Below are 226,389 nucleotides of genomic sequence, written 5' to 3'. Positions count from 1 at the left end.
ACGGCCGAGAGACCCCGCCGGTTCAGCCAGCCGTCGAGACGGTCCAGGCGGCTGCCGGCCCGCGCCTTGAGCGCGCCGCGGCCGGCCCAGCGACCCGCGTAGTAGGTCGCCGTGGCGGCGATGATGGCCGCGGCGAGCGCCGCGATCGCGCCGGTGGCGGCGCCCAGGAGCACGCCGCAGAGCAGGGTGATCGCGGTGCGGGGGACGAGCACCGACAGCAGCAGCCCGCCGACCACCGCGACGGCCGCCGGAGCGCCCGGGCCGAGGTTGTCGACGCTGTCGCCGATCTCCCGCAGCGGAAGCATGGTGGCGGCGACGGCGAGGACGCCGACCACGGCGGCCAGCGTGCCGAACCGGGCGAGACGGCGCTTCCAGGCGATCGGTGCGGTCTGCGTAACGGCCTGAGGGTCCGCGGAGGGGGTTGCGCCCCGCGGGGCGATCAGGATGTCGGTCATGCAGGCATACCGCCCCAACTGTCGTCGGTTCAGGTCCAGGTCGTGCCGGTCACACAGCGCCGGCGGCGGCCAGTCGCTCGCTTCGCAGCCGGTCGGGCCAGCTGTCATCCAGGGGCGCAAGCCTATCCGCGCCGGTGGACCATCTCAGTAGCAGATCGGCTATCGCTGGGTTGCGAGCGAGCGCCGGGCCGTGCGAGTAGGTGCCGAGGATCTTGCCGGCCCACGCGCCCTCGGTCTGGCCGTCGTTGCCGATGCCGGCCGTGACCCTGGCGAGCGGTGCCGCGTGCGCGCCGAGATGCGTCCGCCCACCGTGGTTCTCGAATCCGGTGAGCGGCGGCAGGCCGAGCCGGGGGTCGATGTCGCCGCGCAGTTCACCCACCGCCCGGGTCTCGCCCCGGTCCGAGGTGATGTCGAGCAGGCCCAACCCGGCGACTTTCGCTCCCTTGGCGAAGAACGAGTGACCGAACAACTGGTAACCCGCGCAGATCGCCAGCACCGCCGCGCCCTGGTTGACGGCGCGGTGCAGGCCGCCGTCGGTGAGCAGCCGCTGCGACGCGAGGGACTGCGGGCCGTCCTCGCCGCCGCCGATCAGGTAGATGTCCGCTGTGGTCGGCATCTGCTGGTCGGAGCGGACCTCGTACGTCTCCACCGGGATGCCGCGGGCGGCCGCCCGGTGCGCCAGGATGAGCAGGTTGCCACGGTCACCGTAGGTGGACAGCAGATCGGGGTAGATCCACACGATCCGCAGGGCCTCAGTTGACACGGTCCAACTCCGCTCGGATGTCCTGGAACGCCGTGTAGTTGGCGATCACTTCGAGGCGGCCGGGCGGCACGGCGCGCAGCGCCTCGTCGAAACTGAGTACGTGCCGGAACGGCACCCGGTTCACCTCGAGGCGTACGGCCAAGTCATACGCACGGTCACCGGTGATGAGGATGGGACGGGTGCGCAGCGGCGCGAAATCGACGTCCCAGAGCCACGAGGTGTCCAGTCCGTCAGGGTCCCGCGCGTTGATGGACAGCAGCGTAGGGGCCTGATCGGCCATGTCGAACGCCTCCAGCCAACTGGCCGGGTTCTTGGCGAGAAGCAGCCGGATGTTGCGGCCGTCGCGGTCCACCTGGGCGTAACGCCCTGCGATGGATGTCACCTGGGAGAGGCGCGGAAGTGCCTCGATCGGGCGAACCCCGAACTCGGCGGCGACGGCGAGCGCGGTCGCCGCGTTGCCGATGTTGACCCGGCCGGGCAGCTGGAGCTTCACCAGGTGCCAGTCGCCGCGCGGATCGATCACGCCCTCGTCCTCGACCGTCCAGTGCGGCCGGGGGCGGCGCAGCGGGCAGCCGGTGCACCACCAGTCGCCGTTGGCCCGCTCGATCGCGTGCCCGCTCTCCGGGCAGACGAACGAGTCGTCCAGCCAGCGCTGGCCGGCGCTGAACCAGGTGACCTGCTGAGCGGCGCTCGCGGCCCAGACCACCATCGGGTCGTCGGCGTTGGCGACCACCCGGATGTCGGGGTGGCCGGCGAGCGCGACCTTCCACAGCTGCGCCATCATCGCCACCTCCTTCGCCCGGTCGAGCTGGTCGCGGGAGAGGTTGAGCAGCGCCACCACGCGCGGGTTGGTGGAGTCGATCACCTGGGCCAGGTAGTGCTCGTCCACCTCCAGGACCGCGAACGGGGTGTGACCCTCTTTCGCCAGGGCCGAGGTGTGCCCGGTCGGCATGTTCGCACCGAAGGAGTTGGTCGCGACCCGTCCGAGGTAGCCGACCGCGGCCGCGGTGAGCCGGGTGGTGGTGGTCTTGCCGTTGGTGCCGGAGACCAGCGCCACGGCCCGGCCGGACGAGAGGTGCGCCAGCAGGTCAGGGTCGATCTTGAGGCCGATCCAGCCGCCGATCACCGAGCCGTCGCCGCGCCCGGCGGCCCTGGAGAGCGCTGCCGCGGTCTTGGACACCGAGGTCGCGACCTTGGCGATGAGTGGCATCTTCCCGTCCGTCACGCCAGCGAGGGTACCGGACGCAAAGGTTACGTCGCGTTGCCAGACCATCAAGATCACGTGCGTAGCGTGTTTTCCCCGCTCCGGCCACTTCGGACGCGACGGCGAGTTATTTATGTGTTCTGGTTCACCCGTAACCTTGGACGTTGCGTAGTTGCTCGGTAGCGCCTGGTCACGGCATTTGTCTCGTGGAGGTAACAAACTGGACAGCGCCCAGCGTGCCAACTACTTAGCGTGATCCCGAGCACGCTGACGATCTAGGCCGCGTTCAGGTACCAAGGTTGAGCCGGCGGCAATCCGCTCGCCGGTCGCACCGGACCGGTTCACGCCGAGCCCTGCCCCGTTCCGGACGGTGCGACCACACAGTGTTTCGCAAGAAAGACAAGGCATTCGGGGGCGGGGACGGGGGACCCATTCGCGGTCCGTCCCGCGCCACGGCATCTCGCGTGGCGCACCAGGGGTGACCTTGGGGTGAAGCCGCTCCGGCGGCCGGGCAACCTTCCCGCCCGAACCCGACAGCTAACCTCGCAGGCGTGCCGGAGGGATCTCTCTACCGTGGGCGAACACAGTTCGCGCCGGGGCCGCCGCAGCATGTCTGTCGGCACCGGCACTGTCGCACTCTCCCTGGGCCTCTGCCTCTGCGCCGGACAGCTGATGACGGCCACGGCCGCCGCAGCCGCCGGCACCACCCCGGTCGCCGCTGTCACCACTGAAGCCGCTGCCGTGAAGGTCACGCCCAAGCTGTCCAATACGGTCAGCACCCGGAGCCTGAAGTGGGGCTCCACCCTCAAGGTCACCGCGAAGGTCATCGACCCGCGGACCGGCCAGATCGCCAAGGGCACGGTCCGCCTCCAGGGCTGGAGCAACGGCGCCTGGCGGACCTGGGACACCGACACCGTCCGGAACGCGAACGGTACGGTCACCCTGACCGCCAAGCCGCTGGTCAACACGTGGACCCGGACCGTCTTCACCGGCTCCGGCTTCAACCAGGTGATCACCAGCAAGACCAAGGTGAACGTCAAGGCCAGCGGCGCGAAGATCCTCGCCGAGGCCAAGAAGCACAAGGGCGCGCTGTACAAGTACGGTGCGGCGGGCCCCAAGCGCTTCGACTGCTCCGGCTTCACCAAGTACGTCTACAAGAAGGCGGCGGGCAAGTCCCTGCCGCACAAGGCGAACTCGCAGCAGAGCAAGGGCAAGGCGGTCGCCAAGAGCAACAAGAAGGTCGGCGACCTGATCGTCTTCCGCAACGGGTCCTACGGCTACCACGCCGGCATCTACGCGGGCAACGGCTACATCTACGACTCGCCGCACAGCGGTGCCCGGGTCGGCAAGCACAAGATCTGGAGCAAGAACTACGTGGTCCGCCGCCTCGTCGCGTAGTGGACCGCAGTAAGTAAGGTGCGCGGTGTGGTGGCATCGCAACAGCCTTAATAAGTAAGGCATACGCCTGTGGGGTGTGATTCCGGTTCGGGTCACGCCCCACAGGCGTTTTTCACGTCCGGCACGCGGTGGGTCACCCTCTAATTCTTTCTACGCTACGTGCACGACGGCCGGCAGAAGCGACTACGCGTACCGCCCCCACACCGCGAGCCCATCACCGGTCCCGCCCCCTGCCGCGCCCGCCGGGCAGACCCGCCGGCTCACCCTCACCCCGCGATGTGTGGACTTCGCCCCCGCTCCGCACCCGAACTCCACACGCGTTCCTTGCGTGTGAACTTCCTCCCCGCTCCGCACCCGAACTCCACACGCGATCCTGGTTGGACTGTCTACTGCCGCGGGTGGCGTGTGCCACTTTGGCCGGCCGCCTTCTCTCCCGGACCCTGATTTCTCTCCCGGACCCCTGATTTCCTCCCCGGCGGGCAGCCGCTTTCGTCCACCGGAGGGCACCACTTTCCTCCACCGGGGTGCTCCACTTTCCTCCACGGCGGGGGGTCGGAGGGGGGTCGGGGGCGTGGGAGGGTCGGAAATGGGGGAGTTTTCCCACCTGGTGTGCCCGATGTCGGAAACCGGACCAGGTCGATCATGGTCTGCGGCTCCATTCCGCTCCACCGCCTGTGAACTGGGGTTTCGTCCGCGAAAACGGCTCGCGAGCCGACGCTTTCGGGTTGCAGGTGGAGGGAAGTGGAGTAAAGTGGTGCGCAGTGGCAGGACCGAGGAACTCAACCGAAGCCTGCCGGCCCGAGTTGACAGGCGGACCGACTTCCCCGCGAAGGAGCCGGTGCCGCGGCAAGGGGGGTTGGGCCGATGTTCCTCGGCACACACACCCCGCGCCTGGACGAAAAGGGCCGGCTGATCCTTCCGGCGAAGTTCCGTGATGAGCTGGCGGGAGGTGTCGTGATCACCAAAGGGCAGGAGCGCTGTCTCTACGTGTTCCCGATGCCGGAGTTCCAGCGCATCGCCGGTCAGTTGCGTGAGGCGCCGGTGACCAACAAGGCCGCTCGGGCTTACAGCCGGGTGTTCTTCGCCAGCGCGCACGACGAGGTGCCCGACAAGCAGGGACGCGTGACCATCCCGGCGCACCTCAGAGACTATGCGAGCCTCGGCCGCGACCTGGTCGTGATCGGAGCGAGCACCCGGGTCGAGATCTGGGACAAGCAATCCTGGGACGACTACCTCTCGGCGAGCGAGGAAGACTTCGCCGACATCGAGGAGGGGGTGCTGCCCGGCGGACTGTAGGGCGTGGCACCTCGGTGGGCCGCCGCAGCGGCCCGGACGCCACTGCCGCCGTACTGCGAGATCTCCAGCCGCTCCCGCTCCTGGCGCCTCTTCCCCGGCGCCAGGCGCGTGTCCGGGGCCGGTTCAGCCCGGCGCGGGACATGAGCGGATGGGGATCTGGCGGTACGGATGGGCGGCCGGGCCGGAACGGCAAGTGAACAACCGGGTGATACGCGAGCGGGTAGTGCTATGGGGGTCGACATGGGGGAGCCGCGGGGCGTACACGTTCCGGTGCTGCTCGAGCGTTGCCTCGAGCTGCTCGGTCCCGCCCTCGACCTGCCGGGCGCCGTTCACGTCGACTTCACGCTGGGACTGGGCGGGCACGCCGAGGCGGTGCTCGAGCGGCACCCTGACGTGATCCTGATCGGACTCGACCGCGACACCGAGGCTCTGGAGCACGCTTCGCGCCGGCTGGCCCGGTTCGAGGGCCGGACGCATCTGGTGCACGCGGTCTACCACGAACTGCCGCGGGTGCTCGGCGAACTCGGCATCCCGGTGATCCACAGCGGACTGTTCGACCTCGGGGTCTCGTCGTTGCAGTTGGACGAGGCGGATCGTGGGTTCGCGTACGCGCAGGACGCACCACTGGACATGCGGATGGACCAGTCCCGCGGTGTGACCGCCGAGGAGATCGTCAACACGTACGAGCCGGGGGAGCTGGTGCGGATCCTCCGGCAGTACGGCGAGGAGAAGTTCGCGCCCCGGATCGTGTCGTCGATCGTGCGGGAGCGGGCCAAGGGCCGGATCACGTCGACGGCCCGTCTCGCCGAACTGGTGAAGGACGCCATACCAGCCGCCGCGCGCCGAACGGGTGGAAATCCCGCAAAAAGAACCTTTCAGGCACTACGCATTGAGGTGAACGGCGAGCTCGAGGTCCTCGAGCAAGCGGTTCCGCATGCTTTGGACGCGTTGGCGCCCAAGGGGCGTCTTGTGGTGATGAGTTATCAATCACTGGAGGACAGGATCGTCAAGCGCGAGCTCGCCGCGAGGTCGCGCAGCACCGGGCCGATCGACCTGCCGGTCGAGCTTCCCGGTACCGGTCCGACGCTGCGGTTGCTGACCAGGGGGTCCGAGCCACCCAGCGAGGCGGAGGTGGCGGAGAACCCGAGGGCGGCCTCGGTGAAGCTCCGCGCCGTGGAGCGGATCGACGAAGAGCAGGGACGGCAGTACAACCGGGCACCCGGGACCGGCCGCGAGCGGCCCCGGATGGCCGGAGCCACCCGCGGTGGGAAACCGGGGCAGCCCGGGGAGACAACGCGCGGGGGACGAGGGCGGTTACGCCCGGGGGCGAAAGAGGAGGGGGAGGGACGAGCATGAGCGAGCGTTACGACGCGCCGCGGTCGGGGGGCCGTGCGGCGCAGTCGCGTCGGGTGCACGACGACAGCCGCGATGCGCGAGACCGGGGAACTGGCGCCCGGGGGGCGCGCCAGTCGCCCGGCACCGACACGCGCCGTTCCGGGATCCGGAGCGACCGGGCCGACCGCCCGGCCACCGAAGCGGCCACGCGGGGCGACCGCGCCGACCGGGCGGCCACGCGGGGCGACCGGCTGGACGCGGCGGCGACGCGGGGCGACCGGCTGGACGCGGCGGCGACGCGGGGGGAGCGCGCCGACCGGGCGGCCACGCGGGGTGACCGCGCCGAGCGGGCGGCCACGCGGGGCGACCGGCTGGACGCTGCGGCTGCGCGGAAGTCGGCGCGGGACGAGCGGCTGGGCGCTGCGGCGGCGCGGGGCGATCGCGCCGAGCGGGCGGCCGCGCGAGACGACCGGCTGGACGCGGCGGCTGCGCGGAAGTCGGCGCGGGGGGAGCGGGCTGAGCGGGCTGCTGGGCGGAACGTGGCGCGGGAAGAGCGGGTTCGTGGTGGTAAGGGTGGTCGGGTCGAGGGGACGGCGGCGCTGGCGCTGCGGGTCACCGACCTGGAGGTGACGGCGGCGGCGCCGGAGCCGGCCGGCCGGCCCAAGCTCTGGGTGGCGCCGCCGGCGCCGATCCGGGCGCCGCGGGTGACGTTCGCCGTGGCGGTGCTCGCTGTGGTGCTGGTCGGTGTGCTCGGCATTCTGTACATCAACACCAAGACCATGGAGCAGTCGTTCCGGCTGACCGCGCTGCGCAAGGAGCAGGCCGCTCTCGACAAGCAGCAGGCGAGCCTGGAGCAGCAGCTCATCCAGGCGTCCAACCCGGGCAACCTGCACGCCGCCGCGCGCCGGCTGGGTCTGGTCGTGGCCGAGTCGCCGGCGATGATCCGGTTGCCGGACGGCAAGATCATCCGGACGCCCACGCCGGGGCGGGGGCGGCTCTCGCCGACCGCGCAGGACTGGCTGGGTAACGGCAACGGTACGGCGCCGTCGGCCGGTGCCGCTTCCGCGGGCACCGGGCAGTAGGCCGGCATGGCGCCGCGAGCCGAGGACGATCCGCGCCGGGGTGTGCAGCCCCGGCGCGGTTCGTCGCGTGACGTGCCGAACCCGGACGAGGACGACCGCGAGGACGGCGCCGGGCGGCGGGGCCGGAACAGCATCGGGGAGGCGCGCGCCTACACCCCGCGCGGCCGGACCGTCGCCGAGCGGGGGCGCCTGCCGCGTTCCGGGCGCACCACCGACCCGTTCCGGCCCGCGCTGCAGGTGCTCGACGGCGGCGAGGGCGGCCAGCGCACCCGTGGCCGCGGCACCCGCGGCGCGGAGACGCCCGCACCCCGCGAGCAGGCCAAAGAGGGCCGCGAGCAGGCGAAGGAACGCCGCGAGCAGGCCAAAGAGGGCCGTGAGCAGACCAAGGAACGGCGCGAGCAGACCAAGGAACGCCGCGAGCAGCCGAAAGAGCGGGAAAAGCCGCGCCAGCGGGCGACGGCAGACCGGGCGAGCGGCCGGGACAGGACCCAGGAGAGGGCCCGGAACACCGACGATCGCCGACGCGCGGGCTCCTCCCGTACCGAAAAGGAAAAACGACGAAGCGCGCCGCGCCGTCCCATGCCGGCGGAACCGCCCAAGCTCGCGAACAGCACCCGTCGCCTGCGCCTGGGCACCGTGCTGGCGCTCTCCCTGTTCGTCACCATCGGCGTGCGTCTCGCGGTGCTGCAGGTGGCCACGTCGGACGCCGAGGTGGCGAGCCTGGTGAGCCTGCGGGAGAAGCGGCTGAGCACGGTGAAGCTGCCGGCGCCGCGGGGCAGCATCCTGGACCGCGACGGCAACGTGCTCGCGCACAGCGTCCCGGCGAGGTACGTCTATGCCGACCCGGAGAACGCCGACCTGCAGAAGAACATCCCGGGCATCGCCAAGACGCTCGCGCCGATGCTCGCCGTCTCGCAATCCGAGCTGATCGAGAACCTGCAGCGCAAGCAGGTGATGGGCCGGTGGACGCAGTTCCGCTACCTGGCGCGCGGTGTGGACGTGCGGACCGCCGACCGGATCGACGCGATGAAGGGCCTGCCCGGCATCTACACCGAGAGCGACGAGCGGCGGGACGTGCCCGGCAAGGACCTGGCGTCGAACCTGATCGGGTTCACCGGCGACGACCACCACGGCCTCGAGGGGCTGGAGGCGCGCTACGACGACCTGCTGCACGGCACCGACGGCAAGCGGGTCTTCGAGATCGGCAAGGGCAACCTGAACGCGCCGATCCCCGGCGGGTACGAGCAGGAGACGCCCGCCAAACCGGGCAGCTCGCTGCAGCTGACCATCGACCGGGAGCTGCAGTTCAAGGTGCAGCAGGTGCTGCACGCCGAGGCGAAGCAGCGCAACGCCACGGTCGCCGGCGCGGTGGTGCTGGACGCGCGGACCGGCGAGGTGCTGGCGCAGGCGAGCTACCCGGCGTACAGCGCCGCCGAACCGCAGAAGGTCGAGCCGGAGGATCGGGCCGACGTGCCGTCCAGCGTGGTCACCGACCCCGGGTCGACGCACAAGGCGTTCATCTTCGGCGCGGCGCTGCAGGAGGGCCTGATCACTCCGGAGTCGACGCTCAAGATCGGCCCGGCGATCGAGCGGGGCGGTGAGGTCTTCCGGGACACCCATCCGCAGGATCCGGGCACCGAGATGACCATGCCGGGGCTGCTGGCGTACTCCTCCAACGTCGGCACGATCCTCATCGGGGAGATGCTCGGCAAGGAGAAGATCTACGAGTACCAGCAGAAGTTCGGGCTGGGCCGGGCCACCGGCGAGGGTGTGCCCGGCGAGGCCGAGGGCATGCTGCTCAAGCCGGAGGACTGGAGCGGCTCGGCGCCCGGATCGGTGCCGGTCGGGCACAGCGTCTCGGCCACGCTGGTCCAGATGGCGGCCGGGTACGGCGCGATCGCCAACGACGGCACCTGGATCCAGCCGCACCTGGTCAAGGCGACCGTCTCCGCCGACGACAAGGTCACGCCCGCCGCCGCACCGGAGAAGCGCAAGGTGCTCGATCCGGGTGTGGCCACCGAACTGAGGACGATGATGGAGGCTGTGGTCGACGTCAAGGGCGGTACGGGCAAGGCCGCCGCGGTGGGCGGTTACCGGGTGGCCGGCAAGACCGGGACCGGCAAGATGCTCATCGACGGGCAGTACACCAGCCACAACGCCAGCTCGTTCGTCGGTATGGCGCCGGCCGAGAACCCGCGGTTCGTCATCGCGATCTCGATGGACGTCTCCAGCGGCGGTGGCGGCGACGTGGCCGCGCCCGCGTTCAGCCAGATGATGTCCTACGCTCTGCTCCACTACCGTGTGCCACCGTCCGGTACGAAGCCGCCCACCTTCAAGATCCATCCATGAGTCGGAGCCGCATGGCGTTGACAGGAACCTGTGTGCCACGGGGTAGGGTCTGACGCCGTGTCCGGCATTCCCCGACCCGAGACCGTCACGCCGTACCGATTGCGACAGCTCGCCGAGCTGCTGCTGGCGGCGCTGACCGGTGGTGACGCTGAGGTCACCGGGGTCACTCACAGTAGTGGTGCGGTTCGTCCCGGCGATCTGTACGCCGCGCTGCCCGGCGCCAACCGGCACGGCGCGGAGTTCGTCGCCGACGCCGCCCGGTCCGGTGCGGTGGCCGTGCTGACCAACCCGGCCGGGCGCGACGCCGCGCTCGCCGCCGGGCTGCCGGTGCTGGTCGCCGACGACCCGCGGGCGGTGCTCGGCGCCGCCTCGGCCGCGATCTACGGTGAGCCGTCGCGGCGGCTCACGATGATCGGCGTGACCGGGACGGCCGGCAAGACGTCGACGTCGTACCTGGTGGAGGCCGGTCTGCGGGCCGCCGGCCGGGTTACCGGGCTGGTCGGCACGGTGGAGACCAGGATCGGCGAGCTGGTCGTGAAGAGCGTGCGGACCACCCCGGAGGCCACCGACCTGCAGGCGATCCTCGCGGCGGGCGTGGAGCGCGGGGTGCAGGCCGTGGTCATGGAGGTCTCCAGCCACGCGCTCGTGATGGGCCGGGCCGACGGGATCCGGTTCGCGGCCGCCGGGTACACGAACTTCGGCCAGGACCATCTGGACTTCCACCCGACGTCTGAGGATTACTTCGAGGCCAAGGCTCGGTTGTTCGACGGCCGGTCGGCGGTTGAGATCCTCAATTACGACGATCACTCCGTGATGCGCCTTTATCGTGATAAATCGGTCACGTTCTCGGCCGCCGGCGACCGGAGAGCCACCTGGTGGGCGAGCGACGTCACGCCGCACGCCTTCGGGCAGCGGTTCACCGCGCACGGGCCGGACGGGATCACCGTCGAGACCGGCGTGGCGCTGCCGGGACTCCACAACGTCTCCAACGCGCTCCTGGCGCTGGCCCTGCTGGTCGCGGCCGGCATCGACCCGGCGACCGCGGGCGAGGGCATCGCGGCCTGCCGCGGCGTGCCCGGCCGGCTCGAACAGGTCGAGGCGGCGAGCGAGGTGCTCGGCGTCGTCGACTACGCCCACAAGCCGAACGCGATCGTGGCCGCTCTCGCCGCGCTCCGCGAGCTGGCCACGGCCCGTGGCGGGCGGCTGATCTGCGTGATCGGCGCCGGCGGCGACCGGGACAGGGGCAAGCGGCCGCTGATGGGCGAGGCCGCCGCGAAGGGCGCCGACCTGGTGATCGTCACCGACGACAACCCGCGCACTGAGGACCCGGCCGCGATCCGGGCTGCGGTCCGTCAGGGCGCGGGGGACGCCTTCGAGGTGGCCGGCCGGCGTGCGGCGATCGACGAGGCGGTGCGGCTGGCGGCGGCCGGTGACGTGATCGCGGTGCTCGGCAAGGGCAACGAACAGGGTCAGGAGGTCGGCGGCGAGGTGCTGCCGTTCGACGACCGCATCGAACTCGCCGCCGCCCTGGAGGGCCGACCATGATCCGCATGACCCTGGCCGAGATCGCCGAGATCACCGGCGGGCGCCTCGTGAACGCCGGGCCGGAGGTGGCGGTGACGGGAGGCGTCGAGTACGACTCCCGCAAGGTCACACCGGGCGGGCTGTTCGTCGCGTTCGCCGGCGAGAAGGTGGACGGCCACGACTTCGCCGCGCCGGTCGTCGAGGCGGGCGCGGCGGGCGTGCTCGGCACCCGGGACACCGGCGTGCCGGGAGTGGTCGTCGAGGACCCCCTCGCGGCTCTGGCGGCGCTGGCCCGGGTGGTGGTCACGCGCCTGGACAAGCTGACCGTCGTCGGGCTGACCGGCTCGTCGGGCAAGACCACGACCAAGGACTACATCGGGCAGCTCCTGTCGCGGCTGGGTCCTACCGTGGCGCCGGTGGGGTCGCTCAACAACGAGCTCGGGTTTCCGTACACCGTTCTGCAGGCGACGACCGAGACCCGTTTCCTGGTGCTGGAGATGGGTGCGCGAGGCGTCGGCCACATCCGCTATCTGACCGATATTGCCCAGCCGCGGATCGGCGTGGTGCTGAACGTCGGCTCCGCGCACATCGGAGAGTTCGGATCTGTCGAGGGCACCGCGCTGGCGAAGGGCGAGCTGGTCGAGGCCGTCCCGGACGACGGTGTCGCGATCCTGAACGCCGACGATCCGTTGGTGGCCGCGATGGCGTCCCGGACCCGTGCCCGAATTGTCCGAACCGGGGAGTCGCCCGCCGACGTCCACGCGGCCGACGTGACGCTCAACGCGGCGGGCCAGCCAGGCTACCGCCTGGAAATTAACGGAAAAATCGGAAATGTCCGGCTTGGGGTTGTCGGGCGCCACCAGGTCGCCAACACACTGGCGGCCGCAGCGGTGGCAACGGCCGCCGGGATGGACTTCGACGAACTGACCACCGCGCTCGGCGAGGTCAGCATCGCCTCCGGCCGCCGGATGGACGTCTTCGACCGCCCCGACGGCGTGACCGTCATCGACGACTCCTACAACGCCAACCCCTCCTCCACCGCGGCCGCGCTGCGCGCGCTGGCCGCCATGGGTGAGGGCCGGCGCACCACCGCCGTGCTCGGCTACATGGCCGAACTCGGCGAGCACGAAGTCTCCGGCCACGAGGAGGTGGGGCGGCTCGCCGCCGAACTCGGCGTTGACCGGCTGATCGCGGTGGCCGGCAACGCCCGGCCGATCCTGGACGGTGCCGCCGGCTTCACGGGGTGGCCGGGCACCGCACACTTCGCCGCCGACCAGGCGGCCGCGATCGAAATCTTGCAGAACGACCTGCACGCCGACGACGTCGTGCTGGTCAAGGGTTCCCGGTACCGCACATGGGACGTCGCCGACTGGCTGCGGCGTTCCGAGGAGGTTTAGCCCGTGAGGGCAGTCATCGTCGCGGCCGCGGTCGCCTTTCTCATCTCGCTGTTCGGCACCCCGCTCGCCATCAGGGTCTTCTCTGCCCTGAAGGCCGGACAGCCCATCCGATCCATCGGCCCGGCGACACACATGGGCAAGAAGGGCACCCCGACGATGGGCGGGGTGGCGTTCATCATCGCCACGGTCTTCGCGTACGTGGCCGGGCATCTCGCCCTGACCACGCTGCCCGACCGGCAGATCGCCCAGGAGAAGCCGACCATGACCGCGCTGGTCCTGCTCGGCGTGTTCGTGTTCTGCGGCGCGGTCGGCTTCCTGGACGACTTCCTGAAGGTCCGCAAGCGCAACTCGGACGGCCTCAGCGCCAAGGGCAAGCTGCTCGGCCAGCTGATCATCGGCACCGGCTTCGGCATCGCCGCGCTCTACTTCCCGAGCACCAACGGCCAGACCGTGGCCAGCGAGAACATCTCGTTCATCCGGGACGTGAGCTGGCTCAACGTCGGCAAGGTCGGCTCGGTCATGGTCTTCGTCTTCGTGATCATGGCGATGTCCAACGGCGTCAACCTGACCGACGGCCTCGACGGCCTCGCCACCGGCGCGTCGATCCTCGTGCTCGGTGCCTACTCGCTGATCGGCTTCTGGCAGTACCGCCACTGGTGCGGCGACGACGGCTACCGGGGCGCGGCGGGCTCGCTCACCGCACAACACTGCTATCAGGTCCGAGATCCGCTCGAGATCGCGATGATCGCGGCGGCGGCGGCGGCGGCCTGCGTCGGCTTCCTCTGGTGGAACACCAACCCGGCCCGCATCTTCATGGGCGACACCGGCGCACTCGCCCTCGGCGGCCTCATCGGCGGCCTCGCGGTGGCCACCCGCACCACGCTGCTCTCGGTCATCATCGGCGGCCTGTTCGTCATCATCACGATGTCCGTGGTCATCCAGATCATCTCGTTCAAGACGACCGGCAAACGTGTCTTCCGCATGTCACCGTTGCAGCACCACTTCGAGTTGGCCGGCTGGAGCGAGGTCAACATCGTGGTCCGCTTCTGGATCATCGCCGGCATCTGCGCCGCCATCGGCCTGGGCCTCTTCTACAGCGACCATTTGGCAGTAATGGGATAAAGGGCAAATTCATACGGTACGGGACTCGTGCTCTGCCGCTCCGAGACCCGCGACGAGGCGCCGGACGATGCCGTCCGGCGCCTTTCGCTACCTGTGCAACTCGATGGTCCGGCCGCCGGGCGCGGAACCGGTGAGGGGCCGCCTGGGCGCGTGAGGCGCCGGGCGGTCCGGAGGGGGCGCTGGGGTCGCGGGTCTCGGAGCGGTAGAGCACGAGTCCCGTACCTCTGAAGGAAGAGTGAGAAAGCCGCGGAGATCTCCCGCGACACGCCCAGCTCTTGAAGGGGTCGGATGTGGACGGCGGACGATGATGGGGGTATGGCGGACGACCGTACTGTGGACCGCCCGTCGCTGAGCCGGCAGATGCTGCCCGCGGTGCACGGGCTGCTGGCGCGACCCCTGTCGTCCTACTACCTGCTGATCGCCAGTTCGGGGCTGTTGCTGCTGATCGGGCTGACGATGGTGTTCTCGGCGACCAGTGTGGAGGCGTTCGCCGCACACGGTGACGCGTTCTCGGCGACGAGCAGTCAGGTGTTCTACGCGCTGCTCGGCCTGGTGGCCTTCTGGGTCTGCCAGCGGTTGCCGGCGATGACGTTGCGGGCGCTCGGCAAGTACGTCCTGGGCGCCGCGTTCGTGCTGCTCACGGTGCTGGCGCTGATCAATGCGCTGAAGTCGGTCGGGGTGCTGGAGCCGGCGGCGAACGGGTCGATCCATGTCGGGCCGGTGATCGCGTACCTGAACTGGCTGACCATCGGGCCGCTCACCATGCAGCCGGGTGAGCTGGCGAAGCTGGGCATGGTCCTGTGGGGCGCCGACGTGATCGCGCGCAAGGGGCCGGACCTGCGGTACTGGCGTGAGCTGGCGATGCCGTTGTTCCCGGTGATCGGGCTGCTGTTCGTGCTGGTCGGCTACAACGACCTGGGCACCATGCTGGTGCTGCTGGCGCTGATCGTCGGGCTGCTGTGGGCGGCGGGCGTGCGGCTGCGGGTGTTCACCGCGCTGGGTGTGCTGGGGCTGGCCGGTGTGGGCCTGCTGATCGCGGCGGCGTCGCGCGGTGCCGGATCCGGTGCGACGGGCGAGCCGAACTACCGCCTCGAACGGCTGACCAGCTTCCTCACCCCGCTCGACCAGTGCGACCCGGCGAAGGAGTGCTACCAGGCGATCCAGGGCCGGTCGGCGATCTTCGAGGGCGGCTGGTTCGGCGTCGGGCTGGGGGAGAGCGCGCTCAAGTGGGGCTGGGTGCCGGAGGCGGAGAACGACTTCATCTTCGCGATCGTGGCCGAGGAACTGGGTGTGGTCGGGTGCGTCGTGGTGCTGGCGCTGCTGAGCGTGCTGGCGTACACCGGGTTCCGGATCGCCCGCCGGGTCAGCGACCCGTTCCGCCGGCTGGCCGCCTGCGCGATCACCACCTGGCTGGTCGCCCAGGCCGTGATCAACATGGGTGGCGTGGTCGGGCTGCTGCCGATCACCGGCCTCCCGCTGCCGTTCATCTCCGCAGGTGGCACCGCGCTCGTCGTGACGCTCGCGGCAATCGGCATGCTGGCCTCGTTCGCCCGCGCGGAACCTCAGGCGGCGCGAGCCCTGAACGCCCGTCCGACGCCTCGATGGGTGCGACTAGTCTGGGCCCCGCTGCCGCCGCTTCCCCCCTCACGGCGGCCGACGGCGAAGGCTCCTGCGGACAGCGGGGCTGGAAGGAGACGGTGATGGTTGAGCTGCGGTCGATCGTGCTGGCCGGAGGAGGCACCGGCGGTCACATCTATCCGCTGCTCGCCTTCGCCGACGCCCTGCGGCGTCACTTCCCGCAGATCCGGATCACCACGCTGGGTAGCCCCAAGGGCATGGAGAACCAGCTCATCCCGGCGGCCGGTTACGACCTGCGGGTGATTCCGGCGTTCCAGCTGCCCCGCTCGCTCAACCTGGACCTGCTGCGCACCCCCGACCGGATGTACCGGTCGGCCCACGCCGCCGGCGAGGTCATCGACGAGGTGCAGGCCGAGGTCGTGGTCGGCTTCGGTGGGTACGTGTCGGTGCCGGCCTACCTGGCGGCCTGGCGCCGCGAGATGCCGATCGTGATCCACGAGGTGAACGTGCCGCCCGGCGTCGCGAACCGGATGGGCATGAAGTTCACCAAGCGCGTCGCCGTCGGCTTCCCCCACCAGCTCACCGAGGCCGAGTCGCTGCGCAACGCGCGCCTGGTCGGCGTGCCGCTGCGGACCGGCATCACCCACATGGACCGGCCGGCGCTGCGCCCGCAGGCGCTCTACCACTTCGGGCTGCGCCCGGACCTGCCGGTGCTGTTCGTCTCCGGCGGCTCCTCCGGCGCCCGCACGATCAACCTGGCGGTGGCCGCCGCGGCCAAGCGGCTGGCGCACGCCGGCATCCAGGTCCTGCACGTCCAGGGCGGGCGCAACGACCCGTTCGAGGTGCCGAACGACCTGCCGGTTCCCTATGTCGTGGTGCCCTACCTGTCGGACATGCAGCTCGGTTACGCTGCCGCCGACCTGATGCTCTGCCGGGGCGGTGCGATCACCGTCGCCGAGACCACCGCGCTGGGCATGCCGGCCGTGTACGTGCCGTACCCGTTCAGCAACCAGGAGCAGCGCCGCAACGCGCTGCCGGTGGTCGAGGCGGGTGGCGGCCTGCTGGTCGACAACAGCGAGCTCACCCCGGACTGGATCGAACGCAACATCATCCCGCTGGCGCGGGACCGGCAGCGGCTCGCCGCGATGGGCGCGTCGGCCGCCCAGTACGGTCGGCGCGACGGTGACGAGGCGCTGCTGCGGTTCGTTCTGGAGGCGGTGCGCTGATGGCTTTCCTCTTCGGTGTGGAGGCAGTGCTTTGAAGGCTTTCTTCGAGGGAGTGGATCTGTGAACACGGCGGAGCTGACGCCGGCCGGTGAGATGACCGCCGAGGACCTGGGCAGCGTGCACCTGATCGGGATCGGCGGCGTCGGCATGGCCGGCCTGGCCCGGCTCCTGCTCACCCGTGGCGTGCCGGTCTCCGGCAGCGAGCTGCGCGAGTGGCCCGCCCTGACGGCGCTGCGCGCGCTCGGCGGCACCGTGCACATGTCCCACGTGGCCTCCAACCTGGACGGCGTCGACACGGTGGTGTATTCGACCGCGATCCCGCAGGACCACATCGAGATGGTCGAGGCACGGCGTCGCGGGCTGCGGGTGCTGCACCGGTCGGAGGCTCTCGCGGCGGCCATGACGAACCGCCGTGGCATCGCGATCGCCGGCACGCACGGCAAGACCACCACGACGTCGATCATGACGGTGATCCTGCAGCACGCCGGTGAGGATCCGTCCTTCGTGATCGGCGGTGAGATCTCCGCGGCCGGGTCGGCCGGGCACCACGGCACCGGTCCGTACTTCGTGGTGGAGGCCGACGAGAGCGACAAGTCGTTCCTGATCTACCGGCCGCACGTCGCGATCATCACGAACATCGAGGGCGACCACCTCAACAACTGGGGTGACCTGGCGAGCCTGAAGGCGGGCTTCCAGGAGTTCGGGTCGCTGGCCGACGGGTTCGTGGTGACCTGCGCGGACGGGCCGGGGACCGAGGAGTTGATCGCCGGGCTGCGCGCGGACGGCAAGACCGTTTACACGTACGGGGTGTCGGCCGGCGCGGACCTGCGGCTCAGCGAGATCGTCACCACCGTCAGCGGCGTGCGTTACCAGGCCGAGTTGGACGGCAGCCCTCTCGGCGAGTTCAAACTCGCGCTGCCCGGACTGCACATGGGGCTGAACAGCGCGGCAGCCGTACTGACGGCGCTGAAGCTCGGCCTGCCGCTGGAAAAGGTGGTCGAGGCCCTGCAGTCGTTCCCGGGTGTGCGGCGCCGGTTCGAGCGCAAGGGCATCGCGGCCGGCGTGCGGGTCTACGACGAGTACGCGTACCACCCGACCTCCGTCAAGGCGGCGCTGCGGACCCTGCGCGACGTGGCGGGGGACGGGCGGCTGCTGGTGGTGTTCCAGCCGTACCGGGTGTATCGCACACGTGACCTGGAGGCCGAGCTGGCCGACGGCCTGGGCGTCGCCGACGAGGTCATCTGCATGGAGGTCTTCGGTCCGGGCGAGACGCGCGGCCCGGGCGAGGGCGGCCGGTCGCTGACCGCGGCCATCGACCTGCCCGCCGAGCACAAGGTCTTCGTGCCGGACTGGGAGGACGTGCCGGCCGAGGTGCTGCGGCGCAGCCGGCCCGGCGACGTGGTGGTGACGATGGGCGCGCCGCCGATCTCGCTGATGGGTGACGAGCTGCTCGCGGCGCTCGCGGAGGCGGACCAGCAGCCGGACCTGGCGAGGTAACACCGTGGCGGGCGGGGGCACGCGCAACTGGCGGCTGGTGCGGGCGGACACGGACGCCGTACCGCCGTCGGCGCGGCGGTTCATGGCCCGCGCCCGGCAGCGCCGGATGCAGGCGGCCCGGCCGTGGCTGATCACCGCCGCCGTGCTGGTCGTGGCCGGCGGTCTGGTCTGGCTCGTCTACGGCACCTCGGTGCTGGGTGTGCGCCAGGTCGAGGTGGTCGGCACCGAGGTGCTCAGCGCGGACCAGGTGCGCCAGGCCGCCGCGGTGCCGGATCTGCTCCCGCTGGCCCGGGTCGACAAGGATGAGGTCGGCGCCCGGGTACGCGGTCTGGCGCCGGTGGACCGTGTGGTGATCAGCCGCAGCTGGCCGTCGACCCTGGTCATCGAGGTGGTGGAGCGGACCCCGGTGGCGGCGGTGCCGGCGCGCGACCAGTTCCTGCTGATCGACGACGAGGGCATGCCGTACCGGGTGGTGGCCGAGCAGCCGCGCGGCCTGCCGCTGGCCCGGCTCGCCACCCCGGCGCCGGGCGACTCGAACACCGGCTCCGCGCTGACCGTGCTCTCCTCGCTCAGCGACGAACTGCGCGAGCAGCTGGTCGCGGTGTCGGTGCCCTCGCCGGTGGAGATCCGCCTGGAGCTCCGCAAGGGCCGCGTCGTCATCTGGGGCGACGACACCAAGAGCGACGAGAAGAGCAAGGTGGCGACGGCCCTGCTGGCGCAGAAGGGCGACGAGATCAACGTCAGCGCCCCATCGGTGGTGACCATTCGGTAGGAGCGCAACCAACCGGACAATGCGGCGCAAACGGAATATTACGTCCAAGGTTACGGGTGAGTCGGATACTCACCACGTAAGCGCGCGCGACACGCCGCTCGAGGTCTTTGGCTGCGGGCGCATGTCCGCATACGTTGCGTCGAGAGGTTGGAGTGGTTGACATAACTCTAAACCTCTAGTAGAGGGTGAGGGTTTCCTCGCCCTCCCTTGTACGGCAGCGGACGTCGAGAGTGCGGATCCTAGGAACCGCAGGGGCCGTCGACGTCCGCCAACCCCGGAAGGGAAGGCTGAGCCCGATGACACCTCCGCACAACTATCTTGCGGTCATCAAGGTCGTCGGCATCGGCGGCGGCGGCGTGAACGCTGTCAACCGCATGATCGAGGTTGGGCTCAAGGGCGTCGAGTTCATTGCGATCAACACCGATGCCCAGGCGCTTCTGATGAGCGACGCCGACGTCAAGCTGGACGTCGGCCGTGAACTGACCCGTGGACTGGGTGCCGGCGCCCAGCCCGAGGTGGGCAAGAACGCCGCCGAGGACCACCGCGACGAGATCGAGGAGGTGCTCAAGGGCGCCGACATGGTCTTCGTGACGTGTGGCGAGGGCGGCGGCACCGGCACCGGCGGCGCCCCCGTGGTGGCCAACATCGCCCGCAAGCTCGGCGCGCTCACCATCGGGGTGGTGACCCGGCCGTTCTCGTTCGAGGGCAAGCGGCGCCAGGTGCAGGCCGAGGCCGGCATCGACGAGCTGCGCAACCAGTGCGACACGCTGATCGTCATCCCGAACGACCGGCTGCTGGCGCTCGGTGACCGCGGCATCAGCATGATGGACGCGTTCCGCCAGGCCGACCAGGTCCTGCTCTCCGGTGTTCAGGGCATCACCGACCTGATCACCACGCCGGGTCTGATCAACCTGGACTTCGCCGACGTGAAGAGCGTCATGAGCAACGCCGGCAGCGCCCTCATGGGCATCGGCAGCGCCCGCGGCGACAACCGCGCGGTCGAGGCCGCCGAGCGGGCCATCTCCAGCCCGCTGCTGGAGCAGAGCATGGACGGCGCCCGCGGCGTGCTGCTCTCCATCGCCGGCGGCTCGGACCTCGGCCTGTTCGAGATCAACGACGCGGCTCAGCTGGTGACCGATGCGGCCCACCCGGACGCGAACATCATCTTCGGTGCCGTGATCGACGACGCGCTCGGCGACGAGGTGCGCGTCACCGTGATCGCGGCGGGCTTCGACGGGGGCACCCCGTCGTACAAGCCGGCCGAGCCGTCCCGCAAGGTGCCGCAGCCGTCCGCCCCGCCGGCCGTGACCCCGCCTGCGCCGGTCACCCCGCCGCCGGCGGCCACGCCGACGCCGCGCAGCCGGATGCTCTTCGACGACGTGGACGTGCCGGACTTCCTGAAGAACGGCTCCTGACGAGGTTTCGATCTTGACCGACCCCGGACGGCGCGCTGAGCTCGCCGCCTCTCTCGCCACGGTGCGGGAGCGCATCGACCGTGCCTGCGCGGCGGCCGGCCGCCCGGCCGAGGCGGTCACCCTGACCGCGGTGACGAAGACCTACCCGGCGAGCGACGTCCTGTTGCTCGCCGGGCTCGGCGTCACCGACGTGGCGGAGAACAAGGACCAGGAAGCCTCGGCCAAGGCCGCCGAGGTACGCGCCACCGGCACGCGCCTGCGCTGGCACTTCGTCGGGCAGCTCCAGCGGAACAAGGTCAGGTCGGTGGTCACGTACGCCGACGTCGTCGAGTCCGTCGACTCCGAGCGGCTCGCCCTCGCGCTGGCCCGCGCCGCCGCCGAGCGCCCGGTCCCGCTGGAGATCCTGATCCAGGTGAGCATCGACGGCGATCCCGCCCGCGGCGGCGTGATTGAGAATGATCTTTGGCGGGTATCCGACGCAGTGGCCTCTTCGGACGGTCTGCGTCTCGGCGGCGTGATGGCGGTCGCGCCGCTGGGCTGGGATCCCGATCGCGCGTTCGCGCAGCTCGCGGCCCTGGCAGAGCGGATGAGCGCTCGTCATCCCGGCGCCACGACCGTTTCCGCGGGCATGAGCGGGGACCTCGAGGCGGCCGTCCGGCACGGGGCGACACACGTACGGATCGGTACATCTTTACTCGGGATGCGAAACTCGCTGCGGTAGCCTTGCGGCGGGCAGCAAACTACACAGGTGTTGTTTTACGCGACACGTCTCCCGCGGAGGCGCCGGCGCGTTCGACGACGCGGCGTCGCAGCGAGTCGTGGGTCCGATGCGGACCTGTTCCCCGGCTCGCTGAAGGGGGGACGCGGCACGCCGGAGGGGGCGCGGGCCGCAGCAGCGGATGGAGAGGTGGGGGCATGGACTCATCCCAGGGAGGGGCGGCATGAGCGGCGCGTTGCGTAAGGCGGGCGTCTGGCTCGGCCTCGTCGAGGAGGACGACGACCGCGGGTACGAGGACCGTGGCTACCGGGAGAGCTCCTACCGCAGTCGTGAGCGGGACCGTGATCGTGACCGGGACCGTGATCGCGACCGCTACTCCAGCAGCCGGTACGCGGACGACTTCGGCGACGAGGACGACGTCGAGGAGGAGCGCTCCGTTCCCCGCGCCCGTCCCGAGCGTTCCGAGCGCCGTCTGGGCGAGCGGGTCTCCGCCGCGCGGGACGACCTGGACCGGGAGGAGAGCGAGCGCCTCGATCGGGCGAGCGTGCGCTCCATCACCCGGCCCTCCGTCGCCCCCGAGCAGTCCGGTGCGCTGACGTACTCCACCAGGGAGAACCTGGCGCTGAAGCCGCAGCCCGCGGTGCACCAGCCGCCGGTTCACCAGCGCCCGGTCGAGGAGGAGCAGCGCTACCAGATCACCACGCTGCACCCGACGACCTACCGCGAGGCACGCACGATCGGCGAGCACTTCCGCGACGGCGTCCCCGTGATCATCAATCTCACCGAGATGGATGAGTCGGACGCACGCCGTCTGGTCGACTTCGCTGCCGGGCTGGCGTTTGGCCTGAGGGGTACGATCGAGCGCGTGACCAACCGGGTTTTCCTGCTCTCACCGGCGAATGTCCAGGTCACCGCGGAGGACAAGGCCAAGATCGCTGAGGGTGGCTTCTTCACTCAGAGTTGAACCCGAACGAGGGATCCGCCGAACGTGCTGTCGATCGTGTTCCAGATTCTCTTCATCTTGCTGTACGTCTTCTTCATCGTGCTGCTGGCTCGATTCGTGCTGGGTGCGGTGCTCCAGTACGGACGGCGATGGCAGCCGAGCCGGGGTGCGTCCGCCGGACTCGAATCGGTGTGGAGCGTCACGGATCCACCCCTCAAGGCGTTGAGGCGTGTGATCCCACCGCTGCGCATTGGTAACGTGAGTTTGGACCTGGCTTCCATCGTGCTGCTGGTTATCCTGTTCGTGCTCATGAACTTCGTGCTAGCTCCGCTGATTCACACCTACAGCTAGACAGCAGCCCCGCCCCAACCGCGGCCGCGACTGACCCGAGGAGTTTCGATGCCGCTGACCCCGGCTGACGTGCACAACGTCGCCTTCAAGAAGCCCCCGATCGGCAAGCGGGGGTATGACGAGGAGGAGGTCGACGCCTTCCTTGACGAGGTGGAGCGCGAGCTCGCCCGTCTGATCGAGGAGAACAACGAGCTGCGTGCCCAGGTGGAGCGCGGCGGTCGGGGTGGCGCACCAGCCGGCCCGAGTGCCGACCCCCGCATGACCGCGGAGCTCAACGACCTCAAGGCCCAGCTCGACCGGGTGCAGCGGGACAAGACTGCGGCCGAGCAGGCCGCTCGGCAGATGCAGGCCGAGCTGGAGCAGGTCCGGACCCAGGGCCCCGGCCCCGGCGCCGGCCCCACCGGTGCGGACGGCGAGCAGCAGGCCCTGCGGGTGCTGATGATGGCCCAGCGCACCGCCGACGACCACGTGTCGGACGCGCGGCGCGAGGCCGACAAGCTCCTGGCCGACGCCCGCTCCAAGGCCGAGGAGGTCACCCGCGAGGCCCGGGCCAAGGCCGACGCCCTCGAGCGCGACGCGCGTCAGCGGCACCAGGAAGCCATGGGCGGCCTGGACGCCAAGCGGACGGCGCTGCAGAAGCACATCGAGGAGCTGAAGCAGTTCGAGCGGGAGTACCGCACGCGGCTCAAGGCGTACCTGGAGAGCCAGCTGCGCGACCTCGACGGCCGGGGCCAGGGCCTCGAGGCCGAGATGGCGCGCGCCGACGCCGCACGCTCGGTGGGCGGTTCCGGCGGTCTCGCCGCGGCCGGTCTCGCCGGGTCGTACGGCGGCAGCCGTACCAACTCCATCGAATCGGGTCGCTGACTTCCAGCCCCGCGCCGCGACGAGGGATGAGCCATGATCGTTGCTAGTCTCCTGCTCATCCCCGTCGCGGTGCTGTTTCTCGCGCTCGGCCTGATCAACGGTTCGAGCAGCCTTCTCATAGCCTCGATCGTGGTCAGCCTGCTGGCCGCGGTGGCCCTGGTGATCGGCGCCCGGCAGGCCGCGGCCGCCCGCCGCCTCACCCCGGCCGAGGATCCCGTCACTCCCGAGCGGGCCTTCCCCGCCGAAGATTCTGCCCCGGCGGCGGCACCGTTCGCAGGCGATTCCCGCAGCTACGACGACGAGCCCGTCCTCGCCGATCAGGCGGGCGCGGCGACGGTCGAGCAACCCGCGGCCGTCGATCCGGACGTGGACGAGGCCCGCGCGGCCGGAGCCCGGGACGCGACCGCCCGTCTGGGTGACGACAGCCCGCCCGTTGCGCCTGCTGCCGCAGAGTCTGTTCAAACTGACTTCCCGCCGCAAACCGGGACTGCGCCTGACTACGAACAGGTGCCCGACTACGAACAGGCGTCGTCCACGATCGACGCGGCCCGCAGCGGCGACGACGATCAGCGCTGGCGCCGCCCGGCGGAGAGCGACCCCACGGCGGAGAGCGCCCCCACGGCGGAGAGCGCCGCGATGGCGGAGAGCGCGGCGAGGGCGGAGCGCGCGGACAGCGCGGCGAGGGCGGAGCGCGCGGACAGCGCGGCGAGGGCGGAGCGTGCCGCGATGGCCGAGAGTGCCGCGATGGCCGAGGCTGCCGACGAGTTCGACGATCCGGACGACGACGATCCGGACGACGAGCCGCTGCCGCAGTCGGTGCGGCCCGCCGACGCCGTGCTGATCGCCCGGCTGGACCTCGAGGTGCTCGTGGTCGACGGCCGGCCCCGCTACCACATGGCGGACTGCCCGCACCTGGTCGGCAGGCTGACCGAGCCGCTTCCGGCGAACGAGGCGGTCGAGCTCGGGTTCAGCCCGTGCGGCCTGTGCCGCCCGGTGGACCGGCTGGTCGCCACGGTCGCGCACCGCTGACCCTTGTCGCCGGCCCCGTCGAACCCCGCCGCCGTGGAGTCGGTGGTGGTGCGGGTGCGCCCCGGCGCGGGCCGGACACGCGTCGGTGGCCGTTACGAGGGGCCGCACGGCCCCGCTCTGATCATCGCGGTGGGCGCCCCGGCCGTCGACGGCAAGGCCACCGAGGCGGCCCGCCGGGCGCTGGCGGAGGCGCTCGGTGTCCGGCCCGCCGAGGTGGCGTTGCGGATCGGGGCGACCAGCCGGGACAAGGTCTTCACGGTGTCCGGGCCGGCGTCGCGATGGAAGCAGCGCTATGTGTCGCTGCGTGACGACTCCCTCACCTGAGGTGCATCATCGGTTATCCGATTAGTCGGAATTGAAGGTCACCACGGGTTGTCGGTGCACTTCACGTTCCGTATCCTTGCCACCCTCTGGAGTGCGCGGCGGATTTTCAGCCGCGCCATTTGTGCAGGTGGGGGAAGATCTACGGCGGCGACCGACCCACCGGCTGGCAGGCGGCGCGCGAGCCGCCGGCAGACACGGGGATTTGACAGAGGGAGAGAGGCGGCAGCGACCCCGCCGTCTCGAAACCCTAGACGCTGATCGCCGCGCGACGGCGCGGCCGAGGGAGCGACGATGGCCAAGGCAACCGACATCCGGACCGGTTCGACACCGGCGGCCGCGAAGCGTGGCCGCAGCGAGGCGGAGACCGAGGAGATCCGGCAGGCTCTGGTCGCGCGGCTCGACGAGCTTCAGGCCGAGTACGATCAGGCGCTCAGTGAGATCACCGCGTTGCAGCGCGAGCGGTTCGCCGACTCGGCCGGGGACGACCAGGCCGACACCGGCACCAAGACGTTCGAGCGGGAACAGGAGATCACGCTGGCCAACAACCTGCTCGAGCGGATCACTCAGGTGGAACGCGCGATCGGTCGGCTCGGTGCGGGCAACTACGGTTGGTGTGAGCGGTGCGGCAACCAGATCCCGGTCGAGCGACTGGCTGCGTTCCCGTCCGCCACGCTCTGTGTCTCTTGTAAGCAGTTGGAGGAACGACGCTGAACGCCGACAAGCGGTTCGCGCCCCGCGCCGTTGCAGTGCTGGCCGTCACCGCGGCACTCGCCGTGGCACTGGACCAGTGGACCAAGCACCTCTCCACCGAGAATCTGGAGGTCGGCGAGCCGGTCCGGATCCTCGGTGGCCTGATCCACCTCTCGCTGATGCGTAACAGCGGAGCGGCGTTCAGCCTCGGTGAGGGTTACACCTGGGTGTTCCCGCTGATCACCCTGGTGGTGGTCGGCTGGATCACCTGGATGGCGACCCGGCTGCGCTCGCTGCCGTGGGCGCTCGCGCTCGGCCTCGTGCTGGGCGGTGCGCTGGGCAACCTGGGCGACCGGCTGTTCCGGGCACCCGGATTCCTGCACGGCCACGTGGTCGACATGATCAGCGTCTTCGGGCCGTACGGTGAGTATTTCGCGATCTTCAACATCGCGGACAGCTGCCTGAGCGTCGGTGTGGTGCTCGCCGTGCTGCTCGAACTCACCGGCCGCCAGCGCGACGGTAGCCGCCTGCCGTCCAAGAAGGCCGCACCGCAGCCCGCGGCGGAGAACTCGGGGGAGACCGCATGAGCGGCCAGCGCTCCCTTCCCGTGCCGGACGGTCTCGACGGGATGCGGCTGGACCAGGCGGTGTCCCGGCTGTTCGGGCTGTCCCGGACCGCGGCGGCGACCCTCGTCGAGGCCGGGGACGCGCTCGTCGACGGCGTGCCCCGTCCGAAATCGGACAAGGTCACGGCCGGCTCGTGGCTGGAGGTCACCCTCCCGGCGCCGGTGTCCGCGCCCGCTCTCGTCGCGGAGCCGGTGCACGGCCTCGGCATCGTCTACAGCGACGACGACATCGTCGTGGTGGACAAGCCGGTCGGTGTCGCCGCGCACCCCAGCCCCGGCTGGACCGGACCGACCGTGGTCGCCGGGCTGGCCGCGATGGGGCAGAACGTGGCCACCAGCGGTGCCGCCGAGCGGCAGGGCGTCGTGCACCGCCTCGACGTGGGCACCACCGGTCTCATGGTGGTCGCCAAGAGCGAGATGGCGTACAGCGCTTTGAAGCGGGCGTTCAAGGAGCGCGAGGTGGAGAAGCGGTACCACGCCGTGGTCCAGGGGCATCTGGATCCGCTGCGCGGCACCATCGACGCGCCGATCGACCGGCACCCGACGGCCGACTACAGGTTCGCGGTGATGTCCGGCGGCAAGCCCAGCGTCACCCACTACGACACGATCGAGGCGTTCCGGTCGGCGAGCCTGGTCGACGTGCGGCTGGAGACCGGGCGCACGCACCAGATCCGGGTGCACTTCTCGGCGATGCGGCACCCCTGCGCCGGCGACCTGACGTATGGTGCCGATCCCACCCTGGCCGCCCGGCTCAAGCTCTCCCGCCAGTGGTTGCACGCGCGGGAACTGGCATTTCTTCACCCCCGGACGCACGATGAGGTCCGGTTCGTCAGCGACTACCCTGACGACCTGAAGTTCGCGCTCGACGTCCTGGAGGACGCCGGCTGATCGTCGTGTGAGCAGGTCGCCATTGTTGTCCGCCGCGGAAGGGCGCAGTTCGCTCCGGTTGCAGATCATGACCGGAGTGGCGCTGGCGGCCACCCTCGTGCTGGTGATCGCGGTGTTCTGGGTGGATCGCGACCTGCCCTCCGGCGAGGCGCCCGGTGACGTGGTCCGCGTCGGCGTGGTCGAGGGCCAGTCGGTCGCCGGCTACCTGGCGAACTCGCGGCACGAGATGGCGCTGCTCACCGACCCCACCGCGCCGTCGGCGGGGGAGACCTGGGCACTGGTCAGCCTCGAGTCGTACGCGGCACCGGCCCGCCTGGCCGCGCTGCTGGCCGGCGCGGCGGTGGCCCAGGTGTACGCGCGGGTGCCGCTGCCCGAGACGCGCACCCAGGTGTCCAAGATCCCGGTCTGGTCGATGCCGGACGACGTGACCGCGGGGATGCTCGACGCCGCCCTCGTGCGCGACCAGGAGCAGGCGGACTACCTGCGGCTGAGCCGGGCATTGAAGGGTTCCGGGCGGACCGAGGAGAGGCTGCGGGCGACGTACGAGGCGGCGGCCCGCGTCGCGGCGCGGGAGGCGGCGGCGTACCGGGCCGGGTGCGTGTGCACGTTCGCGGCGGTGGTCCGGGGCGGGCCCGAGGCGCTCGACCAGCTGGCGCACCGGGGCGGGGTGCGGTCCGTGGACCCGGCGCCGGAGGTGCGGCAGCTGGACCGCACGGAGTTCCGCCCGCCGCTTCCGGAGGAGGAGGGGACGGTCGAGGCCGACCCCTCGGGGTCACCCGTGCCGTCGCCAGGATCGCCGGTTGCGACCGGGACGCCGCCACCTATACCGTCGTCGATCGGGACCCATGTGACATCCACCTCACCCGAGAATTCGGGCGGGGAGTCACTCCCGGCCGTATTGCCTTCCGAGGAACCAGTTGCCGTACCCTCTGCTCCGGACGCGAGTCCTGCTCGGGAAGGGTTCGGCGCCTCCTCGGGAGCATCCAGCGGAGCATCCGGCCGTTAGGTTTTCCGTCTGCGAAACGTTCGGGTGGATGCACGTGCACGACCAGCGTGCCGCTATGTGATCAAGAACGACCGGAGGATGGGCACTCGGCCGGTGGCCCGAATAGGGTTCTCGTCCGTAGCCTGTCAGGGACGTACATCGGGTAGGCGCAGAGAGGACGAGCCGTGGACGGGACCGAGACCGGCTGGGGCCGGCCTGCGGAACCAGCCCCGCGCTGGCGGGCGCTGCTCGACCGTGCCCGGCATGGTAACCGCAGCGAGGAGCCGGAGGAGACCCCTCCGCAGCAGCAACAGCAGCAGCCGCATCAGCAACCGAGCCGTGGATCGGCCTCGGTGGAGCGCCGCCCGTTCAACCCGCTCGACCCGCGTTCGGCTCAGCAGGCCGCCGCCGAGCGCCGTGCGACCGAGCCCCGCGCCGCGGAGCCGCCGGCCGATCAGCGGGCGATGCCGCAGCGGCCGATCAACCCGCTGGACCCGCGCTGGCAGTCGCGCCGGGAGACCGATCAGGGCAACAGCTTCTTCGAGCCCGCGCCGCGGACCGCTCAGGCACCGCCGCCCGCCCCTGCCGCGCCGCCGGCCCAGCCGCCCGCCCGAGACTACGGAGCCGGGACCGGCTACGCCGCACCGGCGAGGGACTATCCCCCGAACGGGTACGCACCGGGCAGCAACGGCTACCCGCCGCAGCCGACCAACGGCTACGCGGCGGGCACCACCGCCTACCCGCCCGCGCCCGCCGCGCCGGCGTACCCTCCGGCGCCCGCCGCTCCGGTCGCGCCCCGCACGCCGGCGGCCCCCGCGTCGCCGGCCGCCCCGGCCTACCCGCCGGCCGCCGCACCTCGGACACCGGCCGCGCAGCCCTCGCCCTCGACCACGGGCGCCCGGATCGAGTGGCGGCAGACCCGCAGCGACGACGGCATGGACCGCGCCGTCGCGGTGATGCGGCGCAAGCTCGGCAAGCCGCGGGTGCTGGCGTTCGCCAACCCCAAGGGCGGCGTGCACAAGACCACCGCCACGGTGCTCGCCGCGGCCACCATCGGCAGCGTTCGCGGCCGTGGCGTGCTCGCCTGGGACGACAACGAGCTGCGCGGCACGCTCGGCCTGCGGGCCGGGAGCGCGAGGCACGCGCGGACCATAAAGCATCTGCTGGCCGACCTCATGCGCATCGAGAACCTGCACGGCGACGCGCTGCTGCAGGAGCTCGACGCCTACCTGCGCCACGCCTCCGACGGGTCGTACGACGTGCTCGCCGGCGAGGAGAACCCGCGGTTCGCCCAGCGGCTCGACCAGGGCACGGTGCGCCGGGTGATGGACCTGCTGCGGCGTACGCACGACGTGATCTGCGTCGACACCGGCAACAACGTGGAGAGCGTGAACTGGCAGACGGTCATGCGGATGGCCGACCAGCTCGTGATCACCACGGTGCCGCGGGAGGACGCCGCCTTCACCGCCGACTGGATGCTCGACGTCCTGGAGGAGAGCGGGATGGGCGACATGGTGTCCAACGCCGTGACGCTGATCTCCTGCCCGTCGCCCGGTCACCTGCCGCTGCTCGAGGACTTCAAGAAGCACTTCGCCACGCGGACCAGGGCGGTCGCCGTCGTGCCCTACGACCCGGCGCTCGAGGTCGGATCCTCGATCGAATACGCGGATCTGCAGAACGAGACACGCCAGGCGTGGCTGCGCGCGGCCTCGGTGATGCTGGAGCCCTTCGCGGAGTAGGTTCTCTCGTACGTCAACGTGAAGAGGGGGTTCCGGGTGTCTGACTCGTTCGTGCACCTACACGTGCACACCGAGTATTCGATGCTCGACGGGGCGGCCCGGATCAAGGAACTTCTCGGCGAGGCGAAGCGGCTGGGCATGCCGGCCGCCGCCATCACCGACCACGGCAACATGCACGGGGCGTACGACTTCTACACCCAGGCCAAGGCCGCGGACGTGATCCCGGTGATCGGCGTCGAGGCCTACCTGGCGCCCGACTCGCGCCTGACCAAGAGCCGCGTCAAGTGGGGACGGCCGGAGCAGAAGGGCGACGACGTCTCCGGCAACGGCGCGTACACCCACATGACCATGTGGGCGCGCAACGCGGTCGGCCTGAAGAACCTGTTCCGGCTCAACTCGCGGGCCTCGATCGAGGGCCAGCTCGGTAAGTACCCGAGGATGGACTTCGACATCATCGCGGAGCACGCCGAGGGCATCATGGGCACCACCGGCTGCCCGTCCGGCGCCGTGCAGACCCGACTGCGGCTGGGCCAGTTCGACGAGGCGCTCAAGTCGGCGGCGATGTACCAGGAGGCGCTCGGGAAGGACAACTACTTCCTCGAGATCATGGACCACGGCCTCTCCATCGAGAAGCGGGTCCGCGACGGCCTTCTGGAGATCGGCCAGAAGCTCGGCATCCGGCCGCTGGTCACCAACGACTCCCACTACGTGCACGAGGCCCAGTCCGAGGCGCACGACGTGCTGCTGTGCGTGCAGACCGGCAGCAACGTCGCCGACCCGAACAGGTTCCGCTTCGACGGCTCCGGCTACTTCGTGAAGTCGGCCGACCAGATGCGCGCGGTGGACTCCTCCGAGGCGTGGCAGGAGGGCTGCCGCAACACCCTGCTGGTGGCCGAGAAGGTGGACACCGAGGGGATGTTCACCTTCAAGAACCTGATGCCGCGGTTCCCGATCCCGGACGGCTACTCCGAAGAGGAGTACTTCCGGCACGTGGCGTTCGAGGGCCTGCGCAAGCGGTTCCCGGACGGCATCCCGGACACCCACGTCAAGCAGGCGGAGTACGAACTCGGCGTCATCATCCAGATGGGCTTCCCGGCGTACTTCCTGGTGGTCGCCGACTTCATCCAGTGGGCGAAGAACAACGGCATCGCGGTCGGTCCCGGCCGTGGCTCGGCCGCCGGCTCGCTCGTGGCGTACGCCATGGGCATCACCGACCTGGACCCGCTGCCGCACGGTCTGATCTTCGAGCGGTTCCTCAACCCCGAGCGTGTCTCGATGCCCGATGTCGACATCGACTTCGACGAGCGCCGGCGCGGCGAGGTCATCCGGTACGTGACCGAGAAGTGGGGCGACGACAAGGTCGCCCAGATCGCGACGTTCGGCACGATCAAGGCGAAGGCCGCGATCAAGGACTCGGCGCGGGTGCTCGGCTATCCGTTCGCGGTCGGCGACCGGATCACCAAGGCCATGCCGCCGGACGTCATGGGCAAGGGCATCACGCTCGGTGGCATCTTCAACAAGGACGACAAGCGGTACAACGAGGCCGGTGAGATCCGCGGCCTCTACGAGACCGACCCGGACGTCAAGAAGGTCATCGACACCGCGCGCGGCATCGAGGGGCTGATCCGGCAGACCGGTGTGCACGCCGCCGGCGTCATCATGTCCGCCGAGCCGATCATCGATCACATCCCGCTGATGCGCCGGGCCAGCGACGGCGTGATCATCACGCAGTTCGACTACCCGACCTGCGAGACGCTCGGCCTGCTGAAGATGGACTTCCTGGGCCTGCGGAACCTGACCATCCTCGACGACGCCGTGAAGAACATCGAGCTCAACCACGGCACGGGCCTGGATCTTCTGGGGCTGCCGCTGGACGACCAGGCGGCGTACGACCTGCTGGCCCGCGGTGACACGCTGGGCGTGTTCCAGCTCGACGGCGGGCCGATGCGCTCGCTGCTGCGGCTCATGAAGCCGGACAACTTCGAGGACATCTCCGCCGTCCTGGCGCTGTACCGGCCGGGCCCGATGGGCGTCGACTCGCACACGAACTACGCGCTCCGCAAGAACAACCTCCAGGAGATCACGCCGATCCACCCGGAGCTGGAGGAGCCGCTGCGGGAGATCCTGGAGCCCACCTACGGCCTGATCGTCTATCAGGAGCAGGTGCAGCGCGCCGCGCAGATCCTCGCCGGTTACAGCCTCGGCCAGGCCGACCTGCTGCGCCGCGCGATGGGTAAGAAGAAGAAGGAGATCCTCGACAAGGAGTTCGTGCCGTTCCGGGACGGCTGCCGGGAGCGGGGCTACTCGGACGAGTCGATCCAGGCGGTGTGGGACGTCCTGGTGCCGTTCGCCGGGTACGCGTTCAACAAGGCGCACTCCGCGGCGTACGGGCTCGTGTCGTACTGGACGGCGTACCTGAAGGCGCACTACCCGGCCGAGTACATGGCCGGTCTGCTCACCAGCGTCGGCGACGACAAGGACAAGATGGCGGTGTACCTGGCGGAGTGCCGCCGCATGGGCATCCAGGTACTGCCGCCGGACGTGAACCAGTCGTCCGGGCCGTTCACCCCGGTCGGCAAGGACATCCGGTTCGGCCTTGGCGCGGTCCGCAACGTCGGCGGCAACGTGGTCGAGGCGATCGCCCGGTGCCGCAAGGAAAAGGGCGACTACCACGACTTCTACGACTTCCTGTCCAAGGTCGACGCGGTCGCGTGCAACAAGAGGACGATCGAATCGCTGATCAAGGCGGGCGCGTTCGACTCGATGGGGCACAGCCGCAAGGGGCTGCTCGCCGTGCACGCCGAGGCGATCGACGCGTACGCGGACGTCAAGCGCAACGAGGCGGCCGGCCAGTTCGACCTGTTCGGCGCGTTCGGTGACACCCCGGGCGGGTCGTCGGCCACGGTCGCGATGCCGGTCATCGGCGACACCGAGTGGGACAAGCGCGACAAGCTGGCCTTCGAGCGGGAGATGCTCGGCCTCTACGTCTCCGACCATCCGCTGGCCGGCCTGGAGATGATGCTGCAGAACGCGGCGGACACCAGCATCGCCGCGCTGGGCGAGGAGGGCTCGGTCCCGGACGGCCAGGTCGTCACGCTCGCCGGCATCCTCACCGGTGTCCAGCGGCGGATCACCAAGCAGGGCCGCGCGTGGGCGTCGGCCACCCTGGAGGACCTCGCCGGCGGCGTCGAGGCGCTGTTCTTCCCCAACACGTATGAACTGGTCGGGCAGTACATCGCCGAGGACGCGATCGTGGTGGTCAAGGGCCGGATCGACCGGCGCGACGACCAGGCCCGGATCATGGCGATGGACATGTCCATCCCGGACATCACGCACAACCCGGACAGCAAGCCGGTCACCCTGACCATGCCGATCACCCGGTGCACGCCGCCGCTGGTCGACGAGCTCAAGGAGATCCTGGTGAGCCATCCGGGCGACACGGAGGTGCACGTACACCTGCAGAACGGCAGCCGGACGACGGTGATGCGCCTCGGTGGCGTACGTGTCGCGCCGACGCCGGCCCTGCGCGCGGACCTCAAGATGATCCTCGGCCCCTCGGCCGTGGCCTGAGCACCGCGGCTGATCTGGCAGGATCGTAAGGTGCACCCCAGTCACGAGCCGGCCGAGCCGACCTACCTCCCCGAGCCGCCGCCCTTTCCCGCGGAGCCGGTGCGGCGCCGGGCGCCGTGGTGGCGGCTCCAGCAGGACGGCAGCCGCCGGCCGTGGCGGCGCACCCTCGCGGTCTTCTTCGGCGCCATCGTGGTGATCAGCGCCCTGGGCGCGCCGTTCGGGCTGCTCTGGGCGTGGCTCGCCCCGGACGTTCCGGTGATCAACGTGGGTGACGGCGGTGTCGTCGTCAACGACCCGTCACCGGAGCAGTACGTGGCGGCCGACGGCTGGTACACGATGCTCGGCTTCGGCTTCGGCGTGCTCGTGGCGATCGTCGCCTGGCTGGTGCTGCGCCGCGACCGCGGACCGTGGCTGGTGGTGGCCGTGGTGGTCGGCACCTCGCTCGCCGCGCAGCGGGTGGCGCCGTTCCTCGGCGAGCTGATCGGCCGGGACGCGTACGACCGATGGCGGGAGACCGCCACGCAGGGCGCGACGTACCTGGCGCCCCCCGAGGTGCACGCGTTCGGGCCCACGCTGGTGCCGGCGTTCGCCGCGGCGATCGTGCTGACGCTGCTCGCGGGCTGGTCGAACGACCCGGACCTGGACCAGCCGGGCGCGCAGCCCGGTTACGGCCCCAACCACCCGGAGTTCTCGCCCTACCCGGTGTACGACCCGGCCGCGTACCAGCCGGACCACAACTCGCCTAGTTCGGGCTCGCCGGACGGGCCAGATCCGACAGCGGCACCGGGACCGCCCGCACCCGGGCGAGCAGCCCCGCCTCCCGGTTGAGCAGACGCAGCTCGGCCCGCAGCCGGGACGCGGTGTCCGGCATGGCGAGCAGCAGCTGACGCTCCTCGACGGTCAGCTGCGCGGTCGCGGCGACCAGATGCGACAGCACGGTCGGGTCGTCGGGCACCTGGTCGAGCATCTCGCTGTTGGGCCGCAGCAACTCCAGGTACTGCCGGAAGGCGGCCAGCACGCGCGGCGCCAGCATCTGGGCGCCGGCGCCGGCCTCGTCCTCCTCGGGCAGCCAGCGCACCCGCGCGGTCAGGTACGGCTCGGTGCCCTGGTCGATGCTGAGCACGCTGAACCGCCGCCGCCCGACCGTCATGATGTCGAACCGGCCGTCCGGCAGCTCGGTGACGTGCCGCAGCTCGGCGGTGCAGCCCACCTCGTAAAGATCGGCGGCGCTCACCGGCGGCACCTCGGCGGCCGGGCCCTCGCCCGGCTCCGGCGCCACCTCGCTGCCGTGCCGCAGGGTGACCACGCCGAACTCATGCGGTGTCTCCGAGGACTGTGCCACCAGCTCACGCACGAGGGTGCGATAGCGCTCCTCGAAGATGTGCAGGGGCAGAACCAGACCGGGGAAGAGCACCGTGCTCAGCGGGAAGACCGGCAGCCGATCGCTCACGCGTTCAGCCTAGTCATCGCCTGACCTTGGTCAACCCGGCGCGGCGGCCCGGACACGCCCGGTATCCGTTCGTCCCAACGCCTGGGCCCGGGAGTCGCGGTCGAAAACCCGGTTCACCTGCCCCCTAGACTGGGCGTGTGCTGAATCGGATCGACCTGCGCGGCTCCCGCCGGGACCCGCGCGGCCTGCTGCCCCGTGCCCAGCTCGACGTCTCCGTGGCGGTCGAGCGGATCCGCCCGGTCGTCGAGGCGGTGCATCAGCACGGGTTCAGCGCGATCCGGGAGGCGACCGAGCGGTTCGACGGCGTCCGGCTGGAGCGCCTGCGGGTGCCGGCCGAGGCGATCGCGGCCGCGGCCGAGACGCTCGACCCGGCCGTGCGCGAGGCGCTGCTCGAGGTGATCAAGCGGGCCCGCAAGGTGCACGCCGACCAGCGGCGCACCGACGTCACGACCCAGGTGGTCGACGGCGGCACGGTCACCGAGCGCTGGGTCCCGGTGCGCCGGGTCGGCCTCTACGTCCCCGGCGGCCTCGCGGTCTACCCGTCCACCGTGGTCATGAACGTGGTGCCCGCCCAGGAGGCCGGCGTCGAGGGCCTGGTCGTGGCGTCGCCGCCGCAGGCCTCCAACAACGGCCTGCCCGACTCCCGGGTGCTGGCCGCGTGCGCGCTGCTCGGTGTGGACGAGGTCTACGCGGTCGGCGGCGCGCAGGCGATCGCCATGCTGGGGTATGGGTCGGACGGCGCCGACGAGGACGACCGCTGTGAACCCGTTGACGTCATCACCGGCCCGGGCAACATCTGGGTGACCGCGGCCAAGCGCCTCCTGCGGGGCACGGTCGGCATCGACGCCGAGGCCGGGCCCACCGAGATCGCGATCCTGGCCGACGACACCGCCGACCCTCGGCACGTCGCGGCCGACCTGATCAGCCAGGCCGAGCACGACCCCCTCGCCGCGAGCGTGCTGGTCACCGACTCGACGGCGCTCGCCGACGCGGTGGAGATCGAGCTGGACAAGCAGGTCGCCACCACGAAGCACGAGGAGCGGGTGCGCACCGCGCTGACCGGCGAGCAGTCCGGCGTCGTGCTGGTCGACGACCTGGAGCAGGGGCTCGCGGTCGTGGACGCGTACGCTGCGGAGCACCTGGAGATCCAGACGCGCGACGCGCGGCAGTGGGCCCTGCGGGTCCGCAACGCCGGCGCGATCTTCGTGGGTGCCTGGGCGCCGGTCTCGCTCGGCGACTACGCGGCCGGGTCCAACCACGTGCTGCCGACCGGTGGCTGCGCGCGGCACTCCTCCGGCCTGTCGGTGCAGTCGTTCCTGCGGGGCATCCACGTCGTGGAGTACACCGAGGAGGCCCTGCGCGACGTCGCCGGCCACGTGGTGGCACTTGCCAACGCGGAGGACCTGCCGGCGCACGGTGACGCCGTCAAGGTTCGCCTTCAGTCCGATTTGGGGTGGCGGGCGGGGCGGTTGGACGGGAGGTTCGAGGCGTGACGACGATCGACGATCTGCCGATCCGGGACGACCTGCGCGGGCAGAAGCCCTACGGCGCGCCGCAGCTCGACGTCGCCGTCCGGCTGAACACCAACGAGCACGCGTTCGCGGTGCCCGACGTCGTGGTCGAGGCCATGACCAAGATGCTGCAGGACGAGCTCGCCGACCTGAACCGCTACCCCGACCGGGACGCGGTGGCGCTGCGCACCGACCTGGCGTCCTATCTCGGTCACGGGCTGACCCACGAGAGCGTGTGGGCGGCCAACGGGTCCAACGAGGTGCAGCAGCAGTTGCTGCAGGCGTTCGGCGGGCCGGGGCGGACGGCACTGGGCTTCGGCCCGTCCTACTCGATGCACCCGCTGCTGGCGGCCGGCACCGGCACCCGGTGGATCGGCTCGCTGCGCGACCCCGACTTCGGGCTTCGTCCTGAGGCGGCGATTGCGGAGATCGAGAAGCACGACCCGGACATGGTGTTCCTCTGCTCGCCGAACAACCCGACCGGCACCGCGCTCGACCCGTCGGTGATCGACGCGGTGCTGGGCGCGGCGCGTGGCATGGTGCTCGTCGACGAGGCCTATTTCGAGTACGCCCGGACCGGCACCCGCAGCGCCATCGAGCTCCTGCCCGGCCACCCGCGCCTCGTGGTGACCCGCACGATGAGCAAGGCGTTCGGTTTCGCCGGCGGACGCCTGGGCTACTTCGCCGCCGACCCGGCCGTGGTGGACGCGGTCCAGCTGGTCCGCCTGCCCTACCACCTGAGCGCGCTGACCCAGGCCGCCGCGCGGGCGGCGGTCTCGCAGAGCGGGGCGCTGCTGGCCACCGTCGAGCAGATCAAGGTGCAGCGGGACCGGATCGTCGAGACGCTGCGGGGGCGCGGCATCCAGGTCGCCGACAGCGACGCGAACTTCGTGCTCTTCGCCGCCTCGGACGATCAGAAGGCCGTCTGGCAGGCGTTCCTCGACCGGGGCGTGCTGATCCGCGACGTGGGCCTGGCCGGCTGGCTGAGGGTGACCGCCGGCACCGAGTCCGAGACCACCGCATTCCTTTCCGCCGCCGAGGAGATCCTGTGAGCAGGACCGCGCGCATCGAGCGCGTCACCAACGAGACCAAGGTGCTGATCGAGATCGACCTCGACGGCACCGGCAAGGGCGACCTGAGCACGGGCGTGGGCTTCTACGACCACATGCTCAACCAGCTCGCCAAGCACGGCGGTTTCGACCTGACCGTGCGGACCGAGGGCGACCTGGAGATCGACTCGCACCACACCATGGAGGACACCGCGATCGCGCTCGGCGAGGCCTTCGCGAGGGCGCTCGGCGACAAGCGGGGCATCCGGAGGTACGGGTCGGCCACGATCCCGATGGACGAGGTGCTCGTCCGCGCGGCCGTCGACCTGTCCGGACGTCCGTACGTGGTGCACGACGAGCCGTTGCTCACGCCGTACATCGGGCCCGTCTACGCCACCAGCATGACCCGGCACATCTTCGAGGCGTTCGGCCACGCGGCGAGGGTGACCCTGCACGTGGACGTCCTGCGCGCGTGCCGCCCGGGTGGGCACCCGGACGCGCACCACGTGGTGGAGGCCCAGTTCAAGGCGTTCTCCCGGGCGCTGCGCGAGGCCGTCGAGGTCGATCCGCGAAACGCCGGGGCGCTGCCCTCCACCAAGGGGGTGCTGTGATCTCGATGGTGCTGTTCGCGCTCGCCGGGATCCTCGTCGGCGGCGTGATCCAGCTGGTCAAGGCGAACGCCACCCGGTTCAGCATCGGTCTCACGGCGGTGCTCGCGCTGCTGGCCACCGCGGGCGGTTTCGCCTGGTGGCCGTCGGGGGAGGCGTGATGAGCGCGCCAAGTGTGGTCATCCTCGACTACGGCTCGGGCAACCTGCGCTCGGCGGAACGGGCCGTGGCCCGCACCGGCGTGGACGTGACGGTCACCAGCGACCTGGAGGCGGCCGCCGCCGCTGACGGTCTCGTGGTGCCGGGCGTCGGTGCCTACGCGGCGTGCATGGCCGGGATCGAGGCACTGGGCGCCGGGCCGGTGATCGCGGAACGGGTGGCGGCCGGAAAACCGGTACTCGGTATCTGCGTCGGCATGCAGGTGCTCTTCGACTCCGGTGTGGAGCACGGCGTGGAGACCAAGGGGCTGGGGCTGCTGCCCGGTTCGGTCACCAGGCTCACCGCCGAGCGGATCCCGCACATGGGCTGGAACACGGTGTCCGTGCCCGCGGGGTCGAGGCTGCTGGCCGGGCTCGGCGAGGAGACCAGGTTCTACTTCGTCCACTCGTACGCTGCCCAAGATTTTGATCTGCTGGCGAAAGCCGGCGCCGAAGTGACCAGCGCGAGCCACGACCTGCCCTTCGCCGCCGTCGTCGAACTCGGCGCTCTCAGCGCTGCCCAGTTCCACCCGGAGAAGTCGGCGGACGCCGGATTCGCGCTGCTCAGCAACTGGGTCGCGACGCTGGGATGAGCAAGGAACGTGCGCGGCGGCGAGCCGAACGACTCGCCGTCCTGGAGCGGGAGAAGGCGGTGCGTGCCCGGAAGGTGGCCCGCCGCGAGCGCTTCCGTGCGCTGAAACGCTCGATGAAGATCAAGCCCCGGTTCGGCAAGAACGGCCGTCTGTACCACCGCAGCCGCAGGCAGCGCATCGGCATCGTGGTCGTCTCGCTGCTCGCCGCCGTCGCGGTCTGGGTGCTCGTCCCGGACCCGGCGCTGCGGATCATCCTCACCGCAATGCTCGTCCTCGCCGTGCCGGCCCTCGTCGTCGTGGTGCTCGGCCGCCGCTCGTAGTCCTATGGGAGAGACATGACCCTCCAACTGCTGCCCGCCGTCGACGTCGCCGACGGCCAGGCCGTCCGCCTGGTGCAGGGCGCCGCCGGCTCGGAGACCGCCTACGGCGACCCGCTCGAGGCCGCACTGGCGTGGCAGAACGACGGCGCCGAGTGGATCCACCTGGTCGACCTGGACGCGGCGTTCGGGCGGGGCTCCAACGCCGAGCTGCTCGCCGGCGTGGTCCAGCGCCTCGACGTGAAGGTGGAGCTCTCCGGCGGCATCCGGGACGACGAGTCGCTCACCCGTGCCCTGGCGACCGGTGCGCAGCGGGTCAACATCGGCACGGCCGCGCTGGAGGACCCGGAGTGGTGCGACCGGATCTGCGGCGAGTACGGCGACCGCGTGGCGATCGGGCTGGACGTGCGGGGGCGTACCCTCTCCGCGCGCGGCTGGACCCGCGACGGCGGTGACCTGTACGAGGTGCTGGCCCGGCTCGACAAGGCGGGCGCGTCCCGCTATGTCGTCACCGACATCACCAAGGACGGCACCATGCGCGGGCCGAACCTGGACCTGCTCCGCGAGGTCGGCGCGGTGACCGACAAGCCGCTCATCGCCAGTGGTGGCGTCTCCACGCTGGACGACCTGCGTGCCCTGGCCACCCTGGAGTCGATCGGGGTGGAGGGTGTGATCGCGGGTAAGGCGCTCTATGCGGGCGCGTTCACCGTGCGTGAGGCTTTGGACGTGCTCGCCTCGGCCTGAGCCCAGGCTTCTCTGATCGCCTCCTCGGCGGCCCTCCTCGCAGGGCGGGCCGCCGAGGAATCGCGCCAGGCGATGGTGATCTTTCTGGTCGGTATCGGATTTATTTGAATTATGCGGACGTTTTCCGGCAGGGCCGGCCGGGCCAGCCGGGGGATGAGGCCGACGCCCAGCCCGGCCGCGATCAGCGTCAGCTGCGTCTCGAACTCGCCGACCTGGAACTCCGGCACGACACCGGGCAGTTTGCGGATCAGGTACTCATAGCAGACGTCGCCGGCCCGGACCGCGATCCACCGCTCGTCCCGTACGTCCTCCAGCGTGGCCGTGCCGGTCAGCCGGTGATCGCCCGGCACGATCAGGTCGGCGTGGTCTGTGCCGATCTGGACCTTGGAGACGCAGTCCGGGTAGCGCAGGCCCACCTCGGGCCAGTCGTCGAGGACGGCCAGGTCCACATGACCTCGCCGGAGGAGTTCGACGCCCTCGTGCGGGTTGACCTCGATCAGCCCGATGGTGAGCTGGGGGTGCTCGGCGGCGAGTTTCCGCAGCGCGTGCGGCATCAGAGCCCGGCACGCCGTCGCGAACGAGGCCACGGTGAGCCGCCCGGTGACCGTGTCGCGGTGTGCGGCCAGTGCCGCTTCCGCCTCGTCGACGCTGGTCAGCACCCGCTCGGCGTGGTCGGCGAGAACCCGCCCGGCCTCGGTCAGCCGCAACCGGCGGCCGTCCTTCTCGACCAGCGTCGAGCCGGTCTCGCGCTCCAGTTTCGAGATCTGCTGGGAGACGGCCGACGGCGTACAGTGCAGGGCCTGGCCGGCCGCCAGCACGGTCCCGTAACTCGCCACCGCGTGCAGGGCCCGCAGCCGCCCCAGGTCAATCATGTAGCGATGCTACATCCTGGGTGAAGGTTATTTTGCTGGTGCTTAACGGTCTTGTTGGCGAGGCTCGACGTCATGAGACCGCGTGACCTCGCCCTTGCCGTCGCCGTGGCGGCCGTCTGGGGCGTCAACTTCGTCGCCATCGACGCCGGGCTGGACCACTTCCCGCCGCTGCTCTTCTCCGCCCTGCGCTTCGGCCTGGCCGCCTTCCCGGCTGTGCTGCTCGTCGGCCGCCCGCAGGTGCCGTGGAAGTGGGTCGTGATCGTCGCGCTGGTCCTCGGTGTCATCAAGTTCTCGCTGCTGTTCGGCGGCATGGCGGCGGGGATGCCGGCCGGGCTCAGCTCGCTCGTCCTGCAGAGCCAGGCGATCTTCACGATGGTCTTCGCCACCCTCTTCCTCCGCGAACGGCCCCGCCCGCTGCAGATCGCCGGACTCGCCGTCGCCACCGCCGGCGTGCTCGTCGTGGCCACCCGGACGGGCGCGAACCTGCCGGCCTTCCTGCTGGTCGTCGGCGCGGCCGCGGCCTGGGGCGTGTCCAACGTGGCGACCCGCAAGGCCTCCCCGCCGGACACGCTGCGGTTCATGGTCTGGGTCAGCGCGCTCGCCACCGGGCCCCTCGTCGTGCTGACGCTGCTGGTCGACGGCCCGGCTGCGGACCTGGCCGCGCTGCGGGCGATCGACACCGAGGCGGTCGTGGCGCTGCTCTACATCGCGCTGATCTCCACGCTGGCGGGCTTCGCCGGATGGGGCTTTCTCATGCAGAGGTACGGCGCGGCGACCGTCGCGCCGTTCAGCATGCTCGTCCCATTCTTCGGCATGGCGTCGGCGGCTCTCGTCCTGGGCGAGCCGATCTTCGCGCAGGACGTCATCGGTGGCGTGCTGGTCGTCGGCGGCGTGCTTTTGGGACTGGTCAGGTCCCGGAAGGCCGTCCCCGAGCCGCTCGTTAGGGTTGGCGTATGACGGTCGCGGTACGTGTGATCCCCTGCCTGGACGTGGACGCCGGACGGGTGGTGAAGGGCGTCAACTTCGTCGACCTGCGGGACGCGGGCGACCCGGTCGAGCTGGCCTCGGCCTACGACGCGGCGGGCGCGGACGAGCTGACGTTCCTCGACGTGACGGCGTCGTCGGACGATCGCGGGACGATGCTGGATGTCGTGCGGCGTACCGCGGAGACGGTCTTCATCCCGCTCACCGTCGGCGGTGGTGTGCGCTCGGTGGAGAACGTGGACGTGCTGTTGCGGGCCGGCGCGGACAAGGTCGGCGTGAACACGGCGGCGATCGCCCGTCCCTCGTTGATCCAGGAGATCGCCGAGCGGTTCGGCAATCAGGTTCTGGTGCTCTCGCTGGACGTGCGCCGGTCCTCCGATCAGCCGAGCGGCTGGGAGGTGACCACCCACGGCGGGCGGCGCAGCGCCGGGCTGGACGCGATCGAGTGGGCCGAGCGGGTGGCCACCCTGGGCGCCGGTGAGATCCTGCTCAACTCGATGGACGCGGACGGCACCAAGGCCGGCTTCGACCTGGAGCTGATCCGGGCGGTCCGGGCCGTCGTCGACATCCCGGTGATCGCCAGCGGTGGGGCGGGCGCGGTGTCGCACTTCCCGCCGGCGGTCGCGGCGGGGGCGGACGCGGTCCTCGCGGCGAGCGTGTTCCACTTCGGAGATCTGACCATCGGCGAGGTCAAGAACTCTTTGAAGGCGGCGGGCAATCCCGTTCGCTAGCGGCCGCCCGGCTTTTTCCGCGGCGCCGGCTGCCCTTCGGCGGCCGTCGGCTGTTGGCTTTTTTCCGCGGCGCCGGCTGACTTTCAGCGGCCGTCGGCCAGCCGCAGGCTGTACTCCCTGACGGCTGCCGCGTAGGTCTGCTCGTCCAGGGACCAGTCCGCGTAACCCGGCTCGGCGGCCCGGTTCAGCTGCGACTGCAAGGTCATCACCGCGGAGGAGAGCCCGCTGAACGGCCGGGTCCGCCACAGCTGCTCACCGGCCGGGGCGACCTCGATCAGGTCGTCCTCCACGGTGATCAGACCGGCGCCGGCGAGACGGCGGACCGCCTCCTCCAGCTCGTCGCGGCTGGGCACGCTGTGGTGCAGGAAATCGGCCGCGGCCAGCAGGTCGGCGAGGGTCGCACCGGTCACCGGCAGGGCGGCGTGCAGGGCGCGGTCACGCTCGAGCCGCTCGGCGATGACCGCGGACACGAAGATCCAAGCGTCGTTCCAGTGCCAGTCGCCGACCCCCATGCCGCAATGATGCCGTGCGGTGGCCGTACCCGGAAGCGAATGTGTCCGGATGATCACTGCCTCGTTCGGACCGGTTCGGGTTTCTGCTCCTTCACGGTCAGCGGGGGAAGGAACAGATGCACCAGAGGACCGATCGCGAGCGCGTAGGCGATGGTTCCGACGCCCACCGTGCCGCCCAGGAGGAAGCCCGCACCCAGCACGAACAGCTCGATGCCGGTGCGGATCACGCGGATCGACAGCCGGGGAAGGCGGCCGTGCAGGCCGGTCATCAGGCCGTCCCGCGGGCCCGGGCCCATCCGGCTGCCGATGTAGAGCCCGGTCGCGAAACCGTTGAGCAGGATGCCGCCGACCAGCAGCCCGACCCGGGCCGGGATCGACTCACCGGCCGGGAGCGCCCACAGCGCCGCGTCCGCCGAGAAGCCGACCACCACCAGATTGGCCACCGTGCCGAACCCGGGACGCTGGCGCAGCGGGATCCACAGCAGCAGCACCGGGACACCGGTCAGCAGCACCACCCAGCCGAAGCTGATCCCGCTCACCTCGGAAACACCCTGGTGGAAGACGTCCCACGGGTTGAGGCCGAGTCCGGACTCCACCATGAGCGCCATGCTGACGCCGTAGAGGATGAGACCGGCGAAGAGTTGGGGCACGCGGCGGTACAGGCTCATGCTGCCACTCTTGATGCCAATTCCGCGATGATAAAGTGCCAATCCTGGGGAGGTGGCTATGACGACGTCGGTGCGCGGGGACCAATTGGCACGCCTGCTGGGGCGGTGGCACGCATTGCCGGGGCGGCGGCGCAGTCCGGACTACGCGGCCCTGGCGGCCGCGGTCCGGGGCCTGCTGGCGGACGGTCGCCTGGCATTGGGGGTACGCCTGCCGGCCGAACGTGAGCTCGCGGAGGCACTCGCCGTGAGCCGCACGACGGTGTCCGCGGCCTATCGTGCGCTGCGCGAGACCGGCCACCTGACCAGTCGCCGGGGAGCCGGCAGCTGGACCACCCTCCCGCACGGCCACCGCGTCGCCACATCCGGCCTGTGGACCCCCGACGACGACCTCGACATGATCGACATGGGAGTGGCGGCGTCGGCCGCACCCGTTGAGCTCGTGCCCGCCGCCCGCGCGGCCGCCGACGACCTGCCCCGCTATCTGGGCAGTGCCGGATACCACCCGACCGGCCTGCCGGAGCTGCGTGCCGCGGTCGCTGACGGGTACACATCTCGTGGCGTGCCGACCTCGGCCGAGCAGGTCCTCATCACCAGCGGCACCCAGCAGGCGCTCGATCTGGTGCTGCGGCTCTCGGTGCCGGCCGGTGCGCCGGTCCTGGTGGAGACGCCGACCTATCCCAACGCGCTGGCCGCACTCTCCGCGCGGCGGGCACGGATCAGCACGCACGGCCTGGACACCGCGACCGGCTGGGACGGCGAGATGCTGCTGGGCGCGTTGCGGCAGACAAGACCCCGTTTGACGTACGTGATCCCGGAGTTCCACAACCCGACCGGACACCTCATGCCGGCTGCCCTGCGCGAACGTCTCGTGGCGGCGGCACACTCCGCGGGCACCGAGCTCGTCGTCGACGAGTCCTTCGTCGACCTGCCCCTCGACGACCCGCAGATGCCGCCGCCGGTCGCCGTCTTCGACCGCCACTCCCGCGTCACGTCGATCGGCGGGATGAGCAAGGCGTACTGGGGCGGCCTGCGCATCGGCTGGGTCCGCGCGTCGGCGCCACTCGTGCAGCGGCTCGCGGCGATCCGGGTCGGTGTGGACATGGCCAGCCCGGTCCTGGAACAACTCGTCGCGGTCCACCTGCTGCGACTCGCCCCGGAGATCGTGGCGGCCCGGCGAGCCCAGCTGCGCTTCCGGCGTGACGCTCTGGTCGGCGCGCTGCGCGAGATGCTGCCGGAGTGGCGCTTCTTCGTACCCGGCGGCGGCGTGACCCTCTGGGCGGAGCTGGACGGGCCGATCTCGAGCGCGCTGTCGCGGGCGGCCGAGGACGTGGGCGTGCGCCTGGCGCCGGGCCCGCGCTTCGGCCTGGACGGCACCCTCGAGCGCTTCCTGCGCCTTCCCTTCACCCTGGCCGCCGACGACCTGACCGAGGCCGTCCGCCGCCTCGCCTCAGTACGCCACGACCTCGACCACACCCCCCGCCCGACGTGGCGCTCCCCCGCCGTCATCGCCTGACCCCACCCTCCCCTCCCCCTCCCGCCGGCCGTGCGCCAGACCCCTCCACGCGGTCGTGGAGGGCGCTGGCGCACGGCTCGCGCGGGGGAGCCGTGCGTGAGGGCCCTTCCGCGCAGCCTTGGAGGGCGCCGGCGCACGGCTGGCGCGAGGGAGCCGTGCGTGAGAGCCCTTCCGCGCAGCCTGGAGGGCGCTGGCGCACGGCTCGCGTGGGGGAGCCGTGCGTGAGGGCCCTTCCGTGCAGCCTTGGAGGGGGCTGGCGCACGGCTCGCGTGCGCCGGCGGGAGAGAGGTCAGATCTGGGCGAGGGAGCCTGCGTACATCTCGTCGATCTGGGTGGCGAAGTTGGACTCCACGCTGCGGCGCTTGATCTTCATGGAGGGGGTTACCTCGCCGTGTTCGATGCTGAGGTCGCGGGGGAGGATGGCGAATTTCTTGACCGTCTCCCAGCGGTTCAGTTTGGCGTTGAGTTCGGCGATGAAGCCCTCGACCAGGGCGTGTGTCTCGGGGGCGGCGACGATCTCGTCGTAGGTCTTGCCGGCCAGGGGGCCGGTGGCGGCCCACGTGGTGATGGCGTCCTCGTCCAGGGCGATCAGCATGGTGACGAAGTTGCGGTTCTGGCCGACGACGACTGCCTGTGAGGTGTAGGGGCAGACGGCCTTGAAGGCGCCCTCGATCGCCGACGGGGCGATGAACTTGCCGCCGGACGTCTTGACCAGGTCCTTCTTGCGGTCGGTGATTTTCAGGTAGCCGTCGGAGTCGAGTTCGCCGATGTCGCCGGTGCGCAGGAAGCCGTCCTCCGTGAGGGCCTCCGCCGTCGCCTCGGGCAGGTTGTGGTAGCCGCGCATGACCGGTGCACCGCGCAGCAGCACCTCGCCGTCGGAGTCGATGCGGACCTCGAGGTCGCCGACCGCCTGGCCGACCGTGCCGATCCGGAGCTTGCCGCGCCGGTTCACGAAGTTCGCCGCGCAGGCCTCGGTCATGCCGTAGCCCTCGAGGATCGGCAGGTTGGCCGCCGCGAAGAACTCGGAGATGTCCCGGCTGAGTGCCGCCGAGCCGCTGACCAGCACGCGCAGGTTGCCGCCGAGGCGGGCCTGCAGCTTGCTGAAGACGAGCTTCTCGGCCAGCGAGTACTGAACGCCGAGGGCGGCGGGGATGGGCTTGCCGGCCTGCTGGAGAGCGACGCGCTTCTTTCCGGTGGCGACCGCCCAGGCGAAGATCTTGGGCTTGAGGCCGCCGCCGGAGGTGCCGCTGGTGACGGTCTTGTTGTAGACCTTCTCGAAGATGCGGGGCGGGGCGCACATCAGCGTCGGCTTGATCACCGAGAGCAGGTCGATGAGGCGGTCCACCCGGCCGTCGACGTAGGTCGGAACGCCGACGTGCAGGATGCCGCAGAGCAGCGTCTTGCCGAACGCGTGCGACATCGGCAGCCACAGGTAGTGCAGGTCGTCGGGGGAGAAGAGGCCGAGCTGCTCCTGCGCCACGCCCTCCCAGGTCCAGCCCTTGTGCAGCAGCTCGACGCCCTTGGGGCGGCCGGTCGTGCCGGACGTGTAGATCAGGGTGGCCAGGTTCTCCGGGCCGAGCTTGCCGACGACGTCGTCGATCAGGCCGGGGCTGCGGGTGAGCGCCTCGTTGCCGAGCTGCTCCAGGTCGGCCAGCGTGATCTGCGGCGGGGTGGCGCCGGCGTCGGCGGGGCCGTCGATCAGCACCACCTTGGTCACCGAGGTCTCCGCGCCGGCGATCTTCAGCGCCTGCTTCGCGTTCTCCGCGATGAGGACCTTGGAGCCGGAGTCGGACACGATGAACGTGGTGTCCTCGGGCTCGGTCGTCGGGTAGACCGTGGTGGCCGCGGCCCCGGCGACGTTGATGCCGAGGTCGGCCAGGATCCACTCGAGCCGCGTGTTGGACAGGATCGCGACCCGGTCCTCGATGCCGACGCCGAGTTCGTGCAGGCCGGCGCCGATCGCCCGGACCCGCTCACCCACCTGGCGCCAGGTGAGCCATTCGGGGCCGGTGTCGGAGGCGTTGGGTGCGGCCAGCGCCCGTGCGTCCGGTGTCTTCGCCACGCGCTGGAAGAGCATGTCCGGAATCGACCGGTAGGGAACCTCGAGAGCCATATCGGGCGCCGCCTTAAACCGAAACGGGGAGTAAGTAACGTCAGTGTTACCGGAGGGTAATGGTCGTCCGGCACCAGGGCTAGAGTGCGGATCAATTGAACCCGGCAACCCGGCGCCCTCAATCCTAGTCAGCGGCGGTGCCGGGACCAGACAGCCGCCCGGCTGAGAACAGGCTGAGAATCAACGGCGTGGATCTGGTCATCGAGATCGAGCCCGGCGGTGGCGAGAAGACCGCTGCCGTCTACCGGGCTCTGCGCGCGGCCATCGTGGACGGGCGGGTGCCGGCTGGGTACCGGCTGCCGGCGACGCGGGTGCTCGCCGCCGACCTGGGCGTCTCGCGGGGCAGCGTGGCCGGGGCGTACGAACGCCTGGTGGCGGAGGGTTACCTGACGGCTCGGGTCGGCGCCGGCACGTTCGTGGCGGAGGCCGCCCCGGCCCGGCGGCGGGCGGCGGGACCGGCACCCGATCCACTGCGCCCTCGGCCGGGCTGGTCGCTGACCCCGCTGCCGACCAGCGGCGAGGGCCCGGCGCCGCGCTACGACTTCCGGACCGGTATCCCGGATGCCCGGCTCTTTCCTTTCGACACATGGCGGCGGCTGGTCGGTGCGGAGCTGCGCCTGCGGGCGAACAACCCCGGGACGTACGCGGAACCGTCCGGCCATCCCGCGCTGCGTGCCGCCGTGGCGCGCTATCTCGGGTACGCCCGGTCGGTCCGCGCCACCGCCGGGGATGTCGTCGTCACCAACGGCACCCAGCACGCGCTCGACCTGATCGGGCGGGTCCTGCTGCGCCCCGGCGACGTGGTGGCGGTGGAGGAGCCCGGCTATCCGCCCGCCCGCCGCCTGTTCACCTCGCTCGGCGCCCGCGTGGTCGGCGTGCCGGTCGACGAACAGGGACTGGTGGTGTCCGCGCTCCCGGCGCACTGCCGTCTGGTCTACGTGACGCCGTCGCACCAGTTCCCGCTGGGCCGGGTGATGAGCCTGGCCCGCCGGCAGGAACTGCTCGGCTGGGCCCGGAAGCGGCAGGCGGCGATCGTCGAGGACGACTACGACAGCGAGTTCCGGTTCTCGGCCCGGCCTCTGGAGCCGCTCTGCACGCTGGACCGCAGCGGGCGGGTGCTCTATGTGGGCACGTTCTCCAAGAGCATGCTGCCGTCGTTGCGTACCGGGTTCGTGCTCGTCCCGCCGGGTCTGCGGCCCGCGATCGTGGCGGCGAGGCAGGCCGGCGACGGGTACGGCCAGGTGGCGGTGCAGGCGGCGCTGGCCCGCTTCATCGACGACGGCCAGCTGGCGAGGCACGTCCGCAAAGCAGGTCGTTCCTACCTCGACCGGCATATCCGAATTGTTCGTGAAATAGGCCGAATATCGGCTCTCGACGTCATCCCGTCGGCTGCCGGACTGCACGTCACGGCACTACTGGAGCGCGGCGATCCAGCCCGGATCGTCATGCTGGCACGACGATCCGGGCTGGAGATCGAGAACCTCGCGGACTACGCGGCGGAGGGCCCGCCGTCACGCCCTGGCCTGGTGTTCGGGTACGGGGCGGTCGACCCGGACCTGATCGAGGAGGGGCTTGCGCGACTGCCGGCGCTGATAGAGGACAGCCAGCGCCGCGATGGTCAGGCTCAGCAGCGCCGGCCAGCCGTTGAGCCAGAGCAGCGCGACCACCGCCACGAACGCGAACCCGGCGATCACCCGTGACCAGCCGGCCGGCAGCAGGCGCAGGGCCGCCGCCGTGCCGAGCACGTACACCAGGGTGAAGCAGCCGGTCACCAGCAGCGTCGCGGTGTGCAGACCGAGCGGGAGCAGGGCGCAGACGACGCTGGCCGTGAAGATGAACGTCAGCGACCGGCGCTGCGTGCCGAAGACCCTGGCCGGCAGCGCGCCCTCGGCGGCCAGGGCGGCACCGAGGCGGCTCGCCCCGGCGTAGTACGCGTTGACCGCACCCAGCGTCAGGATCACCGCGACGACGGCGGTGAGCAGGCGGACCGGGCCGCCGACGCCGATGGCCAGCAGGTCGGAGAGCGGCGCCCGGCTGCCGGCCAGGGCGGGACCCAGCGCCAGCACGCTGACCGCGGCGACGGCCAGGTAGAGGACGCCCACCACGGCGACCGCGATCAGGGTGGCGCGGGGTACGTCCCGGCGCGGATGGCGGTACTCGGCCGACAGTGAGGAGAGCGCCTCCCAGCCGGCGAAGCCCCAGACCAGCAGTGCCGCGGCGGCGCCGATGCCGGACCAGCCGTGCGGGGCGAACGGAGTGAGGTGGTCCCAGCGGGCGTGCGGCAGGGCGGCCACGACGGTCACCACGAGCAGGACGGCGAGGGTGGCGGTGAGGACCAGCTGCACCCGGCCGGAGATGCGCAGGCCGAACCAGTTCATCGCGTACGCCGTACCGATCAGGGCGAGGAACGTGACGAACTCGGTGACCTTGCCGCCGCCGAAGACGTCGGCCACGTAGCCGCCGGTGAAGGCGGCCGCGACCGGCGCGCCGAGCGGCACCGCGAAGTAGAAGCACCAGCCGACCGCGGTGGCGGCGTGCGGGCCGAACGCCATCCGGGCGTACGTGGAGACGCCGCCGGCGTCCGGGTAACGGGCGCCGAGGGCGGCGAAGGTCCAGGCCAGAGGCGCGGAGAGCACGATGAGGGCGAGCCAGGCGACCAGGGCGGCCGGCCCGGCCGCCTCGGCGGCGAGCGCGGGCAGGGAGATCAGCCCGGTGCCCAGGACGGCGCCGACGGAGAGGGCGGCACCCTGGGCGACGGAAAGGCCGGAGCGAGCGTTCATACGGTCGAACCTACGGCCGTATTGGCGTCTCGTTCGAGCCAATTACCGCCCGTTCGGATGGGCCAATCTCAGACCCCGAGCCGGGCCTTGCGGAGGCGCTCGGCGAGCGCGGGGTCGCCGTCCACGGTGACCCGCGCGGCGCGCTGACGGCCGGAGAAGAACATCGCGAGCTCGCCCGCGTCCCCGGAGATCCGCACCTGCGGCTCCGCGCCGGTGCGCAGCGGCTCGAACCCGGTCGCGGTGATCTCCGCGGAGATCTTGAGGCGGCGCAGCGCGGCCCGCGACGTGAGCTTGACGGCCCGCCAGAGGGCCACCTGCTCCGGAAGGTCCAGGGTGCGCGGCTCCCAGCCGGTGCCGGCTCGGCGTACGTCCTCGTGGTGGATGAAGAACTCCATGGTGTTCGCCAGCGGGTCGACGAGCGGGTTGCTGACCGGGCTCCAGACCGGCGGCTTGCGCAGCTGGTCGATCAGCTCCGCGTAGTCCAGCGCGGCTCGGGACAGGCGGATCTTCTCCCCGTACTCCCGGAGCGGGGGGATGACGAGCCCGGCGGCGGAGTCCGGCCGCCGCTCCCGGACCACGATGTGCGCGGCGAGATCGCGCGTGGTCCACCCGGTGCAGAGCGTCGGCGCGTCCGGACCCGTGCTGAGCAGCAGGTCGGCCAGTTGCTCCCGCTCCCGGCGGGCGTAATTCGTCATCCGTCGATCCTAACTGTGTAATCGTGGCCACAATGTAAACGGCCGTCGTTCCCGGCAGTATGGACCGGTAAGGCCGGTAGCCCCGGCGAACACTTACCAGTCGGGTAGGAAATTGAGCGGCAGGGCCAGCAATGACGTGCTGGGACGGGGTCTGCGGGTGCTCGGCCACGCGATCCGGACGGAGCCACGGCTCTTCGTCGTCAGCGCGATCGGCAGCAGTTTCTTCGGACTATTGATCATCGCGAACTCGTACGTCGTCGGTTATGTGATCGGGCACGTCGTGGTGCCGGCGTTCGCGGCAGGCCGGGTGGGCAGCGGTCAGCTCGCGCTGGTCGTCGCCGTGCTGCTGGGCATCTCCGGCCTGCGTGTCGTCAGCATCTTCGCCCGGCGCCTCGGCGCCGGCTTCATGCAGTTCCGGCTGCAGGCGCGCTACCGGCGTGCGGTGACCCGGCGCTATCTCGCGCTGCCGCCCTCCTGGCACCAGCGCAACGCCACCGGCACCCTGCTCTCCAACGCCAGCTCGGACGTCGAGGCCGCGTGGGCGCCGATCGCGCCGATGCCGTTCGCGGTCGGCACCATCGTCATGATCTTCGGTGCGGTGGTCGCGCTGTTCCTCACCGACTGGGTGCTCGCGCTGGTCGGCGTCGCACTCTTCCCGTCGCTGTTCGCGCTGAACCTGGCCTACTCGCGCCGGATGTCGCCGCGGCAGATCCACGCGCAGCGGATGCGGGCCAAGGTCAGCGCGGTCGCGCACGAGAGCTTCGACGGCGCCCTGGTGGTCAAGACGATGGGCCGCGAGGCGGACGAGTCGCGCCGGTTCGGCGTGTTCGTCACCGAGCTGCGTGACGCGCTGGTCGCGGTGGGCCGCCTGCGCGGTCTCTTCGACCCGCTGATGGACTCCCTGCCCAGCATCGGCACCCTCGCCGTGCTGCTGCTGGGCACCCTCCGCCTGCAGCAGGGCGCGGTCAGCGTGGCCGAGGTGGTGAGCGTCGCCTTCCTCTTCACGGTGCTGGCCTTCCCGGTGCGCGCGATCGGGTGGGTGGTCGGCGAGCTGCCGCGCAGCGTCGCCGGATGGGAGAGGGTCCAGGCGGTGCTTTCGGCCGAGGGCGATATGGGGTACGGGCAAAGCGCTCTGCCCGGCGAAGGTCCCGCCGAACTGCGCTTCGACGAGGTGAGTTACCGCTACGCCGGCGGTCCGCCCGTCCTCACCGACGTCAGCTTCACGGTCCCCGCCGGCCAGACCGTCGCCCTGGTCGGCGCGACAGGCTCCGGCAAGTCTACGATCGCCTCCCTCGCCGTCCGCCTGGTCGACCCGGAGTCCGGCAGCGTCGCCCTAGACGGCGTGAAGCTGCCCGACCTCGGCGGTGCCGCGCTGGCAAACGCCACCGCGCTCGTGCCGCAGGTGCCGTTCGTCTTCGACGACACCGTCCGCGGCAACATCGCCCTCGACCGTGCCGAGATCGGCGACGACCGTGTCCGGGCGGCACTGCGGCTGGCGCAGGCCGACCGTTTCGTCGACGGCCTGCCCGAGCAGCTCGGCACCGCCGTCGGCGAGCGCGGCACCTCGCTCTCCGGCGGTCAGCGGCAGAGGCTCACGCTGGCCCGCGCGCTCGCCGGCCGGCCCCGCCTGCTGGTGCTCGACGACGCCACCAGCGCGGTCGACCCCCGTGTCGAGGCCGCCATCCTGTCCGCCCTGCGTGAGGCCGGCTCCTCGATCCTGGTCGTCGCGTACCGGCGCGCCACGATCGCGCTCGCCGACGTCGTCGTCTACCTGCACCAGGGCCGGGTCGTGGCGACCGGGACGCACTCGTCGCTGTTGGCGTCGCAGCCCGGATACGCCGATCTGGTCACCGCCTACGAGAAAGCGGAGCAGGCGAAATGAGCGAAGGCGCCGTCGCCACCATCCGGCGGGGTCTGGCCCTCTCCCCGGAGCTGCGGACCGGCCTGGCCGGGACGATCGGGCTCGCCGTGCTGCAGATGGCCGGCCGGGTCGCCGTGCCGATCGCCATCCAGCAGGGCATCGACCACGGCATCCGCGGTCCCGGCGGCCCGGACCCGCAGATCGTGGTCGTCATCGTGGCGCTCACCCTGGTCGCCCTGGCGATCTCGACGCTCTGCGGTTACCTGATGACCCGCCGGCTGTTCACGGTCAGCGAGACCGCGCTCGGCGGCCTGCGGTCCCGGACGTTCCGCCACATCCACGACCTGTCGATGCTGCACCAGCAGTCCGAGCGGCGCGGCTCGATGGTGTCGCGGGTGACCGGTGACGTCGACCAGATCTCGCAGTTCCTGCAGACCGGCGGCGTGCAGCTGCTGCTCGCCAGCGGCCAGTTGATCGTCTCGACCGTGGTGATGTTCGTCTACTCGTGGCAGCTCACGATCGTGGTGCTGCTCGCGTTCGGCCCGGCGGTCGCGGTGATCCGGCTGTTCCAGAAGCGCCTGGCCGCGGTCTACCGGGCGGTCCGCGAGCGTACCGGCGTGATGCTCGGGGCGATCGCCGAGAGCGTCGTCGGCGCCACCGTGATCCGCTCGTACGGGGTGGCCGCCCGCACCGAGGCCCGCCTCGACACCGCGGTCGACGACCTGCGTGTCGCGCAGCAGCGGGCCCTGCGGACGAGCGTGACCAGCTTCTCCAGCGGTGAGATCGGCGCCGGACTGGCCCTGGCCGGCGTGGTGGTGCTCGGCACGATGCTCGGCGTCGACGGCGAGATCACCGTGGGCCGGCTGACCGCGTTCCTGTTCCTGGTGACGCTCTTCATCCAGCCGGTGCAGATCGCGACCGACATGCTCAACGAGGCGCAGAACGCGGTGGCCGGCTGGCGCCGCATCCTCGACGTGCTCGACGTCGACCCGGACGTGGCCGACCCCGACGACCGGGGCGTGGAGCTGCCGCCGGGACCGCTGTCGGTGCGCTTCCGTGACGTCTCGTTCCGCTACCCGGGCGGCCCCCTTGTTCTCTCCGACGTGGACCTGGAGATCCCGGCTCGCACCAAGGTCGCTGTGGTGGGCGAGACCGGCAGTGGCAAGACCACGTTCGCGAAGCTGCTGACCCGGCTGATGGACCCGGCCTCCGGCGCGGTCCTGCTCAGTGGTGTCCCGCTGACCGGCGTGCGGTTCTCGTCGCTGCGCTCGCGGGTGGTGATGGTGCCGCAGGACGGTTTCCTGTTCGACGCGACCGTCGCCGAGAACATCCGCTTCGCCGAACCGGCCCTGTCCGACTCCCAGCTGGCCGCGGCGTTCGCGGAACTGGGGCTCGCGGACTGGGTGGACGGCCTGCCCGAGGGCGTGAACACCCCGGTGGGGGAGCGCGGCGAGGCGCTCAGTGTGGGCGAGCGGCAGCTGGTCGCGCTGGTGCGGGCCTATGTCGCCGACCCGGATCTGCTGGTCCTGGACGAGGCGACCAGTGCTGTCGACCCGGCCACCGAGGTGCGGCTGCAGCACGCCCTCGACCTCGTGACCCGGGGGCGGACCACGGTGGCCATCGCGCACCGGCTGTCCACGGCGCAGGCCGCGGACGAGGTGATCGTGGTGGATGCGGGCCGCGTCGTGCAACGCGGCCCGCACGCCCGCCTCGTCGCCGAGGAGGGTTCGATCTACGCCAAGCTCTACGCCAGCTGGTTGGAACAGACACGCTGACCGGGTCGTATTCGACCCGGTGAGATGAGCGCGTCGCTCGCAGCGGCCGCAGTCCCTGCCGACCGCTGCGAGAGGCCCGCCATTTCAGCGATTCATGAGCTGGTTGTCTATCGGGCGTAGTACTCGACGACCAGCTGCTCGTCGCAGAGCACCGGGACCTCGGTGCGCTGCGGCGCCCGGATGACCGTGGTGCGCAGCTCCTCGAGGACCGTCGACAGGTACGGCGCGGTCGGGCCGTCGATGTGCGCCCCGGTCGCCGCGATCTGGAACGGCGGCTTCTGCCGGCTGGTCTCCTTGACCTCGATGACCTGGCCGGGCTTGAGCTTGTAGCCGGGGCGGTCCACCTTCTTGCCGTCCACGGTGAAGTGACCGTGCACGACGAGCTGGCGGGCCTGGTAGATGGTCCGGGTGAAGCCGGCCCGGAACACCGTCGCGTCGAGGCGGCGCTCCAGCAGCGTGACCATGGTCTCGCCGGTCTTGCCCTCGGCCTTGTGCGCCGCGTCGTACGCCGCGCGCATCTGGACCTCGCTGATGTTGTACTGGTGGCGCAGCCGCTGCTTCTCCAGCAGCCGGACCTGGTAGTCCGAGCTCTTGCGGCGTCCCCGGCCGTGCACGCCGGGCGGGAACGGGCGCCGCTCGAAGTACTTGACGCACTTACGCGTCAGAGGGATTCCGAGGGCCCGCGACAGCTTCGCCTTGGGTCGAGAGTTGTTCAACTGGGATCTCCTGTTACGGTTAGCCTTGCCTTACTTAGGTAAGCCTAACCGGTGCCCGGAGGTGCTCGTCATGCAACCCAGTCCCGCCGAGATCGCGCGAACGCTTGCCGCCGGTCACCTGCCCGCCGTCGCGCACATCGCGTGCCGCCCCGGGCCCACGCCGGTCCGGCACGTGACCGACTCGCAGGGACGTGTGCTGCTGCTCGCGCCGGCCGACGGAACTCTCGCGGCCGCGCTCCGCCCGCAGGACGGAAACGACGACACCGCCCTGGTCCTGGACATTCGCGACGTGCCCCCGATGGCGACCTCGCCGTCGCTCGGGCGGGTCTGGGTGTCCGGCTGGGCGAGCGTGCTGACCGGCGACGACGCCCGCGCGGCCGCGCTTGACTACGCCGACACCGACGCCTGCGGCGACCTGCTCGACATCGGCGAGAGCCAGGCGCTGTACCGGATGGACGTCGCCGAGGTGCGGTACGAGCGTAACGAGAATCTCATCGAGATCGATCCCGACGACTACGCCGAGGCAACTCCGGACCCGTTGCGTGCCGTCGAGTTCGATCTGATCGCCGACCTGGCCGACCACCACATGGCCGAGATGGGCGCGTACGTGCAGCGGCAGCTCGGCCCGGCCGCGCGTCCCGGCGACGAGCCGAAGGTGGTCCGCCTCGACCGGTACGGATTCCTGGTCCGGATGGGCGGCCGCAGCGCACGGCTCGCCTTCCCTCGCCCGGTCACCGACCGGCACGACCTGGCGCACCTGCTCCACCCGATCCTGTGCCGGCGGTGCACGGCCTGACCTCTGGTCACAAAGACGGGCGGGATCCCAGCGGCCACCTTCTGCCGCCGTCAGGCCGCGGGATCCCGTCTTTGTGCTCTGCCGGCCGGTGCCGCGGCCGGCAGAGCACAACCACACCACACCTGGTGCGTGGCCGCACCTTTTGTCAGAGAGACAGAATCCGGTCCAGGTACTCGCGGTAGCCGCGCATCGCCATCCGCATGCTCTCGGTGTCCGGGGTGTCCGTGCCCCGCAGCGGGTCCAGCTCGTCCCGCTCCGCCAGCAGCACCTCGGTCAGCTCGTTCACCGCGTCGGTGAGCAGGTCGTGCGCCCGGGTCAGGGCGGTCACCGGGTCGTCGACGAACTCCGCCTTCACCTCGTGCCACGCCGCCCGGAAGTGCCGGGCCGCGTCCTCGTCCCAGATCGTGCGGGTGATCTGCGGCTCGCCGGTGCCCAGATCGGCGACCGGCTCGTCCTCCTCGCGGGACGCGCGGCGGCCGCCGCGGCGCACCGGCTCGAGGTCCTCCAGGCTGGCCGAGCGGCGCGGCGCCGGCTTGGCCTCCGGCTCCTGGTGCGCGCGGCGACCGGCACCGCCGACCGCGAGACCGGTGACACCGGCCTCGATGGTGGCCGGGTACGCCTGGAACTCGGGCGGCGGCGGGGTCACCAGACCGGGATGCGGCGACACCGGCGTCACCGAGGCGACGCCGAGCGCCTCACCGGAGCGGCCCAGGCTGTAGCCGGTCGGGCTGAACCCGAACCCGCCGTCCGCGGACTGCGGCAGGCCCGCGTATCCGCCGTTGTCCGGCGTCTCGGCGGCCTGCTGCGTCTCGGGGGCCCGCACAGCCGAGTCCGGCGGTGTCCGCGTGGCCGGGATCTGCACCGACGGCAGCTGCGCCGGCGAGACCGGAGTGTTCGCGGCCGGGTCGACCGGTGCCGCGGCCTGCGCCGGCTGGCCGGAGACCGGCGTGAGCGTGCCCGCCGCGTGGTCCGGGGTGAAGTCCGGTACCCCGTACGAACCCGGCGCGTAGCCCGGCGACACCGGGACGCCGGAGACCGGGCCCTCCGGTGTCGTCGGAACCATGCTGGTGGGCACCTGAGCCCAGCCGGCGGCCGGGCGAGGGATGTCCGCCGGCGAACCGGCCGGCGACTCCTCGCCCGCGTCGCCGTGCAGGCCGGGCGGGGGCGGGACAGGCTTGCCGTCCACGCCCGGCGCCTCGCCGTTCGGTGTGTAGCCGGGCGCCCCTGCCCGTCCGTTCATGTCCTCACGTCCGTTCTCGTCGCTAGGGCCCGCCGTCGCGGCGGCGTCCTGGTCGTCGGCCTCCGGCGGAGTCTCCTCCGCAGGATCCTCCGCCGGTGTCGCACCGGCCGACTGCTCGTCGGCCGGGTGGTCGGCGACCGGGGAGTCGCCTTGTTCGGCAGCCTCGGCCACCTCGGCTTTCGCCGCCTCGGTCTCGGTCTCCGCCGCCGGGGAATCCGGTTGACCCGGAGTCTCCTCGTCGCCGGAGCGCCCACTGTCCTCGGACTCGGTGCCGTTACGGCCGCCGAACAGGAACCGCCCGGTTCCGCTCAGCCGCCCACCGAGGCCGAAGCCACCGAAGGACCCGTCACGGTTCTCCGGCTCCAGGGACTTTACGTCCTGAGCGGGACCTGCCTCCTCGTCCGGAGGGACTGAGTGATCAGTATCGCCGTGCCGTGATCGGGCCGGGGGGCCGGAGGACGGACGGCCTCCGGCCGGGCCTCGTGGGGGTCCCGGGGTTGCCCGCCCGGCCGCCCGGTTCAGGCCGAACGGATCAGCCGCGGGCTTGTCGGGTGGGATCGGCACAGCGGGCCGCACCCCGTACGCCCCGGTCAGCAGGTCGGACGGGCTGCCCAGGGCGATGATCTCGGGCTCGCCGGCCGCCGCCTCCGTCTCCGGGCGCACCTGCCAGAACCGGGCGAGGCCGGGCGAGGGCCGGGTGTTGTCGGGGCTGGACGTCGGCTCCATCTCGGTTTTCACCACTCCCGTCGCGAGTCGCGCCCGCCGGGGCTTGCCGGTACCAGCGCAGACGCACCGAGCGGCGGGCGCTGAGGCAGTCAGCCACGAACGCGCTCCGGCGACCGTACCGCTCCTCCAGTGCCCGGCACATCCCCGGTTACCGGATCGTGGGGCTTGCGGGGAGAATCCTGTTCGTGCCTGAAATGAAGACCTCCCTCGACCCCGCGGTCGCCCAGCGGCTCAAGCGCACCTCCGACGGCCTCGTGGCGGCGATCGTGCAGGAGCACGGCACCGGCGACGTCCTGATGCTGGCCTGGATGGACGACGAGGCGCTGTACCGCACGCTCACCACCGGCCGGGCCACCTACTGGTCCCGCAGCCGTTCGGAGTACTGGGTCAAGGGCGCGACCTCGGGCCACGTCCAGCATGTCAAGAGCGTCTCGCTGGACTGCGACGGCGACGCCCTGCTGGTCACCGTCGAGCAGGTGGGCGCGGCCTGCCACACCGGTACGCACACCTGTTTCACCGACTCGTTGGAGGTGCGATGACCAGCGGCGCGACATTCCCGGACGAGGCGGAGTTCGTCGGAGTCAAACGGCGCGTGATCCCCGTGACGCGCAAGCTCCTGGCGGACGGTGAGACGCCGGTCGGCGTCTACACGAAGCTGGCCGGCGGCCCGGGCACCTTCCTGCTGGAGTCCGCCGAGCAGGGCCTGGCCTGGTCGCGCTACTCGTTCATCGGGGTGCGCAGCGTCGCCACACTGGTCGAGCGCGACGGCGAGGCCACCTGGCTGGGCACGCCGCCGGACGGGGTGCCGACCGGTGGCGACCCGGTGGTCGCACTGCGCGAGACGGTGGCCGCGCTGACCGGCGGGGTCGAGCCCGAGGACGGGCTGCCCCCGCTCACCGGCGGCATGGTCGGCTATCTCGGGTACGACCTGGTGCGCCGTTTCGAGCGGCTGCCCGCCACGGCGGTCGACGACGTGCCGCTGCCCGAACTGGGCATGATGCTCGCGACCGACCTCGTGGTGCTCGACCATCACGAGGGCTCGGCGCTGCTGGTGGCCAACGCGGTGCTCGGCGAGGACGCCGACGACGCTGCGCGGCGCGCTGCGTACCATCAAGCGGTTGGCCGCCTCGACGCGATGACCACCGCCCTGTCCCGGCCCACCCCGCCAATGGTCTCCACGGTGGACCGCCGCCCGGCAGGCGAGCCGGTCAGCCGCACCGCGCCGGGCGAATATCAGAAGGCTGTCGAGTCGGCCAAGGAGGCGATCCGGGCCGGCGAGTGCTTCCAGATCGTCGTGGCGCAGCGCTTCGAGCGGCCCACCGATGCCAACGCGCTCGATGTGTACCGGGTGCTGCGGGCCACGAACCCGTCGCCGTACATGTACCTGCTGCGTTTCGACGACTTCGACATCGTCGGCTCCTCGCCCGAGGCACACCTGAAGGTCAGCAACAACCGGACCGCGCTGCTGCACCCGATCGCCGGCACGCGCTGGCGGGGCGCCACACCCGAGCAGGACGCCGCGCTCGCCGCCGAACTGCTCGCCGACCCGAAGGAGCGCTCCGAGCACGTCATGCTGGTCGACCTGGGCCGCAACGACCTCGGCCGGGTCTGCGAGCCGGGCACGGTCGAGGTGCCGGAATTCGCCAGGATCGAGCGGTACAGCCACGTCATGCACATCGTGTCGACGGTGGTCGGGCGCCTGCGCGAGGACCGCTCGGCGTTCGACGCGCTCGCCGCGACCTTCCCGGCCGGCACCCTCTCCGGAGCCCCCAAGGTCCGGGCCATGGAGATCATCGAGGAACTGGAACCGACGCGGCGCGGCCTCTACGGCGGCACGGTCGGCTACTTCGGCTTCACCGGCGACATGGACATGGCGATCGCCATCCGTACGGCGCTGATCAAGGACGGGGTGGCCTACGTGGGCGCCGGCGCGGGCATTGTGGCGGATTCCGACCCGGCGGCCGAGGAACAGGAGACCCGTAACAAGGCCGCCGCCGTCCTGGCCGCGATCGCCTCGGCCGAGACGCTGCGCGCGGCCCGATGAGGCGCTCGCAACTGTCCGCGGTCCTCGCCTGCCTTTTCGGCGCCGGAATCACCCTGTTCGCGCTTTTCCGGGTCTGGTCGGTGCGGGTGGAGGAGCGGCCCGGCCTGCCTGATTTGCGTACTTCGCAGACGGGCGCCGATGTTCAGCCCTGGTTGATCGGGGTGGCGGTGGTGGCGTTGGCGGGGACGGGGGCGCTGCTGGCTACCCGGGGTGTGGTTCGGCGGGGGCTGGGTGTGGTGCTGGTGGTGGCGGGGGTCGGGGTTGTGGTGGGCGCGGTGGTGGCGCGGGTGGGGTTGGACGTGGGGGATGCGGGGGTTGGTGGGTCGGTTTGGCCGATTGTTGTTGTGCTGGGTGGCGCGGGGGTTGTGGTGGGTGGGGTGCTTGCCGCGCGGTATGGGCATTTGTGGGCGGCTATGTCGTCGCGGTATGAGCGGAGTGTCGATTCCTCCGCGTCCGGTGCGCCGCCTTCGCCTGCGCCGGGGCGGGGTGCGGCGAGTGGTGGTCGTGAGCCCGGTGTCGACTCGCGGGCGTTCTGGGAGGCTCTGGATCGTGGTGAGGATCCGACTGCTCGCTGAACGCCTCGTCACCCGTGCGGGGTAGCCGAAATGGATATCCGTTAGGGATTTCGGCATTTGTCCGTGTTGGTGGGGTCGCCTTCTTGAGCGCCTTTGTCGTTAGTTCCGGGCCGTTCGGTGGCGCTTGACTGTGAAAGAGGCGGCGGTCAGCGGGGCAGCGCGGCCAGCGACCGCCCACGGTTCGCCCGGCGACCTTCGGGGTGTGTCGCGGCCAGAGCGGCCACCGCCCGGCTCGTGTCCAGCCGCGCCTGTGCCCGAGCCCGGTCCGCCAGGATCGCATCCCAGGCGTTGTCCCGGGCAGTACGAACGTTGTCCTCGCCCACCACCGCCCGCTGTACTCCGGTGGCGACGTCGGCGGCGAGGGAGACGAGAGTCCGCGAGAGGGTGGCGAACCCCATCGGCTGGGTATCAGTGGCAGTGGCCATCGTTCGACTCCGCAATCAATCGTCCGGCTGGCGGCGTTTCGGGGCGCCGGGACAAGTCTGCCCGAGTCACATGGTGGTGGAGTCCTATTTCCGCACGGTGACATGCACGTCAAACTGAAGTGGTATCGGCCGAACGGGCGAAGTGCCGCAGCGTAGAGCCGGTGCGGGAGATCCAGACGTGTGAGCGAACGAACAGCCGCAACGGGCAGCCTGGCATTATGCCCCAGCCCATTCCGTGAGGCGCGCCATACCCCCGGGAGGCCGTCACCCGCCGTGACCTCCTAGCATCGGGCCGGAGACACCCGGAGAGGGGAGTCATTACGTGACATCCGATCAGGCGGAAGTGGGCAGTGGCGGACCCGCGGCTCCGCAGAACGTTCTCGAAGAGATCCTCGCCGGGGTGCGTGAGGACGTAGCGGCACGTCAGGCGCGTACGCCGCTGGAAAAGGTGCGTGAGCTCGCGGCGGCGGCCCCGCCCGCGATCGACGCGTACGCGGCGTTGCGCAAGCCCGGTGTCGCGGTGATCGCCGAGGTGAAGCGGGCATCGCCGTCGAAGGGCGCGCTCGCCGACATTCCGGACCCGGCGGAGCTGGCGGGTGAGTATGCGGCGGGCGGCGCCCGGTGCATCAGTGTGCTCACCGAGGGACGCTGGTTCGGCGGCTCGCTGGAGGATCTGACCGCGGTTCGCAACGCCGTGAAGATCCCGGTGCTGCGCAAGGACTTCGTGGTCTCCAGCTATCAGGTGCACGAGGCCCGCGCGCACGGTGCCGACCTGGTGCTGCTGATCGTCGCGGCGCTGGAGCAGAACGCGCTTGTCGGCCTCCTGGAGCGGATCGAGTCGCTGGGCATGACCGCCCTCGTCGAAGTGCACAACGAGGAGGAGGCGGACCGGGCACTGGAGGCCAACGCGAAGGTGATCGGGGTCAACGCCCGGGACCTGCGTACGCTCCAGGTGGACCGGTCGGTCTTCGAGCGCATCGCGCCGGGCCTGCCGAACAACGTCGTGAAGATCGCGGAGTCGGGCGTGCGTGGCCCGCACGACCTGATCCGGTACGCGTCGGCCGGCGCCGACGCCGTGCTGGTCGGCGAGGGCCTGGTGACGCAGAAGTCGCCGCGTGACGCGGTGGCCGAGCTGGTCAACGCCGGTAACCACCCGGCGACGCCGAGGCCGGTCCGATGACCGCTCCGGCGCTGCCCGACCTCGCCGGTCACTTCGGCCGGTACGGCGGGCGGTTCGTCCCGGAGGCCCTCATCAAGGCGCTGGACGAACTGGAGGCGGCGTACCGGTCGGCGAAGCGGGATCCGGAGTTCCAGGCGCGGTTCCAGGATCTGCTGCTGAACTACGCGGGTGTGCCCTCGCTGCTGTACCGGGCGACCCGGCTCTCCGAGGCGCTCGGCGCGGAGATCCTGCTCAAGCGGGAGGACCTGAACCACACGGGTGCGCACAAGGTGCGCAACGTGCTGGGTCAGGCGCTGCTCGCCAAGCGGATGGGCAAGCCGCGGGTGATCGCCGAGACCGGGGCGGGACAGCACGGTGTCGCCAGCGCCACGGCGGCGGCCCTGCTCGACCTCGAGTGCACCGTCTACATGGGCGAGATGGACACCGAGCGGCAGGCGCTGAACGTGGCCCGGATGCGGATGCTCGGCGCCACCGTGGTCCCGGTGACCAACGGTTCGCGGACGCTGAAGGACGCGCTGAACGAGGCGCTGCGCGACTGGGTGACCACGGTCGAGACCACCCACTACCTGCTCGGTACGGCGGCCGGGCCGCACCCGTTCCCGGAGCTGGTCCGTGACTTCGTCGGCGGTATCGGTGTCGAGGCGCGGGCACAGTGCCTGGAGATGATCGGCCGCCTGCCGGACGCGGTCGCCGCGTGCGTCGGTGGCGGGTCGAACGCGATCGGCATCTTCCACGCGTTCGTGCCGGACGAGGGTGTCCGTCTCTACGGCTTCGAGGCCGGCGGTGACGGGGTGGAGACCGGGCGGCACGCGGCGTCGATCACCGGCGGTTCGGTGGGTGTGCTGCACGGCAACCGCACCTATCTGCTGCAGGACGAGGACGGGCAGACCATCGAGTCGCACTCGATCTCGGCGGGGCTGGACTACCCGGGTGTCGGTCCGGAGCACGCGTGGCTCAACGACACCGGGCGGGCCAGCTACGAGCCGGTGACCGACGCGGAGGCGATGGCGGCGTTCCAGCTGCTGTGCCGTACCGAGGGGATCATCCCGGCGATCGAGAGCTCGCACGCGCTCGCGGGCGTCGCCAAGATCGCTCCGCGCCTGCGCGCCGAGCTCGGGCGTACGCCGACGATCGTGGTGAACCTGTCCGGGCGCGGTGACAAGGACGTGCACACGGCCGGCGCGTACTTCGGCATCCTCGACCAGGTCGAGAAGGTCGTACCCGGGGAGAACACGTGAGCATCGCGGCGACGTTCGCCAAGGCGAGGTCCGAGAACCGGTCGGTGCTGGTGGGCTGCATGCCGGCCGGGTTCCCGACGGTGGACGACAGCATCGAGCAGATGATCGCGATGCACCGGTCCGGCTGCGATGTGATCGAGGTCGAGCTGCCGTACTCGGACCCGGTCATGGACGGCCCGGTGATCCAGAAGGCGAGCGACATCGCGCTGGCCAACGGGGTGCGCACCCGCGACACCCTGAAGATCATCGACGCGGTCTCGTCGGCGGGCGCCACGGTCGTGCTGATGACCTACTGGAACCCGATCGAGAAGTACGGTGTCGACGCGTTCGCCCGTGATCTCGCCGCGGCCGGCGCCACGGGTCTTATCACGCCGGACCTGATCCCGGACGAGGCGGCCGAGTGGATCGCCGCCTCCGACAATCACAAGATCGACCGTACGTTCCTGGTCGCGCCGTCGTCGACCGACGAGCGGATCGCGATGACCCTGGCCAACTGCCGCGGCTTCGTCTACGCGACCGCGCTGATGGGCGTCACCGGCGCCCGTACCTCGGTCTCCTCGCAGGCCCCCGAGCTGGTGTCCCGGATCCGGGCGATCGACCCGGAGATGCCGGTCGGTGTCGGCCTGGGGGTCGGCAACGGCAAGCAGGCCGCCGAGGTGGGCGCGTTCGCCGACGGCGTCATCGTCGGCAGCGCGCTGATCCGCTGCGTCCTGGACGCCCCGGACCGGGCGACCGGCCTGGACCGCCTGCGCGCGCTGAGCGCCGAGCTGGCCGACGGAGTCCGGACAAGATAACGAAAAGAAGGTGGCCCGGGCGGCGAAATTGAGACCCGCCCGGCCATCACAGGGAGGGCTCGCGGCGGTAGCGTGTGCACCCGTGAACATCGCCGCCATCCCCAGTCCCACCACGTCGGTGTGGCACCTCGGACCGCTGCCGATCCGCGCGTACGCGCTCTGCATCATCCTCGGCATGGTCGCCGCCACGCTCATCATGGAGCACCGGCTGCGCCGCCGCGGTGTGGCGCCGTGGACCTCGCTGGACATCGTGGTGTGGGCGGTGCCGTTCGGCATCATCGGCGCGCGGATCTACCACCTGATCACCTCGCCGCAGGACTACTTCGGCGCCGACGGTGACCCGATCCGTGCCTTCTACATCTGGGAGGGCGGCCTCGGCATCTGGGGCGCGGTGGGCGGTGGCGCGGTCGGCGCCTGGATCGCCGCTCGGCAGATCGGCCTGCCGCTGACCGTGATCGCCGACGCGCTCGCGCCCGGTCTGCCGGTCGCGCAGGCCATCGGCCGGTTCGGCAACTGGTTCAACAACGAGCTGTACGGCAAGGTCACCACGCTGCCGTGGGGTCTCGAGGTGCACGAGATGGACTCGGCGAACCCCGGGCACGCCACGGTGATCGACGGCGAGCCGGTGACCAAGCCCGAGCTCTACCACCCCACTTTCGCGTACGAGGCGATCTGGAACCTCGGCGTCGCCGGGCTGGTCTGGCTGCTGGACCGCAAGTTCAAGTTCGGCAAGGGCCGGGCCTTCGCGCTCTACGTGATGGCGTACACGGCGGGTCGCGCCTGGATCGAGATGCTCCGCGTCGACGAGGCGAACACCTTCTTCGGCGTACGTGTCAACGTCTTCGTCTCGTTCGTCATCTTCGCCGCCGCCACCGTCTACTTCGTGGTCAAGCGCGGCCCCCGGGAGTACGTGGTCCCGATCGACGCGCCCACCACCGCGCCGGAGCCGGCCGCCGAGAGCGACATCTCCTCGGTCGACGTCGCCGCCGACGAGGACACCGCCCGCAAGCCTCCGGTGGCGTACCAGGTGGTCAGCCTCGAACGGTTCCGGGAGTACCAGAAGACCGGCGTGCTGCCACCCGCCGACGCCGAGCCGGAGGCGGACGCGGACGCGGTACCGGCTTCGGTGGGCGGCTCCGAGGACAGCGACGAGGCCGGGACGACCCGGCCCGCGGACGACAACTGATTCGCGGGCGCCGGCATGCGTACGGCGGTGGTGGTGGGCGCGGGAATGGCCGGGCTGGCCGCCGCGGGCGCCCTGTCGCGGACCGGATGGCGCGTCACCCTGCTGGAACGCGGCGAGCGGATCGCCGCGCCGCCCACCGCGGTGGTGCTCTGGCCCAACGGCCTGCGCGCCCTCGCCGCGCTCGACCCGGACGGCGGCTGGTCAGCGATCGCGTCGCCGCTGCCTGACGGCGGCGTCCGCCGTCCCGACGGCCAGTGGCTGGTCACGCCGCGGTCCCGGACCGGGGCCGGCCCGGCGCCGGCCGCCGCGCACCTGGAGGACATCTACGACGCGCTGGTCGCCGGGCTGGGCGACCAGGTGGAGATCCGCACCGGCTTCGAGGCCACCACCGTGCGCGTCAGCCGCCGGCTGCGCCCGGCGGTCACCGACGGGCGGACCACGATCGAGGCGGACCTGCTGGTCGGCGCGGACGGCATCGACAGCCGGGTCCGCGCCGCGCTGGCGCCCGAGTCGGTCGCGCTCGGCTCCGGGTTCGCGGCCTGGCAGGCTGTGATCCCCGGCTTCCGGGTGCCGCGGCTCGACGACGACCACTGCGCGGGCGGCGAGATCCTCGGCGCGGGGTACCGGTTCGTCGCCATCCCGCTCGGCGAGCGCGCCGCGGGCAAGGGTGGCGTCTACTGGGTGGCCACCGCGGCCGGTGCCACCCGCCCCGAGCCGCCCGCCACCCAGCTGGCCCTGCTGCGCCGCTGGTTCGCCGGGTGGCCGGCGCCGGTCGGCGAGCTGCTCGCCGCCACCCGCCCGGAGGAGCTGGTCCCGCAGGGCGTGCGTGAGTTGCGGCCGCTTCCGCGCGCGTACGGCTTCGGTTCGGGCCCGGGAGGTGTGGTCCTGCTCGGCGACGCCGCCCACGCGATGCCGCACCACCTCGGCCAGGGCGCGTGCCTGGCGTTCGAGGACGCGGCCACGCTGCGCTCGCTGATGGCCGACGCGAAGCCCGGCCAGGACCTGTGTGCCGCGGTCGAGGCGTACAGCAGGCTGCGCCGCCCGCGCACCACCACCGTCGTCCGGCAGAACCGGCGGATGTCCGCGGTGGTCCAGGCTCGCGGCCGCCTCGCGCTGCGCGCCCGCGACGCCGCCCTCAACCACATGCGCCCGCGTCTGCTGGGCCGCACCCTCGATCCGGTCGCCGACTGGACGCCGCCGGACTGAAAGCGGGATTTCACCCGAACGGCACCTCATTGGTAAGGGCCTAGAGGATTATCGGCGCTTACCGCGTACCAAATCTTGGGAACTGTGAGCGAATCGCTCAGGCCGCGGCAGAGGCATGGTTTTCAGAGGGGGACCGCGGCGGGTTCGCCGATGCACGCGGTGCCGACCCGGCGGAAGCCGATCTTGGTGTAGAGCCGCGCCACGTCGTCGTCGCCGGCGGAGAGGAACACCAGGTTCACCCCGCTGTTGAGCAGGCGGCCGGCCAGCGTCGCGGTGAGCTGGGAGGCGTAACCGCGGCCGCGCGCCGACGGCAGCGTGGCGACACCCACCACCTCGGCGACGTCGTCAACACGCTGGCTGGTCGCGGTGGCCAGGATGCCGTCCTCGTTCGACTCGACCACCGCGGTCAGGTAGTCACCGCTGTCGAACATGGCGCCGGCCTGCCGCACGGCCTCGTCGCTCAGCGGCGCCGCGGCGTCCCGCTCGGCCGGCCCGGCGCCGTCGATGACCAGGGTTTTCTCGGCCGTCTCGAGCGCCGAGCGGTAGGCCGGGGCGCCGAAGCCGAGGCGGGCCACGGCCCGGGACGCGCGCAGCTCCTCGGCGAAGGAGGGTGACGCGGGATCCACGTAGCGGATGGAGGCGTCACGGACCGGAAGATCGGGTACGAGAGCCGCGGGATCCAGGGTCAGCAGGGGAGCGAGGAGCGCGTCCAGCCCGGCCGAACGCGCGACGGCGAGCATGTCCGGAGTCGTCTCGTGCACCCACTCGAACGTCTCCGGGACGCCGAGCTCGACCTGGCGCTGACGGGCCGCGGTGATGTCCGCCGCGGAAGGGGTGTGCGAACCTCGCCGCGGGCGGGCATAGTAGGGCCAGCCCTCCCCGTCGCGGATGAAGAGCGTCAGCGAGCCGATCTCCTCTATCCGCGACCACGGGCGAGGCAAAGCGTCGTAGAACCGTTCGAGTCGGTCGAAGAGGCCGGAATCCACTGGCGCCATCGCGCGAGACTACCGGTCCACGCACCGGCTGTGCTATTCAGTTCGTCCGCAGTGCGTGCGAGGTGTGACCAATCCGCATCTGGCGGAGATCAGCGCCTCTTAACGTAGACTCAAGAGACTTTGCAGGGCCGACGTCGTCCCGACCTCGAAACGAAACACCAGTGACGACAGGAGGCCCGGTGGCATATCCGCACCCCCAGGGGCTTTACGACCCGGCACAAGAACGCGATGCCTGCGGTGTGGCCTTCGTAGCCGACATTCACGGCCGTCGTTCTCATGACGTGGTCGCCAAGGGCCTGTCGGCGCTGATTCGCCTGGACCACCGCGGCGCCCGCGGCGCCGAGCAGAACACCGGTGACGGTGCCGGGATCATGATTCAGATTCCGGACGAGTTCTACCGCGCGGTGGCGGGCTTCCCGCTGCCGGCCGCCGGGAGCTACGCCGCCGGTCTGGTCTTCCTGCCCACGGACCCCGACGACGCGGCCCGGGCGATCAAGGTCTTCGAGAAGTACGTGCTCGTCGAGGGCGGCGAGGTGCTGGGCTGGCGCGACGTCCCGGTGGACCCGGACGACCTGGGCGCCACCGCCGAGGACGCCCGGCCCGCCATCCGGCAGGTCTTCCTGGCCGCGCACCGGCTCGTCGACTCGCCCGCCGGCCCGGCCGGTCAGCGGCTGTCCGGCATCGAGCTGGACCGGGTGGCGTTCTGCATCCGCAAGCAGGCCGAGCGGGAGACCTCGCAGCGTGGTGTCGCCGCCTACTTCCCGTCGCTGTCCGCGCGCACGATCACGTACAAGGGGATGCTCACCCCGGAGCAGCTGCCGGCGTTCTTCCCGGACCTGACCGACGAACGGGTCGAGAGCGCGATCGCCCTGGTGCACTCCCGGTTCTCGACGAACACGTTCCCGTCGTGGCCGCTCGCGCACCCGTACCGGTTGATCGCGCACAACGGTGAGATCAACACGATCCGCGGCAACAAGAACTGGATGGCCGCGCGCGAGGCGCTGCTGGCCTCCCCGAGCCTGCCCGGCAACATCAAGCGGCTCTTCCCGATCAACTCGCCGGAGGCGTCCGACTCGGCCAGCTTCGACGAGGTCCTCGAGCTGCTGCACCTGGCCGGGCGCAGCCTGCCGCACGCGGTGCTCATGATGATCCCGGAGGCTTGGGAGAACGACCCGGGGATGGAGCCCAAGCGGCGCGCCTTCTACCGGTTCCACGCGAGCCTGATGGAACCGTGGGACGGCCCGGCCGCCGTGGCGTTCACCGACGGCACGGTCATCGGCGCGGTGCTGGACCGCAACGGCCTGCGCCCCGGCCGCTGGTGGCACACCGCCGACGGCCTCGTGGTGCTCGGCTCCGAGGCCGGCGTCATCGACGTCGAGCCGGCGGACGTGGTGGCCAAGGGCCGTCTGCAGCCGGGCAAGATGTTCCTGGTCGACACGGCCGCCGGCCGCATCGTGCACGACGACGAGATCAAGGCTCAGCTCGCCGACGCCGAGCCGTACGCGGACTGGCTGCACGCCGGGATCATCGAGCTGGCCGATCTGCCGCCGCGTGAGCACGTCATCTACACCCACGACTCGGTGACCCGCCGCCAGCAGGTCTTCGGCTACACCGAGGAGGAGCTGAAGATCCTGGTGGCGCCGATGGCGCGCACCGGCGCCGAGCCGCTCGGCTCGATGGGCACCGACACCCCGATCTCGCCGCTCTCCACCCGTCCGCGGCTGCTGTTCGACTACTTCCACCAGCTGTTCGCGCAGGTGACCAACCCGCCGCTGGACGCGATCCGCGAGGAGCTGGTCACCAGCCTGGCGGCGACCATCGGGCCGGAGGGCAACCTCCTGAAGCCGGGTCCGGCGAGCTGCCGGCAGATCGCCATGCCGTACCCGATCATCGACAACGACGAGCTGGCCAAGATCCTCTCGATCGACGAGGACGGCGACCTGCCCGGGTTCAAGGCGGTCCGGGTCTCCGGCCTCTACCCGCTGCGGGACGGCGCGGCCGGCATCAAGGCCCGGCTCACCCAGATCTGCCGGCACGTCTCCGAGGCGATCGAGGACGGCGTCCGGATCCTGGTGCTCTCCGACCGCGACTCCAACGCGGACCTCGGGCCGATCCCGTCGCTGCTGCTCACCGCGGCCGTGCACCAGCACCTGGTGCGCGAGCAGACGCGTACTCAGGTGGCCCTCGTCGTCGAGTCCGGTGACTGCCGCGAGGTGCACCACGCGGCCACGCTGATCGGGTTCGGTGCGGCCGCGGTCAACCCGTACCTGGCTTTCGAGAGCGTCGACGACCTGATCGCCACGGGCGCGCTGAGCGGCATCGACCCGCGCAAGGCGGTGCGCAACTACGTGAAGGCGCTCGGCAAGGGCGTTCTGAAGATCATGTCCAAGATGGGCATCTCGACGGTCTCGTCGTACTGCGGCGCGCAGGTGTTCGAGGCCGTCGGCCTGGAGAACAAGCTGCTCCAGCGGTACTTCGCGGGTACCTCCGGCCGGATCGGCGGCATCGGCCTCGACGGCATCCACGCCGAGGTCAAGGCGCGGCACGAGAAGGCGTACCCGGCGAACCGGGCCGAGCGGGCGCACCGGCGGCTCGAGGTCGGCGGGGAGTACCAGTGGCGCCGTGAGGGCGAGGTGCACCTCTTCAACCCGGAGACCGTGTTCCTGCTGCAGCACGCGACGCGGTCCAAGCAGTACGACGTTTTCCGCAAATACACGGAAAAAGTGAACGCGCTGGCGGCGGAGGCCGGGCATCTGCGGGGCCTCTTCAGGTTCGCGGCGAACCGGACGCCGATTCCGATCGAGGACGTCGAGCCGGCGGAAGCGATCGTCAAGCGGTTCTCCACCGGCGCGATGAGCTACGGCTCGATCTCCGCCGAGTCGCACGAGACCCTCGCCATCGCGATGAACCGGCTGGGCGCCAAGTCCAACACCGGTGAGGGCGGCGAGGACGTCGAGCGCCTCTACGACCCGCAGCGCCGTTCCGCTATCAAGCAGATCGCGTCCGGCCGCTTCGGCGTGACCAGTGAATACCTGGTGAACGCGGACGACCTGCAGATCAAGATGGCGCAGGGCGCGAAGCCCGGCGAGGGTGGCCAGCTGCCCGGCAACAAGGTGTGGCCGTGGATCGCCAAGACCCGGCACGCCACTCCGGGCGTCGGGCTCATCTCGCCGCCGCCGCACCACGACATCTACTCCATCGAGGACCTCGCGCAGCTCGTGCACGACCTCAAGATGGTGAACCCGGCGTCGCGGGTGCACGTCAAGCTGGTCTCCGAGATCGGCGTCGGCACGGTGGCGGCCGGTGTGGCCAAGCTGAAGGCCGACGTCATCCTGATCTCCGGCCACGACGGCGGCACCGGCGCGTCCCCGCTGAACTCGCTCAAGCACGCCGGCACCCCGTGGGAGCTGGGCCTGGCCGAGGCGCAGCAGACGCTGCTGCTCAACAAGCTGCGGGACCGGGTCACCGTGCAGGTCGACGGCCAGCTCAAGACCGGCCGGGACGTGGTGATCGCGGCCCTGCTCGGCGCCGAGGAGTTCGGCTTCGCGACCGCGCCGCTGATCGTCTCCGGCTGCATCATGATGCGGGTCTGCCACCTGGACACCTGCCCGGTCGGCATCGCCACGCAGAACCCGGTGCTGCGCGAGCGCTTCACCGGCAAGCCGGAGTTCGTGGAGAACTTCTTCCTGTTCCTGGCCGAGGAGGTCCGCGAGATCCTCGCCGAGCTCGGCTTCCGCAGCATCGACGAGGCGATCGGCCAGGCCGACGTGCTCAACGTGACCGCGGCGGTCGACCACTGGAAGGCGAAGGGCCTCGACCTGGCGCCGGTGCTCTACGTGCCGGAGCTGCCCGAGGGCGCGGCCCGCCGCGGCGTCGTCGCCCAGGACCACGGTCTCGACCTGGCCCTGGACAACGAGCTGATCGCGCTGGCCCAGCCGGCCCTGGCCGAGGGCACCCCGGTCCGGGCCGAGCTGCCCACCCGCAACAACCAGCGCAGCGTCGGCGCGATGCTGGGCGGCGAGGTCAGCCGTCGCTACGGCGGCAACGGCCTGCCCGACGACACCATCGCGTTCACCCTGCGGGGCACCGGCGGCCAGTCGTTCGGCGCGTTCCTGCCGCGCGGCGTCACCCTGCGGCTGATCGGCGACACCAACGACTACGTCGCGAAGGGCCTCTCCGGCGGGCGGGTGATCGTGCGCCCCGCCGAGGACGCGCCGTTCGTCGCCGAGGAGAACATCATCGCCGGCAACACCATCCTGTACGGCGCCACCGGCGGCGAGCTGTTCCTGCGCGGCCGGGTCGGCGAGCGGTTCGCGGTGCGCAACTCCGGTGGCACCGCGGTCGTCGAGGGTGTCGGTGACCACGGCTGCGAGTACATGACCGGCGGCATCGTGGTGGTGCTCGGCCCGACCGGGCGCAACTTCGCGGCGGGCATGAGCGGCGGCAAGGCGTTCCTGCTCGACCTCGACCAGTCGCTGGTCAACCCGGAGCTGGTCGACCTGGCCCCGCTGACCGACGAGGAGCGTGACCAGCTGCGCTCGCTGGTGGAGAAGCACCACGGCGAGACCGACTCGGCGGTCGCCCGCAAGCTGCTCAAGGACTGGACCAACGCGGTGGAGCGGTTCACCGCCGTGGTGCCGCGCGACTACAAGCGCGTGATGGAACTGATCAGGACCGCCGAAGCCGCCGGTCGCAATGTTGACGAGGCGGTCATGGGGGTTACCAGTGCCTGATCCGAACGGTTTCCTCCGTTACGAGCGGCAGCTGCCGAAGCGCCGCCCGGTGCCGGTCCGCATCCTGGACTGGAAAGAGGTCTACCCGCCGGCCGGCGAGGAGCTGATCCGGGACCAGGCGACCCGCTGCATGGACTGCGGCATCCCGTTCTGTCACGACGGCTGCCCGCTGGGCAACCGCATCCCGGACTGGAACGACCTGGTGCGTACCGGGGCGTGGGAGGCGGCGGCCGAGTCGCTGCACGCCACCAACAACTTCCCGGAGTTCACCGGGCGGCTCTGCCCGGCGCCGTGCGAGGCGGCCTGCGTGCTGGGCATCGGCGACGACCCGGTGACCATCAAGCAGGTCGAGGTGGAGATCGCCAACCACGCGTTCGACCTGGGCTTCGTGAGCCCGCAGCCGGCGCCGGTGGCGACCGGCAAGTCGGTCGCGGTGGTCGGTTCCGGCCCGGCGGGCCTGGCGGCCGCGCAGCAGCTGGCGCGAGCCGGGCACGCGGTCACGGTCTACGAGCGCGACGACCGCATCGGAGGCCTTCTCCGGTACGGCATCCCCGACTTCAAGATCGAGAAGGACGTGATCGACGCCCGCCTCGCCCAGATGTCGGCCGAGGGTGTCGTGTTCCAGACCGGTGTCGAGGTCGGCGTCGACATCACCGCCGACGACCTGCGCGAACGGTACGACGCGGTGCTCCTGGCCGCGGGCGCGCTGGCCGGCCGGGACACTCCTGACACGCCGGGCCGCGAGCTCAACGGCGTACACCTGGCGATGGAGCACCTGGTCCCCGCCAACCGGATCGTCGCCGGCCTGCAGGACACCACGCCGATCGACGCCGCGGGCAAGCACGTCATCATCATCGGCGGTGGCGACACCGGCGCCGACTGCCTCGGCGTCGCGCACCGGCAGGGCGCCGCCTCGGTCACCCAGCTCGACCAGTACCCGTTGCCGCCGGAGATCCGGGCCGGTGTGCAGGACCCGTGGCCCACCTGGCCGCTGATCCTGCGCAACTACGCGGCGCACGAGGAGGGCGGCGAGCGCGTCTTCGGCGTGGCCGTCAGTGAGTTCGTCGGCGACGCCGACGGCAACCTCACCGCGATCCGCGTCGCCGACGTCCAGGTGCAACGGATCGACGGGGTGCGCACGGTCACCGTCGCGCCGGGCTCGGAGCGCGAGTTGCGCGCCGACCTGGTCCTTCTCGCCATCGGATTCGAGGGTACGGAGGACCAGCCGCTGCTCGCGCAGTTCGGCATCACCCGTAACCGCCGGGGCGTGCTCGACGCGGACGCCACGTGGCAGACCGGGGCCGAGGGCGTGTTCGTCGCCGGTGACATGCACAAGGGCGCCTCGCTGGTCGTGTGGGCGATCGCCGAGGGCCGGGCCGCAGCGGCGTCCATCCACCGGTACCTGGGCGCCGCCGGGGACCTGCCCGCGCCGGTGCGCTCGGACCAGCAGCCGCTGTCGGTCTGACGTCCACAGTTGGGAGGGCCCGCTGCCGGCGGGCCCTTTTTGCTGTTCAGAGCGTGCTTACGCCGTACCCGGCGAATGTGCCGACGATCGCCGGAAGGCGACCGATAAGCTGGACCCGCGGTCGCCGAAGCCCGCGGACGACGCAGCGAACCCCGTGGCGACGCGGGACGACCTCGCCGTCGACACCCGCAGTTCATGCCGAAGACGGGGGTCGGCCGCCGGGCTGACCCAGGAGAAGGACTAGCCTGATGGCCGTGACACGCCGCGTAAAGATCGTCTGCACCATGGGCCCCGCGACCAAATCCCCCGAGCGGATGCTCGGTCTGGTCGAGGCTGGGATGAACGTGGCCCGCATGAACTTCAGCCACGACACCCGCGAGAACCACCGGGAGATGTACGAGCTGGTTCGCGCCGCCGCCGAGCAGGCCGATCGCCCGGTCGCCATCCTCGCCGACCTGCAGGGACCGAAGATCCGGCTCGGCAAGTTCGCCGACGGCCCGCACCGCTGGGAGACCGGCGACCGTGTCGTCATCACCAGCGACGACATCCTGGGCACCAGGGAGCGGGTCTCCTGCACCTATACGAAGCTGCCGCAGGAGGTCAAGGTCGGTGACCGCCTCCTGATCGACGACGGCAAGGTCGCGGTCGAGGTCACCGGTGTCGAGGACAACGACATCCAGTGCCTGGTCACCGAGGGCGGCCCGGTCAGCAACAACAAGGGCGTCTCGCTGCCGAACGTCGCGGTGAGCGTCCCGGCGCTGAGCGACAAGGACGAGGAGGACCTGCGCTTCGCCCTGGGCCTCGGCGTCGACCTGATCGCGCTCTCGTTCGTCCGCGCGCCCGAGGACATCAACCTGGTCCACAAGATCATGGACGAGGAGGGCCGCCGGGTCCCGGTCATCGCGAAGGTGGAGAAGCCGGAGGCCGTCGAGCACCTCGAGGCCATCGTGCTCGCCTTCGACGGTGTCATGGTCGCCCGTGGTGACCTCGGCGTCGAGCTGCCGCTGGACCAGGTCCCGCTCGTGCAGAAGCGCGCCGTGCAGCTGTGCCGGGAGAACGCGAAGCCGGTCATCGTCGCCACCCAGATGCTCGACTCCATGATCGAGAATTCGCGGCCGACCCGCGCCGAGGCCTCCGACGTGGCGAACGCGGTGCTCGACGGCACCGACGCGGTCATGCTCTCCGGCGAGACCAGCGTCGGTAAGTACCCGGTGCTCACGGTCAGCACGATGGCGAAGATCGTCAGCACCACCGAGTCCGGCGGGATGGGCGTGCCGCGCCTGCAGCACGACCCGCGTACGCACGGTGGCGCCCTGACCGTCGCCGCCTCGCAGATCGCCCGCAACATCGGCGCCAAGGCCCTGGTCGCGTTCTCGCAGACCGGCGACACCGTGCGCCGCCTCGCCCGGCTCCACTGCGACCTGCCGCTCTACGCGTTCACCCCGGTCGCCGAGGTCCGCAACACCCTGGCCCTGAGCTGGGGCGTGGAGACGTTCCTGACCGACTTCGTCGAGCACACCGACGACATGTTCCGCCAGGTCGACGCGAAGATGCTGGGCCTCGGCCTGGCCAAGCCCGGCGACTACGTGGTCGTCGTGGCCGGCTCCCCGCCGAACGCGCCCGGTTCCACCAACACCCTGCGCGTGCACCAGCTGGGCTCACTGGTCGACCCGGCGACGGTGTGACCTTGCCGCTGCAGGGGCAGGCCGCCGTCGATCAGCTCCTGGAACTGCTCGATCTGGAGCGGATCGACGCGGCCACCTTCCGGGGCGAGAGCCCGCAGACCGGCGCCCAGCGCGTCTTCGGCGGCCAGGTCGCCGGGCAGGCGCTGGTCGCCGCGGGCCGCACCGTCGATCCGGACCGGCACGTCCACTCGCTGCACGGATACTTCGTGCGGCCGGGTGACCCGACCACGCCGATCACGTTCCAGGTCGAGCACATCCGCGACGGCCGCTCCTTCTCGGTGCGCCGGTCGACGGCCACCCAGCACGGCAAGACCATCTTCTTCATGTCGGCGTCGTTCCAGGTGCCGGAGGAGGGTCTGGACCACCACACCCCGGCGCCGGAGGGTGTTCCGCCGCCCGAGGAGGTGCCCACGATGCTGGACTGGGTGGAGCGGTACCCGGACCGGATGGCGCTGTTCAAGGCGGCACCGCGGGCTGTGGACGTGCGCTACGTGGGCGTACCCGGATGGGTGCCGCCGGGCGACCGCGAGATCGAGCCGCAGCAGCGCGTCTGGATGCGCTTCGACGGCAAGCTGCCGGACGATCCGCTGCTGCACGCGTGCGCGCTGACGTACGCCTCCGACCTGTCGCTGCTGGACGCCGTGCTGTCGACGCACGGCGAGGTGTGGGGACCGGGCGGCGTGATCGGTGCCAGCCTCGACCACGCGCTCTGGCTGCACCGGCCGTTCCGGGCCGACGAGTGGTTCCTCTACGACAGCGTCAGCCCGTCCGCCAGCGGCGCCCGTGGCCTGGCCAACGGGCGGATGTTCACGCGGGACGGCCGGCACATCGCGAGCGCCGTGCAGGAGGGCCTGCTCCGCCGCATCGGCGGTTAGGGCTTAGTTCCCGCCGGGGTGGATCCCGGTCCGGCGACTGACCGTTTTGCGGATCCACCTCCGGCGGGCGGGGACAGGTCTTCGCCTCATCGGCCTCCGCCCGGCCGCTCCACCTCGCCGCTGGCCCGCACCGCGGGCAGGCCCTCGACGCCCTCGGGCGTGTCCGGCGCCGCCGGGAGGTCCTTCGGCACGGTGTCGGCCTTGCGCTGCCCGGTGACACCGGCCTGCGCCAGCATCGTGTCCAGCTCCGCGGTGGTACGCACCACACGGTCGTGAAAGGTCTCCCCGGTCCCGGTCTCGCCGGGCGCGGTGACCGTGGAGGCCGACGTCTGTGTCCGGGCCCGGTGACGTGCCCGCGAGCGTCCCTCGAAGTCGGTCAGGCCCGCCGAGTAGCCCGCCACGCCCGCCGCCCGTTCCGGCGGCAGCTCGAGCACGTCCTTGCGAGGGCCGGCGACCTCCCGCAACCTGAACGCGGTCACCAGGTCCGCGACCGCGCGCAGCACCCCGAGCCCGCCCAGCGTGACGACTGCCAGCTCCGCGGTACGCGAGAACGGGCTGGCCGAGAAGAACCCGAGGGCCGTCTCCAGCACGCCGACGGTCACGATCAGGCTCCACACCCGGTCCGAGCCGCGCGTCATGATCCCGACCGCCACGTCGACCGCGCCGCGCACCATCAGGTACCAGCCGATCAGCGAGGCCGGCGTGGTGAAGGTGGAGTCGGGTGCGGTCATCATCACCGCGGCGGTCGCGGCGAACAGCCCGGTCAGGCACGCGTTCAGCCACCACGTGCGGGTGCCGGCCAGCGTGCGGATCAATTCGCACACGGCGCCGAACAGGATGACCGGCCCGGCCACCGCGGCGATGTCGGTGGGCTCCAGCCGCAGCACCGCCCAGGAGATCGCCAGCCACGCCGTTCCCGCGAACATCAGGAATCCCCACATGCTCCCGCGCGCGACGGTCAAGGGCGAAGAACCGGACCACAACATGAGGCCTCCCGCTGAAGCTGTCCCTGCCATGACAGCATCCGGTGCGGGTCCCGGCCCGGGGTTCGGGCAGATTGCCCCGGGCTTCATAAAGGCGTCATGGCGTTCTTAACGCGTCCGCCATCGCAGTGAAATAAAACGCGCGTGAATGCGTGTTTCAGCAATTGTTGCTGAATTGTTCCCGGTGCGGATCGTGCGCGCATAGATGCACGTCAACCGTTAATTGATTGTGCCCCCGGTGGGATTCGAACCCACACTGTATGGTGTTTGAGACCATCTTCTCTGCCGGTTGGAATACAGGGGCCAGCCTGCTCATCTTGGCATGCCCGTCGCGGGCATATCCAACCGGGCATGAGTTGGTCACGCCAGGATGAGTCCCGGACAGCCTACCCACTAGGCTGAGGGCGGCGGTACCCACATCCGGGGTGTCGCGACTTCGACGTTCTGGGGGTAGGGGTTTCCGTGGCCGACACGCAGGCTGGTGCCGAGCGCAAGCGGGTGCTCATCGCCGAGGACGAGGCCCTGATCCGGCTGGACCTCGCCGAGATGCTCGTCGAGGAGGGCTACGACGTCGTCGGCGAGGCCGGCGACGGCGAGACGGCCGTGCGGCTGGCCGAGGACCTCAAGCCGGATCTGGTGATCCTGGACATCAAGATGCCGATCATGGACGGCCTCGCCGCCGCCGAGCGCATCGCGGGCGGCCGGATCGCGCCGGTCGTCATCCTGACCGCGTTCAGCCAGCGTGATCTCGTGGAGCGGGCCCGCGCCGCCGGCGCGATGGCGTACCTGGTGAAGCCGTTCCAGAAGTCGGACCTGGTGCCGGCCATCGAGATCGCGCTCTCGCGCTACTCGGAGATCGCCGCGCTGGAGTCCGAGGTGGCCGGCCTGACCGACCGCCTGGAGACCCGCAAGTCGGTGGAGCGGGCGAAGGGCGAGCTCATGACGAAGTACGCGATGACCGAGCCGCAGGCGTTCAAGTGGATCCAGCGGACCGCGATGGACCACCGGATGACGATGCGTGAGGTAGCAGATCGCATCCTCGCGGAGGGTCAGGAATCCGGCTCTCCCCAGGCTTAAGTTGACCTTGACAGACGATTGCCCGTAACACTCTCCTCGTGCGCCCGGTCACGGCACGTAACGGTTCGGTCAAAGCCCGTTTGAACGCTACCTAGCTGTGACTCTCCTGGGATAGCGTCCGGCCCCATGACGGGCTGATGGCGCACGACCCGGCACGCAAGTGCCAATCGGCGACCGGTGGCCCGGTGGGTTCGGTATGGAGGAGGGTTCCAACCTTGAGGCAGGTTCTCGCGCGAGCGATCGGCGGAGTGGCCATCATCGGGCTGCTCGCCGGTTCGGCAGCTTGTAACAAGGATACGAGCAGCGATACGGCGACGGGTTCGAACTGCGGCTACAAGCTTGCGTTCTTCGGCGCGCTCACCGGTTCGGCCGCCAACCTGGGTGTCAACATCGAGCAGGGCTTCGAGCTCGCCATCACCCAGTACAACGAGAAGAAGGGGTCGACCTGCATCGAGGTCGCCAAATTCGACTCGCAGGGTGCAGCTGAGGTCGCCCCGGGTGTTGCTCGTAGCCTGGTCGCAGACAAGAAGATCATCGGTATCGTCGGCCCGCCGTTCTCCGGCGAGTCCGAGGCCGCTGACCCGATCTTCGAGGAGGCCGGTATCCCGACGATCACCCCGTCGGCGACCCGAGTGTCCCTCTCGTCGAAGGGCTGGAAGGTGTTCCACCGCGCCGTCGCGAACGACGACGCGCAGGGCCCGGCCGGTGCGGCGTACATCAAGGACGTTCTGAAGGCCGAGAAGGTCTTCGTGGCCGACGACCAGTCCGCGTACGGCGCGGGTCTGGCCGATGTGGTCAAGTCCAAGCTCGGCGCGCTGGTGGTGCAGAGCGACAAGACCGAGGGTGACGGCAAGCAGGCCGACTTCTCGGCGCTGGTGCAGAAGGTCGTCTCCAGCCAGGCGACTGCCCTGTTCTACGGCGGTTACTACACCAACGCCGGTCTGATCCGTAAGCAGCTGACCGCCGCGGGCTGGAAGGGCACGCTGGTCGGTGGCGACGGCATGAAGGACCCGGGTCTGTCCAAGGCGGCCGGTAACGCCGCTGCGGAGGGCACCGTGGTGACCTGCCCGTGCTCGCCCGCCGCTGAGGCCGGCGACGAGTTCAACAACGCGTTCAAGACCAAGTGGGGCGTCCCGGCGGGTACCTACTCCGACGTGGCGTACGACGCGGCGAACATCTTCCTGCAGGGCATCGACGCGGGCAACACGACGCCGCAGAAGCTCAACGAGTACCTGTCGACCGTGAACTACAAGGGCATTGCGAACACCTACAAGTTCACCGCCACCGGTGAGCTGGACCCGACGCTGATCAAGGTGTGGGCGTTCAAGTTCGACTCGGCTGGTGTGGACCAGGCGGACCAGGAGATCAAGGTTTCCTGACCTTTCGGCGGTAACTCTTGGTAGGGCCGGTGTGGCCGGATGATCTCCGGCCACACCGACCTCGTCGTTTTGGAGCCCTTTAGTGGATTTCGCTGGTCTGATCGAAAACTTCGGGCCGCTCACCATCACCGGTCTGGCGCAGGGCGCGATCATCGCCCTGTTCGCCTTGGGCTACACCCTGGTCTACGGTGTGCTGCGGCTCATCAACTTCGCCCACTCGGAAGTGTTCCTCGTGGGTACCTACGCGTGTCTGATCGTGTGGGGTTTCTTCGGACTGGACCAGAACTCGGCGGCGCCCGAGCTCGGTCCCATGATTGGTTTCCTGCTTCTCGGCCTGGTGGCGTCGATCATCGTGTCCGGCCTCGCCGCGCTGCTGGTCGAGCTGGTCGCCTACCGCCCGCTGCGTAAGCGCAACGCGCCGCCGCTGGCGTTCCTGATCACCGCGATCGGTGCCTCACTGGCCATCTCCGAGCTGGTCGGCGTGCTGACCCGCCGCAACCCGACCGGTGTGCCGCCGATCATCCAGCAGAAGGATCTGCTGGTCATCGGCAACACGCACATCACCAACCTGCAGGTTCTGATCATCGCCCTGGCGCTGGTCATGATGTACGTGCTCGACCGCTTCATCAACAGCTCACGGCTCGGCCGGGGCATCCGGGCGGTCGCACAGAACCCGGACAGCGCCGCCCTGATGGGCGTGAACAAGTCCCGGGTCATCGCCCTGGTCTTCCTCCTCGGTGGTCTGATGGCCGGTATCGCCGCGGTGATGTACGACCTGAAGATCGGCATCATCAAGTACGACGCCGGGTTCATCCTGGGTATCGAGGCGTTCACCGCAGCGGTGCTCGGCGGCATCGGCAACCTGCGCGGCGCCCTGCTGGGCGGTCTGCTGCTAGGCGTCCTGCAGAACTACGCGGCCGGCTTGTTCGGCACGGAGTGGCTGCACGCCGCCGCCTTCGTGGCGCTGGTCGTGATCCTGCTGTTCCGGCCGACCGGTCTGCTGGGTGAGTCTCTCGGAAAGGCACGGGCATGAGCGAGGCGACCACCACCAAGCGCAGTTCCGCCGCGGTACGCGGCTGGTTCGGCAGGCAATCCCTCGCCGTCCGAACCGTCGTCGTCGCCCTCGTGGCGATCGGCGCCTATCTGCTGCCGTACGTGGGGTCGATCCCGGTGATCGGCCCGCAGATCGAGACACAGGGCATCGACTGGCCCAGCTCGCTGTTCAACATGTCCTACTACGTTCTGCTGGCTCTCGGCCTGAACGTGGTGGTCGGCTTCGCCGGCCTGCTGGACCTGGGATACGTCGGCTTCTTCGCCGTCGGCGCGTACGCGACGGCGCTGCTGACCTCGCCGGACAGCATCCTGCACACCGAGTGGGCGTGGCTGGCCGCGGTGCCGATCGCGCTCGCCGTCACCATGGTGGCCGGTGTGATCCTGGGCTGGCCGACACTGCGGTTGCGCGGTGACTATCTGGCGATCGTGACGCTCGGCTTCGCCGAGATCATCCGCATCGTGGCCACCAGCACCGACACCCTGCGCGGCGACCGGGGCTTCTCCAGCCTGCCGCACCCGCCCGGCACCCTCCCGGACGGCAGCAAGATCTTCGGGGTCTCGGACGCGACGCCGTACTACTGGCTCGGCCTCTCGGTGATCATCCTGGTCATCATCGGCTGCCGGAACCTGGACCGCAGCCGGGTCGGCCGCTCCTGGCTGGCGATCCGTGAGGACGAGGAAGCCGCCGAGATCATGGGCGTGCGGACCATCAAGTACAAGCTGTGGGCGTTCGCCATCGGCGCGTTCATCGGCGGTCTCGGTGGTGTCCTCTTCGCCGGCAACCAGGGCTTCATCAACTCGCAGACGTTCATCCTCCAGTTCTCGATCCTGGTCCTGGCGGGCGTGGTCATGGGTGGCTCCGGCAACATCGCCGGTGCGATCCTGGGTGGTGCGCTGATCTCGTACATCCCGGACCGCCTGCGCGGCATCCAGGACCCGTTCTTCGACTACGACCTGTTCGAGTACCGGTTCGTGATCTTCGGTGTCGTGATCATCTTGATCATGGTGCTGCGGCCGCAGGGTCTCATCCCGAGCCGCCGCCGTGCGATGGAGCTCAAGGACCGTGAGAAGGAGGTGGCTCCCCAGTGAGTGAGCCGCACATCGAGACTCCTGAAGAGCTCGACAGGGCGAACGCCCGTCCGGTGGACGAGGCCGCCCCGACCGGTCCCGCGGAGAAGTCGTCGGCGCCGGCCGCACCGGCCGAGCGTGACGGCGACGTGCTGCTGGAGCTGGACAACGTCACGCTGCGCTTCGGCGGCGTCGTGGCGCTCAACGGGATCAGCTTCTCGCTGCGCAAGGGTGAGATCTTCGGTCTGATCGGCCCCAACGGCGCCGGCAAGACCACCTGCTTCAACGCGATGACCGGCGTCTACCGGCCGACGAGCGGCGGGATCCGCTTCAACGGCGAGTCCCTGGTCGGCAAGAAGAAGCACGAGATCACCCGGGGCGGCATCGCCCGGACCTTCCAGAACGTGCGTCTCTTCCCGGAGATGACCGCGCTGGAGAACGTGATGGTCGGCGCGGACGCCCACCACAAGACCAGCGTGATCAGCGCCCTGTTCCGCCTGCCGCGCTTCTGGCGGGAGGAGCGGTCCGGCCGCGAGCGCTCGCTGGAACTGCTGCGCTTCGTCGGCATCGAGCACCGGGCCGGCGAGGTCAGCCGGAACCTCTCCTACGGTGAGCAGCGCCGTCTGGAGATCGCCCGGGCGCTCGCCACCAACCCGACCCTGCTCTGCCTGGACGAGCCGGCCGCCGGCTTCAACCCGGCGGAGAAGGTGGACCTCCTCAACCTGATCCGCAAGATCCGCGACACCGGCGTGACGGTCCTGCTGATCGAGCACGACATGCGCCTGGTGATGGGGGTGACCGACCGGATCGTGGTGCTGGAGTTCGGCAAGAAGATCGCGGAGGGCACGCCCGCCGAGGTGCGCGACAACCCGGCGGTCATCGCCGCTTACCTGGGGGTGCCCACCGATGCTGCTTGAGTTGCGCGACATCACCCTGCTGTACGGGCGTATCCAGGCGCTGCACGGCATCAGCCTGAACGTGGCACAGGGTGAGATCGTGGCGCTGATCGGGGCCAACGGTGCCGGCAAGTCGACCACGATGCGGGCGATCTCGGGTCTGCGCCCGATCTCGGTCGGCTCGATCCACTTCGACGGCGAGGACATCACCAAGATGCGCGCCGACCTGCGGGTGGTGCGCGGGGTCTCCCAGTCGCCCGAGGGCCGGGGCATCTTCCCGGGCATGACGGTCCGGGAGAACCTCGAGATGGGCGCCTACACGCGGCGCGTCCGCTCCGAGATCAACGAGGATCTGGAGCGGGCGTACACGCTGTTCCCGCGCCTCAAGGAGCGGGACAAGCAGTTCGGAGGCACGCTGTCCGGTGGCGAGCAGCAGATGCTCGCCGTCGGCCGCGCGCTGATGAGCCGGCCGAAGCTGCTGCTTCTCGACGAGCCGTCGATGGGCCTCGCGCCGATGCTGATCCAGCAGATCTTCGACATCATCGTCGAGATCAACCAGCAGGGCACCACGGTGCTGCTGGTGGAGCAGAACGCCCAGCAGGCACTTTCGCGGGCACATCGCGCGTACGTTCTGGAGACCGGCCGGATCGTCAAGGAAGGCTCCGGCCAGGACCTGTTGCACGACCCCGCGGTGAAGGACGCCTACCTCGGCGTCGCCTAACGTCGCTTACCCCTAGGAGTACCCCATGTTCCGCACCACCCCCGGCCGGCGGGCGATCCTCGGCCTGGCCGCGGCGGCGGCGATGACCCTGTCGCTGACCGCCTGTGGCGAGGAGACCAATTCCGGCTCCACCGCCCCGGCGCCCACGACCTCCGCCGACACGTCGCTCGCCGACAAGGTCCCGGCCGACATCAAGGCCAAGGGCACCCTGGTCATCGGCACCGACTCGACGTACGCGCCGAACGAGTTCCTCGACGCCGACGGCAAGACCGTCATCGGCTTCGACGTCGACCTGTTCAACGTGGTCGCCGCGAAGCTCGGCCTGAAGGCGGAGTTCCAGACCGCCACCTTCGACAGCATCATCCCCGGCGTGGGCAGCAAGAAGTTCGACGTCGGCGTCTCCTCGTTCACCATCAACGAGGAGCGGATGAAGGAGGTCAACATGATCTCCTACTTCTCGGCGGGCACCCAGTGGGCGGCCAAGGCCGGCACCACGATCAGCCCGGACGACGCCTGCGGCAAGAAGATCGCGGTGCAGACCGCGACGGTGCAGGTCGACGACCTGACCGCCAAGTCCAAGGCGTGCACCGACGCCGGCAAGGCGAAGATCACGATCGACCAGTACCAGGCCCAGTCGGACGCCACCAACGCGGTGGTGACCGGCAAGGACGAGGCGATGCTGGCCGACTCGCCGATCGTGGCGTACGCGGTGAAGCAGACCAACGGCCAGCTGGCCCTGGTCGGCGACATCTACGACTCCGCGCCGTACGGCTACGTCGTCGGCAAGGACCAGACCGAGTTCGCCACGGTGCTCTCCGAGGCGGTCAACGCGGTCATCGCCGACGGCAGCTACAAGACGGCCCTCGAGAAGTGGGGCGTCGAGGCCGGCGCGGTCACCACCTCCGCGGTGAACCCGAAGGCCTGAGCCGTCCGGCATGACGGATCAGAACACGACCGAACGGGCACGGCCTGAGCCGATCAAGGCCGTGCCCGTACGGCACCCCGGACGATGGGTCGCCATCGTCGTGCTCGCGGTGCTCACCGCGATGTTCCTGCACATGCTGCTCACCAACGACGGCTTCCGCTGGTCGTTCATCTTCGTCTCGTACGAAGAGGGCAAGCGCGGCGTGATGTTCACCGAGCCGGTTCTCGAGGGCCTGCGCGGCACGCTGCTGCTGACGGTCTTCTCGATGCTCATCGGTGTCGTGCTCGGCGTCATCGTGGCGATCATGCGGCTGTCGCCGAACAAGGTCCTGTCCTCGGTGGCCTGGCTATACACCTGGTTCTTCCGGGCCGCGCCCCGGCTGGTGCTCGCCGTGGTGTTCGGCAACCTGAACATCCTGTGGAGCCGGATCGGGTTCGGCCTGCCGTTCGACAAGCAGATCGGCGACCTGTTCGGCATCGACAACTTCAACGGCCAGATCTGGAGCATCGAGTCCAAGGACCTGCTGGCCGGTTTCGTCGCCGCGATGCTCGCGCTCGGGCTCTCCGAGGCCGCGTACATGGCGGAGATCGTCCGGGCCGGCATCCAGTCGATCGACGAGGGCCAGGCCGAGGCCGCGGTGGCGCTGGGCATGTCCCGCGGGCAGGTGCTGCGCCGGGTCGTGCTGCCACAGGCCATGCGTGTCATCGTGCCGCCGACCGGCAACGAGGTCATCGCGATGCTCAAGGACACGTCGGTGGTCGCTTTCGTGCCCGTGACGGCGGAGCTCTTCTTCCAGTTGCGTGCCGTGTCCGCGCGTACCTTTGTGGTTCTTCCGGCCTTGATCGCCGCTCTGATCTGGTATCTCATCCTGTGCAGCCTGCTGATGATCGGCCAGTATTTCCTGGAGCGGCACTTCAGCAAGGGATACGGCGCGGCGGGCCGGGCCCGCCTGCGCCTCCAGACCATCCAGGCCGAGCAGGGCAGCGTCGGCGCGTCCGGTCCGGGAGGGGCGACATGACGGAAAACCCCGAGATGGTACGGGCGGACAACGTCCACAAGTCCTTCGGCTCGCTCGAGGTGCTCAAGGGCGTCGACCTGACCGTGCAGCGTGGTGAGGTGTCGTGCGTGCTGGGGCCGTCGGGTTCCGGCAAGTCGACGTTCCTGCGCTGCATCAACCACCTCGAGAAGCTCAACGCCGGCCGGATCCTGGTCGACGGTGACCTGGTCGGGTACCGCGAGCGCGGCGGCAAGCTGCACGAGATGGGCGAGCGGGACATCGCCCGTCAGCGGCAGGCGATCGGCATGGTCTTCCAGCGCTTCAACCTGTTCCCGCACATGACCGTCCTGCAGAACGTCATGGAAGCGCCCTGCAAGGTCAAGCGGGAGAGCAGGGCGGAGGTCCGGGACCGGGCCGCCGCGCTGCTGGACCGGGTCGGACTCGGCTCCAAGATCGAGAACTACCCGGGCCAGCTCTCCGGCGGGCAGCAGCAGCGCGTCGCGATCGCCCGTGCGCTGGCGATGCGGCCGAAGCTGATGCTCTTCGACGAGCCGACCAGCGCGCTCGACCCGGAGCTCGTCGGTGAGGTCCTCGACGTCATGAAGGACCTGGCCCGCGAGGGCATGACCATGATCGTGGTGACGCACGAGATCGGGTTCGCCCGGGAGGTCGCCGACAACGTGGTGTTCATGGACGGCGGCGTCGTGGTCGAGCAGGGCCCGCCCTCCGAGATCATCGCGAATCCGCAGCAGGAACGTACCAAGGCATTCCTGAGCAAAGTGCTGTAAGGCAGGCGGGGCGGTCGGCAAAGTTGTCGTAGGCCAGGACTAGAGTTCCCTGACGTGAGCGACGACGCCCAGACCCCCCGCCTGCTCCTGCTCGACGGCCACTCGCTGGCCTACCGGGCCTACTTCGCGCTGCCGGTGGAGAACTTCAGCACCGCCACCGGCCAGCCGACGAACGCCGTGTTCGGCTTCACGTCGATGCTCATCAACATGCTGCGCGACGAGAAGCCGACGCACATCGTGGTCGCCTTCGACGTCTCCCGGCGGTCCTTCCGCACCGAGAAATATGCGGACTACAAGGCCGGCCGGTCCGAGACACCGCAGCCGTTCCAGGGTCAGGTCAGCCTGATCAAGGAGGTGCTGGAGGCGCTGCGCATCCCCGTCGTGGAGAAGCAGAACTACGAGGCCGACGACGTCATCGCCACCCTCGCCACGCAGGCGCGCGAGGCCGGCATGGAGGTCGTCATCTCCAGCGGCGACCGCGACGCGTTCCAGCTCGCCACCGAGAACGTCACGATCCTCTACCCGGTGCGGGGCGTCTCCGAGGTCTGGCGGATGACACCCGAGGCCATCGAGACGAAGTATTTCGTGCCGCCGTCGCGCTACCGGGACAAGGCCGCCCTCGTCGGTGAGACCAGCGACAACCTCGGTGGCGTGCCCGGCGTCGGCGACAAGACCGCCGCCAAGTGGATCAACGAGTTCGGCGGGCTGGACGGCATCATCGCCAACGTCGACAAGATCAAGGGCAAGGCGGGCGACAACCTGCGGGCCCACCTCGCCGACGTGATGCGCAACTACGACCTCAACGCGCTCATCCGCGACCTGGAGCTGCCGGTCACCCCGGCCGACGTGCGGTGGCCGGGGTGGGACCGCGAGGCCGTGCACCGGGTCTTCGACGCGCTGGAGTTCCGGGTCCTGCGCGAAAGGCTGTATTCGTACCTGGAAGCGGTCGAACCCGAGGCTGAGGCCGGCTTCGACATCGAGGGCCGCATCCTGCGCTCCGGCGAGGTCGCCGGCTGGCTGCGCGAGCACGCCGGCCGCGCCCCGGTCGGCGTCGCGGTCACCGGCACCTTCGGCCGAGGCACCGGCAACCTGACCGGCGTGGCCGTGGCCACCGGCGACGGGCCGGCCGCCTGGTTCGACCCGAGCACCCTCGACGAGAACGACGAGCGGGCCGTCTCCGCCTGGCTGGCCGAGCCCACCCGGCCCAAGGTGATCCACGACGTCAAGCCCGCGATGCTGGCCTTCCAGTCGCACGGCTGGCAGCTGACCGGCGTGACCGTCGACTCCGCGCTCGCGGCCTATCTGGCCAAGCCCGACCAGCGAGCCTACGACCTCAACGACCTGGCCCTGCGCTACCTCAAGCGCGAGCTGCGGGTCGAGGAGCCGGACAACGGACAGCTCACCCTCGACGGCTTCGGGCTCGGCGAGGAGGGCGCCGCCGAGCAGAACGTGATGCTCCGCGCCCGCGCCACCCTGGACCTGGCCGACGTGCTCACCGCCGAGCTGTCCCGCGACGGCGGCGAGTCGCAGCGCCTGCTCGCCGAAGTGGAGCAGCCGCTCGCGGTCGTCCTCGGCGAGATGGAGCGGCGCGGCATCGCCGCCGACACGGAATACCTCTCCGAGCTGGAGGCGCACTTCGCCGCCGAGGTCAAGGCGGCACAGCAGGCGGCTCACGAGGTCGTCGGCCGGGAGTTCAACCTCGGCTCACCCAAGCAGCTCCAGGAGATCCTCTTCGTCGAGCGCGGCCTGCCCAAGACCAAGAAGATCAAGTCCGGCTACACGACCGACGCCGACGCCCTGCAGAACCTGTTCGCCCAGACCGGCGACCCGGTCCTGGAGCACCTGCTGCGCCACCGTGACGTGGCCAAGCTCAAGTCGACCGTCGACGGCCTGCTCAAGTCGGTCTCCGACGACGGCCGCATCCACACCACGTTCAACCAGACCGTCGCCGCCACCGGCCGGCTCTCCTCCACCGATCCGAACCTGCAGAACATCCCGATCCGCACCGAGGAGGGCCGTCGCATCCGCCGCGCCTTCGTGGTCGGGCCCGGGTTCGACAAGCTGATGACCGCCGACTACAGCCAGATCGAGATGCGCATCATGGCGCACCTCTCCGGCGACGACGCGCTGATCGCCGCCTTCAACTCCGGCGCCGACTTCCACGCCGCCACCGCCTCCTCGGTCTTCCACGTCGGCCTCGACGAGGTCACCCCCGACCAGCGCCGCAAAATCAAGGCGATGAACTACGGCCTCGCCTACGGCCTGAGCGCCTTCGGCCTCTCCAACCAGCTCACCATCTCCACCGAGGAGGCCCGAGGCCTCATGGAGGAGTATTTCGAGCGGTTCGGCGGCGTCCGCGACTACCTGCAGTCCGTGGTCACACAGGCCACCAAGGACGGCTACACCGCCACCATCCTGGGCCGCCGCCGCTACCTGCCCGACCTGACCAGCGACAACCGCCAGCGCCAGGAGATGGCCAAGCGGATGGCTCTCAACGCCCCCATCCAGGGCTCCGCCGCCGACATCATCAAAATCGCCATGCTCCACGTCGACGAGGCCCTGACCGACTCGGGCCTGAACTCCCGCATGCTCCTCCAGGTCCACGACGAACTGGTCTTCGAAGTGGCCCCGGGCGAACACGAAGCCCTCGAACAACTGGTCCGCCGGGAGATGGGCGAGGCTTATCCGCTGTCGGTCCCGCTCGAGGTCTCCGTCGGCACCGGCCAGGACTGGAACGGCGCCGACCACTAACCCACCGTCGGTCACCCACTTGCCGCCGGTCACCCATTTGCCGCCGCCGCTCACCCGCCGTCGTCGGGTTGCCGGCGGGCGGTGGGCTGTCGCTGCGCACCCATTGTCGTCCGGCTGCTGGCTGCCGCCGGCTGTTCGTGGGCGCGCTGCCGCCTGCCGTTCGTGGGCGCGCTGCCCGCGGCTGCCTGCCCGGTGCGGGCGCTCGCCGCGGCCGTTGAGGCGGATCTTGGGCGTTGGTGCCGGTGGGAGGTGGCGTGGGTGCCCAGGGTCGCGGGGCGGGGCGGGATCTTGGGCGTCTGTGCGTGTGGGAGGTGGGCTGGGCGCTCGAAATCGGGCTGGAGGGCTCGAGGGCTGACGGGTGGGAGGTTTGGGGGGAAGGGCGGAGTGCACGAACGGGTGGCCGGTGAAGCATCGTTTGTGGCTATCTGTCACCCTGGTGCGATGGCGAGCCGATCGACATCGATGGAGGCCTTTGCGCCGGCGATTCCGGGAGAACCGGGGGTGCGGGAGGCCCCGGAGCATGGCGGCATCGCGCTCTCCGTCGCACCGCTGGAGAGTGGGCGGGCCGGGGAACTGGCCCCGGTGTTCAAGGCGCTGGGTGACCCGGTCCGGCTGCGGCTGCTCTCGATGATCGCGTCGGCGGCGGACGGTGAGATCTGTGTCTGTGACCTGAGCGGGGCGTTTCCGCTGACCGGGCCGACGATCTCGCACCATCTGCGGATCCTGCGCGAGGCGGGGCTGGTCGACTGCGACCGCCGTGGCACCTGGGTCTACTACCGGCCGGTGCCGGACACCTTCCTCCTGCTGGCCGGGCTTCTCACGGTCACTTCTTGAGCGGGTCGTGACCCCAGTTCATCAGGGAGTACCGCCAGCGGGTGTCGCTGACGTCACCGTCCGGGCGCTGGGCCGCGTGCCGGTGGACGTAGCCGACCACCTTGCGCATGTGCTCCTCGTCGGCCGAGGTGAGGTCGCCCTTCTTCTTGTCGAGGATGCCGACGATCTTCCGGCCGGAGTCGTGCCCGACCGACTCGGCGCCGGGCGACGACTTCTGGCCGGCGTCCTTGGACTCCGGGGTGTCGAGCCACTTGCGCAGCTCGGCGGGGGTCATGTTGACCGCGTCGCGGAAGTCGGCGTACACGTCAGCCATCGAGGGCCTCCGGCTTGTGCACCGCCTCGCGGCCGGTCTTGTCGCTCTTGACCCGGTACTGCGGTTCGTCGGGTGAGGCCGCGACGGTCCGGCCGGCGGCGGAGGTCCGTTTGGTGATCTTCTGTTCGACGGTTCCGTGGACGTCCGTCCCGTGACTGCGCCAGGCGACCTTGTCGCCCTTCTTCAAGTTGCCCATATCGGGCGAATACCCGGGTCGGCCGACAGAAAACCGGTCGTCAGGAAACCAGGTCGCACACGAAGATCGCGGTGCCGGGGAACAGCCTGCCCCGCAGCGGACTCCACTGCCCCCACTCCTGGTCGTGATCGGCGGGCCACTCCGGTTCGACCAGATCACGCAGCACGAATCCGGCCGCGACGATCTCGCGTACCCGGTCGCCGATCGTCCGGTGCTGCTCCAGGTAGGTGACCGTGCCGTCGTCGTCGCGCTCGACGTAGGGGGACCTGTTGAAGTACGAGTTCCGGGCGACGAGGCCGCTCTCGTCCGGCTCGTCCCAGAATATCCAGCGCATCGGGTGGGTCACCGAGAACACCCAGGAGCCGCCGGGGCGCAGCACGCGGGCCACCTCGCGCATCGCGGCTCCCGAGTCCGCCACGAAGGGGATCGCGCCGAAGGCCGTGCAGACGATGTCGAACGTGTCCGCTCCGAACGGCAGGGCCATCGCGTCGGCTTGGACGAGCGGTACCCGTACCCCTGTGCGCTTTTCTGCCTCCCGCGCATGCCGCAGCATGCCCGCGGAGAGATCCATGGCAACCGGCTGGGCGCCCTCTCCGCGGAGCCACCGGCTGGCTGACGCGGCGCCGGCACCAAGTTCCAAGATCTTTTTATTCCGTACGTGGCCGAGCAGGCGCACGTCCGCCTCACGCACACGTTCGGGGCACCAGACGAAGTCCACGTCACCCAGGAAGGCGCCGTGTTCGTCCTGGTAGTCGTCGGCGTCGAGATCCCACCAGGCGCGGTTGCCGCGGCGTGCCTCGTCGTCGGAGACCGTAGGGATCTCTGTCACCCGGCTACGGTACGACAGGCGTGTCGCGCGTCCTGATTCGGTTCATATCGGGCATGCTGACGGGTTCCGGCCGAACAATGTGCCTCGGTACTCAGGAGGGCTTGCAACCTGTGGTAATGCGCACGGTAAGCTAGTCGATGCGCTCGCGGATCGTGTGCCTCGGCAGGGAGCAGGCTCCGTGGTCGTCGGTCTCGGCATGATCGACTGCGTTAGATCAGACTGCTCTCGGGTTGGTCGTCTCGTTCGTTCGTGCCGCTACCGGTGGCAGTTCCGTCGAGCGCGAGAGACACCACGAAACCATCCGTTCGGAGCAACTGTCCACATGACGAGCAGCATCGAGGCCACCTCGAGCGCCAACAAGGTCACCGTCGACGATCTCGGCTCGGAGGAAGCATTCCTCGCGGCCATCGACGAGACCATCAAGTACTTCAACGACGGCGACATTGTCGAAGGCACCGTCGTCAAGGTCGATCGGGACGAGGTCCTGCTCGACATCGGCTACAAGACCGAGGGCGTCATCCCCTCGCGCGAGTTGTCGATCAAGCATGACGTGGACCCCGCGGAAGTGGTGTCGGTCGGTGACCACATCGAAGCCCTTGTCCTCACCAAGGAGGACAAGGAAGGCCGTCTGATCCTCTCGAAGAAGCGCGCTCAGTACGAGCGGGCCTGGGGCACCATCGAGAAGATCAAGGAGGACGACGGCGTCGTCCGCGGCTCGGTCATCGAGGTCGTCAAGGGTGGTCTCATCCTCGACATCGGCCTCCGTGGCTTCCTGCCGGCCTCCCTGGTCGAGATGCGTCGTGTCCGCGACCTCCAGCCGTACGTCGGCCGGGAGCTCGAAGCCAAGATCATCGAGCTGGACAAGAACCGCAACAACGTGGTCCTGTCCCGCCGTGCCTGGCTCGAGCAGACGCAGTCCGAGGTTCGCACCGAGTTCCTCAACAAGCTCCAGAAGGGCCAGGTCCGCAAGGGCGTCGTGTCCTCGATCGTCAACTTCGGTGCCTTCGTGGACCTGGGTGGCGTGGACGGTCTGGTGCACGTCTCGGAGCTCTCCTGGAAGCACATCGACCACCCGTCCGAGGTTGTCGAGGTCGGCCAGGAGGTCGAGGTCGAGGTTCTCGACGTCGACCTGGACCGCGAGCGCGTCTCCCTGTCGCTGAAGGCGACGCAGGAGGACCCGTGGCGTCAGTTCGCCCGGACCCACGCGATCAACCAGATCGTCCCGGGTAAGGTCACCAAGCTCGTCCCGTTCGGCGCGTTCGTCCGCGTCGACGACGGCATCGAGGGCCTGGTGCACATCTCCGAGCTGGCCGAGCGTCACGTCGAGCTGCCCGAGCAGGTCGTGCAGGTCGGTTCCGACGTCCTGGTCAAGGTCATCGACATCGACCTGGAGCGTCGCCGGATCTCCCTGTCGCTCAAGCAGGCCAACGAGGGCTTCGTCGAGGGCGAGGAGCACTTCGACCCGACCCTCTACGGCATGGCTGCGACCTACGACGCCGAGGGCAACTACATCTACCCGGAGGGCTTCGACCCCGAGACGGGCGAGTGGCTCGAGGGCTTCGAGAAGCAGCGCGAGACCTGGGAGAAGCAGTACGCGGACGCCCGCGAGCGCTGGGAGGCCCACACCAAGCAGGTGCAGGCGTCCCGCGACGCCGACGCCGAGGCCGCGCTCAACCCGGCTCCGGCCGGTGGCGTGACCACCTCGTCGTCGACGTCCACGACGAGCTCGTCGGCCCCGGCGCGTGCCGCCGAGGAGCCCGCGGGCACGCTGGCCACCGACGAGGCCCTCGCCGCTCTGCGCGAGAAGCTCGCCGGCGGCAAGAGCTGACCTGACGACAGTCAGCGCGTAGTACCCAGAAAGGCCGTCCCGACTCCGGTCGGGGCGGCCTTTCGCCGTCTCCGGCAGACCGGCCTCCCGGAGCCGCCGCCGGCCCGGCGTGCCGCGATACTGATCGCATGTTGAGGGTGGGGCTGACCGGCGGCATCGGCGCCGGTAAGAGCGCGGTCGCCCGGCGGCTCGCCGAGCGTGGCGCGGTGATCATCGACGCCGACGTGCTGTCCCGGGAGGTCGTCGAGCCGGGCACCGACGGGCTCGCCGAGATCGTCGCGCTGTTCGGGCCGGGGGTGCTGACCTCCGACGGCCGTCTCGACCGTCCGGCGCTGGGTGCGAAGGTCTTCGGCGACGAGGCGGCGCGGCGGAACCTGGAACGGATCATCCACCCACGGGTACGCGCGCGGACCGTCGAGCTGACCTCCGCCGCTGCGCCGTCCGCGATCGTGGTGAACGACGTCCCGCTCCTGGTCGAGGCGGGGCTCGCTCCCTCGTACCATTTGGTGATCGTGGTCCAGACGGACCGTGACGTGCGTCTCGAACGTCTCACCCGCCTGCGTGGCATGACCGTCGCGGAGGCCGCGGCCCGGATCGACGCGCAGACCGACGACGAGAGCCGGCGGGCCGCAGCCGATGTGGTCCTGGTGAACGACTCCGACCTGGACCGTCTGCACCGGCTGGTGGACGAACTGTGGCGGGACCGGCTGGTCGAGTTCGAGCGCAACCTGCGCCTGCGCCGCTCGGCGCCGAAGGGACCGGACCTGCCGATCGTGCCGTCCGACCCGCAGTGGCCGCGGGTGGCGGCCCGGCTGAGCGCGCGGATCCGGCACGGGCTCGGCGCGGGTGTCGACGTGCGCCACGTCGGGCCGACCGCGGTGCCCGGGCTGCCGGCGGAGGACGTCATCGATCTGATGCTCGGTGTGCGGACGCTCGACGAGGCGGACGCGTTCGCCGGGCGGCTGGGGGAGATCGGCTATCCGAGTCGCCCGGGGGAGTGGGCGGACAACGCGCACGGCGTGCCGGGCGGTACCTGGCCGAAGCGGATGCACGGTTGCGCCGATCCGGGTTACCGGGTGAATGTGCACGTCCGGGTGACGGGCTCGCCGGGGTGGCGGTTCGCGCTGCTGATGCGTGATCACCTGCGGGCGGTCCCGTCGCCTGCCGGTTCGCCGTTCTCCGATCAGGTTCGGGCGGCGGATGAGTGGGCGTTGTGCACCGGCTGGCAGCCGTCCGACAAAGAATAGGTGGCCCTCGCGGCGGCCGGTCAGCCCTATTGGGCGACCCACAGTGGGTGCGCGCGCCGGGGCGTCCGGGGCGCATCGACCACAGTGCGGCACCTGGGATCGTCTGGTGACCTCGGGTGGTGCCTGGCGGCCGCCGCGAGCGGCCTACCCGACCAGGGTAGGTGTCCTGGCAAGGCCAGGACAACGTCGCGAATGTGCACCCTCCGCACCGCGCCCGGGAAAACTTGTCATACCCCCGACGTACGGTGGTGGGCATGGCGCTCGACATCCCACGACTCGACGGCCGGTTCGAGGTCGTCAGCGACTACCAGCCCGCCGGTGACCAGCCCGCCGCGATCGACGAGCTCGAGCGGCGGGTGCGGCGGGGCGACCTGCACACCGTCCTGCTCGGCGCCACCGGCACGGGCAAGAGTGCCACCACCGCGTGGCTCATCGAGCGGCTGCAGCGGCCGGCGCTCGTGCTCGCGCCCAACAAGACGCTCTGCGCCCAGCTGGCGAAAGAGTTCCGTGAGCTGCTCCCGCACAACGCGGTGGAGTATTTCGTCAGCTACTACGACTACTACCAGCCCGAGGCCTACATCGCCCAGACCGACACCTACATCGAGAAGGACTCGTCGGTCAACGAGGAGGTCGAGCGGCTGCGGCACTCGGCGACGATGTCGCTGCTGACCCGCCGCGACACGATCGTGGTCGCCACGGTCAGCGCCATCTACGGCCTCGGCACCCCCCAGGAGTATGTGGAGCGTGCCGTCCGGGTGAAGGTCGGCGGCGAGATCGACCGCGACAAGCTGCTGCGCCGGCTGGTCGACATTCAGTACACGCGGAATGACATGGCCTTCCAGCGCGGCACCTTCCGGGTCCGCGGCGACACCCTCGAGATCATCCCGGCCTATGAGGAGCTGGCCGTCCGGGTCGAGCTGTTCGGTGACGAGGTGGAGAAGCTCTACTACCTGCACCCGCTCACCGGCGAGGTGATCCGCGAGGTCGATGAGCTGATCATCTTCCCGGCGTCGCACTATGTGGCCGGCCCGGAGCGGATGGAGCGGGCGATCCGTGACATCGAGGCGGAGCTGGCGGAGCGGCTTGCCGAGTTGGAGCGGCAGGGCAAGCTGTTGGAGGCGCAACGACTCCGGATGCGCACGACCTATGACATCGAGATGATGCGCCAGGTCGGCTTCTGCAACGGCATCGAGAACTATTCGATGCACATGGACGGCCGGACCTTCGGCGAGCCGTCGTACACACTTCTCGACTACTTCCCCGACGACTTCGTCACCGTCATCGACGAGTCGCACGTGACGATCCCGCAGATCGGCGGGATGTATGAGGGGGACGCCTCCCGCAAGCGCATCCTCATCGAGCACGGGTTCCGGCTGCCCAGCGCGGCCGACAACCGGCCGCTGCGCTTCGACGAGTTCCTGGAGCGGGTCGGCCAGATGGTCTTCCTCTCCGCCACACCCGGCCCGTGGGAGATGCAGCACGCCCAGGGGGAGTATGTGGAGCAGGTCATCCGGCCCACCGGGCTGATCGACCCGCACGTCGTGGTCAAGCCGACCAAGGGCCAGATCGACGACCTGATGCACGAGATCAAGCTGCGGACCGAGCGTGACGAGCGCGTCCTGGTCACCACGCTCACCAAGAAGATGGCCGAGGACCTCACCGACTACCTGTTGGAGAACGGGATTCGCGTCCGCTACCTGCACTCCGAGGTGGACACCCTCCGCCGGGTCGAGTTGCTCAAGGAGCTGCGCAAGGGCGACTACGACGTGCTGGTCGGCATCAACCTGCTCCGTGAGGGCCTCGACCTGCCCGAGGTGTCACTGGTCGCCATCCTGGACGCCGACAAGGAGGGCTTCCTGCGCAGCGGCCGGTCGCTGATCCAGACCATCGGCCGAGCCGCCCGAAACGTCTCCGGCGAAGTCCATATGTACGCGGACAAGATCACACCCTCGATGCGCGACGCGATCGACGAGACCGAACGCCGCCGCGCCAAGCAGATCGCCCACAACGAGGCGAACGGCATCCAGCCCCAGGCCCTCCGCAAGAAGATCCACGACATCCTCGACGACATCTACCGCGAGGCCGAGGACACCGACGACGCCGTCGCGGGCCCGATGGTCGGCGGCGCCGGCCGTCAGATGTCGCGCGGCAAGGCCCCCGTCCCCGAGACCCGCTCCAAGTCCAAGGCCTCCGGCGGCACGGCCCGAGCCGGCATGGCCCGCGCCGAACTCGCCCAGCTCATCCAGGACCTCAACGACCAGATGCTGGGCGCCGCCCGCGAACTGCAGTTCGAGCTGGCAGCCCGCATCCGCGACGAGATCAAGGAGCTGAAGAAGGAGCTGCGGGGGATGGACATGGCGGGGGTCAAGTAGTCGAGCCGGTTCCCCGCCGTCAGCCGCCGAAGAAGTCGCCGGCGAGCACCTCGGCGTAGAACTCGGCCAACGGAGGCTGGGCCAGCGCGGTGGCGATCAGGGCGCGCCACTGGGCGAAGCGTTCGGTGCGGCGGAAGTGGTGTTCGTGGGCTTCGAGGCTGTCCCACTCGGCGAGGAGGACGAAGCGGTCGGACGAGGCGACGCTCCGCTGGAGGCGGACCGAGCGGCAGCCTGGGGCGCCGGCCATCATCGGTCGTGCTACCTGGAAGGCGGCGAGGAAGTCGTCGGCCCGGCCGGGTAGTACGTCGATGAGCGTCACTTCGAGAACCATGCCCGCAAGCGTCCCATACGCACCAGATGGACAGCTTGCTAGGAGGTCATAGCGACCAGCGTCGATGGGATGGGGACTGGGAAGACGGGGAATCTGGAGCTTGGGCGGGGTTAAGCTAAGGCGCGACGTGCGCTGGGAGGTCAGCAAACAGCTCAAGATCGACGGGGTTACGCGGCGGCGACCGGGGAGTTGCGTCGCGATAACGACCGGGATGAGTGGTTTGACCGCGAGGCCCGCCACTTCCAAGGCTCCCGGTTCGCCGTTCGGGGCCGCGATGCGTCACAATGGCTCCCGTGGGAGGGGAGTATTCCCCCGCTCCGGTCTCGTCAACACGGAACGCCTTGCCGGCGGGCCCGGGGCCGGCGGTCGCGGATCGTTTTCGATCTCGCGGCGGAAGAGACCTCCGACAGTCGCACGTCGCTGTTCTCACTCGCCATGAGTGGGCGCAGCGACGACCCGTGTCTGCCGGAGGTCCTCGTTGAACGTTTCCGCCTGGGTCTGGGGCGCCACCCTGGTAGCCCTTATCGCCGTGCTCGCCGTCGATCTCCTGATCATCGGGCGCCGGCCGCACGAGCCCAGCATGAAGGAAGCGGGCGGATGGGTGACGTTCTACGTCACGCTCGCCCTGATCTTCGGTGTGGGTGTCTGGATAGCCTGGGGCGGCCAGGCCGCCGGCGAGTTCTACACAGGCTGGCTCACTGAGTATTCGTTGAGCGTCGACAACCTGTTCGTCTTCGTGATCATCATGGCCCGGTTCGCGGTGCCACGTCATCTCCAGCAGAAGGTGCTGCTGATCGGCATCGTGCTCGCGCTCGTCATGCGCGGAGCGTTCATCGCCGCCGGTGCCGCGCTGATCTCGCAGTTCTCCTGGGTGTTCTACATCTTCGGCGCGTTCCTGGTGTACACGGCGATCACGCTGGTCAAGGACGGCGAGAACGACGAGGACGACTTCAAGGAGAACATCCTCATCCGCTGGGCCAAGCGGGCGCTGCCGCTGTCGAGCTCGTTCGGCGACGGCCGGTTCAGCGTGGTCACCGAGACCGGCAAGCGGCTCTTCACCCCGATGCTGATCGTCATGATCGCCATCGGCACGACCGACCTGATCTTCGCGCTCGACTCGATCCCGGCCATCTTCGGCATCACCAAGGAGCCGTACCTGGTCTTCACCGCGAACGTCTTCGCGCTGATGGGCCTGCGCCAGCTCTACTTCCTGCTCGGTGGCCTTCTCGAGCGGCTGGTCTACCTCAACATCGGCCTGGCCGTGGTGCTCGCCTTCATCGGTGTGAAGCTGTTCCTCGAGGCCCTGCACACCAACAGCCTGTCGTTCATCAACGGCGGCCACGGCTTCCACTGGGCCCCCGAGATCCCGATCTGGCTCTCCCTGCTGGTCATCCTCGGCACCCTCGCGATAGCGACGGTCGCCAGCCTGATCAAAAGCTCGCGGGACAAGAAACGAGAGCTGATCACCGCCGACAAGTAAGCGCCTCCGACCTCCGCACGCAGCCGTCCCTCCCACCCCCAACCCGTGTGTGGAGTTGGGGTGCGCAGCGGGGCCGAACTCCACACGCAACGTCGGTGCCAAGTCGACGAGAAACCCGGGTGACGTCGGTCGCCCGGGTTTCGTCGTTTCCGGCCGGCGGGCGGTGGGCGGTGGATGACGGCGGCGGGTGGTGGCAGCGGGTGCCGCGCGCGGTGGCGGCGGGTGCGGGTGGCGGCGGGTGCGGGTGGCCGCAGCGGCGGCGGGCGGGCGGCGGGTGGTGGCGGGTGCGGGTGGCAGCGGCGGCGGGTGGCCGCAGCGGCGGCGGGCGGGCGGCGGGTGGTGGCGGCGGCGGGTGGCAGCGGCGGCGGGTGGCAGCGGCGGCGGGTGGCGGCAGCGGCGGGTGGCGGCAGTGGGTGGCCGCAGCGGCTGCGGCGGGTGGTGGTGGCGTGGCGGCAGTGGGTGGTGGCGGCGGGGCGCCGGCAGGGGGATCGGGGAGGGTGGTGAGGCCGGGACGGCAGGTCAGCCCGGCGGGCGCGGCACACGCTTGCGTTGCAGGGGGTCGCGGGTTAAGCACGGGACCAGCCGCCGTCCCGTAGAAAAGCATGATTTTGATCTGGAAAAGAGTGAGGCCCGCCTGGAGTGGGCGGGCCTCGAAGCGCGAGAAAAGCTACTGCTGGTGCTTGCGGCGGGCTGCGGCCCGGCCACGGACGGTCTGGTCGAGTTCGACCTTGCGGATGCGGACGGCGCTCGGGGTGACCTCGACGCACTCGTCCTCGCGGCAGAATTCGAGGGCCTGCTCGAGGGAGAGTTTGCGCGGCGGGATCAGCTTCTCGGTCTCGTCGGCGGTCGACGAGCGCATGTTGGTGAGCTTCTTCTCCTTGGTGATGTTGACGTCCATGTCGTCCTGGCGGGAGTTCTCGCCGACGATCATGCCCTCGTAGACCTCGGTGGTGGGCTCGACGAAGAGCTGGCCGCGCTCCTGGAGGTTGGTCATCGCGAAGGCCGTCACCACGCCGGAGCGGTCGGCGACGAGGGAGCCGTTCTGGCGGGTGCGCAGCTCGCCCACCCACGGCTCGTAGGCCTCGAAGAGGTGGTGCATGATACCGGTGCCGCGGGTCTCGGTGAGGAACTCGGTGCGGAAGCCGATCAGGCCGCGCGCCGGGACCAGCCACTCCATGCGCAGCCAGCCGGTGCCGTGGTTGGTGAGCTGCTCCATGCGGCCCTTGCGGGTGGCGAGCAGTGAGGTGATCGCGCCCATGTACTCGTCGGGGGCGTCGATGGTGAGGCGCTCGACCGGCTCGTGGACCTTGCCGTCGACGACGCGGGTGACCACCTGCGGCTTGCCGACGGTCAGTTCGTAGGACTCGCGGCGCATCTGCTCGACCAGGATCGCGAGGGCCAGCTCGCCGCGGCCCTGCACCTCCCAGGCGTCCGGGCGCTCGGTCGGCAGGACGCGGAGCGAGACGTTGCCGACCAGCTCCTTGTCGAGGCGGTCCTTGACCATGCGGGCGGTGACCTTGGCGCCCTTGACCTTGCCGACCATCGGTGACGTGTTGGTGCCGATGACCATCGAGATGGCCGGCTCGTCCACCTTGATCAGGGGGAGCGGGCGGGCGTCCTCGGCGTCGGCCAGCGTCTCGCCGATCATGATGTCCGGGATGCCGGCGACGGCCATGATGTCGCCGGGCCCGGCGCTCTCGGCGGGCTTGCGCTCCAGGCCCTCGGTGAGCAGCAGCTCGGAGATGCGGACGTTGGCGACGGTGCCGTCGGTCTTGCACCAGGCGACGGTCTGGCCCTTGCGGATCGTGCCCTCGTGGACGCGGCAGAGCGCGAGACGGCCGAGGAACGGCGAGGCGTCGAGGTTGACCACGTGCGCCTGCAGCGGGGAGCCCTCGGTGTAGGTGGGTGCCGGGATGGTCTCCAGGATCGTGGTGAACAGCGGCTCGAGGTCGGCGCTGTCGGTGGGGACCGCGCCGTCGGCCGGCTGGTTCAGCGTGGCGATGCCGTCGCGGGCGCACGCGTAGATGATCGGGAATTCGATCTGGGAATCGTCCGCATCAAGATCAAAGAAGAGAGCGTACGTGTCATCGACGACCTCCTTGATCCGCGCGTCCGGCCGGTCCACCTTGTTGATCACCAGGATAATCGGCAGGCGGGCCTGCAGTGCCTTGCGGAGCACGAAGCGGGTCTGCGGCAGCGGGCCCTCGGACGCGTCCACCAGCAGCACGACACCGTCGACCATGGTGAGGCCGCGCTCGACCTCACCGCCGAAGTCGGCGTGACCCGGCGTGTCGATGATGTTGATCGTGACCGGCTCGCCCTCGGCGGGCTGGTAGCTGATGGCGGTGTTCTTGGCGAGAATGGTGATGCCCTTTTCCCGCTCCAGGTCCATGGAGTCCATCACGCGATCGGCCATCTCGCCGCGCGCGTGAGACTGTCCGCCCTGCCGGAGCATGGCGTCGACCAGGGTGGTTTTGCCATGGTCGACGTGAGCGATGATGGCGACGTTGCGGAGGTCGGTGCGGGTCTGCATACACCCATTGTCGCCGGTTGTCGTTGCCGTCCGGGGCGCGGGGTCAAGACCGGAATCTTGGGACCTTTTGGGGTTTTTGCGGGTCAGCGAAGATCCACTAGCTGCTGTTAGCGTGCGTCATCGATGTTTTACGGGGGAGGTTTGCATCGATGGGTAAGCGGATCTTTGCGGCGGTTGTCGCGCTGGTCATAGCCGGTGGGTGTGGTCTGGGCGGTAAGGATCCGGCGCCGGTCGCGGCGCCGCTGCCGTCGTCGCCGTCACCCTCGCCGTCGGAGACGCCTTCCGAGGAGCCGATCGAGGAGCCGACCGCCGAGCCGACGCCGTCGAAGACGAAAACTGTGACGAAGAAGGCCAGTCCGACGCCGACCGAGGACCCGAACAACTTCGTCGAGCCGCCCTGCTCCGAGCACAAGGGCACCGAGGTCTCGAAGAAGAAGGTGAAGGCGGCGCTCAAGGACGCGGCGGGCCGGATCTACTGGACCAACGAGGCGCCGACGCTGAAGCTGAACTATCCGCTCGTCAAGGCGATCTCCTGGCACGAGAGCGGCTGGACCAGCAACATCTACAACTGCGACGGTGGCGCTGGTCTCATGCAGGTCATGCCGGGCACCGTGGACATGATCAACCAGCGGTTCGGTTTGACGTACGATGCCACGAAATATCAGGACAATGCCCGGGTTGGGGCTAACTACCTGGCCTGGTTGACCCGGTACATGTCGCAGAAGGCGTATGCGGAGAAGACCTACGACCTGAGCACTGCCAAGTGCAAGACGCACTCGTCGTGGTGCCTGCTGAACCTGGTCATCTCGGCGTACCAGGCCGGCCCGGACGCCGTGCTCGCCAACGCGGACAGCAAGACGCTGCCGAACCCGGAGTACGTGGACTCGGTCCGCGCGCTGATGAAGTCCTGCTACTGCGACCGGTACTGAACGGGCCGGTCTCCGAGCCCCCGGCCCTGCGAGCTACACTGGCATTTGAACCCGAGACCCCCACGTGGAGCCGTTTTGACCCGCTGGTCACGGCGATAGTAAGGTCTCGGGGTTGTCGTGTGTCGTTGATGCTGGCGAGCTGCGTGTTCGGCCCGTGCAGCTCACCCTAAGGAGCCCTACTCAATGCCGCCCAAGAAAAAGACTCATGAGGTAACCCTCGCGCTTGAGGCGGGTAACGCCGCGATGGTCGACCTCGGTAAGATGCTCGGCCCGACCGGTGCGAACATGCGCGCCGTCAAGGTGGAGTACGACGAGGCCACCTCGAAGAACCGTGGCGAGATCATTCCGGTCATCGTCTCGGTCTACGAGGACCGCAGCCACACGCTGGTCTACAAGACGCCGCCGACGAGCTTCCTCATCAAGAAGAGCCTCGGCATCCCGTCCGGCGCTGCCAACCCGCTCACCACGACCGTCGGCACGCTGAGCGCCGCGCAGGTCAAGGAGATCGCGGAGCGCAAGCTGCCCGACCTCAACGCGAACGACCTCGACGCCGCCATCCAGATCGTCAAGGGCACTGCCCGGTCGATGGGTGTCAAGGTCGCCTGAGTTCCCAGCGCGACGACGGCCCCGGGTTACTGCCCGGGGCCGTTTCGTTTGGGTGCGACGTCCTGGTCTCATCCTGGGCCGTTTCGCTTGGGTGCGACCACCTCGTCGATGAGGCCGTATTCGAGGGCCTCGGCGGCGGTCAGCGTCCGCCCGGTGGACAGGTCGTCCTCCACCCGGCTGCGGGGCTTGCCGGTGACCTCGGCGAGCCGGAGCACCGCCTCCTCGAGCTCACGCAGGTGCTGCCCGGCAGCCGCGGCCACCTCGTCGGCCGTGCCGGTCACCCCGGCCGCCCGAGGCTCGGCCAGCTTGAACCGGGCATGCCGATATGCCGCCCGCCGATCCGCCGCGGCCAGGACCGGCAGCACCGCACCGCCCGCCTCCGACGTCACCACCGCGTGCACCGGAGCGGTCAGCGAATCGATCACGTCGATGATCGACAGGGCCGCGCTCAGGTCGCCGCCGGGGCTCGCCACGTGCAGGTGGACCGCGTCGGGCCCGGCCGAGTCGAGTGTGAGCAGTGCCGCCGCGATCCCGGTCGCCGTCTCACCGGTGAGCTGGCCGCGGAGCATCACGATCCGCTGGTCGAAGAGCCGCTCCTCGAGCCAGCCCGGCAGACCGGCCGGTAGCGGCGGCGGCCCCCAGTCGGGCTGCTGGTGCGGCGGCGGGAATCCCCAGCGGGACGGATCGTGTCGTTGCTGCACGCGTTCCAGCCTAACTTCGAAACGCGCCGATAACGCGGAGCCGCTAGGGTCCGGCCATGCGAGGGCCCCGGCGCCGGTCCGCCCTGCTGGCGCGGCTGGCGGAGCGGCCGCCCGGCTGCCCGCAGAGCGTGATCCTCGACGAGCTGCGCGGGATCATCCTGCAGGGCGAGGTGCCGCCCGGCTCGGCGATACCGGTCGATGCCGTGGCGACGGCGTTCGGTGTGAGCCGGATCCCGGTCCGTGAGGCGCTGATGACGCTGATCGGCGAGGGCCTGGTGGACCACCGTCCGAACGGGGGCTATCGGGTGGCGATGCTGACCGCCCGCGAGTTCGGCGAGATCTACCTGGTCCGGGAGGCGCTGGAGTCCGCGGCGCTGCGTGCGGCGGTGGCCGGTGCGACCGAGGAGGACGACCAGCAGGCACGGTCCGCGCTGCGTGCTCTGGACGCGGCGATCGAGGCGGAGGACGGCGGGCTCGCGTACCACCGGGAGAGCCGGCGGTTCCACCTGTCCCTGATCGAACCGTGCCGGATGGGCCGGTTGCTGCACATGCTGGGCGCGGCCTGGAACCTGACCGAGCCGCTGCGCCCGATGTCGCATCTGAACGGCGCGGACCGGGAGCTGCTGCATTCCGACCACGCCGGGATGCTGGCGGCGTTCCTGCGGCGGGACGCGGACGGGCTGTCCCTGGTGTGCGCCGGCCACCACTCCCGGCTGCAGGACTTCATCTCGTCATTGCCGCAGGACCGGGGGCTATTCGCGAACGAGTGACCGGATGTGCTCGACGATCGCGCGCCGCCCGGCCCGTGCCTCGGGCACCGGGAGCAGCGGATAGTCGTGCAGCGCGCCGGGTACCTCGACATAGGTCATCCCCGGGATCTTCTCGCGCAGCGTCCGGCAGTCAGCCATCGTGATGTCCCGGGTGCCGACCAGCACCTGCATCGGTGGCAGCCCGCTCAGGTTCCCGTAGATCGGGCTGAGCCTCGGATCGTCGAGCGCCAGCCCGCCGGTCCACGCGTCGGCGATGGGACGCAGACCGGGACGCGCCAGCCACGGGTCGTGCGGCTCGATCGCGTCGATGCCCGGATTGGACATCGTGAGGTCAAGCCACGGCGCGATCAGCGTCATGCCCACGACGTTCTCGGAGGCCTGCGCCGCCAGCAGTGCCAGCCCACCGCCCGCCGAGTCACCGGCCAGGTAGACCGGGCGGCCCAGGTCACGGATGGCCTTCGTGACGAACTCCAGCGCCTCGAGACCGTGGTGCCGGGGCGCCAGCCCGTAGATCGGCACGTGCACGTCACAGCCGGTGTGCCCGGCGATGTGCCCGATCAGCGACCAGTGCTGCCGGACGATCTCGCTGGTGTACGCACCTCCGTGCAGATAGACCACCACGGGACGGTCCGCGCCGGCGCCGGACCGGACCCGGTAGACGTCGAAGCCCCACACGTTCTCGCGGGTCACCTCGAACCGCTTCGTCAGGAACGACGGCGGAGCGGCGGAGCCCTTGGGCCGGGCGAGAGTGCGGTGCCCGGCCGCCTCGGTCACGAACCTGCGCCGGTACACCAGGCGGGTGAACCCCGCGACCACACTCATCTGCCAGCTCGCCATGGCTGCAAGATATACAGTTCCGCTCATCCGGGTGAAACAGCGGATTCCTAGCGTGACGCCATGGCCACCATCCCCGGCAAGCATCACGAGGACCTGGTCGAAGCCGCCGGCATGCCGGTCGGTAGCGGCGTCAGCAAGTCCGGATACGATCCCCGGCTCACCAACGAGGACCTCGCACCGCTGAAGAAGCAGCAGTGGGGCTCCTACAACATCTTCGCGTTCTGGATGTCCGACGTGCACAGCGTCGGCGGATACGTCACCGCGGGCAGCCTCTTCGCGCTGGGCCTGTCCAGCTGGCAGGTGCTGATCTCACTGGTCGTGGGCATCACGATCGTCTACTTCTTCTGCAACCTGGTGGCCAAGCCGTCGCAGGTGACCGGCGTGCCGTACCCGGTGATCAACCGGGTGGCCTTCGGTGTGCTGGGCGCGAACGTGCCGGCGATCATCCGCGGGTCGATCGCGGTGGCGTGGTACGGCATCCAGACCTACCTGGCGTCGGCCGCGCTCGACGTCGTGGTCCTCAAGCTGTGGCCGTCCCTGATGCCCTACGCGGACGTCAACCAGTACGGTTTCCTGGGACTGCCACTCCTGGGATGGTGTACCTACGCCCTGCTCTGGGTCCTGCAGGCCGCCGTCTTCTGGACCGGCATGGAAACAATCCGCAAATTCATCGATTTTTGCGGCCCTGCCGTATATGTCGTGATGTTCCTTCTCGCCGGGTATCTCATCGCCGAGGCCGGCTGGAGTGCCATCGACCTCAACCTGGGCGAGGTCGAGTACCACGGCCTGGACGCGATCCCGGTCATGCTCGGCGCGATCGCCCTGGTCGTATCGTATTTTTCAGGACCAATGCTGAATTTTGGAGACTTCTCCCGTTACGGGAAGTCGTTCAAGGCCGTCAAGCTGGGTAACTTCCTCGGCCTCCCGGTCAACTTCCTGATGTTCAGCATCCTGACCGTCGTCACCGCCAGCCTCACCGTCCCCGTCTTCGGCGAGCTGATCACCGACCCCGTCGCGACCGTCGCCCGCATCGACAGCACGTTCGCGATCGTCCTGGGCGCCCTGACGTTCACGATCGCCACGATCGGCATCAACATCGTCGCCAACTTCATCTCACCGGCGTTCGACTTCTCCAACGTCAGCCCGCAGCGGATCTCCTGGCGCGCCGGCGGCATGATCGCCGCGGTCGGCTCGGTGCTGCTCACACCGTGGAACCTCTACAACAACCCGGACGTCATCCACTACACGCTGGAGACCCTCGGCGCCTTCATCGGGCCCCTGTTCGGCGTGCTGATCGCCGACTACTACCTGGTCCGCCGCCAGCAGGTCGACGTCGACGCGATGTTCACGATGTCGCCGACCGGCCGCTACTGGTACCGCAAGGGCTACAACCCGCCCGCCGTCATCGCCACCGCCGCCGGCGCGATCATCGCGGTGATCCCGGTGCTGTGGACCGGCGGGCCCGGCATGCACGAGATCGCCAAGTACAGCTGGTTCATCGGCTGCGCCCTCGGCTTCGGGGTCTACCTGAGCCTGGTGAAACGACGCTGATGCGCATCAAGGTCGTCAACCCCAACACCACGGCGTCGATGACCGCGCTGATCGAGGAGAGCGCCCGGGCCGTCGCAGGCCCGGGCGTCGTCGTCGAGGCGGTCACCCCGGCCATGGGCCCGGTCTCCATCGAGAGTCACTACGACGAGGCTCTCGCGGTCCCGGGCCTGCTCGCGGAGATCGCTCGCGGCGACGCCGACGGTTACGTCATCGCCTGCTTCGGCGATCCGGGCCTGGATGCGGCACGCGAGATCGCCGCCGGCCCGGTGGTGGGCATCGCCGAGGCCGCGATGCATGCGGCAACGTTTGTCGGTCGCGGTTTCAGCGTGGTCACAACCCTTGGGCGTACGCGAGGACGCGCTCTCGACCTCGCCCACCGCTACGCACCCGCCGGAGCCTGCCGGGGAGTGCACGCCTGCGAGATCCCGGTCCTCGCGCTGGAGGACGACCCCACGGTGCTGCCCCGGGTCGTCCGGCTCGCCCGTCAGGCCCTCGACGACGACGGCTCCGACGTGATCGTCCTCGGCTGCGCGGGGATGGCCGGCCTCTGCGCCGACGTCTCCCGCGAGCTCGGTGTCCCGGTGATCGACGGGGTCACCGCCGCCACGGCGCTCGTGCAGTCCCTCGTCACACTGGGTTTGCGCACGTCGAGGCGGGATGAGTACGCTGCCCCGCCGGTCAAACGGTTCTCCGGAATTCTTTCCGGCTTCATGCAACCCCGGTGAGGGTGGGAGTCGTCAGGGAGGCGTGAGAGCGAAGGAGGGGCTCGTGTGAAGAACGAGCGTGATGAGCAATTCCACCACTTCGTGGCGACCCGGCGAGCCGGGCTGGTGCGTACGGCGACTCTGCTCACGGCGGGCGACGCCCACCTCGCGGAGGATCTGGTCCAGTCGACCCTGACCAAGCTGTACGTCGCCTGGCCGGCGTTCCGGCGGGCCGACAACCCGGACGGATACCTTCGCCGGGTACTGGTCAACGCGCTGACGGACGAGCGGCGGCGGTGGTGGCGGCGCCGGGAACGGCCGATGGCCGAGGTTCCGGATCACGCCGCGACGGAGATCGTGGGTACTGAGGTGGCGGACGGGCTGCGCGCGGCCCTGAGTCAGCTCCCACCACGGATGCGTGCCGCCCTGGTGTTCCGGTACTTCTACGACCTCGACGTCGCCGACACCGCCGACGCCCTCGGCTGTTCCGAGGGAACGGTGAAGAGCCAGACCGCGCGGGCCCTGGAGCGGCTGCGCACGGTCATCGGCCTGAACCCTTCCGTCGCACTGCGCTGACCTGGAGAAAGACGATGAACAACCTGTACGACGGGCTGGAGCGGATCGCCGGCCCGGCCACCGAACCAACTCCCCAGCAGATCGAGGCCGACCTGGCCCGGGGCCGCGGTGCCCTGCGCCGCCGCCGGGTCTTCCAGTCCGCCGCCGGCTCGGCGTTCGCGGTCGCCGCGGTCGCCGCGGCCTTCGCGTTCGCCACCAGCGGCGGCGCCGTCCCGGCACCCGGTGCCACCCAGCCGCAGGCGGTCGCCCCGGCCACCACGACCGCCGACGCGGCGGGCGGCCCGTCGATCGAGCTGGTCTCCTACAAGGGTGAGCAGCCGAAGGGCTTCATCCTCGACAAGGTCCCGGACGGCTGGGAGGTGCAGGGCGTCGACGCGGGCGTGCTGACCCTCGCGCCGATCGGCATCGCCGACCAGGAGATGCACTCCTTCGCGGGCAAGGTCGCCGTGATGCTCCAGTCGGTCGACGAGCACGGCGCCCCGAACGGCAAGAAGGTGAAGGTCGGCGAGTACACCGGCTACCTCGGCAAGTACGAGGACCAGACCACCGGCTTCAACCTGCTCGTCGACCGCGGCTCCGAGCCGCGCCTGCAGGTCCAGGTCTGGGACGACCTCGGCTGGACCGGCGACCAGGTCGTCGAGTTCGCCGCCGGCATCACCGTGACGAAGGACGCCCAGCCCGGCCACGGCTGAGCCACCCGCCCTTCGAAGGAGTGGGAGACCGGAGCGATCGCAGCGCCCCGGTCTCCCCGCCCATGTCTACCAGCCCGGCGCTTCTGCCCCGCCCCGCAAGCCGCGTCCTCCGCCGCGACGGCTGGCGGCGCCCCTCGTTGATGGGTGTACTATCTAGTCTGTCTAGATGGGGGGTGCTTCATGATCTGGCAGGTGCAGGAGGCGAAGCAGCGTTTCAGTGAGGTGCTGCGGGCCGCTGAGACCGGTGAGCCGCAAATCGTCACCAAGCACGGTGAGGAGGTGGCGGTTCTCATCGACATCGATTCCTACCGGCGGTTCCACGGGCAGCAGGTCGGGCTGATGGAATACCTGCGGGCAGATCCCGTCGACGACCTGGACCTCGACTCGGTGATCGAGCGATCGCGGGAGCAGCCCCGTGACATCGACCTGGTCGGCTGATCGTGGCCTTCCTGCTCGACACGAACGTCGTCTCGGAACTTCGTAAGAGTGCTCCCCACCCGCGGGTCGCCGAGTGGCATGCCGTGCACTCTGATGCCATCGCCTACCTCAGCGCGCTGGTGGTCGGGGAGATCAGGCGTGGCATTGACCGGCTCCGGCCTCGCGATCCGAAACAGGCTGAGGTCCTGGAGCGGTGGCTGACCGGGCTGACAAGGGCGTATTCGGAACGGCTCCTGCCCGTGACGGCCCGGGTCGCCGAGGAATGGGGGCGGATGAGCGCCACCGGGACGCCGCCGCCCGTCATCGACGGCCTGATGGCGGCGACGGCGCGCGTCCACGGCCTCACCCTCGTCACCCGCAACACCGCGGACGTCGCCCGCACCGGCGTCCCGGCCGTCAATCCGTTCGACTGACCGGCGGCCGCCGGCCGGGCGACCACTCCAGCGGCGGCGGCCGGCGGGGCGGCCACTCCAGCGGCGGCGGCCGGCGGGGCGGCCACTCCAGCGGCACCGGCTGGCTGAGCGGCACCGGCTGGCTGAGTGGCGCAGGCCGACTGAGCGACGGCCGGTGTGGTGACCGCCCCGCGCCGGCTGGCTGAGCGGCGCCGGCTGGCTGAGCGGCACCGGCCGACTGAGTGACGGCCGGTGTGGTGACCGCCCCGCGGTGGCTGGCTGAGTGGCGCCGGCTGGCTGGCTGAGGGGCGGCCGGTGCGGTGACCGCCCCGTGGCGCGTCAGGCGCGCTGTGGTCTGGAGTGGCAGGTGGTCGCGGGTCTGGAAGAGGCAGGACGCGTAGCGCGTACCCTAGAAGTGGCTTTTGCCCAACCTCTCGCGTCTCCGTCCGCTTTCCAGGGCGACCTCGCGATGGAGCTTGCGCCAGCTGGCCAGGCGGCGTGGTGGCAGGGTGCCGTCGGACAAGGCTGCCTGGACGGCGCAATCGGGTTCGGACTCGTGGGCGCAGTCGTCGAAGCGGCAACTGGCGGCCAGGGCGGTGACGTCGGCGAAGGCTCGGTCGAGGCCGGCGGCGGTGTCGAGGAGGCCGACGCCGCGGATGCCGGGGGTGTCGAGGACGGCGCCGCCGCCGGGGATCGTGATGAGGTTGCGGTACGCGGTGGTGTGGCGGCCCTTGCCGTCGGCGTCGCGGATGGCCTGGACCGGCATGACGGTGGCGCCGGCCAGGGCGTTGGCCAGGGTGGATTTGCCGGCGCCGGAGCGGCCCAGCAGGGCGCAGGTGCGTCCGTGGGTGACGTAACGGCGTAGCTCGTCGACGCCGGTGCCCTCGCGGACGCTGACCGGCAGGACCGGGACGCCGGGTGCGATGCGGGACAGCTGGCGGGCTATCGCGCCGGGGTCGCTCGTGGTGTCGGACTTGGTGAGGACGAGGACCGGGTCGGCGCCGGACTCGAAGGCGAGGGCGAGGAGGCGTTCGACGCGGGCGTCGTCGGGTTCGGGATGGATGGGCTCGACGACGGCGACGGTGTCCATGTTGGCGGCGAGGACCTGGCCGGTGGAGTCCTTGTCGGCGGTGCGGCGGATCAGCTCGGTCCGCCGTGGCAGCACCACCTCGAGTGTGGTCCGCCGGTCCGGCCAGCGGCGCAGCACCACCCAGTCGCCGGCGCAGGGTAGTAGTGCCGGGTCCTTGGCGGCGTCGAGGAACGCGCTGCCGCCCAGGCCGGCCCTGGTCACGCCGTCGGCGGTGAGGACCGTGCTGATGCCGCGGTCGGCGCGCAGGACCCGCCCGGGTGCCGCGTCGGAGCGGTCGAAGGGACGGTACGAGGATGCGAAGGTCTCGTCCCAGCCCAGCTGGGACAGGTCGTACGACATGGGAACCCTTTACGAGTCGAGGAGGACAGCGGCAAACCCGGTTACCGGGTGACGGCCCCCTGGTGAAGGGACGCGGACATCTCGAACAGCACGTTCCTCACCTCCCCCCCGCGGGTTCGATCGATCGCGTCTGGCAACGACGGTACGTTCACCCTCACCGGGGCGAAAGTGATTTCCGCTAGGGTCGGTGCTGTGACGATCGACCCGCTTGTTCTCATGACGGACGTCGAGGCCGCGACCGAGGCGCTGCTGCGGACGGCGGAGGGTCTGGACGACGGCGCGGTGGCCGAGCCGTCCGCGCTGCCCGGCTGGACGGTCGGGCACGTGCTGACCCACGTCGCACGCAACGCCGACGGCATGACCAACCTGCTGACCTGGGCGCGCACCGGGGTGGAGACCCCGATGTATCCGAGCCCCGAGGCCCGCACCGCCGGCATCGAGGCCGGCGCCGCCCGCCCCCTCGCCGAGCAGGTCGCCGACATCCGCGACGCGCACGAGCGCTTCGCCGACGCGGCCGCCGCGATGCCCGCCTCGGCCTGGGCGGTTCAGCTGCCACCGATCGGCCAGTCCGCGGCCGGGGTGCCGTGGGCCCGGCTGCGCGAGGTGGAGGTGCACCACGTCGACCTCGCCCGCGGTTACACCCCCGCGGACTGGCCGGACGCGTTCGCCCTCCGCCTGCTCCGCGAGATCGTCACGGGCGCTCGTGACGACGCCCCGGCCATGGTGCTGCGTCCGTTCGGCCTCGAACATCCCCTGGTCATCGGCTCCGACGACGGCCCGGTGATCGGCGGACCGACCAAGTCGATCGCCGCCTGGCTGGCCGGCCGCGGCGACGGCGCCGACCTGACCGTCTCGCCGGACGGCGAGCTGCCGACTCCCGCGAGGTGGAAATGAGCGAGTACACCGGCGACGTGACCCGCGGCGGCCCACCCGCGGTCCGCGATCTGGGCGGCGGGCTGACACTGCGCAAGGTCTCCGTAGGCCCGATGGACAACAACGCATATTTCCTGACATCTGGGGATCAGGAGTTGCTGATCGACGCGGCCAACGACGCCGCGACACTGCTTGACCTGGCCGGGTCGCTGCGGACTGTGGTCACCACCCACCGTCACCAGGACCACTGGGTCGCGCTGAGTGAGGTGGTTGCCAAGACGGGGGCGCGGTCCCTCGCCCATGAGGATGACGCTCCGGAGATCCCGGTTGCTACGGAGACCCTCCGTGACGGCGATGTGGTCACGGTGGGTGAGCACAGTCTTGAGGTCATCCATGTGGTGGGGCATACGCCGGGGTCGATCGTGCTGGCCTATCAGGAGGCCGGGGGCCGGGCGCATCTGTTCACCGGTGACAGCCTGTTCCCGGGCGGGGTGGGCAACACGCGCGGTGTCCGGAAGAACTTCGAGTCGCTGATCAACGATGTCGAGCGGAAGCTGTTCGATCGCTTCGGGGACGACACGTGGTTCTATCCGGGGCACGGCCGGGATTCGACTCTCGGGGCTGAGCGGGGGTCCATCCCGGAATGGCGGGCGCGAGGTTGGTGAGTTTTTCCGGGGGTACGCGGAGCGTGCTCGGGGCCTACACATAACCCGCGACCACGTGCGTGACCAGGCCGCAGGGCGGCTTGCGCGCCACCGGGTGGCCAGAACCGGTCGTGTCTACCGGTCACCGCCAGGGTTCCTGAGGTACCTCTCGAAGGTCGACGCGTTCTGCCAGTTCTCACGGTTCGCCACCCGGTCGCCACCGGCGGGCCGGCGGGGTTGGCGCCCTCGTAGGCGTGCACGGCGCTGTACTGACGCGGTGGGCGTGCGCCGGCCAAGGTCCGCGGCCGGGGCACACCGAGGCCGGGAGTGAAGTGCACTCCGTCGGTGCGAAGCTCCACCTCCAGCCGGTCGATGACCTGGGCCGGAGCGGCCGCGACGCGCACCATTGCTCATCCCTGAGTCCTCGCGGCTCATGGCCGACCGTATCCGGAGACGGATGGTAGTAGGAACGGCACCGGCGGAGCTGCCGGTGGCTGACGGAACCGGCGGTTTGAGGCGGCCGACATCCGGGGTGACCGGGGGGTGCCTGAGGCGGCCTTGACGGGGTGTGGTGGGGGGCTCTGGCACAATTCAGCCGGTGCGTGCTGCGGAAGAAGTGGTCGAGGTGCCCGTGGCTGTCGCGGAAGGTGTGACCGAGGCGCCGGTGCGCGGGTGGCGGCGCAGGATCGATCTCTGGGTTCTGCTGGGATATCTGGCGCTTGCCGTGCTGGTGCTGATCCAGCTCTGGATCGATCCCAACGGGCGGGTGCTGGCCAGCAACGACGATGACCACGGGGTCTTCCTGTTCGTGCTGGCGCACGCCGAGCGGGTGGTGTTCGACGGGGCCGCGCCGTTCTTCACGGATCGGCTGAACGCGCCGGTCGGCGTGAACATGATGGCGAACACGTCGATTCTGGCTCTCAGCCTGCCGCTCGCTCCGGTGACGCATTTTCTCGGCGGTGGGGTCTCGGTGGCGATCCTGCTCACCGGTGGGCTGGCCGGCACCGCCTTCGCCTGGTACTGGGTGCTCTCGCGGCATCTGGTGAGCTCGCGGCTCGCGGCCTGGATCGGCGGCGCCTGGTGCGGGTTCGCGCCGACGATGGTGTCGCACGCGAACGGGCATGTGAACTTCGTCAACCAGTACGTGGTGCCGTTCATCGTCTGGCAGGTGCTGCGGCTGCGTGAGCCGGGGCGGGTGGTGCGCGGCGGGGTGATCCTCGGGCTGCTGATCGTGCTGCAGTGCTTCATCAACGAGGAGACGCTGCTGTTCACGGCGCTCACGCTGGGCGTGTTCGCGGTGGCCTACGCGGCGATGCGCCCGCGCGAGGTTCTTTCGTACGGTAAACGCTTCGCCGCCGGGCTCGGTGTCGCGGCGCTGACCGCGGGTGCGCTGCTGGCGTACCCGCTGTGGTACCAGTTCTTCGCACCCGGCAACTACCACGGGCAGCCGTTCGCGCCGACCGAGTACGTGACCGACGTGGCCTCGCTCGCCGGGTTCGCGCGGCAGTCGCTGGCCGGGAACGCCGCGCTGACCCGGCAGATGAGCGTCAGCGCGACCGAGGACAACACGTTCTTCGGGCCGGTCGGGCTCGTGATGATCGTGGTCGCGGTGGTGATGCTGTGGCGGGTCGCGGCGGCGCGGGCGGCGGCGATCGCCGGACTCGTGCTGCTGCTGATGTCGATGGGCCCGCAGCTGCGCGTGTTCGGGTACGACACCGTTGTTCCGCTGCCGTTCGGCCTGATCAGCCACGTGCCGATCATCGACCTGGTGAGTGTGACGCGGTTCGCGATGGTGCCGGCCACGATCGTGGGTGTGCTGCTGGCGCTGGCCGCCGACCGGATCCCCGCGTACCCGGAGAGGCGCCGGCGGTGGTTCTGGATCGGGATGGTGTGCGCGCTCGTGCCGCTGATCCCGAAGCCGCTGCCGGTGGTCGAGGGCGACCCGATGCCGCCGTTCATCACCGAGGGCACCTACCGGGAGTACGTGGCGGGCGACCGGACCCTGGTCACGGTTCCGCTGCCGGAGGTGACGACCGGGCGTACCGGTATGCGCTGGGCGACGCTGAACAACTTCGACTACGCGACGCCGCGCGGCTATTTCATGGGTCCCGCCGACGCGCCGCGCGACCACACCGGATCCTGGCACGCCCCGGCCACGTTCACCTCCGACCTGCTGTGGCGGGTACGCGAGTACGGCGTCAAGCCCGTACTGACCGCCGCCGATCGTGCACAGATCATCGACGACCTGGTGTACTGGAGGGCGGGTGTGGTGGTGCTCGTGCCGGGCGGCCGCAACCCCGAGGTGCAGCGGGCCACCCTGGTCGAAGTGCTGGGTGAGCCGCGACTCGTCGGCGGCGTCGAGATCTGGGACATGCGGAGCTTGCCGGTCCCCCCGAAGGGGTAGTCCGTTCTGCGGGAATGTCCGGCATGTGAGAGGCGCTGCACCTAGGCCGACAGAAATTGTCGTACCCCGTGGCTAGAGTGTCCGCGGCTCTGCTCTACTCAAACACTTGTACGGAGAGGCTGATTGTGGCCGACCGACTGACCATCCGTGGCGCCCGCGAGCACAACCTGCGCGACGTCAATCTCGACCTGCCCCGAGACGCCATGATCGTCTTCACCGGGCTCTCCGGTTCGGGCAAGTCCAGCCTCGCCTTCGACACGATCTTCGCCGAGGGGCAACGGCGCTACGTCGAGTCGCTCTCGGCGTACGCGAGGCAGTTCCTCGGCCAGATGGACAAACCCGACGTCGACTTCATCGAGGGCCTGTCCCCGGCGGTGTCGATCGACCAGAAGTCGACGAACCGCAACCCGCGCTCGACCGTCGGCACCATCACCGAGGTCTACGACTACCTGCGGCTGCTGTTCGCCCGCGCCGGGATCCCGCACTGCCCGGTCTGCGGCGAGCGGATCAGCAGGCAGACACCGCAGCAGATCGTCGACCGCGTGCTCGCGATGCCCGAGGGCACCCGGTTCATGGTGCTCGCCCCGGTCGTCCGAGGCCGCAAGGGTGAATACGTGGACCTGTTCGCCGAGCTCCAGGCCAAGGGTTACGCCCGCGCCCGGGTCGACGGCACGGTGCACCCGCTGACCGAGCCGCCGAAGCTGAAGAAGCAGGAGAAGCACACCATCGAGGTGGTGGTCGACCGGCTCAGCGTGAAGGCGAGCAGCAAGCAGCGGCTCACCGACTCGGTGGAGGCCGCGCTCGGCCTGGCCGGCGGCATCGTGCTGCTCGAGTTCGTCGACCTGGCCGAGGACGACCCGGAGCGCGAGCGCCGCTTCTCCGAGCACCTGGCCTGCCCGAACGACCACCCGCTCGGCATCGAGGACCTCGAACCACGGGTGTTCTCCTTCAACGCGCCGTACGGCGCCTGTCCCGAGTGCAGCGGCCTCGGGACCAAGAAGGAGGTCGACCCCGAGCTGCTCGTCCCGGACGAGGAGGCCACACTCCGCGACGGCGCGATCCAGCCGTGGGCCGGCGGCACCACCCAGGAATACTTCCTGCGGCTCCTGGAGGCGCTCGCCTCGGCCGAGGGCTTCTCCCTGGACGCGCCCTGGCGCGCGCTGCCCAGCCGGGCGCAGAAGACGATTCTGTACGGCGCCGAGGACCAGGTCCACGTGCGCTACCGGAACAAATACGGGCGTGAGCGCTCCTACTACACCGGCTTCGAGGGCGTGGTGCAGTGGATCGAGCGGCGGCACACCGACACCGAGAGCGACTGGTCGCGCGAGAAGTACGAGGGGTACATGCGCGACGTCCCCTGCTCGGTCTGCGGCGGCGCCCGGCTCAAGCCGGAGGTGCTCGCGGTCACCCTGGCGGGCAAGAGCATCGCCGAGGTCTGCAACCTCTCCGTCGGCGAGTGCGCCGAACTGCTGGGCGCCCTGCAGCTGGACGACCGGCAGGCGATGATCGCCGAGCGGGTGCTCAAGGAGATCAACGCCCGGCTCCGGTTCCTGGTCGACGTCGGGCTGGACTACCTGTCGCTGGACCGGGGTGCCGGCACCCTCTCCGGCGGTGAGGCGCAGCGCATCCGGCTCGCCACCCAGATCGGGTCCGGCCTGGTGGGCGTGCTCTACGTGCTGGACGAGCCGTCCATCGGCCTGCACCAGCGCGACAACCACCGGCTCATCGAGACCCTGGTCCGGCTGCGGAACCTCGGTAACACGCTGATCGTGGTGGAGCACGACGAGGACACCATTCGTACGGCGGACTGGATCGTGGACATCGGCCCCGGCGCCGGTGAGCACGGCGGCCACATCGTGCACAGTGGGACCGTCGAGGGCCTGCTGGCGAACGAGAAGTCGCCCACCGGGGCATACCTGTCCGGGCGCAAGTCGATCCCGGTGCCGGCCACCCGGCGCCCGCAGGTCTCCGGCCGCGAGGTGGTGGTGCAGGGCGCCCGCGAGCACAACCTGCGCAACCTCACCGTGCCGTTCCCGCTCGGCCAGTTCATCGCGGTGACCGGCGTCTCCGGCTCCGGCAAGTCGACGCTGGTCAACGACATCCTGCACACCGTCCTGGCGAACCAGATCAACCGCGCCCGGATGGTGCCCGGCCGGCACACCCGGATCACCGGCATCGAGCACATCGACAAGGTCGTCGGGGTGGACCAGTCGCCGATCGGGCGGACACCGCGGTCGAACCCGGCCACGTACACCGGTGTCTTCGACCACGTCCGCAAGCTGTTCGCGGAGACCGCCGAGGCGAAGGTGCGCGGCTACGGACCGGGGCGGTTCTCCTTCAACGTCAAGGGCGGCCGCTGCGAGAACTGCTCGGGTGACGGCACGATCAAGATCGAGATGAACTTCCTGCCGGACGTCTACGTCCCGTGCGAGGTGTGCAAGGGCGCCCGGTACAACCGGGAGACCCTGGAGGTGCACTACAAGGGGAAGACCATCTCCGAGGTGCTGAACATGCCGATCGAGGAGGCCGCCGAGTTCTTCTCGGCGCTGCCGGCCATCCACCGGCACCTGCGCACCCTGGTCGACGTCGGCCTGGGGTACGTGCGGCTCGGCCAGCCGGCCACCACACTCTCCGGCGGTGAGGCACAGCGTGTGAAGCTCGCCTCCGAGCTGCAGAAGCGTTCCACCGGCCGGACCGTCTACGTGCTCGACGAGCCCACCACGGGCCTGCACTTCGAGGACATCCGCAAGCTGCTGCTGGTGCTCAACGGGCTGGTCGACAAGGGCAACACGGTGATCACCATCGAGCACAACCTGGACGTCATCAAGACCGCCGACTGGCTGATCGACATGGGCCCGGAGGGCGGCCACAAGGGCGGCCTGGTCCTGGCGACCGGCACACCGGAGGAGCTCGCCGAGGTGAGCGAGAGCCACACCGGGCAGTTCCTGCGGCACGTGCTGGGCCGTGAGGGCGAGCCGAAGGGCGCACCGGCGGCGACCGCGCGGGCGGCCAAGGCGAACGGGGCCAACGGCAGCGGCACCCGGGCGCGCACCACCCGGTCCCGTGCCAAGGCGACTGCCTGATTAGTTGAATCAGCAAGTTCTCAGGTAACTCAAAGCTACGATGCCCGGTCGAGGCCCTAGTCTCGACCGGGCATCGTCTATTCGGCCCCGCCAGGTCGAAGTGGCGGGGCGAAGGCACATCAATCGGGAGAAGCCGTCACCCGTGGTGGCGGAGAATCTCGACGTGGACGGTGAACTGATCGTGGTGGACGCCCCGTACTTAGAGGCGACTCCGCGTGACATTCGAGCGGAAACCAGGCACTGGAGGGGCGACAAATGACTGACGTGCAGACGAGGACCGACAATCAGCCGGAGCGCACTGACGCCACCTCGACACGGCGCGTCGTCCTGCTGAGCGCGGGCGCGCTCGGTGCCGGCGCGGTCCTGACCGCCTGCGGCACCGACACCAGCGGTACCAATCCGAACGGGTCGGACTTCAACAACGACCCGGCACCGGCCGGCAGCACCGGGGCTCAGGCGGACTCGGCCGGCGGCAACGCCGGGAAGGTGCTCGTGGCGGCCTCCGAGGTGACCGTCGGCGGCGGCGTGATCAAGGACGACCTGGTCATCACGCAGCCCGAGGAGGGGACCTTCAAGGCGTTCAGCAAGGTCTGCACGCACCAGGGCTGCGACGTCACCGAGATCACCGACGGCTCGATCCTGTGCAAGTGCCACAACAGCGCCTTCTCCATCAAGGACGGAGCGCCGACGGCCGGCCCGGCGGCCAAGCCGCTCGCCGAGACGCCGGTGAAGCTCGACGGAGACAACGTCGTGGCGGCCTGATCCGGCGGCATTGCGTGAGGCCGAAGGTCCGGGCCGTGGCGGCGGCACCGGACCTCCGGTCGGGCAATTCTGTCAGTCCCACGCACTAGTGTTGGAGTTGTGCCAGACCCGTCCACCTATCGTCCTGCTCCCGGTACGATCCCGGACGCCCCAGGTGTCTACCGATTCCGTGATCCGGCCGGCCGCGTCATCTACGTCGGCAAGGCGAAAAGCCTGCGTAACCGCCTGAACTCCTACTTCGCCGACGTGTGGTCGCTGCACGCGCGGACCCAGCAGATGGTCACCACCGCGGGCAGTGTGGACTGGGTCACGGTCGGGACCGAGGTGGAGGCGCTCCAGCTCGAGTTCTCCTGGATCAAGGAGTTCGACCCCCGCTTCAACGTGAAGTATCGGGACGACAAGTCGTACCCCTTTCTCGCCGTCACGCTGAACGAGGAGTTCCCCCGCCTGCAGGTGATGCGCGGCGCCAAGCGCAAGGGCGTCCGCTACTTCGGTCCCTACTCGCACGCCTGGGCCATCCGCGAGACCCTCGACCTGCTGCTGCGCGTCTTCCCGGCGCGGACCTGCTCGTCCGGCGTCTTCAAGCGGCACGGTCAGATCGGCCGGCCCTGCCTCCTCGGCTACATCGGCAAGTGCTCGGCGCCCTGCGTCGGCCAGGTCAGCGCGGACGAGCACCGCGCGATCGTCGACGACTTCTGCGACTTCATGGCCGGGCGCACCGACTCGTTCGTCAAGCGGCTCGAGCGCGAGATGATGCAGGCCTCCGAGGAACTGGAGTTCGAGCGCGCGGCCCGGCTGCGCGACGACATCGCGGCGCTGCGGCGGGCCATGGAGAAGCAGACCGTGGTGCTGGGCGACGGCACCGACGCCGACGTGGTGGCCTTCGCCGACGACCCCCTCGAGGCGGCCGTCCAGGTCTTCCACGTCCGCGACGGCCGGGTCCGCGGCCAGCGCGGCTGGGTGGTGGAGAAGGTCGAGGACCTCAGCACCGGCGACCTGGTGCACCACTTCTGCAGCCAGATGTACGGGGGTTCCGAAGGTGAGGGCGATGTCCCGCGCGAGCTGCTCGTGCCGGCCCTGCCGGACGACTCCGACGCGCTCGCCGACTGGCTCAGCCAGCACCGCGGCAGCCGGGTCAGCCTGCGTGTCCCGCAGCGCGGCGACAAGAAGTCGCTGATGGAGACGGTGGCGCGCAACGCGGCCGAGTCGCTGCAGCGGCACAAGCTGCGCCGCGCCGGCGACCTGACCACCCGCAACAAGGCTCTCGAGGAGATCGCCGAGGCCCTCGGCATGGACACCGTGCCGCTGCGCATCGAGTGTTTCGACGTGTCCCAGATCCAGGGCACCGACGTGGTGGCCTCGATGGTCGTGTTCGAGGACGGCCTGGCCCGCAAGAGTGAATATCGGCGGTTCGCCGTCCGCGGCAACCCCGACGGCAGCGGCACCGACGACCTCTCCGCGATGAGCGAGGTGCTGCGGCGGCGGTTCGCCCGGTTCAAGGCGCAGCCGGGAGCCGAGGGGCCGCGGGACCAGCCGGAGTCCGACGTCGCCGACGACGCCGCGGACGCCGCTCTGCACGGCTATCAGGCCACCAACGAGCTGCCGGGCATCGATCCCCTGACCGGCAAGGCGCGGCGTTTCGCGTACCCTCCCCAGCTTGTTGTTGTTGATGGCGGCCAACCGCAGGTGAACGCGGTCGCGGCGGTGCTCTCCGACCTCGGCATCACCGACGTGGCGCTGTGCGGGCTTGCCAAGCGACTGGAGGAGGTCTGGCAGCCCGGCGAGGACTTCCCGGTCATCCTGCCGCGCACCTCGGAGGCGCTCTACCTGCTGCAGCGCGTCCGCGACGAGGCGCACCGGTTCGCCATCACGTTCCACCGGCAGCGCCGGTCGAAGCGGATGACCGAGTCGGCGCTGGACTCCGTCGCCGGCCTCGGTGAGGTGCGCCGCAAGGCGCTGCTGCGGCACTTCGGGTCGCTCAAGCGGCTCGCCGCCGCCACTCCGGAGGAGATCGTGGAGGTGCCCGGGATCGGCCGCCGCACCGCCGAGTTGGTGCTGGCCGCGCTGAACCCGCCGGCGTCCGGCGACTGAGACGGGTGGCGGACATCCTGTCCGGCGGTCGAGGGGGGTTCTGACGGCCTAGGATGTTGTGTCCGCCCGCGCGAGGCGGGCGAACTCTCGCAGGAGGCGTGGTGACGGAAGCGATGCCGGACTTCGGGCCCGACGAGGTCGTGGAACCCGATGAGGCCGGTACCGATCTGGTGGTGGTGACCGGGCTCTCCGGCGGCGGGCGCAGCACGGTGGCCCGCGCCCTGGAGAACGTCGGTTTCTATGTCGTCGACAACCTGCCGCAGGCGCTCATGCTGGAGATGGCCGAGCTGGCATTCGCGGCCGGCGGTGCGGCCCGGCGGACCGCGATGGTTCTTGACGTACGCAGCCGCGCGTTCTCCACCGACCTGGCCGGCGCGGTCCGCGCGCTCAAGGAGCGCGGGTTCTCGCCGCGTGTGGTCTTCGTGGACGCCGACGACGAGGTGCTGATCCGGCGCTTCGAGTCGGTCCGGCGCTCGCACCCGCTGCAGGGCGACGGGCGGCTGGCCGACGGCATCGCGGCCGAGCGGAAGCTTCTGGCCGAGGCCCGCGAACAGTCCGATGTGATCATCGACACCAGCCACCTCAACGTGAATCAGCTGCGGCGCCGCGTCGAGGAGCTGTTCGGCGGCGAGGACTCCCGCCGGCTGCGGATCACCGTGCTCTCCTTCGGATTCAAGTACGGCCTGCCCCCGGACGCCGACTACGTGCTGGACGCCCGCTTCCTGCCGAACCCGTTCTGGGTGCCGGAGCTGCGCGAGCACACCGGCCTGGAGGAGGGCGTGAGCAGCTATGTGCTCGGGCAGGAGGGTGCGACCGACTTCGTCGCGACGTACGCGGGGCTGATCGCGGCGACCGCGCCCGGCTTCGAGCGTGAGGGCAAGCGCTACCTGACCGTCGCCATCGGCTGCACCGGCGGCAAACACCGCAGCGTCGCCATAGCCGAGGAACTGACCTCGCGGCTGTCCGGGATGCGCCTGTCCGCGCACTCCTCGCACCGCGATCTGGGGCGCGAGTGACGGCGCGGCCACCGATCCGGGTCGTCGCCTTCGGCGGCGGTCACGGGCTGAGCGCCTCGTTACGGGCGTTACGGCAGTCCGCCCGCGACCTCGACCTGGAGATCACCGCGATCGTCACGGTCGGCGACGACGGCGGCTCCAGCGGCCGGCTGCGCGTGGAGCGGGACGCCCTGTTGCCACCGGGAGATCTGCGGCAGGCGCTGGCGGCGCTCGCGGCGGACCACCCGACGACCCGGCTCACCGCGGACCTGATGCAGCACCGCTTCGCCGCGATGCCGGAGCCGGACGTCATCCGGTTGCCGGTCCAGCACATCGCGCCGGCTGCCCCGCATGTGGACCGGGTCGTGACTCGGGGGCCGCGGGTGGAACGGCGGGCCGACCGGAGCCGGGACAGCCTGGCCGGGCACGCGGTGGGGAATCTGCTGCTGCTCGGGCTGATCGAGATGCTGGGCGACCCGGTACGGGCCCTCGACCACGCGGCCGAGATGCTGGGCGCCCAGGGCCGAGTGCTCCCGATGGCGCTGCATGCCGTCGGGATAGAGGCCGACGTGGTGGCGGCGGACGGCACGGCCTCGACGATTCGCGGGCAGCACTCGGTGGCCGTGGCCGACGGCCGGGTGGCGGCAGTCCGGCTGGTCCCGGGAGACCCGCCGGCCTGCCCGGAGGCGATCCAGGCGGTCCACGCGGCCGACTGGCTGATCTTCGGTCCCGGCAGCTGGTACACGAGCGTGCTTCCCCACCTGCTGGTTCCGGAACTGGCCGCGGCGATCGTGGCGAGCCCGGCGCGCCGGCTGGTGACGCTCAACCTGAGCGCGGACAAGGAGACGACCGGTCTCTCCGCCGCCGATCACCTGGCCGCGCTCCGGCGATACCTTCCCTCCCTGCGGGTGGACGCGGTCCTGGCCGACGCCAAATGGGCAGGGGAGCCCGAACCGGTGCGGATGGCCGCTCAGGACCTGGGTGCCGAGCTCGTGTTGGCACCCGTGGCCGTTGCGGACGGCAGCCCACGGCATGATCCTCAGTCATTGGGTGTTGCACTGGTGCCAGTATTGGGCGCCGCTCGTTAATTACTGGCGTAGTAGTGCGGCACACACTGTTCAAGATCCGGCGCATGAGGTGACGTAATGGCGATGACGGCAGCAGTCAAGGACGAGCTGAGCCGGGTCGACGTACCCAAGCCCTGCTGTCGCCGGGCCGAGATGGCCGCGCTGCTGCGATTCGCCGGCGGCCTGCACATCGTCTCCGGCCGGGTGGTCGTCGAGGCTGAGCTGGACACCGGCGCGGTGGCCCGCCGCCTGCGCCGCGAGATCGCCGATGTGTACGGCTACCCCAGCGAGGTGCACGTCCTCGCCTCCGGCGGCCTGCGCAAGGGCAGCCACTACATCGTCCGGATCGTGAAGGACGGCGAGGTTCTGGCCCGCCAGACCGGCCTCCTGGACGTCCGCGGCCGCCCGGTCCGCGGCCTCCCGCAGCACGTGGTCAACGGCAACGTCTGCTGCTCGGTGGCCGCCTGGCGCGGTGCGTTCATGGCACACGGCTCGCTGACCGAACCGGGGCGTTCCAGCGCCCTGGAGATCACCTGCCCCGGCCCCGAGGCGGCCCTGGCACTGCGTGGCGCCGCCCGCCGGATCGGGATCACCGCCAAGGAGCGCGAGGTCCGCGGCGTCGACCGCGTCGTGATCAAGGACGGTGACGCGATCGCCGCGCTGCTGACCCGCATCGGCGCGCACTCCAGCGTGCTGGCCTGGGAGGAGCGCCGGGTCCGCCGCGAGGTCCGCGCCACCGCCAACCGCCTGGCCAACTTCGACGACGCGAACCTGCGCCGCTCCGCCCGTGCCGCGGTCGCCGCCGCCGCCCGCGTCACCCGCGCGCTGGAGATCCTCGCCGACGACGCGCCGAACCACCTGACCTCGGCCGGCCAACTGCGGCTGGAGCACCGCCAGGCCTCGCTGGAGGAGCTGGGCGCGCTGGCCGACCCGCCCCTGACGAAGGACGCCATCGCCGGCCGGATCCGCCGCCTGCTGGCGCTCGCCGACAAGCGTGCCCGCGACCTCGGTATTCCGGACACTGAGGCGGCCGTCACACCGGAGATGATGGCCTGCTGAACGGGGACCTTCGGCCCTGATCAAGCGCCGGTTGATCGACGATGCTTGACATGGTCACGCCGCCGTTGCGGTGATCCGCTTTAGGTAACGTTCAGGTCGCGCCCCGCCGCTCCGGGGGTGGGTGGACTCGGATAGGGTCACCAGTGACGGCGACGGTGCCGGCAGTTCGGCCGAACCCCCGCTGTGACGCCGCCAGCCATTTGCTGCGGCGCTTCGGCTCCCTCGGGCGCGGCGGCCGGGCGCCCTTGTGCCTGCCCACCATCTGGCCGGCATGCAGACCCCTCCGCCGGTCGCAGAATCCGGCGGACCGAAACGAGGAGACCACCTGTGACCATCCGGGTTGGCATCAACGGCTTCGGCCGTATCGGTCGTAACTTCTTCCGGGCGGTTCTCGCCTCCGGCGCCGACATCGAGATCGTCGGCGTGAACGACCTGACCGACAACGCCACGCTGGCTCACCTGCTGAAGTACGACAGCATCCTGGGCCGCCTGGGCCACGAGGTGAAGGCGACCGCCGACGAGATCACCGTCGGTGGCAAGACGTTCAAGGCGTTCGCCGAGCGCGACCCGAACAACCTGCCCTGGGGCGACCTGGGCGCGGACGTCGTCATCGAGTCGACCGGCTTCTTCACCGACGCCACCAAGGCCAAGGCCCACATCGACAAGGGTGCCAAGAAGGTCATCATCTCGGCTCCGGCCAAGAACGAGGACATCACGATCGTGATGGGCGTCAACGACAACCTCTACGACGCTGCGCAGCACACGATCATCTCGAACGCGTCCTGCACCACGAACTGCCTCGCCCCGATGGCGAAGGTCCTGAACGACACGATCGGGATCGAGAAGGGTCTGATGACCACGATCCACGCGTACACCCAGGACCAGAACCTGCAGGACGGCCCGCACAAGGACCTGCGCCGTGCCCGCGCCGCCGCGCTGAACATCGTGCCGACCTCGACCGGTGCCGCGAAGGCCGTCAGCCTGGTGCTGCCGGAGCTCAAGGGCAAGCTGGACGGCTTCGCGCTGCGGGTGCCGATCCCCACCGGCTCGGCCACCGACCTCACCTTCACCGCCGCTCGCGACACCACGGTCGAGGAGGTCAACGCCGCGATCAAGGCCGCCGCCGAGGGCCCGCTGAAGGGCATCCTCGTCTACACCGAGGACGACATCGTGTCGGCCGACATCGTGACCGACCCGGGCTCCTGCATCTTCGACGCCGGCCTCACCAAGGTCATCGGTGGCAACCAGGTCAAGGTCGTCGGGTGGTACGACAACGAGTGGGGCTACTCGAACCGCCTCGTCGACCTGGTCAAGCTGGTCGGGGCCTGATCAACCTTGAAGACTCTCGACGACTTGCTCGGCGAGGGTGTCTCGGGTCGGCGTGTCTTCGTGCGCGCCGACCTGAACGTCCCGTTCGACAAGACCAACCCGGGCGTGATCAGCGATGACGGCCGCGCCCGCGCGGTGCTGCCGACGCTGATCGCGCTGCGTGACGCGGGCGCCCGCGTGATCGTGGCGTCCCACCTGGGCCGCCCGAAGGGCGCGCCGGACCCCAAGTTCACCCTCGCCCCCGTGGCCACCCGTCTGGGCGAACTGCTCGGGTCGTCGGTGGTCTTCGCCTCCGACACCGTCGGCGCGGACGCGCAGGCCAAGGTGGCGGCTCTGCAGGACGGCCAGGTGCTGCTCCTGGAGAACCTGCGGTTCAACGAGGGCGAGACCTCGAAGGACGACGCGGTTCGGGGCGCCTTCGCCGACGAGCTGGCGAAGTTCGCCGACTTCTACGTCGATGACGCTTTCGGCGCGGTGCACCGCAAGCACGCTTCGGTGTACGACGTGCCGGCCCGTCTCCCGCACTACGCCGGCGGTCTCGTTCTGCGCGAGGTCGACGTGCTCAAGCGCGTCTCGGAGACGCCGGAGCAGCCCTATGTGGTCGTGCTCGGCGGTTCCAAGGTCTCCGACAAACTGGCCGTGATCCAGGCGCTGCTGCCCAAGGTGGACAAGCTCCTGGTCGGTGGCGGCATGTGCTTCACCTTCCTCAAGGCCCAGGGTCACGAGGTGGGTAAGTCGCTGCTCGAGGCCGAGATGATCGACACGTGTCGTGACCTGCTCGCGCAGGCTGATGGCCGGATCGTCCTCCCCGTCGACGTCGTCGCGGCGACCGAGTTCTCCGCCGACGCGGACCACGCCGTGGTGGATATTTCCGACATTCCCGGCGACCGGCTTGGACTGGACATCGGCCCGCAGTCGGTGGCGATCTTCGCTGACGCGATCGCGAGCGCGAAGACCGTGTTCTGGAACGGCCCGATGGGCGTCTTCGAACTGGCGCCGTTCGCCGCGGGCACCCGCGGTGTCGCCGAGGCGATCACCAAGATCGACGGCTTCTCGGTCGTCGGCGGCGGTGACTCCGCGGCGGCCGTGCGCACGCTCGGCCTGGACGAGTCCGCGTTCGGCCACATCTCCACCGGCGGGGGCGCGTCCCTGGAGTACCTCGAAGGCAAGACGCTGCCGGGCGTCGCCGCACTGGAGAAGTGATGGGTGACGTGACCCGTAAGCCGATCATCGCCGGCAACTGGAAGATGAACCTCAACCATTTCGAGGCCATCCTCCTGGTCCGCAAGCTGGCCGCCAGCCTGAACGCCGAGCAGCTCGACGCCGTCGAGACCGTGGTGCTGCCGCCCTTCACCGACCTGCGCAGCGTGCAGGCCGCGATCGAGGACGACAAGCTCAAGATCGGTTTCGGCGCGCAGGACGTGTCGCAGCACGCGTCGGGCGCGTACACCGGTGAGATCGCCGGCTCGATGCTCGCGAAGCTCGGTTGCACCTACGTGGTGGTCGGGCACTCCGAGCGCCGTGAGTACCACAACGAGGACGACGCGCTCGTCAACGCGAAGAACAAGGCGGCGTTCGCGGCCGGGCTCACCCCGATCTTCTGCGTCGGCGAGGGCCTGGACATCCGCGAGGCCGGCAACCAGGTCGAGCACGTGCTCGCCCAGGTCGACGCGGGGCTCGAGGGGCTCAAGGAAGACCAGGTCAAGCAGGTCGTCATCGCGTACGAGCCGGTGTGGGCGATCGGCACCGGCAAGACCGCGACGCCGGAGGACGCCCAGGAGGTCTGCGGCGCTATCCGGGCCCGGCTGGTCGAGAAGTTCGGCGCCGAGGTGGCCGAGGCGGTTCGCATCCAGTACGGCGGTTCGGTCAAGGCGGGCAACATCGCCCAGATCATGGCACAGGCCGACGTGGACGGTGCCCTGGTCGGCGGCGCCAGCCTGGACGCCGAGGGATTCGCCGCGATCGTCCGTTTCCCCGAGCACGTAGCTCGTTGATTTACACCGTGTGCCCGGTCGCTCGCTGCGGCCGGGCACCGGCTATTGTGGGACGGCTGCCTGTCCCCTGAGAGGAATGAACCCGACCATGCCGATCGAGTTCGCTTACACGTTGATCGTGTTGCTGATCATCACCAGCATCCTGCTGACGCTGCTGATCCTGCTGCACCGGGGTAAGGGCGGCGGCATGTCGAGCATGTTCGGCGGCGGCGTGACCTCCAGCCTGGCCGGTTCCTCGGTGGCGGAGAAGAACCTGGATCGTTACACCGTGCTGGTGGGCATCATCTGGTTCGCCTGCATTGTCGGGCTTGGCTTCTGGCTTAAAACCACGCTCGCCTGAACGCGCTCCGTAGTCGTACAATCTCCCGCGCGGCCGGTTTTCTCCGGCCGCGCGGTTTTTGTTCTCGCCGTCCGATTTCGGCGATCTTTGCAGGCCCCTCTCGACAGGAGTGACGTCCGTGTCCAGTGGCAGCGCCATTCGCGGCAGCCGTGTCGGCTCAAGCCCGATGCGCCCCGACGAGCGCAGCGAACCCGCACCTCGCCGCCAGGTCAGCTACTTCTGCGCCGCCGGCCATGACAGCCGGATCTGGTTCGCCGCAGAGGTGGCGGCCCCGGAGACCTGGGACTGCCCCCGGTGCGGGCAGCCGGCCGGCCTCGACCGGTCCAACCCCCCGGGCCGGTCACGCACCGAGCCCTACAAGTCTCACCTGGCGTATGTGAAGGAGCGCCGCTCCGAGGAGGATGCCGAGGCTATTTTGGCTGAGGCGCTCGCGAAGGTTCGTCAGCGGCGGGGTCGGGCGGAGTGAGGTAGGGCGAGTCGTTCTGCCGCTCCCGGGTTGGCCGGGGGTGGTAGAACGAACGTTCTCTCTCGCGGCGGTGGGCAGGCCAGGAGAACGAACGTTCTCTCTGGCGGTTGCTGGGCGAGGCAGAACGAACGTTCTCTCTGGAGGGCTGCCGGGCGAGGCAGAACGAACGTTCTCCCTCAAGCGGAGTGGGGCCGCCCTGAAGTGGCGGGGTGAGCCTAGAGCGGACCGGTATCCCGGCCCAGGTAGAGAGCGCCGGCATCCGGAACCGAGATGTCCCAGAAACCGAGCCGCCGATAGAAGGCGTAAGCGCCGGAATTCTCGGGTGCCATACCCAGGTGTACCCGGGAGACGCCTACGGCCCGCAGGCCCTCCAGGAACGCCGCCATGAGCCCCTTGCCGAGCCCGCGCCCCTGCCACTCCGGCAGCAGGTCGATGTGCAGGTGCGCCGGGTAGTCCACGAGCTCCGGCAGCAGCATCCGCTCCGGGTGATGGTGCAGGTCCAGCATGACCTCGTCGCGCGGGTCGCCCGGGGGATAGCGGCTCTCGGTTGCCGGTAGCCACTCCGAGCGGTACCACTTCACGAACGCGGCGGTGTCGGCGGTGCCGAGGATGTAGCCGACCGCGTTGCCGTCGCCGTCGTCGACCACGTGGGCGTGGGAGGGTTCGGCGGTTACGTACGGAACCGCCCATATGTCGCCGAGCATCCGGTCTGAGCTGTGATTGCCGCGGGCGTCGCCGCCGGAGGCTCCGGTGCGTACGCAGATGTCGTAGACGGCATCGAGGTCGGACGGGCGATAGTGGCGGATGATCGGCTGCACGGCCGCCAGTCTAGGTGTGTGGCGCGTGTCACTCCGGAAGCGCCAACCTCAGCGGCGGTCGTGCGTCTTGTCCTTCGGAAGAGCAATTGGCTGACGAAGGAGAGTCCGATGCGCGTTTCGACCCGAGGCCTGGCGGCGGCCGCCGGAGTGGTGGCGGTCCTCGCCGTGGGCGGCATGTCGGCGGCGGCATTCGCCGGCGACACCACCCCGGCGCCGGTCCCGCCGTCCCCGACGGTGTCTCCGACTCCGTCGAAGCCGGCGCCGGTCCCATCGTCCCCGACCGTGTCCCCGACCATGCCGAAGCCGGAGCCCACCCCGCCGTCCCCGACCGTGTCCCCGACCATGCCGAAGCCGGAGCCCACCCCGCCGTCCCCGACGGTGTCTCCGACCATGTCGAAGCCGGCACCGGTTCCGCCTTCCCCGACGGTGTCCCCGACCATGCCGAAGCCGGCTTCCCGCTGACCCGGCCGGTACCCTTCATCCTCCGCCCGACCCCCGCGAGGCCCCGCCTGTGATCCCAGCCTTGCCGTTCCCGCCGCTGCTCGCCTGGTTGCGCCGTGTCCTGACCGACGCCCCGGAACCCACCCGGGCCGCCGCCGGGCCGTCCGGGCCGCCCGCGATCAACGAGCTGTACCACGCCAGGCGCCTCAGCCTGGTCCGGCTCGCGGTGCTGATGGTCGACGACCTGCCCACGGCGGAGGACATCGTGCAGGACGTGTTCACGGCGCTCTACCGCAAGCATGGCGCGGATCTGCGGGCGGTCGCGGACCCGCACGCCTATCTGGTGGCCGGCGTGACGAACGCGGCGCGGTCGGCCCTGCGCCGCCGCCGCACCGCGCGGGCCTATGTCGCGCCGGCCGTCGGCGCCGCGCCGGCCGCCGAGGACGAGGCGCTGCTCGGCGAGGGGGATCGGGAGGTGCTGCGGGCGATGCGGGGGCTGACGCACCGGCAGCGCCAGGTGCTGGTGCTGCGGTACTGGTCGGAGCTCTCCGAGCAGGAGATCGCCGAGGTGATGCGGGTGTCCCGCGGCACGGTGAAGTCCACGGCGCACCGGGCGCTGTCCGTCTTGCGAGGGATCCTGGGGGAGCGATGACCGATGTGGAACAGCGAGTGCGAGGCGCCCTCGAAGCGCGGGCCGGCCAGATCACCGTGGAGCGGCTCCGCTTCGCCGAGCCGCCCACCATCGTGGTCACTCGCCGCCGATCGCGTCGCTGGTGGTGGCTGACGGTCCCCGCAGCGGCGGCCGTGGCGGCGGCGTTTGCCCTGTTCCCTGGCCCAGCAGAACCGGATCCCGTCCCGATTCTGCCGGCCGGCCCGCCGGCCGGCGCGCCGTCGTCCGACCCGTCTCTGATTCGCCCCACGGTCCCGCCCGCATTCCCGCCCACGCCCTCGTCCCCGACCGTGTCGCCGCATTCAGGGATCGAGCCGCCGGCCTCGTCACCGGCGCCGGTGGACGTCACCCCGGTGGGGTGACCCCGGGCCTCCGGGAAACTTGCGCGGCTGCCGCGCGGTCCAGGAGAAAGAGCGTTTTGCGTACGCCGTGAGCACGCGAAGCCGGCAGATCGGCACCGCTGAGCACGGCTCCGATCGGCTGTGCCTTGTCCGGGCCGGCCGCGATGAGCCACACCTCCTCGGCGCTCTGGATCGTCGGTACCGTGAGCGTGACGCGGGTGGGCGGGGGCTTAGGACTGTTGTGGACGGCCGCCGCCGTGCCCGTCTCCTGCAGGCCGGGGTGTCCCGGGAAGAGTGACGCCACGTGCCCGTCCTCGCCGACGCCCAGCATCAGCACATCGAAGCGGGGGAGCGGCGTCAGGGCGGAGGCGTAGCGTTCGGCCGCCGCCGAGGCGTCGTCGCCGTCCGGGCCGTCCGACGCCGGCATGGCGTGCACGCGGGCCGGGTCCAGGGGCAGCTTGTCCAGGAGTGCCTCGCGTGCCTGGGTCTCGTTGCGGTCCGGGTCGCCGGCGGGCAGGAAGCGCTCGTCGCCCCACCACAGGTCCACCCGGGACCAGTCGATCGCCGCCGAGGCGGGCAGTTCGCGGACCGCCCGCAGCACCTTCGCCGCGACCCGGCCGCCGGTCAGCACCACGCTCGCCGTGCCGTGCACCGCCTGGGCGTCGAGGATCCGGACGGCGAGCCGGGCCGCCACCGTGGACGCCAGGATGTCGGCGTCCTCCACAACCACGACCACGGTCTCAGTCAAAGCAGTCTCCTTCAAATGACGAGCCGCCCGCCGCAACGCGATGCGGCGGGCGGTCCTGAAGAAACAGGGTCAGGCGGGTGCGCTGGCACGGGCGGCCAGTGCCGGGTCCTTCCAGATGTGCACCCGCATCGGCGGCCGCTGGTCCAGGCCGTCCAGCCCGGCCATGGCGCCGAGCGCCTCCGCGTAGATCTGGTCGGCGTCGAGCCTGCGCAGCTCCTCGGCGAGTTCGTCGCCGACGGGCCGCTTCGGCAGCGGCATGTAGCGGTCCTCCTGGCCGGTACGGCTGAACAGCGCCGTGCCCTCCTCGCGGGTGACCCGGACGCAGTCCCCGTTCTCGCACTGCAGCTCGACCGAGTGCAGGCGCGGCGCCCGGTCGGTGTGCTCCAGCACCGGCTCGATGCCGAGGCGGGACTTGAGCCAGCCGAGCATCAGCCACGCGGTGGGGTCCTGGTGCGGTGCCACGATCTTCGCGCCGACGACCCGGGCCTCGGTGGTGTCGAACGCGCCGGCCACCAGGGTGCGCCAGAGCGTGATCCGGGTCCAGGTGAGGTCGGTGTCGCCGGGTGCGTAGTCGACCGCGCGCTGCCTGAGCGCGGCCACCGGGTCCGGCGACTGTGCGCAGTCGGTGATCCGCCGGTCCGCCACGACGCCCAGGAAGTCGTTGGCGATCATGTTGGGCGGTTCCTCGTGCCACCAGCTGACGACCGGGACGTCCGGTGCCAGCAGCGGCATGACGACCGACTCGGCGTGCAGGGCGAGTCGCCCGTACATCCGCATGACGACCGCCTCGGCGGGACCGAGACGCCCGCCCACGACGATCTCGGCGTCCAGTCGGCTGCGGCCGTCCAGATCGGAGCGGACCACGATGAGCAGCCGGCACGGGTGCGCGGCCGCGGCGATGGTGGCCGCCGCCTCGGCCTCGCGGACCTTCTTCTCCTCGACCACCGAGATGACGGTGAGCGCCAGGCCGGAGGCCACGCCGCCGGCGCTGCGCCGCTCAGCCGCCAGTGCCTTCACCACCTCGTTGCCGGTGGTGTCCCAAAGCCCGATCATGCTCGCCTCCACGAACGACCCTCGCGGGCCAGCAACTCGTCCGCCGCGCGCGGGCCCCACTCGCCGGCCCGGTACGGCTCCGGTTTGGTGCCCGCCCAGGCGGCCTCCAGGGGATCGATGACCCGCCAGGACTGCTCGACCTCGGCCGCGTCCGGGAACAGCGTCCGGTCACCGATGAGCACGTCCAGGACGAGCCTTTCGTACGCCTCCGGGCTCGACTCGGTGAAAGCCTCGCCGTACTGGAAGTCCATCGCGATGTCCCGGACCTCCATGGAGGTTCCCGGCACCTTCGACCCGAACTTGAGCACCACGCCCTCGTCCGGCTGGACGCGTACGACCAGCTGGTTGTGACCCAGCATCTCCACGTCGGCGGGGTCGAACGGCAGGTGCGGCGCCTGCTTGAAGAGGATCGCGATCTCGGTGACCCGCCGCGGCATCCGCTTGCCGACACGCACGAAGAACGGCACACCGGCCCACCGGCGGTTCTGGATGCCGAGCCGGACGGCCGCGTACGTCTCCGTGGTGGAGTCCGCGGGGATGTTCTTCTCCTCCAGGTAACCGGCGGCGCGTTCTCCGGCCACCCAGCCCGGAAGGTACTGACCGCGGACGGAACCCGTGGCGATGTCGGCGGGGAGGCTGATGGCCTTGAGGACCTTGAGCTTCTCCGCGCGTACCTCTTGGGGGTCGAAGCTTGTCGGCTCTTCCATGCCGACCAGCGCGAGCAGCTGCAGTAGATGGTTCTGCAGCACGTCGCGCGCGGCGCCGGAGGCGTCGTAGAACGCCGCCCGGGTGCCGATGCCGACGTCCTCGGCCATGGTGATCTGGACACTGTCCACGTACTTCGAGTTCCACACCGGCTCGAAGAGGCTGTTGGCGAAGCGCAGGGCCAGGATGTTCTGGACCGTCTCCTTGCCCAGGTAGTGGTCGATCCGGAAGACGTCCTGCGGGATGAAGACGTCGTCGACCAGCTGGTTGAGCTGGACCGCGCTCTGGTAGTCGTGGCCGAACGGTTTCTCCACCACGACCCGGCGCCAGCCACCGGACTTGGACGGATCCGCCATGCCGGTGCGGTTGAGCTGGTTGAGCACCAGCGGGAAGGCCGCGGGCGGGATGGAGAAGTAGAAGGCGGCGTTGCCGGTGATGCCGTTGCGCTCCTTCAGCTCGTCGAGGGTGCTCGCGAGCTGGTCGAACGCGGCGTCGTCGTCGAACGAGCCGGGAATGAAGTGGAACTGGCTGTTCAGCCGCTGCCAGACGTCCTCGCGCCACGGTGTGCGGGCGCCCTTCTTGGCGGCGGCATACGCGAGTGATTCGAACGAGCCGTCGCCCCAGTCCGGGCGGGCGAAGCCGAGAACCACGAAGCCGGGCGGCAACAGGCCACGGTTGGCCAGGTCGTACACGGCTGGGATGAGCTTCTTTCGGGAGAGGTCACCGGTGACCCCGAAGATGACCAGAGCGCAGGGCTCCGGGATCCGCGGAAGCCGACGGTCCTGTGCGGTACGCAGCGGATTACCCACGATGCCATCCTGCCAGTTTTTCGACGGAGGGAACGGCTCGTCGCGGTACTGCCCGCGACGAGCCGCCGATCGTTCCGGTCAGGCAGCGCCGCCGGGGTGCCCGGAGCCCTTCTCGGCCGCCTTGAGCGACTTGCCGACGCCCTCCAGCAGCTCCTTCCAGCTGGCCTCGAACTTGTCGACGCCCTCGTCCTCGAGGACCTTCACGACGTCGTCGAAGTCGATGCCGACCGCGGCCAGGTCGGCGAAGACCTTGGTGGCGTGGTCGTAGTTGCTGGTGATGCTGTCCTTCTTGGTGGTGCCGTGGTCCTCGAACGCGAAGATCACCGACTCCGGCATGGTGTTCACCGTGCCGGGCGCGATCAGCTCCTCGACGTAGATCGTGTCGGGGAACGCCGGGTTCTTGGTGGACGTGGAGGCCCAGAGCGGCCGCTGCGGGTGCGCGCCGGCCGCCTTCAGGGTGTTCCAGCGGTCGGTCGAGAAGACCTCCTCGTACGCCTTGTACGCCAGGCGGGCGTTGGCGATGGCCGCCGTGCCCTTGAGCGCCTTGGCCTCCTCGGAGCCGATCTTGTCGAGCCGCTTGTCCACCTCGGTGTCCACGCGCGAGACGAAGAAGGACGCCACCGAGCCGATCTTGGTCAGGTCGTGGCCGTTCGCCTTCGCCTGCTCCAGGCCGGACAGGAACGCGTCCATGACCGCCCGGTAGCGCTCCAGCGAGAAGATCAGCGTGACGTTGACGCTGATACCCGCCGCGAGGGTGGCGGTGATCGCGGGCAGGCCCGCGAGGGTCGCCGGGATCTTGATGAACAGGTTCGGGCGGTCCACCAGCCACCAGAGGGTCTTCGCCTCGGCGACGGTGGACTCGGTCTCGTGCGCCTTGCGCGGGTCGACCTCGATCGACACGCGGCCGTCGACGCCGGCGGACCGGTCGTACTCGGGGCGCTCGACGTCGCACGCCCAGCGGACGTCCTTGGCGGTCATCAGGCGGACGGCCTCCTCGACCGTCACCTTCTGCGCCGCCAGGTCGCGGAGCTGTTCGTCGTACGCGTCCGCGTCGGAGAGCGCCTTCTGGAAGATGCTCGGGTTCGTGGTCACGCCGACCACGTGCTGATCGGTGCGCAGCTTGTCCAGCGAGCCGCTGGTCAGACGCACCCGGGAGAGGTCGTCGAGCCACACCGCGACGCCCGCGGCGGACAGCTCAGCCAGCCTGTCGGTCATTTCCCTCAACTCCTGAAGTTTGTCGCAGGGTTTAGAAGTCAGTTACCCGTCTTGTGGCCGGTGATCTCGCCGACCTTGGCGAGGGAGGCGTTGGCCTTCGCGACGACGTTGTCAGCGGTGAAGCCGAACTGCTCGAAGAGGATCTTGGCGGGAGCGCTGGCGCCGTAGTGCTCGATGCTGACCGCCTCGCCGGCGTCGCCCAGGATGCGGTCCCAGCTCATCCGAATGCCGGCCTCGACGGTGACCCGGGCCTTGACGCCGCGCGGGAGCACCTCCTGCTGGTACGCGAGGTCCTGCTGGAAGAACCACTCCTGGCACGGCATCGAGACGACCCGCGTCGGCGTGCCCTGGGCCTCCAGGCGCTCCTGGGCGGTCAGCGCGTGCTGCACCTCGGAGCCGCTGGCGATCAGGATCACCTTGGGGCTGCCACCGGACGCCTCGGAGAGGATGTAGCCGCCCTTGAGGGTGCCCTCGGCGGACGCGTACTTCGAGCGGTCGATCGTGGGCAGGTTCTGCCGGGACAGCGCGAGCGCGGTCGGCCGGTCGGTGTGCTCCAGGGCGCCGCGCCAGGCCCACGCGGTCTCGTTGGCGTCGGCGGGGCGGACCACGTCGAGGCCGACGATGGCGCGCAGCGCGGTCAGCGTCTCGATCGGCTGGTGCGTCGGGCCGTCCTCGCCGAGACCGATCGAGTCGTGCGTCCAGACGTAGATGACCGGCAGCTTCATCAGCGCGGAGAGCCGGACGGCGCCGCGCATGTAGTCGCTGAAGACCAGGAAGGTGCCGCCGTACGGGCGGGTGCCGCCGTGCACCGCGATGCCGTTGAGGATCGAGCCCATGCCGTGCTCGCGGATGCCGAAGTGCAGCGTCCGGCCGTACTCGTGGCCGGGGAACTCCTTCGTCGCGTACTCCGCGGGGATGAAGGAGGGCTCGCCCTTCATGGTGGTGTTGTTGCTCTCCGCCAGGTCGGCGGAGCCGCCCCACAGCTCGGGCAGGACCGGGGCGAGCGCCTCCAGGATCTTGCCGGACGCGGCGCGGGTGGCCAGGCCCTTCTCGTCCGCCGGGAAGTCCGGCAGCGCCTTGTGCCAGCCCTCGGGCAGCGTCTTGGCGGCCAGCCGGTCGTGCAGCGCCTTGGCCTCGGCGTTACCGGCGGCCCAGGCGTCGAACGCCTTCTGCCACTCGGCGCGGGCCTCGCGGCCGCGGTCGACGACCTGGTGGGCGAACTTGACGACCTCGTCGTCGATGGCGAACGGCTCGGCCTCGAAGCCGAGCAGCTCCTTGGTGGCGGCCACCTCGGCGGCGCCCAGCGCGGAGCCGTGGATCTTGCCGGTGTTCTGCTTGTTCGGCGCAGGCCAGCCGATGATCGTCTTGAGGACGATGAAGGAGGGCTTGTCGGTCACCGCCTTCGCGGCCTGGATCGCGTTCCACAGCGCCTCGACGTCCTCGGTGTACGGGTCCGAGGCGCGCCAGTCGACGGTCTGCACGTGCCAGCCGTACGCCTCGTAGCGCGCGCCGACGTCCTCGGACTTGGCGATCCGGGTGTCGTCCTCGATGGAGATCTGGTTGTCGTCGTAGATCACCACGAGGTTGCCGAGCTTCTGCACCGACGCGATCGCGCTCGACTCGTGGCTGACGCCCTCCTCGATGTCGCCGTCCGAGGCGATCGAGTAGACGTAGTGGTCGAACGGGGACTGTCCCGCGGGGGCCTCCGGGTCGTACAGCCCGCGCTCGCGGCGGGCGGACATCGCCATGCCGACCGCGTTGCCGATGCCCTGCCCGAGCGGGCCGGTGGTGATCTCGACGCCGGGCGTGTGCCCGAACTCCGGGTGCCCGGGAGTCAGCGAGTCCCACTGGCGCAGCGACTTCAGGTCATCCAGCGACAGGCTGTAACCGCTGAGGAACAACTGAATGTAGAGGGTCAGGCTGGAGTGCCCGCAGCTGAGCACGAACCGGTCGCGTCCCGCCCAGTGCGGATCCGTCGGGTCGTGCCGCATGACGCGGTTGAAAAGCAGGTAGGCCGCCGGCGCGAGGCTCATGGCGGTGCCGGGGTGACCGTTGCCGGCCTTCTCCACGGCGTCCATGGCCAATACCCGGACGGTGTCCACGGCCTTGCGGTCGGAGTCGGACCAGTTGAGAGCGGGATCTGTGGCAGCCACGTCGGTTGTGCTCCTCGGGCAAAATTATGGAACCCTTTTCGGCTTGACCCTATCCAGTCGGGCTAAACACGTGCGCAGTGAACGCCCTAGGCACATACGCTGTGAGCGGACACGGCGGTTCAAGACCTGTGACCGTCTGCACCTGGACCGGGTGCGCCGAGCAGCGGAGACGGCTGCGCGTAGGCTGTCCGGGCGGGCCGCCGGGTCGTCACTCGGCAACGGCCGCGAAACAGAGCCGATGCCGGAAGGTGGCTGTCCGTGAGCATGATCACCGAGCGTCCTGTCCGCGGACGGACGCCCGGCGAGGTGGAGCGCGCCGCCGGCGCGCCACCCGTCGAGGCCCGCCGTGACCGGATGACGGTTCTCCGGGCCTACCTGGCCTTGACCAAGCCGCAGATCGTCGAGCTGTTGCTGGTCACGACCGTGCCCACGATGATGCTGGCGGCCGGTGGCTGGCCGGACCCGCTGACCTTCGCGATCGTCCTGATCGGCGGCGGGATGGCGGGCGGCGCGGCGAGCGCGCTCAACTGCTACATCGACCGCGACATCGACGAGCTGATGCGCCGGACGAAGCGCCGTCCACTCCCGGCACACCAGATCTCGCCGCGATCCGTGCTGATCTTCGGGCTCGTGCTGGCCGTGGTGTCGGTCGTCCTGATGGGCGCGTTCACCAACTGGCTGGCCACCGCGCTCACCGCGGCGTCGATCTTCTACTACGACGTCGTCTACACGCTCTGGTTGAAGCGCCGGACCCCGGCCAACACGTTCTGGGGTGGAGTGTGCGGCGCGGCACCGGTGCTGATCGGCTGGGCCGCGGTCACCGGCGACATCTCGGCGATGGCATGGGCGCTTTTCGCGGTTGTCTTCTTTTGGCAGATGCCGCACTTCTACGCGCTCGCGGTGAAGTACAAGGACGACTACGCACGGGCGGGCGTTCCGATGCTGCCCGTGGTCCGCTCGATGAAGCGGGTCAATCTCGAGATCCTTGTCTACACAGTCCTCACTGTGGTCACTTCGCTCGTGGTCTGGCCGCTCGGCCACGGCATCGGTCCTATCTACGGCGTCACCGCGATCGTGATGGGCGCCGTCTTCCTCGCCGAGGCGATCCGCCTGGTCTACCGGACCGCCGCGGGCAACCCGGTCAAGCCGATGCGGCTGTTCCACCTCTCCATCACGTACCTGACGGTGGTCTTCATGGCCGTGGCCGTCGACGCGCTCATCGGAGGGTGAGTATGCGTCGCACAGGATGCCCGGATTGCGACTAGTGTTAGTCACTGTCCGTCACTCGATAGCTTGATTGTCGTCGCTGGAACAAATCGGGCCTAATTGGCGCATAGCAATGCCCTGTGATCTCAAACCCGCTGGTAATGACAGTCACAAAACACCGGTGGAGTGCCACGGAAACACAGGATGACCTTTTAGGCTGCGCTCCATGGCAGAAGGTTCCGTTACGACGCTGACACGCGACATCCAGTCTTTCGCCGCCGAGCACGGCGGCGCCAAGGCCGTTGTGGAGTATGTCGGCAAGCGCGGCGCCCGCATCGTCCTCGTCGGTGAGGACGGTGAGTGGTCCGACCAGTTCGCCCAGGACACCGGTGTCGCCCGCGAGGCTTGCGAGCACGCCGGAGTGGCTGTGGAGAACGAGTGGGAGCGCGAGCTCCTGGAGCAGATGCGCCCCAGCAACGACCTGTGGCGCTCGATGGCTCGCCGGAGCATGGCCCGCTAGTGAGTACCGACGCCCGGGTAGCGCTCGTCACCTGCGCTATCTTCCCCGACCTCTGGGACGACGATCACCCCCTGCGCGACGCTTTGCGCGAGCGCGGGGTGATCGTCGAGGCGGTCCGCTGGGACGACACCGAGGCGGACTGGTCCCGTTACGACCTCACCGTGATCCGCTCGCCGTGGGACTACGTGGCACGGCGCGACGAGTTCGTCGCGTGGGCGAGCGGTGTGCCCCGGCTGGCCAACCCGGCCGACATCATCGCCTGGAACACCGACAAGACGTACCTGCGGGACCTCGCGGCGGCCGGCGTGCCGATCATCCCGACCGAGTTCGTCGCTCCCGGCGGCACGTGGACCCCGCCGGGCGAGGGTGAGTGGGTGGTCAAGCCCGCCGTCAGCGCAGGCGCCCACGACACCGTGCGCTATGAGCTTCCCGCTCAGCTGTCCCTCGCCGAGGCGCACGTCGAGCGGATCACCGGTGCCGGTGTCACCGCGATGGTCCAGCCCTTCCTCGCCGCCGTCGACAGCGCCGGCGAGACCGCCGTCCTGTGCACTCCGGACGCGAACGGCGAACTGACCTTCAGCCACGCCATCCGCAAGGGCCCGATCCTGCGGCCCGCAGGGCAGGGCGCGATCGACCTCGGCGACGAGGAGATCACGCCGCGCACGCCGTCCGCCGCGGAGCTGCGGCTGGCCGAGCAGGTTCTGGCAGCGGTGCCCGGTGGTGCGAAGCGGCTGCTCTACGCCCGCGTCGACATGATTCCCGGCCCGGACGGCGAACCCCGGCTGATCGAGCTGGAGCTCACCGAGCCGTCGCTCTTCCTGCTCACCGCGCCCGCCTCGGCCCCCCGCCTGGCCGACGCGATCATCTCCCGGCTCTGACCCCACGGCCACCCGCCTTGCCCCGGCGGCCGCGCTGCGGCCTCGCGTTGCAGCCGGCCGCGGGTCTGGAGCAGGCAGAGCGGGATTGCGCGTACATCCGCAAAGAAGGTCTTGGGCCGCTCAGGCCGCGGCGACCGCTTCCTTCCTCGCGGGAAGATCCGTGGGGGAGAGGGCCGGGCGCTCGCGGAGTGACCAGAGGACGGCGAGGGTGGCGACCCAGACCAGGCCGGAGCCGAGCATGTGCACGGCGACGAGGACGACCGGCAGATGCGTGAAGTACTGCACGAAGCCGACCAGGCCCTGGGCCAGCTCGATCCCGATCAGCACGAGAGCCGCTTTGACCGCCGCGGGTGGCGCCTGCACGGCCTTGAGCGCCAGCCACAGTGCCACCGAGAGGCCGATAAGCAGGAAGACCAGGTCGGCGTGCACCTGGGAGACGGTCGCCGGGTCCAGGCCGTTGCGCTTGGCGCCCTGGTCGCCGGAGTGCGGGCCGCTGCCGGTGACCACGACGCCGGCCGCGATGACCGCGAAGCTCACCAGCGCGGTGAGCCGGGCGAGCGTGCGCAGCGGTGCCGGCACCAGCGAGACCGGCTCGCCGTCGCCCTCGTCGATCCGGCGCCAGAACGCCCAGCAGCCGGCGATCAGCGCGACCGACAGGATGAAGTGCAGGCCGACCACCCACGGGTTGAGGTTGGTCAGCACGGTGATGCCGCCGACCACGCCCTGACCGGGGATGCCGAGCGCGACCAGCACCGAGAGGCGGGTCAGCGAGCGGCGCCGGTGGTTCAGCGCGCCGAGGAAGCAGGCGACGGCCAGGCCGACCAGGACCCAGGTGAGCATGCGGTTGCCGAACTCGATGACGCCGTGCACGCCCATCTCGCGCGTGGTGACGTAGGAGTCGTCGGTGCAGCGGGGCCAGGTGGGGCAGCCGAGGCCGGAGTTGGTGAGGCGCACGGCGGCGCCGGTGACGATCAGCGCGACGTTGGCGACCAGCGAGGCCAGGGCGAGCGGGCGCAGCAGGGCGCCGAGGCGTGCGGCAAGGCGGGTGGAGGCGAGCCAGGACGTCAAAGCGGACACGCGGGCATCGTACGCTCGTACCAGATCATGATTTTTCGCAGCTCCGGTCACCGGTGGGACGGATCACCAGCGTTCGGTTTGCAGCCCCGCGAGGAAATACGTAACGTTGCCGTAGTGAAATACGAGGTGCTGCTCCGGACCGGTGCGATGGCGTCCGCCACCGCCACGGACGGCCGCACCCGTGACCGGGTCGCCCAGCTGCTCCTGGAGCGTGGCACGGCCACCGCGGCGGAGCTCGGAGCCGAGCTGGGCCTGAGCCCGGCCGCCATCCGCAAGCACCTCGACGCGATGCAGGCCGAGCAGATGGTGGAGACCCGCGAGGTCCGCGTCTCCGGTCCGCGTGGCCGGGGACGTCCCGCCAAACACTTCATGCTGACCGCGGCGGCCCGCGAGGGCTTCCCGCACCACTACGACGGCATCGCCACCGCCGCGCTGCGCTGGATCGCCGAGCACCACGGGCCGGAAGCGGTCAGTGCGTTCGCCGCCTCTCAGGTCGCCGGCCTCCAGGAGCGTCTCGCGGCCGCACTGCGGTCGGCCGGCGAGGAGCCGATGGCACGGGCGGAGGCGCTCGCTGAGGCGCTCACCGCCGAGGGCTACGCTGCCAGCGCGACCACGATCGCGTCCGGCGGGCAGCTGTGCCAGCATCACTGCCCGGTGGCCCACGTGGCTGCCGAGTTTCCTCAGCTGTGCGACGCCGAGACCGAAGTCATCTCCCGGCTCATCGGCACCCACGTGCAGCGACTTGCCACCATCGCGCACGGCGACGGGGTGTGCACCACGCACATTCCCGCAACCACGGTTAGGACAGATACACATGACTGACCAGATCGTCACTCAGGAAGAGCACCTCGCGGCTCTTGGTCGGTATGAATACGGCTGGGCCGACACCGACCACGCGGGTGCGACGGCGCAGCGTGGCCTGTCCGAGGCCGTGGTGCGCAACATCTCGGCGCTGAAGAACGAACCGCAGTGGATGCTGGACCTGCGGCTCAAGGGCCTGCGCCTGTTCGACCGCAAGCCCATGCCGAACTGGGGCGCCGACCTCACCGGCATCGACTTCCAGAACATCAAGTACTTCGTGCGCTCCACCGAGAAGCAGGCCGCCACATGGGACGACCTGCCCGAGGACATCAAGGCGACGTACGACAAGCTCGGCATCCCCGAGGCGGAGAAGCAGCGCCTCGTCGCCGGCGTCGCCGCGCAGTACGAGTCGGAGGTCGTCTACCACGCGATCCGTGAGGACCTCGAGGCGCAGGGCGTGCTCTTCCTCGACACCGACACCGCGCTGAAGGAGCACGAGGACCTCTTCAAGGAGTACTTCGGCACCGTCATCCCGGTCGGCGACAACAAGTTCGCCGCGCTGAACACCAGCGTGTGGTCCGGCGGCTCGTTCATCTACGTGCCGAAGGGCGTGCACGTGGACATCCCGCTGCAGGCCTACTTCCGGATCAACACGGAGAACATGGGCCAGTTCGAGCGGACGCTGATCATCGCGGACGAGGACAGCTACGTGCACTACGTCGAGGGCTGCACCGCGCCGATCTACTCGTCCGACTCGCTGCACTCCGCGGTCGTCGAGATCGTCGTGAAGAAGAACGCGCGGGTGCGCTACACGACCATCCAGAACTGGTCGAACAACGTGTACAACCTGGTCACCAAGCGCGCCACCTGCGAGCAGGGCGCGACCATGGAGTGGGTCGACGGCAACATCGGCTCCAAGGTGACGATGAAGTACCCGGCGGTCTACATGACCGGCCCGCACGCCAAGGGCGAGGTGCTCTCGATCGCCATGGCCGGCGAGGGCCAGCACCAGGACTCCGGCGCCAAGATGGTGCACGCCGCGCCGCACACCTCCTCGACGATCATCTCCAAGTCGATCGCCCGGGGCGGTGGCCGCACGAGCTACCGCGGTCTGGTGCAGGTCCTCGAGGGCTCGTCGAACTCGAAGAGCACGGTCAAGTGCGACGCGCTGCTGGTCGACACGATCTCCCGGTCGGACACGTACCCGTACGTCGACATCCGCGAGGACGACGTGAACATGGGCCACGAGGCGACCGTGTCCAAGGTCAGCGAGGACCAGCTCTTCTACCTGATGAGCCGGGGCCTCACCGAGGACGAGGCGATGGCGATGATCGTGCGCGGCTTCATCGAGCCGATCGCCAAGGAGCTCCCGATGGAGTACGCGCTGGAGCTGAACCGCCTGATCGAGCTGCAGATGGAGGGTGCGGTCGGCTGACCGGCTGCTCCCAAACGGATCGGATTAAAAGGACGAGATGACTACCGAGGCCATCGCCCCGCCGAGCACCAAGTCGCAGGTGCTGCGCTCCTTCGACGTCGCCGACTTCCCGGCCCTCAACGGCCGGGAGGAGGAGTGGCGCTTCACCCCGCTCAAGCGGCTGGGTGACCTGGTCAAGGCCACGTCGCTGACCGGCGCCGCGCCGTCCGTGGAGTACGGGGACCTGCCCGCCGGCGTCACGGTGTCGTCCGCCGACGCCGTCGAGGACGTGCTGACCCCGTTCGACCGGATCAGCGCTCTCGCGTACGGCTCGGCGGCAGCGATCACCGTGATCGAGGTGGCGCCCGAGGCCGTGCCGGCCGAGGCTGCTGTCATCCGGCTGGCCGGCAAGGGTGGCGACGCCGCGGCGGCGCGCACCTATGTGAAGGTGGGCAACTTCGCCAAGGCGACGATCGTCCTGGAGCAGACCGGCTCGGTCACGCTGGCCGACAACATCGAGGTCGTCCTCGGCGACAGCGCCCAGCTGACGTTCGTGACGCTCGCCGAGTGGGACCGCGACGCCGTCCAGGCGCAGCACGTGAGGTTCCGGGTCGGCAGGGACGCCCGGGTCCAGCACGTGCAGGTCACCCTCGGCGGCGACCTGGTCCGCCAGTTCACGAGTGTGGAATACGCGGGCCGCGGCGGCGACGCCGAGCTGTGGGGGCTGTACTTCGCCGACTCCGGCCAGCACCAGGAGCACCGTCAGCTGGTCGACCACGCGGTGCCGGACTGCCGCAGCTACGTCGGCTACCGCGGCGCCCTCCAGGGCTCGTCGGCACAGACCGTCTGGGTCGGCGACGTGCTGATCCGGGCCGCCGCCACCGGCACCGACACCTACGAGATCAACCGGAACCTGCTCCTGACCGACGGGGCCGTCGCCCACTCGGTGCCGAACCTGGAGATCGAGACCGGGGAGATCGTCGGCGCCGGGCACGCGAGCGCGACCGGTCGCTTCGACGACGAGCAGCTGTTCTACCTGATGGCGCGCGGCATCCCCGAGGGTGAGGCGCGCAAGCTGGTGGTCCGCGGCTTCTTCGCTGAGCTGATCAACAAGATCCCGGTCGAGGAGCTGCGTGAGCGGCTCGGCGACGTGATCGAGGCTCGCCTGGCCTCGTCCGGATCATGACGTTTGAGTACGTCGGACCGGTCTCCGACATCGCGAAGGGCACCGCGCTCCAGGTGGAGGTCGACGGTGTCGAGGTCGCGGTCGTGCACGCCGACGACGACAACTTCTACGCCGTCCGCGACGAGTGCAGCCACGCCTCGGTGGCCCTCTCCGAGGGTGAGGTCGACGGCTGCACCCTGGAGTGCTGGCTGCACGGATCGCGCTTCGACCTGCGTACCGGTGAGCCTTCCGGACCGCCCGCCATCGAGCCGGTGGCGATCTTTCCCGTCGAGATCCGCGACGGCGACATCTACGTTTCGACGACACCGAGTAATGGAGTAGAGCCGTGAGCACCCTGGAGATCCGCGACCTGCAGGTTTCGGTGAAGCTGCCGGACGGCGAGCTGAAGCCGATCCTGGCCGGCGTCGACCTCACCGTGAAGTCGGGCGAGACCCACGCCATCATGGGCCCGAACGGCTCCGGCAAGTCGACCCTGGCGTACTCGATCGCCGGGCACCCGAAGTACGAGATCACCGGCGGCACGGTGACCCTGGACGGCGCCGACGTGCTCGAGCTGACCGTCGACGAGCGCGCCCGGGCCGGCCTCTTCCTGGCCATGCAGTACCCGGTCGAGGTTCCCGGTGTGTCGGTGGCGAACTTCCTGCGTACCGCGAAGACCGCGCTCGACGGCGAGGCGCCGAAGCTGCGCACCTGGGCCGGCGAGCTGCGCGGCGCCATGGAGAAGCTGCAGATGGACCCGTCCTTCGCGCAGCGCAACGTGAACGAGGGCTTCTCCGGCGGTGAGAAGAAGCGTCACGAGATCATGCAGCTCGAGCTGCTCAAGCCGAAGATGGCGATCCTCGACGAGACCGACTCCGGCCTCGACATCGACGCCCTGCGGGTGGTCAGCGAGGGTGTGAACCGGGTCCGCGAGACCGGCGAGACCGGCTTCCTGCTGATCACCCACTACACGCGGATCCTGCGCTACATCAAGCCGGACTTCGTGCACGTCTTCGTCGGCGGCCGGATCGTGCAGGAGGGCGGCCCGGAGCTGGCCGAGCAACTCGAGGCCGAGGGTTACGAGAAGTTCCTCACCCGCGCCTGATCGCTGGGAGTCAAGACAATGAGCTTCGACGTCGAGCGGATCCGTAAAGACTTCCCGATCTTCGATCGGGAGGTCAACGGGCACCCGCTTGTCTACCTGGACAGCGCGAACACCTCGCAGAAGCCGGTTCAGGTGCTCGACGTCATGCGCGCGCACCAGGAGCGGTACAACGGCAACGTGTCCCGCTCCGTGCACACGCTCGGCACCGAGTCCACCGAGGCGTACGAGGGTGCCCGCGCGCGCATCGCGGCCTTCATCGGCGCGGCGAGCCCGGACGAGGTGGTGTTCACGAAGAACTCCACCGAGGCGATCAACCTGGTCGCCCACTCGCTCGGGCAGCACCTGCGGCTCGGGCCGGGCGACGAGATCGTCATCTCCGAGATGGAGCACCACTCGAACCTCGTTCCGTGGCAGCTCCTGTGCGAACGGACCGGCGCGACCCTGCGCTGGTTCGGGATCACGGACGAGGGGCGGCTGGACGAGTCCGGCCTGGACGAGCTGATCAACGAGCGGACGAAGATCGTCTCGCTGGTGCACATGTCCAACGTTCTCGGCACGATCAACGACTTCTCGGCGATCTCCGCACGAGTGAGGCAGGTCGGCGCCCTGCTGATGCTGGACTGCTCGCAGTCCGTGCCGCACCTGCCGATGGACGTGCGCACCCTGGGCGCCGACCTGATCGCCTTCACCGGGCACAAGATGCTCGGCCCGACCGGCATCGGCGTGCTCTGGGGCCGGTTCGACCTGCTCTCGCAGATGCCGCCGTTCCTGGCCGGCGGCTCGATGATCGAGACGGTCACCATGACCGGCACGACGTACGCGCCGCCGCCGGCCCGGTTCGAGGCCGGCACCCCGCCGATCACCGAGGCGATCGGCCTCGGCGCGGCCGTGGACTACCTGACCGGGCTGGGCATGGAGGCGATCCACCAGCACGAGCAGGACATCACCCGGTACGCACTGGACGCCCTCGCGGCGGTCCCCGGTGTGCGGATCTTCGGGCCGGCGACGGTCGAGGGCCGCGGTGGGACGGTGTCGTTCGGCGTCGACGGGGTACATCCGCACGACGTGGGACAGATCCTGGACGCGCTCGGGGTGGAGGTGCGGGTCGGCCACCACTGCGCGCGGCCGGTCTGCTCGCGCTTCAGCGTGCCGGCGATGACCAGGGCGTCGTTCTACCTCTACACGACCACCGCCGAGATCGACGCGCTGGCGCGCGGTCTCGACCAGGTGCGGAAGGTGTTCGGCTGATGATGCTCGACGGCCTGTACCAGGAGATCATCCTCGACCACTACAAGCATCCCCACGGCCGGGGGCTGCGGGACACGTTCGACGGCGAGGCGCATCACGTCAACCCGACGTGCGGGGACGAGGTCACCGTCCGGGTCTCCCGCGACCTGTCGGAGATCTCCTACGACGGTCTCGGGTGCTCGATCAGCCAGGCCTCGGCGTCGGTGCTGCACGAACTGCTGCAGGGTAAGGACGTGGCGAGCGCCGGCGAGATCCACCACGCGTTCGTGGAGCTGATGCAGAGCCGCGGCCAGATCGAGCCGGACGAGGAGGTGCTCGGCGACGGGGTCGCGTTCGCCGGCGTCGCCAAGTTCCCGGCCCGGGTGAAGTGCGCGCTGCTGCCGTGGATGGCGTTCAAGGACGCGGCCGCGCGTGCCGGACTAGACGTGGGCACCAGCCCGGAGGTGAAGGCATGACCGAGAAGACCGAGTCTGTGCAGACAGTGGCTACCGCTCCCGGCGAGCCGGTCCCGGCCGCGGCCGAGGACGTGCCGGACTGGCTGGCGGCCGAGCGTGCCGCTGCCGCCGAGGCCGGCGATCCGGTCGAGGCGCCGGAGGTGAGCGTGACCGGCACGGCTGCCCCCGAGGAGGCCGCCGCGAAGCCGGTGATCAAGAAGGCGTCGGTCGATGACGTCGAAGAGGCGATGAAGGACGTCGTCGACCCCGAGCTCGGCATCAACGTGGTCGACCTCGGCCTGGTCTACGGCACGCACGTGGACGACGACAACGTGGTCACCCTCGACATGACGCTGACGTCGGCGGCCTGCCCGCTGACCGACGTGATCGAGGACCAGACCCGGCAGGCGCTGACCACCGGCCCGGGTGGCGGGCTGGTGCAGGACTTCCGGATCAACTGGGTCTGGCTGCCGCCGTGGGGTCCGGACAAGATCACCGACGACGGCCGCGAGCAGCTGCGGGCGCTGGGCTTCAACGTCTGAGATGTACGCCGGGAGGGCGGTGCGCGATGAGCGTGCCGCCCTTCGTCGTGTCCCGGTGGTAGAAACCGGGGGTGACTTCGACGCCGTCCTTCCCCGAGTTGCTGTCCCTGATCGAGACGCGTTCCGAGGCGCTGCGCGAGGCGGCCGGCCGGGAAGCGGCAGACCTCCGGGCGGGCGTTCCCGGCTGTCCCGGCTGGTCGTTGCGTGATCTGGTCAGGCACCTCGGAGGCGTGCACCGGTTCTGGGCCGCCGCCGTCACCGCCGCCGACGACTCGGCCCCGCCGGCCGGTGTCGATCGCGAGCTGCGGGGCGACCTGCTGGAGTGGTCCGCCGAGTCCACCGCCCTGCTCCTCGCCGCGCTGGGCGCGGCCGGCCCCGACTCGCCCTGCTGGACCTGGTGGGAGAGCTCCGGTGCCCCGATGACAGCCGGTGCCGTGGCCCGCCATCAGGTGCAGGAGGCGGCCGTGCACGCCTTCGACGCGCAGGAGAGCGCCGGCAAGCCGGAGCCGATCCCCGCCGCGATCGCGGTCGACGGGGTGGGCGAGTTCCTGACCGTCGGCCTCGGTGTGCGGGGCGCGTGGCCGCATCGTCCGGCCCGGGTCGCCTTCCAGGCCATCGAGGGCCCGTCCTGGACCCTGGATCTCTCGCCGGCCGGTGCGCACGCCGACCCCGCGCCCAGCGGCGACCCGGTGACGCGCATCCAGGGCACCGCCAGTGATCTGGTCCTGGTGCTCTACCGGCGGATCGCCCTGGCCGACGTCCGCGTCGACGGCGACCGCGTCGTCGCCGAGCAACTGCGGGAGTGGAGCGTCGCCGACTGAGATGGTGCGTTCACCATTCCGAAAACTGATGTCACGTGATTGACATTTATCTGTTCAGGTGACCTATCGCACAGGGGCGCGATGACGCTGGTCAGCACACGTGCCAATCAACTGAACCGGTTCAGGGCTTGACTCCCAACGCATCGACCGGCCACTGTGGATGCAATTCCTTTCCACGTGCCGAGGACGTTTCCGCCTGAGTTGAAAGGCGGGGACACGGGAGGACCCGGGCATGAGTTCAAGCGTTGTCACCCCACCGGTGACCGGCCTGCCGGACTACGCCGGCGACGGTATCTACCTGCATGTTCGTGGCGAACGATTCATCGACTGCGCGTCCGGGACGTTCAACGTCTCGCTCGGCTACTCCGCGCCGGAGGTCATCGAGGCGCTGCACCACCAACTCGACCGGATCGCTCATCTCTCCTCCGAATTCACGCGCGAGAAATCCGCGGAGATATTCGCGTTGATGCGCGATGAACTGCCGCCGCACATCGGTTCCTTCTGGTTCCGCGACGTCACCGGCTCCGGCGCCAACGAGGCGGCGATCAGAATCGCGCAGAAGGCGACCGGCCGCTCCGACGTCTTCTCGCTGTTCCTGTCGCATCACGGACAGACCGTGGCCACCACCGGCGTCTCCGGAAACGCTTTCCGGCAGCGGAGCTTCGCGCTGCCGTTCGCCCATTCCGTCAAGATCCCCGGGCCGGACTGCGCCAACTGCTTCTACGGCCAGGTCCCGGGCAGCTGCGACATGCTCTGCGCCCGCCGCCTGGAGGACTTCGTCGAGTACGCGTCCAGCGGCCGCGTTGCCGCCCTGGTCGTCGAACCGGTGATGGGCAACGGCGGCAACATCGTGCCGCCCCGCGACTACTACCGCGTGCTGCGCGAGACCTGCGACCGGCTCGGCATCCTGATCATCGCGGACGAGGTGCAGACCGGCTTCGGGCGTACCGGTTCGTTCTTCGCCTCCACCGGGTACGCCGCGGAGCTGCGGCCGGACATCATCACGTTCGCCAAGGGCGCGGGCGGCGTCGGCATCCCGGTCGCCGGCGTGCTGATGCGGCCGGAACTCGACGTCCTGGAGCAGTGGGAGCACTCGAGCACCTCCGGCGCCAACCCCCTCGCGCTGGTCGCGCTCGAGGAGACCGTCCGATACCTGCGCAACCACCGCGTCCTCGACAACGTGGCCGTGACCGGCGAGCGCCTGCACCGGGGGCTGCTCGGGCTGTCCCGCTCGTTCGGCGCCATGTCCGGTGTCCGCGGCGTCGGCCTCATGCAGGCGTTCGACCTGCCCACCGCCGTCGACGTCGAGCAGTTCATCGCGCTGGGCCGAGGCAACGGCCTGATCCTGCGCGGCAGCCGGTACGGCTTCGGCCGCACCGTCAAGGTCCGCCCTCCACTGATCATCACGGCCGCTCAGGTGGACGACCTGCTGGCCCGCCTGCGCACGACGTTGGAGTCCCACGAGAAGGAGGTACGGCAGTGAAGGCCCTCAAATTCGACGGCGCCTGGGACGTCGCGCTGCGTGAGGTCCCCGACCTGCACGCCACCGGCGACGACGACGTCGTGGTCGACATCAGGTACTGCGGGATCTGCGGCACCGACCTCGGCATCGTCTCCGGCTCCTACCCGGTGGCGGTTCCCGGGGTGACCCTCGGCCACGAGGCCAGCGGTGTCGTCGCCGAGATCGGCCCGGCGGTGACGAGCATCGCGGTGGGGGACCGGGTGGTGATCAACCCGACGCCGTACTGCGGGCGGTGCCGGATGTGCCAGACACAGCGGATCAACCACTGCGTGAACAAGCACGGCACCGAGAGCGGCGTCAGCTACGACGGTGCGTACGCCGGCCGGTACCGCACCACGTCGGCGTTCGTGCACCGGGTGCCGGACAACGTCTCGCTGCGAGCGGCTGCCCTGACCGAGCCGCTGAGCTGCGTGGTCGCCGGTGCCCGCAAGTTGCAGCCGCCGTCGTTGAGCGCGTACACGTACGTCTTCGGCGCCGGTCCGCTCGGCCTGCTCTACACGTGGGTGCTCTCGCTCAAGGGCCTCACCCCGGTGGTCGTCGAGCACGCGCCGGAGCGCCTCGAGTTCGCCCGGGACCGGCTGCCCGACGGCACCGCGGCCTACGCCTCGCTCGAGGAGGCCCGCACCAAGTACTTCGACGATCCGCAGGCGCCGCTCGACATCGTCGTGGACACCACGTCGAACCTGCTCGAGGAGCTGTTCCCGCAGATGGCGTGCGGCGGGACGTACATGTCGATCGGGCTCAAGGAGAAGTGGGCGTCGATCGACACGATGCTGCTGGCCGACCGCAGCCTGTCGGTGATCGGCTCGATCGACTCCCTGCACGGCTCGTTCGTGGAGGCGTTCCACCTGATCACCAGTGGCCGGCTCCCGGCCGAGCGGCTGATCAGCGAGGTGGTGCCGCTGGCGGAGTACCGGCGGGGGTTCGCGGCGCTGGGCTGCGACATCGACGGGCGGCGTTTCGGGCCGGCGGAGCAGGCCAGCTGCAAGGTGCTGATCGCGCCGGGTGACGTCGATGAGTGACCTGAAGATCAGCGTGGTGGTTCCGTACCGGGACCGGGCCGACAACCTGCGCCTCGCCCTCGCCGCGCTGGCCGACCAGACGATGCGGGCCGACGAGTTCGAGGTCGTCGTCGGCGTTGTCGATGATGATCAGGTCGACAGCGTCGATTTCGCTGACGTCTGCCGGGAGTTCGCCGGGCGCCTCGACATCGTCTCGGTCCGGTCGTCACGGCCGTGGCAGGTCGGCTACGCCCGCAACCTCGCGCTGCGGCAGGCGTCCGGCGAGATCGTCGTGCTGATGGACGTGGACATGGCGCTGCCGCCGGGTTGCCTGGCCGGTCTCTACGACCGCCACTTCGCCTACGGCCAGCGGATCTGCGTGGTCGGCCAGATGATCGACTACGACAACAACACCGGTGACGTGGCGTCGGTGGAGGTCCAGCCGTACGAGCACTACCGCAAGGTGCTGGCCGACCTGGAGGTCACCGGCACCGGCGACCAGGATCCGCGGATGTCGGCCGAGCACGTGATCCCGTGGTCGTTCGCGTGGACCGCGCTGATCGCGCTGCCCCGGGCGGTGCTGACCGAGCACGATCTCTGGTTCGACCCGGGGTTCCACGGATACGGGGTGGAGGACCTGGAGTGGGCGTACCGGGTGGGACGCACCGGCACGCCGATCGTGATGGGGCGCGACTTCTTCGGCGTGCACCTGCCGCACGTGCGCGACGTCGCGGCGAACCGGCTCAGCGAAGGACCGAACTATCGGTATTTCCTGCGCAAATGGCCCGGCATGGACGTGGAGCTGGCCTGCGCGTTCGGTGACTTCGAGGCCAACGAGCGGTATCCGGAGCTGCGCCGAGCCGTGGAGGCGGCCGCCGCGGGGCACGGGGGGCGGCTTTTCGTCGTACATCTTCGGTTCGAGGACCGCGGTGAGCTGGAGGTCGGGGTCCTCGGCGGGACCGTCGCGGCGCGGCCCGCAACCGCGACGAACATGGAGATTCTGCCGCTTGTCGGGCTCGCGCTGCCGTTCCGTGACGGGAGCATCGACCGGTGCCGCGTGCACGGGGCGATCACCGAGCTGCCGGCGGTGTACCGCGAACGGGTCCTCGCCGAGGTGCGCCGCGTCAGCGTGGAGGCCTGACGTGGACGATCTGCTGGGTGTGGCGGTCCGTGCCGCGCTGGCGGGCGGTGACGTCATCCGCGCGGCCGGTGCCGTCCGGCAGGTTCGGCACAAGTCCAGCGACACCGACCTGGTGACCGAGATTGATCTCGCGGCCGAGGCCGCGATCATCGAGGTGGTCGCGGCGGAGAGACCCGCCGACGGCCTGGTGGGTGAGGAGGGCGCGTCGCGGGCTGGGTGCACCGGCTTGCGCTGGGTGGTGGATCCGGTCGACGGAACAACCAATCTTGTGTACGGGACACCGCACGTCACCGTCAGCGTCGCCGCGGAGAAGGCGGCGCCCGACGGGTCGTGGCATGCCGTCGCCGGTGTGGTGCACGACCCGGAACGCTCGGAGACGTTCACGGCTGTGCTCGGCGGCGGGGCGTTCCTCAACGGCGGCCCGCTTCGCGTGAACGATCCGGTGCCTCTGTCGCGGGCCCTGGTCGCGACCGGTTTTGCCTATTCCTCGCAAGCCCGGTCCCGGCAGGCCGGTGTGCTCGGCGACCTGCTCGGCCGGGTCCGGGACGTCCGCAGTCACGGCAGCGCCGCCCTGGAGCTCTGCTGGCTCGCGGCCGGCCGCTGCGACGCCTACTTCGAGGACGAGCTGGCGCCGTGGGACTGGGCCGCCGGCGCGCTGATCGCCGCCGAGGCCGGCGCGGTCGTCTCCACCCTGGGAACCGGGGTCCTCGCCGCCGGTCCGGGTCTTCATCCCGCTCTGTCCATGTCGCTGGGGGTGGAAAATGCTGTCGCGTGACCTGCGCGGGCTGTTCGCCGTGTTCATGACCCTCGTGCCGATCTTCGTCGTCTGGCGGACCGCGGTGGTCAACTGGGCTGTCTGGTACGGCCCGGTCGCCTGGGCCGCCGAGATGTTCGCCGTCGTCACCACCACGATGTTCGTGCTCTCCCTGCGCCGCACCCTGCGGCCGGCGCCCCGGACCGCCTCCGCCCCGAAGACCGTCGACATCCTGATCCCGACCGTCAACGAGCCGCCGCCAGTCCTCGAACCGACCGTCCTGGGAGCGCTGCGGATCCGTGGCGCCCGCGACGTGATCGTTCTCGACGACGGCGACCGCGCCGAGGTCCGCGAGATGGCCGCCCGCCTCGGCGCCCGGTACCTGTCGCGGACCACGAACGCCGGTGCCAAGGCCGGCAACCTCAACCACGGTCTGCGGGCCACCGACGCCGAGTTCGTCGTCACCCTCGACGCCGACCACATCCCGCTGCCGTCCTTCATCGAGCAGACCCTCGGCTGGTTCGACGACCCGGACGTGGCCGTCGTCCAGTCACCGCAGACGTTCTACAACACCGAGTCGTTCACCTTCCGCGGCGACTGGCACGAGCAGGAGATGTTCTACGGCGGCGTGCAGCCGACCAAGAACGCCACCAACAGCGCGATCTTCACCGGTACGTCGGCGATGCTGCGGCGTACCGCGCTCGACTCGGCCGGCGGGTTCGCCGAGGACACGTCCACCGAGGACATCCACACCTCGCTGCGGCTGCACGCCCGAGGCTGGAAGTCGGTCTACCTCTCGGCGCCGCTCGCGTACGGGCTGGAGGTGGACAACCTGCGGCAGTACTACGGCACCCGGCGCCGCTGGGCGATCGGCAGCCTGCACCTGCTGCTGCGCCACCGCGACTCGCCGCTGCGGGCCCGCGGACTGACCTGGCACCAGCGGCTCAACTACCTCAGCGCCATGGTCGCGCACTTCCAGGGCCTCAACCGGCTGCTCTACCTGCTGATCCCGGTCGCCGCCCTGACCACCGGCGTGGCACCGGTGACCGGCCCGTACGCCGTCTACGGCTTCGCCTTCCTGGGCTTCACCGTCTTCAGCATCTGGACCGTCGTACGCTTCGGCCGCGGCCACTACCACCTGCTGCACAGCGAGGCGTTCGCCGTCGCCGACACGCTGCCGATGCTCGCCGCCCTGCCCGCCGCGCTCTTCGGCGAACGGCAGTTCGGGGTCACCGAGAAACGGGCCACGCGCGTCGCCGACCGGGGCCTGAAGTGGGCGTACCGCCTGTTCGCCCTGATCGACGTGTCCGCGCTGGGCTTCGCGGTGTTCCGGCTCGTGCGGGGTGAGCACGTGGTCATCGCGGCCTGGTCCGCTGCCTTCCTGGCGCTGAGTACGGCCTATGTACTGATCTTTCTGGTAGGCATGGAGCGGTATGAGCGGCGGGTCGTGACGCCCTGGTACGTGGGGCTCGACCCGGAACAGCTGTACCGCCGGATCGTCGCCGACCGAGAACGGGTACGCGTATGACCACCACCATCGGCGCCGTCGCGCTGCCGCAACTGCCCCCGGAGCGTCTTCGCGACGTGGCCCTCGCCGCCGACGAGGCGGGCCTCGACGAGCTGTGGCTCTGGGAGGACTGCTTCCTGGCCGGCGGGATCGCCACCGCGGCCGCAGTGCTCGCGTGGACCACCCGGCTGAAGGTCGGAGTCGGTCTGCTGCCGGTGCCGCTGCGCAACGTCGCGCTGACCGCGATGGAGGTGGCGGCGCTGCACCGGCTCTTCCCCGGCCGGGTCACGATCGGCGTCGGTCACGGCGTCCAGGACTGGATGGGCCAGGTGGGTGCCCGGGTGGAGTCGCCGATGACCCTGCTCCGCGAGTACGTGACCGCGCTGCGCTCACTGCTCGACGGCTCGAAGGTGACCGTATCCGGGCGTTACGTGCACCTCGACGGCGTGGCGCTGGACTGGCCGCCCTCCTCGCCCGTGCCGCTCCTGATCGGCGCCGAAGGCCCGCGCACGCTGCGCCTGGCCGGCGAGATCGGCGACGGCGTGATCCTCACCGGCGGCACCACCCCGGAGAAGGTGCGCGCCGCCCGGGAGGTGATCGGATCCGGCCGGCTGGTGGTCTACGTGCACGCGCCGACCGATCCGGACGCGGCCGAGCGCGAGCGCCTCCGCTGGGGATATCCGTCCATCGAGGACCGGATGATCGTCGGGGACTTCGCCCTGGCGGATCGCTGGGCGGACGCCGGCGCGGACACCGTGGTCCTGCAGCCCACCCCGGACGACCCCGACCCGGAGGGCTTCGTTCGGCTAGTCTCCGGCCATGGTGGACGGTGACTGGCAATGGGTGCGGCCGTCGTTGTCGCTGGGCTTCTGCCTGACTGTGGCGCGCGACCGCCGCGTACCGGAGGTCGCCGACATCCTGGAGATCGACCCCGATGACCGCCCGGTGCTGCCGTGGCCGGAGGCGGTCGAGGAGTTCGGGTTCGACGAGCCGGTCGCCCGCATCGGCGTCGCCGGGGCGTGGTCTTTCGTGTGGCAGGAGCCAGGTGCCGAGGCCGGCGCCCGGGACGTGCTGACGCGGCTCGCCGAGGACGGCGGGGAGGCGCTGACGGTGTGGCGCACCGCCAACGCGCTCTCCGTGTTCGGCCAGGCCCGCGACGGCGAGCTGCTCGTCGAGTTCGAGCTGCTCCGCCCGGAGGAGCGCACCGGCGCCGACCCCGACCTGCTGGTGCCGCTGATGCGCCAGGTCGGCCTGGATCGGGCCGGTGCGCCGGACCCGGTGCCGGCCGCGCTGCGGATGCTGACCGAGCTGACCGGTGTTCTCCTCGACCGGCAGACCGTCGACGCCCCGCTGCTGACCGGCGTGGTCCGGGTCTGATCGGCTAGTACGTGGTCGCCACCCAGTACTCCTCGTAATCGAGGAGCCGCTCCCGCTGCACGAACCGGCCCAGCTCGCCGCCGACGTCGACGTTGCTCGGCCGGGACACGTGCGCGCGGACGCACCGCTCGGAGCCGGTCACGGGCTTGAGGTACTGGATGTACCACTGGCCGGTGACGTCGTCGATGTACGGCAGGATCTCGGCACAGTCGGACCCGCTCAGCCCGAGCATCGCGCCGCTCTCGTACGAACCGGCGAAGGCGAACTCGTCGCAGGAGTCGTCCGGCACCTGCGGCAGGCGGGTGAACGTGCCGTCGCAGATGATGCCGCGGTTGCGCTCCTGCAGCGAGGTGTCGGCCAGCCGCCGCAGCGGTGCCCCGACACCCTCCCAGCCCCAGCCGTCGGCCAGGTACTGCTGTGCCCAGGAGATCATCACGGCGCCCGCACCCTGGCTGCCCCAGGACAGCAGCAGCGACGGGGTGTAGAGCGGGACGACGCAGCCGGGGTTGCTGCCGACGAGGTTGTCGCAGCGGATCGAGAGCACGTCGGGCAGCGTCCAGCTGGTCGTCGGCACGAGCGGGACCGCGCCGGGCGCCAGCATGGTCAGCGTGTACGTCGGCGTGATCGACACCTGGCCGGACGGGTTGCCCGCGTACTCCAGGGTGCCCTCCTCGGTCTCGAAGAGCGTCAGGTTCTCCATGCCCCACGCGTTCGACTTGGTCGCCGTGCAGCCGTTGTTGCACGCCGCTTCGAGGGAGACGTTGAGTGTGGAGACCTGGCCGAAGCGCGCCAGCATCACGATGGCCGCGTACTCGCTCCAGCTCGCGCTGGTGTCACGCAGCTCGGCCGCCTGGGAGACCTCCAGCAGCGCGGATCCGATGATCGCGCCGGTCTGCAGGTTGATCAGGAAGAACTCGACCGGGATCGCGTCCAGGCAGATCGACGACCGGGTGTACCAGTACTGATTGTCGCCGAGCTCGCTGCACCAGACCGGGCCGTCGGCCGTGGCGGCGCGCGCCCTCGGGTTCGCGGCCCGGGCGGCGGCGACCCGCTCCGGCGCCGGTGTCGCGGTGCAGGTGGCCCTGGTCTGCCCGGCGCGCAGCAGTGCGGGCCGGCGTGACCGCAGAGTGTCGCAGGTGTCGGTGAACGGCTTCGCCGCCGCGGCGCGCGGCTTCTCCTCGGTGCTTCGCGGCGCCACCGGCACCACGCTGGTCTCCGGTGCGGCGGCAGCCGCGCCGGTGACGGTGAGTGTGCCCGCGAGCAGGACCGCTGTGGCGAGCGCGTGCAGAATTCTCCTCTGGCGTGTCATCCCCGTCCTTCCACGCGCACGGGGACAGACAGACACGTCGCCACGTCGTCTCAGCCCCCGTGCATCAATCGACGTTCAACGATGGAATGGGCCGGACGCTATCAGGGGCGGCGCTGAGGATCGAGGTCGAAATCGGTCAATCTGATGTAAGGAAGCCGATAAGGAGCGGATTGAGCAGGTCCGGGCGCTCCAGGTTGGGCAGGTGGCCGGCCCAGTCCAGCTCGGTGTGCCGGGCACGGGGGAGCAGGGTGGCCAGGTGGGCGGCGATGTCCCGGAAGTCCGGCAGGTCGTGTGCGCCGGAGAAGAGCAGGGTGGGCGCGGTGATCCGGGCGTAGTCGGGCTCCGCACGGATCGGCCCGGTGTCCGCGGGTGCGGCCAGTTGCACCTCGAAGGCGTGGTGCTGCATCTCGCGTACCTTTGCCCGGGTTGCCTGGTCCGCTTCCGGCCCGACCCACAGATCGACGTTGAGATCGGTGGCGCCGGCGACGTCACCGGCCTCCAGGAGAGCGTCCTCCCGGTCGCCGAACTCGCGCAGCGCGTCGCTCGGCTCGTGCCCGGCCATCGCGGTGCAGAGCAGGGCGAGGGCGGTGACGCGCTCCGGCCGGCGGGTGGCGAGTTCCAGGGCGACCTTGCCGCCGCCCGAGGCGCCGACCACGGCTGCACCGTTCTCCGGGAGCAGGTCGGCGACCAGTGCGGCCTCGTCGTAGGGCTCCGGGGGAACGGCGGATTCGCCGTACCCGGGGAGGTCACAACGGATCACCCGGAACCCGGCGGCGGCCAGGACGGGAACCTGCGGATCCCACATCCGGCGGTCGCAGACGGTCGAGTGCAGCAGGAGAACGGCCGGCCCGTCGCCGGTCACGTCATGGGCGAGAGTCATCGCGGCCGAGGTTAACAGCCGGATGTGCCAATCCATGGGCGTATATCGCCGGGACCTGGATGAATGGTCGGCATGGCTGACGAGATCGCGATACCGCTGCTGCCCTGTTCCTCCATCGACGAGATGGCCGACTTCTACTCCGCGCTCGGATTCCGGACCACGTATCGGCAGTTGCGGCCGAACCCGTACGTCGCGATGCAGCGGGAGGATCTGCAACTGCACTTCTTCGGGATGCCGGGGTTCGTCCCCGCCGACTCGTACGGCACCTGCGCGGTGCTCGTGCCCGACATCCAGGCGCTGCATCAACAGTTCGCGGCGGGGCTGCGGGCCCGTTTCGGGAAGGTGCCGCTGTCCGGGATCCCGCGGATGACCCGTCCGCGCCCGCGCAAGAACAACGGCGGGGTGACCGGCTTCAGCGTGGTCGACCCGGGCGGCAACTGGATCCGGATCAGCGCGCTCGCCCCGTCGACGTCCGCCGGTGCCGAGAGCCGGCTGGCGGTCAGTCTGGAGAACGCCGTCGTGATGGCCGACTCCCACGGTGATCATCGGCAGGCGGCGCGGATCCTGGACACCGCGCTGCGTAAGGCGCCTTCCGACGACCCGGCTCTCGTGGAGGCCTTGCTCTACCGGGCCGAGCTAGCTGCAACCTTGGATGAAACGGATAAATCTCTGGATATCGTGAAAAAGTTGTCCGAAATGGAGCTCACCGCGGAACAGCGGACGCAGATCGCCGAGCTGACGGCCGACTTGTCCTGACGACCCTCGGCGGTTCCCGGTCGTCCAGCGCGTCCCAGGCCGGGAAGAAGAACGGTGTCACGGTCACCGCCAGGTAGCCGATCGCTGCCAGCAGCGCCGCCGTCTGCAGCCCCACCAGGTCGGTCGCCCACCCGCCGATCACGCCTCCGAACGGGATGCCCGCCCAGGAGACCGCGATCAGCACGCTCATCACGCGGCCGTGCATGTGCACCGGGATCCGGCGATAGACCGAGGCGAGCAGGATCGGGTTGACCGTCGACATGAGAGCGCCGGCAAGTGCCGCGGTGACCAACACGATCCACACGCGATCCGTGAGGGCGAGAGCAAGGACCTGGGCGGGGCCGCCGAGGAAGAAGCAGACGCTGAACGTACGCCGTCGCGGCAGCCGTGGCGCCAGGATCGTGTACAGGATGTTCCCGGCCACCGCACCCAGCCCGAAGGCGGTGCCGACCACACCGAGGGCCGCCGGGCCGTGTGGCCCCTCGCGGACCCAGACCGGCACGAAGACTGTCGCGAACGCCTGGTCGAACATGTTCGTCATGAACAGCATCGACATGATGCCGAGGATGAGCCTGTCCTGGCGTACGTATCGAAATCCGTTCCGGAGCGCCGCCGCGTAACCCGGCTCCTCGTCCTCCCTGGCCGCGGCGTCGGCGTGGCCGACGTGGACCAGGGCGCCCAGCAGCAGCGCGCAGACGCCGAAGGACGCCGCGTCGAAGAGCAGCACCACGGCCGGGTCGAACGCCGCGATCAGCACACCGGCCAGCGGCAGTCCGATCAGCGTCGCCGCGCGCGACATGCCGTCGTAGAGCGTGGTGCCGCGCTCGGTGGACAGGCCGGCGGCCGCGATGGTCCGGGGGAGCAGGGCCCGTTTCGCCGCGTCGCCGAACCCGCGCAGCGCGCCGGTCAGCGCGATCAGGACCAGCAGGACGCCGAGCGACACGTTCTCGCGGTGGGCGAGCAGTGGGATGCCGGCCACCGCGACCACGCTCGCCGCGTCGGCCGCCACCGCGGTGGGCCGGGGGCCGACCCGGTCCACGATCGGGCCTCCGATCAGGCCGGCCAGGACATAGGGCAGCATCTCGGCGAAACCCGCCAGCCCGGCCAGCAGCGCCGAGTCGGTCGTGGTGAGCACCAGCCAGGGCAGCGCGACGAAGGTGATGCGGCTGCCCAGCATCGAGATGGCCTCTGCCGCCAAAAGTGCGGCCAACTGACGGTTCGCCGGGAGCCGTTGATAGGACATCGTCGATACCTTATACGGGCGGTAGGTGATCGATTACGTTGTAGCGATCCAGCGTCAGCCGCCCCACCCCGCCGACGAATCGCGTGATTGATGCATTTCGGACACTGCCCGACTCGGCCTCGACGGCCATGACCTGCTCCCAGTCGAGCTCCTCGATCACCGCGCGCATCATCAGCACCACGGCGTCGTGCGCCACGACGATCACCCGTTGTCCGGGATGTCTTTCGTGCAGGTCGTCCAGAAAAGCTTTCAGGCGTACGCCTACGTCAGCGAACGACTCCCCGCCCGGTGGCGCGTAGTGGTACTCGCCGGCCGCCTCGCGCCGCGCCGCCTCGTCCGGGAACCGCGCCCGCACCGCCGCGCGGGTCATCATCTCCAGATCGCCCAGCAGCCGGTCCACCAGCCGGTCGTCGGTCGCCGGTCCGGGCAGGTCCGCCTCGGCCGCCCCCGCCGCGATCCGCCACGTCTCGCGCGCCCGCAGGTACGGCGACGTGATCACCACCTGTGGCAGGCGGTCCTCCGGCAGCCCGTCCAGCCAGGCACCCACGGCCGCGGCCTGTTCCTCTCCGGTCTCGGTCAGCGGCACCTCGGCGTCCCGCCCGCTGACCTCCACCTCCAGGAGATCCTCCGCGTCGGCCGCCGGAAAAGCGACGTTCGCCAGGCTCTGCCCGTGCCGGACCAGAATCAGTTCAGCGACCATGATCGGACCTTATCGACACGGACCGTGTCTGGTCACCCTCCGAGATCGGAAAGGAGCATCATGTGACCGGTCCCAGGCTGATCCTGGTCAACGGCCCGCCCGCCACCGGGAAGTCGACTCTTGCTCACCGGTACGCCGCAGAACGTCCACTCACTCTCAACCTGGACATCGACCGGGTGCGTGACCTGATCGGCGGGTGGGCGGCGCAGCCCGGTCCGGCCGGTCTTCTGGCGCGGGAGATCGCCCTGTCCGCGGCCCGTGTCCATCTCCTCGCGGGCCACGACGTGATCGTTCCCCAGTTGCTGGCGCGTCCACGGTTCCTGTTGGAGGCGGAGTCGCTGGCGTCCTCCTTGAACGTCCCGTTCCACGAGGTCGCCCTGCTCGACACGAAGGAGAATTGCCTGCGACGCTTCGCCACCCGCGCCGCCACCCGCGCCGCCACCCGTGCCGGCACCCGTGCCGGCACCCCCATTTCCGATATTTCAGAGATTGAGGCGCTTTATGATGGTTTTCTGGCGTTGATCGCCACTCGGCCGCGGACAAGGCGCGTTGCCAGCAGGGAGGGCGACGTCGAGGGGACGTATCGCGCGCTGCTCGAATCCCTCGCCTGAAAATTCAGTGGCCGCGCGACCAGCCGTGGCCTGATGATGGGCGGCGTGACCAACTCGAAGCCGCACCCCGCTGTCTCTGTCGCCGTGGCCGAACGGGCCCCGCGACAGCAGAAGCCGGTGCTCAGCGAAACGGCGGTCACCAAGCAGCTGTCATGAGCGGGGCCTTCCTGGCCGGCGTGGTCGCCGGCTACGGCATCGCTGTGCCCGTGGGCGCCATCGCGGTCCTGATCGCGGGCCTGAGCGCCCGGACGTCCCTGCGGGTCGGCGCCGCCGCCGGCCTGGGCGCCGCCACCGCTGACGGCATCTACGCCCTGGTGGCTGTCGCGGGCGGCGCCGCCGTCGCGGGCTTCATCGCCCCGGTCGCCACTCCGCTGCGCTGGGCCGGCGCCGCCGTCCTCCTGGCACTCGCCGCCTGGACCGCCTGGGGCGCCCTCCGCAGCCCCGGCGTCACCGAACGCGCCGAGCGCCCGACGACGGCCTTGCGCGCCTACGCCGGGATCCTGGGACTGACCCTCCTCAACCCGGCAACCGTCATCTACTTCGCCGCCTTGGTCCTGGGAGCGGGCGGCGCGGGCGGCGGCGCGTGGTTCGTCATCGGCGCCTTCCTGGCCTCCGCAAGCTGGCAACTCCTGATAGCAGGCGGCGGAACCCTGATAGGCCGCCTCCTGACGGGTCCCCGAGGCCGCCTGACAACCGCTCTCGTCTCCAGCCTGGTGATAGCCGTCCTGGCCGTCCGCCTCCTCATGCCCTCCTGACCTCGGTCAGAGGTGCTTGGCGGCCTCGCGGATCGAGAGTGGCGACAGCGCCTTGCCGGGGCCGCTCAGGAAGCCGCGGACCGCCTCCGGGTCCGTGCGTGCGTAGTGCCGGAGCGCCCAACCGATCGCCTTGCGGACGAAGAAGTCGCGGTGTCCGGCCTGCGCCACGCAATAGCCGAACAACCGCTCCTCGTCAGTGGCCGCGCCGTAGTGCAACTGGTGCAGGATCGCCGTCCGGACGAGCCACATGTTCGGATCGGAGGACCAGGCGTCCATCGTGGCCACCAACGACGGATGGCGGCGGACCAGGCCGCCGGTGACCCGGGTGGCGAGGGGATCGACGGAGTCCCACCACGATTTCGTGGTGATGAGAAAGGTGAGCGTCGGAAGGAAGGACGGGTCGGGGACGGTGACGTGGCGCACCAGGTAGTCGCAGGCGAAGTGCTGGAACTCCCGCTCGTCACGGGCCCAGCACGCCACCGCCACGTCGTGGAGGTCGGACTGCGACGGTGTGGGCAGACCTGCCAGCGCGCCCCGGGCCAGTGCTCGCCGCCGAGGTGCGTCGATGCCGAGGAACGGGAACTGGTCGCGCATGTAAGCGGCGGCGCCCACCGCCCGCACGGGATCGGCCGCCGACGAGAACGCGGCACCGAGACGCGGCATCAGAACTCCGGCAAGCGCACCCATGCCGGTGATCCTGCCACCGTAGTCTGACAAGAATGGGCGAACGAGCGGCGGCCGGCGGCGGGAAGTGGGTGGACGTCGCGCCCGAGCGGCTGCCGCGGTGGCTGGAGAATTTTGGCGCGCGCCATTCGGCGTACCGTGAAGAGGGTTTGACCCTGATCGCAACCGACGGTGTGTCGGCGACGCTGCATGCGCCCCCCGGAGCCGGCCCGGTCGCGACGGTGGCGGAACTGATCAGTGAAGCCCAGGCACCCCGCAGGCTGGGTTTGCTGCTCGCACGCAAAGGCGCGGTCGCCGTCGGCATCGCGGACGGACCGGAACTGATCACGTCCAAGGTGGACACACACTATGTGCAGGGTCGGACAGCGGCGGGCGGTTGGTCGCAGCAGCGTTTCGCGCGGCGCCGGGACAATCAGGCCAAAGCGGCTGCTGCCGACGGCGCCGGCATCGTGGGGCGCATTCTTCTTCCGGAGGTACGGACAATCGCGGCACTCGTGGCCGGCGGGGACCGCTCAGCCGTCGACTCGATCCTGGCCGCGCCCCAGCTGGCCCCGGTAGCCGCCCTGCGCGCGAGCCGGCTGCTGGACGTGCCCGAGCCGCGGCATGCGGTGCTGGTCTCCGCAGTGGCCGCGGCCCGTGCCGTCACAATTTTGATCAGATAGCGCCCGCCTTGAACGTGTCGCACTGCTTCGGGTCGCCGGAGTCGTAACCGACCTTGAACCACTGCTGGCGCTGCGCCGACGTGCCGTGTGTGAACTGCTCCGGGTTGATCTCGCCGCCGCCGCGCTTCTGCAACGCGTCGTCACCGATCTTGCCGGCGGTGTCGATGCCCTGCTGGATGTCCTGCTCGGTGAGGCTCTTGAAGATCTTGTCGCCGTCCTTGTCCTCGGTGTTGGCCGCCGCGTTGGCCCAGGCGCCGGCGTAGCAGTCGGCCTGCAGTTCGAGCTTGACCGACTCCTCGTTGGCGTTGTCCGGGTCGCGCTGCTGGCGGCGCCGCATCTCCGCCTCGGTGCCGAGGACGTCCTGGACGTGGTGGCCGTACTCGTGGGCCAGCACGTAGGGCTGCGCGAACTCGCCCGGCGCGCCGAGCTCCTTCGACAGCACCTGGTAGAAGGTGAGGTCGATGTACACCTTGTCGTCCGCGGGGCAGTAGAACGGGCCGACGCCGGAGTCCGCCGAGCCGCAGGCCGTGTTCACCGCCTGGGAGAAGATGTGCGTGCGGGCCGGCACGTACTGCTCGCCGAACGACGCCGGCAGCTGGTCCGTCCAGTAATCCTGGATCGACGTCACATAGAGCGCGTTGCGGCACTCCAGCAACTGCAGTTTCTGCTCCTCGCTGCAGTTCAGCTGGGTGCCGGTCGACTCGCCGCCGCCACCGCCCAGCGTGTTGATCCCGAAGTATCCGCCGACCAGGGCGATGACCAGCGTCACCACGATCCCGGCGAGCCCGCCGCCACCGATGGGCAGCCCACCCAGGCCGCCGCCACCGCCGGACCGGCGCCCGTCCTCGATCTGACTGGTGTCGATGTCGGCGCGTTCGTTGAGTTCCATAGTCGTCCCACCTTCACCACGGTTGACCCGCGAGTACCCGATGATCTTGTGAATTAATCGGGTGGGAGGTGCTGACGGCCGCCCGGTACTATGGCGTCGTGCTGCTCTGCGAAGGCTGACCTGCCCAGCGCCGACCATCGTCTCCATTCGGATGGCCGGCGCTTTATTGCGCCCAGAGCCTGCTACCTCGCAGTCAGCCCGACATCCCGAGAGCGAGAGCCAAATCATGATCACCGCCACCGGACTGGAACTCCGCGCCGGCGCCCGCATCCTGCTGTCCCCGACCACGCTGCGGGTGCAGCCGGGCGACCGCATCGGACTGGTCGGCCGCAACGGCGCCGGCAAGACCACCACGCTCAAGGTGCTGGCCGGCGAGGGGATTCCGTACGCGGGACAGGTCGAGCGCACGAGCGAGGTCGGCTACCTGCCGCAGGACCCGCGGACCGGCGACCTGAACGTGACCGGCCGCGACCGTGTCCTGTCCGCCCGCGGCCTGGACAGCATCCTCGCCGAGATGCAGAAGCTCGAGGTCCAGCTGGAGGAGAGCGGCGACGAGAAGCTGGTCCGCCGCTACGGCCAGCTCGAGGACCAATTCTCCGCCCTGGGTGGGTACGGCGCCGAGGCCGAGGCCGCCCGGATCTGCGCGAACCTGGGACTGCCCGACCGCGCCCTGGCCCAGACCATCGGCACTCTCTCCGGCGGTCAGCGCCGCCGGATCGAGCTGGCCCGCATCCTGTTCGCGAACTCGGGACAGAACGGCAAGGGCATCCTGCTGCTCGACGAGCCCACCAACCACCTGGACCAGGACTCGATCGCCTGGCTGCGGGGGTACATGGCGCAGCACAAGGGCGGCCTCATCGTGATCAGCCACGACGTCGAGCTGTTGGACGCCGCCGTCAACAAGGTGTGGTACCTGGACGCCAACCGGTCCGTCGTCGACATGTACAACATGGGCTGGAAGACGTATCTGGAGGCGCGCGAGACCGACGAGCGCCGCCGCCGCCGTGAGCGGGCCAACGCGGAGAAGAAGGCCGGCGCTCTGATGGCGCAGGCCGACAAGATGCGTGCCAAGGCCACCAAGACGGTCGCCGCGCAGAACATGGCTCGCCGCGCCGAGAAGCTGCTGGGCGGCCTGGAGGAGACGCGCGTCTCGGACAAGGTCGCCAAGGTGCGGTTCCCGAGTCCGGCCCCGTGCGGCAAGACGCCGCTCACCGCGTCCGGCCTGTCGAAGTCGTACGGTTCGCTGGAGATCTTCACGGACGTCGACGTGGCGGTGGACCGCGGTTCCCGGGTGGCCATCCTCGGTCTCAACGGCGCCGGAAAGACCACCCTGCTGCGGATCCTCGGCGGCATGCTGGAGCCGGACACCGGTGAGGTGCGTCCCGGTCACGGGCTGCGGCTGGGCTACTACGCGCAGGAGCACGAGACCCTGGACGTCGACCGGACGATCCTGGAGCACATGCGCAGCGCCGCTTCGGAGCAGACCGATACCGAATTGCGCAAGATTCTCGGTGCGTTCCTCTTCTCCGGCGACGACGTGGACAAGCCGGCGGGGGTGCTCTCCGGCGGGGAGAAGACCCGTCTCGCGCTGGCCACGCTGGTCTGTTCGGGCGCCAACGTGCTGCTGCTGGACGAGCCGACCAACAACCTGGACCCGATCAGCCGCGAGCAGGTGCTCGATGCGATCGCCAACTACCCGGGCGCGATCGTGCTGGTCACGCACGACGCCGGGTGTGTGCAGGCGCTCAAGCCGGACCGCGCGATCCTGCTGCCGGACGGCGACGAGGATGCGTGGAGCGACGACCTCCTGGAGCTCGTCGAGCTGGCGTGAGCGCTGCCGGGCCGGAAGGTCAAGGGCATCGTTGGTTGTCAACTGGTGCCCACACAGACAGTGCGATATTCAGGCGTTTGCGGGCAGGTCGGGCGCGCCGAGTCGGGTGCCCGACCGAAATTTTCGTCACCCCACGGAGCGATCACACCACTCTCCGGAGCGGTCATGCCCCCCACCTGCGGGTTGCCTCGATCGAGTGTTTCCGCAGGTGATCGATGGTCTTGGCGGAGCGGCGCCGGTCACGCCGCCGCCCAGGAAATGCACTGACGCGCACTGTCAGCAAAGTGTCTGACATTGATGCCCGTGGTAACCGTCAAGTTCCTGACAGTAATAAATGGGCACGTTCACGCACGCCGGATACCTGGCGCATGATCGTTGGAGACGGTGTAATAGGTGGGACCGTATCTGACCGCACTGTCTGCGACGTGAGGATTCAAGATGGCAGCCACTGGCACAGCTACCAGTACTGAGAAGGGTCGTCGAATCGTCGGTAGCGAGCGGCAGTCGCTCGCCAAGGACCTGGTGAAGCGTTACACCTCCGGCGAGAGCATCCGCGCGCTGGCCGCTTCCACCGGAAGGTCCTACGGATTCGTGCACCGCGTGCTCACCGAATCGGGTGTGCAGTTGCGCCAGCGTGGTGGCGCTCGCCGCCGCAAGAAGGCGTGACGTCCGGCAACGCCGGGCCCGATGCATCCGACGAGGTAGGCGTTCGTTACGAACAGGACGGGCCGGTCGCGACGGTGACGTTGTGCCGGCCCGACGTTCTCAATGCTCAGACTCCGGCGATGTGGACGGAGCTCGGCAACATTTCGCGGAAATTGGCGGGCGACGTCCGCGTCGTCATTGTCCGCGGTGAGGGACGCGCGTTTTCCGCAGGCCTGGATCTGTCGGCCGCACGGGGCGACGGCGATTCTTCGCTTGCCCGGTTGGCACAGTTGTCCGCGTCCGAGTGCGCGGATCAGATTGCTGTCTTCCAGACCGCGTTCACCTGGTTGCGGAGTCCGTCCATTGTGACAATCGCCGCCGTACAAGGACATGCGATCGGTGCCGGCTTCCAGTTGGCACTGAACTGCGACATGCGTGTTCTGGCCGATGACGCGCGATTCTCGATGGCCGAGGTGACACTCGGCCTGGTGCCCGATCTGGGCGGAACGAAGCGGCTCACGGAGCTGGTCGGACCGTCCCGGGCATTGGAGATCTGCGTCACCGGACGGCGCATCTCGGCGGACGAGGCGGACCGGGCCGGACTGGCCACCGCGGTCGTGCCCCGGGCCGAGCTGGATTCGGCAGTCGCCGATCTGGCAGCGGCGGTGCTGGCGGCCGACGCCGGCGCGGTCGCCGAGATCAAGGGACTGATCAGCGGCGCGACCCAGAGGTCGTACGCGGAACAGGACCGTGCGGAGCGAGAGGCCCAGACCCGGCGGCTCAGTGAGCTGCTCGGATCAGGGGAGTAACCAGGAATAGCGTTCATACCTCCCGGGTTGTCGTACCCACGCGGCAGACTCTGTGCTGTCCGTCGGACCGATGCCCCGGGAGGTGACGCATGTCCATGCCCAGCTGGACGATGCTGCGCTCGATCCAGAATTCGGATCAGGTGCGTGCCCACCAGGTGCGGCGCGGCACCGCCCGCCGGATCGTGCGGTTCGCCGAGCCCTATCGGCGCGACATCACGGTCTTCCTGCTGACCGTCGTCATCGCGGCCGGCATCGGGGTGGCCACGCCGCTGCTGGCCGGCCACGTCATCAACGCGATCACCGGCGGCGGCCCGGAGGCGGCCGGCACGGTGGTGCGCCTGGCCCTCATGATCGCCGGCCTCGCGGTCGCCGACGCCCTGCTGTCTCTGGCACAGAGGTGGTATTCGGCTCGCATCGGCGAGGGCATCATCCTCCACCTGCGCACCCGGGTCTACGACCACGTGCAGCGCATGCCGCTCCAGTTCTTCACGCGGACGCAGACCGGCGCCCTGGTCAGCCGGCTCAACAACGACGTCGTCGGCGCACAGCGCGCGTTCACGTCGACCCTGTCCGGTGTGCTCAGCAACGTCATCCAGCTGGTGCTCACCGCCGTGGTGATGTTCAGCCTCTCCTGGCCGATCACCGTGCTGTCGCTGCTGCTCCTGCCGGTCTTCATCCTTCCCGCGCGCCGGGTCGGCAAGCGGCTCGCCGAGATCACCCGCGAGTCCTACAACCTCGACGCGAAGATGAACGCGACGATGACCGAGCGCTTCAACGTCTCCGGCGCGCTGCTGGTCAAGCTCTTCGGCCGCCCGGACGTCGAGGCCGGCCGCTTCGGCGAGCGCGCCGCCCGGGTCCGCGACATCGGCGTCGAGCAGGCGATGTATTCGCGGACGTTCTTCGTCGCGATGCTGCTGGTCGCTTCGCTCGCGCAGGCCCTGACGTATGGTCTGGGCGGCTGGCTGGCGGTCCGCGGCGACGTCTCGGCCGGCACCGTCGTCACCCTGGCACTGCTGCTCACCCGCCTCTACGGTCCGCTCACCGCGCTGAGCAACGTCCGGGTCGACGTGATGAGCGCGCTGGTCTCCTTCGACCGCGTCTTCGAGGTGCTCGACCTCAAGCCGGGCATCGCGGAGAAGGCCGACGCCGTGACGATTCCCGCCGGATCGGGCCGGATCGAGTTCCGCGACGTGCACTTCCGCTACCCGAGCGCCGCCGAGGTCTCCCTCGCCACCCTGGAGGACGTCGCCGCCCTGGACCGCACCGAGAGCCCGCCGGTGCTGCGCGGCCTCGACTTCACCGTCGAGCCTGGACAGATGGTGGCGCTGGTCGGCCCGTCCGGCGCCGGCAAGTCGACCACGTCGATGCTGGTCTCCCGGGTCTATGACGTGTCCGGCGGCGCGGTGCTGATCGGCGGCGTCGACGTGCGCGACGCGACGCTGGACTCGCTGCGCGACGCGGTCGGCGTGGTCACCCAGGACTCGCACCTGTTCCACGAGACCATCGCCGAGAACCTGCGTTACGCACAGCCCGGCGCGACCGACGAGCAGATGTGGGCGGCTCTGGAGGCCGCCCAGGTGGACGGGCTGATCCGGGCACTGCCCGAGGGCCTGGACACCGTCGTGGGCGAGCGTGGCTACCGCTTCTCAGGCGGCGAGAAGCAGCGCATCGCGATCGCCCGGCTGCTGCTCAAACAGCCCTCGATCGTGATCCTCGACGAGGCCACCGCCCACCTGGACAGCGAGTCCGAGGCGTCGGTGCAGCGCGCCCTCGCCGAGGCGCTGCGCGGCCGGACCGCCCTGGTGATCGCGCACCGCCTCTCCACGATCCGTGAGGCCGACCAGATCCTGGTGCTCGACCAGGGCCGCATCGTCGAGCGCGGCCGGCACGAGGACCTGATCACGGCCGGTGGTCTCTACGCCGAGCTGTACAGGACACAGTTCGCCGTGGGCCCGAGCCCGTCCGGCGTTCCCGGCGACGACGTGGAGATCGTGACCGTCCCCGCCGGTACGGTCGAGCCGTGACGGAGTTCGCGGTCCTCCTCGTGGTGCTCGCCGCGATGGGCTTCGCCCTGATGCGGTTCGCGGCGTGGGCCCGCCGCAGGGGCATCGGCGGCGGCATGATGGGCGCGATCGACGAGGCCTGGCACCCGTCGGCCGACCGCATGCGCCGGGAGACCGCCATCCACGAGCAGCGAGTGCTGCCACCGCGCCCGGGAGACGACCGCTTCGAGCGGGACTGACCGGCCGCCTGCCCCCGCGGCCTTCCGCCTGCTGCTGCCTTCCGCTGCCCGCCCCGCCGCCCGCTGCCTTCCGCTGCCCGCCCGCCGCCTTCCGCCTTCCGCCTTCCGCCGCGTGCCGCTGCCCGCCTGCCGCTGGGCGTCGGGCGGGCCTCGTCTCGCGCTCGCGGGATCACGCGGCCGAAGGGCAGGCTCTAGGCTCAGGCGGATGGAGATGGTTGCGCGCAACCCGGTCGACGGCGTCTATGCGGCCACCGATGACTACGTCCACGCCATGGAGGTCCGCGGGGCCGAGCGGATGCTGTACATATCCGGCACGATGGGCCTCGACCCGGCAGGTAAGGCTGGCGCGGGACTGACCGAGCAACTGGAGCTCGTCTGGGACAACATCCGGGCGATCCTCGCCTCGGCCGGCATGAGCGTCGACAACATCGTCCGGCAGACGAGCTACCTGCGGGACGTGGCGTTCGCGGAGGAGAACGCGGAGGCCCGGGTGCGTGCGCTGGGCGGCCGCCTCATCCCGACGACCGCGATAGTCGTCCAGACCCTCTCCGACGACTGGCTTATCGAACTTGAGGTGATCGCCGCCGCCTGACTCGGGTCAGGATCGCACCGGGACGAGGTCGGCGACGTCTGCGTGGAGCTTGGCCCTACGTATGAGGAGCCGCACCAGGCTGCCCTCAGTGATCGGTGCGGTGCCGGCGAACTACCTCTCGGCGGCCTCATGATGGACGTGTTCCTCGACGACGAGGGCGATCAGGACGTTGGCGTCCAGCAGGTTCGTCACCGCTCGTCGTCCAGTGCCCGGACGTCGTCGGTGGTTATCGTGTTGCCGAGCCGGACCAGGGGCAGACCGGTGACCTCACTGCGGGAGACACCGGCGGCGGAACCCTGCCCGAGTCCGCGCCGCATGAGGTCCGCGACGGTCTCGCTGAGACTGCGTGACGTGTCCCGTGCGATCGACATCGCCTGACGGTGCAGGTCGTCGGGGAGATCGATGGTGGTGAGCATCTCCTCATGTCAATCTGCGCATCATGATGCATGCATGTCCGCGGCCTGGCGGAGTCGGGCGAACTCGGCGGCCAGGTCGGGCAGTTGGAAGTGGGCGTTCAGGCCGCTCGGGTTCGGCAGGACCCAGACCCGGGCGCCGGCGAGCGTCTCCTGCTGCGGGCCGATGCGGGCCTTTCGCCGGCCGAACGCGGTGCGGTAGGCGGTCACACCCAGGACGGCGAGGAAGACGGGTGCGGTTTCGCGTACCAAATCTTCTAGAAGCTTGCCGCCCGCGATGAGTTCCTCTGCCGACAGCTCGTCGGCGCGGGCTGTGGCCCGCGCGACGACGTTGGTGATTCCCAGGCCCAGGCCCGGCAGCAGATGCTGCTCCGAAGGATGCAGCAGTCGCTCGGTGAAACCGGCGGCGTGCAGCGCCGGCCAGAAACGGTTGCCGGGCCGGGCGAAGTGATGGCCGGTGGCCGCCGAGTAAAGGCTCGGGTTGATCCCGGAGAAGAGCACCCGCAGATCGGGGCCGACCAGGTCGGGAATGGTCCGCCCGGCCGCGGCGGCGACCTGCTCCGCGTTCGGGCGGCTCACAGCGTTCGCAGCGAGCCGCCGTCCACCGACACCGCGGCGCCGGTCACGTAGCTCGCCGCCGGTGACAGCAGGAACGCCGCGACCCGCCCGTACTCCGAAGGTTCGCCGATGCGACGCAGCGGGATGCCCGCCGCCGCCTCGGCCATCGCCGCGGCCGGGTCCTCCGAGGCGGCGAACAGCTCCCGGTTCCGGCCGGTCATGAACCGGCCCGGCAGGATGCTCAGCACCCGGACGCCGCGCGGGCCGAACTCGTCCGCCATGTCCTTGGCCACCATCGCCAGGCCCGGCCGGAACCCGTTCGACAGGCCGAGCCCGGACAGCGGTGTCTTCACCGAGGTGGACAGCACCAGCCCGACCGCGCCACCCTCGGGCAGCGCCGAGGCGAACGTGCGCGCCGCACGGACCGAGCCCAGAAAGACAGTGTCGAAGGCCGCCCGCCACTGGTCGTCGGTCATGCTCGCGGCCGTGCCCGGCGTCGGGCCGCCCACCGAGACGAGCGCGCCGTCGAGACGGCCGAACCGCTCGATCGCCGCGTCGACCAGCTCGCGGGGCGTCGCCGGGTCGCTGAGGTCGGCGGCCACGCCCACCGCGTGGCTCGCGCCCAGCTCGGCGACGGCCTCGTCGACGCTGTCGGCCGACCGGGACGAGATGACCACCCGGGCGCCGTCGCCGACGAGGGCCCGCGCGGTGGCGAAGCCGAGCCCGCGGGAGGCCCCGGTGAGGATGTAGACGCGATCAGCCAGCCCGAGATCCATGCACCGATCCTGCCATCTCCGGCCGCAGCGCCTCCGCGGTGGCGGGGTCCGCCGGCAGGAACGCTTCGACGGCGAGTTCGGAGAGGGTGACGTCGCGGGGCGTACCGAGCACCGACGTCATGCTGAAGAAGCTCAGGCCGTCGAAGCGCAGCGGCACGACCAGTCCGTCCGGCTCGTCACGGGTCGAGCCGCCGGGATAGTCCGCGAGCTCCTGCCGCAGCTCCCGCAACACCGGATCGCCGGTCGCCGCCGTCTGCCGGTCGAGGCGGTGCAGCACATGGGTACGCCACTGCGCCAGATTCTCGATCCGCGGCGCCATGCCGTCCGGGTGCAGTGCGAGCCGCAGCACGTTCACCGGCGGTTCCAGCAGCTCCGGCGCGCAGCCCGCGGTGAACCGCGCCACGCCGTTGTTGGCGTCGACCATGGTCCAATGCCGGTCGACCAGAACGGCCGGGCAGGGCTCGTGCCCGGCGAGCACGGTGCGTAGCGCTCGGAGAATAGTGTCCAGCGATCGATCATCCGACTTTTCAGGATAAAAGGGTGCGAAACCACCGGCTAGAAGCAGCTCGTTGCGCGCCCGCAGCGGCACGTTCAGCTCCTCCGCCAGCCGCAGGATCATCTCGCTGGTCGGCCGCGAACGCCCGGTCTCCACGAACGACAGATGGCGTGCCGAGACACCGGCCCGAGCCGACAGGTCGAGCTGACTGATCCGCCGGTCGTCCCGCCAATGCCGCAGCAGCCGCCCCACCTCACTCATCGGAGCTCCTAGTCCATCGTGTACCCACCGTTGACGGTGATTCGCTCGCCGGTGACGAAACGGGCACCGTCCGAGGCGAGGAACGCGACCACGTCCGCGATCTCGTCCGGCGTACCCATCCTCCCGAGCGGCACGTCCCGCCGGTAGGCCTCCACGTGCTCGGCCGCGACCGACGCGTGCCGCTCCACCGGGATCCACCCCGGTGCCACCAGGTTCACCGTCACCCCGAGCGGCCCCAGCTCCCGCGCCCACGTCCGGGTCAGCGACATCTGCGCCGCCTTCGCCGCCGCGTAGGCCGACATCCCCGGCGCCGCCCGCTCCGGCATCTCCGACCCGATCTGCACGATGCGCCCACCGCCCAGCCTGCGCATCCCCGGCAGCGCGGCGCGCATCAGCAGCGACGGGCTCTTCACGAAGAAGAGCAGCTGATCGAGATGATCCTGCCAGGAGACGTCGAGGGCGGGCTTCGACGGCTGCGGCCCGGTCGCGTTCGGCACCAGCACGGCGACCGGCCCGAGCCGCGCTTCGACCTGCTCGATCAGCGCGTCGACGGCGGCCTCGTCGGTGATGTCCGCGCGGAAGGCCTCGGCGGTGCCCCCGTTGGTGACGATCCCGTCGACGACGCGCTGGGCGTCGCCGGGATCGGGCAGGTAGTTGACCGCCACGGGCCAGCCGTCGGCCGCCAGCCGCCGGGCGATCGACGCGCCCAGCCCGCGGGAGGCGCCCGTCACGAGTGCGGAACCCGTTTTTCGCATGCTTGTGCCTTACCTCACGCTTTGCGCGCTTCGCAACCCCATGCAGATGTACGGGAGGAGCTCAGCGGCGCACGGCCTCTTCGACCACGTCGAGGACACGCGCGAGTTCGCCGGCGGGACGGCCGGTGGCCAGGTGGAGGACGAGGCCGTCATAGGCGAGCTCGAGGAACTGGGTGAGCACGTCGACCGGGACGTCCTGCCGGAGGACGCCGGCGTCGCGCTGGCGTTGCAGGCGTTCGTGGGTGGCGTCGGCGATCGCGGCGGAGCGCTGTGCCCAGCGTTTGGCGAACGCCGGGTCGGTGCGCAGGCGGTGGGAGACCTCGAGCTGGGTCCCGAGCCAGCCGGCCGTGTCGCCCTCGCTGTTGCCGGCCCGCGCCAGCAGGTCGCGCATCACCTGGACGAGGCCGTTGCGGGTGACCGTCTCGGCCATCGCCGCGGCGTCGTCCTCGGCCACGGCCAGGAACAGTGATTCCTTGTCACGAAAATGATGGAAAATCGCTCCACGGGACATGCCGGTGGCCTCCTCGAGCCGGCGGACCGTGGCGCCCTCGTATCCGAAGCGCGCGAAGCAGGCACGGGCCGCGGTGAGGATCTCGTGGCGGCGCGCGTCTAGCTGGTCCTGACTAACCCGGGGCACGCGCTGATCGTGTCACGGTGCCCCGCGTGCTTGCAATCCGTACGTACGGCTTTTTAACCTGCGTCATCCCACGATCGGATGATGCGAAATCCGTCGTCGTGTCCCCGTTTTGTTAACACTCCTGGACTGTTCGCTTCCGTCGCTGCTCACGTAAAGTGCCCGGGTGCCTCTAGTCTTCCTCGCGCTGGACGACACCCTGCTCGATCGCAGTGGTGCGTTCCGCCTGTGGGCGAAAGGCTTCCTGGACGAGATCGCCGCTCCGCACGAGGATCTCGACTGGCTGGTCTCGGTGGACGCCGACGGCCTGACGTCGCGGTGGGACCTCGCCGACCTGATCCGCGAGCGCTACCAGCTGCGGGTCTCGTCGATCGACATGGTCGAGGAGCTCAAGGAGGGGCCACTCGCGTTCGAGCGGCTGGACCCGATGGTGAGCTGCGCGCTGGAGATCGCCGGGGACGCCGGGCTCATTCCGGTCGTCGTCACCAACGGTCCCGCCGAGCAGCAGGAGACGCGCATTCGGCGTACCGGCCTGGACCGCTATGTCGCCGACTGGGTGATCTCGGAGGAGTGCGGCGTGAGCAAGCCCAACCCGCGGATCTTCGCGCTCGCCGCGCAGCGGGTCCGGATGCGCCTGAGCGGCGCGTGGGTGATGGGCGACAGCCCGGAGGCCGACATCGGCGGCGCGGCCGCGATGGGCCTGCCCAGTGTCTGGGTGCATCGCGGGCGGGAGTGGGTGGACAACCGGTTCGCCCCGACGCGCGTGGTGGGCAACGTGATCCAGGGGATCTCGGCCATCATGGCGACCCGTTGAATTAAATAGGTTGCGGGGCCCTGGAGCGTCCTGCAAAGTTGGCCCGCAAGCGCTGATCCGACGAGAGAGAAGGGGGTGGACCTCATGGCTGTCTTTGTGATGCCTGCTGTCCGGCTTCCCTTTCTGACTTCTTTCTCTGAGGAGATCCTCCAGTGCGCGAGCACGATTCTTACAGCTCCACCATGCGCCGTGGGCGCCGCAAGTTCGACGACGACGAGCCTGGCGATTTTGGTAAGCACGGTCTGAAGCGCGGCCGGCTCGAGCCGGCCCTCCACGAGGACCCCGATCTGCCCGAGGAGGGCGATCGCTGGTCCACGTGGGACGGCGCTCTCCACGGTCCCGAGCCTCGCCCCGACTGGGTGCGCACCGAACACGCTGCCGTCGACACCGAGCTCGGCATGCTGAAAACCGGCAAGGAAGCGGATGTCTTCCTGGTGCGCCGGGCCATTCCGGGCACCGACAGGGTCAGCATGCTGGCCGCGAAACGCTACCGGGACGGCGAGCACCGGCTGTTCCACCGCGACGCGGGATACCTGGAGGGCCGTCGCGTCCGCCGGTCCCGCGAGATGCGGGCCATGACCAACCGGACCGCGTTCGGCAAGGAGCTCATCGCCGGTCAGTGGGCCGCCGCCGAGTTCGACGCGCTCGGCCGGTTGTGGGAGATCGGTCAGGAGAGCGGGCTGGTCTGCGTGCCGTACCCGGTGCAGCTCATCGGCACCGAGATGATGATGGAGTTCGTCGGTGACTGGGACACCGGCGAGGCGGCGCCACGACTGGCCCAGGTGCGTGCCGACGCGGACCTGATCGCCGACCTGTGGCGGCAGATGACCGACGCGCTGTCGGTGCTGGCGCGGGCGCAGGTGGCGCACGGGGACCTCTCGCCGTACAACACGCTGGTCCACGACGGCCGGCTGGTCCTCATCGACCTCCCGCAGATCGTCGACGTGATCGCCAACCCGCGCGGCGGCGAGTTCATCGCACGGGACGTCCACAACGTGGCGAACTGGTTCCGGGCCCGGGGACTGGACGTCGACGCGGACGGCCTGGTGGAGCGCCTGTACTACGAGGCGGGTCTGCGCTGACGGCCCGGTGGAGTGGCCGGGCTGTGGGTCGGCCGGCGCTGACGGCTCGGCCACGGCCCGGTCCGCGGCCGCCGCGTCCACGGCGGCCGCGACCGGGACGACCGCTCATTGGAGGTAGTTCTCAACCTCGCTGACGCCGTGGGCCTGCTCCGCGTCGGGGTCGTGCCCGGCCGAGCGGGCCGCGCGGCGCCGGCGCAGCAGGTCCCAGCACTGGTCCAGCGACTCCTCCAGCTCCTTGAGCCGGGCGTGCTCCTCGTCGGACGAGATCCTGCCCTGGCTCAGCTGCTGGCGAAGCTCGTGCTCTTCCTCGACCAGGCCGTTGATCCGGCCCAGCACACTCTTGTCATCCATGCCCGAAGCCTACGGCGCGGTCCCTCCACAACGACACGTGGCACGATCATGACGTGACGCTTGAAGCCCAGCGCGAGCACATCCTCTCCGGCCGGATGTACAACGACCTCACCACCGAGCTCGTCGAGGCGCGGGAACGGACCGTGCTGCTGACGAACGAGTACAACGCCAGTTTCGGCCGGCCGCAGCAGGAGCGGGAGGCGATCCTGCGGCGCCTGCTGCGCGCGGTGGGCAGGGACTGCCACTTCGAGCCGACGTTCCGGTGCGAGTTCGGCTTCCACATCAGCGTCGGCGACCACTTTTACGCCAACTTCGACTGCGTTCTGCTCGACGGCGGCGGGATCACGATCGGCGACAACGTGCTGTTCGGGCCGCGGGTGGGAATCTACACCTCGAACCACGCCATCGACGCCGCCGAACGCGTGGCCGGCGGGTGCTACGCGAAGCCGGTCACCATCGGCAACCGGGTCTGGGTCGGCGGCGGCGTGACCATCAACCAGGGTGTCACCATCGGCGACGACACCGTGATCGGCTCCGGCAGCGTCGTGACCCGCTCCATCCCGGCGGGTGTCGTCGCCGCCGGCGTCCCGGCCCGGGTCATCCGCGAGATCACCGACGCCGACAAGACCGGCTGGCGGCCCGCGTGATCCCCGACGCCGACGGGCCGGCTGGAGGCCCGCATGATCCCCGACGCCGACGAGACCTGCTGGCGGCCCGCATGATCCCCTACGCCGACGAGACTGGCTGGCGGCCTGCGTGATCCCCGAGACCGACAAGAGGCCGTGATGCGCGTCGACCTGGTCACCGTGATCGTCGCCGAATACGACCCGGCGATCGCGTTCTTCACCGAGGTGCTCGGCTTCGAGCTGACCGAGGACTCCCCGTCGCTGACCAACGACGGCCGCCCCAAGCGCTGGGTCGTGGTTCGCCCACCAGGCGGCGGAACCGGCCTGCTGCTCGCCCGCGCCGACGGTCCCCGCCAGGAGTCCGCGGTCGGCGACCAGATGGCGGGCCGGGTCGGCTTCTTCCTCCAGGTCGACGACTTCGCCGCCACCTTCGAGCGGATGCGCGCCCACGGTGTCCGCTTCACCCGTGAACCGCGGACGGAGTCCTACGGCCAGGTGGCGGTCTTCCTCGACATCGCCGGCAACAAGTGGGATCTTCTGGGCCCCGCTGTCTGACACCATGGGATCGTGGCGAGTCGCGGTCCGTATTCGGGTGCGACTCGCCACGATCTCAGCGCGGATCAGTGGCAGTACTTGCTGCGGTCGACGTAGATGAGCGGCGCGGAATAATAGGGCGGGTGGGGCGTCCGGACGTATCGGAAACGGACGCAGGCATTGGTGTTCGCGGCATGGACGAATTGGTCGACAGCGAATCCACCGTAAATGATCCCGACGGCGCCGCAGACGCCGGCGACGACACCGCCGATGCCGGTGGCGGCGCACGCGGCCCCGGCTGCGACGCCGATGGCGCCGGAGGATGCGTTCTGATAACGCTGGAGGCGGCCGGCGATGCTCTTGGTGGCTGAGCGGCTTACATAGGCGGAGCAGGTCACCCATCCACAGTTGACGGTGACCGGCGAGGCCCGGCGGGCGAGTTGGACGGAGGCGGCGCGGCGTTCTGGGGTGGACTGGTGTGCGGGAGCGCCGAGGGCGGCGCCGGCCGGGGCGAAGGTGGTCGCGGCGACGGCGATGGCGGCCGCGATGGAGACTCGGCGTGCTGCTGTTCTGGTCAATTCGACTCCCCGTCGACTGTGCCGAAGAATAAATGGCGGCCGCCGCGGTCAAATATCGTCGCCTGAAGAGATCGTTGAAAGTCCCTGAAGTGATGACCGCAATTCGGGGTTCGATTTCGCGGAATGGTGGGGTGGGGGACGGGTGCTTGGCCGGCGTGACCGACTGTTCGGACAGGACGGATATGGCGGACAGGTCGGTAGCAAGGGGACGAGGGTGTGGTTTTAGAGCGCAACCACTCACGCACGTCGCCGGGTGGTGGTGAGCGCTCTGGACGCGTCAGCGGCCAGCTCGCCGCCGCGCGGCCCTCGGCGTGAGCGACGTCCGGTACCCCCCACCCCGCTACGACAGCAAGCTCTTGACCTTGACCTTGAAAGGGCGACGCGCCGCCCGGCGTGACCGGAAAACCCGGCGTGACCGGAAAACCCGGCGTGAGCGGAAAACCCGGCGTGAGCGGAAAGGGCGACGCCCCGCCTTCCGAGAGAGGAAGACGGGGCGTCGGAGAACGCAGCAGGAAGATCAGGCGATCATCTTGCGCAGGACGTATTGGAGGATGCCGCCGTTGCGGTAGTAGTCCGCCTCGCCGGGAGTGTCGATGCGGACGACGGCGTCGAACTCGATGCCGGTGTCCGTGGTGACCTTGACGGTGCGCGGGGTGGTGCCGTCGTTGAGCTCGGTGACGCCGGCGATCGAGAAGGTCTCGGTGCCGGTGAGGCCCAGCGACTCGGCGTTCTCGCCCTGGGGGAACTGGAGGGGGAGCACGCCCATGCCGATCAGGTTGGAGCGGTGGATGCGCTCGTAGCTCTCGGCGATGACGGCGCGGACACCGAGGAGCATGGTGCCCTTGGCAGCCCAGTCGCGGGAGGAGCCGGAGCCGTACTCCTTGCCGGCGAGGATGACCAGCGGGACGCCGGCCTCCTGGTACGCGACGGAGGCGTCGTAGATCGTGGTCTGGTCGCCGGTCAGGTGGTTGACGGTGAAGCCGCCCTCGACGCCCGGCACCAGCTGGTTGCGGAGCCGGATGTTGGCGAACGTGCCCCGGATCATGACCTCGTGGTTGCCGCGGCGCGAGCCGTAGCTGTTGAACTCGGCGCGTGGGACGCCGTGCTCCGCGAGGTACTTGCCGGCGGGGGAGTCGGCCTTGATCGAGCTGGCCGGGGAGATGTGGTCGGTGGTGACCGAGTCGCCCAGCTTGGCCAGCACGCGAGCGTCCGAGATGTCCTGGACGGGGGCCGGTGAGGCGGCCATGCCCTCGAAGTACGGGGGCTTCCGGACGTAGGTGGAGTCGTCGGCCCAGGCGAACGTGTCACCGGTCGGGGTGGGCAGCGACTGCCACTGCTCGTCGCCGGCGAAGACGTCGGAGTAGGCGGTGCTGAAGCCCTCGGCGCCGATCGCCTGCGCGATGACCTCGTCGACCTCCTGCGGGGACGGCCAGATCTCGTTGAGGAAGACCGGCTTGCCGTCCGAGCCGGTGCCGAGCGGCTCGGTGGTGATGTCGATGTCCATCGAGCCGGCCAGAGCGTACGCGACGACCAGCGGCGGCGACGCCAGGTAGTTCATCTTGACGTCCGGGTTGATCCGGCCCTCGAAGTTCCGGTTGCCGCTCAGGACGCTGACCGCGGTCAGGTCGTTCTCGTTGATGGCGGCCGAGATCTCCTCGGGCAGCGGGCCGGAGTTGCCGATGCAGGTGGTGCAGCCGTAACCGACCAGGTTGAACCCGATCTTGTCCAGGTACGGCGTGAGGCCGGACCGGTCGTAGTAGTCGGAGACCACCTTGGAGCCGGGGGCGAGGGTGGTCTTGACCCACGGCTTGCGGGTCAGCCCACGCTCGACGGCCTTCTTGGCGAGCAGCGCCGCACCGATCATGACCTGCGGGTTCGAGGTGTTGGTGCAGGAGGTGATGGCGGCGATGACGACGGCGCCGTGGTCGAGCTCGTATTCGTTGCCGTCGTCGCCCTTGACGAGGGTCGGTTTGCTGGTGCGGCCCTGGCTGTTGGCAGCGGCTGAGAAAATGTGCGGTTTGTCCGCTTCGTCGTCCACGCCGTTGGCCGGGGAGTCGGAGGCCGGGAAGGACTCTTCGCTTGCCTCGTCCGCGTGCCCGTGCGGTGCCGCGTAGTTCGGCAGTGCGTCGCGGAATGCGGCCTTCGCCTCGCTCAGCAGAACGCGGTCCTGCGGGCGCTTCGGGCCGGCCAGCGACGGAACGATCGTCGACAGGTCCAGCTCGAGCTTCTCGGAGTAGTCCGGCTCGGCGGTCGGGTCGAGCCACAGACCCTGGCGCTTGGCGTAGGCCTCGACCAGGGCGACCTGCTCTTCAGAGCGGCCGGTCAGCTTGAGGTACTCGATCGTCTGCTCGTCGATCGGGAAGATCGCGACGGTCGAGCCGTACTCCGGCGACATGTTGCCGATGGTGGCCCGGTTCGCCAGCGGCACGGCGCTCACGCCGGGGCCGTAGAACTCGACGAACTTGCTGACCACACCGTGCTTGCGCAGCATCTCGGTGATGGTGAGCACCAGGTCGGTGGCGGTGGTGCCGGCCGGCGCCTCGCCGAACAGCTTGAAGCCGACGACCCGCGGGATCAGCATGCTGACCGGCTGGCCCAGCATGGCGGCCTCGGCCTCGATGCCGCCCACGCCCCAGCCCAGCACGCCCAGGCCGTTGACCATCGTGGTGTGCGAGTCGGTGCCGACCACGGTGTCCGGGTAGGCCTGGCCGTTGCGCTCCATGATCGTCCGAGCCAGGTACTCGATGTTCACCTGGTGCACGATGCCGGTGCCGGGCGGGACGACCTTGAACTCGTTGAACGCGGTCTGTCCCCAGCGCAGGAACTGGTAGCGCTCGCGGTTGCGCTGGTACTCCAGCTCGACGTTGCGCTGGAAGGCGTCCTCGCGGCCGAACAGGTCGGCGATGACCGAGTGGTCGATGACCAGCTCGGCCGGCGCGAGGGGGTTCACCTTGGTGGGGTCGCCGCCCAGGTCCTTGACGGCCTCACGCATGGTGGCCAGGTCGACCACGCAGGGGACGCCGGTGAAGTCCTGCATGAGCACCCGTGCCGGGGTGAACTGGATCTCCACGCTGGGGTCGGCGTTCTGGTCCCAGCTGCCGAGCGCGTTGATGTGGTCGGCGGTGATGTTCGCGCCGTCCTCGGTCCGGAGAAGGTTCTCCAGGAGGATCTTCAAGGAGTAGGGCAGTCGATCGTGCCCCTTCACCTTGTCGATCGTGAAAATCTCGTAGCTCGCGTCTCCGACGCGCAGCTCGCTCTTCGCACCAAAGGTGTCGAGGCTGGCCACCGTCTTCTCCTTCACACCCAGCGACTGGAAGTCAAGTCTTTCGCACCGAAAGGGCGACCTTCGGGTTAGGTATGCCTAACTCTCGGTTCACGTCTTCCGGTAAACCGTACGTCCGTCTTGCTAGACATCGCAAGGCGGGGTCCACCCGCCGATCCTCTCAAGCCCCGGGCGCCGGGAAAGTCGATGTTTGCCGTCGTCAATGGACGGGAATGCGGTCCCGCATGACGGCCCCGGCGGAACTGGACCAGCTCACCGACTTCTTCGGTCGATACGGCACGGCCCTGACCACCGGCGACGTGGCGGGGATCGCACGTTGCCACACGCTGCCCGGGTTGGTGGTCTCCGACTCGTACAGCTTCACGTTCAGCTCGCCGGCGGCGGTGGCGCTCTCCTTCCTGGGTGCGGCACCCGCGTACCGGGAGCAGCGCGTCATCGCGGCGCACGCCAAACTGCTCGACGTGTTCCGGCTGTCCGCGGCGCTCGCACTCGTCTCGGTCGAGTGGGAGTACCTGGACAGTGCGGGGGAGCATGTGCCGGGGGAGAGGTACCGCTATCTCATCCGGATCGACGCGGACGGGCCGCTGATCACGACGGTGATCGCGACGAAGTGATCGTCAGCTCGTTCGCCGGGGTGAAGTGCGGTCGGATCTCCGGGGTGGACGGGAGGACCCAGGCGATCCGCTTGTCGATGATGTCGTCGGCGGTCCTGCCGAGTCGGATCTCGTCCTCGGCGGGTGCCGGTCTCACCCAGAGCGTCCAGTCGCCCGCTTCGAGTCCATTTACCTCGACTTTTCCGTCTTTTATATCAAATGTACGGGTAGAGTCGGCTCCTCTTGCGACGAGCACGGGATCCTCCACCTTGGCGCCGATCAGTCGCACGGCCAGTCGCACGCCGTCCTCGTCGACCGCGATCTCGTCCAGCTCAGCCCGGCACGGCGCGTCGACGACCCGGACCGCCAGCCCGCCGTCACCGAGCTGATAGGGGAGTTCCGTCCTGCCCGATTCGTCCCATTCGAGCAGTGCTCGGGTGTCGCGGCAGCCCGACGAAACGGATAAATCCTCATTTTTGAGTGCCCAGGATCCTGGGGTCAGCGCCTCCCCTGCCGGAACAGACACCGACGGTGACCCGATCCGCTCCCACCGCATGGTCGTGGCATACGCCGTCAACTTCAGCCGCCCGTCACGACCCACCTCGCAGTCGGCGGTCGGCAGCGACAGCGCCCCCGCCGGCCCCAGCGCCCCCACCGGCGCCCGCTTGAAGTGCCACCCCCACTTGCGCGCCTTGAGCTGGTCGAACAACTCCTCGTACCGCTCCGCGATCGGCCCCGGGTCGTACCGCGCCGAGTTCTCCAGGGCCCGCGCCGCCATCTCCCGCCGCCCCGCGTCGTCGTTGATCACGCGAAGGAGGGCGGCGCCCAGCGCGTCCGGGTCACCGACCGGCGTCAGCACTCCGTCGACCCCGTCGGCGAGGATCTCGCCCGGCCCGTGCGGCGCGTCCGTGCTGACCACCGGAACCCCGTTGCGCATCGCCTCGACGAGCGTCATCCCGAACGGCTCCTGATCCGCCGAGACGCACGCGATCGAGCCCTTGGCCCACTCCGTCTCGATCGGCGAATACGCGCCCATGAGGCGTACGTGGTTGTGCAGCCCGAGCTCCAGCACCAGGTCCCGCAGCTTGTCACGCTCCGGCCCGGCGCCGTAGAGCCGCAGCTCCCAGTCCGGCCGCTCGGCGACCACCTTGGCGAACGCGCGGACCATCACGTCGTACCGCTTGCTGCCGACCAGCCGTCCGGCCGCCACCACGATCTTGGACCGGCCGTGCGAGGCCGGTACCCGCGGAGCGGGAATGCCGTTCGGGATGTGTAGCAGCTTCGTGCGGCCCAGCCGGAGGTGCTGCCGGTAGTCCTCGGCGTCCCGGGAGCTCACCGTGACGAACGCGTCCAGCCGCCGGATGTGCTGCGGCATGGCGCGCAGCAGCTTCTTCTTGTGCCGGCCCCGGGTCAGGTGCTCCTGACCGATCCGGACCATGTGGCGCGGCGCGAACTGAGCGGCGTACGCGATCAGGCCGGGCCGGGTCGCGATCACCACGTCGGCGTCGCTGGCGCGCAGGTACGCCCGATATCGATCCTCGACGAACTGGTCGTAGTCACCCGCCCGGTAGTCGGCACGCGGATAGACCCGTGGTTCCACGCCGCGGCCGGGCGCGTCCTTCACGTAGTCCGGGTGCGCCGCCCTCGTCTCGGTCAGCGACATCAGCCGGATCCGCCGGTCGGCCTTCAGCTGCGGCGCGTCCCGGCCGCGGAGCGTGCTCAGCACCTCCACGTCGTGGCCACGCTCGGCGAGCGCGCCACCGAGGTTGAACGTCGTCTGGATGGTGCCGCCGACGCCGAAGGCGTTGTTGATCAAGAAAAGAATCTTCACAGTCAGACCACCGAAGGGCTACCGCACGGACATCAAGCCGTCACGCTAGACCTTGCGCACAAACCATTCGCATTTCGGGACGCGTGTTCCCGGCACGCGCTGAAATAGTCGTAGCCCGGTGCGAGGATGACCCGGTGACGACGATCGAGATCACTGCGGCAGCTCCGCCGCGTCACCGGCCCCGTCCGCAATGGCTCATCGTGCACTACCACCGGCCCGACGGCGACTACACGGACTGGGCACTGCACGCCTGGGGTGACGTCGCGCCCGGCGCCGAGACGGTCTATCCGGACGGGGTTCCGTTCGCAGGCGAGGACGAGTTCGGGCGCTTCGCCTGGATCAAGCTCGCTCCCGAGGCGCGTGAGGTCGGTTTCCTGGTCGTGCACCGCTTCGGCGCCAAGGACGTGGAGATCGATCGCTGGGCCGACGTGGAGAAGGGCGGTGAGATCTGGCTGCGTGCCAACGACCGTCGGGTGCGGTCCGAGCCACCGGCGCCGCCTCAGCCCGCCGACCCCGGCTTCGCCGTGATCCATTACCGCCGGCCGGACGGGGACTACAGCGGGTGGGGCCTGCACTGCTGGGAGGGGGTCGATGTCAGAGACAAAACCCGATGGGGTACGCCGAAAGCACCCACTCGCTTCGACGAGTACGGCGCGGTTTTCGAGGTTCCGGTCCGCCCGGACGCCGTCGGCCTGCGTTTCGTGGTGCACCGCGGCGACGAGAAGGACCTGCCCGACGACCAGCGCCTCGACCTGACCGTCGCCCGTGAGCTCTGGATGCTGGCCGGTCACGCCGCACCGGTCCGGCCCGCGATCGACACCCTCGGCCCGGAGCTGGATCCCGCCAGGGCCTACGCGGTCTATCTGGATCGCGGCACGGTCGCCCTGCCCGAGTGGTTCGCCGCCCGCGCGGTGACGTTCACGATGCTCGCCTCCGCCGCCAGCGACCTGCGCCGGGAGGGCACCGAGCTGACCGGCGAGGACGAGGAGCTGGCCCTGGTGCCCCGCCCCGGCGGCCTGTTCCAGGCGCAGAGCCGCAAGTTCCCGCACCTGCGAGCATACCGGGCGTTCGCCGTCCGGGAGATGAGCGACAAGGTCCTCGGTGACCTGCTGCGCGGTCAGCTGCTGGTGGCCGGCCGGGACGCCGACGGTCAGCTGGTCGCGCTCACCGCGGTGCAGCCGGCCGGCGTGCTCGACGACCTCTACGCGGACGCCGCCGAGGCCGAGCTCGGCCCGGTGATCACCGACGAGGAGCTCCCGCGCCTGTCGGTCTGGGCGCCGACCGCCCGCGACGTGCGGCTGGAGCTGTTCCGCGAGCCCGGCGAGGACCCGCGGGTGCTGCCGATGGACCGGGACGCGGTGAGCGGCGTCTGGTCGATCACCGGCAAGCGCAAGTGGCTGGGTCGCTACTACCGCTATCGGGTGGAGGTCTGGCACCCGGCCGCGCAGCGGGTGGTGACCACCAGCGTCACCGACCCGTATTCGGTGTCGCTGGCCTCCGGCTCCACACACAGCCAGCTGGTCGACCTCGACGACCCGGCGCTCGCCCCGCACGGCTGGGACAGCCTGGTCAAACCGCCCGCGCCGGCACCGGCCCGGATGCAGATCGCCGAGGTGTCGGTCCGCGACTTCTCGATCTTCGACGCGTCGGTGCCGGCCCGCGACCGCGGCTCCTACCTGGCGTTCACCCACCCCGGTTCGGCCGGCATGCGCCACCTGCGCTCGCTCGCCGAGGCCGGGCTCACCCACCTGCACCTGCTGCCGCTGAACGACTTCGGTTCGGTGCCCGACCGCCGGGCCGACCAGGCGACGCCCGCCTGCGATCTGGCCTCGTTCCCGCCGGACTCGCCCGAGCAGCAGCGCGCGGTGATGGCCGTCGCCGACGAGGACGGCTTCAACTGGGGTTACGACCCGTGGCACTGGACCACGCCGGAGGGCAGCTACGCCACCGACCCGGACGGCAGCGCCCGGATCCGACAGGTGCGCTCGATGGTGGCCGCCCTCAACCGGGCCGGTCTGCGAGTGGTGCTGGACGTGGTCTACAACCACACGATGCGCGACGGCCTCGACCGGTTCAGCGTCCTCGACCGGGTCGTCCCCGGCTACTATCACCGGCTGCTCGCCGACGGCAGCACGGCCGAGTCCACCTGCTGCCCGAACACCGCGCCCGAGCACATGATGATGAGCAAACTGATCATCGACTCGCTGGTCACCTGGGCGACGGCGTACCGGGTGGACGGCTTCCGGTTCGACCTCATGGGCCACCACCCGAGGGCCAATATCCTGGAGGCGCGGATCGCCCTGGACCGGCTCGGCGACTCCGGGCGCGACATCTGCCTCTACGGCGAGGGGTGGAATTTCGGCGAGGTGGCGTACGACGCCAGGTTCGCCCAAGCCACCCAGATCAACATGGCGGGCACCGGGATCGGGACGTTCAACGACCGGCTGCGCGACGCCGTCCGGGGCGGCGGCTCGGACCCGCGCGCGCAGGGTTTCGCCACCGGGCTGGGCTCCCGGGTCCCGCTCTGGACCCACGACCAGATCAAGGTGGGCCTGGCCGGCGGCCTCGCAGGCTACCGGTTCGTCACGCACACCGGCGCCGAGCACAGCGGCGGCCAGCTGGACTACAACGGCTCCCCGAGCGGCTACGCACAGGCACCCGGCGAGGCGGTCAACTACATCGACGCCCACGACAACGAGATTCTGTACGACGCGATGGCCTTCAAACTCCCGGTCGCCACCCCACCGCTGGACCGCGCCCGCATGCAGGTCCTGGCGTTGTCCCTGGTCGTGCTGAGCCAGGGCGCAGGCTTCGTCGCACTCGGCAGCGAGCGACTCCGGTCGAAATCGCTGGACCGCAACTCGTTCAACTCCGGCGACTGGTTCAACCAGATCCGCTGGGACCCCGCCCACGGCAACGGTTTCGGCCTCGGCCTGCCACCCTTCGACGACAACCGCGACAATTGGGACATAGCGCGGCCGCTGCTGGCCGAGCCCTCCCTGGTACCACCACCGGACGCGATCACACTGACCGCCGAACGCTACCGAGAGCTCCTCCGTGTCCGCTCCTCGTCCCCGGTCTTCGGCCTGCCCACCGCCGAGGAGGTGCAGCGCCGCGTGTCGTTCCCCCTGGGCGGCCCCGGCGAGACCCCCGGCGTGATCGTGATGTGCCTGGACGCCACCGGCCTGGACCCTCGGTGGCGCCGCCTCGCCGTCGTCTTCAACGCCACCGAGGAACCGACCGACCAGCGCCTGCCGGGCCATGGCGGCACCGAGTGGCACCTACACCCCGCCCTGCTGAAATCCGCCGACCCGGAGTTGCGCACGGCCACCGCCACCCCCACCGCCGACGCGGTCACGCTGTCGGTGCCGGCCCGCTCGGTGGCCGTCTTCGTGAGCTGAACTCTCCGTCCCGCGCCCGCCGACCCGCGCCCGCCGGCCCGCGCCCGGTTGCCGGGGCGTCTCGGATTACGGCTGGTAGGCGGAGACGGTCCAGCACTCGGCTTCGGCGGCCGTGTCGGAGACGTTGACGGTCACCTTGACCGGGTGGCCGTCGGTGGCGTCGAACTCGGTCGTCACCTCGGCGCCGTCCTCGGTGGCGGTCTGCGCCATGGTGACCAGCTCGGCGAGGGTCGGCACCTCGATCTCCTCGCCCGGGTCGCCGGTGATCGGGCCGAGGTCCACCTCCGCCGAGGCCGACGGCGCGGCCGCCGGTGCGCCGATCCGCTCGGCCGAGGTCACCACGCCGCCCTGCACGGTCGCCTTGTAGTGACCGAGCGGCGCGGACGCGTCACAACCCCGGACGAGCTCGTAGCTGTAGGACGCCGGCTCGGTCCAGGCCGGCGCCGAGCCGCCCGTCACGGCCGGGGCGGACGCCGCCGGTTCGGAGAACGTCGGTTTGGCCTCGTCGCCGGACGACGAACATCCACCGACCAACCCGACCAGGACCAACGCGCACAGGGCACGCTCGAACCGCACCACGACCTCCGCCTCTCGGCCACCGCAGTTCGGGGCCACGCGGCGAAATCTAGCGCAGCCCCGCGAACCCACCGTGGCCGGGCGCGCAGCCGTCAGCCCAGCCGTCAGCCCAGTCGGCGGCACCCCCGGCGCTCGGCTGTCAGCCGGGCAGGCGGGGGCCGGCCTCGCGCTGGGAGGCCAGCCACTTCTCGACCTCGGTGGAGGAGCGGGGGAGGCCCGCCGACAGGTTGCGGCAGCCGTCCGCGGTGACCAGGACGTCGTCCTCGATGCGGACGCCGACGCCGCGCAGTTCGGCGGGCACCAGGTCGTCCTCGGCCTGGAAGTACAGGCCCGGCTCGACCGTCAGGACGTAGCCCTCCTGCAGCTTGCCGTCACGGTAGGACTCGCTACGGGCGTTCGCGCAGTCGTGCACGTCGATGCCGAGCATGTGGCCGAAGCCGTGCAGTGTCCAGCGGCGGTAGACGGTCGACTTCTCGCCCATCGCCTCGTCCACGCTGACCGGCAGCAGGCCCAGGTCGTGCAGGCCCTCGGCGAGCACGCGCATGCAGGTGAGATGCACGTCACGGAACGCGACACCCGGTTTGATGGCGTCCATGCCCGCCTGCTGTGACGCGTACACGATGTCGTAGACCTGGCGCTGCAGCGGGCTGAAGGTGCCGGAGACCGGGACCGTGCGCGTCACGTCGGCGGTGTAGAGGTTGTGGCCCTCGACACCCATGTCCATCAGCAGCAGCTCGCCGGGCGTGGTGACGCCGGTGTTGCGCACCCAGTGCAGGATCGTCGCGTGCGGCCCGGAGCCGACGATCGAGCTGTACCCGACGTCGTTGCCGTCGTGCCGCGCGCGCAGCCCGAAGACGCCCTCCAGGAGCCGCTCCTTGACGCTGCGGTCGGCCGGCAGCACGCGGGCCACGTCCTCGAAGCCGAACACCGTGGCGTCGATCGCGGCCTGCAGCTGGGCGATCTCCCACTCGTCCTTGACCAGCTTCAGCTCGGAGATCACCCGGGCCAGCTCGCGGTCGCGGGGCTTCTCCCGGTCCGGCTCGTAGGCGAGGACGGCCCGGTCCACGTTCGCGTCGAGGCCGCGCAGCACACGGGTGCGGCCGGGTGCCGAGTGGGCCAGCGTCGGGCCCAGCTCGCCCAGGGCGGCGGTGTCGACGCCGAGCTCCTCCGACTTCTCGGCGAGCGTGTGCGTGCGGCCCACCCACAGCTCGCCGTTGCGGTCGCGGAAGAACCGGTCGGTGTCCTTCGAGTTGCGCTGCCGGGTGAAGAGCACGGCGTCGTGACCCGAGCCGCTCGGCCGCAGGACCAGGACGCTGTCCGGGTCGCGGTCGCCGGTCAGGTAGAAGAAGTCGGATCCGGGGCGGAACGGGTAGTCGGTGTCGTTCGCGCGTACCTTCTCGTTGCCGCTCGGGATGATCAGCGTCTCGCCGGGGAAAGCCTCGGAGAGTGCCGCCCGGCGCTTCGCGTAGTTCGGCACCTCGGGCAATGGGGAGACCGAGAGCGGGTCCTCCCGCCAGCCGCTGCGCATGAACTGCAGGAACGCCTCCGGGAAGTCGGGGTCGTGCGACTCCGTCCTGGGCGCGGACTGCCCGCCGCCGCTCTGCTCGGCCATGTGAGATGCCTCCGTTCTCCGGTCGTCCCGACGTTACAGCCTTCGCTCCGGGAAGAGCAGAGCCGGTGGCGTGCGCTGCCTCTCCTCAGCCGGGGTCGCGGACCGCGGTGCGGGTCATGCAGGCGAGGCGCGCACCGGCCGTGCCGGCCTCGCCGGGTGCGGTGTGCGTGTGCTCGGCGTGAAGGACCATCGACCAGGCGGGACGTGCGTCGCTGAAACGCCATTCTTGGGTACGGTCGGCGCGCCCGATCCCCTGCGCGTCGGCGGTGAAGTCGAGCCAGACCTCGTTGTCCGGGTTCGCGTACCGGGGGTCGACCGACGCGTGCTCCGCGTCCGCGGCGGGGTCGATCCGGTGCTGGTAGTGCGGCCCCGCGTCGGCCGGGTCGTCGGTGCAGGCCCTCGTGTGGAGGTGGGCGCCGTACGCCCGTCCCGGCACCAGCCCCGTCACCTTGAGCAGCACCCGCGACCCCTCGCGCGTCTCACCGACCGCCAGCCGGACCTTCGCGCCGACCGGAACCGTCTTCGGGTCGTACGTGACCGACGGCGTGGCCTCGGCCCAGTCCCGGAACGTCCCCTGCGTCACGTGTGCCGGGATCCAGTCGGGCGCCGGCGCGGCAACGGCCGGTGAACCGATGCCCAGGGCCAGCGGCGCGGCGAGCAGCAACAGTCGAGATCTCATCCCGCGATTTTGGCAAAACACCACATACCGCGCGGGCGAACGCGCACTCTGGCACAGCAGTGCCATCGGATGGGCCCCTCCACCGGCGCGGTCGGGGATGGGAGAGTGGGGCATGGGCTACGCGATGGTGATGGGTGAGGCGCTGATCGACCTGCTCGAGGCCGACCTGGACGGCGAGCAGATCTACCGGCAGGCGATCGGCGGGGCACCGCTCAACGTCGCCGTCGGGGTGGCCCGGCTGGGCGGTTCGGTCCGTTATGCGGGCGCGCTCAGCGGCGACGTGCTCGGCGAGCGGATCGCGGCCTTCCTGGACGACGCCGGAGTCGACCGGTCCGGCGTGCGCCGCGTCGGGGTGCCCACCACTCTCGCGGTCACGACGTTCGAGGGTGCCGAGCCGACCTTCACGTTCTACGGTGAGCCGCCGTCGTACGCCCTGCTCGGCCCCGACGACCTGGACACCGCGGCGGTGGCGTCGGCGAGTGTGCTCTACACCGGCTCGATCTGCCTGCTGCGCGAGCCGTTCCGCGCCGCGGCCCGCGCCGCTTGGGCCACCGCCGGGCCGATCCGGGTCTTCGACCCCAACGTACGTCCCACTCTGCTGCCCGGCGCCGCCGACGTGGACGCCCTCCGCGACCTGGTCGAGGAGTTCTTCGCCACCGCCGACCTGGTCAAATTGAGCGCCGCCGACGCCGAGGTGCTGTACGGCGAACCCGACCCGGCCCGCGCCGCTGACCGGATCCGCGCTCTGGGTGCCGGAGCCGTCGTGGTGACCTGCGGTTCCCGGGGCGCACACGTGGCCGCCGCCGACGGCGCCGCGATGCTGCCCGCACCCTCGGTCGCCGCGATCGACGCGACCGGCGCCGGCGACTCGGTGATGGGCGCGCTGGTCAGCCGCCTGCTGGCCGAGGGCCGCCCGGACGGCCTGTCCGACTGGCAGCGCCACGTCCGCTTCGCCCTCGCGGTGGCCGGCCTGGTCTGCGAACGCAAGGGCGGCGCCACCGCCATGCCCACTCCCCCGGAGCTGACCACCCGCTGGGGCGCCCTCGTCTAACCCACCCGCTCCCACACCCCAATCGCCAACCGCTCAGTGTGTGGAGTTGCGCCCACCCACACACCCGAACTCCACACACCGATCGGCAACCGCTCAGTGTGTGGAGTTGCGCCCACCCACACACCCGAACTCCACACACCAATCGGCAACCGCTCGGTGTGTGGAGTTGCGCCCACCCGCGCGCCCGAACTCCACACGCCGATTGGCAACCGCTCGGTGTGTGGAGTTGCGCCCACCCGCGCGCCCGAACTCCACACGCTGATTGGCAACGGCTTGGTGTGTGGAGTTGTGCCCGCCTGCGCACCCGAACTCCACACGCGGGGGTTAGTCGCCGAGGGCTCGGGCTATGAAGCGCTGGCGGTCGAGGATGATCCGTTCGATGCGGACCTCGGCGACGAGCTGGTCGCCGTCGTGGATCTCGACCTCGAAGAGGAGCTTGCGGCCATCCACCTTGGTCAGGGTGGCCTGGGCGACGACGCGGCGGCCGAGCGGGGTGGGTGCCCTGTGCTCGACCTCGGCGCGGCTGCTGACGGTCGTGACGCCGCCCGGGATCTGGCGGGCGGTGGCGGCGACGGTGGCGGCCTCGGCCAGCGCGAGCACTCGGGGCGTGCCGAGCACCGGCACGTCGCCGGAGCCGAGGGACTGGGCGGTGTCGGCGTCGGTGACCGTCAACTCGACCCGGGCGTTGAGACCGGGTGCGAACTCCGGAAGCTCCATCGTCAAAGCTTAAGGCTGCGAAGGCCGCTGCCAGAACGTCTCGTCCACGGGCGTGACCGGCGCACCCGTCGGGGGAGCGGCCGGCGGAGCGGGAGGAGCCGGCGGAAGGGCAGCGGCCGGCTGAGCGGAAACAGAGGGCGGTGCGGAGACAGAGGGCGGTGCGGAAACAAAGGGCGGAGTGGGAACAGCGGGTGGGATCGAGTCGCGGGCCTGGCGGGCTCGGGTCGCCAGTTCGTCCGCGAGTGCCCACGCCTCCGCGAGATCACGGTCGCGGGCCATCCCGGCGCGGCCGCCGGCCGTGTCCGCGACGACCGTGGCTAGGCCGAGCATCCGCTGCAGCGGGCCCTGGACGACGCGCACGCTCTGGATTCTCGCGTACGGCACGAGGGTCATCTCCCTGGTGACCCGGCCGGCGCGGGTGACGAACACCGATGGTGCCAGCCCCGCGCCGTAGAAGCGCAGGGCGACCGGGTGCAGCCAGCGTGCCCGCAGCGGCGGCGGGGACGTCGCGAGGGCGGTCAGGTCCACGCCGGGCAGGGCGGCGGCGACCAGGGTGCGCGCCGCGGCGATGTCGCCGACCGGCATGAGGCGGTCGGAGCTCTTGTCGTCCCCGCCGGCCTCCGGCAGTGAGTAGCCCGCGATGTCGAGTCGCAGGTTCAGCCAGCGGGCCGGGCGCCAGAGCAGCGGCCAGTTGACCCGGACCGTCTGGACCCGGTGCGGCGGCACCACCTGGCTGCGGGTCTCCAGCAGGCCGTAGTGCAGGACGAGCCGGGTCTCCCGGTCGCGCCCGAGGCGGAAGTCCCAGTCGCGCAGCACCCGGCGGATCGGCTGGAGCAGCACACCGGCCATCGCGGTCACGGTGCTGGCGATGCCGATGAAGGTCCACGAGCCCTCCATCACGAACTGGGTGGCCACCCAGGCGATGCCGATCGGCAGGAAGAAGGCCTGCGGGGTGAGCAGTTGGCTGACCAGCAGGTCCTGGTTGCGGACCTGGAAGAGCGGGGTGTCGGGGGCCACCGGGACGGCGGACGGGAGATCCGGGGCGGCGGCATGGCCGGACAGGGCCAGGAGCCGCTCGCGGAGGATCGTCGCGTTCTGCACGGTGAGGTACGCCAGGGGCGCCTCGGTCTTGCCGCCGCCGACCACCTCGAGCCGGAGTTCGGCGAGGCCGGTCAGCTGGGCGAGCAGGGGACGGCGCAGCTCGACGGCCTGGAGGCGGTCGAGCGGGATGGCCCGGTTGCGCCGCCAGATGAGGCCCTCGGCGATCCGGAGCTCCCGGCCGACCACGTGGTAGCCGGTGCTCCACCAGCCGACCACCGAGAAGATGACCACGCCGATCGCGAGGACCGCCACGACCGCGGCGAAGTGCGCGGCGCCGAGCTGGTTGAACGTCTGCCAGGACAGGGCCGCGACGATCACCACGATGCTCTTGGCGCCGTTGAGCAGCGGGCTGAGCGGATGGAGGCGCTGCCGGGTCTCCAGGTCGGGCCCGGCCTGCGGGAATCCGGCGGTGCTCACAGGCCCTCGGCCCGGTCCTCGCCGAGCGCGGTCAGCCGGTCCCGCAGCCTCGACGCCTCCTCCGGCGGCAGGCCCGGGATCCGCGCGTCACTGGCCGCGGCGGCGGTGTGCAGCTGGACCGTGGCGAGGCCGAACGCGCGCTCCAGCGGACCGGCGGTGACGTCCACGTACTGCATCCGCGCGTACGGGACGATCGACAGGTGGCGGACCAGCAGGCCGTGGCGCACCAGGAGGTCCTTGTCGCGTTCCGCGTACCCCCAGGCTCGCACTGCCCGCGCCGCGACAAGCGCGCGCCAGGCGCCCAGCAGGACCACCGCGGTGATCCCGATCGGCCAGAGGATCTGGCCGCCGAGAGCCCAGCCGACGCTCAGGCCGGCGATCAGGACGGCCAGCCAGACGGCCAGGTTGATCAGTTCGATGACGATCAGTTTGCTGGAGACCGGGCGCCAGGCGACCGTGTCCGGCCAGGGTTCGAGGGCATCGACGACGGTGCGGGGCGGCTCGCTCACACTTGAAGCCTAGGAGATGACCGCATCCGATGCCGGTTCGAAGGGTGTGACTTCGCGCAGGAACCGGCGCGCGGAGAGGAAGTCGCCGAGAGTGGACCGGTGTTCCTCGCAGGCCAGCCAGGTTTTGCGGTAGTCAGGCGTGTGCAGTTTCGGATTGTTCCACCGGAGCTGCCACACCGCGTCGGCTCGACACCCTTTGGCGGAGCACTGCGGTTGTAGGACGTCCATGACTTAAGAATATGAGCGCCGGGCGGCCACGGGGGAAGCCGCCCGGCGACGAGGCAAATGCTACACGCATCACGCCGCGGCGTATTCACCCGGTGACCGTGCCCGATCCGGCGGATCGCGCAGAAAGATCAACACGACCGGCCTATGGTGCCGCGGGGGCTGCGGTGAGCGAGCAACGACAAGCATGATGACGGTCAGGTGACGCGAGTGGCCGCAAGCTCTTAGGAACCTCTCAGCCGTATCAGGTTGGGTGTCGTGTAAGTCTTGAGCGTCGGCATATCAGGATCCGTTTGTGGAGGACCGGTGGCGCAGCCCAGCACGCCCGAGAGCGAGACCAGTCCCGATGCCGGTGCGCCGGTGACACCCGCGCACGACGCGTCGCAGCTGGAGCGCGCCATGTTCGAGGTGAAGCGGGTCATCGTCGGGCAGGACCGGATGGTCGAGCGGATGTTCGTGGCGCTGCTCGCGCGGGGCCACTGCCTGCTCGAGGGTGTTCCAGGTGTGGCCAAGACGCTCGCCGTGGAGACCCTGGCCAAGGTGGTCGGCGGCACGTTCTCCCGGGTGCAGTTCACCCCGGACCTGGTGCCCGCCGACATCGTCGGCACCCGGATCTACCGGCAGTCCAGCGAGCAGTTCGACGTCGAGCTGGGCCCGGTGTTCGTGAACTTCCTGCTGGCCGACGAGATCAACCGAGCGCCGGCGAAGGTGCAGTCCGCGCTGCTCGAGGTGATGGCCGAGCACCAGGTGTCGATCGGCGGCAAGAGCTACGAGGTGCCCGACCCGTTCCTGGTGATGGCCACGCAGAACCCGATCGAGCAGGAGGGCGTCTACCCGCTGCCCGAGGCGCAGCGCGACCGCTTCCTCATGAAGATCCTGGTGGGCTACCCGACCGACAGCGAGGAACGGGAGATCGTCTACCGGATGGGCGTGAGCGCGCCGGAGCCGAAACAGGTGTTCAGCCCGGCCGACCTGCTCGCCCTGCAGCGCCGCGCGGACCAGGTCTTCGTGCACAACGCGCTGGTCGACTACACGGTCCGGCTGGTGCTGGCCACCCGCGCCCCGGCACAGCACGGGCTGTCCGACGTCGCGCAGCTGATTCAGTACGGTGCGAGCCCTCGCGCCTCACTCGGCATCGTCCGGGCCACCCGCGCGCTCGCACTGCTCCGCGGGCGGGACTACGCGCTGCCGCAGGACCTCACCGACGTCGCGCCGGACATCCTGCGGCACCGGCTGGTCCTCAGCTACGACGCGCTCGCCGACGACATCCCGGCCGACCACGTGGTCGCCCGGATCATGCAGGCCGTGCCGATGCCGTCGGTCGCCGCGCGCCAGGGCGCCTCGCCGAACGGCGTGCACAACGGCGTGCAGCCCACCAGCGGGGTGCCGGCCTATCCGCAGGGCGGCGCATGGCCCGGCCAGCAGTGAGCACCCCGGCCGCGCCGCTGACCTCCGAGGAGAACGCCCGGGCGGAGGCGGTCCTCGGCCGGCTGCAGCTGCTGGTCACCCGCAAACTGGACGGTCTGCTGCAGGGCGACTACGCGGGCCTGCTGCCCGGCCCCGGCACCGAGGCCGGCGAGTCCCGGGAGTACCGGCCGGGCGACGACGTGCGCCGGATGGACTGGCCGGTGACCGCGCGGACCACGCTGCCGCACGTCCGGCAGACGGTCGCCGACCGGGAGCTGGAGACGTGGCTGGCCGTGGACCTGTCGGCGAGTCTGGACTTCGGCACGGCACGCTGGCTGAAACGGGACCTGGTCATCGCGGCCGCGACGGCGATCGCTCATCTGACCGTCCGGGGTGGGAACCGCATCGGGGCCGTCGTCGGGACCGGCTCCGGCGTACCCGGCAGAGATCTGACCGGAAGCTGGTGGCGCCGCAAGGCGGCGACGGTGCCCGACCCGCACGCCGCGTCCCCGGTGGTTCGCCTGCCCGCGCGTCCCGGCCGCAAGGAGGCGCAGGGGCTGCTGCGCGCGATCGCCCGGACCCGGATCCGTCCCGGGCGCACCGACCTGGGCGCGCTGATCGACATGCTGAACCGGCCGCCGCGACGTCGTGGCGTGGCCGTGGTGATCTCCGACTTCCTGGCGCCGGTGGAGAGCTGGGCGCGCCCGGTGCGCAAGCTGGGCGTGCGCCACGACGTGCTCGCCATCGAGGTGGTGGACCCCCGTGAGCTGGAGCTCCCGGACGTCGGCGTGCTGACCCTGGCCGACCCGGAGTCCGGCTTCCTGCACGAGGTGCAGACGTCCGATCCGAAACTTCGCCAGAGGTACGCGGAGGCAGCCGGCGAGCAGCGCGCCGCCATCGCCCGGACACTGCGCGCCGCCGGTGCCGCCCACCTGCGCCTGCGCACCGACACCGACTGGCTGCTCGACATGGTCCGCTTCGTGGCCGCCCAGCGCCACGCCCGAACGCGAGGGACCACCCGATGATCCGATTCCTGGAACCCTGGTGGCTGCTGACACTGCTGCCGGTCCTCGCCATGGCCGGCGCGTACGTCTGGCGGCAGTTCCGCAAACGTCAGTACGCGATGCGCTTCACCAACGTCGACCTGCTGCGCACGCTCGCGCCGAAGGGCCTGGGCTGGCGCCGGCACGTCTCGGCCGCCGCGTTCCTGCTGATGCTCGGCGCGCTCGCCGCCGCGACCGCCCGCCCGTCGGTCGACACCGAGCAGCCCCTGGAACGCGCCACCGTGATGCTCGCCATCGACGTGTCGCTGTCAATGCAGGCCGACGACGTGGCGCCGAGCCGGATCGAGGCGGCGCAGGAGGCGGCGAAGGCGTTCGTCAGCGAGCTGCCGCCGACGTACAACCTCGGGCTGGTGTCGTTCGCGAAGGCGGCCAACGTGCTGGTGTCGCCGACCAAGGACCGCTCAGCGGTGATCTCGGCGATCGACGGGCTGACGCTTGCGGAGGCGACCGCGACCGGTGAGGCGGTTCTCACCTCGCTGGACGCCATCCGGTCGGTGCCGTCCGACGGCGCGGACGGCGCACCGCCCGCGCGGATCGTGCTGCTCTCCGACGGCTATCGGACGTCCGGCCGCTCGATCGAGGACGCGGCCGCCGCGGCGTCGGCGGCCAACGTGCCGGTGTCGACGATCGCCTTCGGCACCGACACCGGTGTGGTGGACATCCGAGGGTCGGTGCAGCGGGTGCCGGTGGACCGGCGGTCGCTGCAGGACCTGGCGGACCAGACGAAGGGCTTCTTCTACGAGGCGGCCTCGGTCAGCGAGCTCAAGAAGGTGTACGAGGACATGGGCAGCTCGATCGGCCATCGGACCGAGCCGCGCGAGGTGACCCAGTGGTACGCCGCCGCGGGCCTGCTGCTGGGCCTGCTCGGCGCGACGATGAGCCTGCTGTGGACCTCGAGACTCCCGTAACCGGTCAGGGGGTGTTGTGGGCGAGCACGAACAGCACGACCACCCACGCCGAGAGCAGGGTGAAACCGAGAGGTGCGACCAACTTCTTCATGGTGAAACCGACTTCCGCTGGTGACTGAACGGGGTCAGGGTCACGTCGCGGCCAGGAGACCTGCGCACGGCAGAGCCGTTCGGAGCGGTGCGTGCGCAGGGAGAAAGGCGTCAGCGATGCTGACGAATGTCCCGGCCACGACTAGGAGGATCGCTATCTCGCACAGCGATCACCTCCAGAGCTAGTCGGGCCTGAGAACCGTGTGGCAGCGTACTCCTTAAGTGCCACTTAAGAAAACCGGGTCACTCTCCCGCGGCGACGAGCCCGGTTTCGTACGAGAAGACGACCGCCTGCGCCCGGTCCCGCAGCCCGAGCTTCGCCAGGATCCGCCCGACGTGCGTCTTCACGGTCTGCTCGGCCACCACCAGGTCGTCGGCGATCTCGGCGTTCGAGCGCCCGCGGGCGATCAGCCGCAGCACGTCGGTCTCCCGCGGCGTGAGCGCGTTGAGCTCCACCGGGCGGGGCCGGTCGCGGTGCGGCCGGGCGGCGAACTCGGCGATCAGCCGGCGGGTCACCGACGGCGCGAGCAGGGCCTCGCCGGACGCCACCACCCGGACCGCGCTGACCAGGTCGGCGGCCGGCGCGTCCTTGAGCAGGAACCCGCTGGCACCGGCGCGCAGCGCCTCGTAGACGTAGTCGTCGAGATCGAACGTCGTGAGAATGAGCACTTTCGGTCCGCCGCCGGAGCTCATGATGCGGCGCGTCGCCTCCAGGCCGTCCATGACCGGCATCCGGACGTCCATCAGCACGATGTCCGGCCGCAGTTCGCGCGCGGCCGTGACCGCCTGCGCGCCGTCCGCCGCGTCGCCGACGACCAGCAGGTCCGGCTGGGCGCCGAGGAGCGCGCCGAAACCCTGCCGAACCATCGCCTGGTCGTCCGCGATCAGCACCTTGATCATTCTGCCTCCGGTTGCCGGGGGATCCGTGCGGTGACCTGGTAGCCGCCGTCCCCGTCCGGGCCCGCGGTCAGCTCGCCACCGAGCAGTGTGACGCGCTCGCGCATGCCCACCAGCCCATGTCCGAATCGGTCACTGCGGATCGGCGTGGTGAGCTGGTTGTGGATGCTCAGCTCCAGGTGGGTGGTCTCGGCGCGAGCCAGCAGCAGCACCGGGCCGCCGGGCGCGTGACGCGCCGCGTTCGCCAGGGCTTCCTGCACTATCCGGTACGCCGTGAGCCCGGCCGTCTCGGAAAGGCCGGCCACCTCGACCAGGTCCGCGGTGACCGGCAACCCGGCCCGTCGAGCCGTCGTCACCAGGTCGCCGATCTCCTCGTACCCCGGCTGTGGCTCCTTCTCGGCCGGTGCCGCCTCCGCCCGCAGCACGCCGAGCAGCCGGCGCATGTCGGTGAGCGCCTCCCGCGCCGCCGAGGCGATCGACGTCAGCTCCTCCTTGGCCGCGTCGGGGAGCCCGTCCACCCGGTACGGCGCGGTCTCCGCCTGCACCGCGATCATCGACATGTGGTGTGCGACCACGTCGTGCATCTCCCGGGCGATCCGGGTCCGCTCCTCCAGAACCGCCCGTTTGGCCCGTTCCAGTTCGTTGAGCTCGGACTGCTCGGCGAGCAGCTCCCGGGTGCGGCGGCGCCGGGACACGATGTCGCCGAGCGCGGAGACCGCGACGATCAGCAGCGCGGCGCCGAACGCGTTCGCGTCCGGTGCGAGCAGGAACACCGGGACCAGGCTCAGGCCGGCGGCCCAGACGGTGACCAGGGACTCGTTCGTCGCCGCGAGCCGGCCCTGCACCAGGAGGAACCCGATGATCTGCACCGCGTTCCACGGCCACGACTCGCCGGTGGGCGCGTCGACGGCGCCGAGGAACATCATCACGAACGCGATCCGCCAGGCCAGCACCGGCCACCGGGGTGTGAGCGCGACCGGCAGCACCGAGCCGATCGCCACGACCAGAACGAACCAGTCCGGAAGGGTCCGCTTGCCGCCCACCTCCTCGTACGCCACGACGGCCAGGGAGACCAGCAGGAACAGACCCACGGGGGTGAGATAGACGAAGAACCGCCGCCGGGCCGGTGGCCTCGGCGTTTCCCTTTTGAACGTTAGGTAAGTCAGCGGCCCCATCACTCCGCCGAGGGACCCGGGGCCGATAGTCTCCATTCCCAGCAGGTTACGGCGCGTGGAGAGAGCTGTCGTGACTCTGTGGTGCCACCCGGCACCCCCTACCTGGGTATGACGCGAGGAGGAGTGCGCTGTGGCTCGCACCGTGCTGGTGACCGGAGGAAACCGCGGGATCGGCCTGGCCATCGCGCAGGCGTTCGTGAAGCAGGGCGACCGGGTCGCGGTCACGCACCGGGGCTCGGGCGCGCCCGACGGGCTGTTCGGCGTCCAGTGCGACATCACCGACTCGTCGGCCGTCGACGCCGCGTTCACGTTCGTCGAGAACGAGCTGGGCCCGGTCGAGGTGCTGGTCGCAAACGCCGGCATCACCGACGACACGCTGCTCATGCGGATGTCCGAGGAGCAGTTCACCAACGTCCTGGACACCAACCTGACCGGCGCGTTCCGCGTCGCCAAGCGGGCCAGCGCCAAGATGCTCCGCGCCCGCTGGGGCCGCATGATCTTCATCTCGTCGGTTGTCGGGCTGTACGGCGGACCCGGCCAGGTGAACTACGCGGCGAGCAAGGCGGGCCTCGTCGGCGTGGCTCGTAGCATCACCCGTGAGCTGGGCACCCGCAACATCACCGCGAACGTGGTGGCGCCCGGATTCATCGACACCGAGATGACCGCCGTCTTGCCCGAGTCGCGCAAGGCCGAGATCATCAAGGCCGTCCCGGCCGGTCGGTTCGCCACGACCGATGAGGTCGCCGCGGCGGTGACCTTCCTGGCGAGCGACAGTGCGGCGTACATCTCGGGCGCCGTGCTTCCGGTCGACGGGGGCCTCGGCATGGGTCATTGACATTCCCGAGCACATTTTTTCAGGAGAGAGTTTTGTCTGGACTGCTGGCCGGTAAACGGCTGCTCGTCACCGGGGTGATCACCGACGCCTCGATCGCCTTCTCGGTGGCGAAACTGGCGCAGGAGAACGGCGCCACGGTGGTGCTCACCGGCTTCGGCCGGCTTTCGCTCGTGGAGCGGATCGCCAAGCGGCTGCCCGAGCCCGCACCCGTCATCGAACTCGACGTCACCAACTCCGAGCACCTGGACAACCTGGCGGATCGCGTACGCGAGCACGTCGACGGACTGGACGGCGTGGTCCACTCCATCGGCTTCGCACCGCAGAACGCCCTCGGCGGCGCGTTCCTGGAGACGACCTGGGACGAGGTGGCCCAGGCGCTGCAGGTGTCGACGTACTCGTACAAGTCCCTGGCGACCGCCTGCCTGCCACTGATGCGCGCCGGTGGGTCGATCGTCGGCCTGACGTTCGACGCGACCAAGGCGTACCCGCTCTACGACTGGATGGGCGTGGCCAAGGCCGGTCTCGAGTCCGCCTCCCGGTACCTGGCGCTGCACCTGGGCAAGCAGGGCATCCGCAGCAACATGGTGTCGGCGGGCCCGCTGCGCACGATGGCGGCCAAGTCGATCCCCGGCTTCAGCGACTTCGAGGACGCCTGGACCCAGCGGGCGCCGCTCGGCTGGAACCTGACCGACCCGGAGCCGACCGCCCGCGCGGTCTGCGCCCTGCTCTCCGACTGGTTCCCGGCCACCACGGGTGAGATGGTGCACGTTGACGGGGGCTACCACGCCATCGCCGCGTAGGGCGGTGGCAGGATTGGCGGGTGGTTTACGACGCCTTCGTCCTGCTCTCTTTCGGCGGGCCCGAGAAGCCCGATGACGTGATGCCGTTCCTGCGCAACGTGGTGCGCGGGCGCGGTGTCCCGGACGAGCGCCTCGCCGAGGTGTACGAGCACTACATGCACTTCGGCGGGGTGTCACCGATCAACCAGCAGAACCGCGACCTGCTGGACGCGCTGCGCGCCGAGTTCGCTCAGCACGACATTGACCTGCCCCTCTACTGGGGCAACCGCAACTGGCATCCGATGCTGGCCGACACCGTGGCGCGGATGCGTGACGACGGGGTGGAACGCGCTCTGGGTTTCGCCACCAGCGCCTACGGCGGGTATTCGTCCTGCAAGCAGTACTGGGAGGACATCGCCGCGGCCCGCGCACACGTCGGGCCGGGAGCGCCGAGGATCGACAAGCTGCGCCAGTTCCACGACCACCCGGGCTTTGTGGAACCGCACGCTGACGCCGTACGCGATGCTTTGAAAAAGCTGGACCCGGCCCGCCGGATCTCCACGCGCCTGGTCTTCACCGCCCACAGCATCCCGGTCAGCATGGCCCGCACCGCCGGGCCCACCGGTGGCCGCTACAACTCCCAGCTGGAGGAGACCGCCCGGCTGGTGCACGCCGCCGCGGCCGCCGACCTCGGCTACGACCTGGTCTGGCAGAGCCGCTCCGGCCCGCCGCAGATCCCGTGGCTGGAGCCGGACATCAACGACCACCTGGCCGCCCTCGCCGAGAAGGGCGTCACCGACGTCGTGGTCAGCCCGATCGGCTTCGTCTCCGACCACCTCGAGGTGATCTGGGACCTGGACAACGAGGCGGCCGAGACCGCGGCCGAGCTCGGGCTCGGATACCAGCGCGCCGCCAGCCCCGGAGTTCACCCGAAGTTCGTGTCGATGGTGCGCGAACTCGTGCAGGAACGTACCGATGATCGGAATCGGGCTTCGCTCGGTACAGTGCCGACCTGGGACGTCTGCCCCGCGGACTGCTGCCCCCCACCCGCGCGACGAGGAGCACCCACATGAAGGAGCGCAAGGCGATCGAGAGCTGGCTCACCGACATGGACGGCGTGCTCGTCCACGAGGGCGAGCCGGTGCCGGGCGCACCCGAGTTCGTGAACCGGATGAAGGAGTCCGGCAAGCCGTTCCTGATCCTCACCAACAACTCCATCTACACGCCGCGCGACCTGCAGGCCCGCCTCTACCGGATGGGCTTCGACGTGGACGAGCAGTCGATCTGGACGGCCGCGCTGGCGACCGCGCAGTTCCTCGCCGACCAGCGTCCCGGCGGCACCGCGTACGTGATCGGCGAGGCGGGCCTGACCACCGCGATGCACGCGGCCGGCTACATCCTGACCGAGTTCGACCCGGACTACGTGGTGCTCGGCGAGACCCGCACCTACAGCTTCGAGGCGATCACCAAGGCGATCCGGCTGATCAGCGGCGGCGCCCGGTTCATCTGCACCAACCCGGACGCCACCGGACCGTCCAACGAGGGCCTGCTCCCGGCCGCCGGCTCGGTCGCCGCGATGATCTCCAAGGCGACCGGCGTGAAGCCGTACTTCGTGGGCAAGCCGAACCCGATGATGATGCGGTCGGCGCTCAACGCGATCGGCGCGCACAGCGAGACCACCGCGATGATCGGTGACCGGATGGACACCGACGTGCTGTGCGGCCTCGAGGCGGGACTGGAGACGATCCTGGTGCTCACCGGGATCAGCAGCCGGATGGAGAGCGAGACCTACCCGTACCGCCCGTCGCGCATCATCAACTCGGTGGCCGACCTCATCGACGAGATCTGAGGAACCGGAGCGCCGGCCCGCCGAGACCGGGCAGGCGCAGCTGCTGCACGCCGGTGACCGCGCTCAACGGCACCGGCGTGGCGTCCGCGACCTCGTTGGCGTCACCCTTGGTGATCAGCATCCCGCGCTCGTCGAACCCGACGACCCGGTGCAGAATCGCGCGACCGGGCTGCCCCGGCGCGCGGAAACGGACCACCTGCCCGGCCCTCACCTCGCCGGTCACCGGCGAGGTGATCACGACGTCGCCGGCCTCCACGGCCGGGCTCATCGAGCCGCTGACCACCACCGAGGACGACCAGCCCGCGCCGCACAGCAGCAGGTAGGTGGCGAGGGCGAACGCGACGAGGCGCTTCACGCCCTCCCGTTCGGCCGCCACCGGACATGTCTGAGCCACGCCGGTGCGGTAGCGTCCGGGCCGTGCCGTCGTGGGAAGAGTCTTACCTGGGGCAGTTGCGGGCGCTCACCGGGGCCGAGCCGGTCCTGATGACGATCGGGGCGAGGGCGGTGATCCGCGACGACGGCGGCCGGGTCCTGCTCATCCGCCGCAACGACAACGGGCGGTGGGCGCTGCCGGCCGGGACCATGGAACTCGGGCAGACGCTGCGCGACTGCGCCATCCGCGAGGTGTACGAGGAGACCGGGCTGTCCGCGACGGCCGTCACGCCGTTCGCGCTCTACTCGGGCGAGCAGCTCCACACGAATGTGTTCGGGGCTACGTACCAGCATGTGTCCCTCGCGGTCCGGGTCGACTCCTGGACCGGCGACCTGCTCCGGGAGACCGACGAGACGCTGGACGCCGCGTTCTACCCACCCGGCGAGTTCCCCGAGGACCTGTCCGGCGCGGTCCGGCCGACCCTGGCCGACCTGGCCCGGTTCGAGTCCGGCGACCCGTTCACGCTCGCATGAGCACGGTCGTCGCCGCGGCCTGGGTCTGCGTCCGTGACCGGCGTGTCCTGGTGGTCCGCGCCACCGGCTCGGACGCCTTCTATCTGCCGGGCGGCAAACCCGAGGCGGGCGAGACCCACGCCGAGGCGGCCGCCCGGGAGGTACGCGAGGAGGTCGGCATCCCGGTCGACCCCGCCGCCCTGCGCCTGTTCACCACGATCGAGGCCCCCGCCCACAACCGCCCACCCGGCACCCGCGTCCGCCTGGTCTGCTTCATCGGCCCTGGCAGCGGCGACCCGGCCCCCGCCAACGAGATCGCCGAACTCGCCTGGTTCTCCTCGGCCGAACGCGACCGCTGCGCCCCGGCCATCCAGCACCTCCTCGACGAACTCGTCGAGGCCGCCCTCATCGATTAGCGTAGATCAGATCCAGCCCGACCAGCCGGATCGCCGGATCCTTCGCGGCCACCTCGCCGAGTTCCGCGGTGAACCCCACGCCGCTGAACAGCAACAGCCGGCACTCGGGCCCGGCCCGCAGCAGGCCCCTGATGTGACGCAGCCGCTCCAGGTGCCCGAGCCCGACCGTGTCGTTCCACTTCGCCTCCCCGATGCCGAGAAGCACCTCGCGGCCGTCCGGGTCGCGACCGAAGACGGCGACGTCGACCTCGTGGTTGGTCTTCGCGGCGGGATCGGCCACAGTCCCCGAGGCCACCCGTTGCGGGAACCCGTCGAAGATGTCCGGGTCGGCCTCGAAGCACGCCCATTCCCTGCAGATCGACTCGAAGTGCGGCCCGACCACCTTGCTGAGAAACGTGGCCCGGACCTGCTGCCACAACTGCTCGGCGCGGCCATACTGCTCCAGGCGGCCCCACTGCGGGCGCATTACCGCGTGGTAGAAGGTGATCAATGGTTCGGCGATCCGGTAGCCGCTGCGGTTGGCGCGGAACGCGTCTTCCTCGCGGTGGATGAGACCGGCGTCCTCCAGAACCCGGATGGCGTGGTTCAGGTCGGAGGCCTGGCGGCCCAGATAGTTGGCGATGCCGCCCCGTCGGCTGTTCCCCTCGGCGATGGCGGCGAGCACCGAGTGATACAGCGCCGGGTCGCGCAGGTCGGGTTCCTCGACCAGGAGGTACCGCGCCTCCCGAAACAGCGGGCGCGAGGGGTTGAGGGCGGTCCGGATCACCCAGGAGTCGAAGTCGTCCGGCCCGGACGGCACGTCTCCCTGGACGAACTCGTTGCGGTAGGCCGGTGTGCCACCCACGACCGCGTTGACCAGCACCGCGGTTCGAGGATCCTCGATGCCCCAGAACCGGGCCGCGTTCAGATAGTCGAGGGTTCGCACGACCATGTCCAGACTGGCGCGGCCGCGCAACGGTGCACTTCCTGAGAGGAGTCCGCCCATGAAGGACATCGCGGAGCCGCACAGCAACAGGCGAACCTGAGTGTTGCCGCGCTGGGCTGCCGGATCGAGGGCACGCTGGATGAGAGACGGAAGAGACCGGTCGGTCCGGGCCAGGAACGGGAACTCGTCGATCACGACGGGGATCGGGCGGTCCGGCGCCAGTGCCATGGTCTCCGTGATCGCCTCGTCCCAGTGGTTGAACGTCAGCGGGGTGCGTAGTCCCAGGAACTGGCCCATCGCGGTGCCGTACAGACGCAGCGCGTCCGCCTTCGACGACTCCGTCGCGGTGAACATGAAGCCTCCCGCCGCCCGGACGAGGGCGTCGAGGAGGAATGTCTTGCCCTGACGCCGCCGGCCGGAGACCACACCGAGCGTGGCGAGGGGCGTTGGAAGGGTGGCATACCTGACGAGCTCGGCCCACTCGAAGTCCCGATCGAAGATCTTCGAAGGCTTGTCCATGGGCCGCTCCATGTGTAACTACAGTTACTATAACTACAGTTACTATAACTACGGTTACACGGCGAACGCCTCGGTGAACCAGCGCGTGGCGATGGCCGTGTGGATGCTGAAGCCGAGCTCCGTGGGGCCGTAGAGCAGCTCGCGCCCCTGCGCCTCCTCGTTCGGTGGCAGCGGTGGCAGCGCGGCCGCGCTCGGCAGAGGGGGCAGCAAGCCGAAGACGAGCAGGGTTCCGTCCGGGGCGCTGACCGTGTCGTAGTGGCGCACGGTCGACGGGTCCGCGACCACGCCGGTCTCCTCGAAGAGTTCGCGGACCGCGGCGGCCTGCCAGGTCTCGCCCACGTCGATGAAGCCGCCGGGGAGGGCGAGCCGCCCTCGGGCCGGTGGGATGCCGCGGCGGACCGCCAGCAGGCCGGAGCCGACGGGCTGGACTGCCACGGCGACCGGGCTCGGGTTGAGGTAGCTGGTCTCGCCGCAGGCGGCGCAGAGACTTGGCCAGGGCTGACCGGTGGTGAAGCGGGCACCGCAGTACGTGCAGTGCGCGTGGCGGTCCTGCATCATGCGTGCAGCGGCGCGTTGCAGGCTGCGACCAGGGCCTGCCGGCAGGCGGCGGTGAGCGGGCGCAGCGCCTCGTCGCGGGCCTGTGCCTCGTAACCGTTCACGGCACCGCCCGGCGCGTTGGTCCCGGCGAGTGCCAGCACCTGGTCCAGGACGCTGGCCCGGGCGAACAGCCGCCGCGAGCGCGGGTCGAAGCCGGGTGGCAGGGTGGCCGTGCTCTCCGGGCGGCGCAGCGCCTGCAGGGCGCCGGCCAGCTCGGGTTTCCACTGGGCGACGTCCAGTTTGGTGAGCTGCGTGGTGGCCTCGGTGAGCGCGGCGGTCAGCTCGGCCTCGGCCTCGGCGGCGCCCATCTGGAACACCGGCCGGTGCTCGGGCGCGGGCCGGACCCGCCACAGCACGGTCTCGAACTCCACCCCGGACCCGGACGTGTGCCGGCGGACCTCGGGGACGACGCCGAACTCGGCCGTCATCACCGCCTCGCCGGCCAGCAGGGCCGCGCTGGTCAGCTCGCCCGGTCCGGGCAGGCCGCGTGGGTCGCCGGGGACCGGCAGGACGAGCCGGATCTCGTCGGGGTGCAGCTTCGCGAAGATCGGCAGGCCCTGGCCGAGCGGGACGTCGGTCCAGGTGCCGGGTGCGTCCGCGACGAGGTGCTCCTCGTCGGCGGCGATCTCGTCGGCCAGCTCGTCGAACGGGACCAGCCCGGCGCGCCAGGCGCGCACCCAGGCCACGAACCGGGTGGACCGGCGGGCGGTCCGGGTGGCCGCCTCAGCTGCGGGTGACATGCGAGCAAGGGTACGTGCCGGTACGGAAGCTTGTCTCGGCTCGGAGCGTCACCGGGGGTGTGTCAGTGATCGCGGGTTACCGTGCGGGACATGTATGGGGAGGATGTGCTCGCGGGTGACCGGCGCCGCCGCAAGGTGATACCGGAGGTGGACGCTGAGCCGGATCTGGTGGTCGAGGATGCCGACTCGGGCTTCTGCGGCGCGGTGGTCGGCTTCGAACTGGGTGCGGTCGTGCTCGAGGACCGGCACGGCAAGCGGCGCAACTTCCCGCTCGCGCCGGCGGCCTTCCTGCTCGACGGCCGCCCGGTGACGTTGCGCCGGCCCGCTCCGGGCCGGGCGCCGGCGCAGCGGCGGGTCACCGCGTCCGGGTCGATCGCGGTGGACGGTGTGAAGGCGCAGGTCGCGAAGGCGAGCCGGATCTGGGTGGAGGGCATCCACGACGCCGCGCTGGTCGAGCGGATCTGGGGCGACGACCTGCGGATCGAGGGCGTCGTGGTGGAGCCGCTCGACGGCATCGACGATCTGGCCGCGGCGGTGGCGGAGTTCCGGCCGGGTCCGCGGCGGCGGCTCGGCGTGCTCGTGGACCATCTCGTGCCGGGCTCCAAGGAGAGCCGGATCGTCGCCGCCGTGACCGATTCGAACGTGTTGATCACCGGTCACCCTTACGTGGACATCTGGCAGGCGGTGAAGCCCGAACGGGTGGGCCTGCGCGCGTGGCCGGTCATTCCGCCGGGCCGTCCCTGGAAGGAGGGCGTCTGCCAGGCGGTCGGCGTCCGCGAGCCGGCCGACATGTGGCGCCGGATCCTCGCGTCGGTGCGCACCTACAGGGACGTCGAGACCCCGCTGATCAACTCGATGGAGCGACTGATCGATTTTGTGACCGTTCTCGAGGATTGAGCGCGCGGCCTATGCGCCGGGCGGCCTCGGCGAGGCGGTCCGGCGCGTGCGCCGCATATCCCAGGACCAGGCCGTTAGGTCCAGGTCGCTGCCGATGCCAGCTGAGCGGATGCGACTGTACGCCGAAAGCACTCACTTTCTCCGCGAGGAGCACGTCCTCGCCCTCGCCCGGCAGCAGGACGAGCAGGTGCAGCCCGGCCGCCACCCCCGTGACCCGGGCCTGCGGAAGGTGCTCGCGGAGCCCGGCGAGCAGCGCGTCCCGCCGTCGTCGCTGCCGCGCCCGCACGACCCGCAGGTGCCGCTCGTAGTCCCCGGACGCGATCAGCTCGGCCAGCACCAGCTGTGGCAGCGCCGGGTTGCCCAGGTCGCTGGCGTGTTTGGCGGCGAGCAGCGCGGCCTGCATCCGGCGCGGCGCGATCAGCCAGCCCACCCGCATGCCGGGGGCGAGCGACTTGGAGACGCTGCCCAGGTACGCCACCCGGTCCGGCGCCGAGCCCTGCAGCGCGGCCACCGGCGCCCGGTCGTACCGGTGCTCGGCGTCGTAGTCGTCCTCGACGACCAGCCGTCCCGGTGCCGCCGCCCAGGTCAGCAGCGCGCGGCGGCGTTCCGGGCTGAGCACGACACCGGTCGGGAACTGGTGCGCCGGTGTCAGCAGGGCGGTGTCCACGCCGGTCGCGGCGAGTTCGTCGATCCGCATCCCGTCGTCGTCCACGGGCACGCCGACCGGCCGCAGCCCCCAGTAGGACATCTGGTCCCAGGCCCCGCGTGACCCCGGATCCTCGACGCCGACGTCGTTTTTGCCCAGCACGTGCGCGAGCAGGGCGAGCCCCTGGGCGACGCCGCCGCAGATCACCACGTCGTCCGCCTCGGCACGGATCCCGCGGGTGCGCGCCAGCCAGCCCACCAGTTCGGCGCGCAGCCGCGGGGTGCCGCCCGGGTCGCCGTACCCGAGGTCGGCGCCGGTCACCCGGTCCAGCACCGCCCGTTCGGCCCGCAACCAGGCGGTACGCGGGAACGCCGACAGGTCCGGCACACCCGGTGACAGGTCCAGGTCGATACCGTCCGAGACGGACAGCGGCAGCCGGAGCTCGGCGAGCGTCCGCCGCCGGTCGCCGGCCGCCCGGTGCCCGAGAGCCGTCCCGTGCCCGGTGACCACGGTGCCCGAGCCGGTCCGCGCGCCGGTCAGGCCCTCGTCGGCGAGCCGCTGGTAGGCCTGCACCACCACGCCGCGGGAGACGCCGAGTTCGCCGGCGAGCAGCCGGGTGGCCGGGAGCCGGTCGCCCTCGGCCAGCCGCCCGGTGACGATCGCGTCGCGCAGCCCGTCGGCCAGCCACTCGGTCAGCCCCTTGGCCGGTGCCGCCTCGGGGCGCAGCTGCAGAAAGTCCGATCCGGAAATTGGTCCACTCCATCGCGGCTTGATTGGTCCTCGAAACGGACCATACTCCGGGTGAGCATCGAAGGCGTGAAAGCCTTACCGATCGCCGCCGGCGCCCTGGGCATGGTCTTCGTCGGAGGCAGCGCTGCCGTCTCCGGCTACCTCGCCGACGCGCCCTACCTGACCGTCCAGAGTCTCCGGTACGCCGTGGCCTGCCTGCTGCTGCTCGCGTACGCCCGCTTCCGGCGGGCCCCGCTGCGCCGGCCGCGCGGCACCGAGTGGCTCTGGCTGCTCGGCGTCACCACCACCGGCCTGCTCTTCTTCAACGTCGCCCTGGTGCACGGCGCGGCACACGCCGAGCCGGCCGTCCTCGGTGTCGCCGTCGCCTGCGTGCCGATCCTGCTCGCGGTCGGCGGCCCGCTCCTGGAGGGACGCGGCCCGGCACCCCGGGTGCTGGCCGCCGCGGTCGTGGTCACCGCCGGCGCGGCCCTCGTGCAGGGCCTCGGCCGCACCGACGCGACCGGGCTGTTCTGGGCCGCCGTGACGTTCGCCTGCGAGGCCGCGTTCACCCTGCTCGCCATCCCGGTGCTCGGCCGGCACGGCCCGCTCGGCGTCTCGGTGCACACCACCGCGATGGCCACCGTCCTCTTCGGCGCGGCCGGCCTGGTCGCCGAGGGCCCGGCCGCGGTCACCCGCCTGCACACCGACGACGTGCTGGCCGGCGTCTACCTCGCGGTGCTGCTCACCGCCGTCGCGTTCCTCCTGTGGTACACGGCCGTAGCCCGCCTCGGCGCCGGCCGCGCGGGCCTCCTGACCGGCGTAGCCCCGATAGCCGCCGCCCTGATGGGCATGGCGCTGGGTGGCCCGTCCCCCCGTCCCCTCGTCTGGCTTGGCATCGCCACCGTCGCCGCCGGCCTCGCCCTGGGCCTCTCCGGCAGCCGCCGGCCCCGCGCGCCTGAGGTCCGGCCGGCACGCTTGCCACGCGCGGCCGTGCCCCTGACCCGGCACATGTCGCCGTAGGTCGCCGGGCGGCCCGTCGCGGCAGGTGGTCGCGCTGACTCATGAGAGCTGGTTGGTCGACACGTATCGTAAAGGTTTTGAATCAGGCCAAATGCTCTGGATTGCGGCGATAAACGAAGGTGGCGATGTCGAGGTGATCGACGGTGCCCTCCGGAGACCGCGCGATGATCAGTACCTCGCCCTCGTTGTCGCCGTCCACCCCTCGCCAGCGGTCCGGGGCCTCGCGGACGAAGCGTGTGTGGTGGTGGCGGCCGGTCATGACCAGGGTCTCGGCGTCGGTGGTGATCTCGTATTCGCCACCCATCCACCACCAGCGCCCGCAGATCTCGGCGGCCTCGCCCTGCGGGGGCGTGGGCGGGCGCCAGGCCGGGACCGTCTCCGGCTCGCCGTCCAGGGCCGTGGTCAGTGCTCGCAGGCTGATCTCCTTGATGCCGGCGCCGGCCAGGCCGTAGGTGTTGCCGAAGACGATCACACCGAGGCGGCTGCGGCGGTGAACGGCGAGGTGGGCGACGTAGCCGGGCATCGAGCCGCCGTGGCCGGCGTAGACGCGTTCGCCGACGCGGTACAGCTGGGGGCCGAGGCCGTGGCCGGCGGTCCAGGACTCCAGATCCTTGAGCACGACGGGGGCGCACATCTCGTCGACGGTCTCCCGGGCGAGGACGGCCGGTGCCGGGTCGGCGAGGAAGCCGGCCCACTTGGCCATGTCGGTGACCGTGGACCACAGCTGGCCGGCCGGTGCCATCGCGCCGGTGTCCGGGCGGGGCTCCTCGTGCAGGGCGCCGCCCAGGTCGTGGACGACGTAGCCGCGGGCGAACGGTTCGACCGGCGCGTAGGTCGTGCGTTTCATGCCCAGCGGGTCGAGCACGCGCTTGCCGACCAGCTCGGCCCAGCTCTGCCCGGTGACCCGGGAGACCACCGCGCCGAGCAGCCCGTAGGCCAGGTTCGAGTAGCGGTAGCGCCGGTACGGAGCGCCGTGCGCCTTCTCGTAGGTCAGCGACGCCAGCAGCTGGTCCACGTCGCCGCCCGGGTTGCGCTCCCACCACGGCCCGTCCGGCTCGCGCTGCAGGCCGGAGACGTGCCCGAGCAGCTGGCGCAGTGTCACACCGCCGATCGGTGTGCCGGGCAGATGCCGGTAGAGCAGGTCGTCGAGGGCGAAGAACCCCTCGTCGCGCAGCTGCATCACCAGCGTCGCGGTGATCGTCTTGGTGATCGAGCCGAGCCGGTACTGCGTCTTCGGGTCCGGCCGGGGCTGATCCCCGGCACCGGCGAAGTGCAGCACCGCCCGGTCGCGGACGACCGCCAGCGCGAGCGACGGCACCCGGCCGGCGGATTGTGCCCGGGCGACGATCTCATCGATCCGGCGGCCGGTCTCCGGAAGCAGCGACACTCTTGGTCCCTCTCGTCATGCGAACTTCTGTGTCTAACTGTTCGATGCCTCAACCGTCGCTGAACGTGCGCGGACGTGCCACGATCGTGGATGTGGAAGCCGCAGCCGTTCTCTGGATCGTCCTCGCCATCGCGCTCGCGATCGGCGAGGCTTTCACCGCGACCATTCTGGTCATCTTCTTCGCCGCCGGCGCCGGGGCCGCCGCGATCGCCGCGGCCTTCGGTGCCCCGCTGCTGGTGCAGGTGCTCGTCTTCGCCATCGTCTCCGGCGTCTCGGTGGCGGCGGTTCGGCCGATCGTGGTGAAACACGCCCGGTCCGCTCTCGAGTCCGGGGACACCCCGTTCGGCATCGAGGCGATGGAGGGGTCGCACGGTACGGTCGTCGACCAGGTCGACGCACACAGCGGCATGATCAAAATTGACGGGGAACTGTGGCAGGCCCGTTCGTTCGACGGGAATGAGACTTTTTCACCCGGTGACCACGTTCGTGTCGTCAAGGTTCGTGGCGCCACCGTTCTGGTGTGGCACGACGACGTCCCGGATATCTAGAACACACACTGGAGAGGCGTCATGGAAGTCATCATCGCTGTCCTCGTCATAGTCATCGCCGTCTTCGCGGTGACCACACTGGTCCGATCCGTCCGCATCGTCCCGCAGCAGCGGATGGACGTCGTCGAGCGCCTCGGCAAGTACAAGCGCACCCTCTCGCCGGGTCTGAACCTGCTGGTGCCGTTCATCGACGCGGTGCGTACCAAGGTGGACATGCGCGAACAGGTCGTCTCCTTCCCGCCGCAGCCGGTCATCACCTCGGACAACCTGGTCGTCTCGATCGACACGGTGCTCTACTTCAAGGTCGTCGATCCGGTGCGGGCCACCTACGAGATCAACAACTTCCTGCAGGCGATCGAGCAGCTCACCGTCACCACCCTGCGGAACGTGATCGGTTCACTCGACCTGGAGCGCGCGCTGACCAGCCGCGAGGAGATCAACCGGCATCTCTCCGGTGTGCTCGACGAGACCACCGGCCGCTGGGGCATCAAGGTGACCCGGGTGGAGATCAAGGCGATCGAGCCGCCGCCGAGCATCCGCGACTCGATGGAGAAGCAGATGCGCGCCGAGCGGGACCGCCGTGCCGCGATCCTCAACGCCGAGGGTCACAAGCAGGCGCAGATCCTCACGGCCGAGGGTGAGAAGCAGGCCGCGGTGCTGCGCGCCGACGGTGACCGGCAGGCCCGCATCCTGCAGGCCGAGGGTCAGGCCAAGGCGATCCGCACGGTCTTCGACGCGATCCACACGGCCAACCCGTCGCAGAAGGTCCTGGCGTACCAGTACCTGCAGGCATTGCCGCAGATCGCCAACGGCTCGGCGAACAAGGTGTGGATCGTGCCGACCGAGCTGACCAAGGCTCTCGAAGGTCTCGGAGGCGCGCTGGGCGGCCTGGCGAACATGGCCGGCGACGCGCCGTCCGAGGCGGTCGACTCGGGGGCGGTGGAGCGCGAGGCCGCGGCGGCCGCGGAGGCTGCGGCGGCGGAGGCCCGGCGGGTGGATGCGGAGGTACGCGCAGCCGAAGCCGACGTGTCGGGCAAACCGGATGCCGCACCCGCTCTGCCCGCGTCCGGCCGCGCCTCGATCCCGCCGGCGGCCGCTCTGGGCAGCGCCGATTACCACGGTGTGAATCAGGCCGAGAAGAGCTGACTTTCCGAATAGGGCCGGTCCCGTGGCGGGGCCGGCCCTAGGATTCGCGCCGACTTTTCCGGGTTTGCCGGGGATGGGCGGCCGATGTTTGACATGCTTCGCAGCAGGATTCCCGACCGGTGCCCCCGGCCGCTCGGCTTGTTGCCCCTGTGAGCGAGGCGGAGCCATGAGCATCAGCCAGCGTCAGACGGCGAGTGGTCGTCCGTTGCGGGTCGCCCCCGCATGGGTCGGCGCACCGACCCCGAATGCCGACGGCACTCTTCTTCCGGTCCGGGACGCCGTCTGGATCTGGTCGGTCCGAAGATATGCGCGCCTGGCACTCTGGGGCCTGCCGCCGGCCGCCGTGCTGTACGGCTGGCTCACCCTCGGCGTCGACAGCCCGCCCGGCCCGCTGGCCGTCGGCCTGCTCGCCGGCTGGCTCGCCACCATCTCGCTGATCGCCCTGGCCGGCCTGCTCGCCGGCTCCCGCACCCGCCGCAGCGCCCTGGCCGGCCTGCTGGTCACCCTGGCCGGCGCGACGATGCTGCTGCCGCTCGCGGCCCTGCCCGAGGACGCCGTGGTGGAGAACGCCCCGCTGGTCGCCGGGCACATCCCCGGCCTGCTCACCACCGCGGAGGCCGTCGCCGGCACCGGGGTGATGCTGCTGGGCTGGGCGCTGTTCCGCTCCAAACTCGTGAACCCGGCCGACGGCGTGCTCCTGATGCTCGGCGCGGCCGCCCTGGGCTTCGGCACCCACGCGGCCCAGCCGATCCCCACGGTCGGCGCCCTCCTGCTGCTGGCGGCCGGCATGGGGCTGGCCTGGACGGGCGGGCGGTTGCTCCCGAGTTCCTAGGGTAAGAGCGCCCTCATGGCCCGGGTGATCGCTGACATCTCCATGTCCCTGGACTGCTACGTGACCGGCCCGTCCCCCTTTGCGGGTCTCGGTGAGGCCCTGCGGGCCTGGGCCCTGCACCCGGACACGGTCGACGCCGCCGCCCTTGACGACGCGGTGGCGAACACCGGCGCGGTCGGCTATGGCCCGGTTCTCGTTGTCACCCGCAAGCCGCCGTCGTCGGTCCGGCTGGAGTCCAGGTTCTCGTTCGTGGTGGACGGGCTGGAGAGCGCGGTGCGTCAAGGGCTGGCGCTGGGGGGAGCGGGATGTGGTCGTGATGGGCGGCGCGTCGACGATTCAGGGCGCGCTGACGGGTGATCTGGTGGACGAGTTGCGGATCCATCTGGCGCCGGTGGTGCTGGGTGGAGGGACGGCTCTGTTCGCGCGGGGGTTCGCGCTCTCGATGCGGCAGATGCATGTGCGGGTGTCGGGGCAGGCGACACACCTGACCTATCAGCTCCGCTGACGGGTGTCGCGGGTCAGTTCGTAGAACGTGATGGCGGCGGCGGTGGCGACGTTGAGCGAGTCGACGTCGTTGTGCATCGGGATGACAACGCGGGCGTCGCTCAGCGCCATCGCCTCGGCCGTCAGTCCCGGTCCTTCGGCGCCCAGCAGCAGGGCCGGCCGCTTGCGCTGGTCGGGGGTCAGGTCGAGGAGTGCGACCGCGTCCGGGGCCGGGGTCATCGCGAGCAGGGTGAAGCCGGACTCGCGGATGGTGGTGAGCGGCGCCGGCCAGGAATCGACCTTGGTGTAGGGGATCGCGAACACCTCGCCCATGCTGACCCGGACGGCCCGGCGGTAGAGCGGGTCGGCGCACGTGGGGGAGAGGACGACGGCGTCGATGCCGAGGGCGGCCGCGCTGCGGAAGAGGGCGCCCAGGTTGGTGTGGGTGTTCAGGCCCTCCAGGACGGCCAGGGTGCGGGCGCCGGCGAGCAGGTCGTCCAGGGTGGGCAGCGGGCGGCGGTGGAACGAGGCCAGGATGCCGCGGTGCACATGGAAGCCGGTGATCGACTCCAGGACGGGCTGGGTGGCGGCGTAGAGGGGCGCGTCGTCGGGGAGGCCGGTCAGCTGGTCGGCGCGTTTCTCGTCGACGAGGGCGGAGCGCATCCGGTAGCCGGCGCGCAGGGCCCGGCCGATGACCAGCTCGCCCTCGGCGATGAACAGGCCGTTGGGTGGCTCCCAGCGGGTGCGGAGCTCGACGTCGGTGAGGGCCCGGTAGTCGCCGATGCGGGGGTCGTCGGGGTCGGTGATGCTGACGGCTGGCACGTCCAGCATTGTGCCGACCGGCCCGGCGGCCCGGCGCACCGGCCGGGCCGCGCCACGACCCGGCGGCGCCGCGCACCCGGGCCGGGTGCGCGGCGCCGGGGCGTCAGTAGGCGAGGCCGACGGTGTTGTGCGCGCTGGCCGGGGCGTACCACCGGCCGCCGTCGAAGGTGGCGTCGTAACCACTGAGAACCAGCTTGATGGCCGAGATACCGGACGGGAGCGGGCCGACGCGGCACTCGGCGTAGCCGTTGGTGTCGGTGGTGGCCTCGCAGAGCAGGTACTGCTCGCCGCTGACGACGAACCGGATCGGCAGCCCGGGTGCGGGCCGGCCGTTCACCTGGGTGAACTTGGCCTTGAAGCCGGAGATCTGACGGCCGAGCAGGTCGACCTTGGCGTAGAAGGCGACGGCGTTGAGGCGGAGCGGGGGAGCGAACGATGCCACGGCAGCGCTGCCGACGCCGAGCGACGCCAGGGCCGTCAGGGCGGCAACAGCAACGCGCACGGTCGTATATTTCATGAAATGTCTCCTGGCTCGAGGGTCCACAAGCAGGACCGAGAGCAGGCTATGACATTTGTCCGTATTTGACCTGTTCAACGTGCACTCGAAAGAGTGCAAGAACAGCGAAACGGTAGCGTTGGCACGTGACGGATGGGATCTACGTGGGCAACGCCGACCCGGACGCGCTGGCCGACTCGGGCTGGTTGCTGGGGCATTTCAAGCCGGAGGGCGACCCGCGGCACAGCACGGATGTCGAGATCAAATGGGGCCGGCACGCGCCGGGTGATCGGCGGGCGAAGTGGGTGCGCGGCGAGCACCGGACCGCGCTGCTCGTGTTGATCAGCGGGTGTTTCCACATGGAGTTCCCAGAAAGAACGGTCGTTCTCGCAAAGCAGGGCGACTACGTCGTGTGGGCACCGGGCGTCGACCACTCCTGGTACGCCGCCGAGGAGTCGGTGGTCCTCACCGTCCGGTGGCCGTCGGTCCCCGGGTACCGCGTCACTCCTGCGGATCGTGATGGATCCGCGCCGACGCCACGCCCAGCTGACGGAGGGCCGCACCCGTCGCCGCGATCATGAGGGGTGGGCCGGCCAGGTAGACCTCGTGGCGGGTCCACTCGCCGTACGCGGCCACCGCGTCGGTGACCAGGCCCGACGCGTACGGGCCGGGGTCGCCCTCGGCCACCACCGGTACGACCGTGGCCCGGGGTGCGGCGTGTGCCAGCTCGGTCAGCTCGTCGATGTCGTAGAGCTCGTCCAGGTCGCGTACGCCCCAGAACAGGACGGCGGTGCGCGGGTCCGCGGTGGCGGCCAGCTCGGCGAGCATGGCCTTCATGGGCGCCACCCCGGTGTCCCCGGCGATCATCAGGACGCCCCGGCCCGGCTCGGCGGGCAGGATCATGGCGCCCTCGGCGCGGGCGATCCGGACGTGCTCGCCGGTCCGGGTGTGGTGCACGAGGTTGCCGCTCACGCCGGTCTCGGTCTTGGCCCGGACGTGGAGCTCCACGATGCCCGGGTCGAGGCCGACGGCCAGCGAGTAGGGCCGCCAGACGCCGGGGACGCCGGGCACCTCGATCCGCGCGTACTGCCCGGCGCGGAACGGCATCGGCAGGAACGGCCGCAGGCGCAGCACGGCGAGGTCGGGCCGGCGCAGCTCGTGGCCGACGACCTCGGCGTCCCAGGCGGTCGGCTGGTAGGCGACGAGCGTCCCGCCGTGCACGATCCATTCGTATGTGTGCTGCCACGTCCAGCGCCACGCCTGGTCGAAGTCCTGCCGCCAGGCGCCGGGCGCGGTTCCGGCCCGCATCGCCTCGGCGAGGGCCGCGCCGACCAGCTGCAGCTGCTGCCACTGGATGCCGCACTCGGCGAGCGCCGCGCCGAGCTGGGCGCAGCCGGTGACCAGGACCGGCGGGTTCTCCATGTGGTGGACGAGCCAGGTGAGCGCTCGGGCGAGCTGGTCACGCTGCGTCTGCGGGGTGCCGGGCAGCGACGCGAGCAGGTCGGGCTGGGCCTGCAGCAGCGCGTGCCAGAGCCGGTCGGCGACCTCGTCCGCGCCGCCGGCGAACGTCAGGCTGGTGACGAGCAGCCGCTGGGTGTCGCGCAGCGCGATGTCGTCGGCGGGGTCCATGCCGTCGGCGGGCGACATCGGACGCGACGGCTTCGCCGCCGGCGGCCTCGGAACATACTGCGGGCCGGGGAATTCGGTGCCGGGCGCACCGATCGGGCGAATGCCCTCCAGCTTGGGGATTTCGGGCACGGGAGTGGCCGGTCCGGCTGGATTCACACCCGTGATGGGTACGGTGGAATCGCGCCGTTTTCCCCTCGGCTCCTTCCGCGCCTCCAGCCCGGCCCGCCCCACTGTGGCACCGGGATCGCCCCGCCAGAGCAGCTCGGCACTCCCGCGCTGCACGGTGGGCGGCTTCCCGGAGTCGCGGGCGGCCGGTCCCCGGTCCGAGCCGGAACCCGCCGCCGGAAAGTACGGCGAGGCGGGCTTCTTCTCCGTCTTCTCGTCGTCCCTCTCGTCGTCCTTCTTGCCGCCGCTGAGTTCGGAGAGTGCCGCGGCGGTGTCCGCCTCGCCGGCCGATGCCGCGTCCGGCGCGTTCTGGCGCAGCCGGATGGCCCGTAACAGGGCGAGCAGATGCGGGTCCGACGCCGGCCCCGAACCAGACGACACTGACACCCCCGAGACAGCGGAACAAGCCGGACAGTACAACCGTACTCAGTTGTCGCCGCCGTGACCGGGGAGTCAGGTGGTGAGCAGCTTCTGATAGGCGGCCGGGATGTGGTGCGGGCCGCCCGGGGTGAAGACGGCGGAGTGGGAGGCGTCGGCCCAGGCCGAGTCCGGGACGGCGGCGCGCAGGGCGACCAGGACCGGGGCGTCGTCGGTCAGCAGCGAGAGGGCGACCAGGCACTCCTCGGCCTCGCCGACGCACTCGAACGGCTTGTGCGCGTCGACGCCGAGCAGTTCGAGGAAGCCGGGGGTCTGTGCCGGGTCGGCGAACAGGTCGCGGCCGAAGATGTGCGCGAGCCGCTCGCGGGTCATGTGCGGTGCCATCGCCAGGAACACGAAGCGGCACTTCGGACAGTCACCGCACCAGCGGGCGGTCGGGTCGTGAAGTTTGAACGCCTTGTTACAGCTGGTGACAACGTCATCATACGCTGTGTAGCCGGCGAAGAGCTGGGCGATGTGCAGCTCGGACAGGGTCCGCAGCAGCGAGAAATACGGGTCGGTGAGCCCGGTGTGCGCGCTCACGGCGTCCCGCAGCAGACCCTCGGCGACGACGCCCTTGGACCACTGATGGTTCACCTCATGACCGTTCCAGACCAGGTTGGGGTCGGAGGCGGACCGCTCGTTCGACATCACCACCGGCCCGAGGCCGTGCCAGACCGCGGTCGCGACGGCGATCAGCGAGTTGATCGCGGTGACCGGGATGTGGCCGTTCAGCGCGCCGGCCCGGTTGAGCTCGAACAGGCGGGGGTCGAGTTTGCGGCGGGCGGCCAGGGCGGGCAGGCCGGAGGCGGCGTTCACGTTCTCGATCACCGGGTTGGGGTTGACCGAGAACGGCACCGGGTCGAGCCCGGCGGCGCGCAGGATCTCCAGGGTGACGATCGAGTCCTTGCCGCCGCCGACGGCGCTCAAGGGCCGGCCGTGCGTCTCCACGGGGGCGGCGGCCGGGATCGTGCCGGGCGTCTCGACGGTCAGGTCCAGGACGTGGGGGAGTTGGTTGCGATACGCGTACTCCGCGAGGCCGTGGGTGTAGACGGCGGTGAAGAAGTCCTGGACAGCGGGCGCGACCGGCTTGGGGGCGATCACCCGCGGCGGGGCACCGACCTTGTAGTAGCTGACCCCGGCGACGACGTGCAACAGGTCGAGCACCCGCAGGAACGTGTCGGGCACCGCGCGGCCGTGCGGCAGCGGGAACGTGATCGTCTCGGTGAAGTGCAGCGGCTCCGCGCCCTCCAGCACGTAGTCGAACGTCGCGACCCCGGTCGAGGGGTCGAACGCGTACGAGGGGAAGCGCATGGCGTCGAACTGCACCCGGAAACTCCTGTCATCTGGCCGACGGGCAATATTAGTTCGGTCCGGCCATCACCGCCTTCGAGGGAGACGACGTGCGACTTGCAGATCTGCGTGGCCGCTCGGTGGCGGTGTGGGGAACCGGCAAGGAGGGCCGCGCCGCGGTCACCGCGATCGCGGAGCACGAGCCGTCCCGGCTGATCGCGGTCGACGACAGCCCGGGATACCTGGACGTGGAGTGGGAGGGTGCGCTCTCCGCGCTCGCGCCGCTGGCCGGTGGTGAGCACGCGTTCGCGTCGCTGGCCAGCGCGGACGTCGTGGTGCGCTCGCCGGGAGTGCCGCAGACCCACCCGTTCCTGCGCGAGCTGCGAGCGCGGGGGATCACGGTCACCGGCGGCAGCGCGCTGTGGATGGCGGACAACGCGGCCCGGACCGTCGGTGTGACCGGCAGCAAGGGCAAGAGCACGACGTCGAGCCTGATCAGCCACCTGCTGGCGGCGGTCGGGCGGCCGAACGCGTACGGCGGGAACATCGGCATCCCGCTGCTGGACCTGCCGCCGGCCGAGCTGTACGTGCTGGAGCTCTCCAGCTACCAGTGCGCCGACCTGACGGACTCGCCGCGGGTGGCCGTGGTGACCTCGCTGTTCCCGGAGCACCTGGACGCCCACGGCGGCGAGCGGGAGTACTACCGGGACAAGCTGAACCTGCTGCGGTACCGGCCGGAGCTGATCGTGGTGAACGGCGCGGACGAGCGGCTGCGCGACGAGATCCGCGGCGTGACGGACGCGAGCGGCTTCCCGCCGGTGCCGGCGGCGGCGGACGACTCGCGGTTCCGGGTCGAGGACGACGTCGTCTTCTGCAGTGACGACGAGCTGTTCCCGCGCGCGGCGCTGGCGCTCAAGGGCAGGCACAACGAGCGGAACCTGTGCGTGGCCCTCGCGGTGCTGGACGGCATGGGCGTCGACGTGGTGGGCTCGCGGGAGGCGATCGCGGAGGCGGTCCGGTCGTTCCGAGGGCTGCCGCACCGGCTCGCCGAGATCGAGGACGGGTCCGGGATCACGTTCGTCGACGACACGCTCTCCACGAGCCCCTACTCGGCGATCCACGCGATCGAGGCGTACGAGGGGCGGCCACTCACCGTGCTCGTCGGCGGAACCGATCGTGGCCTTGACTACACACCGTTGCGAGAATTTCTGTCATCGCGCGAACTCACCGTAATCGGCCTGCCGGACAGCGGCCCCCGGATCCTGTCGGTCATTTCCGATTTGCCGGGCGTCCGCACGCTGCCCTCGGAGGATCTTTTCGACGCGGTGCGTATCTCGCGCGAGGTGACCCCGGCCGGTGGCGTCGTGCTGCTGTCGCCGGCCGCACCCTCCTACGGCCGGTTCCGTAACTTCGAGCACCGCTCCGAGGCCTTCGCCCAAGCGGTCCGCGACACCGCAAAGTAGCCCTCGCCCAACCCGCGTGTGGTTTTCGGGCGCGCCCGTGGGCCGTACTTCACACGCGGGGTGGTGTGAGCGGTTGTGTGTGGAGTTGGGGTGCGCCTGTGGGCCGTACTTCACACGCGGGGTGGGGTGAGTGGTTGTGTGTGGAGTTGGGGTGCGCCTGCGGGCCGTACTTCACACGCGGGGTGGTGTGAGCGGTTGTGTGTGGAGTTGGGGTGCGTGGGTGGGCCGTACTTCACACGCGGGGTGGTGTGAGCGGTTGTGTGTGTGTGTGTGTGGAGTTGGGGTGCGTGGGTGGGCCGTACTTCACTCGTGGGTGGCGACTCGGCCGGCGGCCGGATGATCGGCGTGCGCGGCGACTGGCGGCCCTCCGAGACGGCGTGCGGGTGTGGTCGCTTCTGCCGGCGCGGCTGTCGCGTACGGAAAATTTTTTGATCTTGTTTCCTGCGTAACGACGAGGTTTCGCCGCGTCACGGAGATTGTCCGAACGGCCCAGCGTGCGTCACCGAAAAGATGATCTGCCATGGGCTGAAGGTGCTAGGACAAAACAGTCACAAACTGGACATGTGATGGCGATCACGCTGTAAGGGATGTTTCCGGATTGATGACCGTCATCCGGGGCGCGCGAAACATCAGTTCATTGCCGCAGGTCAGGTAACGGTTTGAAAACTTCACCCAGGCGCTTGACATGAAGGGGCGGTTAGTAAGAACTTTTACCGCGACAGTAAACAGTCCTTCCTGAAAGGGTGTCCGATGGCTGAGCCGGAGATGGACGGCACCGCGATGGCCGCGGTCGCCCCCTCGCTGGTTCGCGACAAGGCCTCCCTGAACGGGAGCCCGCACCTGGCGGACGGGGTCTTGCTGCGGGTTCGCACACTTCTGCCCGAGTTCACCGGCGCGCTGCAGCGGGTCGCGGAGCAGGTCCTCACGGACCCCGCCGCCGCTTCGCGAGCCACCATCGTCGAGCTGGCCGAGCGCAGCGGCACCTCGCCCGCGACGGTCACCCGGTTCTGCCGGGCGGTCGGCTTCGACGGATACGCGGACCTCCGCCTCGGCATCGCGGCGGAGACCGGCCGGGCCCGCTCGGCCGGCTGGACCGTCGACATCGGCCGCGAGATCCAGCCGAACGATCCGCTCGAGCGGGTCCTCGGCCAGATCATGGCGGCCGACACGCGGGCCATGCACGACACCGCCTCGCTGCTCGACCTGAGTGAGGTGGCGCGAGCCGCGGTGGCGATCGCCGCCGCGGCGCGGGTGAACATCTTCGGCGCCAGCGGAAGCGCGCTGGTCGGCGAGGAGATGCAGTTCAGTCTGCACCGCATCGGCATCCCGGTGTGGGCCTGGACCGACGTGCACAACGGTCTGGCCAGCGCCGCGCTGTCGAGGCCCGGCGACGTCGCGCTCGGTATCTCGCACAGTGGCGAGACCGGCGAGACGATCGAGCTGCTCGCGGAGGCGAACAGCCGGGGCGCCACCACGATCGCGCTGACCAGCTTCCCCCGATCCCCGCTGGCCGAGCTCGCCGACATCGTCCTGCTCACCGCAACCCAGGCGACCACGTTCCGTCCGGACGCCCTCAGCGCACGACACCCGCAGCTGGTCGTCCTCGACCTGCTCTACGTCGCCGTCGCGCAACGCACCCACGAACGTTCGCATGCCGCGTTCCAGCGCACCGCTCAGGCCGTGCACGGGCACAAGGCCGCGAAAGACAGCTAACCCTTTTCTCGAAAAATTATGAAATTCCCTGGGGAGGAAAAGTGAAGCGCAAGATCGCGGTAGCCGCGGCGCTCGCTGCGACGCTGGTCGGCGTCGCCGCGTGTGGCGGAAACAGCTCGGACGAGGGCGCCACCTCGGCGACCGGCACTGTCGACGGCAAGGGCAAGACCCTCAAGGTCTGGCTCATGGTCGACGCCGAGACCGCCTGGAAGCCCGTCGTCGAGGACGCCACTGCGCGGTTCACCGCCGCGACCGGCGCCCAGGTCAACGTCGAGTACCAGCAGTGGGCCAACCACCTCACCAAGCTGGACGCGACCCTGGCCGGCTCGGACGTGCCGGATGTCGTCGAGCTCGGCAACACCGAGTTCTCCAAGTACGTCTTCAACGGCGGCTTCGCCGAGCTGAACAAGGGTGACTTCGAGAACTCCGACACCTGGCTGCCGGGCCTCTCCGGCGCCTGTGAGCTCGACGGCAAGACCTACTGCGTGCCCTACTACGCCGGTGCGCGCGTGCTGATCTACCGCACCGACCTGTTCCAGAAGGCGGGCATCGCCGAGGCGCCGAAGACCTACGCGGACTTCACCGCCGCCGCCGACAAGCTGCAGGCCGGCAACGCCGCGGACAAGAAGTTCAGCGCGATGTACATGCCGGGCCAGTACTGGTACGCGGCGATGTCGTGGGTCAAGTCCTCCGGTGGCGAGATCGCCAAGAAGGACGGCGACAAGTGGGTCGGCCAGCTGTCCTCCCCGCAGTCGCAGGAGGGCCTGCAGAAGTGGGTCGACATGGTCAAGAAGTACTCGAAGGCCGACGTCACCAAGAACGAGAACGAGCAGGCCGGCATCTTCTCGCAGGGCTCGGGCGGCATGTTCTACGGCAACGCCTGGGAGCAGGGTGTCGCTGAGGAGGTCCGCAAGGACCCGAACGACCCGAACTCCCCGCTGGTCCCGACCAAGGTGAAGGGCAAGCTCGCCGCCGCGCCGATGCCGGAGATCCCCTCCTTCCTCGGTGGCTCGAACCTCGGTGTGACCCAGAAGAGCGGCAACAAGGAGCTCGCCGCTCAGTGGATCAAGCACTTCACCGACGCCAAGTCGATGGAGGGCCTGATCAAGGCCAGCGCGCTGCCGAACTCGACCGCGCTGCTGGACAAGGCCGCGACGGACAACCCGAAGATCGCTCCGTCCGCGCTCGCCGCGAAGCTGAGCTGGTTCCCGCCGAACGCCGAGAAGTGGGCCGACGTGGAGAAGGCCAGCGTTCTGCAGACCATGCTGACCGACATCCTGACCGGTAAGAAGACGGTGGCCGACGGCGCCAAGTGGGCCGACGAAGAGATCAACAAGACGCTCAACGAGGCCTGATGACCGCCAGTGGCGCCCGGTCCCTCGCGGCCGGGCGCCACACCTCACCGGAGGATCAAGGATGACCGCCGTCGACTACCCGCCGACCCCGGCGCCGCCGCAGCAGACACCGCCGGCGCGCGCTGCGCACCGGAAGCGCCGCCGGAGCAGTAGCGACGCCCGCGTTCCCTGGCTGCTCTCGCTGCCCACGCTGCTGATCCTGGTGGCGATGCTGGGCTACCCGCTGTTCCGCATGATCGAGCTGTCCTTCCAGAACATGCGGCTCCGCGAGCTGATCACCGGACTCAACCCGCCGTGGGTCGGCCTCGAGCAGTACTCGAAGGCGCTGACCGACGGCGTCTTCTGGGGTGTCGTGCTGCGTACCGCGGCCTTCACCGTCGTCTCGGTGACGCTGTCGGTCCTGCTCGGCCTCGGTATCGCGCTGCTGATGCGCCGGGTGCACAACCGGGTCCGGCTGTTCATGATGATCGCGATGATGTTCGTGTGGGCGCTGCCGCAGCTGGTCGCCGCGCAGGCGTTCCGCTGGCTGACCGACTCCGACTTCGGCGTCCTCAACTACCTGATCGACAAGCTCCCCGGCGTCGACTTCGCGAACCACAGCTGGTTCGTGAACCCCTGGGAGGGCTGGGCGGTGATCACCACGCTGGTGGTCTGGGCCGGTATCCCGTTCCTGGCGATCTCGCTGAGCGCCGGCCTCACCCAGGTGCCCAAGGAGCTGCTGGAGGCGGCGACCGTGGACGGCGCCTCGGCCTGGCAGTCGCTGCGCAGCATCACCCTGCCGATCCTGAAGCCGCTGCTCACCATCGTCACCACGCTCTCGGTGATCTGGAACTTCGGCCTGTTCACCCAGAACTGGGCGCTGCGGGACGGTCACCCCGAGCCGGTGTACCAGACCCTTGCCACGTTCTCCTACACGCAGGCGTTCGGGCAGTCCCGGTACAGCTACGGCTCGGCGATCTCGGTGATCACCGTGCTGCTGATGCTCGGCGTGATGGCGTTCTACATCCGCCAGATGTTCAAGATCGGAGAGGTGGACTGATGGCCCGCCACGACGACGGCGTCGTCACCGTCGGACGCAGCCGTATCGGTACGTTCTTCGCGAACAGCACCGGGATCATCTTCGGACTGGTCATGCTGTTCCCGGTGTACTGGGTGCTGAACACGGCGTTCAAGCCGGACAGTGAGGTCCGTAGCTTCACGCCGACGTTCCTGCCGCAGTCACCGACGCTGGACAACTTCAAGTCCGCGCTGGGTGAGGAGCTGTTCCTGCCGGCGATGGTGAACGGCCTGATCATCACGGCGATGGCGGTGGCGGCGGCACTGGTCGTCGGCTTCCTGGCGGCGCTGGCGATCGCGCGGTTCCAGTTCTACGGCCGCAAGTCGATCATCCTGGTCGTCCTGGCCGTGCAGCTGGTGCCGTTCCTGGCCCTGCTCATCCCGCTCTTCCTCATGCTGCAGAGCGCGAACCTCACCAACAGTCTGGTCGGCGTCTCGCTGGTCTACCTGGTGCTGCTCCTGCCGTACACGGTGTGGACGCTGCGCGGCTTCATCTCCGGCATCCCCCGGGAGCTGGACGAGGCCGCGATGATCGACGGCTGCTCCCGGGCGCAGGTGTTCTGGCGGATCATCCTGCCGCTCACCGGCCCCGGCCTGGTGGCCACCTCCGTCTACGGGTTCATTCAGGCGTGGAACGAGTTCATCATCATCAACACCCTGAACAGCCCGGAGAAACAGAACCTCATGGCCTGGCTGCTGTACAACCAGACCGAGCGCGGTACCGCCTGGGGCCCCCTCATGGCCGGTGCGATCATCACGTCCATTCCGGTGGTGGTCTTCTTCCTGCTGATTCAGCGCAACATCGCAACGGGGTTGACTGCCGGCGCCGTCAAGGGCTGAGTACTATCCCGGAACCCTCTGAAAGGACATCGATGTCTGACATAACGACTTCCGAGCTCGACCGTCGGACCCTGCTGCGCCGCGCTGCCGCGGTCGGTTTCGCCTCCGTTCCGGCCGTGGGCATGCTCAGTGCCTGCGTCGGCGGCGGCGAGGAGGACACGACCGAGCAGGCGACCGGTACGAAGTCGGCGGAGAACCCGCTCGGCATCGACCCGAAGACCGGCATCGAGGTGATCATCTTCGACGGTGGACTCGGCACCAAGTACGCCACCGACGTCGACATCCCGCTGTACAACAAGAAGTGGCCGGAGTCCAAGGTGACCTACTCGGCCACCCAGGAGGTCTCCACCGTCGTCCAGCCGCGGCTCAACGCCGGCGACGCGCCCGACATGATCAACAACTCGGGCTCGAAGCTGATGGACTTCGGCGCCGTGGTCAACGCGGGCCAGGCGCAGGACCTGACCGAGCTGTTCGCCGCGCCGTCCTGGGACATCGCCGGCAAGACGGTGGCCGACACGCTGGTGCCGGGCGCCATCGAGCAGGGCACCTACAACGGCAAGCCGTACGCGGTGAACTACGCGTACACGGTGTTCGGTCTCTGGTACAACAAGGCGCTGTTCACCAAGAACAACTGGACCGTGCCGACCACCTGGGCCGACTTCACCGCGCTCTGCGACAAGATCAAGGCCGCCGGCATCGTGCCGTTCGGCTACGCGGGTGCGAACGCGTCGTACTACATGGTCCGCGCGATCATGACCAGCGCCGGCAAGATCGGCACCGAGCAGGTGCTGAAGGACATCGACAACCTGAAGCCCGGCGCGTGGAAGAACGACGCCGTGCTGAAGGCCGCCGAGGCGTGGGCCGAGATCGGCAAGAAGTACATCGACAAGAGCTTCCTCGGCCTCAAGCACACCGAGGTCCAGCTCCGCCAGAACCAGGACAAGCTGGCCTTCTACCCGTGTGGTTCGTGGCTGGAGAACGAGCAGGCCAAGGACACCCCGTCCGGCTTCGAGTACTCGATCGCCCCGTACCCGAGCGTCACCACGTCCGACCAGCTCCCGGCTCCCGCCCTCAACGCGGCGGCCGGCGAGATCT

General features: G+C 70.2%; 216 protein-coding genes, 1 tRNA gene, 2 pseudogenes and 1 riboswitch (2 of these 220 cut by a window edge). Of the genes and pseudogenes, 153 read left to right on the top strand and 66 right to left on the bottom strand.

The genetic code is table 11. The annotated features are described in order from the left end of the window. The 3 genes in view from AB0M02_RS16270 to AB0M02_RS16260 are tightly spaced (at most 49 nt apart) and all read right to left on the bottom strand, a layout consistent with a single transcriptional unit that may run on beyond the window. On the bottom strand, positions 1–455 hold the 5' portion of the coding sequence (locus AB0M02_RS16270; RefSeq protein WP_364227131.1) for a VTT domain-containing protein. It extends 307 nt beyond the left edge of the window; 455 of the gene's 762 nt are visible here — the first part of the coding sequence; it begins with the start codon at positions 453–455; its stop codon lies beyond the left edge, outside the window. A 49-nt stretch (positions 456–504) separates the two neighbouring features. Continuing rightward, entirely contained in the window at positions 505–1,218 is a 714-nt protein-coding gene (locus AB0M02_RS16265) for a glutamine amidotransferase (protein WP_364227128.1), read from the bottom strand. Next, positions 1,208–2,428: a MurT ligase domain-containing protein gene (locus tag AB0M02_RS16260; protein ID WP_364227481.1), complete on the bottom strand. Its 1,221-nt coding sequence runs from the start codon at positions 2,426–2,428 to the stop codon at positions 1,208–1,210. Before AB0M02_RS16260 ends, AB0M02_RS16265 begins: the two co-directional genes overlap by 11 nt. Positions 2,429–2,809: 381 nt before the next feature. Next, a riboswitch (cyclic di-AMP (ydaO/yuaA leader) is annotated at positions 2,810–2,989 on the top strand. 42 nt (positions 2,990–3,031) lie between these two features. Here AB0M02_RS16260 and AB0M02_RS16255 point away from each other — a divergent pair. The 26 genes and pseudogenes from AB0M02_RS16255 to AB0M02_RS16130 all read left to right on the top strand — a co-directional run bounded on the left by AB0M02_RS16255 (position 3,032) and on the right by AB0M02_RS16130 (position 33,967). Next, entirely contained in the window at positions 3,032–3,820 is a 789-nt protein-coding gene (locus AB0M02_RS16255; protein ID WP_364227126.1) for an NlpC/P60 family protein, read from the top strand. Between the two features lie 864 nt (positions 3,821–4,684). Then, positions 4,685–5,116 carry a division/cell wall cluster transcriptional repressor MraZ gene (gene mraZ, locus AB0M02_RS16250; protein ID WP_364227124.1) on the top strand — a complete coding sequence of 144 codons (432 nt, stop codon included), beginning with the start codon at positions 4,685–4,687 and terminating at the stop codon, positions 5,114–5,116. Between the two features lie 228 nt (positions 5,117–5,344). After that, a complete protein-coding gene (rsmH, locus tag AB0M02_RS16245; RefSeq protein WP_364227121.1) occupies positions 5,345–6,472 on the top strand; it encodes a 16S rRNA (cytosine(1402)-N(4))-methyltransferase RsmH in 1,128 nt (375 codons plus the stop codon). Next, positions 6,469–7,533 carry a hypothetical protein gene (locus AB0M02_RS16240; protein ID WP_364227118.1) on the top strand — a complete coding sequence of 355 codons (1,065 nt, stop codon included), beginning with the start codon at positions 6,469–6,471 and terminating at the stop codon, positions 7,531–7,533. Before rsmH ends, AB0M02_RS16240 begins: the two co-directional genes overlap by 4 nt. Positions 7,534–7,539: 6 nt before the next feature. Next, positions 7,540–9,882 (top strand): penicillin-binding transpeptidase domain-containing protein, encoded by a 2,343-nt coding sequence (locus AB0M02_RS16235; RefSeq protein ID WP_364227115.1) that lies wholly within the window; start codon positions 7,540–7,542, stop codon positions 9,880–9,882. A 57-nt stretch (positions 9,883–9,939) separates the two neighbouring features. After that, positions 9,940–11,427 carry a UDP-N-acetylmuramoyl-L-alanyl-D-glutamate--2,6-diaminopimelate ligase gene (locus AB0M02_RS16230; protein WP_364227112.1) on the top strand — a complete coding sequence of 496 codons (1,488 nt, stop codon included), beginning with the start codon at positions 9,940–9,942 and terminating at the stop codon, positions 11,425–11,427. Next, positions 11,424–12,803: a UDP-N-acetylmuramoyl-tripeptide--D-alanyl-D-alanine ligase gene (gene murF, locus AB0M02_RS16225; protein ID WP_364227109.1), complete on the top strand. Its 1,380-nt coding sequence runs from the start codon at positions 11,424–11,426 to the stop codon at positions 12,801–12,803. Before AB0M02_RS16230 ends, murF begins: the two co-directional genes overlap by 4 nt. Positions 12,804–12,806: 3 nt before the next feature. Continuing rightward, entirely contained in the window at positions 12,807–13,925 is a 1,119-nt protein-coding gene (gene mraY / locus AB0M02_RS16220) for a phospho-N-acetylmuramoyl-pentapeptide-transferase (protein WP_364227107.1), read from the top strand. A 315-nt stretch (positions 13,926–14,240) separates the two neighbouring features. Beyond that, positions 14,241–15,626 (top strand): putative peptidoglycan glycosyltransferase FtsW, encoded by a 1,386-nt coding sequence (locus AB0M02_RS16215; RefSeq protein WP_364227105.1) that lies wholly within the window; start codon positions 14,241–14,243, stop codon positions 15,624–15,626. After that, positions 15,626–16,729 (top strand): undecaprenyldiphospho-muramoylpentapeptide beta-N-acetylglucosaminyltransferase, encoded by a 1,104-nt coding sequence (gene murG / locus AB0M02_RS16210; RefSeq protein ID WP_364227103.1) that lies wholly within the window; start codon positions 15,626–15,628, stop codon positions 16,727–16,729. Before AB0M02_RS16215 ends, murG begins: the two co-directional genes overlap by 1 nt. 93 nt (positions 16,730–16,822) lie before the next feature. Continuing rightward, complete coding sequence (gene murC / locus AB0M02_RS16205) at positions 16,823–18,226, top strand: UDP-N-acetylmuramate--L-alanine ligase (RefSeq protein WP_364227478.1); 1,404 nt, start codon at positions 16,823–16,825, stop codon at positions 18,224–18,226. A 4-nt stretch (positions 18,227–18,230) separates the two neighbouring features. After that, a complete protein-coding gene (locus tag AB0M02_RS16200) occupies positions 18,231–18,998 on the top strand; it encodes an FtsQ-type POTRA domain-containing protein (RefSeq protein ID WP_364227100.1) in 768 nt (255 codons plus the stop codon). A gap of 296 nt (positions 18,999–19,294) precedes the next feature. Then, positions 19,295–20,413 (top strand): cell division protein FtsZ, encoded by a 1,119-nt coding sequence (ftsZ, locus tag AB0M02_RS16195; protein WP_364227098.1) that lies wholly within the window; start codon positions 19,295–19,297, stop codon positions 20,411–20,413. 10 nt (positions 20,414–20,423) lie between these two features. Continuing rightward, the gene (locus AB0M02_RS16190; protein WP_364227476.1) at positions 20,424–21,134 is read left to right on the top strand and encodes a YggS family pyridoxal phosphate-dependent enzyme; all 711 of its coding nucleotides are present in this window, start codon (positions 20,424–20,426) and stop codon (positions 21,132–21,134) included. A 220-nt stretch (positions 21,135–21,354) separates the two neighbouring features. Beyond that, entirely contained in the window at positions 21,355–22,095 is a 741-nt protein-coding gene (locus tag AB0M02_RS16185; protein WP_364227096.1) for a cell division protein SepF, read from the top strand. 24 nt (positions 22,096–22,119) lie between these two features. Then, positions 22,120–22,425, top strand: coding sequence for a YggT family protein (locus AB0M02_RS16180; protein WP_364227094.1), 306 nt, complete (start codon positions 22,120–22,122; stop codon positions 22,423–22,425). Positions 22,426–22,473: 48 nt separating this feature from the next. After that, positions 22,474–23,289 (top strand): DivIVA domain-containing protein, encoded by an 816-nt coding sequence (locus AB0M02_RS16175; protein WP_364227092.1) that lies wholly within the window; start codon positions 22,474–22,476, stop codon positions 23,287–23,289. Between the two features lie 792 nt (positions 23,290–24,081). Beyond that, positions 24,082–24,318 (top strand): annotated as a pseudogene (locus AB0M02_RS16170) (hypothetical protein); the annotation flags it as partial. A 33-nt stretch (positions 24,319–24,351) separates the two neighbouring features. Then, complete coding sequence (locus AB0M02_RS16165; RefSeq protein ID WP_364227089.1) at positions 24,352–24,642, top strand: DUF167 domain-containing protein; 291 nt, start codon at positions 24,352–24,354, stop codon at positions 24,640–24,642. Between the two features lie 291 nt (positions 24,643–24,933). Beyond that, positions 24,934–25,353 (top strand): TraR/DksA family transcriptional regulator, encoded by a 420-nt coding sequence (locus tag AB0M02_RS16160; RefSeq protein WP_364227086.1) that lies wholly within the window; start codon positions 24,934–24,936, stop codon positions 25,351–25,353. A 35-nt stretch (positions 25,354–25,388) separates the two neighbouring features. Then, a complete protein-coding gene (lspA, locus tag AB0M02_RS16155) occupies positions 25,389–25,919 on the top strand; it encodes a signal peptidase II (RefSeq protein ID WP_364227084.1) in 531 nt (176 codons plus the stop codon). Continuing rightward, positions 25,916–26,845 (top strand): RluA family pseudouridine synthase, encoded by a 930-nt coding sequence (locus tag AB0M02_RS16150; RefSeq protein WP_364227081.1) that lies wholly within the window; start codon positions 25,916–25,918, stop codon positions 26,843–26,845. The genes lspA and AB0M02_RS16150 overlap by 4 nt, the downstream gene beginning before the upstream one ends. Positions 26,846–26,912: 67 nt before the next feature. Then, positions 26,913–27,851 (top strand): hypothetical protein, encoded by a 939-nt coding sequence (locus tag AB0M02_RS16145; RefSeq protein WP_364227078.1) that lies wholly within the window; start codon positions 26,913–26,915, stop codon positions 27,849–27,851. A gap of 164 nt (positions 27,852–28,015) precedes the next feature. After that, complete coding sequence (locus tag AB0M02_RS16140; protein WP_364227075.1) at positions 28,016–29,569, top strand: AAA family ATPase; 1,554 nt, start codon at positions 28,016–28,018, stop codon at positions 29,567–29,569. 36 nt (positions 29,570–29,605) lie between these two features. Further along, positions 29,606–33,139, top strand: coding sequence for a DNA polymerase III subunit alpha (gene dnaE / locus AB0M02_RS16135; RefSeq protein ID WP_364227072.1), 3,534 nt, complete (start codon positions 29,606–29,608; stop codon positions 33,137–33,139). Positions 33,140–33,169: 30 nt separating this feature from the next. Then, positions 33,170–33,967 (top strand): hypothetical protein, encoded by a 798-nt coding sequence (locus AB0M02_RS16130; protein ID WP_364227069.1) that lies wholly within the window; start codon positions 33,170–33,172, stop codon positions 33,965–33,967. On the opposite strand, the gene AB0M02_RS16125 is transcribed toward AB0M02_RS16130, so the two are convergent. Beyond that, complete coding sequence (locus AB0M02_RS16125) at positions 33,882–34,589, bottom strand: LON peptidase substrate-binding domain-containing protein (protein ID WP_364227067.1); 708 nt, start codon at positions 34,587–34,589, stop codon at positions 33,882–33,884. The genes AB0M02_RS16130 and AB0M02_RS16125 overlap by 86 nt on opposite strands. A gap of 137 nt (positions 34,590–34,726) precedes the next feature. Here AB0M02_RS16125 and hisD point away from each other — a divergent pair, with 137 nt between their 5' ends. From hisD to priA, 7 genes are read left to right on the top strand one after another with little or no spacing between them, the layout of a single operon-like run. Then, complete coding sequence (gene hisD, locus AB0M02_RS16120; protein WP_364227065.1) at positions 34,727–36,082, top strand: histidinol dehydrogenase; 1,356 nt, start codon at positions 34,727–34,729, stop codon at positions 36,080–36,082. Then, the gene (locus tag AB0M02_RS16115; protein ID WP_364227062.1) at positions 36,079–37,152 is read left to right on the top strand and encodes a histidinol-phosphate transaminase; all 1,074 of its coding nucleotides are present in this window, start codon (positions 36,079–36,081) and stop codon (positions 37,150–37,152) included. Before hisD ends, AB0M02_RS16115 begins: the two co-directional genes overlap by 4 nt. Further along, a complete protein-coding gene (gene hisB, locus AB0M02_RS16110) occupies positions 37,149–37,760 on the top strand; it encodes an imidazoleglycerol-phosphate dehydratase HisB (RefSeq protein ID WP_364227060.1) in 612 nt (203 codons plus the stop codon). The genes AB0M02_RS16115 and hisB overlap by 4 nt, the downstream gene beginning before the upstream one ends. Next, the gene (locus AB0M02_RS16105; protein WP_364227506.1) at positions 37,757–37,918 is read left to right on the top strand and encodes a hypothetical protein; all 162 of its coding nucleotides are present in this window, start codon (positions 37,757–37,759) and stop codon (positions 37,916–37,918) included. The genes hisB and AB0M02_RS16105 overlap by 4 nt, the downstream gene beginning before the upstream one ends. After that, positions 37,918–38,547, top strand: coding sequence for an imidazole glycerol phosphate synthase subunit HisH (gene hisH, locus AB0M02_RS16100; protein WP_364227058.1), 630 nt, complete (start codon positions 37,918–37,920; stop codon positions 38,545–38,547). The genes AB0M02_RS16105 and hisH overlap by 1 nt, the downstream gene beginning before the upstream one ends. Next, a complete protein-coding gene (locus AB0M02_RS16095; RefSeq protein WP_364227056.1) occupies positions 38,544–38,867 on the top strand; it encodes a hypothetical protein in 324 nt (107 codons plus the stop codon). The genes hisH and AB0M02_RS16095 overlap by 4 nt, the downstream gene beginning before the upstream one ends. 15 nt (positions 38,868–38,882) lie before the next feature. Next, entirely contained in the window at positions 38,883–39,608 is a 726-nt protein-coding gene (gene priA / locus AB0M02_RS16090; RefSeq protein ID WP_364227054.1) for a bifunctional 1-(5-phosphoribosyl)-5-((5-phosphoribosylamino)methylideneamino)imidazole-4-carboxamide isomerase/phosphoribosylanthranilate isomerase PriA, read from the top strand. Here priA and AB0M02_RS16085 read toward each other — a convergent pair. Then, the gene (locus AB0M02_RS16085; protein WP_364227052.1) at positions 39,554–40,480 is read right to left on the bottom strand and encodes a LysR substrate-binding domain-containing protein; all 927 of its coding nucleotides are present in this window, start codon (positions 40,478–40,480) and stop codon (positions 39,554–39,556) included. The genes priA and AB0M02_RS16085 overlap by 55 nt on opposite strands. A 72-nt stretch (positions 40,481–40,552) precedes the next feature. On the opposite strand from AB0M02_RS16085, the gene AB0M02_RS16080 reads away from it, so the two are divergent. Both AB0M02_RS16080 and hisF read left to right on the top strand, forming a co-directional pair. Further along, positions 40,553–41,437: an EamA family transporter gene (locus AB0M02_RS16080; protein WP_364227050.1), complete on the top strand. Its 885-nt coding sequence runs from the start codon at positions 40,553–40,555 to the stop codon at positions 41,435–41,437. Continuing rightward, the gene (hisF, locus tag AB0M02_RS16075; RefSeq protein ID WP_364227048.1) at positions 41,434–42,195 is read left to right on the top strand and encodes an imidazole glycerol phosphate synthase subunit HisF; all 762 of its coding nucleotides are present in this window, start codon (positions 41,434–41,436) and stop codon (positions 42,193–42,195) included. The genes AB0M02_RS16080 and hisF overlap by 4 nt, the downstream gene beginning before the upstream one ends. Before the next feature lie 83 nt (positions 42,196–42,278). Here the strand turns inward: hisF and AB0M02_RS16070 are convergent, their stop codons facing one another. Together AB0M02_RS16070 and AB0M02_RS16065 are read right to left on the bottom strand one after the other, a co-directional pair. Further along, on the bottom strand, positions 42,279–42,707 hold the full coding sequence (locus AB0M02_RS16070) for a hypothetical protein (protein ID WP_364227045.1): 429 nt from the start codon (positions 42,705–42,707) through the stop codon (positions 42,279–42,281). A 53-nt stretch (positions 42,708–42,760) separates the two neighbouring features. After that, a complete protein-coding gene (locus AB0M02_RS16065) occupies positions 42,761–43,375 on the bottom strand; it encodes a hypothetical protein (RefSeq protein ID WP_364227043.1) in 615 nt (204 codons plus the stop codon). A gap of 58 nt (positions 43,376–43,433) precedes the next feature. Here AB0M02_RS16065 and AB0M02_RS16060 point away from each other — a divergent pair, with 58 nt between their 5' ends. After that, positions 43,434–44,888, top strand: a complete 1,455-nt coding sequence (locus AB0M02_RS16060) for a PLP-dependent aminotransferase family protein (protein ID WP_364227041.1) — start codon at positions 43,434–43,436, stop codon at positions 44,886–44,888. 289 nt (positions 44,889–45,177) lie between these two features. On the opposite strand, the gene AB0M02_RS16055 is transcribed toward AB0M02_RS16060, so the two are convergent. Continuing rightward, positions 45,178–47,001, bottom strand: coding sequence for a long-chain fatty acid--CoA ligase (locus AB0M02_RS16055; RefSeq protein WP_364227038.1), 1,824 nt, complete (start codon positions 46,999–47,001; stop codon positions 45,178–45,180). Between the two features lie 188 nt (positions 47,002–47,189). Between AB0M02_RS16055 and AB0M02_RS16050 the strand changes: the two genes are divergently transcribed. Continuing rightward, entirely contained in the window at positions 47,190–48,701 is a 1,512-nt protein-coding gene (locus AB0M02_RS16050) for a PLP-dependent aminotransferase family protein (RefSeq protein ID WP_364227035.1), read from the top strand. Here AB0M02_RS16050 and AB0M02_RS16045 read toward each other — a convergent pair. Together AB0M02_RS16045 and AB0M02_RS16040 are read right to left on the bottom strand one after the other, a co-directional pair. Further along, positions 48,639–49,781: pseudogene (locus tag AB0M02_RS16045) on the bottom strand (amino acid permease); the annotation flags it as partial. The gene AB0M02_RS16050 and the pseudogene AB0M02_RS16045 overlap by 63 nt on opposite strands. Positions 49,782–49,849: 68 nt before the next feature. Continuing rightward, the gene (locus tag AB0M02_RS16040; protein ID WP_364227033.1) at positions 49,850–50,476 is read right to left on the bottom strand and encodes a TIGR03085 family metal-binding protein; all 627 of its coding nucleotides are present in this window, start codon (positions 50,474–50,476) and stop codon (positions 49,850–49,852) included. A gap of 112 nt (positions 50,477–50,588) precedes the next feature. On the opposite strand from AB0M02_RS16040, the gene AB0M02_RS16035 reads away from it, so the two are divergent. Next, complete coding sequence (locus AB0M02_RS16035; protein ID WP_364227031.1) at positions 50,589–52,358, top strand: ABC transporter ATP-binding protein; 1,770 nt, start codon at positions 50,589–50,591, stop codon at positions 52,356–52,358. Then, entirely contained in the window at positions 52,355–54,112 is a 1,758-nt protein-coding gene (locus tag AB0M02_RS16030) for an ABC transporter ATP-binding protein (RefSeq protein WP_364227028.1), read from the top strand. The genes AB0M02_RS16035 and AB0M02_RS16030 overlap by 4 nt, the downstream gene beginning before the upstream one ends. 107 nt (positions 54,113–54,219) lie before the next feature. Here AB0M02_RS16030 and rpsD read toward each other — a convergent pair whose 3' ends face one another. After that, entirely contained in the window at positions 54,220–54,828 is a 609-nt protein-coding gene (rpsD, locus tag AB0M02_RS16025; protein ID WP_364227025.1) for a 30S ribosomal protein S4, read from the bottom strand. A gap of 70 nt (positions 54,829–54,898) precedes the next feature. On the opposite strand from rpsD, the gene AB0M02_RS16020 reads away from it, so the two are divergent. Continuing rightward, complete coding sequence (locus AB0M02_RS16020) at positions 54,899–55,624, top strand: DUF2470 domain-containing protein (protein ID WP_364227023.1); 726 nt, start codon at positions 54,899–54,901, stop codon at positions 55,622–55,624. Positions 55,625–55,769: 145 nt separating this feature from the next. On the opposite strand, the gene AB0M02_RS16015 is transcribed toward AB0M02_RS16020, so the two are convergent. After that, positions 55,770–57,602 carry a hypothetical protein gene (locus AB0M02_RS16015; RefSeq protein WP_364227020.1) on the bottom strand — a complete coding sequence of 611 codons (1,833 nt, stop codon included), beginning with the start codon at positions 57,600–57,602 and terminating at the stop codon, positions 55,770–55,772. 182 nt (positions 57,603–57,784) lie between these two features. On the opposite strand from AB0M02_RS16015, the gene hisI reads away from it, so the two are divergent. The 3 genes from hisI to AB0M02_RS16000 are packed head-to-tail and all read left to right on the top strand — an operon-like array spanning position 57,785 to position 60,209. After that, on the top strand, positions 57,785–58,129 hold the full coding sequence (gene hisI, locus AB0M02_RS16010; protein WP_364227474.1) for a phosphoribosyl-AMP cyclohydrolase: 345 nt from the start codon (positions 57,785–57,787) through the stop codon (positions 58,127–58,129). Next, positions 58,126–59,634: an anthranilate synthase component I gene (locus tag AB0M02_RS16005; protein ID WP_364227017.1), complete on the top strand. Its 1,509-nt coding sequence runs from the start codon at positions 58,126–58,128 to the stop codon at positions 59,632–59,634. The genes hisI and AB0M02_RS16005 overlap by 4 nt, the downstream gene beginning before the upstream one ends. Continuing rightward, positions 59,631–60,209: a Trp biosynthesis-associated membrane protein gene (locus AB0M02_RS16000; RefSeq protein WP_364227015.1), complete on the top strand. Its 579-nt coding sequence runs from the start codon at positions 59,631–59,633 to the stop codon at positions 60,207–60,209. Before AB0M02_RS16005 ends, AB0M02_RS16000 begins: the two co-directional genes overlap by 4 nt. A 146-nt stretch (positions 60,210–60,355) precedes the next feature. On the opposite strand, the gene AB0M02_RS15995 is transcribed toward AB0M02_RS16000, so the two are convergent. Continuing rightward, positions 60,356–60,634, bottom strand: coding sequence for a hypothetical protein (locus AB0M02_RS15995; RefSeq protein ID WP_364227012.1), 279 nt, complete (start codon positions 60,632–60,634; stop codon positions 60,356–60,358). 322 nt (positions 60,635–60,956) lie between these two features. On the opposite strand from AB0M02_RS15995, the gene trpC reads away from it, so the two are divergent. From trpC to AB0M02_RS15970, 5 genes are all read left to right on the top strand, one after another. After that, positions 60,957–61,814 carry an indole-3-glycerol phosphate synthase TrpC gene (gene trpC, locus AB0M02_RS15990; RefSeq protein ID WP_364227009.1) on the top strand — a complete coding sequence of 286 codons (858 nt, stop codon included), beginning with the start codon at positions 60,957–60,959 and terminating at the stop codon, positions 61,812–61,814. Further along, positions 61,811–63,052: a tryptophan synthase subunit beta gene (trpB, locus tag AB0M02_RS15985; RefSeq protein ID WP_364227006.1), complete on the top strand. Its 1,242-nt coding sequence runs from the start codon at positions 61,811–61,813 to the stop codon at positions 63,050–63,052. Before trpC ends, trpB begins: the two co-directional genes overlap by 4 nt. Beyond that, a complete protein-coding gene (gene trpA, locus AB0M02_RS15980; protein WP_364227003.1) occupies positions 63,049–63,846 on the top strand; it encodes a tryptophan synthase subunit alpha in 798 nt (265 codons plus the stop codon). Before trpB ends, trpA begins: the two co-directional genes overlap by 4 nt. Positions 63,847–63,928: 82 nt before the next feature. Then, entirely contained in the window at positions 63,929–65,032 is a 1,104-nt protein-coding gene (lgt, locus tag AB0M02_RS15975) for a prolipoprotein diacylglyceryl transferase (protein ID WP_364227000.1), read from the top strand. A 15-nt stretch (positions 65,033–65,047) separates the two neighbouring features. Beyond that, the gene (locus tag AB0M02_RS15970; RefSeq protein WP_364226997.1) at positions 65,048–66,238 is read left to right on the top strand and encodes an NAD(P)/FAD-dependent oxidoreductase; all 1,191 of its coding nucleotides are present in this window, start codon (positions 65,048–65,050) and stop codon (positions 66,236–66,238) included. Positions 66,239–66,360: 122 nt separating this feature from the next. On the opposite strand, the gene AB0M02_RS15965 is transcribed toward AB0M02_RS15970, so the two are convergent. Beyond that, on the bottom strand, positions 66,361–67,233 hold the full coding sequence (locus AB0M02_RS15965) for a GNAT family N-acetyltransferase (RefSeq protein WP_364226995.1): 873 nt from the start codon (positions 67,231–67,233) through the stop codon (positions 66,361–66,363). Between the two features lie 161 nt (positions 67,234–67,394). Between AB0M02_RS15965 and gltB the strand changes: the two genes are divergently transcribed. The 4 genes from gltB to AB0M02_RS15945 all read left to right on the top strand — a co-directional run bounded on the left by gltB (position 67,395) and on the right by AB0M02_RS15945 (position 75,991). Then, positions 67,395–71,966, top strand: a complete 4,572-nt coding sequence (gltB, locus tag AB0M02_RS15960) for a glutamate synthase large subunit (protein ID WP_364226992.1) — start codon at positions 67,395–67,397, stop codon at positions 71,964–71,966. Beyond that, positions 71,959–73,431: a glutamate synthase subunit beta gene (locus tag AB0M02_RS15955; protein WP_364226989.1), complete on the top strand. Its 1,473-nt coding sequence runs from the start codon at positions 71,959–71,961 to the stop codon at positions 73,429–73,431. Before gltB ends, AB0M02_RS15955 begins: the two co-directional genes overlap by 8 nt. Positions 73,432–73,679: 248 nt before the next feature. Beyond that, entirely contained in the window at positions 73,680–75,116 is a 1,437-nt protein-coding gene (pyk, locus tag AB0M02_RS15950) for a pyruvate kinase (RefSeq protein WP_364226986.1), read from the top strand. Beyond that, positions 75,113–75,991 carry an acyl-CoA thioesterase II gene (locus AB0M02_RS15945; RefSeq protein WP_364226983.1) on the top strand — a complete coding sequence of 293 codons (879 nt, stop codon included), beginning with the start codon at positions 75,113–75,115 and terminating at the stop codon, positions 75,989–75,991. The genes pyk and AB0M02_RS15945 overlap by 4 nt, the downstream gene beginning before the upstream one ends. Positions 75,992–76,077: 86 nt before the next feature. Here the strand turns inward: AB0M02_RS15945 and AB0M02_RS15940 are convergent, their stop codons facing one another. Beyond that, complete coding sequence (locus tag AB0M02_RS15940; protein WP_364226980.1) at positions 76,078–76,917, bottom strand: DUF308 domain-containing protein; 840 nt, start codon at positions 76,915–76,917, stop codon at positions 76,078–76,080. Positions 76,918–77,204: 287 nt separating this feature from the next. Then, positions 77,205–77,278, bottom strand: a tRNA-Leu gene (locus AB0M02_RS15935). A 158-nt stretch (positions 77,279–77,436) separates the two neighbouring features. On the opposite strand from AB0M02_RS15935, the gene AB0M02_RS15930 reads away from it, so the two are divergent. The 11 genes from AB0M02_RS15930 (at position 77,437) to AB0M02_RS15880 (ending at position 89,463) form a co-directional block, all read left to right on the top strand. Next, positions 77,437–78,051: a response regulator gene (locus tag AB0M02_RS15930; RefSeq protein ID WP_364226977.1), complete on the top strand. Its 615-nt coding sequence runs from the start codon at positions 77,437–77,439 to the stop codon at positions 78,049–78,051. 215 nt (positions 78,052–78,266) lie between these two features. Further along, positions 78,267–79,430: a branched-chain amino acid ABC transporter substrate-binding protein gene (locus AB0M02_RS15925; RefSeq protein WP_364226975.1), complete on the top strand. Its 1,164-nt coding sequence runs from the start codon at positions 78,267–78,269 to the stop codon at positions 79,428–79,430. Between the two features lie 82 nt (positions 79,431–79,512). Next, positions 79,513–80,463: a branched-chain amino acid ABC transporter permease gene (locus AB0M02_RS15920; protein WP_364226973.1), complete on the top strand. Its 951-nt coding sequence runs from the start codon at positions 79,513–79,515 to the stop codon at positions 80,461–80,463. Continuing rightward, positions 80,460–81,572 (top strand): branched-chain amino acid ABC transporter permease, encoded by a 1,113-nt coding sequence (locus AB0M02_RS15915; RefSeq protein WP_364226970.1) that lies wholly within the window; start codon positions 80,460–80,462, stop codon positions 81,570–81,572. Before AB0M02_RS15920 ends, AB0M02_RS15915 begins: the two co-directional genes overlap by 4 nt. 128 nt (positions 81,573–81,700) lie before the next feature. Beyond that, complete coding sequence (locus AB0M02_RS15910) at positions 81,701–82,468, top strand: ABC transporter ATP-binding protein (protein ID WP_364227472.1); 768 nt, start codon at positions 81,701–81,703, stop codon at positions 82,466–82,468. Continuing rightward, positions 82,458–83,168 (top strand): ABC transporter ATP-binding protein, encoded by a 711-nt coding sequence (locus AB0M02_RS15905; RefSeq protein WP_364226968.1) that lies wholly within the window; start codon positions 82,458–82,460, stop codon positions 83,166–83,168. The genes AB0M02_RS15910 and AB0M02_RS15905 overlap by 11 nt, the downstream gene beginning before the upstream one ends. Before the next feature lie 25 nt (positions 83,169–83,193). After that, entirely contained in the window at positions 83,194–84,093 is a 900-nt protein-coding gene (locus AB0M02_RS15900) for an ABC transporter substrate-binding protein (RefSeq protein ID WP_364226965.1), read from the top strand. Between the two features lie 10 nt (positions 84,094–84,103). Continuing rightward, a complete protein-coding gene (locus tag AB0M02_RS15895; protein ID WP_364226962.1) occupies positions 84,104–85,111 on the top strand; it encodes an amino acid ABC transporter permease in 1,008 nt (335 codons plus the stop codon). After that, positions 85,108–85,878: an amino acid ABC transporter ATP-binding protein gene (locus AB0M02_RS15890; RefSeq protein WP_364226960.1), complete on the top strand. Its 771-nt coding sequence runs from the start codon at positions 85,108–85,110 to the stop codon at positions 85,876–85,878. Before AB0M02_RS15895 ends, AB0M02_RS15890 begins: the two co-directional genes overlap by 4 nt. 54 nt (positions 85,879–85,932) lie before the next feature. Beyond that, entirely contained in the window at positions 85,933–88,629 is a 2,697-nt protein-coding gene (polA, locus tag AB0M02_RS15885; protein ID WP_364226953.1) for a DNA polymerase I, read from the top strand. 441 nt (positions 88,630–89,070) lie between these two features. Beyond that, positions 89,071–89,463 (top strand): metalloregulator ArsR/SmtB family transcription factor, encoded by a 393-nt coding sequence (locus AB0M02_RS15880; protein WP_364226951.1) that lies wholly within the window; start codon positions 89,071–89,073, stop codon positions 89,461–89,463. Here AB0M02_RS15880 and AB0M02_RS15875 read toward each other — a convergent pair. From AB0M02_RS15875 to AB0M02_RS15865, 3 genes are read right to left on the bottom strand one after another with little or no spacing between them, the layout of a single operon-like run. Next, positions 89,453–89,776 carry a DUF3140 domain-containing protein gene (locus AB0M02_RS15875; RefSeq protein WP_364226949.1) on the bottom strand — a complete coding sequence of 108 codons (324 nt, stop codon included), beginning with the start codon at positions 89,774–89,776 and terminating at the stop codon, positions 89,453–89,455. The genes AB0M02_RS15880 and AB0M02_RS15875 overlap by 11 nt on opposite strands. Continuing rightward, a complete protein-coding gene (locus AB0M02_RS15870) occupies positions 89,769–89,972 on the bottom strand; it encodes a DUF2945 domain-containing protein (protein WP_364226947.1) in 204 nt (67 codons plus the stop codon). Before AB0M02_RS15870 ends, AB0M02_RS15875 begins: the two co-directional genes overlap by 8 nt. A gap of 40 nt (positions 89,973–90,012) precedes the next feature. Continuing rightward, positions 90,013–90,801, bottom strand: a complete 789-nt coding sequence (locus AB0M02_RS15865) for a class I SAM-dependent methyltransferase (protein ID WP_364226944.1) — start codon at positions 90,799–90,801, stop codon at positions 90,013–90,015. 322 nt (positions 90,802–91,123) lie between these two features. Here AB0M02_RS15865 and rpsA point away from each other — a divergent pair, with 322 nt between their 5' ends. The 3 genes from rpsA (at position 91,124) to uvrB (ending at position 96,248) form a co-directional block, all read left to right on the top strand. Further along, complete coding sequence (gene rpsA / locus AB0M02_RS15860) at positions 91,124–92,629, top strand: 30S ribosomal protein S1 (protein ID WP_364226942.1); 1,506 nt, start codon at positions 91,124–91,126, stop codon at positions 92,627–92,629. Positions 92,630–92,757: 128 nt separating this feature from the next. Beyond that, positions 92,758–93,876 carry a dephospho-CoA kinase gene (gene coaE, locus AB0M02_RS15855; protein WP_364226940.1) on the top strand — a complete coding sequence of 373 codons (1,119 nt, stop codon included), beginning with the start codon at positions 92,758–92,760 and terminating at the stop codon, positions 93,874–93,876. Between the two features lie 254 nt (positions 93,877–94,130). Next, positions 94,131–96,248 (top strand): excinuclease ABC subunit UvrB, encoded by a 2,118-nt coding sequence (gene uvrB, locus AB0M02_RS15850; RefSeq protein WP_364226937.1) that lies wholly within the window; start codon positions 94,131–94,133, stop codon positions 96,246–96,248. A 19-nt stretch (positions 96,249–96,267) separates the two neighbouring features. On the opposite strand, the gene AB0M02_RS15845 is transcribed toward uvrB, so the two are convergent. After that, the gene (locus AB0M02_RS15845; RefSeq protein WP_364226935.1) at positions 96,268–96,579 is read right to left on the bottom strand and encodes an antibiotic biosynthesis monooxygenase family protein; all 312 of its coding nucleotides are present in this window, start codon (positions 96,577–96,579) and stop codon (positions 96,268–96,270) included. 478 nt (positions 96,580–97,057) lie between these two features. Between AB0M02_RS15845 and AB0M02_RS15840 the strand changes: the two genes are divergently transcribed. Then, positions 97,058–98,059: a TerC family protein gene (locus AB0M02_RS15840; RefSeq protein WP_364226933.1), complete on the top strand. Its 1,002-nt coding sequence runs from the start codon at positions 97,058–97,060 to the stop codon at positions 98,057–98,059. Between the two features lie 174 nt (positions 98,060–98,233). Beyond that, the gene (locus AB0M02_RS15835) at positions 98,234–98,563 is read left to right on the top strand and encodes a hypothetical protein (RefSeq protein ID WP_364226930.1); all 330 of its coding nucleotides are present in this window, start codon (positions 98,234–98,236) and stop codon (positions 98,561–98,563) included. Between the two features lie 163 nt (positions 98,564–98,726). On the opposite strand, the gene typA is transcribed toward AB0M02_RS15835, so the two are convergent. Next, positions 98,727–100,592, bottom strand: a complete 1,866-nt coding sequence (gene typA / locus AB0M02_RS15830; protein WP_364226928.1) for a translational GTPase TypA — start codon at positions 100,590–100,592, stop codon at positions 98,727–98,729. 149 nt (positions 100,593–100,741) lie between these two features. On the opposite strand from typA, the gene AB0M02_RS15825 reads away from it, so the two are divergent. Together AB0M02_RS15825 and AB0M02_RS15820 are read left to right on the top strand one after the other, a co-directional pair. Further along, positions 100,742–101,521: a lytic transglycosylase domain-containing protein gene (locus AB0M02_RS15825; protein WP_364226925.1), complete on the top strand. Its 780-nt coding sequence runs from the start codon at positions 100,742–100,744 to the stop codon at positions 101,519–101,521. A gap of 183 nt (positions 101,522–101,704) precedes the next feature. After that, positions 101,705–102,127, top strand: coding sequence for a 50S ribosomal protein L11 (locus AB0M02_RS15820; RefSeq protein ID WP_364226923.1), 423 nt, complete (start codon positions 101,705–101,707; stop codon positions 102,125–102,127). Between the two features lie 68 nt (positions 102,128–102,195). On the opposite strand, the gene AB0M02_RS15815 is transcribed toward AB0M02_RS15820, so the two are convergent. After that, on the bottom strand, positions 102,196–102,828 hold the full coding sequence (locus tag AB0M02_RS15815) for an ATP-dependent Clp protease proteolytic subunit (RefSeq protein ID WP_364226920.1): 633 nt from the start codon (positions 102,826–102,828) through the stop codon (positions 102,196–102,198). Positions 102,829–102,884: 56 nt separating this feature from the next. On the opposite strand from AB0M02_RS15815, the gene AB0M02_RS15810 reads away from it, so the two are divergent. Continuing rightward, on the top strand, positions 102,885–103,598 hold the full coding sequence (locus tag AB0M02_RS15810) for a GntR family transcriptional regulator (RefSeq protein ID WP_364226917.1): 714 nt from the start codon (positions 102,885–102,887) through the stop codon (positions 103,596–103,598). Here AB0M02_RS15810 and AB0M02_RS15805 read toward each other — a convergent pair. After that, complete coding sequence (locus AB0M02_RS15805) at positions 103,581–104,435, bottom strand: alpha/beta hydrolase (protein WP_364226915.1); 855 nt, start codon at positions 104,433–104,435, stop codon at positions 103,581–103,583. The two genes, AB0M02_RS15810 and AB0M02_RS15805, sit on opposite strands and share 18 nt — an antisense overlap. Positions 104,436–104,495: 60 nt before the next feature. Here AB0M02_RS15805 and AB0M02_RS15800 point away from each other — a divergent pair, with 60 nt between their 5' ends. The 6 genes from AB0M02_RS15800 (at position 104,496) to AB0M02_RS15775 (ending at position 108,809) form a co-directional block, all read left to right on the top strand. Continuing rightward, a complete protein-coding gene (locus tag AB0M02_RS15800; protein WP_364226912.1) occupies positions 104,496–105,986 on the top strand; it encodes an NCS1 family nucleobase:cation symporter-1 in 1,491 nt (496 codons plus the stop codon). Further along, positions 105,986–106,711 carry an aspartate/glutamate racemase family protein gene (locus AB0M02_RS15795; protein ID WP_364226909.1) on the top strand — a complete coding sequence of 242 codons (726 nt, stop codon included), beginning with the start codon at positions 105,986–105,988 and terminating at the stop codon, positions 106,709–106,711. Before AB0M02_RS15800 ends, AB0M02_RS15795 begins: the two co-directional genes overlap by 1 nt. A gap of 45 nt (positions 106,712–106,756) precedes the next feature. Further along, complete coding sequence (locus AB0M02_RS15790) at positions 106,757–107,266, top strand: SigE family RNA polymerase sigma factor (protein ID WP_364226907.1); 510 nt, start codon at positions 106,757–106,759, stop codon at positions 107,264–107,266. Positions 107,267–107,280: 14 nt separating this feature from the next. After that, on the top strand, positions 107,281–107,958 hold the full coding sequence (locus AB0M02_RS15785; RefSeq protein WP_364226904.1) for a hypothetical protein: 678 nt from the start codon (positions 107,281–107,283) through the stop codon (positions 107,956–107,958). A gap of 180 nt (positions 107,959–108,138) precedes the next feature. Continuing rightward, a complete protein-coding gene (locus tag AB0M02_RS15780; protein WP_364226901.1) occupies positions 108,139–108,396 on the top strand; it encodes a type II toxin-antitoxin system Phd/YefM family antitoxin in 258 nt (85 codons plus the stop codon). A gap of 2 nt (positions 108,397–108,398) precedes the next feature. Beyond that, entirely contained in the window at positions 108,399–108,809 is a 411-nt protein-coding gene (locus AB0M02_RS15775; protein ID WP_364226899.1) for a type II toxin-antitoxin system VapC family toxin, read from the top strand. A gap of 388 nt (positions 108,810–109,197) precedes the next feature. On the opposite strand, the gene rsgA is transcribed toward AB0M02_RS15775, so the two are convergent. Further along, the gene (gene rsgA / locus AB0M02_RS15770) at positions 109,198–110,217 is read right to left on the bottom strand and encodes a ribosome small subunit-dependent GTPase A (RefSeq protein ID WP_364226896.1); all 1,020 of its coding nucleotides are present in this window, start codon (positions 110,215–110,217) and stop codon (positions 109,198–109,200) included. A gap of 192 nt (positions 110,218–110,409) precedes the next feature. Here rsgA and AB0M02_RS15765 point away from each other — a divergent pair, with 192 nt between their 5' ends. From AB0M02_RS15765 to AB0M02_RS15700, 14 genes are all read left to right on the top strand, one after another. After that, a complete protein-coding gene (locus tag AB0M02_RS15765) occupies positions 110,410–111,111 on the top strand; it encodes a maleylpyruvate isomerase family mycothiol-dependent enzyme (protein WP_364226894.1) in 702 nt (233 codons plus the stop codon). Beyond that, on the top strand, positions 111,108–111,755 hold the full coding sequence (locus tag AB0M02_RS15760; protein WP_364226892.1) for an MBL fold metallo-hydrolase: 648 nt from the start codon (positions 111,108–111,110) through the stop codon (positions 111,753–111,755). The genes AB0M02_RS15765 and AB0M02_RS15760 overlap by 4 nt, the downstream gene beginning before the upstream one ends. Positions 111,756–112,332: 577 nt before the next feature. Beyond that, on the top strand, positions 112,333–114,138 hold the full coding sequence (locus AB0M02_RS15755) for a hypothetical protein (RefSeq protein ID WP_364226889.1): 1,806 nt from the start codon (positions 112,333–112,335) through the stop codon (positions 114,136–114,138). Between the two features lie 125 nt (positions 114,139–114,263). Continuing rightward, complete coding sequence (gene uvrA / locus AB0M02_RS15750; RefSeq protein ID WP_364226886.1) at positions 114,264–117,221, top strand: excinuclease ABC subunit UvrA; 2,958 nt, start codon at positions 114,264–114,266, stop codon at positions 117,219–117,221. Positions 117,222–117,476: 255 nt separating this feature from the next. Continuing rightward, complete coding sequence (locus tag AB0M02_RS15745) at positions 117,477–117,983, top strand: Rieske (2Fe-2S) protein (protein ID WP_364226884.1); 507 nt, start codon at positions 117,477–117,479, stop codon at positions 117,981–117,983. Between the two features lie 99 nt (positions 117,984–118,082). Further along, the gene (gene uvrC / locus AB0M02_RS15740) at positions 118,083–120,074 is read left to right on the top strand and encodes an excinuclease ABC subunit UvrC (RefSeq protein ID WP_364226882.1); all 1,992 of its coding nucleotides are present in this window, start codon (positions 118,083–118,085) and stop codon (positions 120,072–120,074) included. Between the two features lie 113 nt (positions 120,075–120,187). After that, complete coding sequence (gene rapZ, locus AB0M02_RS15735) at positions 120,188–121,090, top strand: RNase adapter RapZ (RefSeq protein ID WP_364227469.1); 903 nt, start codon at positions 120,188–120,190, stop codon at positions 121,088–121,090. Next, positions 121,087–122,157 (top strand): 2-phospho-L-lactate transferase CofD family protein, encoded by a 1,071-nt coding sequence (locus AB0M02_RS15730; protein WP_364226879.1) that lies wholly within the window; start codon positions 121,087–121,089, stop codon positions 122,155–122,157. The genes rapZ and AB0M02_RS15730 overlap by 4 nt, the downstream gene beginning before the upstream one ends. 57 nt (positions 122,158–122,214) lie before the next feature. Further along, a complete protein-coding gene (gene whiA / locus AB0M02_RS15725) occupies positions 122,215–123,195 on the top strand; it encodes a DNA-binding protein WhiA (protein WP_364226877.1) in 981 nt (326 codons plus the stop codon). Between the two features lie 327 nt (positions 123,196–123,522). Then, the gene (gene gap, locus AB0M02_RS15720) at positions 123,523–124,524 is read left to right on the top strand and encodes a type I glyceraldehyde-3-phosphate dehydrogenase (RefSeq protein WP_364226875.1); all 1,002 of its coding nucleotides are present in this window, start codon (positions 123,523–123,525) and stop codon (positions 124,522–124,524) included. Positions 124,525–124,530: 6 nt separating this feature from the next. Continuing rightward, a complete protein-coding gene (locus AB0M02_RS15715) occupies positions 124,531–125,727 on the top strand; it encodes a phosphoglycerate kinase (RefSeq protein WP_364226873.1) in 1,197 nt (398 codons plus the stop codon). After that, positions 125,727–126,518 (top strand): triose-phosphate isomerase, encoded by a 792-nt coding sequence (gene tpiA, locus AB0M02_RS15710; protein ID WP_364226871.1) that lies wholly within the window; start codon positions 125,727–125,729, stop codon positions 126,516–126,518. The genes AB0M02_RS15715 and tpiA overlap by 1 nt, the downstream gene beginning before the upstream one ends. A gap of 88 nt (positions 126,519–126,606) precedes the next feature. Beyond that, entirely contained in the window at positions 126,607–126,858 is a 252-nt protein-coding gene (secG, locus tag AB0M02_RS15705; protein WP_364227466.1) for a preprotein translocase subunit SecG, read from the top strand. A gap of 118 nt (positions 126,859–126,976) precedes the next feature. Beyond that, positions 126,977–127,324, top strand: coding sequence for an RNA polymerase-binding protein RbpA (locus AB0M02_RS15700; protein ID WP_364226869.1), 348 nt, complete (start codon positions 126,977–126,979; stop codon positions 127,322–127,324). Between the two features lie 215 nt (positions 127,325–127,539). Here AB0M02_RS15700 and AB0M02_RS15695 read toward each other — a convergent pair whose 3' ends face one another. Further along, the gene (locus tag AB0M02_RS15695; RefSeq protein ID WP_364226867.1) at positions 127,540–128,142 is read right to left on the bottom strand and encodes a GNAT family N-acetyltransferase; all 603 of its coding nucleotides are present in this window, start codon (positions 128,140–128,142) and stop codon (positions 127,540–127,542) included. Positions 128,143–128,250: 108 nt separating this feature from the next. On the opposite strand from AB0M02_RS15695, the gene AB0M02_RS15690 reads away from it, so the two are divergent. The 3 genes from AB0M02_RS15690 (at position 128,251) to AB0M02_RS15680 (ending at position 129,615) form a co-directional block, all read left to right on the top strand. Beyond that, positions 128,251–128,604, top strand: coding sequence for a hypothetical protein (locus tag AB0M02_RS15690; RefSeq protein ID WP_364226865.1), 354 nt, complete (start codon positions 128,251–128,253; stop codon positions 128,602–128,604). A 61-nt stretch (positions 128,605–128,665) separates the two neighbouring features. Then, positions 128,666–129,235 (top strand): sigma-70 family RNA polymerase sigma factor, encoded by a 570-nt coding sequence (locus tag AB0M02_RS15685; protein WP_364226862.1) that lies wholly within the window; start codon positions 128,666–128,668, stop codon positions 129,233–129,235. Further along, the gene (locus AB0M02_RS15680; protein WP_364226859.1) at positions 129,232–129,615 is read left to right on the top strand and encodes a hypothetical protein; all 384 of its coding nucleotides are present in this window, start codon (positions 129,232–129,234) and stop codon (positions 129,613–129,615) included. The genes AB0M02_RS15685 and AB0M02_RS15680 overlap by 4 nt, the downstream gene beginning before the upstream one ends. Here AB0M02_RS15680 and pgl read toward each other — a convergent pair. From pgl to tkt, 5 genes are all read right to left on the bottom strand, one after another. Beyond that, positions 129,599–130,342, bottom strand: coding sequence for a 6-phosphogluconolactonase (gene pgl, locus AB0M02_RS15675; RefSeq protein ID WP_364226856.1), 744 nt, complete (start codon positions 130,340–130,342; stop codon positions 129,599–129,601). The genes AB0M02_RS15680 and pgl overlap by 17 nt on opposite strands. Positions 130,343–130,411: 69 nt before the next feature. Further along, positions 130,412–131,395 (bottom strand): glucose-6-phosphate dehydrogenase assembly protein OpcA, encoded by a 984-nt coding sequence (locus tag AB0M02_RS15670; RefSeq protein WP_364226853.1) that lies wholly within the window; start codon positions 131,393–131,395, stop codon positions 130,412–130,414. Next, a complete protein-coding gene (zwf, locus tag AB0M02_RS15665; protein ID WP_364226851.1) occupies positions 131,392–132,909 on the bottom strand; it encodes a glucose-6-phosphate dehydrogenase in 1,518 nt (505 codons plus the stop codon). The genes AB0M02_RS15670 and zwf overlap by 4 nt, the downstream gene beginning before the upstream one ends. A gap of 78 nt (positions 132,910–132,987) precedes the next feature. Then, entirely contained in the window at positions 132,988–134,124 is a 1,137-nt protein-coding gene (gene tal, locus AB0M02_RS15660) for a transaldolase (RefSeq protein ID WP_364226849.1), read from the bottom strand. Positions 134,125–134,162: 38 nt separating this feature from the next. Continuing rightward, positions 134,163–136,277: a transketolase gene (tkt, locus tag AB0M02_RS15655; RefSeq protein WP_364226847.1), complete on the bottom strand. Its 2,115-nt coding sequence runs from the start codon at positions 136,275–136,277 to the stop codon at positions 134,163–134,165. Between the two features lie 264 nt (positions 136,278–136,541). Between tkt and AB0M02_RS15650 the strand changes: the two genes are divergently transcribed. The 3 genes from AB0M02_RS15650 (at position 136,542) to AB0M02_RS15640 (ending at position 138,881) form a co-directional block, all read left to right on the top strand. Then, positions 136,542–137,507, top strand: a complete 966-nt coding sequence (locus AB0M02_RS15650) for a heme o synthase (protein ID WP_364227463.1) — start codon at positions 136,542–136,544, stop codon at positions 137,505–137,507. 202 nt (positions 137,508–137,709) lie between these two features. Continuing rightward, positions 137,710–138,003, top strand: coding sequence for a hypothetical protein (locus AB0M02_RS15645; RefSeq protein ID WP_364226844.1), 294 nt, complete (start codon positions 137,710–137,712; stop codon positions 138,001–138,003). Then, the gene (locus tag AB0M02_RS15640; protein ID WP_364226841.1) at positions 138,003–138,881 is read left to right on the top strand and encodes a hypothetical protein; all 879 of its coding nucleotides are present in this window, start codon (positions 138,003–138,005) and stop codon (positions 138,879–138,881) included. Before AB0M02_RS15645 ends, AB0M02_RS15640 begins: the two co-directional genes overlap by 1 nt. A 120-nt stretch (positions 138,882–139,001) precedes the next feature. On the opposite strand, the gene AB0M02_RS15635 is transcribed toward AB0M02_RS15640, so the two are convergent. Next, positions 139,002–139,949 carry a COX15/CtaA family protein gene (locus AB0M02_RS15635; protein ID WP_364227460.1) on the bottom strand — a complete coding sequence of 316 codons (948 nt, stop codon included), beginning with the start codon at positions 139,947–139,949 and terminating at the stop codon, positions 139,002–139,004. Positions 139,950–140,105: 156 nt separating this feature from the next. Between AB0M02_RS15635 and AB0M02_RS15630 the strand changes: the two genes are divergently transcribed. The 16 genes from AB0M02_RS15630 (at position 140,106) to AB0M02_RS15555 (ending at position 154,790) form a co-directional block, all read left to right on the top strand. Next, positions 140,106–140,780: an HTH domain-containing protein gene (locus AB0M02_RS15630; RefSeq protein WP_364227457.1), complete on the top strand. Its 675-nt coding sequence runs from the start codon at positions 140,106–140,108 to the stop codon at positions 140,778–140,780. Further along, on the top strand, positions 140,773–142,194 hold the full coding sequence (gene sufB / locus AB0M02_RS15625; RefSeq protein ID WP_364226839.1) for a Fe-S cluster assembly protein SufB: 1,422 nt from the start codon (positions 140,773–140,775) through the stop codon (positions 142,192–142,194). The genes AB0M02_RS15630 and sufB overlap by 8 nt, the downstream gene beginning before the upstream one ends. A 37-nt stretch (positions 142,195–142,231) precedes the next feature. Further along, positions 142,232–143,359, top strand: coding sequence for a Fe-S cluster assembly protein SufD (gene sufD / locus AB0M02_RS15620; RefSeq protein WP_364226836.1), 1,128 nt, complete (start codon positions 142,232–142,234; stop codon positions 143,357–143,359). Then, positions 143,356–143,688: a non-heme iron oxygenase ferredoxin subunit gene (locus AB0M02_RS15615; RefSeq protein WP_364226834.1), complete on the top strand. Its 333-nt coding sequence runs from the start codon at positions 143,356–143,358 to the stop codon at positions 143,686–143,688. The genes sufD and AB0M02_RS15615 overlap by 4 nt, the downstream gene beginning before the upstream one ends. Further along, complete coding sequence (sufC, locus tag AB0M02_RS15610) at positions 143,685–144,443, top strand: Fe-S cluster assembly ATPase SufC (RefSeq protein ID WP_364226832.1); 759 nt, start codon at positions 143,685–143,687, stop codon at positions 144,441–144,443. Before AB0M02_RS15615 ends, sufC begins: the two co-directional genes overlap by 4 nt. Before the next feature lie 18 nt (positions 144,444–144,461). Continuing rightward, entirely contained in the window at positions 144,462–145,691 is a 1,230-nt protein-coding gene (locus tag AB0M02_RS15605) for a cysteine desulfurase (RefSeq protein ID WP_364226830.1), read from the top strand. Beyond that, the gene (gene sufU, locus AB0M02_RS15600; RefSeq protein WP_364226828.1) at positions 145,691–146,146 is read left to right on the top strand and encodes a Fe-S cluster assembly sulfur transfer protein SufU; all 456 of its coding nucleotides are present in this window, start codon (positions 145,691–145,693) and stop codon (positions 146,144–146,146) included. Before AB0M02_RS15605 ends, sufU begins: the two co-directional genes overlap by 1 nt. Continuing rightward, positions 146,143–146,667 (top strand): metal-sulfur cluster assembly factor, encoded by a 525-nt coding sequence (locus AB0M02_RS15595; protein ID WP_364226825.1) that lies wholly within the window; start codon positions 146,143–146,145, stop codon positions 146,665–146,667. Before sufU ends, AB0M02_RS15595 begins: the two co-directional genes overlap by 4 nt. A gap of 71 nt (positions 146,668–146,738) precedes the next feature. After that, positions 146,739–147,488: a maleylpyruvate isomerase family mycothiol-dependent enzyme gene (locus tag AB0M02_RS15590; protein ID WP_364226822.1), complete on the top strand. Its 750-nt coding sequence runs from the start codon at positions 146,739–146,741 to the stop codon at positions 147,486–147,488. A gap of 232 nt (positions 147,489–147,720) precedes the next feature. Further along, positions 147,721–148,971, top strand: coding sequence for an aspartate aminotransferase family protein (locus AB0M02_RS15585; protein WP_364226819.1), 1,251 nt, complete (start codon positions 147,721–147,723; stop codon positions 148,969–148,971). Next, positions 148,968–150,032 (top strand): alcohol dehydrogenase catalytic domain-containing protein, encoded by a 1,065-nt coding sequence (locus AB0M02_RS15580; protein WP_364226816.1) that lies wholly within the window; start codon positions 148,968–148,970, stop codon positions 150,030–150,032. The genes AB0M02_RS15585 and AB0M02_RS15580 overlap by 4 nt, the downstream gene beginning before the upstream one ends. Then, positions 150,025–151,152 (top strand): glycosyltransferase, encoded by a 1,128-nt coding sequence (locus tag AB0M02_RS15575; protein WP_364226813.1) that lies wholly within the window; start codon positions 150,025–150,027, stop codon positions 151,150–151,152. Before AB0M02_RS15580 ends, AB0M02_RS15575 begins: the two co-directional genes overlap by 8 nt. 1 nt (position 151,153) lies before the next feature. Then, positions 151,154–151,927 carry an inositol monophosphatase family protein gene (locus AB0M02_RS15570; RefSeq protein ID WP_364226810.1) on the top strand — a complete coding sequence of 258 codons (774 nt, stop codon included), beginning with the start codon at positions 151,154–151,156 and terminating at the stop codon, positions 151,925–151,927. Further along, on the top strand, positions 151,914–153,434 hold the full coding sequence (locus AB0M02_RS15565; protein WP_364226807.1) for a glycosyltransferase: 1,521 nt from the start codon (positions 151,914–151,916) through the stop codon (positions 153,432–153,434). The genes AB0M02_RS15570 and AB0M02_RS15565 overlap by 14 nt, the downstream gene beginning before the upstream one ends. Continuing rightward, positions 153,431–154,246 carry an LLM class flavin-dependent oxidoreductase gene (locus tag AB0M02_RS15560; RefSeq protein WP_364226804.1) on the top strand — a complete coding sequence of 272 codons (816 nt, stop codon included), beginning with the start codon at positions 153,431–153,433 and terminating at the stop codon, positions 154,244–154,246. Before AB0M02_RS15565 ends, AB0M02_RS15560 begins: the two co-directional genes overlap by 4 nt. Further along, a complete protein-coding gene (locus tag AB0M02_RS15555) occupies positions 154,233–154,790 on the top strand; it encodes a DUF6461 domain-containing protein (protein WP_364226801.1) in 558 nt (185 codons plus the stop codon). Before AB0M02_RS15560 ends, AB0M02_RS15555 begins: the two co-directional genes overlap by 14 nt. Before the next feature lie 4 nt (positions 154,791–154,794). Here the strand turns inward: AB0M02_RS15555 and AB0M02_RS15550 are convergent, their stop codons facing one another. Both AB0M02_RS15550 and AB0M02_RS15545 read right to left on the bottom strand, forming a co-directional pair. Further along, entirely contained in the window at positions 154,795–156,099 is a 1,305-nt protein-coding gene (locus AB0M02_RS15550) for a hypothetical protein (RefSeq protein ID WP_364226798.1), read from the bottom strand. 136 nt (positions 156,100–156,235) lie between these two features. After that, the gene (locus AB0M02_RS15545) at positions 156,236–156,979 is read right to left on the bottom strand and encodes an alpha/beta fold hydrolase (protein ID WP_364226796.1); all 744 of its coding nucleotides are present in this window, start codon (positions 156,977–156,979) and stop codon (positions 156,236–156,238) included. Positions 156,980–157,051: 72 nt separating this feature from the next. Here AB0M02_RS15545 and AB0M02_RS15540 point away from each other — a divergent pair, with 72 nt between their 5' ends. After that, positions 157,052–157,735: a VOC family protein gene (locus tag AB0M02_RS15540; RefSeq protein WP_364226794.1), complete on the top strand. Its 684-nt coding sequence runs from the start codon at positions 157,052–157,054 to the stop codon at positions 157,733–157,735. Here the strand turns inward: AB0M02_RS15540 and AB0M02_RS15535 are convergent. Together AB0M02_RS15535 and AB0M02_RS15530 are read right to left on the bottom strand one after the other, a co-directional pair. Continuing rightward, positions 157,683–158,978, bottom strand: coding sequence for an MFS transporter (locus AB0M02_RS15535; RefSeq protein WP_364226791.1), 1,296 nt, complete (start codon positions 158,976–158,978; stop codon positions 157,683–157,685). The genes AB0M02_RS15540 and AB0M02_RS15535 overlap by 53 nt on opposite strands. A 10-nt stretch (positions 158,979–158,988) precedes the next feature. Further along, positions 158,989–159,678 (bottom strand): histidine phosphatase family protein, encoded by a 690-nt coding sequence (locus tag AB0M02_RS15530; RefSeq protein WP_364226789.1) that lies wholly within the window; start codon positions 159,676–159,678, stop codon positions 158,989–158,991. A 62-nt stretch (positions 159,679–159,740) separates the two neighbouring features. Here AB0M02_RS15530 and AB0M02_RS15525 point away from each other — a divergent pair, with 62 nt between their 5' ends. Further along, positions 159,741–160,289, top strand: coding sequence for an AAA family ATPase (locus AB0M02_RS15525; protein ID WP_364226786.1), 549 nt, complete (start codon positions 159,741–159,743; stop codon positions 160,287–160,289). Positions 160,290–160,441: 152 nt separating this feature from the next. Further along, positions 160,442–161,044, top strand: coding sequence for a LysE family transporter (locus tag AB0M02_RS15520; RefSeq protein ID WP_364226784.1), 603 nt, complete (start codon positions 160,442–160,444; stop codon positions 161,042–161,044). A gap of 6 nt (positions 161,045–161,050) precedes the next feature. Here the strand turns inward: AB0M02_RS15520 and AB0M02_RS15515 are convergent, their stop codons facing one another. Further along, positions 161,051–161,731, bottom strand: a complete 681-nt coding sequence (locus AB0M02_RS15515) for a DNA alkylation repair protein (RefSeq protein WP_364226781.1) — start codon at positions 161,729–161,731, stop codon at positions 161,051–161,053. Positions 161,732–161,763: 32 nt separating this feature from the next. Between AB0M02_RS15515 and AB0M02_RS15510 the strand changes: the two genes are divergently transcribed. Then, the gene (locus AB0M02_RS15510; protein ID WP_364226778.1) at positions 161,764–162,390 is read left to right on the top strand and encodes an acVLRF1 family peptidyl-tRNA hydrolase; all 627 of its coding nucleotides are present in this window, start codon (positions 161,764–161,766) and stop codon (positions 162,388–162,390) included. Here AB0M02_RS15510 and AB0M02_RS15505 read toward each other — a convergent pair. Continuing rightward, on the bottom strand, positions 162,383–163,279 hold the full coding sequence (locus tag AB0M02_RS15505) for a neutral zinc metallopeptidase (protein ID WP_364226776.1): 897 nt from the start codon (positions 163,277–163,279) through the stop codon (positions 162,383–162,385). The genes AB0M02_RS15510 and AB0M02_RS15505 overlap by 8 nt on opposite strands. Positions 163,280–163,505: 226 nt before the next feature. Here AB0M02_RS15505 and AB0M02_RS15500 point away from each other — a divergent pair, with 226 nt between their 5' ends. The 6 genes from AB0M02_RS15500 (at position 163,506) to AB0M02_RS15475 (ending at position 169,398) form a co-directional block, all read left to right on the top strand. Further along, the gene (locus tag AB0M02_RS15500; protein WP_364226773.1) at positions 163,506–165,110 is read left to right on the top strand and encodes an ABC-F family ATP-binding cassette domain-containing protein; all 1,605 of its coding nucleotides are present in this window, start codon (positions 163,506–163,508) and stop codon (positions 165,108–165,110) included. Positions 165,111–165,548: 438 nt separating this feature from the next. After that, positions 165,549–165,776 (top strand): helix-turn-helix domain-containing protein, encoded by a 228-nt coding sequence (locus AB0M02_RS15495; protein ID WP_014441759.1) that lies wholly within the window; start codon positions 165,549–165,551, stop codon positions 165,774–165,776. Beyond that, on the top strand, positions 165,773–166,564 hold the full coding sequence (locus AB0M02_RS15490; protein WP_364226770.1) for an enoyl-CoA hydratase/isomerase family protein: 792 nt from the start codon (positions 165,773–165,775) through the stop codon (positions 166,562–166,564). Before AB0M02_RS15495 ends, AB0M02_RS15490 begins: the two co-directional genes overlap by 4 nt. An 89-nt stretch (positions 166,565–166,653) precedes the next feature. Then, positions 166,654–168,588, top strand: coding sequence for an ABC transporter ATP-binding protein (locus tag AB0M02_RS15485; protein WP_364226768.1), 1,935 nt, complete (start codon positions 166,654–166,656; stop codon positions 168,586–168,588). Then, a complete protein-coding gene (locus AB0M02_RS15480; RefSeq protein ID WP_364226765.1) occupies positions 168,585–168,806 on the top strand; it encodes a hypothetical protein in 222 nt (73 codons plus the stop codon). The genes AB0M02_RS15485 and AB0M02_RS15480 overlap by 4 nt, the downstream gene beginning before the upstream one ends. A 205-nt stretch (positions 168,807–169,011) precedes the next feature. Next, positions 169,012–169,398: a RidA family protein gene (locus AB0M02_RS15475; RefSeq protein WP_364226763.1), complete on the top strand. Its 387-nt coding sequence runs from the start codon at positions 169,012–169,014 to the stop codon at positions 169,396–169,398. A gap of 188 nt (positions 169,399–169,586) precedes the next feature. Here the strand turns inward: AB0M02_RS15475 and AB0M02_RS15470 are convergent, their stop codons facing one another. The 6 genes from AB0M02_RS15470 to AB0M02_RS15445 all read right to left on the bottom strand — a co-directional run bounded on the left by AB0M02_RS15470 (position 169,587) and on the right by AB0M02_RS15445 (position 173,294). Continuing rightward, complete coding sequence (locus AB0M02_RS15470) at positions 169,587–169,814, bottom strand: hypothetical protein (protein ID WP_364226761.1); 228 nt, start codon at positions 169,812–169,814, stop codon at positions 169,587–169,589. 21 nt (positions 169,815–169,835) lie between these two features. Next, a complete protein-coding gene (gene mug, locus AB0M02_RS15465) occupies positions 169,836–170,390 on the bottom strand; it encodes a G/U mismatch-specific DNA glycosylase (protein WP_364226759.1) in 555 nt (184 codons plus the stop codon). After that, positions 170,387–171,145, bottom strand: coding sequence for an SDR family oxidoreductase (locus tag AB0M02_RS15460; RefSeq protein WP_364226757.1), 759 nt, complete (start codon positions 171,143–171,145; stop codon positions 170,387–170,389). The genes mug and AB0M02_RS15460 overlap by 4 nt, the downstream gene beginning before the upstream one ends. Then, positions 171,126–171,902, bottom strand: coding sequence for a helix-turn-helix transcriptional regulator (locus AB0M02_RS15455; protein ID WP_364226755.1), 777 nt, complete (start codon positions 171,900–171,902; stop codon positions 171,126–171,128). Before AB0M02_RS15455 ends, AB0M02_RS15460 begins: the two co-directional genes overlap by 20 nt. Positions 171,903–171,910: 8 nt before the next feature. After that, on the bottom strand, positions 171,911–172,657 hold the full coding sequence (locus tag AB0M02_RS15450; protein ID WP_364226753.1) for an SDR family oxidoreductase: 747 nt from the start codon (positions 172,655–172,657) through the stop codon (positions 171,911–171,913). Between the two features lie 61 nt (positions 172,658–172,718). Further along, entirely contained in the window at positions 172,719–173,294 is a 576-nt protein-coding gene (locus AB0M02_RS15445) for a helix-turn-helix domain-containing protein (RefSeq protein WP_364226751.1), read from the bottom strand. 163 nt (positions 173,295–173,457) lie between these two features. Here AB0M02_RS15445 and AB0M02_RS15440 point away from each other — a divergent pair, with 163 nt between their 5' ends. Beyond that, positions 173,458–174,105: an HAD family hydrolase gene (locus tag AB0M02_RS15440; protein WP_364226749.1), complete on the top strand. Its 648-nt coding sequence runs from the start codon at positions 173,458–173,460 to the stop codon at positions 174,103–174,105. A gap of 152 nt (positions 174,106–174,257) precedes the next feature. Then, the gene (locus tag AB0M02_RS15435; RefSeq protein WP_364226747.1) at positions 174,258–175,187 is read left to right on the top strand and encodes an RIO1 family regulatory kinase/ATPase; all 930 of its coding nucleotides are present in this window, start codon (positions 174,258–174,260) and stop codon (positions 175,185–175,187) included. Between the two features lie 105 nt (positions 175,188–175,292). On the opposite strand, the gene AB0M02_RS15430 is transcribed toward AB0M02_RS15435, so the two are convergent. Then, on the bottom strand, positions 175,293–175,538 hold the full coding sequence (locus AB0M02_RS15430; protein WP_364226744.1) for a DUF2630 family protein: 246 nt from the start codon (positions 175,536–175,538) through the stop codon (positions 175,293–175,295). Between the two features lie 53 nt (positions 175,539–175,591). On the opposite strand from AB0M02_RS15430, the gene AB0M02_RS15425 reads away from it, so the two are divergent. Continuing rightward, positions 175,592–176,185 (top strand): sugar O-acetyltransferase, encoded by a 594-nt coding sequence (locus tag AB0M02_RS15425; protein ID WP_364226742.1) that lies wholly within the window; start codon positions 175,592–175,594, stop codon positions 176,183–176,185. A gap of 138 nt (positions 176,186–176,323) precedes the next feature. Further along, positions 176,324–176,719: a VOC family protein gene (locus tag AB0M02_RS15420; protein ID WP_364226740.1), complete on the top strand. Its 396-nt coding sequence runs from the start codon at positions 176,324–176,326 to the stop codon at positions 176,717–176,719. 65 nt (positions 176,720–176,784) lie between these two features. On the opposite strand, the gene AB0M02_RS15415 is transcribed toward AB0M02_RS15420, so the two are convergent. Both AB0M02_RS15415 and acnA read right to left on the bottom strand, forming a co-directional pair. Continuing rightward, entirely contained in the window at positions 176,785–177,276 is a 492-nt protein-coding gene (locus tag AB0M02_RS15415) for a hypothetical protein (RefSeq protein ID WP_364226738.1), read from the bottom strand. Between the two features lie 517 nt (positions 177,277–177,793). Then, the gene (gene acnA, locus AB0M02_RS15410; protein ID WP_364226735.1) at positions 177,794–180,577 is read right to left on the bottom strand and encodes an aconitate hydratase AcnA; all 2,784 of its coding nucleotides are present in this window, start codon (positions 180,575–180,577) and stop codon (positions 177,794–177,796) included. A 206-nt stretch (positions 180,578–180,783) separates the two neighbouring features. Here acnA and AB0M02_RS15405 point away from each other — a divergent pair, with 206 nt between their 5' ends. Then, positions 180,784–181,173 (top strand): hypothetical protein, encoded by a 390-nt coding sequence (locus tag AB0M02_RS15405; protein ID WP_364226733.1) that lies wholly within the window; start codon positions 180,784–180,786, stop codon positions 181,171–181,173. Here AB0M02_RS15405 and AB0M02_RS15400 read toward each other — a convergent pair. Beyond that, positions 181,148–182,983, bottom strand: a complete 1,836-nt coding sequence (locus tag AB0M02_RS15400; RefSeq protein ID WP_364226730.1) for a glycosyltransferase — start codon at positions 182,981–182,983, stop codon at positions 181,148–181,150. The genes AB0M02_RS15405 and AB0M02_RS15400 overlap by 26 nt on opposite strands. A gap of 134 nt (positions 182,984–183,117) precedes the next feature. Here AB0M02_RS15400 and pulA point away from each other — a divergent pair, with 134 nt between their 5' ends. Further along, entirely contained in the window at positions 183,118–186,384 is a 3,267-nt protein-coding gene (gene pulA, locus AB0M02_RS15395; RefSeq protein WP_364226727.1) for a pullulanase-type alpha-1,6-glucosidase, read from the top strand. A 66-nt stretch (positions 186,385–186,450) separates the two neighbouring features. On the opposite strand, the gene AB0M02_RS15390 is transcribed toward pulA, so the two are convergent. From AB0M02_RS15390 to AB0M02_RS15380, 3 genes are all read right to left on the bottom strand, one after another. After that, a complete protein-coding gene (locus AB0M02_RS15390; protein WP_364226724.1) occupies positions 186,451–186,999 on the bottom strand; it encodes a hypothetical protein in 549 nt (182 codons plus the stop codon). Between the two features lie 100 nt (positions 187,000–187,099). Beyond that, a complete protein-coding gene (locus tag AB0M02_RS15385) occupies positions 187,100–188,572 on the bottom strand; it encodes an aminopeptidase P family protein (protein ID WP_364226721.1) in 1,473 nt (490 codons plus the stop codon). A gap of 85 nt (positions 188,573–188,657) precedes the next feature. Beyond that, complete coding sequence (locus AB0M02_RS15380; protein ID WP_364226718.1) at positions 188,658–189,251, bottom strand: superoxide dismutase; 594 nt, start codon at positions 189,249–189,251, stop codon at positions 188,658–188,660. Positions 189,252–189,363: 112 nt separating this feature from the next. Here AB0M02_RS15380 and AB0M02_RS15375 point away from each other — a divergent pair, with 112 nt between their 5' ends. Further along, a complete protein-coding gene (locus AB0M02_RS15375) occupies positions 189,364–190,302 on the top strand; it encodes a carbohydrate kinase (RefSeq protein ID WP_364226717.1) in 939 nt (312 codons plus the stop codon). Positions 190,303–190,626: 324 nt separating this feature from the next. Here the strand turns inward: AB0M02_RS15375 and AB0M02_RS15370 are convergent, their stop codons facing one another. From AB0M02_RS15370 to AB0M02_RS15355, 4 genes are read right to left on the bottom strand one after another with little or no spacing between them, the layout of a single operon-like run. Beyond that, positions 190,627–191,025, bottom strand: a complete 399-nt coding sequence (locus tag AB0M02_RS15370; protein WP_364226714.1) for a hotdog domain-containing protein — start codon at positions 191,023–191,025, stop codon at positions 190,627–190,629. Between the two features lie 3 nt (positions 191,026–191,028). After that, the gene (locus AB0M02_RS15365) at positions 191,029–192,537 is read right to left on the bottom strand and encodes a PH domain-containing protein (protein WP_364226711.1); all 1,509 of its coding nucleotides are present in this window, start codon (positions 192,535–192,537) and stop codon (positions 191,029–191,031) included. Beyond that, positions 192,534–193,046 carry a PH domain-containing protein gene (locus tag AB0M02_RS15360; protein WP_364226708.1) on the bottom strand — a complete coding sequence of 171 codons (513 nt, stop codon included), beginning with the start codon at positions 193,044–193,046 and terminating at the stop codon, positions 192,534–192,536. The genes AB0M02_RS15365 and AB0M02_RS15360 overlap by 4 nt, the downstream gene beginning before the upstream one ends. Before the next feature lie 9 nt (positions 193,047–193,055). Then, entirely contained in the window at positions 193,056–193,274 is a 219-nt protein-coding gene (locus AB0M02_RS15355; RefSeq protein ID WP_364226706.1) for a hypothetical protein, read from the bottom strand. 303 nt (positions 193,275–193,577) lie between these two features. Between AB0M02_RS15355 and AB0M02_RS15350 the strand changes: the two genes are divergently transcribed. The 3 genes from AB0M02_RS15350 to AB0M02_RS15340 are packed head-to-tail and all read left to right on the top strand — an operon-like array spanning position 193,578 to position 196,650. Next, on the top strand, positions 193,578–194,699 hold the full coding sequence (locus AB0M02_RS15350; RefSeq protein ID WP_364226703.1) for a MoxR family ATPase: 1,122 nt from the start codon (positions 193,578–193,580) through the stop codon (positions 194,697–194,699). Further along, a complete protein-coding gene (locus AB0M02_RS15345) occupies positions 194,681–195,703 on the top strand; it encodes a DUF58 domain-containing protein (RefSeq protein WP_364226700.1) in 1,023 nt (340 codons plus the stop codon). The genes AB0M02_RS15350 and AB0M02_RS15345 overlap by 19 nt, the downstream gene beginning before the upstream one ends. Continuing rightward, positions 195,700–196,650, top strand: coding sequence for a VWA domain-containing protein (locus AB0M02_RS15340; RefSeq protein WP_364226698.1), 951 nt, complete (start codon positions 195,700–195,702; stop codon positions 196,648–196,650). Before AB0M02_RS15345 ends, AB0M02_RS15340 begins: the two co-directional genes overlap by 4 nt. Before the next feature lie 333 nt (positions 196,651–196,983). Here the strand turns inward: AB0M02_RS15340 and AB0M02_RS15335 are convergent, their stop codons facing one another. Both AB0M02_RS15335 and AB0M02_RS15330 read right to left on the bottom strand, forming a co-directional pair. Beyond that, the gene (locus AB0M02_RS15335; protein WP_364226696.1) at positions 196,984–197,640 is read right to left on the bottom strand and encodes a response regulator transcription factor; all 657 of its coding nucleotides are present in this window, start codon (positions 197,638–197,640) and stop codon (positions 196,984–196,986) included. Further along, positions 197,637–198,728 carry a histidine kinase gene (locus AB0M02_RS15330; protein ID WP_364226693.1) on the bottom strand — a complete coding sequence of 364 codons (1,092 nt, stop codon included), beginning with the start codon at positions 198,726–198,728 and terminating at the stop codon, positions 197,637–197,639. Before AB0M02_RS15330 ends, AB0M02_RS15335 begins: the two co-directional genes overlap by 4 nt. Before the next feature lie 214 nt (positions 198,729–198,942). Here AB0M02_RS15330 and fabG point away from each other — a divergent pair, with 214 nt between their 5' ends. The 4 genes from fabG to AB0M02_RS15310 are packed head-to-tail and all read left to right on the top strand — an operon-like array spanning position 198,943 to position 202,275. Then, entirely contained in the window at positions 198,943–199,647 is a 705-nt protein-coding gene (fabG, locus tag AB0M02_RS15325) for a 3-oxoacyl-ACP reductase FabG (RefSeq protein WP_364226691.1), read from the top strand. A gap of 32 nt (positions 199,648–199,679) precedes the next feature. Continuing rightward, positions 199,680–200,447 carry an enoyl-ACP reductase FabI gene (gene fabI / locus AB0M02_RS15320; RefSeq protein WP_364226688.1) on the top strand — a complete coding sequence of 256 codons (768 nt, stop codon included), beginning with the start codon at positions 199,680–199,682 and terminating at the stop codon, positions 200,445–200,447. A 20-nt stretch (positions 200,448–200,467) separates the two neighbouring features. Beyond that, positions 200,468–201,499, top strand: a complete 1,032-nt coding sequence (locus AB0M02_RS15315) for a ferrochelatase (protein ID WP_364226685.1) — start codon at positions 200,468–200,470, stop codon at positions 201,497–201,499. Beyond that, complete coding sequence (locus AB0M02_RS15310) at positions 201,496–202,275, top strand: HAD-IIA family hydrolase (RefSeq protein WP_364226683.1); 780 nt, start codon at positions 201,496–201,498, stop codon at positions 202,273–202,275. The genes AB0M02_RS15315 and AB0M02_RS15310 overlap by 4 nt, the downstream gene beginning before the upstream one ends. On the opposite strand, the gene AB0M02_RS15305 is transcribed toward AB0M02_RS15310, so the two are convergent. Next, complete coding sequence (locus tag AB0M02_RS15305) at positions 202,259–202,669, bottom strand: signal peptidase I (protein ID WP_364226680.1); 411 nt, start codon at positions 202,667–202,669, stop codon at positions 202,259–202,261. The genes AB0M02_RS15310 and AB0M02_RS15305 overlap by 17 nt on opposite strands. Before the next feature lie 89 nt (positions 202,670–202,758). Here AB0M02_RS15305 and AB0M02_RS15300 point away from each other — a divergent pair, with 89 nt between their 5' ends. Both AB0M02_RS15300 and AB0M02_RS15295 read left to right on the top strand, forming a co-directional pair. Next, positions 202,759–203,181, top strand: a complete 423-nt coding sequence (locus tag AB0M02_RS15300) for an NUDIX domain-containing protein (protein ID WP_364227454.1) — start codon at positions 202,759–202,761, stop codon at positions 203,179–203,181. Next, entirely contained in the window at positions 203,178–203,576 is a 399-nt protein-coding gene (locus AB0M02_RS15295; RefSeq protein ID WP_364226678.1) for an NUDIX domain-containing protein, read from the top strand. The genes AB0M02_RS15300 and AB0M02_RS15295 overlap by 4 nt, the downstream gene beginning before the upstream one ends. Here AB0M02_RS15295 and AB0M02_RS15290 read toward each other — a convergent pair. The 3 genes from AB0M02_RS15290 to AB0M02_RS15280 are packed head-to-tail and all read right to left on the bottom strand — an operon-like array spanning position 203,566 to position 206,357. After that, the gene (locus AB0M02_RS15290; RefSeq protein ID WP_364226675.1) at positions 203,566–205,020 is read right to left on the bottom strand and encodes an ATP-binding protein; all 1,455 of its coding nucleotides are present in this window, start codon (positions 205,018–205,020) and stop codon (positions 203,566–203,568) included. The genes AB0M02_RS15295 and AB0M02_RS15290 overlap by 11 nt on opposite strands. A gap of 54 nt (positions 205,021–205,074) precedes the next feature. After that, positions 205,075–205,575: an NUDIX domain-containing protein gene (locus tag AB0M02_RS15285; protein WP_364227451.1), complete on the bottom strand. Its 501-nt coding sequence runs from the start codon at positions 205,573–205,575 to the stop codon at positions 205,075–205,077. Then, positions 205,575–206,357, bottom strand: a complete 783-nt coding sequence (locus AB0M02_RS15280) for a hypothetical protein (RefSeq protein WP_364226673.1) — start codon at positions 206,355–206,357, stop codon at positions 205,575–205,577. The genes AB0M02_RS15285 and AB0M02_RS15280 overlap by 1 nt, the downstream gene beginning before the upstream one ends. Before the next feature lie 90 nt (positions 206,358–206,447). Between AB0M02_RS15280 and AB0M02_RS15275 the strand changes: the two genes are divergently transcribed. Further along, complete coding sequence (locus tag AB0M02_RS15275) at positions 206,448–207,254, top strand: DUF3097 domain-containing protein (protein ID WP_364226671.1); 807 nt, start codon at positions 206,448–206,450, stop codon at positions 207,252–207,254. On the opposite strand, the gene AB0M02_RS15270 is transcribed toward AB0M02_RS15275, so the two are convergent. Next, positions 207,205–208,584, bottom strand: coding sequence for a PLP-dependent aminotransferase family protein (locus AB0M02_RS15270; protein ID WP_364227448.1), 1,380 nt, complete (start codon positions 208,582–208,584; stop codon positions 207,205–207,207). The genes AB0M02_RS15275 and AB0M02_RS15270 overlap by 50 nt on opposite strands. 132 nt (positions 208,585–208,716) lie before the next feature. Here AB0M02_RS15270 and AB0M02_RS15265 point away from each other — a divergent pair, with 132 nt between their 5' ends. Beyond that, positions 208,717–209,649: a DMT family transporter gene (locus AB0M02_RS15265; protein ID WP_364226668.1), complete on the top strand. Its 933-nt coding sequence runs from the start codon at positions 208,717–208,719 to the stop codon at positions 209,647–209,649. Between the two features lie 82 nt (positions 209,650–209,731). Here the strand turns inward: AB0M02_RS15265 and AB0M02_RS15260 are convergent, their stop codons facing one another. Further along, complete coding sequence (locus AB0M02_RS15260) at positions 209,732–211,036, bottom strand: serine hydrolase domain-containing protein (protein WP_364226666.1); 1,305 nt, start codon at positions 211,034–211,036, stop codon at positions 209,732–209,734. 65 nt (positions 211,037–211,101) lie between these two features. On the opposite strand from AB0M02_RS15260, the gene AB0M02_RS15255 reads away from it, so the two are divergent. From AB0M02_RS15255 to AB0M02_RS15235, 5 genes are all read left to right on the top strand, one after another. After that, positions 211,102–211,584: an NfeD family protein gene (locus AB0M02_RS15255; protein WP_364226663.1), complete on the top strand. Its 483-nt coding sequence runs from the start codon at positions 211,102–211,104 to the stop codon at positions 211,582–211,584. 21 nt (positions 211,585–211,605) lie between these two features. Further along, positions 211,606–212,730, top strand: coding sequence for an SPFH domain-containing protein (locus AB0M02_RS15250; RefSeq protein WP_364226661.1), 1,125 nt, complete (start codon positions 211,606–211,608; stop codon positions 212,728–212,730). Positions 212,731–212,896: 166 nt separating this feature from the next. After that, positions 212,897–213,562, top strand: a complete 666-nt coding sequence (locus AB0M02_RS15245) for a hypothetical protein (RefSeq protein ID WP_364226659.1) — start codon at positions 212,897–212,899, stop codon at positions 213,560–213,562. A gap of 15 nt (positions 213,563–213,577) precedes the next feature. Continuing rightward, the gene (locus AB0M02_RS15240; protein WP_364226656.1) at positions 213,578–213,919 is read left to right on the top strand and encodes a hypothetical protein; all 342 of its coding nucleotides are present in this window, start codon (positions 213,578–213,580) and stop codon (positions 213,917–213,919) included. Next, positions 213,879–214,067, top strand: coding sequence for a dihydrofolate reductase family protein (locus tag AB0M02_RS15235; RefSeq protein WP_364227445.1), 189 nt, complete (start codon positions 213,879–213,881; stop codon positions 214,065–214,067). The genes AB0M02_RS15240 and AB0M02_RS15235 overlap by 41 nt, the downstream gene beginning before the upstream one ends. On the opposite strand, the gene AB0M02_RS15230 is transcribed toward AB0M02_RS15235, so the two are convergent. Next, on the bottom strand, positions 214,055–214,867 hold the full coding sequence (locus AB0M02_RS15230) for an RNA methyltransferase (protein WP_364226653.1): 813 nt from the start codon (positions 214,865–214,867) through the stop codon (positions 214,055–214,057). The two genes, AB0M02_RS15235 and AB0M02_RS15230, sit on opposite strands and share 13 nt — an antisense overlap. Positions 214,868–214,970: 103 nt before the next feature. Then, positions 214,971–215,384: a hypothetical protein gene (locus tag AB0M02_RS15225; protein ID WP_364226650.1), complete on the bottom strand. Its 414-nt coding sequence runs from the start codon at positions 215,382–215,384 to the stop codon at positions 214,971–214,973. 125 nt (positions 215,385–215,509) lie between these two features. Here AB0M02_RS15225 and AB0M02_RS15220 point away from each other — a divergent pair, with 125 nt between their 5' ends. Next, positions 215,510–215,944, top strand: coding sequence for a signal peptidase I (locus AB0M02_RS15220; protein ID WP_364226647.1), 435 nt, complete (start codon positions 215,510–215,512; stop codon positions 215,942–215,944). On the opposite strand, the gene AB0M02_RS15215 is transcribed toward AB0M02_RS15220, so the two are convergent. Together AB0M02_RS15215 and AB0M02_RS15210 are read right to left on the bottom strand one after the other, a co-directional pair. After that, positions 215,865–217,538 carry a flavohemoprotein gene (locus AB0M02_RS15215; protein ID WP_364226644.1) on the bottom strand — a complete coding sequence of 558 codons (1,674 nt, stop codon included), beginning with the start codon at positions 217,536–217,538 and terminating at the stop codon, positions 215,865–215,867. The genes AB0M02_RS15220 and AB0M02_RS15215 overlap by 80 nt on opposite strands. Before the next feature lie 72 nt (positions 217,539–217,610). Then, positions 217,611–218,888 carry a hypothetical protein gene (locus AB0M02_RS15210; RefSeq protein WP_364227442.1) on the bottom strand — a complete coding sequence of 426 codons (1,278 nt, stop codon included), beginning with the start codon at positions 218,886–218,888 and terminating at the stop codon, positions 217,611–217,613. A gap of 89 nt (positions 218,889–218,977) precedes the next feature. On the opposite strand from AB0M02_RS15210, the gene murD reads away from it, so the two are divergent. From murD to ngcE, 6 genes are all read left to right on the top strand, one after another. Next, positions 218,978–220,330 carry a UDP-N-acetylmuramoyl-L-alanine--D-glutamate ligase gene (murD, locus tag AB0M02_RS15205; RefSeq protein ID WP_364226642.1) on the top strand — a complete coding sequence of 451 codons (1,353 nt, stop codon included), beginning with the start codon at positions 218,978–218,980 and terminating at the stop codon, positions 220,328–220,330. Positions 220,331–221,080: 750 nt separating this feature from the next. After that, a complete protein-coding gene (locus AB0M02_RS15200; RefSeq protein WP_364226639.1) occupies positions 221,081–222,043 on the top strand; it encodes a MurR/RpiR family transcriptional regulator in 963 nt (320 codons plus the stop codon). Positions 222,044–222,084: 41 nt separating this feature from the next. Beyond that, positions 222,085–223,398, top strand: coding sequence for an extracellular solute-binding protein (locus AB0M02_RS15195; RefSeq protein ID WP_364226637.1), 1,314 nt, complete (start codon positions 222,085–222,087; stop codon positions 223,396–223,398). Positions 223,399–223,459: 61 nt separating this feature from the next. Then, the gene (locus AB0M02_RS15190; protein WP_364226634.1) at positions 223,460–224,437 is read left to right on the top strand and encodes a sugar ABC transporter permease; all 978 of its coding nucleotides are present in this window, start codon (positions 223,460–223,462) and stop codon (positions 224,435–224,437) included. Beyond that, complete coding sequence (locus tag AB0M02_RS15185; protein WP_364226631.1) at positions 224,437–225,294, top strand: carbohydrate ABC transporter permease; 858 nt, start codon at positions 224,437–224,439, stop codon at positions 225,292–225,294. The genes AB0M02_RS15190 and AB0M02_RS15185 overlap by 1 nt, the downstream gene beginning before the upstream one ends. Before the next feature lie 32 nt (positions 225,295–225,326). Continuing rightward, on the top strand, positions 225,327–226,389 hold the 5' portion of the coding sequence (ngcE, locus tag AB0M02_RS15180; RefSeq protein WP_364226628.1) for an N-acetylglucosamine/diacetylchitobiose ABC transporter substrate-binding protein. Its footprint extends 371 nt past the window's final position; only the first 1,063 of its 1,434 coding nucleotides appear in the window; the start codon lies at positions 225,327–225,329; the stop codon falls past the right edge of the window.

It is taken from the genome of Actinoplanes sp. NPDC051861, assembly GCF_040681145.1.
Lineage (GTDB): Bacteria > Actinomycetota > Actinomycetes > Mycobacteriales > Micromonosporaceae > Actinoplanes.
This window is presented reverse-complemented; position numbering and strand designations above follow the sequence as displayed.

What these genes read in the sequence shown, in the direction of transcription:
- AB0M02_RS16260 (WP_364227481.1), bottom strand. Translation starts at nt 2,428, where the DNA reads ATGCCACTCATCGCCAAGGTCGCGACCTCGGTGTCCAAGACCGCGGCA.
- AB0M02_RS16255 (WP_364227126.1), top strand. Translation starts at nt 3,032, where the DNA reads ATGTCTGTCGGCACCGGCACTGTCGCACTCTCCCTGGGCCTCTGCCTC.
- mraZ (WP_364227124.1), top strand. Translation starts at nt 4,685, where the DNA reads ATGTTCCTCGGCACACACACCCCGCGCCTGGACGAAAAGGGCCGGCTG.
- rsmH (WP_364227121.1), top strand. Translation starts at nt 5,345, where the DNA reads ATGGGGGTCGACATGGGGGAGCCGCGGGGCGTACACGTTCCGGTGCTG.
- AB0M02_RS16240 (WP_364227118.1), top strand. Translation starts at nt 6,469, where the DNA reads ATGAGCGAGCGTTACGACGCGCCGCGGTCGGGGGGCCGTGCGGCGCAG.
- AB0M02_RS16235 (WP_364227115.1), top strand. Translation starts at nt 7,540, where the DNA reads ATGGCGCCGCGAGCCGAGGACGATCCGCGCCGGGGTGTGCAGCCCCGG.
- murF (WP_364227109.1), top strand. Translation starts at nt 11,424, where the DNA reads ATGATCCGCATGACCCTGGCCGAGATCGCCGAGATCACCGGCGGGCGC.
- AB0M02_RS16215 (WP_364227105.1), top strand. Translation starts at nt 14,241, where the DNA reads ATGGCGGACGACCGTACTGTGGACCGCCCGTCGCTGAGCCGGCAGATG.
- murG (WP_364227103.1), top strand. Translation starts at nt 15,626, where the DNA reads ATGGTTGAGCTGCGGTCGATCGTGCTGGCCGGAGGAGGCACCGGCGGT.
- murC (WP_364227478.1), top strand. Translation starts at nt 16,823, where the DNA reads ATGACCGCCGAGGACCTGGGCAGCGTGCACCTGATCGGGATCGGCGGC.
- ftsZ (WP_364227098.1), top strand. Translation starts at nt 19,295, where the DNA reads ATGACACCTCCGCACAACTATCTTGCGGTCATCAAGGTCGTCGGCATC.
- AB0M02_RS16185 (WP_364227096.1), top strand. Translation starts at nt 21,355, where the DNA reads ATGAGCGGCGCGTTGCGTAAGGCGGGCGTCTGGCTCGGCCTCGTCGAG.
- AB0M02_RS16175 (WP_364227092.1), top strand. Translation starts at nt 22,474, where the DNA reads ATGCCGCTGACCCCGGCTGACGTGCACAACGTCGCCTTCAAGAAGCCC.
- AB0M02_RS16160 (WP_364227086.1), top strand. Translation starts at nt 24,934, where the DNA reads ATGGCCAAGGCAACCGACATCCGGACCGGTTCGACACCGGCGGCCGCG.
- AB0M02_RS16150 (WP_364227081.1), top strand. Translation starts at nt 25,916, where the DNA reads ATGAGCGGCCAGCGCTCCCTTCCCGTGCCGGACGGTCTCGACGGGATG.
- AB0M02_RS16145 (WP_364227078.1), top strand. Translation starts at nt 26,913, where the DNA reads ATGACCGGAGTGGCGCTGGCGGCCACCCTCGTGCTGGTGATCGCGGTG.
- hisH (WP_364227058.1), top strand. Translation starts at nt 37,918, where the DNA reads ATGAGCGCGCCAAGTGTGGTCATCCTCGACTACGGCTCGGGCAACCTG.
- AB0M02_RS16095 (WP_364227056.1), top strand. Translation starts at nt 38,544, where the DNA reads ATGAGCAAGGAACGTGCGCGGCGGCGAGCCGAACGACTCGCCGTCCTG.
- priA (WP_364227054.1), top strand. Translation starts at nt 38,883, where the DNA reads ATGACCCTCCAACTGCTGCCCGCCGTCGACGTCGCCGACGGCCAGGCC.
- AB0M02_RS16085 (WP_364227052.1), bottom strand. Translation starts at nt 40,480, where the DNA reads ATGATTGACCTGGGGCGGCTGCGGGCCCTGCACGCGGTGGCGAGTTAC.
- AB0M02_RS16080 (WP_364227050.1), top strand. Translation starts at nt 40,553, where the DNA reads ATGAGACCGCGTGACCTCGCCCTTGCCGTCGCCGTGGCGGCCGTCTGG.
- hisF (WP_364227048.1), top strand. Translation starts at nt 41,434, where the DNA reads ATGACGGTCGCGGTACGTGTGATCCCCTGCCTGGACGTGGACGCCGGA.
- AB0M02_RS16070 (WP_364227045.1), bottom strand. Translation starts at nt 42,707, where the DNA reads ATGGGGGTCGGCGACTGGCACTGGAACGACGCTTGGATCTTCGTGTCC.
- AB0M02_RS16065 (WP_364227043.1), bottom strand. Translation starts at nt 43,375, where the DNA reads ATGAGCCTGTACCGCCGCGTGCCCCAACTCTTCGCCGGTCTCATCCTC.
- AB0M02_RS16060 (WP_364227041.1), top strand. Translation starts at nt 43,434, where the DNA reads ATGACGACGTCGGTGCGCGGGGACCAATTGGCACGCCTGCTGGGGCGG.
- AB0M02_RS16055 (WP_364227038.1), bottom strand. Translation starts at nt 47,001, where the DNA reads ATGGCTCTCGAGGTTCCCTACCGGTCGATTCCGGACATGCTCTTCCAG.
- AB0M02_RS16040 (WP_364227033.1), bottom strand. Translation starts at nt 50,476, where the DNA reads ATGACGAATTACGCCCGCCGGGAGCGGGAGCAACTGGCCGACCTGCTG.
- AB0M02_RS16030 (WP_364227028.1), top strand. Translation starts at nt 52,355, where the DNA reads ATGAGCGAAGGCGCCGTCGCCACCATCCGGCGGGGTCTGGCCCTCTCC.
- AB0M02_RS16020 (WP_364227023.1), top strand. Translation starts at nt 54,899, where the DNA reads ATGCAACCCAGTCCCGCCGAGATCGCGCGAACGCTTGCCGCCGGTCAC.
- hisI (WP_364227474.1), top strand. Translation starts at nt 57,785, where the DNA reads ATGAAGACCTCCCTCGACCCCGCGGTCGCCCAGCGGCTCAAGCGCACC.
- AB0M02_RS16005 (WP_364227017.1), top strand. Translation starts at nt 58,126, where the DNA reads ATGACCAGCGGCGCGACATTCCCGGACGAGGCGGAGTTCGTCGGAGTC.
- AB0M02_RS16000 (WP_364227015.1), top strand. Translation starts at nt 59,631, where the DNA reads ATGAGGCGCTCGCAACTGTCCGCGGTCCTCGCCTGCCTTTTCGGCGCC.
- AB0M02_RS15995 (WP_364227012.1), bottom strand. Translation starts at nt 60,634, where the DNA reads ATGGCCACTGCCACTGATACCCAGCCGATGGGGTTCGCCACCCTCTCG.
- trpB (WP_364227006.1), top strand. Translation starts at nt 61,811, where the DNA reads ATGACCGCTCCGGCGCTGCCCGACCTCGCCGGTCACTTCGGCCGGTAC.
- AB0M02_RS15970 (WP_364226997.1), top strand. Translation starts at nt 65,048, where the DNA reads ATGCGTACGGCGGTGGTGGTGGGCGCGGGAATGGCCGGGCTGGCCGCC.
- AB0M02_RS15965 (WP_364226995.1), bottom strand. Translation starts at nt 67,233, where the DNA reads ATGGCGCCAGTGGATTCCGGCCTCTTCGACCGACTCGAACGGTTCTAC.
- pyk (WP_364226986.1), top strand. Translation starts at nt 73,680, where the DNA reads ATGGCCGTGACACGCCGCGTAAAGATCGTCTGCACCATGGGCCCCGCG.
- AB0M02_RS15940 (WP_364226980.1), bottom strand. Translation starts at nt 76,917, where the DNA reads ATGTTCGCGGGAACGGCGTGGCTGGCGATCTCCTGGGCGGTGCTGCGG.
- AB0M02_RS15915 (WP_364226970.1), top strand. Translation starts at nt 80,460, where the DNA reads ATGAGCGAGGCGACCACCACCAAGCGCAGTTCCGCCGCGGTACGCGGC.
- AB0M02_RS15905 (WP_364226968.1), top strand. Translation starts at nt 82,458, where the DNA reads ATGCTGCTTGAGTTGCGCGACATCACCCTGCTGTACGGGCGTATCCAG.
- AB0M02_RS15900 (WP_364226965.1), top strand. Translation starts at nt 83,194, where the DNA reads ATGTTCCGCACCACCCCCGGCCGGCGGGCGATCCTCGGCCTGGCCGCG.
- AB0M02_RS15895 (WP_364226962.1), top strand. Translation starts at nt 84,104, where the DNA reads ATGACGGATCAGAACACGACCGAACGGGCACGGCCTGAGCCGATCAAG.
- AB0M02_RS15890 (WP_364226960.1), top strand. Translation starts at nt 85,108, where the DNA reads ATGACGGAAAACCCCGAGATGGTACGGGCGGACAACGTCCACAAGTCC.
- AB0M02_RS15880 (WP_364226951.1), top strand. Translation starts at nt 89,071, where the DNA reads ATGGCGAGCCGATCGACATCGATGGAGGCCTTTGCGCCGGCGATTCCG.
- AB0M02_RS15875 (WP_364226949.1), bottom strand. Translation starts at nt 89,776, where the DNA reads ATGGCTGACGTGTACGCCGACTTCCGCGACGCGGTCAACATGACCCCC.
- AB0M02_RS15870 (WP_364226947.1), bottom strand. Translation starts at nt 89,972, where the DNA reads ATGGGCAACTTGAAGAAGGGCGACAAGGTCGCCTGGCGCAGTCACGGG.
- rpsA (WP_364226942.1), top strand. Translation starts at nt 91,124, where the DNA reads ATGACGAGCAGCATCGAGGCCACCTCGAGCGCCAACAAGGTCACCGTC.
- coaE (WP_364226940.1), top strand. Translation starts at nt 92,758, where the DNA reads ATGTTGAGGGTGGGGCTGACCGGCGGCATCGGCGCCGGTAAGAGCGCG.
- uvrB (WP_364226937.1), top strand. Translation starts at nt 94,131, where the DNA reads ATGGCGCTCGACATCCCACGACTCGACGGCCGGTTCGAGGTCGTCAGC.
- AB0M02_RS15845 (WP_364226935.1), bottom strand. Translation starts at nt 96,579, where the DNA reads ATGGTTCTCGAAGTGACGCTCATCGACGTACTACCCGGCCGGGCCGAC.
- AB0M02_RS15835 (WP_364226930.1), top strand. Translation starts at nt 98,234, where the DNA reads ATGACGGCGGCGGGTGGTGGCAGCGGGTGCCGCGCGCGGTGGCGGCGG.
- typA (WP_364226928.1), bottom strand. Translation starts at nt 100,592, where the DNA reads ATGCAGACCCGCACCGACCTCCGCAACGTCGCCATCATCGCTCACGTC.
- AB0M02_RS15825 (WP_364226925.1), top strand. Translation starts at nt 100,742, where the DNA reads ATGGGTAAGCGGATCTTTGCGGCGGTTGTCGCGCTGGTCATAGCCGGT.
- AB0M02_RS15820 (WP_364226923.1), top strand. Translation starts at nt 101,705, where the DNA reads ATGCCGCCCAAGAAAAAGACTCATGAGGTAACCCTCGCGCTTGAGGCG.
- AB0M02_RS15810 (WP_364226917.1), top strand. Translation starts at nt 102,885, where the DNA reads ATGCGAGGGCCCCGGCGCCGGTCCGCCCTGCTGGCGCGGCTGGCGGAG.
- AB0M02_RS15805 (WP_364226915.1), bottom strand. Translation starts at nt 104,435, where the DNA reads ATGGCGAGCTGGCAGATGAGTGTGGTCGCGGGGTTCACCCGCCTGGTG.
- AB0M02_RS15800 (WP_364226912.1), top strand. Translation starts at nt 104,496, where the DNA reads ATGGCCACCATCCCCGGCAAGCATCACGAGGACCTGGTCGAAGCCGCC.
- AB0M02_RS15795 (WP_364226909.1), top strand. Translation starts at nt 105,986, where the DNA reads ATGCGCATCAAGGTCGTCAACCCCAACACCACGGCGTCGATGACCGCG.
- AB0M02_RS15785 (WP_364226904.1), top strand. Translation starts at nt 107,281, where the DNA reads ATGAACAACCTGTACGACGGGCTGGAGCGGATCGCCGGCCCGGCCACC.
- AB0M02_RS15780 (WP_364226901.1), top strand. Translation starts at nt 108,139, where the DNA reads ATGATCTGGCAGGTGCAGGAGGCGAAGCAGCGTTTCAGTGAGGTGCTG.
- rsgA (WP_364226896.1), bottom strand. Translation starts at nt 110,217, where the DNA reads ATGTCGTACGACCTGTCCCAGCTGGGCTGGGACGAGACCTTCGCATCC.
- AB0M02_RS15760 (WP_364226892.1), top strand. Translation starts at nt 111,108, where the DNA reads ATGAGCGAGTACACCGGCGACGTGACCCGCGGCGGCCCACCCGCGGTC.
- AB0M02_RS15745 (WP_364226884.1), top strand. Translation starts at nt 117,477, where the DNA reads ATGACTGACGTGCAGACGAGGACCGACAATCAGCCGGAGCGCACTGAC.
- rapZ (WP_364227469.1), top strand. Translation starts at nt 120,188, where the DNA reads ATGCCGGACTTCGGGCCCGACGAGGTCGTGGAACCCGATGAGGCCGGT.
- whiA (WP_364226877.1), top strand. Translation starts at nt 122,215, where the DNA reads ATGGCGATGACGGCAGCAGTCAAGGACGAGCTGAGCCGGGTCGACGTA.
- tpiA (WP_364226871.1), top strand. Translation starts at nt 125,727, where the DNA reads ATGGGTGACGTGACCCGTAAGCCGATCATCGCCGGCAACTGGAAGATG.
- secG (WP_364227466.1), top strand. Translation starts at nt 126,607, where the DNA reads ATGCCGATCGAGTTCGCTTACACGTTGATCGTGTTGCTGATCATCACC.
- AB0M02_RS15690 (WP_364226865.1), top strand. Translation starts at nt 128,251, where the DNA reads ATGCGCGTTTCGACCCGAGGCCTGGCGGCGGCCGCCGGAGTGGTGGCG.
- AB0M02_RS15680 (WP_364226859.1), top strand. Translation starts at nt 129,232, where the DNA reads ATGACCGATGTGGAACAGCGAGTGCGAGGCGCCCTCGAAGCGCGGGCC.
- AB0M02_RS15670 (WP_364226853.1), bottom strand. Translation starts at nt 131,395, where the DNA reads ATGATCGGGCTTTGGGACACCACCGGCAACGAGGTGGTGAAGGCACTG.
- tal (WP_364226849.1), bottom strand. Translation starts at nt 134,124, where the DNA reads ATGACCGACAGGCTGGCTGAGCTGTCCGCCGCGGGCGTCGCGGTGTGG.
- AB0M02_RS15650 (WP_364227463.1), top strand. Translation starts at nt 136,542, where the DNA reads ATGATCACCGAGCGTCCTGTCCGCGGACGGACGCCCGGCGAGGTGGAG.
- AB0M02_RS15645 (WP_364226844.1), top strand. Translation starts at nt 137,710, where the DNA reads ATGGCAGAAGGTTCCGTTACGACGCTGACACGCGACATCCAGTCTTTC.
- AB0M02_RS15630 (WP_364227457.1), top strand. Translation starts at nt 140,106, where the DNA reads ATGGCGTCCGCCACCGCCACGGACGGCCGCACCCGTGACCGGGTCGCC.
- sufB (WP_364226839.1), top strand. Translation starts at nt 140,773, where the DNA reads ATGACTGACCAGATCGTCACTCAGGAAGAGCACCTCGCGGCTCTTGGT.
- sufD (WP_364226836.1), top strand. Translation starts at nt 142,232, where the DNA reads ATGACTACCGAGGCCATCGCCCCGCCGAGCACCAAGTCGCAGGTGCTG.
- AB0M02_RS15615 (WP_364226834.1), top strand. Translation starts at nt 143,356, where the DNA reads ATGACGTTTGAGTACGTCGGACCGGTCTCCGACATCGCGAAGGGCACC.
- AB0M02_RS15605 (WP_364226830.1), top strand. Translation starts at nt 144,462, where the DNA reads ATGAGCTTCGACGTCGAGCGGATCCGTAAAGACTTCCCGATCTTCGAT.
- sufU (WP_364226828.1), top strand. Translation starts at nt 145,691, where the DNA reads ATGATGCTCGACGGCCTGTACCAGGAGATCATCCTCGACCACTACAAG.
- AB0M02_RS15595 (WP_364226825.1), top strand. Translation starts at nt 146,143, where the DNA reads ATGACCGAGAAGACCGAGTCTGTGCAGACAGTGGCTACCGCTCCCGGC.
- AB0M02_RS15585 (WP_364226819.1), top strand. Translation starts at nt 147,721, where the DNA reads ATGAGTTCAAGCGTTGTCACCCCACCGGTGACCGGCCTGCCGGACTAC.
- AB0M02_RS15575 (WP_364226813.1), top strand. Translation starts at nt 150,025, where the DNA reads ATGAGTGACCTGAAGATCAGCGTGGTGGTTCCGTACCGGGACCGGGCC.
- AB0M02_RS15565 (WP_364226807.1), top strand. Translation starts at nt 151,914, where the DNA reads ATGCTGTCGCGTGACCTGCGCGGGCTGTTCGCCGTGTTCATGACCCTC.
- AB0M02_RS15560 (WP_364226804.1), top strand. Translation starts at nt 153,431, where the DNA reads ATGACCACCACCATCGGCGCCGTCGCGCTGCCGCAACTGCCCCCGGAG.
- AB0M02_RS15555 (WP_364226801.1), top strand. Translation starts at nt 154,233, where the DNA reads ATGGTGGACGGTGACTGGCAATGGGTGCGGCCGTCGTTGTCGCTGGGC.
- AB0M02_RS15550 (WP_364226798.1), bottom strand. Translation starts at nt 156,099, where the DNA reads ATGACACGCCAGAGGAGAATTCTGCACGCGCTCGCCACAGCGGTCCTG.
- AB0M02_RS15545 (WP_364226796.1), bottom strand. Translation starts at nt 156,979, where the DNA reads ATGACTCTCGCCCATGACGTGACCGGCGACGGGCCGGCCGTTCTCCTG.
- AB0M02_RS15540 (WP_364226794.1), top strand. Translation starts at nt 157,052, where the DNA reads ATGGCTGACGAGATCGCGATACCGCTGCTGCCCTGTTCCTCCATCGAC.
- AB0M02_RS15535 (WP_364226791.1), bottom strand. Translation starts at nt 158,978, where the DNA reads ATGTCCTATCAACGGCTCCCGGCGAACCGTCAGTTGGCCGCACTTTTG.
- AB0M02_RS15530 (WP_364226789.1), bottom strand. Translation starts at nt 159,678, where the DNA reads ATGGTCGCTGAACTGATTCTGGTCCGGCACGGGCAGAGCCTGGCGAAC.
- AB0M02_RS15520 (WP_364226784.1), top strand. Translation starts at nt 160,442, where the DNA reads ATGAGCGGGGCCTTCCTGGCCGGCGTGGTCGCCGGCTACGGCATCGCT.
- AB0M02_RS15515 (WP_364226781.1), bottom strand. Translation starts at nt 161,731, where the DNA reads ATGGGTGCGCTTGCCGGAGTTCTGATGCCGCGTCTCGGTGCCGCGTTC.
- AB0M02_RS15510 (WP_364226778.1), top strand. Translation starts at nt 161,764, where the DNA reads ATGGGCGAACGAGCGGCGGCCGGCGGCGGGAAGTGGGTGGACGTCGCG.
- AB0M02_RS15505 (WP_364226776.1), bottom strand. Translation starts at nt 163,279, where the DNA reads ATGGAACTCAACGAACGCGCCGACATCGACACCAGTCAGATCGAGGAC.
- AB0M02_RS15500 (WP_364226773.1), top strand. Translation starts at nt 163,506, where the DNA reads ATGATCACCGCCACCGGACTGGAACTCCGCGCCGGCGCCCGCATCCTG.
- AB0M02_RS15495 (WP_014441759.1), top strand. Translation starts at nt 165,549, where the DNA reads ATGGCAGCCACTGGCACAGCTACCAGTACTGAGAAGGGTCGTCGAATC.
- AB0M02_RS15485 (WP_364226768.1), top strand. Translation starts at nt 166,654, where the DNA reads ATGTCCATGCCCAGCTGGACGATGCTGCGCTCGATCCAGAATTCGGAT.
- AB0M02_RS15475 (WP_364226763.1), top strand. Translation starts at nt 169,012, where the DNA reads ATGGAGATGGTTGCGCGCAACCCGGTCGACGGCGTCTATGCGGCCACC.
- AB0M02_RS15470 (WP_364226761.1), bottom strand. Translation starts at nt 169,814, where the DNA reads ATGCTCACCACCATCGATCTCCCCGACGACCTGCACCGTCAGGCGATG.
- AB0M02_RS15460 (WP_364226757.1), bottom strand. Translation starts at nt 171,145, where the DNA reads ATGGATCTCGGGCTGGCTGATCGCGTCTACATCCTCACCGGGGCCTCC.
- AB0M02_RS15455 (WP_364226755.1), bottom strand. Translation starts at nt 171,902, where the DNA reads ATGAGTGAGGTGGGGCGGCTGCTGCGGCATTGGCGGGACGACCGGCGG.
- AB0M02_RS15450 (WP_364226753.1), bottom strand. Translation starts at nt 172,657, where the DNA reads ATGCGAAAAACGGGTTCCGCACTCGTGACGGGCGCCTCCCGCGGGCTG.
- AB0M02_RS15430 (WP_364226744.1), bottom strand. Translation starts at nt 175,538, where the DNA reads ATGGATGACAAGAGTGTGCTGGGCCGGATCAACGGCCTGGTCGAGGAA.
- AB0M02_RS15420 (WP_364226740.1), top strand. Translation starts at nt 176,324, where the DNA reads ATGCGCGTCGACCTGGTCACCGTGATCGTCGCCGAATACGACCCGGCG.
- AB0M02_RS15405 (WP_364226733.1), top strand. Translation starts at nt 180,784, where the DNA reads ATGACGGCCCCGGCGGAACTGGACCAGCTCACCGACTTCTTCGGTCGA.
- AB0M02_RS15385 (WP_364226721.1), bottom strand. Translation starts at nt 188,572, where the DNA reads ATGGCCGAGCAGAGCGGCGGCGGGCAGTCCGCGCCCAGGACGGAGTCG.
- AB0M02_RS15380 (WP_364226718.1), bottom strand. Translation starts at nt 189,251, where the DNA reads ATGAGATCTCGACTGTTGCTGCTCGCCGCGCCGCTGGCCCTGGGCATC.
- AB0M02_RS15375 (WP_364226717.1), top strand. Translation starts at nt 189,364, where the DNA reads ATGGGCTACGCGATGGTGATGGGTGAGGCGCTGATCGACCTGCTCGAG.
- AB0M02_RS15355 (WP_364226706.1), bottom strand. Translation starts at nt 193,274, where the DNA reads ATGGACGTCCTACAACCGCAGTGCTCCGCCAAAGGGTGTCGAGCCGAC.
- AB0M02_RS15345 (WP_364226700.1), top strand. Translation starts at nt 194,681, where the DNA reads ATGGCCCGGCCAGCAGTGAGCACCCCGGCCGCGCCGCTGACCTCCGAG.
- AB0M02_RS15340 (WP_364226698.1), top strand. Translation starts at nt 195,700, where the DNA reads ATGATCCGATTCCTGGAACCCTGGTGGCTGCTGACACTGCTGCCGGTC.
- AB0M02_RS15335 (WP_364226696.1), bottom strand. Translation starts at nt 197,640, where the DNA reads ATGATCAAGGTGCTGATCGCGGACGACCAGGCGATGGTTCGGCAGGGT.
- AB0M02_RS15310 (WP_364226683.1), top strand. Translation starts at nt 201,496, where the DNA reads ATGAAGGAGCGCAAGGCGATCGAGAGCTGGCTCACCGACATGGACGGC.
- AB0M02_RS15300 (WP_364227454.1), top strand. Translation starts at nt 202,759, where the DNA reads ATGACGATCGGGGCGAGGGCGGTGATCCGCGACGACGGCGGCCGGGTC.
- AB0M02_RS15295 (WP_364226678.1), top strand. Translation starts at nt 203,178, where the DNA reads ATGAGCACGGTCGTCGCCGCGGCCTGGGTCTGCGTCCGTGACCGGCGT.
- AB0M02_RS15290 (WP_364226675.1), bottom strand. Translation starts at nt 205,020, where the DNA reads ATGGACAAGCCTTCGAAGATCTTCGATCGGGACTTCGAGTGGGCCGAG.
- AB0M02_RS15285 (WP_364227451.1), bottom strand. Translation starts at nt 205,575, where the DNA reads ATGCAGGACCGCCACGCGCACTGCACGTACTGCGGTGCCCGCTTCACC.
- AB0M02_RS15280 (WP_364226673.1), bottom strand. Translation starts at nt 206,357, where the DNA reads ATGTCACCCGCAGCTGAGGCGGCCACCCGGACCGCCCGCCGGTCCACC.
- AB0M02_RS15275 (WP_364226671.1), top strand. Translation starts at nt 206,448, where the DNA reads ATGTATGGGGAGGATGTGCTCGCGGGTGACCGGCGCCGCCGCAAGGTG.
- AB0M02_RS15250 (WP_364226661.1), top strand. Translation starts at nt 211,606, where the DNA reads ATGGAAGTCATCATCGCTGTCCTCGTCATAGTCATCGCCGTCTTCGCG.
- AB0M02_RS15245 (WP_364226659.1), top strand. Translation starts at nt 212,897, where the DNA reads ATGAGCATCAGCCAGCGTCAGACGGCGAGTGGTCGTCCGTTGCGGGTC.
- AB0M02_RS15240 (WP_364226656.1), top strand. Translation starts at nt 213,578, where the DNA reads ATGGCCCGGGTGATCGCTGACATCTCCATGTCCCTGGACTGCTACGTG.
- AB0M02_RS15235 (WP_364227445.1), top strand. Translation starts at nt 213,879, where the DNA reads ATGGGCGGCGCGTCGACGATTCAGGGCGCGCTGACGGGTGATCTGGTG.
- AB0M02_RS15225 (WP_364226650.1), bottom strand. Translation starts at nt 215,384, where the DNA reads ATGAAATATACGACCGTGCGCGTTGCTGTTGCCGCCCTGACGGCCCTG.
- AB0M02_RS15210 (WP_364227442.1), bottom strand. Translation starts at nt 218,888, where the DNA reads ATGCGCTTCCCCTCGTACGCGTTCGACCCCTCGACCGGGGTCGCGACG.
- AB0M02_RS15200 (WP_364226639.1), top strand. Translation starts at nt 221,081, where the DNA reads ATGGCTGAGCCGGAGATGGACGGCACCGCGATGGCCGCGGTCGCCCCC.
- AB0M02_RS15190 (WP_364226634.1), top strand. Translation starts at nt 223,460, where the DNA reads ATGACCGCCGTCGACTACCCGCCGACCCCGGCGCCGCCGCAGCAGACA.
- AB0M02_RS15185 (WP_364226631.1), top strand. Translation starts at nt 224,437, where the DNA reads ATGGCCCGCCACGACGACGGCGTCGTCACCGTCGGACGCAGCCGTATC.